The sequence below is a fragment of the Limnohabitans sp. INBF003 genome (genome assembly GCF_055396645.1).
Map to the genome: position 1 here is coordinate 730,523 of NZ_AP029222.1, position 222,849 is coordinate 953,371.

Here is a 222,849-nt window from a genome sequence, read left to right on the forward strand (position 1 = left end):
GTGGAAGACGGTTGCATCATGGGCGGCGCTGGCAGCGCCGTGTCAGAAGCCCTGCACGCGGCGGGGCTGTCTCGTCCGTTGTTGCAGTTGGGCTTTGCCGATGAGTTCATTGAGCATGGCGATCCGGTCAAACTGCTGGCCATGCAGGGACTGGACGCAGCAGGCATCGAACAAGCCATCCGGCAGCGTTGGCCTGATGGATCGGTATAAAAAAACCGCCTTCAGACCTTGCGGATCGGCGCATGACCTCGTGAACTTTTTATCAGGCCGTCGAAGGGTAAACCCGAGCCATCAGAGGCTCTGGTGGTTTTTACAATAGAAGCGACGCAATTGTCAGCGCCCGTTAAACTCGAGCGTGTTTCTCATTTTTAAAGGAGTCAGTTCATGGATCGTCGTTCCATTTTGAAAAATGCAGGCATTGCAGGTGTTTTGGCCGCAGGCGCCGCGCCTGCCGTGCAAGCACAGTCCGCCATTCGCTGGCGTCTGGCTTCGAGCTTCCCCAAGTCATTGGACACGCTGTTTGGCGGCTCCGAGATCTTCGCCAAGAAGGTCAAGGAAATGAGTGGCGGCAAGTTCGAGATCACCACCCACGCGGCCGGTGAACTCATGCCCGCATTTGGCGTCTTGGACGGTGTGCAAAACGGTACCGTTGAGTGCGCCCACACAGCCCCTTACTATTTCTTTGGCAAGGACGAAACCTTTGCACTGGATTGCGCCATTCCGTTTGGCTTGAACAGCCGCCAGATGACCGCCTGGATGTACCAGGGCAACGGCATGAAGCTGTTGCGCGAGTTCTACGCCAAATACAACATCGTGAACTTCCCCATGGGCAACACCGGCACCCAGATGGGCGGCTGGTTCCGCAAGGAAATCAAGTCCACCAAAGACCTCAAGGGCTTGAAATTCCGCGTGGGTGGTTTTGCTGGCAAGGTGCTGGAGCGCATGGGCGTGGTGCCTCAGAACATTCCTGCTGGCGAGATTTACCAGTCATTGGAAAAAGGCACCATTGACGCCGCCGAGTGGATTGGTCCACACGACGACATCAAACTGGGCTTGAACAAAGTGGCACCGTTCTACTACTACCCCGGCTGGTGGGAGGGTGGTCCTCAGCTGACACTGATGGTCAACCAGAAGGCCTATGACGCACTGTCTCCCGAGAACAAAGCCATTGTGGAAGCCGCTTCGACTTTCGCCCACGTCGAAATCCAGGCGCGTTACGACGCCATGAACCCCGGTGCCTTGAAGCAACTGGCGGCCCAGAAGACCAAAGTCCTGCCTTTCCCGAAAGACATGATGGACGTGGCCTTCAAACACTCGCAAGACGTGTACGCTGAACTGAGCGCCAAGAACCCCAACTGGAAAAAAGTCTACGACGATTATTCCAAGTTCCGTGCTGAGCAAAACTGGTGGTTCCGTTTCGGTGAAGCCCGTTTTGACAGCTTCATGCAGTCACAGAAGCTTTGATCGTTTCAGGCTTTCGCACCAAGCCCGTCGCGCGCAAGCCCGACGGGCTTTTTGCTTTTCAACCCCGTTGTTCGTGTTGGTGCAGGGCTTGGGCGATGCGCGTGAATTCTGCCAGCATGCCCCGGTCGTGGCAGTAAAAGAACACAAAAGCCCCGCCGAGGGTGCGCACGTAGACGCGTGGTGCCACGAGGTGCTCCAAACCGCGGATGCGCATGATTTTCATGTAAGCCAGTTCCCGCAGGGCCACACGTCGTCGCCACATCCAGCTTTGCTCGATGGCTTCAGCGTCCAGCTGAATCCGGCTGCGCTGGATGTGCCACACCATGAAGGTCAGCATGGCCCAGACCACACCGCACCACAGGCCTTGTCGCGAAGACCAGTCGATTTCCAGGCGCCAGAACCAGACCAGCAAGGCCAGCACGATGAGCCAGGCCATCGCCTTGAACACCGGGCCGAATGCTGTTGCGCTCATGGCATGCGCTGGCGGCTGGTAAGGGTAGGGCAGCGCAGTGGTGGGTTCGTTGGATTCGTTGGATTCGTTGGATTCAGTGTGGGGCATGTGTGGGGTCTGCAAAAAGAAAAAAGCACCTCGCCGCTGTGCTGACGAGGTGCTTGGAAACGGCCGGATTTACTTCTTGTCGTTGCCGCCGGGGATGTCCTTCATCGGGTCGTCCGAAGCAGGGGTATTCGGATTTTCATTCGCATCCGGTGGTGCCGCCTCGTCTGGTGCCGGTGCGGCTTCCAGGACCACCGAGTTCATGTCAATCACTTCGGGCTTGTCCAGGAAGGCGGTGACCGATTGCGGCACAAAGATCACGATCACCACCAACATCAGTTGCATGATCACCCAAGGGATTGAGCCCATGTAGATGTCGTTCGTTTTGATCGGCTCGGCGATGCGCTTTTCCTTGAACATGGTGTCGGCAATGCCGCGCAGGTAAAACAGCGCAAAGCCAAACGGCGGGTGCATGAAGCTGGTTTGCAGGTTCACGCACAACAAGACGCCGAACCAGATCAAATCGATGCCCATTTTGTCAGCCACGGGGGCCAGCATGGGGACGATGATGAAAGCGATCTCGAAGAAGTCGAGGAAGAAGGCCAGGAAGAACACGAAGAGGTTCACCACAATCAGGAAACCCACTTGTCCGCCGGGCAGGCCTGACAACAGGTGTTCCACCCACTTGGCCCCGTCAACCCCCTGAAACACCAGGCTGAACACGCGCGAGCCGATCAGGATGAACACCACCATGGCTGTCAGTCGCATGGTGCCGTGCATGGCTTCCCACAACAGGTCTTTGGTCAGTCGTTTGTGCATGGCTGCCAAAATCAGCGCGCCGACCACGCCCATGGCACCGGCTTCGGTGGGGGTGGCGATGGCGCGGTCCTGGAAGGGCAAGCCGCCCATGGAGCCCAGCACGGTGAAGATCAGCACAGCCGAAGGAATGATGCCTTTGAGGCACTTGCGCCACAGGGGCCAACCGTTCAGCGTGCGTGATTCTTTGGGAATGCCCGGCACATAGTGTGGCTTGAATACACCCAGGGCGTAGGTGTAAATCGCGAACATCGCAATCTGTATCAAGGAGGGGCCCCAGGCACCTTTGTACATGTCACCCACGGGGCGGCCCAATTGGTCGGCCAACACCACCAGCACGAGCGACGGTGGCACCAGCTGCGTGATGGTGCCGGATGCCGCCAGCACGCCGGTGGCGTAGCGGGTGTTGTAGCCGTAGCGCAGCATCACAGGCAGTGAAATCAGGGCCATGGCAATGACTTGCCCCGCCACGGTGCCGGTGATGGCACCCAAAATGAAGCCCACGATGATGACCGAGTAGCCCAGCCCGCCTTTGGTCGGGCCAAACAACTGGCCCATGGCGTCTAGCATGTCTTCGGCCAGCCCGCATTTTTCAAGGATGGTGCCCATGAAAGTGAAGAAGGGGATGGCCAGCAGCAGGTCGTTGTTCAGGATCGAGAAGATCGAGATCGGCAAATTGCCCAAGAAAGCTTGCGGGAACCAGCCCATTTCAATGGCGAAAAAGCCACTCGCCAGGCCCAGTGCAGCCAAAGAGAAGGCGACCGGAAAGCCGATCAGCATCACAAACACCAAGCCCACAAACATGATGGGCGCAAAGTTTTCCATTTGCATTTTTTTAATTCCTTGCAGCGAGACAGAGAGCAGTTGTGGCGTTGACGCTCACTGCAGTGGTTTTTCGTAGTGGGTGTCCATGGCGTATTCGCCCCTCAGGAAGGCCACGCGCTTGATCAGTTCGGCCAGACCTTGCAGCCAGACCATGGCAAAGCCCAGCGGCATGGCCAGGGTGGCGGGCCAGCGAATCAGGCCCCCCGCGTTGCTGCTGACTTCGCCAGAGACAAAGGTGTTCCAGAAATAAGGGAACGAGAGCCAAGTCAAAAAGCCCATGACCGGCATCAGAAAGAACACCAAGCCAAAGATGTCGACGTAGACAGGGCCGTTTTTTTGCAGCTTGCCGTAGACCAAATCAACACGCACGTGTTCATTGACCTTGAGCACATACGGGGCACCGGCCATGACCATCCAGGCAAACAGGTACCACTGGATTTCCAGCAGGCCGTTGGAGCTCCAGTCGATGCCGTAGCGCACGAAGGCGTTGCCTGCGCTGATCAGCGCGGCCAACAAAACAGTCCAGGTGGCCAGGCGACCCAAACGGTCGTTGAGCCAGTCGATGCCAAAGGCCAATTTAAGCAGTCCAGACAAAATGATCTCTCCAAAAGGTTGTGCCGATTGTAAGTGCCTGAATCCATTGATCATTTCCGAATCAATCCGGCTTGACCCCAGCCTGGGTTTCCCCTGGCCGATCGGCCGGTGCTAGTCAGTTTTAAAACGCCACCACGGCAAAGCTTTTTTGAGTGATTGAACCTGTCCGGTCAACGGGGTGGCCTCGTAGCCTGGCAGCATGCGCATTTGCTGTTGCCAATGGTCTGATTGGAGTTCGCGAGTCAATGCCTGCACAGAAGGGGTCTCGAGCACCGATTTGAGACAAACCAGCCAGTAGCATTCTTGCATCAACGGGACAAAGTCCAACCCCCGGGCTTGGGCTGCCGAGGCAATACCCAGCCCCGCATCGGCTTGGCCTGAGGCGACACAGGCGGCCACCGCGGCGTGGGATGTTTCTTCTTGCTCATAGCCATTGATCTGGCTGGACGCCAGGCCTGCCGTTTCCAATGCATCGTCGAGCAACAAGCGGGTGCCCGTGCCCAGACTGCGGTTGATGTAACGGATGCCCGGTTGTGTGAGGTCACTCAGTTGGTAAATCCTGTGGGGGTTGCCGGGGGCCACCATGAGTCCTTGCTGGCGCAGCGCAAAGCCAATCAGTTTGTGCTGCCCCGTTTTGAGCAAGGGTTTGTAGGTGCGGGCGATAAGAGAGTGCGGCGGTGGTTGCATGGGGGCATGAAAGCCTGCCACATTGCAGCGGCCTTCGTTGAGTGCCCGCAAAGCGTCCACGCTGCCACAAAACCGCATGTCCAGGTGCAGTGATTGGCTGGCGCAATGTTCCCTCAAATGGACGAGCGCATCGTCGTGACTGGCGTAAACCGTCAGCAGGTGGCTGTTGGCATCAAAGGCCACGGCAAAGGTTTTTTCCAGTTCGGCTTGCAGGGCGCTGATTTGTGGTGACAGCCGGGCTTGTGCCTGGCGTTCGGCCCAAAGCAATTTGTCGGCAAATTCGCTTAGCCGGGCCGCTTGGCCTTTTTCCCAAAGGATCAAGGGCTGGTTCAGGGCTTGCTCCCACCGCTTGAGTTCTCCCCATACGTGCCGGTAAGACAACTGCATGGATTTGGCCGCCGCCGCGATGGACCCCGATTCACGCACAGCTTGCAGCGTGTCCATGAGCGGGTTGCGCATCGGGCTGAGCCGGTTGCGCGATGAAGCGTTTTCTGAATGGGGCGTCCAGCTGTAGGAGAGGTTGATGTGTTGCACAGGCTGGAGTTTGCCTCAATCCTGAAAACTCGCGTTGGCCTGCTTCGGGTGTCGTATGCAAATGATTTCATAGCGGACATCCCTTACCTGTGTGGCCTCTTTCGTCCGGTAGCATCGCGCACAACGCTATGAATACCTTTTCTGAAAGCATCGGCACAGCGCTGGCGCTGATTGCTTCTTTGGATCCTGCACTCTGGACGGTGGTGGTGCGGTCTTTGGCCGTCAGTGCCTTGGCGTGTCTGCTCGCTTATGGCGTGGGCGTGGTGCTGGGTGCCTGGCTGGCCGTGACCCGTTTTGCCGGGCGGGGTGTGGTGCTGGTCGGGTTGAACACCTTGTTGGCCTTGCCCTCCGTGGTGGTGGGCTTGGTGGTTTATCTGCTGCTTTCGCGCACTGGCCCATTGGGTTTTCTGGGCTGGTTGTTCAGTTTCAAGGCCATGGTGGTGGCGCAGGTCATTCTGGTGCTGCCCGTGGTCACCGCGCTCACGCGCCAAGTGGTCGAAGACGCAGAGCGTCAACACGGTGAGCAGTGGGTGTCCTTGGGTGCGGGCCCCTGGTTGCGTGGCATTTTGTTGGCCTGGGATGAGCGCCTGGCCTTGCTCACGATTTTGGTGGCCGCATTTGGGCGGGCCATTTCCGAAGTCGGCGCGGTGATGATCGTGGGCGGCAACATCGACGGTTTCACCCGCGTCATGACCACGGCCATTGCCCTGGAGACCAGCAAAGGCGATTTGCCGCTGGCGCTGGGCTTGGGCTTGGTGCTGTTGTCGGTGGTCCTGCTGCTCAACGCGACCGTGGCCGGTTTGCGCCGCTGGGGCGAAAAACGCCAAGGCACTCCCGTGACGGCGCCCAAAGGCTGGGTCGCATGAGGACGCAGCCGGTGGTTCAGCTGCACGGCGTTTCGGTTCGCTTGGGGCCGGTATGGGCCTTGCGGGATGTTGACTTCTCGGTCACACCAGGCGAACGGGTGGCGCTGGTGGGCGCCAATGGCTCCGGCAAAAGCACTTTGTTGCGCACGGTGCACGGCCTGTTGCCGGTGGCGCAAGGCCGGGTGGATCGCCACCCCGATTTAAGACAAGCGATGCTGTTTCAGCGCCCACACCTGATGCGCATGTCGGCTCTGGGCAATGTGGCGCTGGGCATTTGGCTGGACCGTAGCCAAGGCTTGAGCTGGGCGCAGTCCAAAGCGCGGGCGGTCGAGGCTTTGCAGCGTGTGGGCCTGAGTGCGGTGGCCCATCAGGGCGGGCGTCAGCTGTCAGGTGGACAACAACAACGCCTGGCCTTGGCCCGAGCCTGGGGGCGTCAGCCCGATGTGCTGCTGCTGGACGAACCGACCGCCAGTCTGGACCCGCATGCCAAACGAGAGGTCGAAGCCTTGATGGCCGTTTTTGCGGACAGTCAGGCCCATTCCCCCACCATGATTTGGGCCAGCCACAACTTGGGCCAAGTCAAACGTCTGGCCAGCCGTGTCATTTACCTGGAGGCGGGCCGTGTCATGGCCGACTTGCCCGTGGCTGATTTTTTCAATGCAGCTGAGTTGGCTTTGCACAGCCCCGCCGCCCATGCGTTTGTTCAAGGAGAGCTGTCATGACCTTCCCCGTTTCAATGACCCGTCGCGCCTGGGTGTGCGCGGTTTTGGCCACCATCTCGGTGTGCTCGCAAGCGCAATCCATCGTGATGTCGTCGACGACCTCGACCGAGCAATCGGGCTTGTTTGCGCACCTGTTGCCCGCCTTCAAAAAAGCCAGTGGGCTGGATGTGAAGGTGGTGGCGCTGGGCACCGGCCAGGCACTGGACATGGCGCGACGCGGTGACGCCGACGTGGTGTTTGTGCACGACCAGGCGGCCGAAGAAAAATTTGTGACCGACGGCTTTGGCCTCAAGCGCTTGCCCGTGATGTACAACGACTTTGTGCTGATCGGCCCCAAGGCCGACCCGGCAGGTGCCAAAGGCAAGGACATCGTGGCGGCTTTGGCCAAGCTGTCTGCCAGCAACACCGCATTCGTGTCACGCGGTGACAAGAGCGGCACCCACGCAGCCGAACTGCGCTTTTGGAAAATGGGCGATCTGGCCGATAAAAAAGGCGCTGGCTACAAAGAGTGCGGCTGCGGTATGGGGCCTGCCCTGAACATCGCGGCGTCTTCAGGTAGCTATGTATTGGCTGACCGCGCCACCTGGCTCAACTTCAAGAACCGCGCCGATCTGGCCATCCTGGTGGAAGGGGACCAACGCCTGTTCAACCAATACGGTGTGATGGTGGTCAACCCCGCCAAGCATGCGCACGTCAAGCAAGCCGATGCGCAGAAATTTGTGGATTGGGTGACCTCGGCTGCGGGGCAGGGCAACATTGCCGAATACAAAATTGGTGGCGAGCAGCTGTTCTTCCCGAACGCAGGCAAGTGATGTTCAGTGCCGTGGCGCGCCCAGCTTGCGGTAAACCGTGGCCCGGCTGATGCCCAGGATGCGTGCGGCTTCGGCCACATTGCCCCGGGCCTGGTTCACGGCTTCACGGATCATGTCGGTCTGCACGTCTTTGAGGGGTTTGTTCATTGATTCAGCCAGAGCCCCTGCTTTGGGCTGATTGGGAGGCTGTGCTTTTGCGCCGGGGCGCAGTGCTTGGGTTTGTAAACGCAGGCCAGACCACAGGGGCAATTCTTGGGTGCCCACTTCGCGATGGGCGGCATCGAACAGGCCTTCCCACTGCGCAGCAAACACATCACTGGCGTGCATGGGCTGATCCGGTGTTGCGGGTGACAAGGACAGCATTTGCCGCGCCGTCGGGTTCGCGCCCACGATGTGGCCATCCTGATCGAGCGTGAGCAGGCCGTCGCTGTCGTCACCGGGTTGGTTGCCAGGCCAGTTCAGTCGCAAGACCAGTGCATGCGAAGTGGACAACAGCCAGCTGTTTTCGATGCTGCGGGCCGAACGGCGCACCAGGTGTTTGAGGGCAGGGCGCTCCATGGTTTCGATGCCGGTCAGGTCGAGCATGCCTGCACACAAACCATCCGGTCCGAACACGGGGGCACCTGCACAGCTGTAGATGCTGGTGTCTTTGAAGAAATGTTCACCTCGGTGCAACCACACGGGTTGCAACTCGCTCAGTGCCGCACTGATGGCGGTGGTGCCAATGGCTTTTTCGGACAAGTCCACCCCCACACGGGCAATGACTTCGGCGCGTCGGTCTTGCCGATCGACCGGGCCGTGCACATCCACCACGATGCCCTCGGCATTGGTCAGGATGGCAAAGTAACGGATGTCGGCAATGGCTCGGGCCAGCTCTGCCAGCACCGGCTGGGCCGCTTGCACCAACGGGCGGCTGGTTTCTTGCACGCGGCGCATGTGCTGGGCCGAGACAGCGTCAAAGCCCACAAGCTGATCGGGTTGCAAGCCCGTGTCCAGGCAGCGCTGCCAAGACTGGGCTATCCAAGGTGAAATGCCAGACCTCAATGCGTCAGTGCCACCCTGGAAAACCAGCTTGCGTGCCGCATCGATCTGTTTAAGGCGGTCGGTTTGGAGTGAAGTCAGCGGCATGTCAGATGTGTATCAAGCTGAGAATTTGTGAGTCAACCCTGCGAATCCTAGGGTTAATACGAGTCATGAAGCGTCGCCTACGCAACAACAATGCCTATGCATTCTGATTCATAAGCGCGGGCTTGAACAGCCCGCCACCTCACAGGAGACACACATGCAGAAAGTCCTGCACATCAATCCGGACAAATGTACCGGCTGCTTGCAGTGCGAAATGGCCTGTTCTTTCGAGAACTACGGCACATACGCCACCTCCAAATCGCGCATCAAGGTGTTTGACTTCCACCACACCGGCAAAAAGGTGCCTTACACCTGCACCCAGTGTGACGAAGCCTGGTGCCTGCATGCCTGCCCTGTGGAAGCGATCACGGTGGACAAGGCCACCGGCGCCAAGGTGGTCAACGAGTCCACCTGCGTGGGCTGCAAGGTCTGCACCATCGCCTGCCCGTTCGGCACCATCAACTATGTGCAAGAGACCGGCAAGGTGCAAAAGTGCGACCTGTGCGGTGGCGATCCGGCCTGTGCCGATGCTTGCCCAACTGGCGCCATCACCTTCGTCGATGCCAACTGGACCGGCATCGACAAAATGAAACAGTGGGCCGACAAGCTGGGCAATCAGCCCACCGTCGGTTAATCCCCCCCACCCATAAGGAGCATCAACATGTCTTGGGCTGGAAAAATTCTCCGCGTCAACCTGACCGCGGGCACCGTCAAATCTGAACCGCTGAACATGGAGTGGGCCAAGGCCTACATCGGTTCACGCGGACTGGGCAGCAAATACCTGATCAGCGAAGTCGACCCCAAAGTCGATCCGCTGTCGGCCGACAACAAAATCATCTGGGCCACCGGCCCGCTGACCGGCACCATGGCCTCCACCGGTGGCCGCTACACCGTCATCACCAAGGGCCCGCTCACGGGGGCCATTGCCTGCTCCAACTCGGGCGGCTATTGGGGTGCCGAGCTGAAGATGGCCGGTTGGGACATGATCATCTTTGAAGGCGCATCGGCCAAGCCGGTTTACCTTTACATCAACGACGATGTGGCCGAACTGCGCGACGCAGGCCACCTGTGGGGCCAAAGCGTCTGGAAGACCGAGGAAATCCTCAAGTCCAGCTTGCAAGACCCGCTGCTGCGTGTGTCCAGCATTGGCAAGGCCGGTGAAAACGGCGTGCTGTATGCCGCTGTGGTGAACGACCTGCACCGTGCGGCTGGCCGCTCGGGCGTGGGCACCGTCATGGGCAGCAAAAACCTCAAAGCCATCGCCGTGCGCGGCACCAAGGGCGTTGGCAATGTGCAAAACCCAAAGGCCTTCATGGCGGCGACCAAGGCGGCCAAAAAAGTGCTGGCCGACAACGCCGTCACCGGCCAGGGCCTGCCCGCTTACGGCACCCAGGTGCTGATGAACGTGATCAACGAAATCGGCGGCTTGCCCACCCGCAACCACCGCGACGTGCAATTTGAAAGCGCCAAGGACATCTCGGCCGAAGCCATGATCACCCCTCGCGAGACCGATGGCAAAAAGCACTTGGTGACCAATCAGGCCTGCTTCGGTTGCACCATCGCCTGCGGTCGCATCAGCAAGATGGACGAAGGCCACTTCTCTGTCAAAAACAAACCCGAGTACTGGGGTGCATCGGGCGGCCTCGAATACGAAGCCGCTTGGGCACTGGGCGCGGCCAACGGCGTCAAAGATCTGGAAGCATTGCAATATGCCAACATGATTTGCAACGAAGAAGGCTTTGACCCGATCAGCTTCGGTGCCACCATCGGCGCCGTCATGGAGCTGTACGAAATGGGCGTGCTGACCAAGGAGCAGATTGGTGTGGAAGCACCCTTTGGCTCGGCCGAAGCTTTGTGCGAATTCGTCGACATGACGGCCAAAGGCGTGGGCTTTGGCAAGGAAATCGGCCTGGGCTCTAAACGCCTGACCGCCAAGTACGGCCACCCCGACCTGTCGATGAGCGTCAAGGGCCAGGAATTCCCGGCCTACGATGGCCGTGTGATCCAAGGCATCGGTCTGGCTTATGCCACCTCCAACCGCGGTGCCTGCCACCTGCGCGGCTACACCATCGCGTCTGAAGTGCTGGGCATCCCGGTCAAGACCGAGCCCACCGAGCACGAAGGCAAGCCCGAGTTGGTCAAGGCCTTTCAGGACGCGACCGCTGCGTTCGACTCGGCCGGCATCTGCATTTTCACCAGCTTCGCCTGGACCTTGGCCGATGTGGCCCCCCAGGTGCAAGCCGCTTGTGGCGAAGAGTTCACCATGGAGCACCTGGCCCACATTGGCGAGCGCATCTGGAACATGGAGCGCGAGTTCAACAACGCCGCAGGCTTCACCAAGGCCGACGACAACCTGCCCAAGCGCCTGATGACCGAAGCCGCCAAAACCGGCCCCGGCAAAGGCATGGTCAGCAAGTTGACCGAGATGCTGCCCAAGTACTACGACGCGCGTGGCTGGGACGGCGAAGGTCGCCCCACACCGGCCACCAAGGAACGTCTGGGTTTGTGACCTTGTCCCTGTAGGAGCGAGCCCCTGCTCGCGAAGCCTTCGCCGTAGGGGTGCGCTTCTACAGGAATCCAAGCGGCCTGCGGGCCGTTGCCTGTTTCTGGAATCTGATTCATGACCCACCATGTCATTTTGGGCGCAGGCCCTGCCGGTGTCATCGCCGCCGAGACCCTGCGCAAACACGCCCCGCACGACACCATCACGCTGGTGGGCGATGAGCCCGACGCGCCTTACTCGCGCATGGCCATTCCTTACTTGTTGATCGGCAACATCGACGAGCGCGGCACCTACCTGCGCAAGACTGCGACGCATTTTGACGATTTGCGCATCACCCAGGTCAAGGCCAAGGTGACCCGCGTGGACGCGGCTGGCAAAACAGTGCATCTGGACAACGGCAGCACGCTGGGTTTTGACAAACTGCTGATCGCCACCGGTTCGCATCCCGTGCGCCCGCCGATTGCAGGCATGGACCTGCCCGGTGTGCACCCCTGCTGGACTTTGGCCGATGCCCGTGCCATTCAGGCCCTGGCCCAACCCGGTGCACGTGTCTTGCAAATGGGCGCAGGCTTCATCGGCTGCATCATCATGGAAGCGCTGGCTTCGCGGGGCGTGAAGCTCAGCGTGGTCGAAATGGGCGACCGTATGGTGCCCCGCATGATGGGCCCGGTGGCTGGCGGCATGATCCGCGATTGGTGCGAAGCCAAAGGCGTGCAGGTGTTCACCGGCACCAAGGTGGAAGCCATCACGCAGGGTGCTGGCGCTGAGAAAGGCTTGCTGGGCAAGCTGGCGGCGGCGGTGGGTTTGTCTTCAGACGATGCCAGCGGTGCCCTGCAGGTGCGCTTGTCCAACGGCCAGACGGTCGAAGCCGATCTGGTCATCAGTGCCACGGGCGTGCGTCCGGCCATCGGCTTTCTCAAGGACAGCGGCATCACTTGCCTGCAAGGCGTGTTGACCGACGAGCACCTGCAAACCAATGTGCCCGGCATTTATGCGGCAGGCGACTGTGCCGAAGCCTTTGACCTGGTCAGCGGAAAAACGATTGTCAGCGCCATTCAGCCCAATGCGGCCGAGCAGGCGAGGGTGGCTGCGCTCAACATGTTGGGCCAAAACACCGAGCTCAAAGGCGTCACGCAAATCAACGTGCTCGACACCCTGGGCCTGATCTCCACCAGCTTTGGCAATTGGGAAGGCGTGGCCGGTGGGCAATCGGCCGTGTTGACCGACAAGGCCGCTGGGCGACACCTGAGCCTGCAGTTCAAGGACGATGTGATGGTGGGCTGCAACAGTGTGGGCTGGACCGAGCATGTGGGCGTGATGCGGGGCCTGGTCGAAGGCCAGGTGCATTTGGGTGATTGGAAAGACCGCCTGATGCACGATCCGACAAAACTCATGGACGCTTACCTGGACTGTGCGCAAGGCCAGGGCCGGTGGAGTGGTGCACAAGACGCACGCCGCCGATGAAGTGACAATGACGGCATGAACATCACCTTCAAACTGTTCGCCACGCTCACCGACTATTTGCCTGCCGAAGCCCGACGCAGCAACCAGGTCACGCTGGACGTGGCGGCTGACGCCAGCATCAGCCAGATCATCGAGCCTTTCAGCATGCCACCCAAGCTGGTGCATCTGGTGCTGGTCAACGGCAAATACATCGCGCCTGAACACCGAGGCAGCACCACCCTGGTGGACGGGGATGTGCTTGCCATCTGGCCCCCCGTGGCCGGTGGTTGAACGCAGCACAGGCGGCGACCGGACCCATGCAGTCCTACTACCCCGAGCGCTTCGAGCGCGACATGGGCACCACCGAAACCGAATGGCTGACCGCCTTGCCCCGTGCCCTGGGCGATCACGCCTTTGAGCTGGCTACCGGCCAAGTACGCGTGCACATCGGTGACGGCCATCTGCAACTGCAATGGCGCATCCTGCCCCCACGCGTGATCGCGCTGCTGCGCCTCCAGCGGCTGGCTGTGTCTTTTGTGTTCGAGGGCGTGGAAGAAGAAGCGCGCCAGCGCTTCATGAAGAATTTTGATTTGACGATGCAGCGCGGTGGGGGGTGAATGTGGGCGAGTGGCTGCTTCAGGCTGGAACCCGCCGTTGGACGTGCTGCTGGAAAGCGTCAGCTTTCGACCCAAAGCGAAAGTCCATCAGTACTGATAGAGCACCCGACAGCAGCCATTTAGGAGAGGCGACGTCACTCTCACTTGGTACCGCAACAACCAACGGAAGCTGTCATTCATGTCGCCCGAATTTTCGGCAGAAATGCAAACTTGCTAGCAGCCCGATCTCATGGTCGGCCTTTCACGCACAATGCAAGGTGGAGTTAAAAAAGGAGAGGCAATATATGGCGACACGCAAGCCACCACCGCCGCCGGCACAAGCGAACCTGACCGTTGACCAGATGCGCAAAGGCATTGCACGCTTGGAGCGACTGATTGGCGAAATAGAAGCCTTTGACGCGACGAAGCTTACCAAGCGATGGGGTCCAGAACAAACGACGCTTGAAACGACCATTGAGGGTACGTTGACTTCGGTCTTTGGCCACGAAACGGTTGAATATCGACGTTATGCACAAGCGACCAAGCTTGACCATGGCGCTGTCGTGATGAGCTTTGGCATGCGGGCACGCGACGAGGGCTATGAAGCACGACAATACGTTTCCGAAGGTAAAGTGCAGGCAGTCCAAATTCTGCGATCGGCAATCAACTGGCTGCACGACGAAATTGGCGACGCTGCAGGAAATTTACCCGCCGATGTACCTGCCCAAGCATCCGCTCCTCTGTCGCAGAAAATATTTATCGTCCACGGACACGACGAAGGCGCTCGCCAGACTGTGGCGCGTTTCATTGAGCGCATCGGTTTTAAGGCAATTATCCTAAGCGAGCAAGCCAATCAAGGTCGCACGGTCATTGAAAAGATCGAAGCGCACGGTGACGTTGGTTTTGCCGTTGTACTTTTGACCCCTGACGATATAGGCGGCAAGGATGCCGATTCGCTGCGCCCACGTGCACGCCAGAACGTCTTACTAGAACTAGGGTATTTCATCGGCCTGCTTGGACGTAAGCACGTATGTACCTTAGCCAAGGGTGACTTGGAGATTCCTACGGATTTCGCCGGGGTGGTTTGGGAGTCACTGGACGAAGGTGGCGCATGGAAGGCGGCTCTGGCGCGCGAATTAAAGTCCACGGGCTATTCTATCGACTGGAACAAGGTGATGGGCTAGTCGTATTCGGCGTCTGCATTCAGCCAAAGCCCGATCTTGCATGCTTGCTAGGCATTTTCTCACCTTTTCATTTCTCAGCCGCTACAAAGCGGTTATTGGGGAACGTCTGCAACTGCCCGTGAGCTGTCCTACGGGAAATGCTTCCTGAACAACTGCTCCCGCTGCAAACGCGCCCCTCGCTCAATCAACGCGCCCAGAGTAGACCCACTGTTTTGAGTCCCAGCACCGTGAGGGCCAGGGAGCCAAACAAGTGCAAGCTGGCCGTACCTGCCGCCAGCGCAAAGCGGCCTTGTTGCAGCATGGCCACTACCTCGGCCGAGAAGCTGGAAAAGGTGGTCAGTGCCCCTAAAAAACCAGTGACCAGTGCCAATCGCCAAACCGGGTCCAACTCCGGCAGTTGCTGGAACACCCCCACGCACACGCCCACAAGATAGCCCCCGATCAGGTTGGCCGCCAGCGTGCCCCAGGGCAAGAGGCCGGTACTGACGCTGGCAGGGTTGAGCCACAAACCCAACTGCCAACGCGAGAGCGCCCCCACGCAAGCACCGAGACAGATCGCGATCACCGTGAGCATGGCGCAAGTCCTTTATGTGGCTGGTTGGGGTGTTTTAAAACGGCGGGTCTTCGTCGTCGTCTGTCGCAGCTGCGTCTGTTGCGACCGTTGAGTTGATCACTGTGCGCGTGGGGTTCGGAATGGCTTGGTCGGCCGCAGCCGCTCCCAGCTCCATTTCCCCGCCCAGTGCTTCGATCAGGCTGTCGATCAACGGCCCCAGCAAGCCGGTCGACAAGGCCACGTCGGCATCAAAGCGGTCTTCGTTCTTGTCGGTGCCCGATTCGTCCATCACACCGTCGAGGTATTGCACTTTTTTCAGTTGTAGCGTCTCGGTCAGCACAAAGGCCACGCGGCCGTCCCAGCTGAGTGCTAGCTGGGTGGGCAGCTTGCCTTCGAGCACGTGCTTGCGCACATCGTCGTTGGCCAAGTGGTGGCGGGTAAAGCGCACGCTGGCAGCGTCTTCGCCGGTGGACTTGAGCACGGTTTCGCGCTCCACCGTGAGGTCGGCAGGCCATTCGTCGGGCGTGGGGGCCAGCAGCCACTGCGTCATGGCCGCTTGGGGTGATGTGACGGTCTGGATCAGCGAGACCGACAGGCCACCCATCACGTTCATCAGTGCCGACATCACTTCGTCGGCCTTGCCCTGGCTGCCTGCGTTCAGCACCAAACGGCGGTTTTCCAGATCCATCCATACCAGCACGGTGGATTGGCGGGCAAAAGCCTGTGGCAGCAGCGACAGCAGCACATCGTCCATCAGGTCGCGTTTTTCTTTTTTGCCGGGCTTGCGGCCTGTGGCAGCTTCGATTTCGGCGATCCGTTCATCGGCCTTGCGGCGCACCACGTTGCCGGGTACGGCCTTGGACTCGATCATCAGCTTCATGATCCATTGACCGGCCACGGATTCGACCAGCGGACCATGGGCCTCGCCCCGTGGTGGAACCCAGCCAATCGACTTTTCCTGGCTGGCGCCACACTCTACAAATTGCACCGGCTCCAAGGCCGCTTGCACATCGGCCAAAGTGGGGGCAAAGCCCTCGCCGATGCGGTAAACCATCACATTTTTGAACATCCGTCACTCTTTCATGCCACTCAAGGCCAGCGCGGCATCTTACCGGAGTGGGGTGCTGTTTTACTTGGCCACACCCATCAGCATGTCGGGCACGATGGTGACGATGGACGGGAACACCGTGATCAGCCCGATGCCCACGATCATGCAGGCGAAAAACGGCAGGGTGACGCGGGCAATCCGGTTGCTGTCGATGCCGGTCATGTTCTGCAGCACAAACAGGTTGAAGCCCACGGGTGGTGTGATCTCGGCGATCTCGACCAGCATGATGATGAAGATGCCAAACCAGACCAGGTCAAACCCGGCTTTTTGGATCATGGGCAGCACCACGGCGCTGGTCAGCACGATCATCGAGATGCCGTCCAGGGCCGTGCCCAAAATCAAATACACCACGACCAACACGCCAATCAGGCCAAAAGGCGAGAGGTTCATGCCATGCACAAACTCGGCCAGTTCACGGGGAATGCCGGTGAAGGCCATGGTTTTGGTCAAGAAGGCGGCGCCCGCGAGGATGAACATGATCATGCAGCTCACACGCGTGGCGCCCACCAGGCCTTGCCAGAAGTTCTCCCAGGTCAGGCTGCGGCCGGCGGCGGCAATGGCCAGCGAGCCCAGCACACCATAGGCCGCGCATTCGGTGGCGGTGGCGATGCCCGCCACCAACACCCAGACGATGAACACGATCAGCAGCGAGCAGGGGATCAGGCTGCCCGAGCGCCGCATTTTTTCCATGAAGGTGGTGGGGGCTTCTGCTGGAGGCACTTTGTCGGGATTGCGCAGGCTCCACCAGATGATGTAGCCCGAGAACAGGCCCATCAGCAAAAAGCCGGGCAAAAATCCAGCGAGGAACAAACGGATCACGCTGGCGTCTGCCGCCACGGCGTAGACCACCATGGTGATGGATGGCGGGATCAAAATGCCCAGACCGCCCGCAGCGGCCAGTGAGCCCAGCGCGATGTTGCGGTCGTAGCCGCGTTTTTCCAGCTCGGGCAGGGCCACCTTGGCAATCGTGGCGCAGGTGGCCGCCGACGAGCCCGAGACCGATCCAAAAATGCCGCAGCCCAGAATGGTGGTGTGCATCAGGCGGCCCGGCACTTTGGACAGCCAGGGCGACAGGCCGTCAAACATCTGCTCGGACAGCTTGGTGCGGTACAAAATCTCGCCCATCCAGATGAACATGGGCAGGGCTGCAAGTTCCCAGCTGGCCGAGGTTTCCCAGAAAGATGAAAACAGGTTTTTGCCAGGCAGGGTGTTGGTAAAGAACGCCTGACCGACCCAGCCCACAATGGCCAGCGTCATGGCGATCCAGACGCCACCACTCAGCATCAACAACATCAAAAAGAGGAGCAGGCCTCCGATTTCAAGCAGGCCCATCACATCTCCTCGGAAAAATCACCACGGGCGTGCCGTTCTTCGACCCGCGCCACATAACTGGGCTTGCCGCCCTTGAAAACGCACACGCATTCGTCGAGCACCGCAATCACCAAAATGGCCGAGCCGATGACAAAGCTCATCTGCGGAATCCAGATCGGAATCGCCACCATGTTGCCCGCGATGTCGTTGAACTCGTAGCTTTCCCAAGTGAAGCGCGCTGCCCAGTAGCCCAGGTAGCCAATCGCCACAGCGGCCACGGCCAGCGAGACCAACTCCAACCAGCGGCGCACGGGCGCAGACACCGATTCGAGCACCAGCGTCACGCGCACAAAGTCGCCGTTGCGAAAACTGTAGGCCATGCCCAAAAAAGCTGCAGCTGCGCACAGCCAGGACACGATGTCGTTGACCCAGGAGACGCGCCACTCGAACACGCGCCCCACGGATGCAGCGATCATCAAGACCAAAATGGCCAGCACACACAGCGCGGCCAGATTGCCGCCCAAGAGGTACAAACGGTCCAAAAAACGCCGGAGCAGACCGGTTTGTGCTGTGTGACTGGAGTTCATGTTGGCTTATTTCTTGGTGTACGCGTCAACCAGGCCCTTGCCCTCGGGGCCCGATTTTTCAAGCCACTCTTTGAGCATGGTGTCGCCGACTTTTTTCATGTCCGCCTTGAGTTGGGCCGATGGTGGGGTCACCGTCATGCCATTGGCCTTGAGTGTGGCCAGCGTGGTGTCGTTCACTTTGCGTGACTCAGCCCAGCCGCGGACTTCGGCTTCAGCTGCGGCCTTCATCATGGCGTCCTGTGTTGTTTTGTCGAGTGCGTCAAAAGCCTTTTTGTTCGCGATCACCGCATTCTTGGGCAACCAGGCCTGCACGTCGTAGTAGTACTTGAGGTGTTCGTAGAGCTTGCTGTCCACGCCAGTGGCGCCAGACGTCATGGTCGACTCGACCACGCCTGTGGCCAGAGCCTGGGTGAATTCGGCAGCTTGCACCGTGACGGGTTGAGCTCCCACCAACTCGGCGATGCGGGCGGTAGATGGGCTGTACGAGCGCCACTTGATGCCTTTGAGATCGGCGGCACTGGCCAGCGGCTTCTTGCTGTAAATGCCCTGGGGTGGCCAGGCCACCGAATACAGCAGCACCATGCCTTGCTCGGCCAGTTTTTTCTCCATCAAAGGCTTTTGGGCCTTGTAGAGCTTCATGCCTTCGTCATAGCTGTCGGCCAGGAAAGGCAGGCCATCGGCTGCATAAATGGGCCATTCGTTGCTGAAGTTGGCCAGCAAAATCTCACCAGCTTGGGCTTGACCGCCTTGCACTGCACGTTTGATTTCCGGTGCCTTGAAAAGGGATGCGTTGGCGTGGACAGTGATTTTGAGCTTGCCCGCTGTGGCTTTGTCCACATCTGCGGCGAACTGGGCCAGGTTGACCGAGTGGAAGTTGCTGGCGGGGTAGGCGGCGGGCAAGTCCCATTTGGTTTGGGCCGAGACGACACCGGAGACAGCAAGCAAGCCAGCCAACAGGCTGAGGTGAAGAACGCGACGTTGCATGAAAACTCCTGAAAAGAGAGGGAACAAACGGTCAACTGAACTGAGCAAGAGCTGTACCCGCTTTTGTGTGCGAATCTGGTGCATCTGGCTGCACCTTCACTGTAGGCAGCTTGGCGGTGTCTTGGGATCGGTAATTTCCCTTAATGTCAACAAATTGTTGGCAAATTGTTTCTATCGGGGCTAGACTTTCCCATCGCTTTTGAAACACGCGCAGACATGCCCCGCAAAAATTCACCTACAGCTTCAGCCCCCAGTCCGATCGTGTCCTCGGCCCATTTGGTCTCGCCCGACAGCGCCGAGATGAGCGAGTTCGAGTTCGGTTTGATCGTTGCGGGCAATGCCTTTCACCGCTGGATCATCCACTGCATGGCGGCCGCAGGCCTGAAAGATCTGACGCCTCTGGATGTGCTGGTGCTGCACCATGTCACGCACCGGGCCCGTGACAAACGCTTGGCCGACATCTGCTTCATCATGAACATCGAGGACACGCATTTGGTGAATTACGCCTTGAAAAAGCTGCAAGCCCTGGGCGTGGTGGCATCTCAAAAAAATGGCAAAGACGTGACCTATGCTGCCACCGACGAGGGCCGTGCTTACGTGCAGCGTTACCGCGAAATCCGCGAGAGCTGTCTGATCGATGCGCTCAAGGCCGACGATGGGTTGAACCGTGACATTGGCGAGCTGGCCCGATTGCTGCGTGTGCTCTCGGGCATGTACGACCAGGCGGCGCGTGCCGCCGCCTCTTTGTAAACCTGGTTTTTGAATCCTGATTTTTGAGCGACTTATGACCGAATCCAATATCTCTCCTGCAGGAAAAAACCGCTGGCAATTCTGGATCGACCGCGGCGGCACCTTCACCGATGTGGTGGGCAAGCGGCCTGACGGCACCTTGGTCACGCACAAGCTGCTCTCTGAAAACCCAGAGCAATACAGGGACGCTGCGGTGGCGGGCATTCGCCATTTGCTGGGCTTGAAACCGGGCGAGCCAGTTACGCCAGATCGGGTCGAGTGCGTGAAGATGGGCACCACCGTGGCCACCAATGCGCTGCTGGAGCGCAAAGGCGAAGCCACGCTGCTGGTGACCACGCAGGGCTTTGGCGATGCGCTGCGCATCGCCTACCAAAACCGCCCGCGTTTGTTTGACCGCCAGATCGTGCTGCCCGAATTGCTCTACAGCGCGGTGGTCGAGGCGCAAGAGCGTGTGGCGGTGGATGGCGAGGTTTTGCAGCCTTTGGACGAGGCCCATTTGCGCACCCAATTGGCCCAGGCGCATGCACAAGGCGTGCGCTCGGTGGCGGTGGTGTTCATGCACGGCTGGCGTCACACAGCGCACGAGCAGGCAGCGGCGCGTCTGGCGCGTGAAGTCGGCTTCACGCAAGTCAGCACCTCGCACCAAACCAGCCCGATGATGAAGCTGGTCAGCCGGGGCGACACCACGGTGGTGGATGCTTACTTGTCGCCCATCCTGCGCCGCTATGTGGACCAAGTGGCCAGCGAAATGCCGGGTGTGAAACTGATGTTCATGCAGTCTTCGGGCGGCCTGACAGACGCCCAGGTGTTTGCGGGCAAAGACGCCATCTTGAGCGGCCCGGCGGGCGGCATTGTGGGCATGGCCCGCACGGCGCAGTTGGCGGGGCATGACAAGGTGATTGGTTTTGACATGGGCGGCACGTCCACCGACGTGTCGCACTTTGCCGGGCAGTTCGAGCGCGAGTTTGAAACCCAGGTGGCCGGGGTGCGCATGCGTGCGCCCATGATGAGCATCCACACGGTGGCTGCAGGCGGTGGTTCGCTGCTGGCCTATGACGGTGCGCGGTTTCGGGTGGGCCCGCAAAGCGCCGGGGCCAACCCGGGCCCGGCCAGTTACCGCCGGGGCGGGCCGCTGGCCGTGACCGATGCCAACGTGATGGTGGGCAAGGTGCAGCCGAGGTTCTTCCCCTCGGTGTTTGGGCCGGATGCGAGCCAGCCACTCGACGCCGAGGTGGTGCGCGGGCACTTCGAAAAACTGGCCCAGCAAACCGGCCGCGCTGCCGAAGATGTGGCGCACGGTTTCATCCAGATCGCGGTGCAGCAGATGGCCAACGCGATCAAGAAAATCTCGGTGGCGCGGGGTTATGACGTGACGCGCTATACCTTGCAGTGCTTTGGCGGCGCGGGCGGGCAGCATGCTTGCCTGGTGGCCGATGCCCTGGGCATGTCGCAGGTGCTGGTGCATCCGCTCGCGGGTGTGCTGTCGGCCTATGGCATGGGTCTGGCCGACCAGAACGTGATGCGTGAAGAGTCCATTGAGCGGCGCTTGGACGCTGCGGCCATGCCTTTCATGGCCGAGCGTTTGCAGGCCTTGGGTGAATCCACCCGCCAGGCTTTGCTGGCGCAGATGGGTGGAGACGCGGGCAGCGCCCACCGCATCGAGCTGCGCCAACGCGTGCATTTGCGCTACGAAGGCACCGACTCGGCGCTGGTCGTGCCCTGGGGCGATCAGGCCCAGTTGGTCGCCGGTTTTGAAGCGGCCTACCGCCAGCGCTTTGCCTTTTTGATGCAAGGCAAGGCTCTCGTGGTCGAGGCGGTGTCGGTCGAGGCTGTGCTCCCCGGTGATGCGCCCGAAGAGGCTATCAGCACCTTGCACCCCGAGCGTGCAGTGCCGCGCCGCGACACCGTGCGCGTGTACGCCGCCAATGCGCAAGGCGTGGCCCAGTGGCAGGACGCCGCGCTGGTGGTGCGCGAAGACATGCGCCCGGGCGATGTGATAGACGGTCCGGCCATCATTGCCGAGAAAAACGCCACCACCGTGGTGGAGCCAGGTTGGCAGGCTCGGCTGACTGCTCTCGACCACTTGCTGCTGGTGCGCGTGCAGGCGCGGGCCGTGCAGCATGCCGCAGGCACGCAGGCCGACCCGGTGCTGCTGGAGGTGTTCAACAACCTGTTCATGAACATTGCCGAGCAAATGGGGCTGCAGCTGCAAAACACGGCCTACTCGGTCAACATCAAGGAACGGCTGGATTTTTCGTGTGCCTTGTTCAGCGCCGAAGGCCATTTGATCGCCAACGCGCCGCACATGCCGGTGCACCTGGGCTCGATGGGCGAGAGCATCCAGACCGTGATTCAGGAGAACAAAGGCCGCATGCAGCCGGGCGATGTGTTTGTGCTGAACGACCCTTACCACGGCGGCACGCATTTGCCCGACATCACGGTGATCACGCCGGTGTATCTGGACGGCCACGCCGAGCCGGTGTTTTATGTGGGCTCACGCGGGCACCACGCCGATGTGGGTGGGCTCACGCCGGGCTCGATGCCGCCGTTTTCCACGCGCATCGAAGAAGAGGGCGTGCAGATCAACAACTTCAAATTGGTCGAAGCTGGGCGTTTGCGCGAGGCCGAGATGGTGGCCTTGCTGCAAAGTGGCGAATACCCCTCGCGCAACCCGGCGCAAAACATGGCCGACCTGAAAGCGCAGATCGCCGCCAACGAAAAAGGCGTGCAAGAGTTGCGCCGCATGGTGGCGCAGTTTGGCCTGGACGTGGTGCAGGCCTACATGCGCCATGTGCAGGACAACGCCGAAGAATCCGTGCGCCGCGTCATCACGCGCTTGAAAAACGGTGCGTTCACTTTGCCGCTGGACAACGGCGCGCAGATCCAGGTGGCGGTGCGCGTGAATGCGCAGCAGCGCACGGCCGAGATCGATTTCACGGGCACCAGCGCCCAGTTGCCCAACAACTTCAATGCGCCACGCGCGGTGTGCATGGCGGCGGTGCTCTATGTGTTCCGCAGCCTGGTGGACGACGACATCCCGCTGAATGCCGGTTGTCTGAAACCGCTCAAGGTCATCATTCCCCAGGGCTCCATGCTCAACCCCAACCCGCCCGCTTCGGTGGTGGCGGGCAATGTGGAAACCTCGACCTGCATCACCAATGCGCTGTTTGGCGCATTGGGCGTGATGGCGGGCAGCCAGCCGACCATGAACAACTTCACTTTCGGCAATGCGCGGGTGCAGTATTACGAAACGATTTCGGGTGGCAGCGGGGCGGGTGGGCGCTTTGATGCGCAGGGGCAGCTGGTGGGAGGTTTTGACGGCACCTCGGTGGTGCAAACCCACATGACCAATTCTCGCCTGACCGACCCCGAGGTGCTGGAGTTCCGCTTTCCGGTGCGGCTGGAAAGTTACGCCATCCGCCAGGCTTCAGGCGGCGCGGGGCGCTGGCGCGGCGGTGATGGCGGTGTGCGCCGTGTGCGTTTTCTGGAGCCGATGACGGCGGGCATTTTGTCCAACGGTCGCATCCATCCGGCTTTTGGCATGGCCGGTGGCCAAAGTGGCTTGCCGGGCATCAACCGTGTGGTGCGCAGCGATGGCATGGTGCAAGAGCTCGCGCACATCGGCCAGGTCGAGATGCTAGCGGGTGATGTGTTTGAAATTCATACCCCGGGCGGAGGTGGTTTTGGAGAACCCGAGCCGAGCTCGTCGGTCTGAGGTTCAGGGTTTGGGGGGTGAAGCGGGCGGGGCTTGGCCATAGCCCTGGCCTTGCACCCGCACACCTTGCGCCGACAAGCTGGCAGCTTTCTTGGGGCCGATACCTTTGACACGCTGCATCACATCAGGCCAGTCCCGAAATGGGGCTTTTTCACGTTCGGTCATGAATTCACGGGTCAAAGCCGGGCCAACACCTTTCAAGCCATCGAGATCAATTTCTGTGGCTTTGTTCAGATCCACTTGCGCCCAAGCAACGCCTGCCAACAAGACGGTGGCGATTGCGGCTGCTATTTTTTTGATCATCGGAGCCTCTCCCTGTTTTGGATGGCTGCAACCTGCGTGCAGTTCAAGCCATTGTGGTCAACAGGCAGGGGCGGTGCAAGAGGGGCATCCTTTGAAACCAGCGGTTGACAGCCGACCCTCAGAGTTCTTCAATGCGCCTTGGCGGGTAGCTGTCCCAGGCTTGGCAGCCTGGGCAGTGCCAGAAATGTTCTTTGGCTTCAAACCCGCAAGCGGCGCAACGGTAGCGCGCCAAGGGTCGGATGGCTTGCTCCAGCGCTTTCTGTACCGGGGCAGGCAAGGGATGTGCTTCGCTGCTTTCTTCGGTCAACCAGCGGGTGGCGGCCATCAATGACGCTTGTTTTTCCAAATGGACGAGGTAGCGCTGGTGCGATGCGGCCGCGCCGTCTGGCGAATGGGCTTCCAGCGCCGTGATGGCTTCCAGCACATCAATGCAAGGCTGCTTGGCGTAATGAGTTTCCAGCAGTTGCATGGCGGGCTGAGACAAGGCTGCGGCTTGGGCGGCCTTGGCCAAGCTGGCTGCCGCCAGCGGTGCAGCCAAATCCGAGCGCTCAAACAGGGCAGACAAGGTCTCAAACGCCTGCTCGGCTTGGCCTTGTGACAGCTGCAGCTGCCCCAGCAAAATGCGGGGTCTGGCGGCATCGGGTGTGGCTTGAACGGTGGCCGTCAATATCTTCAAGGCTTGGACAGCATCGCCTTGCTGAACGGCTTCTCGGGCTTGCTCGCATTGGTAGTGGGCCATGCGGATGGCGAAGTTGGCTTCGCCCGAGTTTTCAAGCAGGCGCGCAACCCTTGCGGCTTCAGGCCATTCGCGGGAGCGCTCGTAAATGGCCAGACGCGCCAGACGGGCCTGACCTTCGTAAGACGTGCCCTCCAGTTTGCGCAGCGCTTCTTCTGCACGGTCCAGCAGACCCGCCTTCAAAAAGTCGAGCGCCAGGCCATGCTGCGCACGTTGGCGGTCGGCGCCACTCAAATCCGCACGCGACAACAGGTGTTCGTGCACGCGCACAGCACGGTCGTATTCGCCTCTGCGGCGAAACAGGTTGCCCAGCGCAAAGTGCAACTCGGATGTATCGGGGTCGTTTTGAACCGCTTCGATGAAGGCGTCAATGGCTTTGTCTTGCTGCTCGTTGAGCAGGTAGTTCAGGCCCTTGAAGTAAGCGCGTGGGGCTTGCCGGTTGGCGATGCGCATTTGGCGCAAGTCCAGGCGCGATGCGATCCACCCCAAGGCAAAAGCAGCGGGCAGGCCCAGCAATATCCAGGTCAGGTCAAGTTCCATGAGGTGTCTCTGGCACAGGTGTGGGTTCGGTTGCGGCGGTCAGGTTTTGGCGAGCAGCCTGGCGATGACGCCACCAGCGCGGGACCATGCCCAGCACGCCGACCATCACGCCCAGACTGAAGGCAGAAAGCACAACCAACACAGTGGGTGCTTGCCAAAACGTGCCGAAAAAGAAATTGACGCGCGTTTCTTGCTGGTTATTCAGCGCAAAAGCGAACAGGGTAAAAAAGACAGCGGCTTTCAGTAGCCACTGAAGCAGCCGCAGCAGACGTTTCATGGAAGACCTCGGAATCTGGCCCCATTCTAACGGCCCGTTTTAGCCGATGAAGGCCGTTGACGTGCATGGGCGGTGCGACGCTGCTCGCAGCGTGGTCAACACAACAGATCAGGCTTTGGCCTGGTCGGTGGCTTGGCTGGCGGTGCCTGCATCCACAGCTTCGCGCAGGGCTTTGCCGGGTTTGAAATGGGGTACCCGTTTTTCCGGAATCTGAACGCTTTCGCCAGACCGGGGGTTGCGGCCAACACGGGGTGGGCGGCGGTTGATGGAGAAGCTGCCAAAGCCGCGAATCTCGATGCGGTGACCTTTGACCAGCGCATCGCTCATGGCGTCCAGCACCGTTTTGACGGCCAGTTCGGCGTCACGGTGGGTCAGCTGTGCAAAGCGGGCGGCGAGTTCTTCAACCAGATCGGAGCGGGTCATGTTGTCACTTCGTTGTTCATGCTTGTCGGTGCCATGCACCGGCCTGAAAAAAGCCTGCCCCCATGACAGGGGCAGGCTTTTCAGACAGCAAGCGTCTTCAGATCAAAGAGATCAGTTGTTGTCCAACTTGGCACGCAACAAAGCGCCCAGGCTGGTTGTGCCGGCGTTTTCACGCGAAGACTGCTGCGACAAGGAAGCCATGGCTTCTTGTTGGTCCACAGCGTCTTTGGCTTTGATGGACAACTGGATGTTGCGGGTCTTGCGATCCACGTTCACCACCACAGCGGTCACTTCGTCGCCGACTTTCAGCACGTGGCTGGCGTCTTCCACGCGGTCGCGCGAGATTTCGCTGACGCGCAGGTAGCCCACGATGTCTTCGCCCAAGTCGATTTCAGCGCCCTTGGCATCCACAGTCTTGACCTTGCCGGTGACGGTTTGGCCTTTGTCGTTGATCGACACGAAGGTGGTGAAAGGATCGGAATCGAGCTGTTTGATGCCCAAGCTGATGCGTTCGCGGTCCACGTCCACAGCCAAGACCAAAGCCTCGACTTCTTGACCCTTCTTGAATTCGCGCACGGCGTTTTCGCCGGTTTCGTTCCAGGACAGGTCGGACAGGTGCACCAGGCCGTCGATGCCGGCAGCCAAGCCCACGAACACGCCGAAGTCGGTGATCGACTTGATCGGGCCCTTGACGCGGTCGCCGCGCTTGGTGTTCTGAGCGAACTCTTGCCATGGGTTGGCACGGCACTGCTTCATGCCCAAGCTGATGCGGCGCTTGTCTTCGTCGATCTCGAGGACCATGACTTCGACTTCGTCACCCAAAGCAACGATCTTGGAAGGTGCCACGTTCTTGTTGGTCCAGTCCATTTCGGACACGTGCACCAAGCCTTCGATGCCTGGCTCGAGTTCCACAAACGCGCCGTAGTCGGCGATGTTGGTGATCTTGCCGAACATGCGAGTGCCCTGTGGGTAGCGGCGGTTCACGCCCATCCATGGGTCGTCGCCCATTTGCTTGAGGCCCAAGGACACGCGGTTTTTCTCGGTGTCGAACTTGAGGATCTTCGCAGTGATTTCCTGACCAGCAGTGACCACTTCGGAGGGGTGACGGACACGGCGCCATGCCATGTCGGTGATGTGCAACAGGCCGTCGATACCGCCCAGGTCCACGAATGCACCGTATTCGGTGATGTTCTTGACGACACCGTGAACGATGGAGCCTTCGCGCAATGTTTCCATCAGCTTGGCGCGCTCTTCGCCCATGGAGGCTTCCACCACAGCGCGGCGTGACAACACGACGTTGTTGCGCTTGCGGTCGAGCTTGATGACCTTGAATTCCAGGGTCTTGTTCTCGTAGGGAGACAGGTCTTTGGTAGGACGTGTGTCGACCAAAGAGCCGGGCAAGAAGGCGCGGATGCCGTTGACCAACACGGTCAGGCCACCCTTGACTTTGCCGCTGGTCACGCCAGTGACGAATTCGCCGGATTCCAGGGCTTTTTCGAGGGACATCCACGAAGCCAGACGCTTGGCGGTGTCGCGGGACAAGATGGTGTCGCCGTAGCCGTTTTCGATGGAGCCGATGGCCACGGAGACAAAGTCGCCGACCTGGACTTCAACTTCACCCTGGTCGTTCTTGAACTCTTCGAGGGGCACGTAGGACTCGGACTTGAGACCGGCGTTGACCACAACGAAGTTGTGCTCGATGCGCACGACTTCAGCAGTGATGACTTCACCTGGGCGCATTTCCGTGCGCGTCAGGGATTCTTCGAATAGGGCGGCAAATGATTCAGACATGAATTTTCCTCATCCACAAAACAGGACTGACGAACGCGACATGCGTCGTTTCCAGGAGCTGACTGTGGCGGTTGGTTGTGCGGCGTGAGCCGCGGTTGGTTTTAAAAATCCACCTGGCCAGTGTGCAAGCTGCACGAAGAGAGCCGGGTGGAACTTCAGGTCAGCCTGCGCAGGGCAGGCTGGGTGGCCGTTTTCGGTTCATCAACCTCAGTTGATTAACCGAAAGCATGCCGACTTTGCCACCAGACCATCACCTGTTCCACCGAGGCTTCGATGGTCAGAGACGAGTTGTCCAGTTGCAAGGCATCTTGTGCGGGCTTGAGTGGCGCAACGCTGCGGGACATGTCCCGGGCATCACGCGCTTCCAAGTCAGCGCGAAGAGCGTCGATGTTAGCCGAAAAACCCTTCAAAATCAATTGCTTATGCCGTCTTTCGGCCCTTTGGGCCGCGCTGGCGGTCAAAAACACCTTCAAAGGGGCGTTCGGGAAGATCACGGTGCCCATGTCGCGGCCATCGGCCAGCAGGCCGGGCAGGCGCTGAAAACTGTGTTGCAGCTGAACCAAGGCGTCGCGTACGGCAGGCAAAACAGAGACTTTGGAGGCGTTCATGCCGCCTTGTTCGCTGCGAATGGCGTCGGTGACGTCCACGCCGCCCAAGAGCACTTGTTCGCCTTCAAAGCGCACCGGCAGGCCGCGGGCCAGATCAGCGATCTTGGCTTCATCAGCGGCCTCCAGCGTGAGGCCCGCTTGCAAAGCGGCGTGGGCGGTCACGCGGTAGAGGGCACCCGAGTCCAGGTAGTGGTACCCGAGCTGCGTGGCCACGCGGCTGGCCAGCGTGCCTTTGCCCGAGGCCGTGGGGCCGTCGATGCAGATCACTGGGATGTTCGTGGCCTCTGTGTGCGCCACCGAGAACAAGGCCTCAAAGTAGTCGGGGAAGGTCTTGGCCACGCACTTGGGGTCTTCGATGCGCACCGGGATCTGGTCTGCGTTGAAGGCGGCCAGCGAGAAGCACATGGCCACGCGGTGGTCGTCGTAGGTGTGGATGCTGGCGCGTTGCCACTTTCCGGCAGGCAGGGGGTGGATGGTGATCCAGTCCGGGCCTTCCTCCACGGTCGCACCCAGTTTGCGGCTTTCGTTGGCCATGGCCACGATGCGGTCGGTTTCCTTCACGCGCCAGCTGGCGATGTTGCGCAGCGTGGTCGGGCCGTCGGCGTACAGCGCCATCACGGCCAGCGTCATGGCGGCATCGGGGATGTGGTTGCAGTCGAGGGTGATGCCTTTGAGCGGCCAGGCGCCACGCTGAATTTCGAGCCAGTTGGGGCCGCTGGTGATCTTGGCACCCATTTGCGCTGCGGCGTCCATGAAGCGGATGTCGCCCTGGATCGAGTCGGCACCCACGCCTTGGATGTGGATGCCGTCCCCCTGAGCGATGGCACCCAGCGCGATGAAGTAGCTGGCCGAAGACGCATCGGCTTCGATGTGGATGCTGCCGGGCGACTGGTAGCGGCTGCCTGCTGGAATGACAAAGCGTTCCCAGCCCTGACGCTCCACGGCAATGCCGTAGCGTGCCAGCAGGTTGAGCGTGATCTCGATGTAGGGCTTGCTGATGAGTTCACCCACCACCTCGATGGTGATGGCGCGGTCTTGGGCAGCCAAGGGCAGAGCCATCAGCAGTGCGGTGAGGAACTGGCTGGACACATCGCCGCGCACGGGGATGGGTTTGTTGAGCTGCAGCGAAGGCTGGCGCACGCGCAGGGGCGGGTAGCCCTCGTTGCCCAGGTAGTCGATGGCGCAGCCCAGTTCACGCAGCGCGTCCACCAAGTCGCCAATGGGGCGCTCGTGCATGCGGGGTACGCCTTTGAGGGTGAAGTCACCACCCTGAACGGCTAGCGCAGCCGTGAGCGGGCGCATGGCCGTGCCCGCATTGCCCATGAAAAATTCAATCGCATCCGAGGGCCAGGCGCGGCCACCCAGACCGGTGATGGTCACTGTGGTGCCATCGACTTCAACGCCGCAGCCCAGTTGGCGCAGCGCGGCCAGCATCACGCGGGTGTCGTCCGAGTCCAGCAGGTCGTGGACCACGGTGGTGCCTTGGCACAGCGCCGAGAGCAGCAACACGCGGTTGGAGATGCTTTTGGAGCCGGGCAGGGTGACGGTGCCGGACGCGCCTTGCAGCGCAGGAAGGTCAAGAAAGGCGGTGGAGAACATGGGTCAGTCTTCAGAAGCTTTGTTGCAAGCGTTGCCCGCTTGCAGCGTCCAGGCCGAGCGCACATCGCTGGCTTGTTGAATCAGGTGTTGCAGTGTTTGGGCATCGCCTTGCTTCAAGGCGGTTTCAAACTGGTCGAGTGCGGCGCGAAAGTGCGCGACTTGTGTGAGCACTTCTGCCTGGTTAGCGCTCAGGATGTCGCGCCAGACCGATGCGTCACTGGCTGCGATGCGGGAAAAATCCCGGAAGCCGGGACCGGCCATTTCCAGGAAGGCCGCGCCTTGCGGCTGTGTGCTCAAGGCATTCACTGCGGCAAAGGCCAGCAGGTGGGGCAGGTGGCTGACAGCCGCAAACGTGGCGTCATGCGCTTCGGGCGTCATGGTGCTCACATGGCTGCCGATGGCGGTCCACACATCGTGCGCCGCTTGCATTTTGTGAACGCCCGTTTGGGGCAGCGGCGTGAGGATGGTACGGCGGGCTTGGTACAACACACTTTCGGCGTGTTCGATGCCTGCGACTTCCTTGCCTGCAATGGGGTGGGCGGGTACGAAACAACTCAGACGCTCGCCCAAAGTGGTCTGGGCTGCGGCAATCACATCGCATTTGGTGGAACCCACGTCCATCAGCAAGGTGCTCGGCTGCAGCGCATCGCGCATGGCCGCAAAGCTGGTGTGCATGGCACCCACCGGCACGGCCAACAAGACCAGATCGGCGCCTTGCACCGCTTCGGCCACGCTGGTGCAGGCTTGGTCGATGACTCTCAAATCAAGGGCGCGTTGGCGGGTTTTCTCAGAAGCGCTGAAGCCGACGATGGTCTTGACAAGGCCTGCTTTGCGCAAGGCGAGTGCAAACGAGCCACCCATCAGGCCGCAGCCAATCAGGGCCAGGCGCTCGAAACGTGGCGCAGTCGGGCGCTCGGGCGTCATTCAGAAACAGGGTAGGAACCCAGCACCTTGTAATACGCGCACAGCCCTTGCAGCTCTTGCAAGGCAGCCGCCACATGCGGCTCGCTGATGTGGCCTTGCAGGTCGATGTAGAAGTAATACTCCCACTGGCCGGATTTGGCGGGACGCGATTCAAAGCGCGTCATCGACACGCCATTGTTCTTAAGCGGCACCAGCAAATCGTGCACGGCACCCGGGCGGTTGGGCACCGACACCACCAAGCTGGTGCAGTCTTTGCCCGACGCTGGTGGCGTGGCCAATGTTTGCGGCAGGGCAATCACCGCAAAACGGGTGCGGTTGAAGGCTTCGTCCTGGATGGCGTGGTGCACGATGTGCAGGCCAAATTGGCTGGCGGCACGTTCGCTGGCCAGCGCGGCCCAGGCCGGGTTGGTGGCCGCCAGGCGCGCACCTTCGGCGTTGCTGGAGACAGCGCGGCGCTCGACATGCGGCAGATGCTTGGTCAGCCAGCCCTGGCATTGGGCCAAGGCTTGTGGATGGGCCATCACGACCTCGATGCCCGCATCGGAATTGAGCTGACGCAGCAAATTGAAGCGCACTTGCAGGCTGACTTCGCCCACCACATGCACGGGTGAGCGCAAGAACAAATCGAGCGAACGGGCCACCACGCCTTCGGTGGAATTTTCCATACCGACCACACCGTATTGGGCGGTGCCTGCGGCAGTGGCGTGGAAGACTTCGTCAAAGTTGGCGCAGTAAATCAGGTTGGCCGCACTGCCAAAAAATTCGATGGCAGCTTGCTCGCAAAACGTGCCCTGGGGGCCCAGCACCGCCACGCGTTGCGGGGCTTCCAGCGCCAGGCACGCCGACATGATCTCGCGCCAGATGGAGGCGACATGCTCGTTTTTGAGCGGGCCGGGGTTGGCTTGCGTGATCTTGTCGATCACTTGCGCCACGCGGTCAGGGCGGAAAAAAGGCGAGCCTTCGGCGCGTTTGATTTCGCCGACTTTTTCAGCCACATGGGCACGCTGGTTCAACAGGCTCAGCAGCTGCTTGTCCAGCGAATCGATCTGCACGCGCAGTGCACCCAGTGCATCCGACTGAATGGGTTGTTGGCTCATGTCCGCAAGTCTTTCTGGCGGCCTGGTTCAGGCCTGTGTTTTTTCAAATTCACGCATGTACGCCACCAAGGCCTGCACACCTTCGAGCGGCATGGCGTTGTAAATGCTGGCCCGCATGCCACCCACCGATTTGTGGCCCTTGAGTTGCAGCAGGTTGGCAGCTTTTGCGCCAGCCAGAAAAGCGTCGTTGCGCGATTCGTCACGCAAGAAAAATGGCACGTTCATGCGCGAACGGCAATCCTTGGCCACTTTGTTGACGTACAGGCTGGAGCTGTCCAGAAAGTCGTACAGCAGCTCGGCCTTGGCGATGTTGCGCGTCTCCATGGCCGTGATGCCGCCATTTTTCTTGAGCCACTGGAACACCAAGCCAGCGATGTAAATGCTGTAGGTTGGCGGCGTGTTGTACATCGATTGGTTGTCGGCCACCAGCTTGTAGTCAAAGGCGCTCGGGCAGTGCGGCAGGGCATGGCCGATCAGGTCTTCGCGCACGATGACCAAAGTCAGTCCTGCCGGGCCGAGGTTCTTTTGCGCACCGCCAAAGGCCAGGCCCACACGTGTCCAGTCAACAGAACGTGAGGCCACATGCGAAGAAAAGTCCACCACCAGCGGGGCGTCGCAGCCCAGCGCCTTGAGGTCGGGCAACTGGTGGAATTCCACGCCATGGATGGTTTCGTTGCCGCAGATGTGCACATAACGGCTGTCAGCACCGATTTGCCAAGTGTCTGGCGAAGGCAAGGTGGTGAAGCCTTCAGCTTGCGCATTGGCTGCCACGCGGGCCGGGCCGTACTTGCCCGCTTCCTTCAGTGATTTCTGGCTCCAGCTGCCCGTAAGCACAAAGTCCATGGCGCCGCCTTGCGACAGGTTCAGTGGCACGATGGCGTTTTCGGCCAAGCCACCGCCCTGCATGAACAGGATCTTGAAGTTCGCAGGCACCGCCAGCAGTTCTCGCAGGTCAGACTCCGCCTGTTCGTAAATGCTGATGAACTCCTTGCCGCGGTGGCTCATCTCCATCACGCTCATGCCAGAGCCGCGCCAGTCCAGCATTTCTGCAGCGGCTTGTTGGAGCACAGCCTCAGGCATGACGGCAGGCCCTGCCGAAAAATTGAACGCTCGGCTCATGCCTTATTCCGCTGCAGGTGCGCTGTCGTCCGCAGATGCATCTGCATCACCTTCGGCCACGTTCGCATCGTTCTCGACGATGCGTTGCAGGCCTGACAGCTTTGCACCTTCGTCCAAGCCGATCAAGGTCACGCCTTGTGTAGCACGGCCCAACTCGCGAATTTCGGCCACGCGGGTGCGCACCAAAACGCCAGTGTCCGTGATGAGCATGATCTCGTCATCGGCATGCACCAAGGTCGCGGCCACCACTTTGCCGTTGCGCTCGGATTGCTGGATGGCGATCATGCCCTTGGTGCCCCGACCATGGCGGGTGTATTCGGCAATCGACGTGCGTTTGCCGTAGCCATTTTCAGTAGCGGTCAGCACGCTTTGTGTTTCGTCTCCGGCCACCAGCATGGCGATCACGCTCTGGCTTTCTTCGATCATCATGCCGCGCACACCACGGGCGCTGCGGCCCAGCGGTCGCACGTCGTTTTCGTCAAAGCGCACAGCTTTGCCACCATCACTGAACAGCATCACGTCGTGCTGGCCATCGGTCAGCGCTGCACCAATCAAAAAGTCGCCTTCGTCCAGGTTGACCGCAATGATGCCGCCCTTGCGGGGGTTGCTGAACTCGTCCAAAGAGGTCTTCTTGACCGTGCCCATGGAGGTGGCCATGAAGACGTACTGGTTTTCAGGGAAGGTGCGCGCTTCGCCAGTCAAGGCCAGCACCACGTTGATCTTTTCGCCTTCTTGCAGCGGGAACATGTTGACGATGGGGCGGCCGCGTGAGCCGCGGGAGCCCGCAGGCACTTCCCAGACTTTCAGCCAATACAAACGCCCCCGGTTGGAGAAGCACAACAAGTAGTCGTGCGTGTTCGCGATGAAGAGCTGGTCAATCCAGTCGTCTTCTTTGGTGACGGCGGCTTGCTTGCCGCGGCCACCGCGCTTTTGCGAGCGGTATTCACTCAAGGGCTGGCTCTTGATGTAACCGCTGTGCGACAAGGTCACGACCATGTCGGTTGGTGTGATCAGGTCTTCAGTGGAGAGGTCTTGCGCGCTGTGCTCGATCTCGCTGCGGCGTGCACCGATCTTGGTCTGACCGAATTCCTGACGCACAGTGCCCAGCTCGTCGCCAATGATGGTCGAGACGCGCTCAGGCTTGGCCAGGATGTCCAGCAGGTCTTCAATCTCGGACATGACCTCTTTGTACTCGGCCACGATCTTGTCTTGCTCCAGGCCGGTCAGACGCTGCAGACGCATTTGCAAAATTTCTTGCGCTTGGGTGTCGGACAGACGGTACAGGCCGTCTTGGCTCAAGCCATATTCCCGCTCCAGGCCTTCTGGGCGGTAGTCGTCGGCATTGACCACAGAACCGTCGTCGCGGGCACGGGTCAGCATGGTACGCACCATCTGGCTGTCCCAGCCTCGGTTCATCAGTTCGACTTTGGCCACAGGTGGGGTGGGGGCACCACGAATGATGGCGATGAAATCGTCGATGTTGGCCAAAGCCACCGCCAAGCCTTCCAGCACGTGGCCACGGTCACGCGCCTTGCGCAACTCGAACACGGTGCGGCGTGTGACCACTTCGCGGCGGTGTTGCAAGAACACCTGGATCAGGTCTTTCAGGTTACACAGCTTGGGTTGCCCATCGATCAGGGCCACCATGTTCATGCCGAAGGTGTCCTGCAGCTGGGTCTGTTTGTACAGGTTGTTCAGCACCACCTCGGGCACGGCACCGCGCTTGAGTTCGATCACCAGGCGCATGCCCGATTTGTCAGACTCGTCCTGGATGTGGCTGATGTCTTCGATTTTCTTCTCGTGGACCAGTTCGGCCATGCGCTCTTGCAGGGTCTTTTTGTTGACCTGGTAGGGCAGCTCGTCGACCACGATGCACTGGCGTTGACCTTTGTCGATGTCTTCAAAGTGGCATTTGGCGCGCATGATCACGCGGCCACGACCTGTGCGATAACCGTCCTTCACACCGGTCATGCCGTAAATGATGGCCCCTGTCGGGAAGTCCGGTGCCGGCACAATTTCCATCAGTTCGTCGATGGACGCTTCAGGATTGCGCAGCAAATGCAGGCAAGCATCGACCACTTCGTTCAGGTTGTGCGGCGGGATGTTCGTGGCCATGCCCACGGCAATACCGCCGGAACCGTTGATCAGCAGGTTGGGCAGGCGCGAAGGCAGCACCAGCGGTTCTTTTTCCGAACCGTCGTAGTTGGGGCCGAAATCGACCGTGTCTTTGTCGATGTCACCCAGCATCTCGTGGGCGATCTTGGCCAGGCGGATCTCGGTGTAACGCATGGCGGCCGCGTTGTCGCCGTCCACGGAACCGAAGTTGCCCTGACCATCCACCAGCATGTGGCGCATCGAAAAGTCCTGCGCCATGCGCACGATGGTGTCATACACCGACTGGTCACCGTGCGGGTGGTATTTACCGATCACGTCACCGACGATACGCGCCGACTTCTTGTAAGGGCGGTTCCAATCGTTGTTCAGCTCATGCATGGCGAACAAGGCTCGGCGGTGCACAGGCTTGAGGCCATCCCGTGCGTCGGGCAAGGCGCGTCCCACAATCACGCTCATCGCGTAATCGAGGTAGCTGCGCCGCATTTCCTCTTCCAGACTGATGGGCAGTGTTTCTTTGGCGAACTGGGTCATAAAGATAGAGGGGGTATTGGACGCAATGTGAAGACGTGATTTTAGGTGCAAGCGGATGTCGCGAATATGCAACATTTATAGTTCATACCTGTAACTGTATTGTTTGTGGGTGCGGCGTTTAACGAATCTCCCTTCCGTCTATGGCACAATATTTATCAACGGTTCAGGTGACGGTCATCTGAAACGTATTTTTTTTCGCAGCGAGTCTGCGGCTTTATCCCTTAAGAGGAAGACCATGAAGAAATTCAACAATGTGGCGATGTTGATTGCCTCCGCAGCTCTCGCAACTGCCGCTGGCGCTCAATCTGTTGACAACTGGCGCAACGGCTCCGGCGACCTCGTCTGGAAAAACGGCACACAAGAACTGTGCTGGCGCGATGCCAACTGGACACCTGCAACTGCAGCTGCTGGTTGCGATGGTGCCATCGTTGCTCCTAAAGCCGCTCCTGCTCCAGCACCAGCCCCCCAAGCTGCTCCAGCACCAGCTCCAAAAGCCGCTCCAGCTCCTGCACCCGCACCAGCTGCCGCCACCAAAGTGACTTACGCTGCTGACGCATTCTTCGACTTCGACAAAGCTGTGTTGAAAGCTGAAGGCAAAGCCAAGCTGGACGATCTGGTTGGCAAAGTTAAAGGCATCAACCTGGAAGTCATCATCGCTGTGGGTCACACTGACTCCGTCGGCTCCGATGCTTACAACCAGAAGCTGTCTGTCAAGCGTTCTGACGCTGTGAAGGCTTACTTGGTGTCCAAAGGCATTGAGAAAAACCGCGTTTACACCGAAGGCAAAGGCGAAAAGCAGCCAGTTGCTGACAACAAGACTTCTGCTGGCCGTTCCAAGAACCGCCGCGTGGAAATCGAAGTGGTGGGCACACGCGCCAACTGATCTTTCCTGATCACACCAAAAAAGCCCCAGCAATGGGGCTTTTTTTATGGCTGTTTCTCATGTGCCGTGCAGCTTGCATGACAATCTCATCCATGAATCAATCAACCAGTAACGTCGATCCGGCCGAATTGGCCAAATTTTCTGATCTGGCCCACCGCTGGTGGGATCCGGAAAGCGAATTTCGTCCTTTGCACCAGATCAACCCTTTGCGCCTGGAATGGATCAATGGCCTGGTGCCCTTGAGGGGACTGAAAGTCGTGGATGTGGGCTGCGGCGGGGGCATTTTGGCCGATGCCATGGCCCGCAAAGGTGCACAGGTTTTGGGTGTGGATTTGGCGACCAAATCACTCAAGGTCGCCCAGTTGCATGCGTTGGAAGCGGGTACGGTGGGCGTCCAATACCGTGAAGTCAGCGCAGAGACCTTGGCCGCGGAACAAACTGCACAGTTTGATGTGGTGACCTGCATGGAAATGCTGGAACACGTGCCTGACCCGGCATCTGTGGTGAGGGCCTGTGCCCAAATGGTCAAGCCAGGTGGCTGGGTTTTCTTTTCCACGCTCAATCGCAACCCCAAGTCGTTCCTATTTGCCATCGTTGGCGCTGAATACATCCTGAATTTATTGCCCAGAGGAACGCACGAATTCGCCCGCATGATCAAGCCCAGCGAGCTGCTCACCTGGGCCAGAGAAGCCGGGCTTGATGCTCAGGGTTTTAAGGGCATGGAGTACAACCCTTTCACCAAGCGATATTGGCTCAGCCAGGACACCAGTGTGAATTATTTGCTGGCTTGCCAAAAAGGATAACAACGCATGTTTCAGAACGTAGAAGCCGTGCTGTTTGACTTGGATGGCACCCTGATCGACAGCGCACCTGATTTGGGCGCAGCAGTTGACAAAATGCGCGTTGACCGTGGGTTGTCGTCTTTTCCGTTGGAACACTATCGCCACATGGCCGGAGCTGGGGCACGCGGCATGATCGGGATCGCTTTTGGTTTGACGCCCGAACACCCTGAATTTGAGGCCATGAAGGAAGAGTTTTTCGTGAATTACGAAAACTGCATGAATGAGCGTACCCGCATCTTTGATGGCGTGGTCGACATGATTGCGACTTTGGTGGCACAAGGCTTGCCGTGGGGCGTGGTGACCAACAAGTCCAGCCGTTTTACCGACCCGTTGACTTCGGTGATGCCACTTTTTGCGACGGCAGGAGCCATTGTGAGCGGCAACACCACGCCGCATGCCAAGCCGCACCCTGAGCCGTTGTTTGAGGCTGCAAGGCGTTTGTCGATTGATCCTGCACGCTGTGTTTATGTGGGAGATGATGAACGCGATATCGTGGCAGGTTTGGCTGCGGGTATGGGCACGGTCGCTGCCACTTATGGTTATTTGGGACAGCAGACCGATATTTCACGCTGGAAGGCTCATTTGCACATTGATTCTCCGATGGACCTCTTGAAATTCCTGAACAAGCCCTAAAATAGACTGTGAGGGGCTGCACTGGTTTCGACATGGGTTCGGACGCGTGGCAGGGCATGTCGAGGTTCTGATCCTCGTAAAACAGCAGAAAAAAAACTAACTGCAAACGACGAACGTTTCGCACTCGCCGCTTAATCCGGTGAGCCTTGCAACAGTTGGCCGATAGGCTGGGTTAGGGTGATGAAGGTGTTAAAGCCTTCAAAGTCCTAGCTGCAAGGTAAAACATATGGGCTGGCATCACTCCGGGTACCTTGGTGTGGTGTGAGAAAAAAGGGTACTGGCTGGATGTTCAGCGTGTCGCTGCGCGGTTCATTTGGCGAGACTCAAATCAGACGACTACACATGTAGAACTGTACGAAAAAGACTTATGGACGGGGGTTCAAATCCCCCCAGCTCCACCATTTAAAAGTTCAAAGGCATTCGGTGAATCCACCGGATGCCTTTTTCTTTGATGACTGACCACTGGAATTTTTTAAATAAGCAGGAGACTCGCCATGCCTCGTCTGTTGATCAGCGAAAACGCTGTCCACCCAGCCATCCGCCAGAAAATTGCAGACAACCATGCTGATGTGGTTCAGCAGGTTATTTCTGCCGTCCAGCAGCACCCCATTGTTGTCGTAGGAATGGCTGGCAATCCCATGGTCGGCAAAGCCCGCAAGTTGCTGGATGCTGTGGGGGTGCAGCATCGGTATTTGGAATTTGGCAGCTATTTTGCCCAATGGCGTCGCAGGAACGCTTTGAAAATGTGGTCAGGATGGCCCACATTTCCAATGGTGTTTGTCGGAGGTGTTTTGATCGGAGGGGCTGATGATTTGCGCCAACTTGTCGATTCAGGTGAGCTGAAAAACTTGTTGGGGAAATGAGCCAGATGTCCGCTGCAAGCCGACCAGAACAATGGCGCGCAGACAGTGCGGGTGATTCTGTGGTGGTTCTGGATATTCCTGCATCCCTGTCCCGTCACCGTGACTTCGACATCGACGTGACATTGGTGGTCAACGTCCCTGTGGACGCCATTCAAGCATGGCACGAGTTGAGTCTCGAGGTCGATGGGCGGAAACAGTGGTCACGCCGCATTGTCAGCAGCTGCTCAGGACAAACCGATGGGCTGGACTACCACTGTCGGATACACCTTCAAGCAGAGCGCGCCCTGCGGGTTCGCGCTTTGGCATTCACCCGTGGCGCATCCGTGTCATCTTTGTTCATCGAGGCCAAAGAAGAGACATGATCACAGGCCGTCATCACGGCCTGTGAGTGATTAGCCTACCTGTGCCGATGCTTTGGGGTTATCGCTTGTGTGCAATTCGATGTATCGGCCTGCCAAGAACGCGGTGAAGAAACCGTTGAACCAATCCATGTTGATGGGTTTGGACATGAAGATGGTTCCTTCTGGCAAACCGCCTCGGCCATCAATTTCCTCGGGGGTCAAAGCAGACAGAACCAAGGTCGTCATGCGATTGAACTGCGCGTTTTGGCGGAGTGTGCGCAGCAACTCGAAGCCGTCAACGCCTGGCATGTCCAGATCCGTGATCAGCACATCGGGCTTGATGCTGGAGATGTCGATCAATGCCTCCAAGCCCGAAGACATGGCGGTGCAGTCCACAGGCATGCTGGATCGGTTGCAGTAACCGCGCAGCATTTCACGTGTCACAGCATCGTCTTCCACCAGCAAAACACGAAGCCTGTTGTCGCGAGGCTCTGTTTGTATGGTCAGCATGTTGTGCTTGCGTTGGTATTCGCGGATCGAAGGCATCGAAATGCGACGGTGACCTCCTTGCGTTTTCCAGGCTTGCAGCTCGTTTTTTTCGACCAAGGTCTGGATGGTACCGACCGACAACCCGAGCAGTTTGGCTGCATAAGTGGTGCCGCAGTAATCTTCCGGGGTGTCAGGTGTGGTGTTTGTTTGCATAATGGATTCATTTTAGTAATAAAAATACAAAATTCAATCGACCCAAATCGTTAAAGATTGTTAAATTTTTACTTAAAAGATACAAATTTCCGGTTTGAGAGGGAGATTTCTTCGATTTGCAGACATTTTTGCCCCATGGCGCGGTACTGGTGCATGGTGAACCTCTCAAATTCATCATCGTCCAGAGAGGCCTCGCTGCGGTCCCGACGGTGACAAAGGCGTGTCTGTCTCCAGGACGGTGGGCGATTAACATGCAGCACAAACACTATTTCAGGAGACTGCTGATGTCCGCACATGCTGCTGTTTGGCCCGCGCGTTTGCCAGCCAAAATCACCCCGCCTGCGACCTCACTCTGGATGAACCTGGCCATCAGTGCGCTGCGTTATCCAGACAAAGCCGCTCTGGTGTTCATGGGGCGTGTGTGGACGTTTCAGGTCTTGATGGACAGCGCTGAGCAGATGGCTCGCCAGTTATCGGCCTTGGGGGTGCGTGCGGGCGACCGTGTGGTGCTCGACATGCAAAACTGCCCGCAATTGGTGATCACGCATTTCGCGATCCTGCGCCTGGATGCCGTGGTGGTGCCGGTCAACCCGATGAACCGGGCGGAAGAGTTGAAGCACTACATCACCGATCCGGACACCCGTGTCGCGGTCACCACGGCCGATCTGGCCCCCGAGTTGGCTCAGGCCAGTGATGCCTTGCCGCTCGCGCAGCGATTGCAGCACTTGGTCGTGACGCAATTCACCGATGCGTTCGATCCCGATGCCGTTGGACCCGAAGACATGCCCGATGCCTGGCGTGCCTGGTTGTTGCCCGTTCGTGCATTGCCCTCACTGCAGGGTGGCCAAGCACACGCCTGGGCAGATTTGATGGCCCTTGAATCCCCTAGCGAGTTACCTTCGGTCCAAGCGACACCCAGCGACTTGGCTGTGCTGCCTTACACCAGCGGCACCACCGGTCTGCCCAAAGGCTGCATGCACACCCACGGCACCATCATGCACAACGCCATGGCCAGCGGCCTGTGGGGCAATGGCACGCCCGAAAACGTGACGCTGTGTGTGGTGCCCATGTTCCACATTACCGGCATGGTGAGCGTGATGCACACCAGCATCTTGCTGGGGGCCAGCCTGGTAATCATGCCGCGCTGGGACCGCGATGTGGCCGGGCATTTGATTTCCAAATGGCGTGTCACGCACTGGACCAACATCCCGACCATGGTGATCGACTTGCTGGGCAGCCCGCACATGGACCGCTATGACCTGACGAGCCTTGCCTATATAGGCGGTGGCGGTGCGGCCATGCCCGAGGCCGTGGCCCAGCGTTTGTGGGACCAGTTCGGGCTGCGCTATGTCGAGGGCTATGGCCTGACCGAAACAGCCGCGCCTTCGCACACCAACCCGCCTGATGCGCCCAAGAAACAGTGTCTGGGGATTCCATTCATGAGTGTGTCATCGCACATCGTGGACCCTGAAACCTTGGCCGAGTTGTCCGCTGGCGAGTCGGGCGAGATCGTGATCAGCGGCCCGCAAGTGTTCAAAGGCTATTGGAAGCGCCCTGAGGCGACCGCTGCCGCATTCTTTGAGCGCGATGGCAAAAGCTTTTTCCGCTCGGGTGACATGGGCCGGGTCGATGAAGAGGGCTACTTCTTCATGACCGACCGCCTCAAACGCATGATCAACGCCAGCGGCTTCAAAGTTTGGCCGGCCGAGGTGGAGGCTTTGATGTTCCGCCACCCGGCGATTCAGGAGGCCTGCATCATCGCCACACGCGACGCTTACCGGGGCGAATCGGTCAAGGCGGTCGTGGTTTTGCGGCAAGACCACAAGGGCAAAGTGACTGAGCAAGACATCATCGACTGGTGCCGTGAGAACATGGCGGTTTACAAAATGCCCCGCGCCGTGAGTTTTGTCGATGCTTTGCCCAAAAGCGGCAGCGGCAAGGTGATGTGGCGGGCACTGCAAGAGGCCGAAATGGCCGCCTTGGACACCAAATCCCAACCCTAATGAGCCTGAAACTTTCCATCCTTGACCAATCGGCCGCCGCCGCCGGGCGCGGGCAAGACGAGACGATCCGCCAGACACTGGCGCTGGCCCAACAGGCCGAGGCTTGGGGCTACCACCGCTTTTGGGTGAGCGAGCACCACAGCCACCCGAGCATCGTGGGGTCGGCCCCCGAGGTGTTGATGGCCGCCATCGCCGCCCGCACCCAGCGCATCCGCATCGGCAGTGCGGGCGTGATGCTGCCGCACTATTCGGCGCTCAAGGTGGCTGAACAGTTTCGCGTGCTGGATGCGCTGGCACCCGGGCGCATCGACCTGGGTGTGGGCCGCGCGCCCGGCAGCGACGGGCGCACCGCGCAGCTGCTCAACCCGGACCGCAATGCCTCAGAGCGGTTCCCGCAGCAGGTGATGGAATTGCAAGCCTGGGTGAACGGGCAGAACCTGCCACCCAGCCACCCCGGGCACAACGTCTACGCCTACCCGCAGTCGGGCACCGCGCCCACGGTGTGGATGCTGGGCAGCTCGGACTACGGCGCCCAGCTGGCGGCGCACTTGGGGCTGCCGTATGCCTTTGCCTATTTCATCACCGACGGGCAGGGCGCTGACGAAGCGTTGCAGATTTACCGCGAAACCTTCCGCCCCAGCGCGGGCCTTTCCAAACCCTCCGCCGCTTTGTGCGTCTGGGCTTTGGCCGCCGACACCGACGAAGAGGCCCTGCGCCTGTTTGAAAGCCGCGCCCGCTGGAAGATGGACCGCAACCTGGGCCGCATTGGTGCGCTCTTGCCGCCCGAAGACGCGGCGCGCGATTACAGCCCGGCCGAGCAGTTCGCACTCGAGCGCCTGCGCGAGTCGGCCTTGATCGGTTCTGCCGCCACGGTGGGCCGAAAGCTGCGCCAATTGGCGGCGCGGCTGGAGGTCGATGAACTGGTGGTCATCACCTGGACGCATGACCCTGCAGCCCAAATGCGTTCTTACGAGCTGCTCGCCCAAGAATTTGCATTGACGGCAAACTTAGCGCTTTGATTTTTAACCCCAAGGATTTTTGACATGTTCACCACCGCGATCGCTGGCAGCTTGCCCAAACCCGCCTGGCTGGCCGAGACCGAAAAACTCTGGCCTCAGTGGACCACCCAAGGCCCCGAGCTTCAGCAAGCCAAGGCCGACGCCACGCTGTTGTGGATCAAGGCGCAGGAAGACGCTGGGCTGGATGTGATCGGCGACGGCGAGCAGGCGCGTCAGCACTTTGTGCACGGCTTTGTCGAGCAGGTCGAGGGCATCGACTTTGTGAACAAAGTCACCATGGGCATCCGCAACAACCGCTACGACGCGCAGGTGCCGCAAGTCATCGCACCGCTGCGCCTGAAAGGCCGTGTGCACGCCTTCGAGGCCCAGCTGGCCCGCGCCCACACCAAAAAGAAACTCAAATTCACCTTGCCCGGCCCGATGACGATCGTGGACACCGTGGCCGACCGCTTTTATGGCGACAAGGTCAAGATGGCCATGGCCTTTGCCGAGCTGCTTAACCAGGAAGCGCTGGCGTTGCAAGCTGACGGCGTGGACATCATCCAGTTCGACGAACCGGCCTTCAACGTTTACATGGACGAGGCTGCCGATTGGGGCGTCAAGGCGCTGGAGGTGGCTGCGCGCGGCCTGACCTGCACCACGGCGGTCCACATTTGCTATGGCTACGGCATTGAGGCCAACAACAAATGGAAAGAGACCCTGGGCCACGAGTGGCGCCAGTACGAAAAAGTGTTCCCGGCTTTGGCCAAGAGCAGCATCCAGCAAGTGAGCCTGGAGTGCATGCACTCGCATGTGCCGATGGAGATGATGAAGTTGCTGGAAGGCAAGGACGTGATGGTCGGCGTGATCGACGTGGCCAACCCGGCCATCGAAACGCCCGAAGAAATCGCTGACACCATTGGCCGCGCCTTGCAGTTCGTGCCCAAGAACCGCCTGATCGCCTGCACCAACTGCGGCCTTGCCCCCATGAGCCGTGCTGTGGCCGAGGCCAAACTCAAAGCCCTGGCCGAAGGGGCCAAGCTGGCCAGCCAGCGCTACGCCTGAGCTGAGACTTGGCTTATGCCTGACTTATGTATGAAGGGCCACGTCGTCGGGCAGGCTGAGCACGCCCGTGGCCGGGTCATAACCTGTTTTGCGCAAGTGCAGGGCCAGCGCGGCATCCATTGACTGGGCGTGGTTGGCAAACCACTGCCCCAGTTCATCGGCCATCTTCCGGATCAACGCCAAGTCACCCGATTCACCTGCGTTCAAACCCTCGCGCATCACTTGCAGCACCACCTTGTGCTGTGTGGTGTGGATGTGCGTGGATGAAAACCGGGTGGCGAGCATCCACTGGTCTTCTCGTTCAAAGACCGTGGCGGTGTGCGCAACCAAATCGCGCCAAAGCCCCAAAACCGTCGCGTCCGTTGCTTCGTGCGCCAAGTCCAGCTTGTCGACGAACGTTCGGTGCGCATCGTCCATGCCGGGCAAGTCCAGCGACAGGGCCTCTGTCCATTGCAGTCGGGTCATTTTTTCCTTGGCAAGCCTGATGGCTGGGTTGGGAACAGCTTAAGTTCCTGAGGCCTTGTGGGGCTTGATCCACGTCAGCTACCGGCTCGAAACAGGGCCACCGGATAGGCCTGTGCGCCAACGGTTCCCACAGGGCGTTATGCTTGCGTTCTTTGCCTGATTTCTCGGACGTTTTCATGCCCCAACAAACGCTGCAGCCCCCTTTGACCGCCCCCGATCAGCTCAACGCCACCTTGGCAACCCAAGGGTTTGCGGTGCTCGGGGCGGCCAGTGTTTGCGCTTTGGCAGGTGTCCAGATCGAGGCCTTGCAAGCACTGGAGGCCAGCTGGAGCGATTTGCCGCCCGACCAATACCTCAAAGACGGTGGGCGCTACCGTCGTCGCCGCCACGCCAGTTTTGAGGTCACAGCCGACAAGACTGTGGGCATGCCGCACCGCGCGCATTGGCAGCCCGTGTCGTACAACGCCTTGCATGGCGGGATGCAGCGCTGGTTTGACCCCATGGCCGCCGAGGTGGTGCAACAAGCGGCCTGGCCAGCTCTACTGCAATGGCTGGCCCGTGTGGCCTCTGCCGCGCAGGGCGATCAGACCTGGTTCACCGAGGCACACCAGTTTCGTATCGACACCACCGACGGCATTGGCCGCCCCACACCCGAGGGCGCGCACCGTGATGGCGTGAACTGGGTGGCGGTGTTTTTGGTGGGCCGCCACGGCATCAAAGGCGGCGAAACCCGGGTGTTTGACATGGACAGCCCGCGTGGCCAGCGCTTCACATTGACTGAGCCTTGGTCATTGCTGCTGCTGGACGACAGCCGGGTGATTCACGAAACCACGCCCATTCAGCCCGAGCAAGAAGGCGGTTGGCGCGACACCTTGGTCATCACCTTGCGTGCAGGCAGTTTTCTGGACGACCCGGAGCCGGGTCAGCTAACCCCGCCCTGAGCCGCCTAGGGGCGGATGGGGGCGGTTGGGGTCAGTCGCGGAAGTTGTCGAACGACAGCGGCAGCTCGGTCATGTCCTTGCGCAGCAGGGCCATGGCGGCCTGCAGGTCATCGCGCTTGGTGCCGGTCACGCGCACCGCATCGCCCTGGATGGACGCCTGCACCTTGATCTTGCTGTCTTTGATCAGGCGGGTGATCTTCTTGGCGTCTTCGGTCTCAATGCCGTTTTTCACCTTGATGACCTGTTTGACCTTGTCGCCGCCGATTTTCTCGACTTTGCCAATGTCCAGAAAGCGCACATCCACGTTGCGCTTGGTCAGCTTGTTGCGCAAGATGTCTTCGACTTGGGTGAGCTGAAACTCGGCATCGCCGAACATCGTGATCTCTTTGTCCTTGAGTTCGATGTTGGCAGACGTGCCTTTGAAGTCAAAGCGGGTGCCGATTTCTTTGGCAGAAGTGTCAACGGCGTTGCGCACTTCGACCATATTGGGTTCGCAAACGGTATCAAACGAGGGCATAGCAGAAAAAATCCGAGGTTGAGAATGCGACAATTCTCCCATGAACCTGGAGAAAAATGTCCCCCTGCAGCCGTACAACACGTTCGGCATCGCCGCCAAGGCCCAGGCTTTGGTGCGGGTACGCTCCGAAGCCGACCTGTTGGCCGTGCTGGCCGACCCCCAACTGGCCACCTTGCCCCGCCAAGTGCTGGGCGGCGGCAGCAACATTGTTTTGACGGGCGACGTCAAGGCGCTGGTGCTCAAGGTCGAGGTGCCCGGCTTGCGCCTCGCATCCGAGACCGACAAACACTGGATCGTTGAAGCCGGCGCTGGCGTGGATTGGCACGACCTGGTGGCCTGGTCACTCGACCACGGCTACCCGGGCCTCGAAAACATGGCCCTGATCCCTGGCACCGTGGGCGCATCGCCCGTGCAAAACATTGGGGCCTATGGGGTGGAGCTGCAAGACCGCTTTGACTCGCTCGACGCCATGGACATGTTCACGGGCGAGCTGTTCAGCCTGAATGCGGCGCAGTGCGGCTTCAGCTACCGCGACTCGGTGTTCAAACACGCCTCAGTTGGCTCTGGCGGCCCGGATGGCCTGGGCCTGGCGGGCCGAGCCGTCATCCTGCGCGTGCGCTTTGCGTTGGCCAAACGCTGGAAACCCGAGCTGGGTTATCTGGACTTGGAGCGCAAGATGGCCGAAACTGGCATCCACAACCCCGATGCCCGCCAGATTTTTGACTGGGTGGTGGCGATCCGCCGCGCCAAGCTGCCCGACCCGCAGGTCATCGGCAACGCGGGCAGCTTCTTCAAGAACCCCACCGTCACCCCCGAGCAATGCGCCGACATCATCGCCCGCGACCCGAAAGTGGTGCACTACCCCATGCCCGACGGCACCATCAAGCTGGCAGCGGGTTGGCTGATCGACGCCTGCGGCTGGAAAGGCAAGACCGTGGGTCACGCCGGGGTCTATGAAAAACAGGCGTTGGTGCTGGTCAATCGGGGTGGGCGCGAGAACCCTTGCACCGGGGGCGAGGTGATGACGCTGGCCAAGGCGATCCAGACCAGTGTGTATGAGCGGTTCGGGATTCGGCTGGAGCCGGAGCCTGTCGTCATTTGATGCTTTTCGTGGTGGTTTGCCGCGTCGGGTTTGGGCCTGAGCGGTCGGCCTCATAACTCGCTTCGCTCGCCAAATCGGCCGATCCGCTCAGGCCCCAACCCGGCGCTATGTCCCGTTTTTCATGCAGAAGAGTTGATCAAGATTGCCGATGCATTAATTCCGGAAGGGCTAGGCCGGATTAGTCGATCAGTTTGGGTGTAGCCCTTGCGAGTTAGACTTGCTTCGAATTAATGGAATTTGTCGAAGATGCATCGTCAAATTTATGGGGCGCAGGTTGATTTGACTGTTTGTGCAGAACAGCTAATTTAGAAAGGGTAGTCGAAATGTTGATCATAGAAATTGCGCTTGGCTTAGTGCTGGGTGCAATCATTCTGGCTAACCTTGATTCCATTTTTGGGATCATTTTTGCGCTCCTTGGGCTGGCTATCTTGGCTGCATTGGCCGCAGGAGCGGGCTCATGGTTGTTAGATCATCCTCAAGATGCAGCACTGCTGGGGGTGATAGCCTTTTTTATCATCGCGTTCGTTTATTGGCAAAACTGGATGCAGTGGCTTCACCATAGAGCATTTGCTTTTGGTAAGGTTTGTCGAAAATTGGTGAAAAAGATTCAAGTCCATGGAATTCTGAAAGTGTTGTTTTCCACCTCCGCTGAGCGTGAGAAATCCCGAAGGAAAGAGATGGGCTACGACGAATGAGGTCGGACGTAGTGCCAAGGTGGAAAATCCCAATCCATCTGATCCATCAACTGACCCGTCCTAAATTAGGTTGACACCTGGGACGGTGATTCAAGCCGACGAATGTCGGCCAAAGACGCCCGATGCACCGCATCGGGCGTTTGCATTTTCAGCGATAAATGAGGGCGCTCGTCGTTATAGATCTGCACTGACTCTCGCACCATCCGCCGCGCTTGCTCCAAATCAGCGGGGCGCTGCAACAGCAACTCGCCTTTGAGGATGCCGTTGACCCGCTCTGCCAGCGCATTTTGGTAACAGTCGTAGCCATCGGTCATCGAGCACAGCAGGCCGTGGCGCTGATGAATGGCTTGGTAATAGTTCGAGCAGTACTGGATGCCCCGATCCGAGTGATGCACCAAGCGTTGATCACTTTGACGTGTGCGCAAGGCCATTTTCAAGGCTTGTGCTACCGGCTCGGTTTGCAAGCTGTCGTGCACATGCCAGCCCACGATCTTGCGCGAGTAGGCATCAGTGACCAAGCTCAGGTAGACAAATTTGTCGTTCGTGGGCAAGTAGGTGATATCGGCCACCCATACTTGCTCGCTGGCTGTAGCGCACAGTTGCTGCGCCCCCGCCTTGAGCAAGTTCGGATGGCGACGAAACCGGTGATGGCTGTCTGTGGTCTTGTGATACGCCCGTCGCTGCGGCACCAGCATGCCAGCGTTGCGCAGCACATCAAACATCGCATCGCGCCCCAGTTCAATGCCAGCACGCTGCAGTGACTCGTGCAACACATGGTGCAGCTTGCGTGTGCCCAACCGAGGCTGTCGCACACGCCAATCTCGCACCAACTTCACCACCGCCTGGCTTCGACTCTCAAGCTGGGCATGACGCCGCTGGCCCTGATAGTAAGCTTGGCGACTCACCCCCATATGGCGGCAAGCCCTCTTCACACTCAACCCTTGGACGAGTTGCTGCGAGAGGACTTGCCCAAAGGCTTTTTTACGACGCGCACCCCATAGTCCTTCTTCAGGACGTCCAGTACAGCCTCGAACAACTGGGCCTTCTCGTTGGCCTCTTTCAGTTGAACTTGCAAGGCCTTGATCTGTTGCTCGGGTGTCAGAGATGTGGGTGTTTTGTCTCGGGGCATGGCTGCCGATGATGCCTGAATGCCCCAGCTTTGGCGTCCATGCTTGCGCATCCACACCAGCACCGTCGAGCGTCCTTGGATCCCATACCGTTGCTGCGCTTGTGTGTAGGTCAGCTCGCCTTTTTCTACTTGCTCGACCACAGCCAGTTTAAAAGCCAGCGTGTAGTCTTTCTGAGTTCTCTTGATGCCTGATTCCATTTGACTTGCCTTTTCTTTCAAGAAAAGGTGTCAACCTCTGGCAGGACGGGTCAAACTCAACAAAAAAGCGACCCTGAGGTCGCTTTTTTGAAGGTCAAGAGGCCATCACTTCTTGCCGCTGCCATCCAGCTTGTAGATGTGCGGGCCTTCGCCCACAGACAACAAACCAGCGTGCGCATAAATGCCCAGCTTGGCGCGGGTGTCCACGATGTCGAGGTTGCGCATGGTCAGCTGGCCGATGCGGTCGAGCGGGCTGAACGGGGCGTCTTCCACCTTTTCCATGCTCAGGCGCTCGGGCGCGTAAGTCAGGTTGGGGCTGTCGGTGTTCAGGATGCTGTAGTCGTTGCCACGGCGCAGTTCCAGCGTCACGGTGCCGGTCACGGCGCGGGCCACCCAGCGCTGGGCGGTTTCGCGCAGCATGATGGATTGCGGATCGAACCAGCGGCCTTGGTACAGCAAACGACCCAGGCGCAGGCCATTGATGCGGTACTGCTCGATGGTGTCTTCGTTGTGGATGCCGGTCACCAGGCGCTCGTAGGCGATGTGCAACAGCGCCATGCCAGGGGCTTCGTAGATGCCGCGGCTCTTGGCTTCGATGATGCGGTTTTCGATCTGGTCGCTCATGCCCAGGCCGTGGCGGCCCCCGATTTCGTTGGCCTTGAGGAACAACTCGACCGGGTCGGGGTATTCCACGCCGTTCAGGGCCACGGGCATGCCTTCTTCAAAGCGCACGCTCACTTCTTCGGCCTTGACGTCCACTTCGGGCTTCCAGAACGCCACGCCCATGATGGGGTTGACGATCTTCATGCCGCTTTGCAGGCTTTCCAGGTCTTTGGCTTCGTGGGTCGCGCCCAGCATGTTGCTGTCTGTGGAGTAGGCCTTTTCGGCGCTCATCTTGTAGCCAAAGCCGTTGGCGGTCATGAAGGCGCTCATTTCGGCGCGCCCACCCAGCTCGTCGATGAACAGCTGGTCGAGCCAGGGCTTGTAGATTTTCAGGCTGGGGTTGGTCAGCAAACCGTAGCGGTAAAAGCGCTCGATGTCGTTGCCCTTAAAGGTGCTGCCGTCGCCCCAGATGTTGACGTCGTCTTCCTTCATGGCGGCCACAAGCATGGTGCCGGTCACGGCGCGGCCCAGCGGGGTGGTGTTGAAGTAGGTGATGCCACCGGTGCTGATGTGGAAGGCACCGCACTGGATGGCGGCAATGCCTTCGTGCGCCAGCTGGGTGCGGCAGTCGACCAGACGGGCTTTTTCTGCGCCGTATTCCATCGCCTTGCGGGGAATCTCGTTGTAGTCGGCTTCGTCAGGCTGGCCCAGGTTGGCGGTGTAGGCGTAGGGCAGGGCACCCTTTTGCTTCATCCACAGCAGGGCGGCGGAGGTGTCCAGGCCGCCCGAAAAGGCGATACCGACTTTTTGCCCTTTGGGCAGGTTTTGCAGGATGGTGCTCATGTGGGGTTCAACCGAAGTGGCAGATGTAGTGGTAGGGCTCGGTCACGCGGATCTCGAACTTGGAGTTGCCGGGTACGCTGAACTCTTCGCCAGCGCTGGACTTGACCCATTCGCTGCTGCCGTCGAGTTTGTATTCGCAATAACCTGCCACGCACTCCATGATTTCAGGCGCGCCGGTGTTGAAGGTCAGGGTGGCGGGCAGGATCACGCCGACCGACAGCTTGGTGCCGTCGGCCAGGGTCAGGCCGTGGCTGACACATTTGCCGTCAAAGTAAACATTGGCTTGGGTGTTGACGGAGACGCCGTCGATTTTTTCGGTGGTCATGGGTGGTGCTTCCTGGGGCGGGCAGGGCCCGCGTCTATGGAAAAGGGCGTCTTGAGACGCCCTTTGTGTCAAATCAAGCCCGCATTTTAGGCCAGACGGCCCGCTGGTCCCGAGACCGGCGATGCGGCACTTCAGCGCCAGTGACCGTGGCCGTGGCCGTTGCGGTAACCGTAGCCACTGCTCCAGCCCCAGCCCAAGTTGACGTTGGTGTAAACCGGTGGATAGCTGCGGTAAACCGGGGTGGGCACATAGACCACGCGGGATTCGCTGACCACGGTGGCAGGGGGCACGGCACTCACGATGGTGCCCGTGGGGGCTTCAGAGCGTGGGGCGCTCATGGGCGTGACTTGCAGCGGGATGGTGGGGCCTGGGTCTTGGGGCAATTGCACGTTGTATTGCTTGCCAGCGTATTCATAGACCACGTTGTAGCCAATCAGGCGGTTTTCGTAGACCGTTTGCGTGGTGCAGGTGGTTTGGGGTGACTGCGGGTTGCCTTGTCCCTCGACTTTGTTGCCCAACACGGCGCCACCGATCACCCCGGCCATGGTGGCGATGCCTTGGCTGTCGCGGCCACCCAATTGGCTGCCGATCAAGCCTCCGGCGATGGCCCCAATGATGGCGCCGCCCCCTGATGTTTGTGAGGGGGGCTGGGGTGCGGTTTGGGTGCATGTCTGACGAGGCACGGCCACTTGTTGGTAAACGGCGGTGCGCGAGATCACTTGCCCCACTTCTTGCGCTTGTGCCCAAACGGCTGTGAAGCACAACAAACTGGAAATGGCGAATGTTTTCATGGCTTTCGGAGGGTAAGGTGAGCTGGGTTGCAGTTTATGCCGGGGAATCTGCCGGTGTGCGCTTGCTTGGGTAAAGTTTTGTGACAGGCCGTTGCCACTACCCGTTCAGGCGGGCCATTGCGTTGGCGTGAAACCCACGGTGATTTGGCCCGAGGGCCAAGCGATGACGGGCCGCTTGATGGTGCTGGCGTGTTCGAGCATGACTTTTTTGGCGCTGTCGCTGTCGGTCACGCTGGCTTGCACGGCGGCGTCCAGCTTGCGCCAGGTGGTACCTTTGCGGTTGAGTAGGGTTTCCCAGCCCACAGCGGCCAGCCAGATGTCGACTTCGGCCGATGGCACGCCTTGCTTTTTGAAGTCATGGAAAGTGGAATCCAGTCCGTGGTCAGCCAGCCAGGTGCGGGCTTTTTTGACGGTGTCGCAATTGGGAATGCCGTAAACAATGGGGTGCATGGGGTTTGCTGAAGGTGAAGGGGACAAGACTGGGCGACAATCGCCGCCTATGAAGACTCTACAGGAATGGCTCGACTGGTGCGAGCAGCTACACCCCGTGGCCATTGACATGGGGCTGGACCGTGTCAAAACCGTGGCCGACCGCATGGATTTGCGGTTTGACTGCCCGGTGATCACCGTGGCGGGCACCAATGGCAAGGGCTCGACCTGTGCCATGCTGGAGGCGGTGTTGCTGCAGGCGGGTTACCGCACGGGCGTCTACACCTCGCCGCACCTGGTCCATTTTGAAGAGCGCTGCCGCTTGCATGGTGACTCGGCCTCGGCCGAGGCGTTTGCCGAGGCTTTTGCGGCGGTCGAGGCCGCGCGCGGTGACGTCAGCCTGACCTACTTTGAGTTCAGCACCTTGGCCATCCTGCATTTGATGGCCCGCGCCAACCTGGATGTGGCCATTCTGGAAGTGGGCTTGGGCGGGCGTCTGGACGCCGTCAACATCATCGACGCCGATTGCGCCGTGATCACCAGCATCGACATCGACCACACCGCCATTTTGGGCAAAGACCGTGAAAGCATTGGCCTGGAGAAGGCGGGCATCATGCGCAGCGGGCGTCCGGTGATCGTGAGTGACCCCGTGCCACCGCAAAGCGTGATCGACCATGCGGCCGCCATCGGGGCTGAATTGTGGCAATTTGGCACGGATTTCAATTTCTCGGGCGACAAGCTGCAATGGGCTTGGGCAGGGCGCGGCCGCCGTTACAGCGGCATGGCTTACCCGGCCTTGCGCGGCGCGAACCAGCTGATCAACGCGTCGGGCGTGTTGGCGGCGCTGGATGCCTTGCGCCAGCGCATCCCCGTGACAGCCCAGGCGGTGCGCAACGGGCTGGCCATGGTGGAGTTGCCCGGGCGCTTTCAGATCGTGCCGGGTCAGCCTGTGCTGGTGCTGGATGTGGCGCACAACCCGCACTCGGTGGCGGCCTTGGCGGTCAATCTGGATGCGATGGGGTTTTACCCGACCACCCATGCGGTGCTGGGGGCCATGGCCGACAAAGACCTTTTGCCCATGTTGCAGCGCGTCAACCCGATGGTGGACAAGTGGTATTTCACCGATTTGCCCTTGCCCCGGGCCGCCAAAGCGGCCGATTTGCAGCAGGCCTGGCAAGCCCAAAACACCCGCACCGACGCCCAATCCAGTGTCCACGCCGACCCCATGTCGGCCCTCCAGGCGGCCATCGATGCCGCAGACCCGGCTGATAGAATCGTCGTCTTTGGCTCCTTCTATACCGTGGGTGGTGTTTTGAAAGACGGCATCCCGCGTCTGCAAGCCAAACACCTCACCCCGTGAGCACCCGTCATGGCCTTTTTCAAGTTCCGATTTCCTGGTCAAACCGCTTCAGCTGAGGCGGTGACTTCTGGCCCCAACGAAAACATCGAAGTTGTTCGCCGCCGTGCGCGCCACCGTTTGATGGGGGCTGTTGTGCTGGTTTTGGTGGCCGTCGTGGGTTTTCCGCTGCTGTTTGACACCCAGCCCCGCCCTGTGGCGGTCAATACACCCATCGTGATTCCTGACCGGCAAAGCACTTCGCCCTTGACCAGTGGCATGCCCGTGCCTGCCGCGCAAGCGCCTGCCAAGCCATTGCTCACCGCTTCCGAGGCCGTATCGCCCCAAGCCAGCCTGGACTCGCGTGAAGAGGTTGTTTTGCCTGCAGCGCCCGTGGTGCCTGTTCCCGTGCCGGACACAGCCAAAGTGACGCCGCCTGCAGACAAGAGCAAAGACAAAGAGCCCGTGGCCAAAAAAGAGCCCGCTGCCAAAGCAGAAACCAAGCCCTCAGCCCCTGTTAAGGCTGAAAAGCCGACACCTGCGGTCAAACCCAAAGACGACGGTGGCAAAGCCCAGGCGCTGTTGGATGGCAAGTCTGCCAAGGCCACTGCTGGCCGTGCGGTCATTCAGGTGGGGGCGTTCAGCGATGCGGCCAAAGTGCGCGATGTGCGTCAAAAGCTGGAGCAAGCCGGCTTGAAAACCTACACCCAAGTCGTTGAGAAAGAGGGCAAGAGCACCACCCGAATTCGCGTGGGCCCTTATGAAACGCGGGAAGAAGCCGATAAAGTGGCCGCGCGCATCCGCAAGCTTGACTTGCCGGCATCGGTTTTGAAGCTCTGACATGGCGATTGCCCTGACCGATTGGGTTTTGTTGGGGGTTTTGCTCGCCTCCATGGTGGTGGGGTTTTGGCGCGGACTGGTTTATGAGGTCTTGTCATTGGCAGGCTGGGTGGCCGCTTTCGTGGTGGCCCAGTGGTTGGCCCCCGAGGTGGTTGGCTGGCTTCCTTTTGTCAAGGGCGCGCCCGCTTCGGTGCAATACGCCGTGGCTTTTGCGGTCGTGTTTGTGGGCACTGTGTTTGCCGCAGGCATGGTGTCCTGGTTGATCAAAAAATTGGTGGAAACCGTGGGCTTGCGCCCCGTAGACCGCACTTTGGGCGGTGTATTTGGCTTGGCCCGTGGGGTGGTTTTGCTGTTGGCTTTGACGGTGGTGTTGCAGCTGACCGGTGTTTCGCGCGACGCGTGGTGGTCCACGGCCCAAGGGCCGGTCTGGCTGGACCTTGTCCTGACCGGTTTGAAACCACTTTTGCCCCAAACCTTTGTGGAATATTTGCCCTGAATTTTTCGGGGCAGTTCGATTTTTGAACGGATAAAAGTATGTGTGGAATTGTCGGCGTTGTCAGCAGCGCACCGGTCAATCAGTTGATTTATGACGCCTTGTTGCTGTTGCAACACCGTGGCCAGGATGCAGCGGGCATCGTCACCCAGCTGGACCGCAAGTTTTTCATGCACAAGGCCAAGGGCATGGTGCGCGACGTGTTTCGCACCCGCAACATGCGCAGCTTGCCCGGCAACTGCGGCTTGGGCCAGGTTCGCTACCCCACTGCGGGCAATGCTTTCAGCGAAGAAGAGGCGCAGCCTTTCTATGTGAACGCGCCTTTTGGCCTGGTGCTGGTGCACAACGGCAACCTGACCAATGCCCACGCGCTCAAGGCCGAGTTGTTCTCCAACGACCACCGCCACATCAACACCGAAAGCGATTCTGAGGTTTTGCTCAACGTCTTGGCCCACGAGTTGGAAAAAACCACGCGGGGTTTGCCGCTCAAGCCGATGGATGTGTTTGAGGCGGTGCGCGGTGTGAACCGCCGTGTCAAAGGCTCTTACGCCGTGATCGCCCTGATCGCAGGCCATGGCTTGGTGGCTTTTCGAGACCCGCACGGCATTCGCCCTTTGTGCATGGGGCGCAGCGACGATGGCTCCATCATGTTGGCCAGCGAGTCGGTGGCGCTGGATGGCACGGCCCACCAGTTTGACCGCGATGTGGCCCCCGGTGAGGCGATTTTTGTGGATCTGGAAGGCCAGATGCACACCCAGCACTGTGCTGAAAAGTCGCAGCTCAGCCCTTGTATTTTTGAATACGTTTACCTGGCGCGTCCGGACTCCACCATGGACGGCATCTCGGTGTACCAGGCCCGTTTGAACCTGGGTGAGACCCTGGCCAAGCGTGTGATTTCTACCGTGCCGCCCAGCGACATCGATGTGGTGATTCCGATCCCAGAGTCCAGCCGCCCCAGTGCCACTCAGCTGGCGCACCTGTTGGGCATTCCTTACCGTGAAGGTTTTGTCAAAAACCGCTACGTGGGCCGCACCTTCATCATGCCCGGCCAGGCCGTGCGCAAAAAGTCGGTGCGCCAAAAGCTCAACACCATCGTGAGCGAATTCAAAGGCCGCAACGTGTTGCTGGTGGACGACTCCATTGTGCGCGGCACCACCAGCCGCGAGATCGTGCAGATGGCCCGAGACGCTGGTGCCCGCAAGGTCTACATGGCCAGCGCGGCACCGCCCGTGCGCTACCCCAACGTGTATGGCATCGACATGCCGACCAAAGAAGAGCTGGTGGCCCATGGCCGCAGCATCGAAGAAATCCGTGAAATCATCGGTTGTGATGCCCTGATTTATCAAGATGTCGACGCCATGAAAACAGCGGTGGCCCAGGCGCGTGTCAACGCAGCGGGCGCGCTGTCTGATTTTGATGCCTCTTGCTTTGACGGTGTGTATGTCACTGGCGATATTTCGGCCGATGACATCAGCCGCTTGAACGAAACCCGACTCCAGGTGGAAGAGGGCGATGATGACAATTCGCGTTTGGCTTTGCCCAACGCCAGCGTGTGAGAGCCCGCCATGACCGAAGCCAACCGATTTGACGATTTGCACATCGAAACCCTGGCGGTGCGTGCGGCAGTCGAGCGCAGCCAGTACGGCGAAAACTCTGAAGCGCTTTACCTGACCAGTGGCTATGTCCAGCCCTCAGCAGAAGCGGCGGCACGCCGTTTTGCCGGGGACGAAGAGGGCTACACCTACGGCCGCTATGGCAACCCCACCGTCAGCAGCATGGAGATGCGCCTGGCGGCACTGGAGGGCACCGAAGCCGCCATGGGCACGGCGTCGGGTATGTCGGCCATCTTGATGATGTGCATGGGCTTGCTCAAGGCGGGCGACCATGTGGTGTGCTCGCGCTCCATGTTCGGCTCGACCATCAAGCTGATTGGCTCTGATCTGGCCAAGTTCGGTGTGGAGTCGAGCTTTGTCTCGCAGACCGACTTGAAAGAATGGCAAGCGGCGATCCGCCCCAACACACGCTTGTTGTTTGCCGAAACGCCCACCAACCCATTGACCGAGGTGTGCGACATCCAGGCCTTGGCCGACATGGCGCACAACGCGGGTGCTTTGTTTGCGGTGGACAACTGCTTTGCCACGCCCGCCTTGCAACGGCCTGTGGCCATGGGGGCCGACATCATCATGCATTCGGGCACCAAGTACTTGGATGGTCAGGGGCGCGTGATGGCGGGCGCCTTGTGTGCTTCGCAGCAAATGATCACCGAGAAGTTTTTGCCGGTGCTCAAAAGCGGTGGCATGACGCTGGCCCCCTTCAATGCCTGGGTGGTGCTCAAAGGCCTGGAAACACTGGACTTGCGCATGCGTGCGCAGACCGCCCGTGCACAAATCCTGGCCGAATGGCTGGAAAAGCACCCTTCGGTGGCCCGTGTTTACTACCCCGGCCTGGCCAGTCACCCCCAGCACGACTTGGCCATGCGCCAGATGTCGGGTTTGGGTGGCGCGGTTTTGTCGTTCGAGGTCAAAGCCGATGGCCCCGAGCAATCACGCCAGCGTGCTTTCCATGTGATGGACCAGATGCAAATGTTGTCTCTGGCCACCAACCTGGGGGACACCAAAACCATGGTGGCGCATCCCGCCAGCACCTCGCATGGCCGCCTGACCGAGGCCCAGCGCCAAGCTGCTGGCATTGGCCAAGGCCTGATCCGCGTGGCGGTCGGCCTGGAATACCCGCAAGACGTTCAAAAAGACCTGTCCCGTGGTCTCGATACCCTTTGATATGACGAACACCTCTACCCGTACCCGCACCCGTTTTGCCCCATCGCCCACCGGCTTCATTCACCTGGGCAATATCCGCTCTGCTTTGTACCCTTGGGCTTTTGCCCGTGCTACCGGTGGCGACTTCATCTTGCGCATCGAAGACACCGATCTGGACCGTTCCACGCAAGCTTCTGTCGATGTGATCATCGAAGGCATGGCCTGGCTGGGCCTGGACCACGATGAAGGCCCGTTCTACCAAATGCAGCGCATGGACCGCTACAAAGCGGTGCTGGCCGACTTGATCGCCGCAGGCCATGTCTACCCTTGCTACATGAGCATGGAAGAGCTTGATGCCTTGCGTGAGCGCCAGATGGCCAACAAGGAAAAACCCCGTTACGACGGCACATGGCGTCCGGCAGAGGGCAAAACCTTGCCCGCGATTCCGGAGGGTGTGAAGCCGGTGCTGCGCTTCAAGAACCCGATCGGCGGCGTGGTGGCTTGGGACGACAAGGTCAAAGGCCGCATTGAAATCAGCAACGACGAGCTCGACGATCTGGTCATCGCCCGCCCCGATGGCACGCCCACCTACAACTTTTGCGTGGTGGTGGACGACATCGACATGCAGATCACCCATGTGATCCGTGGCGACGACCATGTGAACAACACACCGCGCCAGATCAACATCTTCAAGGCCCTGGGCAAAGAGCCGCCAATTTACGCCCATCTGCCCACCGTGCTGAACGAGCAGGGCGAGAAGATGAGCAAGCGCAACGGTGCCAAGGCGGTCACGGCTTACCGCGATGAAGGTTATTTGCCGGATGCCATGGTCAACTACCTGGCGCGTCTGGGCTGGAGCCATGGCGATGACGAAATTTTCAGCCGCGCGCAGTTCCTCGAGTGGTTCAACCTGGACCACCTGGGCCGCAGCGCAGCGCAGTTTGACGAAGCCAAGCTCAAGTGGGTCAACGCCCAGCACCTCAAGGCCATGGGCGATGCTGAATTGGCGGAACACGTTCAACCGTTCCTTGCCAAACTGGGTGTGGTGGCTGACGAGCGCTTGCCCAGCATTTGTGGTTTGTTCAAAGACCGTTGCGACACGCTGGTGGTGTTGGCCCAATGGATTTCGGCCTTCTATCTGGACGTGGTGCCCAACGCCGACGAGAAAGCCCAGCACGTGACTGAAGCGGTCAAGCCTGCCTTGGTTGTTCTGGCCAACAAGCTGTCCACATGTGTGTGGGACAAGGCATCCATTGCGGCAGCGATCAAGGAAACCTTGACCGAAACCGGTCTCAAGATGCCGCAAATCGCCATGCCCGTTCGGGTGTTGGTGATGGGCACGGCCCAGACGCCATCGCTGGATGCAGTGCTCGCGTTAAGTCAAAGAGAAAAAATTCTGGAGCGCTTGAAAAACGCCTGAATTTCTGTCTATAATTCAAGTCTCGACACCAACGAGGCATAACGAAAAAGCAGCAATGCTCAACGTTGTACCAAAGGGGGTATAGCTCAGCTGGGAGAGCGCTTGCATGGCATGCAAGAGGTCAGCGGTTCGATCCCGCTTACCTCCACCAAAGTGTTGAGACTGTTCGCAAGAACAAGATTCGAAAGAATCAGTCCAGGTTATGACCCTATCGTCTAGAGGCCTAGGACATCACCCTTTCACGGTGAGTACCGGGGTTCGAATCCCCGTAGGGTCGCCAAGTTTTGTAGCACTTGGTCAGTTTGCAACAGCATGCTGACAAAAGTTACAGCTACCAGGAGTGGTAGTTCAGTTGGTTAGAATACCGGCCTGTCACGCCGGGGGTCGCGGGTTCGAGTCCCGTCCACTCCGCCAAAAGATAAAAAGCCTTCTAAGTCATTGATTTAGAAGGCTTTTTTCCTTCTGGAGTCCGTAGAGTGATTTTCGAGTTGGTAGCAGATTTGGTAGCAGATCTGAACCATGGCCCTGACCCTTCCCATCTACAAACGAAACAATACCTTCGTCCTGCACCTGCGTGTCGCAGGCAGGCAAATCAAGCGATCCCTTGGCACGCTTGATCCCAATCTCGCCAAATTGCGAGCCATGCAGCTCATGGGTCAAATGGCCTACAACGCTGCCCTTGTGCCCAGCACAGGCTGGGGACGCGGCATGGCCGCAGCTCCAGCGCAGCAGTGGGTCCATGTGCCCCATGCGCAGTCCTCTGACCCGCAGGCATTGCACATGCCTCTGGCACCCATGGCAAATATCTCGTGCCCAGACCCAGCAACTGTGCCAGCGCTGATGGCAGGGGAAACCGTAGAACTCGTGGTACCTATTGAGCCCCAAACGGTAGCAAGGCAGGCACACACCCTGCCCAGCCTTTTTGCCCCCAAAAAGGCCTTGGAGGATGCGGACAAGTTCAAGATGGCTAGGGTCTTTGGTCAATACATCTCCGTGCGACGCATCGGCGAGGTGACCAAAGTGGACTACACCACCTATGCCAAAGAGCTCACCCCGTACTTCAAGAACCGCGACATCCGCAGGCTGACAGAGGCCGATGTCAGCGATTTGATCGTGCACCTGCGCACAACCATGGGCAACGATGCGCGGACCGTAGACAACAAGATCGGTTTCCTGCGAGCGGTCATCAACCACCTCAAAAAGCAGGGCCAGTTCAATGGTGCCAATCCGGCCTCCGGCAAAAATCTGGTCAGCAAGCGTGAGCGTCGGCAAAGCGGCACCAAGCCCATTGCCTATAACGATCTCAAGCGCATCTTTGGCGACAGCCGGTTCGCCAAGCTCCGCGAACAAAAGCCAAGCATCTACCTGATCGTGATGACCGGCCTTGTAACCGGTATGAGGGTATCGAGCCTTGCGCGCTTGGGGCCCGACGAGTTGAAGGTCTCCATGAAGGGGACGCCATATATCGACATCAGCGCCGATAAAACGGTCGCGGGCAACCGCGACATCCCTGTGCCGCAAAAGCTATTCGATGCCCTCAAAAGCCACCTCCGCAAACATGGCAGCTTTGGCCTGACAAAGCGTGACGGCGGCAAAGGGTACTCTGACGCCGTGAACAAGCCGATCCGCGCCTTTCTCAAAGAGCACAGGCTGGAAGATGCCGTGCCCAAGCTGAGTTTCCACGCCTTCCGAAAATCGTTCAACAACCACCTGTTGAGCGAGGGTGTGGAGCAGTACATCTGCGGCGCAGTGCTAGGGCATGTGGACGAGACGATGACAACGGGCATCTATGCGCGCACACCATCGGTCGAAACTCTGGCCGATCGCATTGGAAAGCACCAATTGGCCATCTTGGAGTACATGGGCTTTGAATGGCACTGAGGGTTTACTCAGGGAGCTTGCTTCAGGCCTAGCCTAGCTGCAACAAACGATCATTGCAAGATTGGTGGTGAACAATGATGGAGCTGATGCGTGCTGCCCGCGATGAGGTAACCGGCTTCAAGCGCAATGTCTTGGTCGAAGTTCAACCCGGCCAAGATCTTGTCTTGCAGGCCGCAAAGGCCAGCGACCAGAACTGGTGTCGGAACACCTGAGGAATAGGCTCGATTGTTCACATGCCCCAATGAGTGGCCAAGCAGCGCACAGCGGATGTCCATCGGAACACAATTCTTGATCAAGTAGTTGTTCAGCGATGTGCGCAAGCCATGTGGCGTGAGTGCAGTGTGGGACAGTTTGGGGTTGAGCTTGAAAAAATCCTCGTTGAGATCTCGGATTGCGTCAGAGCAACCCTTTTCGCCGCGATCATCAATTCCAAAGCCATCGTTCATTTCGAGGAATGTCTTCAAAGCCGTGAACAGTTCCTGAGGAATAGGAACCTGACGCTTGCCGGCGAGCGTCTTGTCCATGTGGAAAATGTCGATGACAGGAATGCCATCCAAGGTGACCAGCAGGTCGGCACTTTGAAGACGGCAGATGCTGGTGATACGCATGCCCGTAACGACTGCGGTCATGATGATGAGATAGTAGGCTGGATGGGACCGACCAAAATCTGCAAATGCCTTGGAGCCAAATACGCTCGCAATGCGATCAACCGTAACAATAGAGCTTGCTGCCTTGAGCTTGCGCGATTTGGCAGTAACAGACGGCCTCCATGTCTGAAGCGGGTTCATGCCGAAATAGACACGCTGCTCTATGAGCACCTTGTAGATCCTGCGCACCAAGGCAATTTGCTCGTCAAGGGTCCGGACATCGCGCTCCGACATCTGCGCGTTCTTGTATTTGGTGAAGTGCGTATCTGAATAGTCGTGGAGGAAAAGATCGCCGATGTGCTCACTCAAAACCTTGATGCGTGATCGCTCATCCTTGGAGACCTTGCGGTTGACAAGTGCGCAGTAATGCACAAGCGCATCGCTCAGGCGTAGAGGGATACCAGAGTTGTAGCGGGACTTAATGTCTCGAATGATTTCCTCTCGCATCTGCTCCGGCGTGAGGATCGTGGTCACTGCAGCAACTGGAGCCAGAGCCGGGGTATGCGCAGTCGGCAATGGACTTTGCGCCGGTGTTGGCGCATCGATGGGCAGCGATGGGGTGGCCGGGGCAGAATCCTTGCAGACAATAGAATTTTCAGCGCAGGCCATCGACTGGTGATCGAGCATTCCAAATTTATGCAGCCTGTGCAGATGCCGCATCAACGATTCATGCTGCTCCTGCGTGTCTGCTTCAAAAATGCCATTGGACACATCGCAGGCAAACGCTGACTGGATGTCTCGCGCGGCTTTCTTGCTCGCTTCCCACTGTGCCATGTCCAATCCACTGCTCTTGGCGTAGTGATCAAGCATATTGTGGGTGTGCAAAAAGTCCATCAACTCATCGATGCGTGAGTCGTCTTCGACAGAAGACGCAATCACGGTGTTGCGAGGGATGTTGGCGCAATAAGCGAAGAGCATATTCTTGACCTTACTTAGTCTGGTTTTTGCGGGATTTTTCCCACACTCGAGTCAGAAAATTGAGCGCATGAGCTGCGCAGTTTTGCTCGCTGCCGTGAACTCGCTGATCTGGTGCTTTCATAAACCGAAGCATGCAGTACAGGGCCGTGCGCTGAAACAATTCTTCATGCACGAACACCTTAGGACCCATCCCCTTATCGGTGGCATTGAGATAGCCAAGAACCAAGGCGACATCAGCCCAAGGATGGTTGTGCTCGGGCGAACTGGTTTGCTCTTGGATGATCTCTTTGGACCATTTGCGCATGGTCGCAAGGCCAAGTTTGTCGAAAGTGCCTTGATGATTGTTTGTGTGCATTTCAGTTTGCCTCATTTTAGGTTTCGATCAGTGATGCGCTCATGAGCCATTCCTTGATCACTTGAGCTTCATGTTCCAACTGATGTTCAATCGGGCTGAAGTTGCGGGTACAGCAGGAAGCCATGACGTAGTAGGCATCGGGTGGAACCTCTACATCTGAGCCACTGAGAGCCAAGTAAGCGAAGTTTGCAAACAGCTTTTCATTGGAATGCTTATCCCGAAACATCAATCCGGAGTAATAGAAGTCGAGGAACCAGTTCGTCAGAAGCAGGCTCACTTGACAGGACGGAGCGGGGAGCATGACGGTCGCACTCATTTCAACCTCCAGAAGTACGGTTTTTCATGCATCGAAGTTCGACACACCGAGCGGTGAGATAAGACAAGGTGCTGATGGTGGCTTCAATCTTCAGCTCCATGCCGGGGATGTTCGAGATAATCCATTGGATCAAGATGTTTCCGACAAGCGGGTTGTAGTGATTGTTTGGATGCGTCTGCATGGTTCTTCCTTAGTTGCTTTCGTTAGCAGTGGTGGTACCACTTGCATGATTGATCTGGATAACGCCAGAATCGGTGATGTTGGTTTTCAGTCGAAGGCTCATGCCATTTCGAAGCTTGAAAATAAGTTGGCTCATCGTGATGAGCACCTTGATTGCTTTGTAAGCTTCAGCATCAAAATGATGCATCCTCCCTCGCAAGAGCCTAGTAATTGCATGCATACACACCACTTCCAGGTCTTGCACAGTCATGAACATGTGATCGTTTTGATGTGTCAGTTGCCCCATTGCAAGTGTGCGAAGCTGGTTCACGAGCATTGCAGCAGCTTGGGTGCCCAAGTCTTCGTCCTCAAACCATTCATTCAGTTCTTCCTTTGCCCAACCTAGCATCACAAAGCAGCCCATCGCAGGGTCTTCTCCTTCCCATTCACAGTTCAATTTGGCTGGAAGCTGCTCGATACTCTGTTTCGGTTTCCCGTGTTTAAGATCGCGATGCCAGTTGTCCAGCAATGCGTAATCACGATCTCGATTCGGGGTTCGATACTTCTTGGTCTTATCAACAATGGCCATAAGTTCCATGAGCATGACTTTCGAATATTCGACGGGATATCCATGCAGATGCAGAAATGCAATTGCTGCCAATGTCTCAAGATCGTTTGTGCGATAGCCATACTTTTTTTCATGAAAGTATTGGTCGATCGCCAGACGAACGAAGGCGTCAGTGACCTGCGGGTCGAACTTCGTGATTTGGTAGTACTTCATGCTGATGCTCCTTACTGAGGACGAAAAATGACGATGGCAGAGGGAAAGGGTGCGCAGTTGCCAGTGGAGTTGGGGTGGCCGAACTTGAGACGACCCTTGATGAAGCGGATCTCGTCGGCTTTGAGCGCGTAGTCATGCCACCACTGGGTATCAGTGCGGGCAGGGACCAGACAGATGACCGTGCATCCGTCATTCATGGCGCTGTAGTGGGCCTTGTGCATCCACTTCGGGAGTTCTTTGCCGTAGGGCGGGTTCATCCAGCAAGTACCCGTCCAGCGTTGAGACAAACCGTCAACCTCCGGGGAGAAGTAGTGCTTGCACACCGCAGTCTGCTCAGTTGCACACACGTCGAGTTCTGGGTGGAACTCTTCATGAATGGCACGGACCACGGCCGGGGGGGTGGTGTGCGTGTTGTCCACCGCCGAAAACAGCGTCCTGAACTTGCTCGCATTCGCGGCAGGGCGTGCATTAGTGATGACCACCGGATCGGCTGCAATCAATTGAGCAGGGTGGGTAGGCGGCGTCAGCAGGGCAAACGGCTGATCGTCCTTGGCGAAAGTTTGGGTTGCGAAACGGACCTTCAGCCGTTCAGTTTTTGTGCCGGTGGCTTGAAGTGCATTTGTGCGCGTCATGGGATGTCCTTTGTGAAATGTGAAATCAGGGGTGGCGAGTGTGTGTAGGGTTGCTATCTCATGTTGGCTCAACATAAACAGTGAAAGAAACAAAATGCAGGTTGGTTCAAAAAATCGCGATATCGCTTCATCTGAGAGCTAGTGCCAAGAAATCCCGAACTGGGTGCTTAGCGACCGCCAACAAATTGCAGAGAAATCGCGTTCAATGAGGTCTACTATACCGACAAATGCACGCAAAACAAAGTGTCCAGCGAATGAAAATGTAATAATATGTAACATTTTGGCGTTTGGAGTCGAGCATCGATAAAAACGCGGCAATATGTTTTAATTGAGGGTATGAGCAATCAGTATTCAAAGAAAATCTTGGCGCTGGTGCGCTTGGCGCCAAATGGAGCGCGTGCATTGGCTATCTCGGCTGGGATTGATGCGCAGAAGTTCCACAGGGTTTTCAGTGACCGCGCCAATGTTCCGAACGATATGTTGGGTAAGCTGGGCGAAGCAGTTGGGTTCGATGAACAGGGCTTCTACGGCCAGACAGTGCGCTCAGCAATATGCAAGCAGGTGGCAGACCTTGATAGCCTCTCAGAGCTCGGTTTTAGCTGGATGCCCGTTTGCGAAGTGGCCAGCGAACGAACCATCAATGGAGGTGCTGCGCTGCAACGGTACTTCATCGCCAAGCTCGCGTATGGGAGCACCTACCGGGTTTTGCTGGTGAGGATGGCAGCGATCAAGTTCAAAGACTTGTTCAGTCGTTACGAAGAGAACCAAGTCCCCACGATCAAGGTGCCAACCAAAGAGATCACATACCTCAATGATGTCAGTGTTGACTACAACGAGCCAACGAAGCTGCAGTCTTTGAATGAAGCACTTGAGGCTGCTTTGAGGGGGGACCTTCAGCTGATCATTGATGAGTTGCAGGTATGGTTGGCAGCGGGCAGTGGCCGGTCGCCACGAGAAATTGCGCAGCGTAGAGAAACTGCTGTCAGTCGCGTGGCGGCTGAGGGAGCGCGCTTTCATGAGTGGGATACGCCCACGCGGGAGATGTCAAAGACACATCACTTGTACCCGTTGAGCAGTCAAATAAAGGCAGTCGATGCGATTGGGGTCATCAAGGGCGATATACCTGTCTTCGTTGATGTGCACACCCTCAAGCATGCAAACCCACGGCCCCTTGGCGCAAAGGCAAAGCGGGTCTGCCAGCACATATTGGTATTTCATCAGACAGGTACCGATACAGACCCCAAATTCGAGTTGCTGTTTGATGGCCCAATGAAGCTTATCCTAGATTCCATCAAGGAATCTGAAAGCGCACCAGACTGGAACCTGAAGGCCTATACAGACAGTTTGAAGCACCGTGGTGCCGGGCAAGACTATTTGACAGTCCATGTCGCGAAAGAAGCCCGCTCGAGGCAAGAAGCTGATAACAAACTGAAGCAGCTACAACTCATGCGGAGGGAGTCATTGCCCGAGGATCAATCAACAGACTAGACGGTCTGATTGCATACCTATCAATTGGTTGAACATTTCCAGACGCTCTTTCGGCGTAAGAGTTTTGGCGTGGTTTTTCGCATCACGCCGGACTGAAGCTGATTGCATCTGTTGATCGCGCTTCCGCTGATATGCGCCGACGATCTTTGGACTCTTGGCCACGATGCCGCTCACAAGTCGTTGAGCCATAAGAGCCGCCTGTTTGCGGTTGTGCTGGTACTTTAGAACAGTTAATTGCAGAACGCCCGTCGTGGCCTCGATAGCTGCTTCGATGCTACCTTCGGAAGCAAGTGACTTGATAGCGGTGAAATACGCGTCGGAGTACGCTTCAAGGTGGGCTTGAGGGTCATGGAATTTTGCGCTCAGGTGGGGAGCCACGACTGATCTTTGATTGAGGGAAAGGTCCTCCAGTGACCAGCCGGAGGCGCCATTCGAAATGAGCGTGGCAGTTCGCTGCGCGAAGCCGGGCACTTTCAGAATGGGGCCGTCAACCATGCAGGCATGAATGCCGTTGCCTTTGACAGGGACAGGAACCCAGCTGAGGTGGTTCAAGATATCACTGCGGCGCGAAACGGAGGACCAACCGGTAACGCAATGGAGCCAAAACGCTGCCTCCAGCGCCTCCAATCCGTTGAGTGGCGTGGTCGTGGGTATCCACAGGTATGCAATATTTCCGCGCTCAATCCGCAAATGACGGATGCCGCTCATTTCTTGGTCAATGTTGATGTACCCCGCACAGAAGAGGTGGTTGCGTTGATCAATCGAATTGCTTGTGGGTTTGACCCAGTGCTGATGAGTTTCATTTCGGCTAAGCAAGGCCATTTGCAGACTCTCACGGATTGATATGGTTGGCATGCCCAATCGCGCATAGCTCTTGCCACAAACTGAGACACTTCGGAAATCGAGCTTGCTGGCGTACGATCTGACGAAGTCAGAAAAAACCTCGGAAATGATGGCTCCCCCTTCCTCGGCGTTAATAGGCTTGCCCTGTTGACTACGAACTGTCTGAACCCTGTTGGTTAATTTGTTGATCAAAGTCTTATCCCTTGTATTTAGATCTCTTATCTGGATGCATCCAGTTCATGGGGGTGCGAATTTCTTGAAATAAAAATTGCACCAGCCCCCTGAATTGAGTGCATGCCCCCCATGAAGCCATTCGTAAACTGTGCAGCCGTTGCATGTATGAAGTCTGGGACATGAGCACTTAAATGCTGGGTTTTCGCCCAAAAATATTGATGCGGCGTGCCTCGATGTCCTTGGCCGACAATTCGATGATGTTGCTGTCCTTAGCGGCTTGGCCATCAGTCTTTTTTGGCATCCAGTTTTGGACAAGCAAATCGATGTACCGCTTCTCGACCAGAAAATCACCGTTGGCAATAAAGCGCCCCGTGTACTTCACATCAATGAACCCGATCTTCTGTAAAGATTGCAATGCCTTTTGAACTGAGCGGACGCTGTAGCCTGTCTTGTCTGCAAGAGTTTTGTTGTGCGGCCATGCACGATTGGATTTATCGGCAAAGAGTGCCAGCTCTTTGAGCACGACTCGTTCGAGCCTATGCAGATTCGGGATGTTTTTGATATCGAAAACAGCTTTGCTCACTTTTTTATCCTTTCAAAAACGAAGAGCCAAGTCTTGCCCGGCACAGCTCTGCACCATTTCGCCGAACCCCTTGTTCGAGAGAGGTTGGATTGATCACGGTAATGTCAGTCCGATACTCTTGAAATTCAACGAATCCCAATTTGCTCAGTGTCTTAAGTGCCTGATTGACTGATCGATTGTTGTAGCTAGTTTTGTGTGAGATCTCGTGTGTGTATAACCACGCTTGGTCGGAATCGTTGTCATCCATCGCAAGAGCTCTCAGAACACTGACCTCAGTTCGTGTAAGTTCTGTAAAGCCATTTCTATTGAAATTCTGACTAATCACTTTTGTACTCCTTGTGGATGAATTCATCAGACCTTTTTGATGGTCTGGGTTGACCGTTGATAATCTGTTGTCTCGTTGACTACCGACAATGTCCTTTGGACATTCGCGGCAACTGGAAAGACCTAGCGCCATTTGGCGTCGCACAACATCACGGAAACATCGGCAAGAGCCTTCGGGTATGTTGTGCGGCTAGTGCGCAATTTCCGCGCACCAATCGCTCACTCGTCGGCAATCGCCGCACCCAGCTCTTGTGTCACGGCCTTGAGCCATGTCTTGGTTCGTGAGACCATGAAAGGGTTGGAAGCTGCAGGGGAGTCAGGGCTGGTGATGGAGTGCAGACGAGCGCCGATTGCATCGATCTCGATGGCGTCTTGTAGACGCGGCATCACAACCAGGCTCGCCTGCTTGACATAGCCAGCGAATTCAGCGTTTTCGAACAAGGGTTTGAATGCTCGCTCGCCCATCGATCCGGGCACATGACCGAGGTTCATCACAATCACATGCTTGGCACCTTGCATGGCATCAATGTTTTCCATCACATGGCCCGCTGAGTCGAGGCTGCAGTCGATGACTGTGACAGACACCACTTGAACTCCGTGATCGTGCAGGATGTTGGTCACATCCTCGCTCGCAAACCATGCCCTGACGGTGCGGTCAAAGCCGCCGCCTGTGTCGACCACCAAGCTTTTGCCGCCGCTCAAGCATTCGTCGAGCAGGACCTTTTCAAGGCTCGTTAGCAATTCAGCTCCATTGCTTCCTTCAAGAAGTTGGGCTTCAGGAAGTTGCCGTGCCAGTGAGGAGTTGCTCCCGTCAGCATCTACGCAGACAACGCTGTGACCGAGCTCTTGCAGCGTGATCTGTACCACCTGAGACTCCAGCGTCTTGCCAACCCCGCCCTTGCCCGAGGTGATGACGATGACCGGTTTGGGCGCTGGTTGAGGATTACTGGTCTTGGGCTCCTCACGGGTTGCCACGGGTGCACTTGAACTCTTGGTTTTCTGGAGTGACATGGATAGTCCTTTCGATGTTGTTGGATGTTGGTATTGAGGCTCTGGTAGTTCACATGCCAAGCGACTTGCCGCCACGGATGTTGCGAAGGCTTCGCTCCGGGTGTCCTGTTGATCCACTTTGGGGAGCTGTACCAGCTTGAGCACGCTTGGGTTCTTTGATCGTTTGCCCCCGCTTGCTGGGCGGCTCATAGAGGAGGTCGCTCACATATTTCCTAAAAGTGCCGTACCGAATGTTCAGGCCGCAAGCTGTGATATCAGCGTGCATCTGCTCTACGGTTTTTCCGGCGTCACGCGCAGCTGTGATCGCGTCTTGCAGGGACTGCACCATTTCCCATTGCGTCTGCTCCTTCTCCTTGGGTTTGAGCAATGCCGAACGAACCGCTGTGAGGTCTGGCGTACCTGTTGTGTGCTTGGTGTTCATAGCTCCTCCGATAAACATTCACGAAACAAAATGTATGGCGATAGAATATCACATGCGCCGAAAAGCCGTCAAGAATTCGCAAAGAAAGCGGCAACGACAGATTAGATTCCACGATGCGGAATTCGCTGATGGAATTGGAGGCGAAAAATTGGTGATTACTCACCCTATCGAACTTGAAATGACCGACGAAATTGCTTGTATGAGGAGGAAGTACGCATGGATTACAAAATGACCCCGCGTCAAACGGCGCATGTCGTAGATATAAAGACCGAACTTGCAGATCGGTGCGCTGATGTACTACTGCTACTGGGCATAAATCCGATGGCGATGAGCACTCAAATTGACTGCCCGATCAGTAAGCATGAAAGGCCATGGCCTACTTTCCGGGTCAATCCCGTCACCAACCGGTACTACTGTTCTGTCTGCGAACCACGCGGGGGCAGTCTGGCGGATTTGGTGATGAAAACGGGTAGGGCACCAAGATACAAAGATGCCTGCATGTTTTTGCGTGTAGGACTTGGTTTGTTGAGGAAGCCAGAGCAAATCGAAGCGTTGTATGAGCTACCGGACCCGATTGCTCAAATGATGGATGAGATCCAGAGCAGCGAGGAGATCACATACGATGAGCTTCATCCTGACAGCAGTGAACAAGGCGCAGAACTTGAAGCACTTATGGAAGGTGCCGAGGAGGCTGGCAGGAGCCCCTATTTGGCCAAGATGAAAATCGCCCCCCTTGGAGCCATGTGCTCACATGATGGCAACCTACTTGTCCCGATCAAGCGGAAAAGTGGGTATTTGCATGGGGTGCTTGAAATCACTCCAGAGGGGACGCAGACGATACATAACAGCAAGAACCTGCAGGGAGCAGCAACAGTGTTGGGCAGGCCTGTCCGAGGTCAGATGATGGCTTTTGTACGCGATTGGGAAAGTCAGATTGCGATCTACATGATCAGTGGCGGGCAGTGCACGATTGCATATCACGAGCCCACCAACTTGCCGGCGTCTGTTCAAGAATTCATCGAAGAAGGGGTGAACGAAATATGCTTGTTCAAGAGCGATGAAGACGACGAGGAGGCAGTCAAGCAGTTGGAAATTCTGATGGGCGATTGGGGTGTAACTTTGCGAGTGATCGACACAAAAAGCGAGACGATGTCCGCGAGATATTTGCGAGCACTCAGCAAAAAATAGTTGAGCAATCGACGATAAATTGTCGAGCAATTGCATGGATCTGGCCAAGTGCGTATTCCACTCCTAATTGACCACCCGCGCCAATTCTTAGTGACCACCATTTCCAGTCGGAACTGACCACTCAGTCCAGCCACGTGACCAAAGTTTAAAAGTGTTGCGGTCTTGACCAGATAGACAGACTGACAAAGCCAGTCTGTCTATCCTTCAATTAACTAGATTGCATTTTTTTGCGAGCCATTGTTTTGCGCATGGACTCGCCCTTTGGAGACAGCCGATGGGATTGATGCACCACGCGGTCCAAGATGGCATCAGCCACAGTAGGGTCAGGGAAGAATCCGTGCCATTGGTCGGTTGGGTACTGCGTTGTGATGAGCAATGATCCAGTTCGCATTCGGCGATCAATCACATCTAACAAGAACTGCGACGCATGTTGGTTCATTTCTCCCAAACCCAGATCATCAAGTATCAGCAAACTTGGTTTGCTCAATGACAACTTCAGTGCAGGCAATGAACCATCTAACAGTGATTGGTTGATGGTTCCGTACAGATCGCTGGCTCGGTAAAACAGAACTGGCATTTTCAACCTGCATGCCTGTTGGCCAAAGGCACACGCAAGCCAAGTCTTGCCAACACCTGTTGCCCCTTGAATGATCAAGTTCTGTTGACGGCGTATCCAGTCACAGCTTGCTAGAGAAGCCAACTGTGCCTTGTCTAGGCCACGGTTGACTTTGTACTCAACATCCTCAAAAGACGCTGCTTCGGGCATACCTGCACCCCTAATTAGGCGTTTCAACTTTCGGGCCTCACGCTCGGACGCCTCATAGTCAACAAGCATGGCAAAGCGATCATCAAAACTGACATCATGCAATTTAGGTTGCTGAAGCTGCATGTCATAAGCATCGGCCATTGGAACGAGCTTGAGTTCACGAAGGCGGGTAATGGTTTGCTGTGTGCTGCTCATACTGATTCTCCAAAATAACTAGGACCGCGCAATTCACCGATGACTTTGACTTTTGGTGTTTGCGCGACATAAAAACGTTTGTCTGCATCCTCTTTGAGGATGGATGTGATGCTGCGGAGTGAGGTGATGTTCAAAGGCATGGCGTAGGCACAGACCTCTTCAAATCGAGCATCTCCGTAGTCCCTTGCAAGGTCGCGCATTCGCCGTGCGGCTTTGACGCCGTTCGTGATGTCGCTTCGGTTTTCAAGTTGATGCCGAATCATCAACTCCACGTTGTCGCCAACACTCATGGCCCACGCCAACAAAGCCCGAGGCTCGGCATCCAGTACGCGACTATGTATGACAGGGCGATGCTCGGGCATCGTGCTGGCGTCACCTTCAAGCGAAATCAATGGATGAAGCGCAATCCTTCGACCTCGATGGAATACCTCAATGACAGTAGCGGTGAACCTGAGGTCAACGCTTTCCCGTGCCAGCGTATGCGGGACTGAATAGAACCGCCGTTGGTGTTCGATGTGATAGTCGTCCTGCACTCTGACGCCATAGCGCCAATCACTCAATTCGAATGCCGTACCAGGCAATGGCTTGAGGCTCGATTTTTCTGTTTCAAGGAATCGATCCATGCGACAGCCTGGTAATCGCTTGAATGGATGGCGGTTCATTTCTTCGGTCTTGATACGAAGCTCTGCATTCAATTCGGCAAGGCTAAAGAAAACGCGATCGCGAAGTGAAAACAATGCCCATCTCTGAGCTATTTGCACGCCCACTTCCGCCTTGGCTTTATGTTTGGGCTTTCGTGCTCCAGTTGGCAGCGGTGCTGTGTCGTAATGGCTGAGGCAATCTCTGTAAGCAGGATTGATGACCGTGCGATCCCGTTCCCTTCGCCAAACTGCTGCTTTGAGGTTGTCGCTGATCACCCACTCAGGCACGCCGCCTAGTGCTTCAAAGCAATTGGCATGACATTTCAGCCAGTCTTTCGTGGTCTGACTTGCCGTTGCCTCGATGTACGTGTAATTTGAATACCCCAAGACAGCAACAAAAATCTGCGCAAAGGTTGAAGGGCCACCGTTTTGATCTCGGATTTCAACCGTTCTGCCTGCATAGTCCACGAACAGCTTTTCACCGGGTCGGTGGGCTCGGCGCATCACCACATGCTGGTTCTTTGTCCACGCTCGGTAGAGCGTTGCAAACTGTGAGTAGCCAATGCCATTTGGAGTCGTTTCACGCCACTCTCGCCATAAACGTTCCAGTGTTGCATCAGGCCGTCGCATTTCTGCATGAACCCATTCGTAATCTGGTTGTGACTTGAGTTTGGCGACAGAGCGATTCTGCGTACCAAGCGCCGCCTGCCAGGCATCGTCATCCATTTGGGATAACTCTTGCCAAGTCAGGTCAGTCGCATCAACTTTCAGTCGAAATTTCCTAATCGTGTCGTGGTGTTGCCCTGTTGTCCGTGAAATTGCACGGTGAGACAAGGTTGGGTCATAAAAGTGCTGGCGTGCAATGTCACGCTGCAAATGAACGGGTAGCCTCATAGGCGTTTCCTTTGGTCAAGCGAGTGCAGGAGGCATGCACTCAGGATGAGTTAACCCAGCCCCTGCCACTTGACACGAGGGGATGCTCGACCGATACTCCAACCCACAAGGTACTACTTGATTCGGCTTCGGTCGGACGCTAGGCCCGAGGCGGACACCTCGGGCTTTTGCGTTTCTGGGCGGCTTGATTTAGCGTTGTTCTGGTCTTTGGCTCCTTGGTTTATTCGGTGGTGGATGTGATTCGAGCCTGCGCAAGCCAGTGCGCAACATCTCTGGTTAGCGCATAAAAACCTCGTCGATGTGGCAACGTGAACAGCGTTACAGCGACTTGACCACGGTATCTGGCTTGCCTAAGCCCAGCCATGCTCGTGTGTCCCAGCGCATTGGCCAACCGCAACCCACCCAGTAGTGGGCCGTGGGTCTTTTCCATTTCAGTTTTCAACTTCTCTGCCAAGGTGTTTGGTTCACATGTACTCGTGGTCATTTGTTCGGGCCTCTCTACGGTTGTCACGCAGTGTTTCCGAAAGTTCACACATTGACAACACGAACAGATAATCGGAGTTTCTGTACACCACCAAGATGCACTCACTTTTGCAACCGTCCAAATCAGGTCGCCCCAAGCGAAATCCAATAGATGTTTTGCGCACCAAGGTTTGGTTTTATGCCGTCAAAGCAAAGTCAGGTTTGCCAAGTGCCTATGCAATCGAGTTGGCTATCGATCCTTCCATCCCCAAGAGCAAATGGGATGACATGAAGCGCCCACGCAAGTGGGATGGCTACCAAACGGGTTTGCGTGTGCCGCAAAGAATCACGGGCAAGCCTTATTCCGTGGATATGGCCGAGGCGCATTACCCTGGCACAGCGGTTTACTTTGACTCGCCAATATGGGCCGTGTTGCGGGGTGATCAGATGGACCAGTGGTGGATCGACGATCAGCTCAAAGCTATGAGTCCTGAGATTGCAGAAATTCTTAATGTATCTGCCCCTCCATTCCTTCAGGAGAACCCTGACCCTGAGCGGTTCCGAAAATTTGACGAGGAAGCGGCCTATCGTCTGGCTGAAATTGGGACATTTGAAGCGTTGACCGCACTCATCTTGCTGGTCAAGAAATCGGAGTTGATTTCATCGCACGAGTTGAGATCAATGGTTCTCAACGCCTATCACCATTGCCAGCAATGGCTACGAGAAGTGCCGGAAATTGCACCGATAGCAGAAGAGCTGTTTCATGCAATTGATTTGAATTGCAAACACTGGATTTATCCATCGCCAGAGTGGCGAATGGAGGTGGTCATCTTTTCGAGAGAGTTTCCTTAACTTCAAAAAATGACCCCCACGAAAAAAAATCAAATTGCATTGAGCAGATGCCAATGCAATTGGTTTGTTAACGGATTATTTGAGTGTAAATCGCACTGTCGCCACTTTGGCGTTGCTGCTGACTTGCGCGACCACTTTCGTTCCAGCAAGCGCCTTGAATTTACCTGTGGCTTCAAGCTTGTCACCCACCGGCTTCAGTTCAACCTCTTGCTTTTCAGCGCCTGAAAGTATCGTGACTTTGGCAGTAGCCTTGCTGACATTGACAGGCTTGCCGTGATCGCGCACATAAAGTTGCAAAACATCAGCCTTTGCTACAAATTCATATTCAATGTCCTTCACCTCTGCCACCACACCTCCGTGCATGGGCTGGGTATCGCCATGAGTGTGGCCTTCTCCAGCTGCAAATGTGACTGAGCTGAACAGTAGGCTCAGTGCGATCACAAATTTCTGACTTTTCATTTCCAATCCTTTCTGTAACTAATTAAAGTGCTTCGGCGTCTTTGTCATCTAACAAAAATTCGGCATCTCGACGACCAAAGAGCCAGAACATCACGGGGGTCAGGAACGTATCAAGCAACGTGGAGCTGATCAGCCCTGAAAAAATTACCACCGCAACTGGGTGTAGAACCTCAGTCCCTGGGCGCTCTGCTTCAAAAAGCAAAGGAGCCAATGCAAATGCGGTGACCAACGCAGTCATCAACACAGGGCTTAAGCGTTCGAGCGAACCACGAATAATCATCTTGTGATCAAAGTTCTCACCTTCAAATCGCATCAAGTTGATGTAGTGACTGACTTTCAAGATGCCATTTCTGACTGAAATTCCAGCTAGTGTGATGAATCCCACCAAAGCGGCAACAGACAACGGCTGTCCTGACAACCACAGCCCGAGAACTGCACCTACCAAGGCCAGCGGTATGTTCACCATGATCAACGCGGAAAGTCGCGTTGACTTGTAGCGGCTGTACAGAACAACAAACATCAAGACCAGTGACACGATTGAGAGCAGCCCCACAAGTCGTGAAGCTTCCTCTTGAGCTTGAAACTGACCGCCTAGCGTGATGAAGTACCCCTCGGGGAGTTTGGTGTCAGCCACCACAGCGCGAATATCCGCAACAATTTCTGACAAAGCTCGACCAGATGCGTTTGCGGACAAAACGATGCGGCGTTTGCCGTCATCGCGGCTGATTTGGTTAGGGCCATCGCCATCCTCAATCGTCGCCAACTTTGACAATGGCACTCGACCGTTGGGAGTCTCAATCAAGATTTGGTTTAAGCCCTCAACCGAACGAGCAGATTCAGGCAAGCGCACGACCAACGCAAAACGACGACCGCCTTCCACAATCTGGGTGATTTTTTCGCCTTCGACCAAGCTTTGCAAAGTCGAGAGCACTTGTGGTGCAGGAATTCCGTATTGAGATGCGGCGGCATAGTCAATACGAACCTTGATTTGCGGTGCCAGCACTTGCTTTTCAATTTGCAAATCAGCAATGCCGGGAATAGTCGCTAATCGTGCTCTCAACGAATCAGCTTGCCCACGCAATCCATCTAAGTCATCGCCAAAAATTTTGATGGCGATTTGCGAGCGCACCCCGGACAGCATGTGATCGATACGGTGGGAAATGGGTTGACCGATTTCTAGGGCGGCGGGCAAATTGACAAGGCGAGAACGGATGTCTGCCTTGATTTCATCCATACTGCGCGTCAGCTCACCCGTTGGTTTGAGGCCCACGTCCAGCTCACTCACGTGAACGCCTTCTGCGTGCTCATCAAGCTCAGCTCGTCCGCTTCGACGACCGACATGTGTGACCTCTGGTACTTGCTTGACCAAGACCTCGGCTTGTCTGGCCAATGCAGTGGTTTCGGACAAAGTCACGCCGGGGTTCAAGCGCAATCCGATCAACAATGTTCCTTCGCTGAATGGCGGCAAGAAAGTCGTCGGGAAAAATGGTACTGCTGCAATTGCCGTCAGCACGGCGAATCCAGAGGCAATCAATGCAATCTTCGGTTTTTGTAAAACGCTTTGAAGACTGTTTGCATAGCGTGTTTTGAGCCAAATCAAGACCTTGGTATCCCCATGATCCAAGTTTTTCATGGATGGCAGAAGGTAGTAACTCAGCACGGGGGTGATGGTGACCGAAACAAGCAATGAAGCCAGAGTTGAAACGATGAATGAAATGCCCAACGGAACAAAGAGCTTTCCCTCCAAGCCGGGCAATGCAAACAACGGAATGAAAACGAGGACGATGATCACCGTGGCATACAAAATGGCAGATCTAACCTCCATTGAGGCTTTCGCTACAACTTCCAACGGATGAAGCCGATGCTGTGGATGTTTTATGCGATCTTCCTTCAACCGTCGCAGAATGTTTTCTACGTCGACCACCGCATCGTCGACCAGACCGCCAATGGCAATGGCCAATCCTCCAAGAGTCATGGTGTTGATAGACAAGCCAAAGTACTTGAATACCAAAGAGGTGATGAAGATGGATACGGGAATCGCTGTCAAGGCGATGATGGTGGGTCGAACCGTACCTAAGAAAAAGAACAAAATCACAGCGACAAAGACGGACGCACCAATCAATTTGCCTTGTAGCGTATTGATGGATGCTTCGATGAAGCTGGCCTGTCTGAATGTGACGCGAGGGGCATCCATGCCAGCTGGCAAGGATGATTTCAAACCTACCAACGCATCCTCAATTGCACGGGTAAGAGCAATCGTGTCTGCTGTGGGTTGTTTCTGAATACCCAAAATAACTGCCGGTTTCCCCTCAAACCCTGCATCACCACGCTTCAACGCGGCAGCAAAAGTAACATCGGCAATTTGACGCAACAAGATTGGTTGCCCATTTTTTGTGGTCAGTGCCAGATTTTTCAGATCATCCAAACGGGAAGTTCGTCCGAGGTTGCGGATCAGGTATTCCCGTCCATTGAGTTCCAAAAAGCCACCGGAGGTATTGGCAGAAAAACCTTTCAGCGCAGCTTCCATTTGATCGTGTGAGATGCCCAACTCAGCCATACGAGCCGTGTTGGGTTGCACCTGAAACTGACGCACCTCGCCACCAATTGGAATAACTTGGGCAACCCCAGAAACCGACAGAAGGCGTGGACGCAAAACCCAGTCTGCGTACTCACGGACAGCCATAGCTGAAATCTTCTGCGAATCGACTGGGATAGCGATTTGCATGATCTCGCCCATGATCGAGCTGATTGGCCCCATGCGCGGCATTACGCCAGCAGGCATACCGTCTTCCATGGCTGACAGTCGCTCAGATACCAACTGTCTTGCACGGAAAATGTCTGTATCCCATTTGAAAGTCACATATAAAAATGACAACCCGGCTGAAGAAATAGACCGGACGGATTCAACGCTAGGCAAACCGTTCATGGCGGTCTCTAGGGGGAAGGTGATGAGTTGCTCAACCTCTTCTGGCGCCATGCCACCTGATTCGGTCATGATGGTGACCGTGGGCTTGTTCAAATCAGGAAAAACATCCACTGGTGTTTTTGTCAGTGTGAATGCGCCGTAGGTCATCAATACGACACTGGCGATGATCACCAGCAATCGATTGGCTAAACTGTTTTCAAGTAACCACTTAAACATATCAACGCACTTGGTTAATCAATGTTGCGCCTTGCGTAGCGATCAAATCGCTCACCTCAAGACCCGATGTGATGGCAACCCGTGTACCGTCCAAGGGTTCAAAAGTGATGGTGCGCGGTGTGAATCGCTCAGCAGCTGTTTTGACCCAAACAATGGATTGATTGGCTGGGTTCTTCATCAGCGCAGAAACTGGAACAGCCATGCCTTTCACCTTGTCTTTGGTCTGAATCACCACTCTTACTGGCTCACCGAGAGCCAATGCGCTCAGTTCTTCGCCCTGAGCCTTGAAATTCATGGGCAGTGCTTGCTCCCGTAGGCTGCGTGCTGCCCCTAAAAACTGCAGCGAAATTTGTTGGCCATTCACTGCCATGAACGCCTTGTCCACGCTGGCGATGAGAGCGGTGTCAAAGGCCAAGGCTTCAATTCGCAGGCGTGCTGGGTCCACAATTTCAAACACCAACTCTCGCGCATCGATCACTTGTCCTGCCACCACATTTGCTGAGGCAATCACGCCAGAAACGGGTGCCACCAAAGGTTCTCGGTGGTTCAGTCCTGTGCTAACTGCCGAGACGCGGCCAGTCAAGCTTTGCAGCTCGCTCTCAGCTGCTTCGATGTCTTTGCGTGGCACGGTATCGGAAAGTTCCTTGAATCGTGCCAGTCGTTTTTCTGCAAGAGATTTAGCTGCTTTGAGTTCTGCCAACTGTGCAAACTGATTGGATTGCTCAATAGGCGCCAGTGAAGACACCAGATAAGCAAGAACATCCCCTTTGCGCACCGCAGTACCGAGATTTGGCAGACCTTTAGGACCGGCTTCGATTCGACCAGCATTGATGGCTTGAACTTTGCCACCAGCATTGGGGTCCATGCTGACCTTGCCGTTGAGTTCTATGGACCTCGGTAAGTCTGTAACTTCCACTTTGATAGTTCGAATTGCCAATTGACGTTGGGCTGGCTTTGGTAAGAAGACGCTGCCATCGGGCAAGCGCTGAGGCCCGTTCATGTTGGGAGTAGCAGATGCACCGCCATGGTCATGGCCTTCACCAGCCCAAGTGCTGGTCACCAGAGATAGGGCAGTCACTGCGGCCATCACGACAGTCAGTGTTGAAAGAGTGGTTTTGAATGTCATGCGGCACCTCCGGTGCGATTTGCTTGATGAGTCTGTAGGCGCTTGCGAATAAAAATCAGCGCCATGAGGGCAGCGGCAGAAAACAAAGCCCAGCTGAGCCACTTTTTCCATCCATTTTTTGAAGCGCTACCTTGTCCATTCAAATCTGAGTGAATGTCCAGCTCCCCAGCCAACAAATCAACTTCTTTGTCGATCGTGACAGTCGCAGTCACGCTGATAACACCGGGTTTCGGCTCAGCGGGGAGCACAATTTCAAACTCATCTTCACCGTGCTTTTGCGCTACAAATTTAACGCCAGATAAATCCAGCTCAATTTGTGCCTCTTTGACAGGCGCATTGGTTTCAAGGCGATCTAAATAGAGAGTGATTTGCTTTCCGTTCAGCACACCGACCAATTCGAGTGCATCTGAAACTGCTGTAAAACGGGGGGTGGAGGGGGCTGATGTGGCTGCCTTGGCATCGCCATGATCGTGCCCTTCCCCTGCCCAACTCAGACTGGAAAGAGCCAAGCCGATGGCCAGTCCAATGGTTCTGATTCCTGATGAAATAGTCATTGAAATTTTCTGTAATGTTGATTGATTCATAGCACACCTTATTGCGGCAATAGTCCAGCTGCTTGACGTAGCGCTGAGATAGACGCAAAGAACTCGATACGACTTAAAGCAGCTTGACGTTGTGCCTCAACGGCTTCTACCTCGATGCGCAGTCGGGTTGGCAAATCGGATTCACCAAGCTGAAACGATTTCTCAAAGAAGGTGCGGGACTCCAAAGCCAATTTGGCTCTGCGCTCCGCCGCTTTGAGTTGAGCCTGTGCAGCATTGACTTTTGCTTGAGCAAAGTGCCACAGGGACTGTGTCCGATCGCGCTCCAAGGTCAATTGCGCTTGGGCTTGTGTTGCTTCAGCTTGGGCGTGAGCTACAACCGCCTCATACCTAGGGCCACCGCCAAACGGAAGTCGAATGCCTATCGTTATTTTTGAGCTGTAGGGATCTGCAAGATTGCCACGATCTCTGGATTTGGCAATCGTGAATTCTGGGTTCGCCCTTGTTCTGGTTGCGGCCAGTGCCATCGCGCGCTCGGCAACATCTGAGCGCGCTTGCAGCTCCATCAATGCAGCATGGTTGCGTGGGTATTCAGCTGAAGGGAGTAACTCTGGGCTATCTGACAAATTTAGCGTTGAAAAACTTGTCGCACCAATCGATGCTTTGATCATCTGAATGGCAAGTTCCAAATTTGCTTGCGCCATGGCATACGCAGACTCAGCCACCGCAACGGCACCTTCAGCTTGGTGTTGATCCGATTGAGCTAAATCACCCGCCTTCACCCGTTTAGAAACATCTTCAGCTAAGCGTTTCGCATTGTTTAATTGATCCGTGGTGACATCTTTTTCGATGCGGGCACGGTGCAAATTCCACCAATCCTCTCGGATTTGTCCGGCAACACGCAGTTGATTTGCTTTAATTTGATGATCTAAAGCGTTGACCTCAGCTTCTGCGAGAGCAGAACTTTTGCTTCGTTGACCGGGGAGCCACATCGGAACTGCGATTGCAATTTGCTGCTCTCGTTCACCCAAATTTCTGCCCCACTGATCAGATTTTGAGTTCAGCTCTACGGCAGCTGGCTCTGGTGTCCATGCTGCAGCTGCACGCTTTTGGGCTTGCAATGCTTGCTGACGAGTCTCTAACGCTTGTGCTTCTGGTTGACGCGCCCAAGTGGCATCAAAAATATCTTTGACGCTCTGAACTGGCCGTGGCTGGTTGGTATTTTGCGCAAATACATGAAAGACACTGCACACTGAAATGGCGGCTACTACACTCAGGCGCCATTTGAAATTCCATTTTTTGGTTCGGTACATCCGACTCTCCTAGGTTGTGAATAACCATGACATGGAGATCGGTAAGGAAGCTGCATCGACACGCGCAGCCGCTTGAGAACTGAAGCTCAGTTCTCAAGAAGTCGGCTGAAGCGGAGAATGGATTGAACTAACCTCACCGATCAGGCGAGGTGGTTCCACTGAGGTCGTTCTGGTCGTTCTATGGCAGAACGGAAAAGGAATTCGGCTTGGGTAGCCGTCACGTGCTCGGCGCCTTCTGATGAAGGCATTTGCTTCTGAGTAACCAATGCTGCGCAGCAACCAGCATGGCAACTGGCGCAATCTGTATCACTACCGTCCAGATTACTTACATTTGAGGTAGGCGCTTTGGTGTCGGACATGGAGTCGCTAGACTTGTGCTCGTGCTCATGATGACCGGGGTGTTGCGCTTGCGAGCTGACATCGCTTTCATGCTGGCAATAACCGCTCACTGCAGCCCAAGAGAGCTGCAATGGCATAAAGACCAGCAAGAAAATGGCAATCAAGCGACGCATGGGCGGAAGTCTATCAGCAAAGTTGGAAGACAAAGTTGGTGTTTCGTTGAATGCCCCATCTTCAATGCTGGGTTTTTAAAAGTCTCAGGCCATTGAAAACGACCATCAGACTAGCACCCATGTCGGCAAACACTGCCATCCACATAGTTGCATCGCCAAAAATCGCCAGCGCTAAAAATACGGCCTTGATACCGAGCGCCAAGCTGATGTTTTGCCAAAGCACAGCATGGGTTCGTTTGGATAATCGAATGGTTTCTGGCAGACGGCGCAGGTCATCATTCATCACCACCACATCAGCCGCCTCCATTGCGGTGTGCGTGCCAGCGCCTCCCATGGCAAAACCAATATTGGCTTTTGCCAAGGCAGGTGCATCATTGATGCCGTCACCTGTCATGGCCGTGACGCCAAACCGCTGTTGAAGCTCAGCAATCGCATCTAGTTTGTCTTCTGGCAGCAGGTTGCCTCTAACTTCATCAATACCAGCTTGTGCCGCCACAGTTTGCGCAGTGGCAATATTGTCCCCCGTCAACATCACAGGGGTTACGCCCATGGACTTCAACTCAGCCACCGCTTGTGTGGACGAGGGTTTGATGGTGTCGGCCACAGCACACAAAGCCATCACACGATTGGCATTGGTCAAAATGGTGACGGTTCTTCCCGCTTCTTCATGAACTTTGAGGCGATTCTCAAGTTCGGCAGAGCATTGTTGGCGCTCTTCGATCCAACGATGATTGGCCAACGCATAGGGATGCGCCTCAATGACACCTTGTACGCCACGACCTGCAACTGCTTGAAATTCAGTGACATCTCTTAGGTCTGCGGTGAGACCTTCGGCAATGGCTTTGGACACGGGATGGTCTGAACGAGCAGCAAGACTTTTGGCAATGCTTTGAGTGTTTGCAAAATCTAAGCTTGTATCGATGGGTTCAAACGCCACTAATTTCGGTTTACCTTGTGTGATGGTTCCTGTTTTGTCTAGGGCTACCACCTTGATGCTTCTGGCTTCTTCAAGATAAACACCCCCCTTGATCAAAATGCCTCGACGTGCCCCTGCAGCTAAACCACTGACGACCGTGACTGGGGTGGAAATGACCAAGGCGCAAGGGCAGGCAATGACCAAAAGCACCAAGGCTTTGTAGAGGGCTTGAATCCAAGTCCAGTCTGCAAGCCAAGGCATCAGTACAGCCACAGCAACAGCTAAAACAAAGACGGCTGGGGTGTAAATAGTTGCGAATTTATCCACAAACCGTTGGGTTGGGGCACGTGATGCTTGCGCTTGTTCGACGGCGTGGATGATGCGAGTTAAGGTACTGTCCGAGGCCAGTGCCGTGACCTGAATTTCCAATGATCCTGATTGATTGATGGTGCCTGCATAGACTTCATCACCAGCAGTTTTATCGACTGGCAAGCTTTCACCAGTGACAGGGGCTTGATTGACAGCACTGCTACCTGATATGACGACGCCGTCTAGGGCGATGCGTTCGCCCGGACGCACACGCACAGTTGCGCCTATTTCAACGGTCTTCACAGGGCACGGCACCCACTGCCCATCAGCTTGCAGAACTTCGGCGTGTTCTGGTGCAAGTGCCAGCAGGCTTTTGATGGCGTTGCGAGCACGGTCGACTGCTCGGGCCTCAATCGCTTCAGCAATGGCATACAGTGCCATCACCATAGCGGCCTCTGGCCATTGTCCGATCAGGAATGCACCTGTGACAGCGACGGTCATGAGTGCGTTCATATTCAAGCGCCCTCGAACCAAAGCAGAAAGACCTTTGCCGTAGACCGAAAAGCCCGCCAAGGCGATCGCACAGGCGGCAAGTGCCATGCCTAGTCCCTTTGAAGTCAAGTCATCTGGCAACGCAAAAGCCAAACCCTCGGCAGCTAAAGACAATATCAAAGCACAAATCAACTTGCCCCATGAGTCCCAAAATCTATGCGAAGCAACGCCTTTTGCATTTGCTTTGTCACGCTCGTCGATCAACGGCTCTGGTTTAAAACCCACTCTGCGAATGGCATCGATAGATTCGGCCACAACTTGTGGATCAGCGGCAATCGTCAATTCGCGAGCAGTCAGATCGAAGCGCAAACTTCGAATGCCTTGAATCGCTACCAACGCCTGACGAATTTCCGATTCCTCAGAAGCACAGTCCATATTGGCAATGCGAAAACGCTGATCATCGTTAGTTAAACCAGCTGCACTGGGGTGCTCAAAAGTGACAGGCGATGAAGCGCAAGTCGTCCCGCATTCGCAGGCTGATTGAGTTTTAGTTTGTTGTACTTGCTCAGTTGCTGACATGTCTCTTACTCCTAGTTGGGTATATTACAAACCCTATAGTCACTACAATGTCAAGCGCTAAAACTTGACCTTCAAAAAGTTCGGAAAGATGCCAAATGAAGATCGGTGAGCTAGCTAAATCTACCCAAACACAGGTGGAAACGATTCGGTATTACGAGCGAGAAGGGTTGCTACCTTCACCGCTGCGCTCGGAAGGCAACTATCGAATTTATGGCCCCGAACATGCGGCTCGGCTGTCTTTTATCCGGAACTGCAGAAGTCTGGATATGACACTGAACGAAATTCGAACCTTACTGGCTTTCAAGGACGCACAGCAAGGTGACTGCGCTGGTGTGAATGAACTGATCGATACACACATGGCGCACGTTGCGTCAAGGATCAAAGAGTTGCGAACACTTGAGCGCCAACTCAAAGAATTACGCGAAACTTGTATGGAAGCGCGGGCAACAAACCAATGCGGCATTCTTGCTGAGTTATCTGCACATCCACGCCAAGCAACTTTGAAATCAAAAAGCGTTTCAGGGCACATTGGTGGATTGCACTCAAAAAGCTTGTAATGTCTGAGATGGACATTAATTGGTCAATACAACTGGACGCGCTGGTCACGTTGCTGGACTGATTGGTCAACATCACTGGAATACGCACCAAGCAATTGCAATGCGGGAAATGCGCGAATCCATAGCGATGGAGTCAGGAATTATTGGATGTTTGTGATTGCCGAGAATGTCAGTAACTTTGCTCCTTCAAAAGGAGTGAACTCATGATCACAAGCAAATCCAAAGCACAAAAAGACGAGGAGGGGCGGACAGCAGTTGAGCGTTTGTATCTCGAGCGCATTCGCAAACTGGAGCAAAAGCTCAGTGTGCTTGAGAGTGCTGAAAAGCCCGCTGACCTCTATGAGCGCATGGTGGAGATCGAATCCGAGGCCGATCCTGAGTGCAAGCTTGAAGACGGGAGCCAGTTCGAGCTCTTCTCAATCAAAAGCCTGATGAACCTTCAGAGGGCCAAGTATTCGCACGACCACCTCAGGGACAAGCTTCGAAAAATCACAGCGTCTTGCCGTTACAGGAGGCTGGTGCGTGTGAAGGAAGAGCAGATTGCGGCAGTAGATAGGCTTGGGGAGAAGTACAAGAATTTTTCAAACTTCCTCCACGATATGGTGGTTCCGCAGCTGCATGTTCAGTCGCAAACTGGCCAGCCTTTGCGCCTGCCGAACTTCTGCTTGGTGGGTGAACCCGGCATTGGGAAGACGGCTTTTCTGACCGCATTGATGAGCGCTTTAAATATCGGCGGAAAGATCTTTGACGCCAGCACTGTTCAAAACTCGGCTGTTCTGAATGGGCTGACTCGGACTTACGGAAATGCTGATGTTGGTCTGATTTTTAGCTCCATGCTGTTAGGCCGCACAGACGATGGACTGGCAATGCCCGCCAACACAATGTTTTGCATCGATGAGGTAGAAAAGATGGGCTATGAGCGCCAACTTGGTGCTGCGCTGGATTTACTGCTGGCCTTGCTCGAGCGACAAACGGCGCGTCGTTTTGTGGATGCATGCGTGACTGAGCTCCCGCTAAATTTGGAACATCTCAATTGGTGCTTCACAGCCAACTCTACTCATGAAATGAGCGCGCCGCTTCGCAGTCGAATCATTGAAGTCGAGGTGCCCGCGCCGACAGAGGAGCAGGCACTCGAGATTGCGGCTTCGATTTTTGAAGAGGAAATTGCTCGACTGCGTGGCAAAGTAAAACTGCTGCCGGACCTTCGCTACAGTCAGCTCGAGCAGTTGGTTCGTATCTCACCACGACAACAAAAGCAAGTCCTGCAGATGGCCATCGCGAAGGCGGTTCATCAGGGTGCTGCAGAGATCAGCATTCCAAATCTTGAAAAGAAGTCAACTGTGAGGATGGGGTTCGTATGACTTTGGAGGAACTGAAAAACCGGTGGCCTGTTTTGAGGACTGTCAGTCTTGAGCACGGACCCGGCTGGTACGGAATCATCGATCTCATCATGTCTGCAATTTCTACAGCAGGCTTTGATACGGACCGAGACGAGATTCGTCAAGTGAAAGAAAAATTCGGCACCCTCAAGTTTTATATTGCGTGTGATGTTCACGCAAAGGATGGCCACGAAAGTGACGTTCATGAATCAAGGCAAAGGCTACAGCGCATCCTACAAGCCATTAACGACAACAACACCAGCGGTAAAACTTGTGAGCAGTGCGGAAAGATGGGGCAGCTACTTGTGTCTGCTGGGTGGTGGTCAACTCGGTGCACTGAGCACGCCTCTGAAGGGGCAATGCCTCCGGGGCAGTATTTTGCAATGCGAGCTTCGAAGGCAAGGCCAAATGAAGATGGTGCATGATCAAAATCGACCGCCAGATTATGAGTGGCGCGAGCGCGTTTTGGTGTTGCTACGGGCTAATGGAAGGTTGAGGGCTCTTGCTGATGCGCAGGCTGAATTAAAGTCTGCAGTTCTGAATGAGCTTCGTATATCCGACCCTACCAACCCCTTTCTGGATAAGCAACTTCGCAAACAATTAATGCTGATGGCGTACCACCGAGCATTGGTTGATGCAGAAGATGAAAATGACAATCTGTAGCGTGTTGATGCCGTCAGCCGAGCAGCGTGCGCGTGTGGTCGGCTCGTGCCTGTGCGCTGTGGGTGTTGAGGATGACCGAGATCAAGCGCATATCGTTGCGCTTGGACGAAGTGACCAGGCAATAACCGGCCTCAGCGGTGTGGCCGGTCTTGAGGCCGTCCACAGTGGGGTCGGTGTAGAGCAGGGCGTTGCGGTTGCCTTGCTTGATGCCGTTGTATTTGAAATCGTGTTCGGCGTAGATGGGGTAGTACTCGGCGCTGTCGCGAATGATGGCGCGCGCCAGTATGGCGAGGTCACGCGCGGAGGACTTGTGCTCCGGATCGGGCAGACCCGTAGGGTTGACGAACTGGGTGTGCGTCATACCAAGGCGCTGGGCCTCGGCGTTCATCAGCTTGGCAAAGCCGGCCTCTGAACCGGCCATGTGTTCGGCAATCGCTTTGGAGGCATCGTTGCCTGACTGGATGACAATGCCGCGCAGGATGTCAATGACGGTGGCCTGGCTATTGAGCGGCAGGTACATGCACGACTCGGTGCCCGAACCGCGGCACCAGGCGTTCTGGCTGACTGTGACCAGATCGGTCTGCTTGAGCTTGCCTGAGCGCAGCGCTTGCTCGACGATGTAGCTGGTCATCATCTTGGTCAGCGATGCGGGGGGCAGCGGCTCGTCGGCGTTGGCCGAAGCCAGCACCTCGCCGGAGTCAAAGTCCATCAGCAGCCAGGCCTTGGCAGGCAGCGCCGGCGGGTTGTCGGCCAGGGCCGTCTGGGCGGCCAGAGGCGGCAGGGCGTTTGCAGAGGCTGCGGCGGCCGCAGCCTTTTTGTGCGCTGCAGGCTTGGCGGCAGCGGGGTGTTTGGCCGCGAAGGACGCCGAGCTGGGCAACAGGGTGCCCACAGCGATGGCCAGGGCGATGGGGAGAAGAGAGAAAGTCTTGGCTTGCAGGGTGTGGTTCGGTAGAGCATCGATTGTCGCGGATTGGGGGCGGGTTTCTTGGGATGGCTGCCGATTGGCAGTCACCGCCGCTTCAGCGCCGCTCTGCCTCGCGCCAGCTGGCCGCGCCCAGCAAGATGATCTGCAACTGCTGCACGAAGTCCTGCACCATCGCCTGCTCGGACTGAGGCTCGTCGGCGGGCAGATCCAGAACCTCGGGGGCGGCGGCCAGCAGGGTGTTGACCATCAGGCCGCAGACCATGTGCAGGCTGGCCTGCGACAGGCCCTGGTAGGCCTCCAGCGGCGCCAGGTCGCGTGCCGTGTCGTCCACAAAACGCTGCACCTCGTGGCGGATCGCCAGCCGCAGCACCCGGCTGCCACCCGCGCGCTCGCTCGAGATGAAGCGGAACAGCACCCGGTTGTCGCGCACGTACTGCAGGTACACCTGCACCGACTGGCGCACCACGCTGGTCTGGGCCGAACTCGGCTGGCGCGCCTGGCGCAGCAGGCCGCGAAGCGTGGCCCCCACCTCGTCCACCAGGCTCAGGCCCAGCTCGTCTGGGCTGCGAAAGTGCCGGTAAAACGCATTGGGCACCATGCCGGCCTCGCGCGCGATCTCGCGGATGCCCAGGCTGGTGAAGCTGCGTCCCTCGCCGATCAACCGCAGCGCGGCCTGCACCAGGCTTTGGCGGGTCAGGTCCTTGCGGTCTTGCCGGCTCAGCGGCGGCTCGGGCGTGGCGGGGGCGGGGGTGTCGGGACGGGCGTTCGGCATGGACGGATTTGGCGGTTTGGGTTTTTCGGTGTACGATCGTACACAAACAAAGGAGCCCTGTCCATGTCCGACGCTTACCTCAACTTTGCCAACTCGGCCTTTGGCGCGCGCCTGGCCGGCATGCTGGGCCTGCCGCGTCCCGTGCCGCTCGAGCGGTTCGAAGCCGGCCAACCGGTGGTTGCTGGCGACGTGCTGGTCGGCGCCGGTGGTACGCCCGAACTGCTGCCCGCGCTGCTGGCTGCCTTCCGCGCCATGCGGGCCGCCACCGTGGCGCACCGCAGCGTGCAGGGCTGGACCGCGATGGCCAACCAGGCCGGCTTGATGAGCGGGCTGTGGAGCACCGGCGAGCAGCCGGGCGGTCCCCTCAAGGCCGTGGTGTTTGACGCCACCGGCCTGGCCACCGTGGCCCAGGCCGAGGCGCTGTACCAGTGCTTCCACGACGCGGTGCGCTCACTGCAAAGCTGCGGCCGCGTGCTGGTGCTGGGCCGCCCGCCCGAAGCCTGCCCGGTTGCCGAGCAGGCCACGGTACAGCGCGCTCTGGAAGGTTTTGTGAAATCGCTGGCCAAGGAGGTCAAGCGCGGCATTGCGGTGCAACTGGTCTATGTGGCGCCGGGAGCCGAGGCGCAACTCGAAGGCACACTGCGCTTCTTTTTGTCGCCGCGCAGCGCCTATGTGTCGGGCCAGGTGGTGCGGCTGGCACCCTTTGAGGCCCCGGCCCCGAGCGACTGGGTGCAGCCGCTGGCGGGCAAAAAGATTTTGGTGACCGGCGCGGCGCGCGGCATTGGCGCGGCCATTGCCGAAACCCTGGCGCGCGATGGCGCCCAGGTGGTCTGTCTGGACGTGCCGCAGGCCCAGGACGCCTTGCAGGCCGTGGCCGAGCGGCTGCAGGGCCGCGCGCTGGCGCTCGACATTGCCGATCCGGCGGCCGCCGGGCAGATCGCCCAGGCGGCCCTGGCTGACGGCGGCTGGGACGGCGTGGTGCACAACGCCGGCATCACCCGCGACAAGACCATCGCCAAGATGCCGCCGCACCTGTGGCAGACGCTGGTGCAGGTCAACCTGGTGGCGCAGCAGGCGATCAACCAGGCCTTGCTGGAGCGGGGCGCGCTCCAACCCCAGGCACGGCTGGTGTGCGTGTCGTCCATCTCGGGCATTGCCGGCAACCTGGGGCAGACCAACTACGCGTTTTCCAAGGCTGGCGTGATCGGCCTGGTGCACAGCCAGGCGCCGCGCCTGCCCCGCGGCATGGCCATCAACGCGGTGGCGCCGGGCTTCATCGAAACGCAAATGACCGCCGCCATCCCGCTGGCCATCCGCGAAGCCGGCCGGCGCATGAATTCCATGGGGCAGGGCGGCCAGCCGGTCGATGTGGCCGAAACCATCGCCTGGCTGCTCAGCCCCGCCTCGCAGGGCGTGAATGGGCAGGTGGTGCGCGTGTGCGGCCAAAGCCTGCTGGGGGCTTAAGGTGCAGCGCCAGAACATCACACCCGCCAGCACGCTGAGCAACTTGGCCCGTGCGCTGGCCAGCAGTTTCAAGCGCCCCGGGCCGGTGCGCGCGCTGGCCCCGGTCACGCTGGTGCTGCCGCGCGTCGTGGTCGACGCCGCGCACCTGGCGCGTTACGCCGAGGTCTGCGGTTTTGCCCCGAGTGCGCAAGCGCCGCTCACCTACCCGCAGATGCTGACTTTCCCCCTGGTCATGACCTACATGACTTCGCCCGCCTGCCCCTGGCCTGCCATGGGCACGGTGCACCTGGCCAACGCCATCACCCAGCATGCGCCGCTGGCCGCAGGCGATGCGGTGCGGGTGGAGCTGAGCAGCGGCGAGCTGCTGGCGCACGACAAGGGGCAGGTGTTCACGCTGCACCTGCGCGTGCTGCGCGAGTCAGATGGCGAGGGCGATGGCCAATGCGTCTGGCAGGCCACACAAACCCTGCTGCGCCTGGGCGTGAAGTCGCCCGTGGGCGCACCGTTCAACGGCGCCGTGGGGCCGGAACTCGCCCTGACCCAGGCCGGTGCATTCGACGCCCCCGCCGACACCGGCCGCCGCTACGCCCCGGTGTCGGGCGACTACAACCCCATCCACCTGTCGGCGCTGAGCGCGCGCTTGTTCGGCTTTCCGCGCGCCATCGCGCATGGCCTGTGGACGCAGGCGCGCGCGCTGGCCCTGTTGCAAGCCGCCGCGCCGGCCACTGTGCTGCAAGCCGCTTCGCTCACCACCGTGTTCAAGCGGCCCGTGCTGCTGCCGACACGCGCCTCGCTCTGGCAGGCGCAGGCCAGTACAGGCCAGACCGTGTTCGAGGTGCGCGACGCACGCGGCGAGCAGGTCCATCTGCGTTCCGAACTCCGCGCCGAACCCGCGCATCAACCCACCATTTCCTGAGCCCCACCATGACCCCCAACAGCACCCTCCGTCGCGTCGCCATCGTGGGTGGCAACCGCATCCCGTTTGCGCGCTCCAACACCGCCTACAGCCGCGCCTCCAACCTCGATATGCTCACGGCCACGCTGCAAGGCCTGGTGGACCGCTTCAACCTGCATGGCCAGCGCCTGGGCGACGTGGCCGCAGGCGCGGTGATGAAGCATTCGCGCGACTTCAACCTGGTGCGCGAAGCCGTGCTCTCCACCACGCTCTCGCCCGAGACCCCGGCCTTCGACCTGCAGCAGGCCTGCGGCACCGGGCTGGAGGCCGCCATGCTGGTGGCGCACAAAATTGCGGTGGGCCAGATCGAATGCGGCGTGGCCGGCGGGGTGGACACCACCTCGGACGCGCCCATCGCCGTCAATGACCAACTGCGCCGCACCCTGCTCGATGTTTCGCGCGCGCGCAGCCCCTGGCAGCGCCTGCAGCGGGCGCTGCGCATCCGCCCGGGGCAGTTCTTCCAGCCCGAGCTGCCGCGCAACGGCGAGCCGCGTACCGGCCTGTCGATGGGCGAACACGCCGAACTCATGGCCCGCGAATGGGGCATCACGCGCGAAGCGCAAGATGCCCTGGCCCTGCAAAGCCACCACAACCTGGCGCGCGCCTATGGCGAAGGTTTCTTTGTCGACCTGATGACGCCCTTCCTGGGCGTGAAGCAGGACAACAACCTGCGCCAGGGCCTGAACGCTGAACAGCTGGCCAAGCTCAAGCCGGTTTTCGACCGCAAGGTGGCGCCCGGCCAGGGCACGCTGACGGCAGGCAACGCCACACCGCTGACCGATGGCGCCTCGGCCGTGCTGCTGGCCAGCGAAGCCTGGGCGGCCGAGCGTGGTCTGCCGGTGCTGGCCTACCTCACGTTCAGCGAGGTGGCGGCGGTGGACTTTTTCAACCCCGACCCGGCCAAGAAAGAAGGCCTGCTGATGGCCCCCGCCTACGCCGTGCCGCGCATGCTGGCGCGCGCTGGGCTGACGCTGCAGGACTTCGACTTTTATGAAATCCACGAAGCCTTTGCCGCCCAGGTGCTGTGCACCCTGCAGGCGTGGGAAGACCCGGCGTTTTGCCGCGACAAGCTCGGCCTGGCGCAGCCGCTGGGTGCCATTGACCGCAGCAAACTCAATGTGAACGGCAGCTCGCTCGCCGCCGGTCACCCGTTTGCCGCCACCGGCGGGCGCATTGTGGCCACGCTGGCCAAGCTGCTCGCGCAAAAAGGCAGCGGGCGCGGTTTGATTTCCATCTGCGCCGCTGGCGGCCAGGGCGTCGTGGCCATTCTGGAGAAATGAGCATGTTGAACTACAAAGCCCCGCTGCGCGACATGCGCTTTGTGATGAACGAGGTGTTCGACTACCCGGCGCACTACCGCGCGCTGGGCAGCGGCGAAGACGCCTCGCCCGAGGTGGTGGACGCCATTTTGGAGGCCGCCGCCACCTACTGCGAAGAGGTGCTGGCGCCGCTCTACGTCTCGGGCGGCGAAGAGGGCTGCCACTTTCAGGCGGGCGAGGTCACCACGCCCAAGGGCTTCAAAGCGGCGTATGCGCAGTTCGTCGAGGGCGGCTGGCAGGGCCTGTCGTTCCCCACGGCTTACGGCGGGCAGGGCCTGCCCGTGTCGCTCAACCTGCTCAAGAGCGAGATGATGGGCACGGCCAACTGGGCCTTCAGCATGTACCCCGGTCTGAGCATCGGCTGCATCAACACCATCTTGCAGTACGGCACCGAGGCCATGCGCCAGCAGTACCTGCCCAAGCTGGTGGCGGGCGAGTGGGGCGGCACCATGTGCCTGACCGAGCCGCAGTGCGGCTCTGACCTGGCGCAGGTCAAGACCCAGGCCAAACCGCTGGGCGACGGCAGCTACGCCATCACCGGCACCAAGATCTTCATCTCCAGCGGCGAGCACGACTTGACCGACAACATCGTGCACATCGTGCTGGCGCGCCTGCCCGAGGCGCCCGCCGGCACGCGCGGCATTTCGCTGTTCATCGTGCCCAAGTTTCTGGTGGGCGAGGGTGGTGCTTTAGGCACGCGCAACGCGGTGCACTGCGGCTCGATCGAGCACAAGATGGGCATCAGCGCCAGTGCCACGGCGGTGCTCAATTTCGACGGCGCCATCGGCACCCTGATCGGTGAACCGAACAAGGGGCTGGAGGCCATGTTCACCTTCATGAACACCGCGCGCATCGGCACCGCCATCCAGGGCGTGGCCCATGCCGAGCTGGCTTACCAGGGCGCGCTGGCCTATGCCTGCGAGCGCCGTTCCATGCGCGCGCTCTCGGGCAAAAAGGAGCCCGAGCAGGTGGCCGACGCCATCGTCTGGCACCCCGACGTGCGGCGCATGCTGCTCACCCAAAAAGCCATCGCCGAAGGTGGCCGCGCCATGATCTACGGCGCCGCGCAACTGGCCGACAAGATGTTTGCCGCTGCCTGGGCCGGCGACCAGGCCGGCTACAAGCGCCACGACGGCGAACTGGGTTTCTTCACCCCCATCCTCAAGGGCTTTTTGACCGAAATGGGCCTGGAAGCCGCCAACCTGGGCATGCAGGTGTACGGCGGGCACGGTTACATCCGCGAGCATGGCATGGAGCAGATCGCGCGCGATGCCCGCATTGCCACGCTGTACGAAGGCACCACCGGCATCCAGGCGCTGGACCTGCTGGGGCGCAAGGTGCTGCTGCAAACGCGCGGCCAGTGCGTGCGCGACTTCACCGCCCAGATGTGGGTGCTGGCCCGGCCGGGCCTGCTGGCTGGGGGCTTGCGTGGCCGCATGGCCCGCGCCCTGGCGCGCCGCGCCGTGCAATGGAATACGCTCACCCTGCGCCTCATGCTCAAGGCCAAGGCCGACCCGGAGCAAGTGGGCGCGTCGTCGGTGGACTACCTGATGTATTGCGGCTACGTGATGATGGCCTACCACTGGGCGCTGATGGCCCAGCGCGCCGAGCAGGCCCTGCACAGCGGCCAGGGGCCAGAGTCAGCGGCGTTCTACCAAGCCAAGCTGCAAACCGCGCAGTTCTACTTTGAACGCCTGCTGCCCCGCGCCGACGCCCACCACCGCATGGCGCTGGCGCCGGCCAGCACGCTGCTGCAGATGCCGGTGGCGGCGATGGCGGGTTGAACCCGCTTCACCGCTTGGCGGCATGGACAGCAATGTATCTCAATGGATACAGAGCGCCATAAAAACGATCTATGCGCCAACTGAAGGGGTAACCGATGACTGCACTCAAACTGCGGAAATGGGACAGCGCCCAACACCTCAAGACCGAAGAGGACATGGCGCTCTATATGGAGGCCTGCCTGCAAGAGGCAGGGGATGATGCTGCCAAGGCCCTGGGCACCATTGCCCGGGCCAAGGGCATGTCGCAACTTTCGCGCGTACGGGCCTGGGCAGGGACAGCCTCTACAAGGCGTTGTCAGGGGAGGGCAACCCCAGCTTTGCCACGATCCTGAAAGTCACGGCGGCGCTGGGCATCCAGCTCCACGCACAGCCCATGCAGGCGGGGTAAGCGTGATGGGTGTTGGGGTAGGAGCGTTTGTGGCTCATGTCCTGTAAAGGCTGAACGGAGTCACTTGGGGACGGCGATGATGAGCGATAGCGAGGGTCACCAGCGGTCATTCAGTGATCGACCAAGCGAGCGACCGCTTCACCATCAAGATCGGGTACTCGCCAGCGGATGGCACCAAGCCATAGATGAATGACCGGTTTCGCATGAGGCGAAGTGGCATTCCCGACCCTGAAGCGACATTCAGGCTACCAGGTCGCAGGTCGGTGATGCAGCGACTGCTGCCGGTGGGTGCTGCGAGACGTAGTCATGCTGACTGCCTCGAAGCGGCTGTTGAGTAAGGTAAGCAGCTCCGCCCCGATCGGCTGCTGTCCGAGGTACTGCGGCCATAGGGATTCCGCGACCGTGCTGGCTACGCATCAACGACCGCTTCCACATCACTTGGGCAGGCGCTCCCGACCCATTGCAGCCGGTCACATCTTTTAAGACGTTGACTTGTTTGTAGCGGTTGCTGCCGGTCGTGTCCCGCAGTCATTTGTGGGCTTTCTGCCAGTAGCGGTCGGTCGATCTTTAACCATCAGGCTCGGCAGCCGGTCAGTTCGGTCATAGGCCAATGACCGCTACCACACATCCTATCCAGTGCTGACGGATAGGATCCATTGATGCATGGGCCAATTTGCACAACAGGCTATGACGCCCAATGAACAGGGAGCCCTGCACATTTTCGATGCAGCGACGTTTTCTTACTGAACTAGCTGGATGTCAGTGACGATCATCTTGCCACCTTCATTGATCACCATAAACTTAATTTTTTCGCCTGGCTTGATGTTGGTCAATAAACTCTTATCTTTAGCAGTAAATACCATTGTCATTCCCGGCATATCCATATGTTTGATTTCGCCGTGTTTGATCGTGACCTTGCCAGTTTCGAGATCAATTTTCTTGACCTCTCCGTCGGTTAAAGACGGCGTCATTTGAGACATGTTCATCTTGCTGTGATCCATGACAGCTTGGGAAAAACTGCTTAAGGGAAGAGCCGCACCAATGGTCAATAGTGCAATTGCAATTTTCGTTTGAATATTTTTCATATTTTCCTCATGAGTAAGAGTTAAAAACTTTTGATGATCCGTCTTTTTGGATTAGCAAGACTTGATACGCGTCACGCCTTGCGCCGTAGACAGGACCGTCCATTCCAGGAGATCCGATAGGCATCCCCGGAACGGCAAGACCTAACGCTTGTGGTTTTTCTTTGAGTAAACGTTGAATGTCTTCGGCTGGCACATGCCCCTCAATCACATATCCACCGACCAGAGCTGTATGACATGAAGCGAACTTTTGAGGCATACCCAGTCGAGCCCGCGCTGCGTTATTACCTTGATCGTTTACTTTCAAAGAAAAATTATTCTTTTCTAAATGAATAATCCAGTCTTTACAACAGCCACAGTTAGGGTCTTTCCAGACTTGTATAGCTATAGCGTTTGGGCTGGCTGCAATAGCAATTGAGGACGAGCACATTGAAGCTATTCCCAACAATAGCAACCGCCTCGTTGAATTTTTTGAACTGTTTTTGTCAGTCATTTCAGCAGCCCTATCCTGTAATGAAATTACTTCTTGCCAACCTTGATCGCGCCCTTCATCCCAGCTTCGTAGTGGCCTGGCATCAAGCAGGCAAAATTTACGGTTCCAGTCTTCGTGAATTGCCAAACAATTTCGCCTTGCTGTCCTGGAGATAGTGTCACTTTGCCAGGTTCGTCATGTTCCATATCTGGGAATTTTTTCATCTGCTCCAGATGCTCGAGCAATTCCTTCTGGGTGCCCAGACTCAATTCGTGCTTGACCTTTCCTTGATTCTTGACAACAAAGCGGACCGTCTCTCCTTGCTTGACCTGAATAGATGAGGGTGTGTAACGCATGTTATCCGTCATATCGACATTGATGGTCTGCGTTACCTTGGAGGCAACACCTGGTTTGCCAATTGCGGTTTCCTCGTCAGCATGGCCATGCCCACCGGCGTGCTTTCCAGCCGCAAAAGCCGACGCTGACAGGGTCAGAGCAACCAAAACAAAGATTTGGCGAGAAGTGATGTACTTGGGTTTCATTCGTTAACTCCGGAAAAAAAATTCAGTGATTGCTATGTGATGAGGGCTTGCGCACCTTGACTTCGGTCGTCTTGGCGGGCATCTGGGCGCGAGGCATGGACTGCCCACCCTCCGCCTTGAAGCGCGCTGGTTCAGTCAACGGCCCGGTGTACTCATGGGCTACCGTGCCTTCGGGATGCTTGTACCAACCCGGGTCCTTGTAGTCCCCCGGCTTTTGATTACGGCGGACCTTCAGAACGCTGAACATGCCACCCATTTCGACCGATCCGAAGGGGCCTTGGCCAGTCATCATCGCAGCGGTGTTGTCAGGGATGGGCATTTCCATCTCAGTCATGTCGGCCATACCACGCTCACCCATGACCATGTAGTCTGGAATCAGGTTATTGATCTTCTTGGCGATGCCACGGTGATCCACACCAATCAATGTCGGAACGTTATGGCCCATGGCGTTCATGGTGTGATGGCTTTTGTGACAGTGGAAGGCCCAGTCCCCTTCCTCATCTGCCAGAAACTCGATCTGTCGCATCTGACCGACGGCCACATCGGTCGTCACTTCATGCCAGCGGGTGCTCTTGGGTGTCGGGCCACCGTCCGTACCAGTGACGAGGAACTCATGGCCGTGCAAATGTATGGGGTGGTTCGTCATCGTCAGATTGCCAATGCGAATACGCACCTTGTCGTTCAGGCGAACATTGAGGCTGTCAATGCCTGGAAATATCCGGCTATTCCAGCTCCACAGGTTGAAGTCCAGCATTGTCATGATCTTGGGGGTGTAGCTGCCCGGATCGATGTCATAGGCGTTGAGTAGGAAGCAGAAGTCTCGCTGGACCTCATCAATCAGATCATTCTTGACCTTAGGATGGGTCACCCAAAAGCCCATCATGCCCATGGCCATCTGTGTCATCTCATCAGCATGCGGGTGGTACATGAAGGTGCCAGGCCGGCGCGCGACGAACTCGTAAACAAACGTCTTGCCGGAGGGAATAGCCGGCTGGTTCAGTCCGGCCACACCGTCCATGCCGTTGGGCAGGCGCTGCCCGTGCCAGTGAATGGAGGTATGCTCTGGCAGCTTGTTGGTCACGAAGATCCGCACGCGATCGCCCTCGACCACTTCAATCGTGGGCCCCGGGCTCTGGCCGTTGTAGCCCCAGAGATGGGCTTTAAAGCCAGGGGCCATTTCCCGCACTACTGGTTCGGCGACCAGGTGAAATTCCTTGACGCCTTGATTCATGCGCCATGGCAAAGTCCATCCATTCAGCGTCACCACCGGGTTGTAGGCGCGTCCGCTGTTGGGGACAAGCGGCGCCATGGTGTTAGGGCTGGTCTGTATTACAGGCTCAGGCAGAGCGGCCATCGCCACGCGGCTGACCGCGCTGGCGGCCACGGCACCACCAGCAATCCCGGCGTACTTAAAAAAGTCTCTTCTGGAAGTCATCGTTGTATCTTTCATTCAATGAGGCGCAGCGCCACCGGCTGGCGCACTGGGCATGGCTGCCAGCGGAGTGTTCATCGGTCGCCCGACCAGTGAGGCTTGTAGCGCGGCATCCGCTAGCCAAAACTGCTGCTCGGCTCCGATCGCAGCCATGACCGTAGAGACCTGATCACGTGAGTCCGCCAGCAACTCGAAGATGCCGATGATCATTCCGTTGTAGCGCAGTTGGTTCTCTTCTGAGATCACCTTACGAAGCGGTATCACCTCGTCCCGGTTGTGCCGTGCAATGTCATAAGCCGTGCGATAGGAGGAGTAGCTTTCTCGCAAGCTTGAACCCGCCGAGCGGACGGTCGCCTCAAGCTGATTGGCTGCGGCCAAGGTGCGTGCGTTCATGGCATCGCGCTGCATGCCCCCCCAATCAAAGATGGGCAGGCGTACCGCGATTTCATACCCTCGCGCTACGCTGCGCTCACCCGCCACGCTGTTCGTGCTGGTGTTGCGCATGGCCCTCAGTTCAATGTCGGTGATGCTGGTGACCATGTTCAAACCCTGGGCTCTGGCGGAAGCATCCAGTGTGCTTTGGGCAAGACGGATGTCGAGGCGGTTACGCGTAGCAAACGTCGCAACGCCCTGCGGATCGAGCGCCTGTTTGGGTAGTTCAGGCAAGCGGTCCGGCAGTTTGAGCATCTGGGCCTGTTGGGCATCCAGACCGAGTACGCGTACGAACTCTTCGCGGGCAGCAGTTACTTGGTGAGTTGCTGTTGCCAATCGGGTCCCTGCGTCCGCATAGAAGGCCTGCTCACGAGCCCGTGTGAGGCGATTGAAGTTGCCTATGGCCTGCATCCTGCGAGCCAGTTCGGCACTCGCTGCAGCGCTTTCATACACCTGCTTGGCATACTGAAGCGTCTGTTGGGCAGCCACGGCGCGGACCCATGCCTGGCGCACGCGGGTGACCTGGTCGACCACATCACTCGACAGTCGCAGATGGGCCACTTCGATGCGACGGTTGGCGATTCCCTGGCGACTAGGGAGGGTCAGAATATCGAGCAGACCAAAGGAAAGCGCACGGTTTAACTCCAGCGCATCACCGGCCACCATGCGTTCCAGGGAGAAGACCGGGTTTGCAATCCTGCCCACTTGTGCCGCATCTGCGGACTCCGCCCAACCTTGAGCCAGCAACGCCTGGAGCGATGGGCTGTTGACGAGCGCCAGCTGGACCGCCTCGCGCTGACCCAGAATGTTTTGAAGCAGCTTCTGGGCCGCCTGCGCACGCTGTTCGCGCTCATCGGCAGTCCGCGCGAGAGAAATCTGCCCTTCGGCAAAACTCTTGGCCTCCTCGTTCACCCGGGCAACGTTTTGTTCGAGGCTAACAGTGGCGCAACCGGCAAGCGTGGCCAAGGCGATCGCGGATAGCGCCAGTTTCCCTAGCGAGGTGCTTGGGATGCGCTTCATGGCTTGACTCCCCCATGATGACCAGATTGCGTATCAGGCACGTCAGAGGCGTCCTTCAGGGCCTCACCTGTCGCGACCTCCTTGGCATAGCTGCGCCAGCCTCCAATACGACCTACCAAGTCGTTGGCTTTGACCCATGACTGAATGGCCTGGTCGTTATAGGGGCGGAAGTCACTAAGTGCAGACTTGTACTCAACTTCCACCACCGAAAGATTTTTCACGGGCTCGCTGGTGGCTTGGGCCGCGGCTACACCAGCTAACATGGCACAACTCAGGGCGAGACATGTCTGTGCGAATAATAGTGAACGTCTGACGAGCATGGTTTCCTCAATGTGATCGGTAACATAGATAGGGGGAATTATTAAAATACCAAGTCGTCAGCACGATGTCGAAAAGATTACATATTTGTCATCTTGCCATCGCAACAAATGGAAGTCGTCATACTCAGGTCTGCCATAGAGGGTCAGTTGCCAATGAAAATTTTGATTGTGGAAGATGAGCCCAAGACCGGGGCATATCTGCGCCAGGGACTGATCGAGGCCGGTTTCGTTGTGGACTTGGCCAGAAATGGGCCCGACGGCCTTCACCTAGCTCTTGGCGGTAACTACGATCTCGCGATCCTGGATGTGATGATGCCGGGCATGAACGGTTGGGAGGTCCTGCAGGCGATACGTCATGAAGGCCTACAAGTGCCAGCCATGTTTCTCACCGCCCGCGATCAGGTGGAAGATCGCGTGAAGGGGCTTGAATTAGGCGCCGACGATTACCTCGTCAAGCCGTTTTCCTTTGCCGAGCTCTTGGCCCGAGTTCGCACCATTGTGCGCCGCGGTCGTAGTGGCACCGAATCCACGATCTTGCAGGTGGCAGACCTCCAACTTGATCTGCTACGCCGCCGCGTCACCCGAGACGGCAAGCGCCTTAATCTCACCGCCAAGGAGTTTGGATTGCTAGAACTGCTGATGCGTAGGCAGGGAGAAGTCCTGCCCAGGTCGCTGATCGCCTCTAAGGTTTGGGACATGAACTTCGACAGCGACACTAACGTCATCGAGGTGGCCATGAGGCGTCTGCGCGTCAAGATCGATGATGATCACCAGTTCAAGCTGATCCAAACTGTACGCGGCATGGGCTACGTGCTCGAAGCGCCGGAGGGTCGCTAGATGTTTCGCAGGCTGTCACTGACATCCCGCCTCACCATCTTTTTTATAGCGCTGGCCAGTTCGGTCATCCTGGGCTTGGCGCTTCTTTTCATGGTAGAGGCTGATAGGCACTTCGTCGACCTCGATAGCGCCGCCTTGGATGATAAAAAGCACCTGATCGAGGGCATTCTGGCCAGTTCTCGATCCCATGAAGAAGCTCGCAGTCGCCTGAACGAAGCATTGAGCCATCACCACGGCCTTTACGCTCTGGTCAAAGGACCGCAGGGTGAAAAGTTGTACCAGACCAACGGATACAGCGGCCCGACTACGCAAGCATCATTCATCACGAATGACGACGGCCACGGGCTTCAGTCTTGGAGGAGTGGCGGTCGCGAGTTCCATGAGATGAGCTTTACTGCTGGCATGGTTCAGGGAATGGCCGGGCCGCTCCAAATATCACTCGCCGTCGATACGCAGCACCACCAAGAATTCATGAGGGAGCTCCGGCGCAGCATTGCGATCTATGCTGTGCTGGCCATTCTTCTAAGCGGATTCTTGGCTTGGTTCGCGGCTCATCAAGGCATGTCTCCGCTGCGCGCAATGAAACGTCGCGCCGCTGCAGTGACAGGCCAACAGTTGCAAGAGCGCATGCCCGAGGATGCCGTCCCGATTGAAATGGCAGATTTGGCAAGGGAACTCAATGAGATGTTGGGTCGCCTGCAGAACGACTTCAAACAGCTTGCTGATTTTGCGGCGGATTTGGCACATGAACTTCGCACACCCATCAGCAATCTCCTCACCCAAACACAGGTGACGCTGTCCACCCAACGCGACCTTAAGACATACCAAGATACGCTGGCGTCCAACGCAGAGGAATTGCAGCGTTTGGCTCGGGTGGTATCAGACATGCTATTCCTCGCCAAGACAGAGCGGGGGGTAGACCTGCCCCATAAGGAGTCCTTCTCGGCAGCACAAGGAGCTCGCGAACTCGTTGAATTTTATGAAGCCGTTGCGGACGAAAAACGCATCTTGATGAGCGTGGAAGGTGATGGGCGAATCTATGGCGATCGTTTGATGTTCAGACGTGCCTTGAGCAACCTCCTATCCAATGCGCTCAGGCATGCACCAGTCGGCGGTGTCGTGGGCGTCAGAATCGAAAGTTCGTCGCGTGGAATTGAAGTCACTGTCAAAAACACGGGCAAGGAGATTCCATTGGATGTCCAGCAGAGAGTCTTCGAGCGCTTCTATCGCGCAGACTCAGCACGCAGGCACCCAGCTTCTGACGGGGCAGGCTTGGGGCTGTCGATTACCAAAGCCATCGTCGAGGCCCATGGCGGGGCGATCTCGGTTACTTCAGACCAGGAGTGGACTCGATTCAGGCTTGTTTTTCCAGGGCTTCAAGCAAGGATGAGGCAAGCGACTGAACTACTTAGTCGGCCCTGAATAACGCCTTTTGCGTGAACAAGAGAGGGCCGGATCGCGCTGTACCGATTCATAACAACCGCCGCAGCGGGCGCAAACAAATGAGACTGCCCAATGAGCAATCAAGGCGACCGGGGAAACTGCTGCGGCCGTGGGACGTGGCGGCCACACCGCTGGAACTGGCGCTGGCCAGGGGCCACCGGTGGTTGGCAATGCTGGAGTACGGCAAGTTGAAAAACCTGACTGAAAATGTAGCGCTGGAGGGAGTCGACAACAGCTACGTCAGCCGGATGGTGAATTTGACTACGCTGGCACCGGACATCGTCGAGGCGATTTTGGAGGATACGCTGCCGGATCACCTGACGCTGTTTGATCTTGCGGTGGACCCGCCTGCGCTGTGGGAGGAGCAGCGGTTACGGATTTGGTGAGACGGGACTGTAAAAGATAGTGATGGCGACTGACTCCATGACAGCGGGGTGTCTGTACAGCCAGCACCAGACCGCCCGATCATGTTCGCATAAGCACGGATCGCATACGCGGCATGTCGAGTGACCGGTATTTCAATTACAACGGTCCTCGTAGCTCCTCCCGCTTAAATGACCGGTAGTAATCGCCGCAACTATGACGTCCACTTACCGCGAGTGACTACAACCAGCCTAAATCACAGATTGATACAACAACAGCATCGTCCGCTTTTGGCCGTCAGCTGCCAATCTGATCACGAGCTTTGAGAGGGATTTTTTCCCACGAACTTCGAGATTTTCCCGCGATATTCGAGACTTTCCCACTTACTTCGAGTTACTCACATGAGTTCCGAAGGCTACACAGATTAGGTGTTAGAAACAAGCGCGGGAAGAACTTGTCGATGTTCTGCATCCGGTGGCCAGCTCCAAAGTCAAGTGGGGCATAAATTTGCCGATCCAGACTCACATCCAGATCGAGGTTAAACACCAAGCCTCCTTCGTGATCGGATGGTTCGCATGACAGTGCTTTGAATCCATCAGTCACTACAGTGAATGCGGCCTGGATCGTAAAACAGTCGGTTGTTCCATCCTGCTTGTGGCATTTGATGTCAGGATTTTTGGACTTCACTACGACTTTGGCCGTGACAGCGCGGTTGGAGTGCTCAGCTTGTTGGTCGACATGCGTGGGGATTATTTCCACAAGCTCCGTTTTATGCGACCAGCCTGGAAGCTCCAGCAGTGCCATGAATTCGCCCATGTAAATAGGAGTTCCTTCGCGAAGTTCGGGGAAGTGATTCATTGGTATGACCTTTCTTGCATTTGTTGTTGCGATGATGTGACAGCAGACCTCAATACTCAGAGTAAGAACACAAGACGGCTTGGGTCAATCTGATGCCAGACACCGCAATCCAAGCATTGACTGCCTGTGTTTGATGGCGTTTATGCAAGTGCCCAAGTGATTGAACTTTAACACAGAAAACAAAATGTTTTCATGAAAATTTTAATAAGGTTGGTTGGTGCCATTTATGCAACATCCAATAACCGCTGATGAGGTCAAGGCAGTTCGTAAGAGACTGAAGCTGCCGCAGCCGGTGTTTGCGTAGCGACTGCGCATAAACACCAACACCTCGCAAAATTGGGAGCAGGGTAGATCCAAGCCCAATGCACGGCGAGCTTGCTCATCAGGATGCTTGAGCGCTTTCCAGACATGCCCCAGCTCCTGGCAGCGGTCTAGCGGCCGGGTCAAGCTGAATGAGCAAGCCGTTCTCGCCGTCCGGCTCTTCAGGCTTCTTGTAGCTAGCCAGCGGGCCTGAAAGCAGTTCTTCCGGGAATCAGTTGAGGTTCAAGGTCAGAAAAGTTGCTGATCTTCACGGCACCATCAGGAAACCGTGCAACAACCTCAAGCTCACCACCCATCGCCTCGATGTGGCTGCGAAGGGTGGACAGGTACATGTCAGTTCGTTTTTCGAGCTTAGCCACAGCCGGCTGCTGGATTTGCAGCACCTCGGCCAGCATTTTTTGCGATAGACCACGCGCCTGACGCAACTCATGCAGGGGCATCTCTGCCAGCATTGCGTTTGCTTCTTCATTGGCGCGTACTCGAGATTCAGGCGTCATCTTGGCCCGCAAAGTGGCAAACTTCTTCGTCATCGATCAGGGCTTCCTCTTAGTTGGTTAGCCGCACTGGCATCGAAAAGGCAGGGATGAAGTCGCCCCATGACTGACTAGGCTGTCTCAAGCTCTTTTTCGGTTTTAGGCGCCTTTTTGGGACGGCCTCCCTTGGCGCCATTCGTGCGGGCGGCGTTAGCTTTCGCTTCAGTTCTGGCTTTGCCGCCGAGTTCGCCAAGTCGTTTGGCCATCCATGCCTTTGATCCAAAGTGTCCTTCAATCAAGCTTGGCAGATAGATGTCAACATCGAGTCGCGGGAAATGCAGGCCATGGCCAGAGGGCGAAATCGCAATTTCGCTCATAGCCGCTGGCTTAGCATGCTCCAGACCCTGCACTTCATGAGGATTGAAGGCGATGGCGAGACCTGTTTTGAGAACCACATACACACGACCAATCCGGCGGTCGTACTTGGCCTCGATGGCGGCTGGATACTTGGCCGAGCGCTCAGCACCACGACGCTTGGCAGCCTCAAATGCTTTTTCAAAATTGTCCATGTATCTCGCTCCAGCCCTCGCATAGTTCGCTTAGCAACTCGGTCAGTTTTTCGAGGATGTCCTTGACCTGTTTCGTGCTCAATCCATAGACTTCCCTTAGCTCTGGAGGTCCCTCAGGGCAGTGAAGCTTGAAGACGGCTTCTCCGCCTTTCCCAATCACATGGACATGTGCAGGGCGGTGGTCGTTCAGCCAGATGACTACTCTGTAGCCATTGAATCGATGCACAGTGGTCATTCTATAGGAAACCCAATCGGTTAGGTTTTATTTTGTTAGTTTTGGTCTGCGAGGGCATGTTGCAGCCGGTTGTGCTTGAAGGCGTGCTGCGTTCACAACGGATGCCGGTGCTGTGATCCCATCGTGCCGGCCATGATGACCGGAATGTCCAATCACATGACGTCATTTGATACTACATGAATTATTCCTTTGATGGAATAATTTGATAGAAGAGTCTCCTCGCAGACATGTATTGCTTCATGACCTCTAAAGTGCTCTCATGAGGACAATCGAAGAAGGATTTAGCTGTGGCGACTATGATTTGCCCCTATGGGAGCAAATCATGAAGGTCACTGAACAGACGCTGGCTGAACTGGCGTTATTGTTGCGGGCAGAGCGCAAGCGTCAAAAGCTGTCACGTCAGGCAGCGGCGGCTGTTTGCGGCGTCAGCATGTCATTCATTAGGGATGCGGAGTCAAATCCTGAGAACTGCACCCTTGGCAAGCTGGTTAGATACATCAACGGCTTGGGTCTAGGCGCTGACTTACATAAGCGTGGTGCGCCAGAGCCAGCATTGCCAAGGACTTACGATTTCGGGGTACCTGATTCGCAGCTTGTGGTGAGGGGTGCGTAGGGCTGGTCCGATCGTTTATAGTGCGGGTCCGTGCTCAGCGCCCGCTGCTACCATTGGTAGCAACTCAGGGCGTAGAGTGAAGATAGAGTGAAATGCTAACAAATCGAGCATTCATGCGGCCTGTAGAAGGTTCTTGGTTGGGTCCCGTCCACTCCGCCAAAAAATGAAAAACCGTTGTAAGTCTATGATTTACAGCGGTTTTTTTATTAGAGCTTCAAAAACACATTTTCACGCAGTGCTACAGACAGGTGCTACACATGCCCGCGAAAACGTCCCACCTTTATTAAGGCCGACACTGCATTTTCCAAAGATATTCAATCTGCTGAGGGTTCTTTCTGAAGCCCTGTGGTCAGTATTTTCAAAGCCTCGGCATCCAAAGTTTCCATCTTGAGCAGCTCTTGCGAGCAACGCTGCAGCAGTGCACGGTTGTGGCTCAGTATCTGTGTGGCCCGTTGCAGGTTGTGGGCCAGCAGCCCGGCAATGGCGGCGTCCATCTTTTGTTGCGTGGCTTCTGACACCGGGTTGGGAGTTGGGTTGAAAAAATTCTCGCCCAAGCCAAAAGATGCCGTGCGGTTACTGTCATGGCTCACGCAGCCCAGTTCTTCGTCCATGCCGTAGCGCATGACCATTTCGCGGGCAATTTGCGTGGCTTTGGCCAGGTCGTCCGCCGCACCTGTCGAGACATGGCCCAGCATCAACTTTTCTGCGGCACGTCCCGCCAGCAGCACGCAAATCTTGCGTTGCAATTCGGCTTGCGTCATCAAATAGCGGTCTTCGGTGGGCCGCTGGATGGTGTAACCCAGCGAGCCAATGCCGCGTGCCACGATCGATACCTTGTGCACCGTGTCGCTGTCGGGCACAGCCAAGGCCACCAGCACATGCCCTATTTCGTGGTGGGCCACGGCCAGGCGTTCTTGGGGGTTGAGCACGCGGTTGCGCTTTTCAAGGCCTGCCACGATGCGTTCGACCGCAGCGGTGAAATCGGTCAGCGTCACGCTGTCGGCTTTGCGGCGGGTGGCCACAATCGCCGCTTCGTTCACCAGATTGGCCAGGTCGGCGCCAGTGAAGCCCGGCGTGATGGCCGCTACAGCCTCGAGCGACAGTTGCGGACTCAATCTGACTTTGCGGGCGTGGACGTTCAGGATGTCGAGTCGGCCCTTTTTGTCGGGTTTGTCCACCAGCACCTGCCGATCAAATCGGCCGGCCCGCAACAGCGCCGGGTCGAGTATTTCGGGACGGTTGGTGGCGGCCAGAATGATCACCCCTGACGAGGTGTCAAAGCCGTCCATTTCAGCCAGCAGCTGGTTGAGGGTTTGTTCCTTTTCATCGTGCCCGCCGATGCCTGGAAAAGCGCCTCGGGCTCGGCCCAGCGCGTCCAGTTCGTCGATGAAGATGATGGCCGGTGCAGTCAGCCTCGCTTGTTCAAACAGGTCGCGCACCCGTGCCGCCCCCACGCCCACAAACAGTTCGACAAACTCACTGCCCGACATGGAGAAAAAGGGCACACCTGCTTCGCCAGCCACCGCTTTGGCGAGCAGTGTCTTGCCTGTGCCGGGCGGGCCCACCAGCAATACCCCTTTGGGAATGTGTGCGCCCAAGCGACCGTAGTCTTCGGGGTGCTTCAAAAAGTCAACCACTTCCACCAGCTCCTGCTTGGCTTCGTCTACCCCGGCGACATCGGCAAAGTTGACGCCGGTGTGCCGCAGCACGTAGACCTTGACCCTGCTTTTGCCAATGTTCAGAAAACTGCCAGCCCCTTGCTGGTTGACCACGCGTCGGATCAGGAAAAACCACAGGCCAAAAAATACCAGAGACGGCAATATCCAGGACATCACATCGCGCAGCCAGGTGCTGTCGATCACACGGGTGTAGGGGACTTTGTAGGCCTCCAGGCGTGCAGCCAGATCTGGCTCGACCCTGACGGTCAGCCAGCGTGTCTTGTTGCCCACGGGTTCCTTCAGGCGCCCGACCAGGGTTTGGTCCGATATGGCCACTTCGGTGATGCGGCCATCGGCCAGCGCTTGCTCAAACTGGCTGTAAGGCACGGTCTCGGTGGCGGCGCTGCCTTGCAAGACGCCTTGCAGCCAGAACAGCAAAAGCGTTGCGACGATGACGTAGGCCAAGGTCCAGCTTTGCCTGCGGCTCAGCTTGTTGCCTGCGGTGGGGAGTCGACTCATGGGCTCGTCGCCACTTTCACGGCTTCGGCCAAAGCATCAACACTTCGGCGAATTTTGTCTCGCGCATCGTCGTGAAAAATCAGGTGCTTGGCTTTCATCAGGTCTCCTTCCTTGAGCAGTCGAGTGGCAAAGTTGTTTGCACGGTGCTTTGCAAAATACCGATGCTGAATACCCGCCCCCTTGGCTTTCTTGCGTTAGCGCAACCAAATGGGCATTGGCGCGCTGCCTACCTTTTTTCAAGTAATGCCATGCAGGGCGGCTTGCGTTGCAATGGGTGCAATGACACCTCCAGCCCTGACATCCGAGCACACTGTGGTGCCATCGCTGGCCTCATGGCTTGCCCCCCAAGCCCTGAGTCTGGCGGTTCTGCGCCATAAATACCTTCAGCCGGGAGAGGTGGGTGTGGGCGACGTTTTTGACCGTGTGGCCAAGGCCATGGCCTCGGTCGAACCGTCTGCAAACCGGCTCCACATGGAGGCGGTTTTTCGCCAGCAGTTGGCCGCAGGTGCCATTGGCGCGGGGCGCATCATGGCCGGTGCAGGCACGGGCATGCCGGTGACTTTGGCGAACTGTTTTGTGCAGCCGGTGGGCGATTGTCTGGGCGGGTGCGATGCCGCCGGTTATCCCAGCATTCACGATGCGATGGCGCAAGCGGCGGAAACCTTGCGCCGTGGGGGTGGCGTGGGCTACGATTTTTCGCGCATCCGTCCCCAGGGTGCACGCATCAATGGCATGGGCTTGAGTGCGTCCGGACCTTGTCGCTTCATCGACGCGTTTGACAAGGCCTGCGTCGCTTTGCAAACCACGGGTGCCCGTCGCGGTGCACAGATGGCCGTGTTGCGCTGCGATCACCCCGATGTGCTGGCTTTTATTGCGGCCAAACAAACGCCCGGGCGTTGGTCCTTTTTCAACGTGTCGGTGGGCATTACCGATGCATTCATGCAGGCGGTGGAGCAAGATCAGGTGTGGGAGCTGGTGCACCGGGTTTCACCACGCGATCTGAGCGCCGCGCCCATTCAGGCCTCTGCGCCTTATGTCAGAGGCGATGGCCAGTGGGTGTACCAAAGCCTGCCAGCCCGGTCGCTGTGGGCGGCCATGACCCATGCAGCCCACCACAGCGCCGAGCCCGGCTTGCTGTTTTTAGACACCATCGACCGTGACAACAACCTTCGAGCCCTTGAAACGCTGGAGGCCACCAACCCTTGCGGTGAGCAGCCCCTGCCGTCTTACGGCGGCTGTGTGCTGGGTCCGCTCATATTGCCCCGGTTTGTCCGCCACGCGTTTGGTGTGGGCGGCCCGGCGGTGTTCGACATGACTGCTTTCGCGCATGCGGTGCGCGGGCAGGTGCGTGCATTGGACAATGTGCTGGACATCGCGGCTTGGCCCTTGGCGCAGCAGGCCCAGGAAGCACGTGCCAAGCGCCGTATTGGCATTGGCTGGACCGGTTTGGGCGATGCGCTGGTGATGCTGGGGTTGCGTTACGACTCGCCGCAAGGACGCAAGATGGCCAGAAACATGGCCCAGACGATGCGAGACAGCGCTTACGCCGCTTCGGTGGCCTTGGCCAAGGAAAGGGGGGCTTACCCTTTGTTTGATGCCGACGTGTGCCTGGCCCCAGGCACCTTTGCCAGTCGCTTGTCGCTAGCATTGCGCGCATCGATACGCAAGCATGGTCTGCGCAACAGCCATCTGCTGTCCATTGCCCCCACAGGCAGTGTGAGTCTGGCCTTTGCGGACATCACGTCCACCGGCATCGAGCCTGTTTTTGACTGGTCCTTCACCCGTGACTTGCATGCCCCCGATGGGCATCGGCATCGGTATGAGGCGCAAGACCATGCCTGGCGTATCTACCAATACCATTGCCAAAGTCTGGGCCGTTCTGCCGTGCACTTGCCGGCTGCTTTTGTCACCGCTTTGCAGATCCGGCCCGCAGACCACATCGCGATGGTGGCAGCGGTGCAGCCCTATGTGGATGGCGCCATATCGAAGACGCTGAATTTGCCTGCCAGCACCAGCGCCGATGAGGTGGGGGCACTTTTTTTAAAAGCCTGGCGTGATGGCCTCAAGGGCCTGACCATTTTCCGGCCCAACCTGGTCCGAAGAGCGGTTCTGCACGCCCATATCTCATCTTCTCCAACTTCCAGTGAATGACTCGCGCATCTGCGAAAACCATTTTCCTCACTGGAGAGCATCTGTTGGTCGATGCTGGACTCGGTGTTGCAAAGTCGTGAAAGGCGTTGTTTTGTGACTTGATCAACAGACCTTGGATACAGAAAAAACGACAGTGAGGACCGGGGACTTTTTAAGACTGGCCCTCGGGGCGATGCGTAATTCCACCACGCCCATTTTTGTCAGGCGGCGCCCATGCCGCACATTTTTTTGATGGATGGAGATCACCATGAGCAACCTCACACGATTCAACCCTTTCAGCGAATTGCGCGACCCTTTCAATGAAGACTTTTTCAAAGGGTTTGCGATGCGCCCTATGTACCGACTCATGGAGGGCGAGCCTCAAATGCGGCTGGACTTGACAGAAGATGACAAAAATTTCTTTGTCAAAGCCGAAATCCCAGGTGTCAAGAAAGAAGACATCAAAGTGTCTGTGGAGGGCAATCAGGTGTCCTTGAGCGCCGAAGTGAAAAAGGAAAAAGAGGAAAAAGAAGGCTCCAAGGTCATCCGCAGTGAGCGCTATTACGGAAGCGTGGCACGCAGCTTCACACTCGATGAGAGCGTGGACCAATCTGCGGCTTCTGCCAAATACGAAAACGGCGTGTTGCAGTTGACTTTGCCGAAAAAGCCCAACGGCCAAAGCCATCTGCTCAAGATCGCCTGATGCCCCTCACTTGGGCTGCGGCCCAGGTGAGGCATCGCTGTTCCCGTGGGGGCTTGCCCCCATTCCTCACACCAGAATGTGGTGTTTTCCGACCGGGTACACGCTGCTGGCTTGTGGGCCTTCATCGCCCATGTCTTCAACGTAATACACGGGCGTGCCGACTTGCAGCTTGTCCAGGTCTGCGCCAATCAGGCTGTTGCGATGAAAGTACAGCCAGCGGCCATCTACCGATTCAATGCGCCCGAAGGTTTTGTCGGGTGAGATTTCGGTGATGTGGCCGTGCGGTCTTTCTTCGTGCTGTTTGACATGCCCTTGTTGGTGCCTCACCAGGTCTTCAAGTTGGCGGCGCATGGCATCGAACGCATCTCGCAGTGCTACGTACACGTCGGTGTAGGCGTGGTTCTTGTCGGGTTCTCGGCCTGCAATCAGTTCATGCCCGGGCACTTTCAAATCAATGCGCACATGGAAGTGGTTGCCCTGGGTGTGGTGGCGGTGAAGCTGCTCGATCGCCACGCGGCAGCTGTTGATGCTCGGGTAGAAATGTCCAAGCTTGTCGACTTTGGCGCGCACCCTGGTCTCGACCGCTTCCGAGGCCTCCAGGTTGCGAAAGACGACTTGAAGTGGAATGGGTTGGGTGGTGTTCATGCGTGTGTCCTTGATGATGAACCAGAAAGATGTGTGGTCGCGTCTTGAGAGGGCTTTGACGCACACCTTTGACGTACACAACCACGGTGTCATGTTGCTGTGCGCGCAGCGGTGTGTCTGTTTCTTGACTCACCCAAGGCCTTGTCAGCACGTGTGCTGTGACACCGACATCCCGCACAGCAAAGGACATCATGGCTTTGCGTTTCTTGGGCTGGGGGGCAGCATGTCCTGGATGCATCTGCGGCCACCCAAAAAGCGTCAAGGGATATTTCTTATTTTTAAGGAGCCGTGATGGGCAAACAACTGACAGCAGGCGATATTTGCAAACGCAAGGTCACCGTGGGTTACAAGCAAACCAGTGTTGTGGCCGCTGCGCAGCTCATGCGCGAAGACCATGTGGGCTCTTTGGTGGTGGTGGATGACGAGAACGGCAGTCGGCAGGTGCGTGGCCTGGTCACCGACCGCGACATCGTGATGGCGGTGATCGCCACCGGGCTCGACCCTGATCCGTTGCGCCTGGAGGACATCATGACGGAGCGTGTGGTGACGGTCAATGAAGGCGACTCCCTGCTGGACCTGATGCGCAGCATGCGTGAGCATGGTGTGCGCCGCGTGCCTGTGGTGGGGGTGCTGGATGAGCTGATGGGCATTGTCACCATGGACGATGTGCTGAAAATACTCGCGCAGGAAATGAGCACGCTCGTGGGCTCCATTGACGTTGGGATCAAGCAAGAGCGTGTGCGTCGACAGTGAACACCTTGACGACGATGCCTGAGCCACCTCAGCCTTGGCAGGTGGCGGTGGTCGGGCCCGGTCAACTCGGTCGTGCCTGTGCCTTGGCTTTGCTGGATGAGCCCAACCTGACTTTGGCCGGGGTGGTGGAGCGTCCTGGCTATCCGGGTTTTTTACAGGGCCGTTTGCAGCACACCACCCGGGCCACACACATCCGTGATTTGCCTGTCGTCGACATGGCGCTGGTGTGTGTGCCCCCTTTGGAGGTGGGCTCTGTGACCCATGATTTGTTGCAGTCGCGCATCCCGCTGGTTGAGTGCGCACGTCTTGAGGGGGTGGCCTTGCAGGCCCATTACCGCAGGCTTGAAGAGCAAGCGCACCGCTACCGCACAACTGCCGTTTACGGTGCAGGCTGGAACCCGGGACTGCTGCCCCTGATGAACAGCGCATTTCATGTCTTGATACCGCGCGGTCGCACTGTGGCGCACCGGCACCCCGGGGTTCAGATGCACCACAGCCTGTGGGTGAGTCAATTGCCTGGGGTGAAGCAGGCGCTGGAGGGGGAGTTCAGCGGGCCCGATGACCGGCCCGTGCGCTATGTCTATGTCGAATTGGTACCAGGGGCGTCATGGGAGCTTGTGTGCGCTCAAATCCAGTCGGACCCAATGTTTGCAGGGGAGACCGTTCAGATATTTCAGATGGACGGTTTGAATGCGCTGGCGGCTCAGGAAGGCCAAGGCCTGGTGCTGGAACGTCTGGAGACCGCCGATGCGGGACACCATGCGGGACTGCTGCTGGAAGCCCGGTTTGATGTGCATCAGTTTGCCGCACGGGCCATGGTCGATGCTGCGCGAAGCCTCAAGTCCTTGAAGCACGGTGCACACCCTTACAGCCTCAGCGTGCATGCCAATGCCGATGGCGTTATGGGCGGTGGCTGAGCGCTGTCTCCCGTCTTGTCGCGGGGAGCGCGCAGCCTGTGTGCAGCCTCTGCGTGGTCATCTTCTGCTTATTCATCTTTTGCCTGTGGAATTGACTTTGACCCGCTGGCCGTCTGTGATGGTGCCTGGGTAGAGCAGCACCGAATCACCGGCTTGCACACCGGTTCCTTGATCAGGGCTCACCCAGGCCATGTCGGCGTTGCGTTCTTTGACCGTGACACTTTTGGCGTGTGCACGCCCGTTTTGGACCACCAGAACTTGCCAGCCCGCACCTTCGCGCACCAGTGCGGCACTGGGCACGAGCAGCACATTGTCTTGTGCGAACAGCGTGATGTGCGCGTCGATGCGAAACCCTTCGCCCAAGCGCTGGGTGCTTTCTGGCAAGCGGTCCATGTCGATGATCACATTGACCCGCTGTTCCTCGATGCCCAGTGCCGATACTTTGGTGAAGGCCACCGGTTCAATGCGGGTGACACGGCCGGACATGGGCGGTGCGCCAACGCCTGCTGAAATGCGCACCGTGGCCCCCGGTGCCATCTGCCGTGCGTCAGAAGACAGGACATCCACCACGGCCTCCATGTCACGGATGTCGCCGATCTCCAGCAAAGCTTGCCCTGCCATGACAGGGGCGCTGCTGCTCAGGTGGAGTTTGACCACTTGACCATCGACCGGGCTGGTGAGGGACAAGGTGTTTTGTGGCGTCAGGCTGGAAGGTTGCGACTTGGCCAAAGCCGCTTGGGACTCGGCCAGTGTGAATTCTGCGGCGCGCAGTTGGGCTTGCCCTGCAGCCAGGGCCTGCGCTGCTGCGCGGCTGGCCAGCACAGCCTGGTCCAGCGCTGCAGCGGCAATGAAGTTGTCACTGGCGAGTTTTTGGGCCCGTTGCGCTTCCAGTTCGGTTTGCGTCAAAGTGGTTTGCAGGCGTTGCAGTTGCGCTGCGGCGGCCATGCGCGCGGCATCGTCTCGGCCTACACGTTGTTGCAGCACCTGTCGGTTGCGCTCGTCAATCATGTTGGGGGCCAGTGGTGTCAGTCTGGCCACCACATCCCCTGCGCGGACGCTGTCGCCGACTTTGAGCGTGGGTCGGATCAGTTCGGCAGCCATGGGGGCTGAAATGACATAACGATTTTTCACGCGCAATTGACCGTCTTCGTCAATGGCTTGCTCAAAGCGCCCGGTGCGGACCGTGCCGACTTCCACCGCCAAGGGGCGAGGCATCAGTGCCCAGACCGCCAGGGCGGCGACGCCCAATGCGGCCAGACCCCAAGGCCCCCAGCGTTTCAGAAAACCAGGTGAGGTGTTCGGGTTCATTCGCGTACTTTCAAAACAGCGACCAGATCCAGCTGGTCAATTTTTCGGCGCACCAGCAAGGCGCTGACCAGGCCTGCTGCCAAGACAATCAGCGCTGCCCAGGCATAGGTGGGCGGCGCGATGATGACGGGAAAGTCGATGTTGTCGGACGACATCAAGCGCATCAGGACCGTCGCCAGCCCCCAACCCGCAGCAGCGCCGAGGGGCAGGGCCAGCAAGAGTTCGGTCGCCAGTTGGCCCAGCAACAAGACCGAGACTTCGGCACGTGTCATGCCCAGAACCCGCAGACTGGCCAGTTCCCAGGCTCGCTCTGACAGGCTGATACGTGCGGCGTTGTAGACGATGCCCACCGCCATGGCGACGGCAAACAGCGTGAGAATGCTGCTGAAAACCCCCATGCTTTTGGAGGTGGTTTCCTGGAAGCTGGCGAGAGAGGCGGCCTTGTCGAACACGGCGGTGATGAGCGGGGCTTGTTTGACGGCTTGCCAGAATGCACCCATGGCCAAAGGGTCGACTTGCAAGGAGGCCTCGCTCGCGACCGAGCCATCGCGCGACAAGGTGTTCATGGTGGCAAAGTCCATGAAGGCCTGCTTGCCCATCAGGGTGTGCACGATCTCCACCACTTCGACCGTGGCGCGGGCCTGGTGCCACATGCGGAACTCGACCTCGACCTGGTCGCCCACCTGCAAGCCCAGTCTTTTGGCCCATAACCATGAGACCGCCATGCCTTGAGGCGGGATCCGGATGGGCCCGCGCTGCTCGTCCACAGGCCTGAGTAGCCGTGTGGTGCCCACCAGCCCCAGCAGGCTCCCGTCTTCAGCCGTGCCGCGCCAGTGCAGACGCACCGCTTCGCTTCGGTAGGGCTCGGCGTGGATCACACCCGGCAGGCGTTTCAGGTCTTGCACCACCGAAGGGTCTACGGGGCGTTGAAAGTTCACCATCACATCGCCACGTTGGGTCTGGCGAAACTGGATGTCCACGATGTGTGCAATGGCGTCCAGCCAGAAAGCCCCCGAAATTTGCAACGCGACCGCCAAGGCCATGCCGGTGATGGTGAACACCGAACGCCACGGGCGCCGTTCGAAATTGCGCACCACCATGAGCGTGCCTGCACTGACGTGTCGGCCCAAGCCCAGCCTCTCGATCAGGGTTTGTTGGTAAGTCGGGGGCGACGGGGCTTGCATGGCCACGGCGGGTTTGAGGCGCACCACGGTGCGGATAGCCCCCCAAGTGCCTAGGATGGCGGTGGTCAGGGCAACGCCTGTAGCTGCCACAACCAGCCAGGGCGTGGTGCTGTAGGCCAATTGGTTGAAGCGAAAAATGGCGTCATACATGTCCAGAACGAGCAGTCCGATCCACCGGCTGAGCAGCAAGCCAGCGATCAGTCCGAGTCCGGTGATGGCCATGGCCAGGCCCAGGTAATGCCGGACGATCGCGCTGTCGTCATAACCCAGGGCCTTGAGTGCCGCGATCTGGCTGCGTTGCGTCGCCACCTGGCGGCTCACCACCACATTCAGGATGAACATGGAGACGGCCAAAAAAATCGAGGGCAGCACCGTGCCCATGACTTTCAGTTGCGAGAGTTCGTCGCTGACGATGCGTGCCGAGATTTGTTTGTCGCGCCCCACCGCACCCCGGGTGCCATAGGCGTCCAGCAGGCGGTCTGTCTGCGCAATCACCGCTGGCTGCCAAGCGGGATCAAGCAGGCGCAACGAAGCCTGGTTGAACGCGCCTTGCATGTCAAACACCTGGGTCATGCGTTCCTGATCCACCCACCAGATGCCAAATGTCCGGTCATCTGGCGCACCTCCGCGCGAGGCGAACACGTATTCGGGCGACACGGCTGTGCCCACCAGGTGGATGTTTTGCAGCCGACCGTTCAGGATGGCCTGCACGCGGTCGCCGGGTTTCAGGTGTCTGGCGACAGCGAAGCGGTCGCTCACCACGGCTTCCATCTCGCGCCCTTGTTCTGGCCAGCGACCGCTGCGCAGGCTCAGGGCGTTCAGACCTTGCCGTTGTGCGTGCACCCGTGCCAGGTCGAGCCCGATGAAGCGACCCGTGGCGGGGGCTTGTGCATCGGGCAGGGCGATTTGCGCGTCCATCACCACACTGAGCTGAACTTCGGCCACCCCATCGATGGCGGCCAGATGGTCGCGCAAGACCACCGGCGCTCTTTTGAGGTGAATGAACACATCGGCCAGGTGGTTGTCTCGGTAAAAACTGTCGCGGGAGCCTTTGAGCGATTCGTGCACCGAGAACATGCCCACAAAACCGGCCACGCCAATGGCCACCACGACAGCGATGGTGAGCACTTGCGCCCACAAGCGTTGCAGGTCGCGCCACAGTTTGGTGTGCAGGGCGGTCATGGCCAGATCACCATCGCAGCGTGGCCGCAGCCACTTTGTGGGGGTTCACCTGGATGTCCACGATGCGGCCATCGGCCATGCGCATCACGCGGTCGGCCATGTGGGCAATGGGGGCGTTGTGGGTGATGACCACGGTGGTCGTGCCCAGTTCTCGGTTGACTTTTTCGATGGCCTGCAACACCACGATGCCGGTGGCACAGTCGAGCGCACCCGTGGGTTCGTCGCACAGCAGCACCTGAGGCCGTTTGGCGATGGCGCGGGCAATGGCCACGCGTTGCTGTTCACCACCAGAGAGCTGTGACACGAAGTGGTTCATGCGGTCCGTCAGGCCGACCAAGGCCAAAGCGTCTTCCGGGCGCATGGGGTCTTGTGCAATGTCGGTGACCAGCGTCACGTTCTCCAGTGCTGTGAGGCTGGGAATCAGGTTGTAGAACTGGAACACAAAGCCCACATGCTCGCGGCGGTAACGGGTCAGTTCGGCATCGCCGGCACCGGTCAGGTCATGTGTCTCACCCTGATGGATCCATTGGGCGGTTCCTGCTGTGGCGCTGTCCAAGCCACCCAGAATGTTGAGCAAGGTCGATTTGCCGCTGCCCGACGCCCCCAGCAAGACCACAAACTCACCGGGCGTGATGCGCAGGTCGACGCCGCGCAAAGCCTGGACCGCAGCAGCGCCTTCGCCATAGACCTTGGTGAGGTTCTGGGCGATGAAAACGCACTCGGGCGGTTCATGCGTCGGGGTATGGGGCATCTCGGTTCAAAGGGGCCAGTATGGTGATTGCGCCGTGCACTTCAACGCAGCTGCATCAGCGTGTTTTTCAGGTCCTTCCATTGGCGCATGTCTTCTGGCTGCAAAACTTGATGTCGATCAACCCCTTTGCTGGTGCGCACGGCTTGAGCCAGAGGGTCTATACCGACAGGTCAATTGACCGCCGAGTGCCCATCCCGAAAAATGAAAACATCATTCAGACTGAAAAAGGATTGAGGCATGGCTCAAAAACATTGGATATTGGTGGCCAACGCTTCGCATGCGAGGGTTTTTGAGCGCACATCGTTCACCGAGCCCTTGGTGGAGCTGACCGATTGGCTTCATCCGGAAAGCCGCATGCCCGCCAGCGAGACCGAGCGCGGGCCATTGGGGCATTCAGAGGCAGGCCGGGCGGGGCTGGCCCCCCGGGCAGAGCTCAAACAACTGCATCGCAGCGAGTTTGCCAAAACGCTGGCGAAGTATTTTCATGAAGCGGTGATGAACCACCGCATGAGCGCCTTGGCCTTGTTCGTCTCCAACCCCTTCATGGGGGAGTTGTTGTCACACCTGGACGCGCCCGTGCAACACACCCTTGTGGCCCAACATGTGCTGGATTTGACGTCCTTGAACGTGACAGAGCTGGACAAACGCCTACGCAGTGAATTTCGTTTGTAACGACGCCAGCACCTCTGCATCGTCCACCTGTGGGAACTGTTGGTAAAACTGCGCGACAGCCATGAAGTCTTCGGGGGCATGCAGGCACACCGTTTCGTCGGCCAGGGGTTTGATTTTGGAAAGGGCATCCGGGCTGGCCACCGGAATGGCGCAGACCAAATGCTGCGGGTGGTGTTGGCGCACGGTTTTGAGTGCCGACATCATGGTGGCCCCTGTGGCGAGGCCATCGTCCACCACAATGACCACACGCCCCTGGACTGGAATCGGTGCCCGAATTTGGCTGTATTGCCGGCGTCGGGCCTTCAGTGTTTTCATCTGCAGCTTGATTTCATCTTTCACATATTGCGGGTCGATGCCCAGCGTTGCAGCGTAGGGCGAGAGGTACGCCAGCCCTGTTTCGTCCACAGCGCCGATGGCCACTTCGGGCTGAAACGGTGCGCGCAGTTTTCGCACCAGCACCACGTCCATTTGCCCATGCAGGGCTTGCGCCATCCACGCCCCCATGGGAACGGCACCTCGGGGAATCGCCAGCACCAAGGGGTTTTGGCCCTGGTACTTTTTCAGTGCTTTCGTTAATTGGCGGGCAGCATCAAGGCGGTCTTTGAACATGGTGGATTGCGTCGCAGTGGTTTGACCGGATTGTCAAAAAAGCGGTGATTTTGGTCTGTACCTGATACCACAAACCAAGCGCCCTGAGCAGGGTTCATTTATCAGGGTGCATGAAAAAAGCCGCTCAACGGACGCTGAGCGCCTTGTGCTTTGCGCCCCATCCCTGTCGGGGGCTTGGCGTTTGCTTGGGCTTACAGACCTGCAGCCGCCTTCAGTGCGGCCGCACGGTCGGTGCGCTCCCAGGTGAAGTCGGGCTCGTCACGGCCAAAGTGGCCATAGGCGGCGGTCTTGCTGTAGATCGGGCGCAGCAAGTCCAGCATCTGGATGATGCCTTTGGGGCGCAGGTCAAAGTGCTCGGCCACCAAGGCCGACAGCTTGTCGTCGCCGATCACGCCGGTGCCCGCCGTGTTGACGGTGATGTTCATCGGGCGTGCCACGCCAATCGCATAAGCCACCTGCACCTGGCACTGGGTGGCCAGACCGGCGGCCACGATGTTCTTGGCCACATAGCGGGCGGCGTAAGCGGCCGAGCGGTCGACCTTGGAAGGGTCTTTGCCCGAGAACGCGCCACCGCCGTGCGGGCAAGCGCCGCCGTAGGTGTCCACAATGATCTTGCGGCCAGTGAGGCCGCAGTCACCCTGGGGGCCGCCGATGACGAAACGGCCGGTGGGGTTGATCAGGTATTTCGTGTCTTGCAGCCACTCTTTGGGCAGCACCGGCTTGATGATTTCTTCGATGATGGCTTCGGTGAAGCTGGCCTTCATTTTCGTGGCAGTTTCCGACTGGTCCGGGCTGTGCTGGGTGGACAGCACCACGGTGTCGATGCTGTGGGGCTTGCCATCCACATAGCGCATGGTCACCTGACTCTTGGCGTCGGGGCGCAGGAAAGGCAGACGGCCGTCCTTGCGCAGCTGGGCCTGGCGCTCGACCAAGCGGTGGGCGTAATAAATCGGGGCGGGCATCAGCTCGGGCGTTTCGCTGCAGGCGTAGCCGAACATCAGGCCTTGGTCACCCGCGCCGATGTTCAAAAAGTCATCCGACGCGTGGTCCACGCCCTGGGCGATATCGTTGGACTGCTTGTCGTAGGCCACCAGCACGGCGCAGCCTTTGTAGTCGATGCCGTATTCGGTGTTGTCGTAGCCGATGCGCTTGATGGTGTCGCGGGCGACCTGGATGTAGTCCACATTGGCCTGCGTGGTGATCTCGCCGGCCAGCACGACCAGACCGGTGTTGGTCAGAGTTTCGGCGGCCACGCGTGACAGCGGGTCTTGCTCGAAGATCGCGTCCAGGATCGCGTCAGAAATCTGGTCGGCGACCTTGTCGGGGTGGCCTTCGGAGACGGATTCCGAGGTGAAGAGGTAGTCGTTGGACATGAAAAAGGCTCCTGTTTCAGTGGTTGATCGGCGTTGCCGACCCTGAAAACCCGGAGCCTGGCGAACGCTTTAGCAGGTTTTATGAATCGCCCTGCAAGTAGTTCAAGTAACTCGGCGATGGGCAAATTATAAAAGATGCCAAAAAGTCCTTGCCAAAATCATGTCCAATACAGCCCATGGACATTCCGACCCCGATTGAAAACCGCCTGATCGACCTGGAAATCAAGGCAGGCTTTACCGAAGACCTGCTCGACCAGCTCAATGCACAGGTGTACCGCCAGCAGCAGCAAATTGACGCACTGATTGGCGAACTGCGCCAGATGCGAGACCGTCTGCCCGAGTCTGGCGGTGGCGCTGAACTGCGCAACCTCCGCGACGAAATTCCGCCGCATTACTGAAATCTTTCTTTTGAACCCCCTCCGTTTCGAGCCGATGCACAGCGTTCAGGACATCCGTGACCATTTGCGCGCCTTGGGGGCCAATGAACGCCACGAACAGCGCGTGCTGCGCCTGTGGGTGCAGGCCAAGCCGCAAGACAGTGGGCGCAGACCGCTGGAGAGCTTCATGCCCACGGCGGTGCGCGAGGCGCTGCCCACGCTCACCCAAACGCTGACCGGCCTGGCCACGCTGCGCGAACAGCACCCGGGGCAAGACGGCTCGGCCCGTTTGCTGGTCGGCCTGCAGGATGGCCAGACGGTGGAAAGCGTGCTGTTGCCGCGTGACGGCCTGTGCGTTTCATCCCAGGTGGGTTGTGCCGTGGGCTGCGTGTTTTGCATGACCGGGCGCGAAGGCCTGATCCGTCAGGTCGGCAGCGCCGAAATCGTGGCCCAGGTGGCGCTGGCGCGCACGCTCCGGCCGGTCAAAAAAGTCGTGTTCATGGGCATGGGCGAGCCTTCGCACAACCTGGATGCGGTGATGGAGGCCATCGACCTGCTGGGTACGGTGGGCAACATCGGGCACAAGAATCTGGTGTTTTCCACCGTGGGCGATGCGCGGGTGTTTGAGCGCTTGCCGCAAGGCCGGGTCAAACCGGCGCTGGCCTTGTCACTGCACACCACCCGGGCCGATCTGCGGGCGCAACTGCTGCCCCGAGCCCCGCGCTTTGACCCGCAGGATTTGGTCGAGGCGGGCGAGGTCTATGCCCGCGCTACGGGTTACCCGATCCAGTACCAGTGGACGCTGATCGAGGGCGTGAACGACAGCGACGAAGAAATCGATGGCATCGTGCGTTTGCTGAAGGGCAAATACGCGCTGATGAACATGATCCCCTACAACGCGGTGCCCGATTTGCCTTACGCCCGGCCCAGTTGGGAACGCGCTGCAGAGATCGCCTGCACCCTGCACCAGCGCGGCGTGCTGACCAAATTGCGCCAGTCCGCCGGGCAGGATGTGGATGGCGGGTGTGGCCAGCTTCGGGCACGCGATGTTGTCCAGCGTGAGCAGCGGGTGCACATGCACCAGCGCATCAACGCCCCGGCAGCTTGACCAGCCCGCTGGACAAGGCGGTGCCCGCCAAAATTACCGAGCCGCACAGCAGCATCCAGGCCGTCACGCTCTCGCCCAGAAACAGCACGCCATAAGCAATGGCAAACACCGGCACCAAAAAGGTGACCGTCAGGGCGCGGGCAGGCCCCGACTTCTCGATCAACTTGAAGTACAGGATGTAGGCCACACCGGTGCACAGCACCCCCACCACCAACAAGGACCACCAAGCCGATGCGCTGGGCCAATGGTCAGGGCGAAACCACAGTGCAGGCAACACCAAAGCCAGGGTGGCCCCTATCTGGCTGCCCGTGGCGGTGACCAACGGGGGCAAGCTGGGGATGTGTTTTTTGGTGAAGCTCGCGGCCAGCGCATAGCAGGTGGTGGCCGCCAGGCAGGCCAGCACCGCCCAGGCCGGGGCAATGCCTGAGGCGTTGGGCTTGAAGCTCGCTTGCCCACCGGCCAGCAGCACCACGCCACCAAAGCCGATGGCCAGACCCACGGTGCGCGAGAGGCTGGGCTTGTCACCCAGCCAAATCCAGGCGACGACTGCGCCGAACAAAGGCACCGTGGCATTCAGGATGGATGAAAAACCCGTAGTGATGTGCATCACTGCAAACGAATACAAGGCAAACGGAATGCCGCTGTTGAGCACGCCCACAAACAGCACGGGCTTCCAGTGTTGGCGCAGTTCGGCCCAATGGCCTTTGGCCAGCATCAGGGGCAGCAGAAAAACCGAGGCGATGGCCACCCGAATGGCGGCAGTGGGCAAAGCGCCCAGTTCCAGTGCCGCCACGCGCATAAACAAAAAAGAAGAGCCCCAGATGGCGGCCAGGATCAGGAAGTCGGCCAGCCAGCCTTTGGCGTGAGAAGTGGTCATTCAGGAAAGAGAGGAACGGTTGACGGCAGGGCGATGGGGTGGCCTTCAAGCTGCAGCAGCGCCTGTTTGCGCCACAGTCCGCCTGCATAGCCGGTGAGTTGGCCACTCGCACCGAGGATGCGGTGGCAAGGCACGATGATACTCACCGGGTTGCGCCCCACGGCAGCGCCCACGGCGCGGACGGCCTTGGAGTTGTTCAGTTGTTTGGCCAGACCGCCATAGCTTTGGGTCTGGTGCGCGGGCACGGTCAATAAGGCCTGCCAGACCGATTGTTGAAATGGCGTGCCTGCCGAAAAGTCAAGAGGCACATCAAACGCTGTCAATTCGCCTGCAAAGTAGGCGTGCAGTTGTTGGGCGGCGTCTTGCAACAGCTTGTGCGTGGTGACGGTCGTCCAGCTTTGCATGCGGGCCTCGCTGGGGCCATGGCGTTGGCCTTCAAACCATGCGCCGCACAGGCCTTGCGGCGAGGCGGCCAAAATCATGGGCCCCAAAGGGCTGTCCATTCGTTGTGTACAGATGGTTGTCATGGGGATGTTTTGGGGATGTCTTGGGGATGTCTTGGGTAAGGGTGGGCATGCTCTGCCAGGCTGCAATCAGTGCATAGCTGCGAAAAGGTCGCCACTGCTGCCCGAGTTGCTCTAATGCCTGCGTGGGACGGGGGTGTTGGCGTACGGCTAACGCGGTTTGCAGGGCAACATCTTGCACGGGCCATGCATCCCGCCAGCGCAATGCACGCATGGCGATGTATTGCGCCGTCCAGGGGCCGATGCCGGGCAAGGCGATCAGTGCCTGCAAAGTGGACTCCAGTGGGGCATGAGCATGCAACTGGACTGCGCCCGATTCAACCGCCCGAGCCAGTGCCTGAATGGCTTTTTGCCGTTGACGCACCACCCCCAGGCTGCCCATGAGCGAGGCGTTTTCATCGCGTGCCAAGCAGGCCGGGCTGGGAAAGGTCCGGTTCAGTTCAGGCCAGGGCGTTTCGCAAGGGGTGCCCAGCGCATTGACCAATCGCTGTCCCAGCGTGCGTGCGGCCTTGACGGTGATTTGCTGACCCAAAATGGCGCGAACGGCCAACTCAAAACCATCAAGGCATCCCGGTAAACGCTGGCCCATGGCGTGTGGAAATGCGGGCGCAAGCACCTGCGCAATGGCGTCTGGCTCGGCATCCAGGTCCAGCCAGTCCCGCACCTGTGTCACCAACGCGGGCAGTACGGGCAGCAAGTTCCGGCTGACGCTAAGGTGGACCCAAGGGCGCTCGGCGTCCCAGCGTATCGTCAGCCAGCCACTGATCTCGCTCAGGCCATGCAGCCAGCGGACGGTTCGGCGCAACTCGGCTTGGGGGCCTTCGCCGCTCCAGCACTCCATGCTGTCCAAGGAGCGGGCTTTGAAAAACTGCCACAGCGCACCGATCTGGCAAGGGGGCCGATAGTGCAGCACCAGCGCCAGTGGCCCGTCGCTTTCAGACCCGGTCTGGCGCTGCGTGCGGGGCGGGCGCAGTTGTGCGGGGCTGAGTTGGTAATGGTTTGAAAAAGCCGCATACATGCGCCGGGCCGATCCGAAACCGCTGGCTTTTGCCACCTGGGTAATGGACATCGGACTGTCGTGCAACCATTGTTTGGCACGCAGCAGACGTTGTGTTTGCAGATATTGCACCGGCGAAACCTGCCAATGCAGGGTGAACATGCGGCGCAGGTGCCGGTCGCTCACGCCCAGCTGCGCCGCCAATGCGGTCATGGTCGGTGGTTTGCAGCCATGCTGGATGGCCAATTGCAGCTGCTGGGCTGCAAATTCAGCCACCACGGCCTGCGCATCGGTGGTGGACCAAAAGCGTCGCGCGGGGGCCAGCTCCGGGCGGCAGCGCAGACAGGGCCTGAACCCATGGGACTCAGCTTGAGCCGGTGTTTCAAAAAATCGGCAATTGATGGCGCGCGGCAGTTTCACCCGGCAGACCGGGCGGCAATAAATCCCGGTGGAGGTCACGCCGGTGAAAAAAATACCGTCCCAGGCGGCATCCCTTTCGGACATGGCCTGGTAGCAGCGATCCCTGTCCAGGTCTTGTGCCGATACAGGCGGGACTTGTGGAGAGGGAGGGGCGAGGCGGTTCATGAGGCTCATGTTAGCCACAAAAAGGGTGGTCTGGTCGGGCGGATTGTGTCGTTTTCGGACCTGTGCTTGCGGTTTTCTGGCGAGGCTGGGCCGCCTACAATGCAGGGCGTCTATCTCCCGGCATTCATGCTGCAACTTCCGCCACCCAGATGGGCCCCAGACACCATGCAAGTCACCTCTTCGATCTTCAAAGCCTATGACATTCGCGGCGTGGTGCCGACCACCTTGAACGAGGCCGTGGCCGAAGGCTTGGGTAAGGCATTTGGTACCCGGGCGCTTGTTGAAGGCCAGACCCGCGTGGCCGTTGGCCGTGATGGCCGTCTGAGTGGCCCCAGCTTGTCAGCCGCTTTGATGCGCGGTTTGGTGGCTGTAGGCGTGCAAGTCATCGACATCGGCCTGGCCACCACCCCCATGCTTTACTTTGCGGCCAACACGGTTTGCCAAAGTGGTATTCAGGTGACGGGTAGCCACAACCCCAAGGATTACAACGGCTTCAAGATGGTGCTGGCTGGCCGCGCCATTTATGGCGACGAGATCCAGGCCCTGCGCCAGATGATGGAAACCGAAACCTGGCAACTCCAGGCCGGTGGCGGCGTGACACAGCTGGACGTGCTGGTCGACTACACGCAGCGCATCGTGGGCGACATCCGCTTGTCACGCCCCATGAAAATCGTGGTCGATTCGGGCAACGGCATCGCGGGTGCCTCGGCCCCGGGTATCTTCCGCGCCTTGGGCTGCGAGGTGATCGAGCTGTTCAGCGAGGTGGATGGCGAATTCCCCAACCACCACCCCGACCCCAGCAAACCCGAAAACCTGCAGGACCTGATCCAAGCCCTGAAAACCACGGGCGCTGAATTGGGCTTGGCCTTTGACGGTGACGGCGACCGTCTGGGCATCGTGACGGCCGATGGCAACAACATCTACCCCGATCGCCAGATGCAGTTGTTTGCACAAGACGTGCTGAGTCGCGTGCCGGGCGGCACCATCTTGTTTGACGTGAAATGCTCGCAGCGCCTGGCCCCGGCCATTGAGGCGGCAGGTGGCAAGCCACTGATGTACAAAACCGGGCACTCACTCATCAAAGCCCAGATGCGCGCCATTGAGGCCGCAGGTGGTCAGGCGCCCTTGGGTGGCGAGATGAGTGGCCATATCTTCTTCAAAGAGCGTTGGTATGGTTTTGACGATGGCACCTACGCGGGTTGCCGTTTGCTCGAAATCGTGAGCAAGGCGCCCGATGCCAATGCCGTGCTGAATGCCTTGCCCAGCAGCTTCAGCACGCCTGAGCTGAATGTGGCCTGCGCCGAAGGCGAGCCGCACAGTGTGACCCAAGCCCTTCAAACCAAAGCAGGTGGCAGTTTCAGTGCGCCAGCCAAAGTGTCGGACATCGACGGTTTGCGTGTGGACTGGCCCGATGGTTTTGGTTTGATCCGCGCTTCCAACACCACGCCCGTGCTGGTGCTGCGCTTTGAAGGCCAGACCGAAGCGGCACTGCACCGCATCGAGGTTGACATGCTGACCCTGTTGCGCTCGGTCAAGCCCGATGCGCAGATTCAGGCTTCGGCGCATTGAGTGGGTCTGCCGAGGAAAAAACCGTCCATGAACACCCCCGATTCTTTGTTGAGCCTTGACCCTGAGGTCATCGTGTTCAACCTCAAGCAGCGCTACACAGGCGTGTCTGCCACCATCAACGCGCTCGTGCCCTTGCAAGCCAGGCAGTGGCGGTTGGGGTTCTGTGGCACACGCATGTCCAATGGCATTGACGGCATGACGCTGGGCCAGGCGATGGCCTTGTCGCGCAAACCCCCTGCAGGGCGTCCTTTTCGGATTTGGCATGTGCGGCGTGACCCGGAAATGATGGCGGCGATCTTTGCGCGTGATGTGTTGCGTTTGCCGATCAAGCTGGTGTTTACTTCGGCGGCTCAGCATTTGCACGGGCGCTTTCCGCGCTGGCTGATTTCCAAAATGGACGCTGTCATTTCCACCACGCCCTTGGCAGCCAGTTTTGTGCCCAACACCACCGCAGTGGTGCCGCATGGCATTGACCTGTCTCGTTTCAGTCCGCCGCCAGACAAACTCAAAGCGTGGGCCGACTCGGGCCTTCCGGGTCAGTACGGCATTGGTGTGTTTGGCCGGGTGCGGCCAGACAAAGGCAGCGATGTGTTTGTGCAGGCCATGATCCAGGCTTTGCCCCAGTTGCCTGGTGCCACCGCCGTCATCGCGGGTCTGGCTCAACCCCAGCACCAGGCCTATCAACAAGACCTTCAGCGACAGATTGACGCAGCGGGCCTGCATGAACGCATTGTCTTTTTGGGCGAAGTGCCTGCAGGCGAAGTGCACCGTTGGTACCAGCGTTGCTTGCTCTGCGTGGCTTGCCCGCGCTACGAACCGTTTGGTCTGACGCCGTTTGAGGCGGCCGCAACGGGTTGTGCGCTGGTTTGTTCACGGACAGGGGCTTTTGACCAGTTGGCCATACCTGGTGAAACCGGCGAAATGGTCGATACCGATGATGTCGATGGGTTGGCTCAAGCCGTGCTGTCCGTCATGCGCGATCCGCAGCATGCGGCCCAAATGGGCGAAGCTGCGCGTGCACGAGTGACAGATCACTTTTCACTGGCGCGAGAGGCCGAGGGCATTGGGCGTGTCTACAGCGGTCTCTTTGAGAAAGCCCCCGTTTGATGACAGGGACTTCGTCCGGGTTGAGTGGGGTCGAGCGTCTGGTGTTGGCCGCATACGGTGTGTTGATGCAGGCCTTGCAGCCCTTGCTTCGCCGCAAACTCCATCGCCGTGCGCAGCATGAGCCGGAGTATGGATTGAATGTCATGCAGCGCTTTGGGCGCTATGCAGGGGACTTGCCTGAAGGTGGCTTCGTCTGGCTGCACGCCGTGTCTTTGGGTGAAACCCGTGCTGCAGCCCTGCTTTTACCGGCTTTGCGCAATGCCTTTCCGGGCATGCGTCTTTTGCTGACACACAGCACCGCGACCGGGTTGGTGCAGGGCAGGGCTCTGCTGCAAGTGGGTGATGAGCAAGCGTGGTTGCCTTGGGATACCGCACAGGCCACGCGTCAATTTTTGATGCACTTCAGGCCACGCATCGGCTTGCTCATGGAAACCGAAGTCTGGCCCAACCTAGTGCAGGCATGCCGCCACGCGGGCGTGCCATTGTGTTTGCTCAATGCACGCATGAGTGAAAAATCTTGTCGTCAGGCGCGGCGCTGGCCCACGCTTTCCGGTCCCGCTTACCGTGGATTGAGTCTGGTGTTGGCGCAATCTGCCCCCGATGCGCAGCGTTTGCAGCGGTTGGGTTGCCAGGGCGTGCGTGTCGTGGGGAATCTGAAATTTGATGTGGCTGTTTCCGAGCAAGCCCGAACCCAAGCATCAATCTGGCAAAGCCGTCTTTCTGCCAGACCTGTGGTGATGCTGGCCAGTACTCGGGAGGGCGAGGAGGCTTTGTGGCTGCAGGCTTTGCAGTCGCATCCTGCGCGTTTGGCGCAACTCAAGTCGCTTGGTGTTTTGTGGCTTTTGGTGCCCCGTCACCCTCAGCGCTTTGACGAGGTGAATGCTTTGGTAGAGCAAGCCGGTTGGCGTTGTGAACGCCGAAGCGCCTGGGGCGACCATGAACCGGATGCCGCTCGCATCGCCAATGCCGATGTGGTGTTGGGCGACAGTCTGGGCGAAATGCAAACTTACTACCTGGTCAGCCGCATGGCGCTCCTGGGCGGCAGTTTTGCCCCCTTGGGCGGCCAAAATCTGATTGAGGCGGCTGCTTGCGCCTGCCCGGTGGTCATGGGGCCGCATACGTTCAATTTTTCAGATGCGGCTGCCTTGGCTGTCGAGCAAGGTGCTGCTTTGCAGGTACAGGACATGCAGGCCGCGTTGGACCATGTGGCTTTTGCGTTGACCCACTCGGAATGGCTTGAGCAGGCCCAGACTGCCACCGTCAAGATGTTGGGAAAAGGACAAGGTGCAGTCGCTCACCACATCGCAGCCTTGCAGTCGATGGTGTCATTGAGTGTGAAGGAGGTCAGTGCATGAACCATGGGGCTTTTTCACAGGTCACCATCGTGGTGGTGACCTACAACAGCGCGCATTGTTTGCCGATGCTCGCGCCCCTGTTGTCTGTTTGCCCGAATGTGGTGATCTCTGACAATGGCAGCGATGACGACACAGCGGTCAAGGCACAGACGCTCTGGCCACAGGCCAAGGTGTTGGCGCATGGTCGCAATCTCGGGTTCGGAGCCGCCAACAACCGGGCGCTTGCCCTGGTCAAGACGCCTTTTGCATTGCTCCTCAACCCCGATTGCGAAATGACGGCACCAGCTTTGCAAGAATTGCTGGCTGCTGCCGATGATTTCAAGGATGCAGCGGTTCTGGCGCCACAACTCATGGCCTCTGAAGACAGGGCAGAAGTCAATTACCGTTGGCCTTCAGCTTATTGGACCAGCCGTGGTCCGGCTGCCGAAGGGCCTTTGTGCGTTGGCTTTGTGTGCGGTGCCGTCATGTTGTTGCGCATGGAACGCATGACCACCGTGGGCTTCTTCGACGAGCGTTTCTTTTTGTACTACGAAGACGATGATTTGTGCTTGCGACTTTTCCAGGCCAAATTACCCATGGTGCTGTTCCCCCAAGTGAAGGTGCTCCATCGCTCGCGAGGCTCGGTTCGCGGCCGATCACCTTGGCGCAGTGAATACCTGCGCGGGTATCACCATGCACAATCGAAGCTGATTTTTTTGAACAAGCACGAGTCCTTGCAGGCGGCCAAACGTTTGCAAAGACAACTGATTTTGACGACCACTCTGGCATTGCCGTTGAGGGTCATCCTCTTTTCACCCAAGTTGGTGGCCCGCATGTGGGGACGCTGGCGCGGGTTGTTGGAATGGAACGCATCATGAAGCCTGTAGATCGACCCACCCTGTGCATTGGCATTCTGACGATGAATGAGGAGCGACGGATCGCCCAATGCATCCAAAGTGCCAAATTTGCAGATCAGATTGTGGTGGTGGACAGTGGTAGCACGGACGGCACGCGAGACATCGCTCAGGAAATGGGTGCGGAGGTGCATCGATACGATGATTGGCAAGGTTTTGCCGTTCAGCGAACACGTTTGCTGCAACATGTCAAAGCGGACTATATTTTCTTTCTGGATGCCGATGAGGTGATTGGTGATGCGCTGGCCGAAGAAATTCGTGCCGCAGTGGCCAGCCAGCGCGATGCCATCTGGGAGGTGCTGTGGAATCAAGTGGCCTATGGCCGCCCGCTCACGCTCATGAAATCGACTGCAGGGGTGCAGCGACTGTTCAAAACGACCTCAGTTGAAAAATTTGACGGCGTGGTTCACGAGGGGGCCATCATGCGCAACGGCTCACGACCTGTGATCAAATTTCGTGAGCGCTTGTTGCACTATTCGCGCGAAACGGTGCATGGCAGTTTGCTTAAGCTGGCTCAATATGTACAGCACGGGGCAGCTAAAAGAGCGCAAGTCGGTAAAACCGGCGGCGTGCTGCGAGGGTTTGCATCAGCATTTGCCATTTTTCTGAAACTCTACGTTTTTCGCCGTGGGTTTTTGTGTGGCGCAGAAGGCTTCTTGTTCTGCTTTTTCATCGCACTCGAGTGCTTTTTCCGCTATGCCGCGTTGAAGTATGACTTCAAGCAGCTGGGTGTTGCGTTGTCCAAGCGGTGATGACTTTCTGATTGATATGAAGATATTGCTTGTTCATCAAGGGCTCAGCGTGCCAGTGCATTCTTATGGCGGCACCGAACGCGTCATCTGGGATTTGGCGAAAGGGCTGGTTGCCTTGGGTCATGAAGTCACATTTTTGGTACCTGAAGGCTCTGTCTGTGATTTTGCAAAAGTCATCAGCATCGATCCTGATCGGAACATTTTGAGTCAAATTCATCGAAATGCTTTTGATCTCGTTCACTTGCAGTTTCGCATGGAGGATGAACCTGATTTCCCTTATCTGGTGACCGAACACGGGAACACCAAGACCCCTTTGCCTTTGAATCTGAATACGGTATTTATTTCAAAAAACCATGCTGACCGCTATGGTTCTAAGGAATTTGTCTACAACGGATTGGACTGGGCTTCTTATGGGCCTGTGGATTGGACAATGCCGCGTCGCCATCATCATTTCTTAGGCAAAGGCTCGTGGCCAGTCAAGAACCTGAAAGGCGCGATTCAGGTGGCGCGCAAAGCGGGTGTGGAGTTGGCGGTGTTGGGCGGAACGCGGCTGAACTTGTCGCGCACCTTCCGCTTTACGCCATGGCGTTCCATCCACTTTCACGGCATGGTGGGTGGTGCATTGAAATTTCGCTTGCTCAACGAATCGAGGGGGATGATTTTTCCTGTCCGTTGGAATGAGCCTTTTGGCTTGGCCGTGATTGAGAGTCTGTATTTTGGTAACCCGGTGTTTTCAACGCCTTACGGGGCATTGCCTGAGCTTGTATTGCCGCAGCACGGTTATTTGTCCAACTCGATTGCCGAACTGGCGCAGGCTGTACAGAGTATGAAGTTTGATTCTCGTGAATGCCATGAATGGGCGGTTTCAAAATTCAACCACGTGGCGATGGCCCGAGGGTATCTGGAAAAGTACCAGCGTATTCTGGATGGCGAGCGCATGAATGCATCACAGCCGGTCCTGAAAGAGAACGGGCATCAATTGTTGTCTTGGAATGCTTGATGCGTTTTCGTTGATTCAAAAAACGCTTCTGACGCATCAATAGTCACGGCAACTGCTGCATGCATAAAAAATGCCAGCCAAATTTTGGTTGGCATTTTTATTTCAGACTTGCAGGTTGGCTGCTTTACTTCATTGCCTACACGCGCCTCAGAATGGATTTATCGTGCAAAAAGCCCATTCAATGCCTGCACATCTTCAACCTTCAGCACCCCCGCAGCCTGACGCAGCTTCAGCTGCCCCAGCAGCACGTCGTAACGCGCTTTGGCCAAGTCGCGTTTGGTCTGGAAGAGTTGGCTTTGGCTGTTGAGCACATCGATGTTGATGCGCACGCCCACTTGGTAACCCAGCTTGTTGGCATCCAATGCGCTTTGGCTGGAGGCTTCGGCTGCTTCCAGGGCTTTGACTTGGCCTAAGCCCGATTGCACGCCGAAGAAGGCGGTGCGGGTGGCCTGTGCGACTGTGCGTTGTGCGGCTTCGAGGTCGTTGCGGGCTTTTTCTTCCAGCGAAACAGTTTCCTGTATGCGGTTCTGGGTCGAGGAACCCGCGTACAAGGGCAGGTTGAAACTCAGACCAATGGTGCCCGTGTTGTTGTCTACCCTGGAGGCTGATGGGACGCCGCCGCTGCGAAACCGAGTGCCGCCATAGGAGGCGGTCAGGTCCAGTGTGGGCATGTGCCCTGCTTTTGCTTTTTCAGTTTCGAGTTGGGCCACTTCCAGCCCTGTGCGAGCTTGTTCAATGGCCGGGCTTTGTTCTGTGGCTTGTTGGACCCAGGTTTCTGCATCGCCAGTGGCAGTCGGATTGAGGTTGGCGCCCGCTTTCAGGGCCAATGGTTGTGCATTTTTGGTCCCGACAGATTGGTCCAGTGCCAGCTTTTTGACGCGCAAATCGTTGTCTGCGGCAATTTCCTGTGCGGTGACCAAGTCATATCGGGCCTGTGCTTCACGCGTGTCGGTGATGGTCGATGTGCCCACTTCAAAGTTGCGCTTCGCTGCTGCCAGTTGCTCGGAAACCGCCGACTTTTGGGCTTTCACAAATGCCAGGCTTTCTTCGGCAGTGAGCACGTCAAAGTACGCTTGGCTGACGCGCACGATGAGGTCTTGTTCAGCAGCTTTCAGTTGTGACTGGGCGACATCAATCTGCTTGAGACCTTGCCTGTAGCCAGCCAAGTTGGCAGGGCGGAACAGCGGTTGACTGGCGCTGAGTGTGGCTGTGCGTGTGCCAAAACGGCCTTCTCCTGCTGCGCTGATTCTGTTGTCGAAATCAGATTCACTCACCGTGGCACCCAGTCCGGCCGTCGGCCGCAGCAAGGCTTTGGCTTGCTCGGCTTTGGCCAGATTGGCTTGGTATTGAGCCTGCGCAGCTTTGAATGACGCGTCGTAACCCTTGGCAGCTTCGTAAAGTTGGACCAGACTTTGGGCTTGGGCGGTGCCTGTCAAGACAGCAGCCAGGGAAAGAGTCAAAGGCAAGATGCGCAGTTTCATGGGGAATTCTTTCAAAACTCAGTGAAGCCAGCCGATTCAATAAACCGGAATGGTGGGATCGACTTGCACGGACCAGGCATGGATGCCGCCAGCCACATTGGCCACCTGGAAGCCGTGTTGGGCCAAAAATGCGGCCACCTGCATGCTGCGGCCACCGTGGTGGCACAGGCAGGCAATGGGGCGTGATTTGTCCAACTCATCCAGACGAGCCGGAATGGTTTGCATGGGCATGTGCACCAGGTCTAGGACATCGGTCTTGGCGCTGGCGGTTTGCACTTCCCAGCCTTCACGCACATCCAGCAGGATGGGGCGTTGTGCCTGGCCTTTGGCCCAATCGGCGATTTGTGCGGGGGTGATCTGTTCCATGGTGTGGTCAGAACTGGAAACGCGAGTGCTCGGGGAAACCACTGAGGCGTGGGGCATTGCAGTCCCAAGGCTCTGTGGTGGTCCAGCTGCTGTCGCTGGTGCGGGTGATCAAAGTGGCGCGCATCATGGGCTCGTCACCCACGATGGCGGCCAGGCGGCCCCCCACAGCGAGTTGCTGCAACAAGGCCGCGGGCACTTCGGCCACCGAGCCATTGAGCAAAACCACGTCAAACGGGCCATCTGCAGTGGCACCCTGGCTGCCATCGGCATTGCGCACGGTCACGTTGCTCACGCCTGCTTTTTGCAAGTTGGCTTGGGCTTGGGCCGCCAGATCGGCGTCGATCTCTAGGCTCAGCACGTGCGCAGCCTGGTGGGCCAGCAAGGCGGCCATGAAGCCCGAACCGGTACCAATGTCGAGCACTTTGTCGGTTTTTTTCACGGCCAGGTCTTGCAGCAATCGGGCCTGAACCCGTGGGGCCAGCATGACCTGGTTGGGCGCAGAGCCCAAAGGGATTTCCATGTCCACAAAGGCCAGGGCCTTGTGCGCCAAGGGCACAAAGTCTTCGCGGTGCACGACCGAGAGCAGGGCCAGCACTTGCGGGTCCAGCACTTCCCAGGGGCGGATTTGCTGTTCGATCATGTTGAATCGGGCTTGATTCAGATCCATGGGGTACTCCTGAAAGGGTTGTCGCTAAATAAGGGTGATTTTAAGGGGCGGGAGCGTCATGTCCCTGTCTGACGGGGGCAAGGCCTGCTTTGCGGCGAATCCATTGCGCCAGGTCATCCATGTAGCAATACACCACGGGCACGACCACCAGCGTCAGCAAAGACGAGGTGATGACGCCGCCGATCACGGCTTGGCCCATGGGGGCGCGTTGTTCCGAGCCCTCGGTCATGGCAAAAGCCAAGGGCACCATGCCAAAAATCATGGCCAAAGTGGTCATCAAAATGGGGCGCAAACGCACCTTGGCCGCCATCAAGAGGGCTGCGCTGCGTTCCATGCCGGGGATGATGCGTCCGTCCGCGTCTGTTTGGTCTTCTCTGGCCCGAATGGCAAAGTCGACCAGCAAAATGGCGTTTTTGGTGACCAGGCCCATCAACATGATCACGCCGATGATCGAGAACATCGACAAAGTCGAGCGGAAAGCCATCAGGGCCAGCACCACGCCAATCAGCGTGAGCGGCAAGGCCGTCATCAAGGCCAGGGGCTGCAGGAAGCTCTTGAACTGGCTGGCAAGAATCATGTAAATGAAGATCACCGCCATCGCCAGGGCTGACACGGCATAGCCAAACGACTCGGCCATGTTTTTGGTAGAGCCGCCAAACTGGAAGCGGTAACCCGGTGGCAGGTTGACGCCTTCCATGACCTTGCGGATGTCTGCCGACACTTCGCCCGCAGCACGGCCATAGGTGTTGGCGTTGATGGCCACTTCGCGCGTCAGGTCGCGGCGGTTGATCTGGTTGGAGCCGGTGGATTCGCTGACTTTGGCCACCTGGCCCAGCCGCACCACGCGCGGATTGCCATCAGGCCCGGCACCCACAGCAAAGGGCAAGCGTTCCAGATCTTGTGGGGCATTGCGGCTTTCTGGCGACAGGCGCACGTTCACGTCATAGGTCTGGTCGTCGGGCGCCCGCCAGTTGCCCACGGTTTGGCCTGCGACCAGGGTCCGCAAAGGCCCGGCCAGTTGTCCTGTCCCCAGCCCCAGGTCGGCAGCTGAGTCGCGCAGCACTTCTACTCGGATGGTGGGTTTGTTGGCTTTGACGCTGGAGTCCAGATCCACCAGGCCGGGGATGTTGCGCACCTTGTCCATCACGCCCAAAGCCAAGCGTTCCAGCTCGCGCTGGTCGGGGCCTTGCAAGGAAAACTCCACCTGCTTGTTGCCCCCCACCGCATCCAGCAGGCCCACATGGGTGACGGTGATGCCCGGCACTTTGTTCAGCCGGTCGCGCAGGATGCCCGACATTTCGTCGACATTGCGCTGACGCTCTTTTCGGTCGATCAGGCGGATGTAAATGCTGGTGCTGTTTTTGCCCAGAGCGTTGCCCGTGTTGAGTGTGGCCAAGGTGTAGCGCACTTCCGGAAACTCGCGGATGATGGCTTCGACTTGCCTGGCTTTGGCTTCGGTGGCTTCCAGTGAGCTGCCCACAGGCGTCTGGAAATTCACGGTGGTTTCAGAAAAGTCGGCTTTGGGCACGAACTCGGTGCCGACAAAGCGGATCATGAAAATGCTCAGCGCAAAAACACCCACCGCCATCAGCACGGTTTTGCGCTTGTGCACCAGCGACCAAGCCAGAATGGTTTGATAACCGTCGGCCAATTTGTCGGTGCTGCGCTCAAACCAGCCCGTCACCCGACCGATGGTCTTGTCGTAAAAAGTCACGGGTGCGTGGTGCTTGCCATGCGCTTCGATGCTCGGGTCGTGCCAGATGCTGGACAGCATCGGGTCGAGCGTGAAGCTGACAAACATCGAAATCATGACCGCCGCCACGATGGTGATGCCGAACTCGTGGAAGAACTTGCCGATGATGCCTTCCATGAAGCCAATCGGCAGGAAAACCGCCACGATGGACAAGGTGGTAGCCAACACGGCCAGGCCAATTTCTTGCGTGCCATCCAGCGAGGCATGCCAGGCGTTTTTGCCCATTTGCACATGGCGCACGATGTTTTCGCGCACCACGATGGCGTCGTCAATCAGCAAGCCCACGCACAGCGACAGCGCCATCAGCGTGACCATGTTGATGGTGAAACCGAACATCTGCATGAACATGAAGGTGCCAATCAGCGAGATCGGCAAGGTCAGGCCCGTGATGACGGTGGAGCGCCATGAGTTCAAAAACAGGAAAACGATCAGCACCGTCAGGATGGCTCCTTCGATCAGGGTGCGGCGCACGTTGTCTACCGCCACGCGGATCGGGCGCGAGCTGTCCGTGATGGGCTCCAGCCGGATGCCTGCAGGCGTCTGGCTTTTCATCTCGGCCACGGTCCGGACCAGGCCATCGATCACGTCGATGGTGTTTTCGTCCTGGGCTTTTTGCACTGTCATCAACAAGGTGCGCTGGCCGTTGTACAAAGCCATCGTTTCAAGCTCTTGTGCGCCGTCTTGCACCCGTGCCACCTGTGACAGGCGGACCGAGGTGCCACCTTTGCGGGCCACGATGATGCGTTCAAAGTCTTCTGGGCGCTTCATGCGCGATTCAATTTGAACCATGCGCTCTTGCTCAAGTGAGCGGATCGCGCCCACGGGCAGGTCCTGGTTTTCGTTGCGCACCGCGCTGACCACCTGATCAGCGGTCACGCCCAAGGCTTCCATGGCCGCAGGTTGCAGGTACAGGTTGATCTCGCGACGTGTGCCGCCCACCAAAGAAACCGAGCCGACACCGCGCACGTTCTCCAGTCGTTTTTTGAGCACTTGCTCTGACCAGTTGGTCAACTCCACCGCCGTGGGGCCTTTGCCTTTGGCCGTACCAGCATCAGGCACCACAGCCAGTGACCAGATGGCGCGGGCAGACGGATCAAACCGCAGTACTTTGGGCTCTTTGACTTCGGTGCGAAGGCTGGGGCGGATGGCGGCCACTTTTTCGCGCACATCTTCGGCGGCCTTGCGACCATTGATGTTCAGTTGAAACTCGATCACCACCACCGACTGGTTTTCGTAGCTGCGCGAGGTGAGGGCGCTGATGCCCGCGATCGAGTTCACGCCTTCTTCGATCTTTTTGGAGACTTCGCTCTCCACGATTTCAGGCGATGCGCCCGGGTATTCGGTGCTGACCACCACCACCGGGAAGTCGATGTTGGGGAACTGGTCGACTTTGAGGCGTTGGTAAGAGAACAGGCCCAGCACCACCAAGGCCAGCATGACCATGGTGGCAAAGACGGGGTTTTTCAGGCTGACGCGGGTGAACCACATGAGTCGGCCTCTTTCAGCGCACGCCAGCGGTGAACTTCACCGGGGTGCCTTCGCGAACTGCGCCAGCGCTGGCTGTGAGCACTTGGGCCCCTTCGGTGAGCCCTTGCACTTCCACCCAGGTCAGGGTGATGTTTTGCAGGGTTTTTTCGGCGCGGGTGCCGGTTTGCACGGTCACATGCCGCACTTGCTCGCCATCGACCACCTGCACATAAGGCTGAGGCTTGTCGGTGCGCACACTCGACAGCGGCACGGCCAAGGCCTGGACGGTTCGGGTGCCCAAGCTGCCCTCGGCAAACAGGCCCTGGCGCAAGCCATCTTGACCCGTTACGCCCAGATAGACCAACACACTGCGGCTGCCGGCTTGGGCTGCGGGGTTGATGCGCAAGACCTTGGCGGCGACGGCCTCGTCCATGCCCTCGACCTTCAATTGCGCCTTCATGCCGCTGCGCACCAGGCTGGCGTCGGCGGCGGGCAAAGCCGCTTCGAGTTCCAGTTGGCTGAGATTGACCACCTCCACAATGCGGGCATCGAGCGCCATGCGTTCGCCGGGTTGGGCCAGGCGCTGGGCAATTTGGCCGCTGATGGGCGAGCGGATGATTGCATCGTCCAGGGCTTTGCGGGCCACATCCAGCGCTGCCACGGCCGCCATGTGCGTGGCCTTGGCGCCATTCAGGCTGGCCGCTGAATTTTGCAGCGCAGTTTGCGAGATGAAGCCTTGGTCCACCAGCGCTTTGTTGTTGTCGAACTGCTTTTGTGCAATCTCGACTTGGGCCTGTGCCGCATCGGCTTGCTGTTTGGCTTGACGTTCACGGGCTTGGTATTCGGTGGGGTCGATCCTAGCGATCACCTGCCCTGCCTTGACCAAGTCGCCTTCACGCACCACCAAATCCATCAGTTCGCCTGTCACGCGGGCTTTGACCATCGCGCTTTGACTGGCTTTCAGCGTGCCCGAAACCGGCAGACCCAAAACCATGTCCATTTTCTGGGCTGCGATGACATCGCTGGCGCTCAGCTCAATCTGGTTGGCAACAGGGGTGCTTGTTTTTGTGACTTCGGCGGCAGGCTTGCGCAGGCTGGCCCAGCGGGCGCCACCCGCGAGCAAGGCGGCCGCAGCCACGCCAGAGAGGATCCAAAGGGTAGAACGTTTCATGGGGATTCAGGTAAAGATAGACCACGCACCAGCAATTGGGCGTGTTGGGTGATGAATTGTTCGGGCTTGACTTGCTCCGACACCGGACAGCATGGGCCCATGGAGTGTTTCCACATGACCAGAAAAAGCAGGGGGGCCATGACCGAGTGCAAAGCCAACTCGACATCGACCGGCCGAAACTCGCCTCGGTCAATCGCCCGTTGCAGCACGGTGCGGACCAAGGCCTGGCCCGGTTCGATGACTTCATGGCGGTAAAACGCCGCCAGCTCGGGGAAGTTGGTGGCCTCACTCATGACCAGTTTGGAAATGCCCGACGCCTTGGTGGCGCCATAGCGGTGCCACCATTGCAGCATCATCCATTCGAGCAATTCGCCGGAGGTGCCCTTGAAGTGCTCCATTTCGCCAGCGCCTTGGGTCACCGGATGGACCACGTTCTCACGCACCACGGCCTTGAACAGGTCTTCCTTGCTCGGAAAGTACAAAAACAGCGTGCCTTTGGACACACCAGCGCGTGCCGCCACTTCTTCCACCCGGGTCGCGGCAAAGCCTTTTTCCACGAACAAGTCGAGCGCAGCATCGAGCAGCTCGCCAGGGCGGTCTTGCTTGCGGCGTTCGCGTTTGTGCGGGACGGTGTTGTCTGTGGGGGTCACGGTGCTTTATTAATGACTGACTGGTTAGTAATGTAAGCCCTGCGCAGGGCTTCGTCAAGGTGGTGGCGCACCTTGAGCATCTGACCCGTCCTAAATTAGGTTGACACCTGGGACGGTGATTCAAGCCGACGAATGTCGGCCAAAGACGCCCGATGCACCGCATCGGGCGTTTGCATTTTCAGCGATAAATGAGGGCGCTCGTCGTTATAGATCTGCACTGACTCTCGCACCATCCGCCGCGCTTGCTCCAAATCAGCGGGGCGCTGCAACAGCAACTCGCCTTTGAGGATGCCGTTGACCCGCTCTGCCAGCGCATTTTGGTAACAGTCGTAGCCATCGGTCATCGAGCACAGCAGGCCGTGGCGCTGATGAATGGCTTGGTAATAGTTCGAGCAGTACTGGATGCCCCGATCCGAGTGATGCACCAAGCGTTGATCACTTTGACGTGTGCGCAAGGCCATTTTCAAGGCTTGTGCTACCGGCTCGGTTTGCAAGCTGTCGTGCACATGCCAGCCCACGATCTTGCGCGAGTAGGCATCAGTGACCAAGCTCAGGTAGACAAATTTGTCGTTCGTGGGCAAGTAGGTGATATCGGCCACCCATACTTGCTCGCTGGCTGTAGCGCACAGTTGCTGCGCCCCCGCCTTGAGCAAGTTCGGATGGCGACGAAACCGGTGATGGCTGTCTGTGGTCTTGTGATACGCCCGTCGCTGCGGCACCAGCATGCCAGCGTTGCGCAGCACATCAAACATCGCATCGCGCCCCAGTTCAATGCCAGCACGCTGCAGTGACTCGTGCAACACATGGTGCAGCTTGCGTGTGCCCAACCGAGGCTGTCGCACACGCCAATCTCGCACCAACTTCACCACCGCCTGGCTTCGACTCTCAAGCTGGGCATGACGCCGCTGGCCCTGATAGTAAGCTTGGCGACTCACCCCCATATGGCGGCAAGCCCTCTTCACACTCAACCCTTGGACGAGTTGCTGCGAGAGGACTTGCCCAAAGGCTTTTTTACGACGCGCACCCCATAGTCCTTCTTCAGGACGTCCAGTACAGCCTCGAACAACTGGGCCTTCTCGTTGGCCTCTTTCAGTTGAACTTGCAAGGCCTTGATCTGTTGCTCGGGTGTCAGAGATGTGGGTGTTTTGTCTCGGGGCATGGCTGCCGATGATGCCTGAATGCCCCAGCTTTGGCGTCCATGCTTGCGCATCCACACCAGCACCGTCGAGCGTCCTTGGATCCCATACCGTTGCTGCGCTTGTGTGTAGGTCAGCTCGCCTTTTTCTACTTGCTCGACCACAGCCAGTTTAAAAGCCAGCGTGTAGTCTTTCTGAGTTCTCTTGATGCCTGATTCCATTTGACTTGCCTTTTCTTTCAAGAAAAGGTGTCAACCTCTGGCAGGACGGGTCAATCCAACAAAAAAGGCTGCCCCTTGGCAGCCCTTTTGTGGTTGTCGGCCAACGCTCAATTCGAGAAAGCGGGAATCCCGGTGATGGCGCGGCCCAGGATCAGGGCGTGCACGTCGTGAGTACCCTCGTAGGTGTTGACCACTTCCAGGTTCACCAAGTGGCGCGCCACGCCGTATTCGGCGCTGATGCCGTTGCCGCCCATCATGTCGCGTGCCATGCGGGCGATGTCCAGCGCCTTGCCGCAGCTGTTGCGCTTGAGAATGCTGGTCACTTCAACCGGGGCGTTGCCCGCGTCCTTCATGCGGCCCAAAGCCAGGCAGCCCTGCAGGCCCAGGCTGATTTCGGTCAGCATGTCGGCCAGCTTCTTCTGGATCAGCTGGTTGGCGGCCAAGGGGCGGCCGAACTGCTGGCGGTCCATCACGTACTGGCGGGCGCGCAAGTAGCAGTCTTCGGCGGCACCCAATGCGCCCCAGGCGATGCCGTAGCGTGCGCTGTTCAGGCAAGTGAAGGGGCCTTTCAGGCCACGCACTTCGGGGAAAGCGTTTTCTTCAGGGCAGAACACCTCGTCCATCACGATTTCGCCAGTGATCGAGGCGCGCAGGCCGACCTTGCCGTGCACCGCAGGGGCCGACAGGCCTTTCCAGCCTTTTTCGAGGATGAAGCCGCGAATCTGGCCGCCGTCGTCCTTGGCCCAGACCACGAACACATCGGCGATCGGGCTGTTGGTGATCCACATCTTGGCACCGCTGATGCTGTAACCGCCGTCGACCTTTTTGGCGCGGGTGATCATGCTGCCGGGGTCCGAGCCGTGGTTGGGTTCGGTCAGGCCGAAGCAGCCAATCCACTCACCACGGGCCAGCTTGGGCAGGTATTTCTGCTTTTGTGCTTCGGTGCCGAAGTCGTTGATCGGCACCATCACCAAGGACGACTGCACGCTCATCATCGAGCGGTAACCCGAATCCACGCGCTCGACTTCGCGGGCCACCAGGCCGTAGCAGACGTAGTTCAAGCCCGCACCGCCATATTGTTCGGGGATGGTCGGGCCCAGCAGGCCCAGCTCACCCATCTCGCGGAAGATGGCCACGTCGGTGGTTTCATTCAGGAACGCGTCTTTCACGCGGGGCAGCAGTTTTTCCTGGCAGTAGGCGCGGGCGGCCTCTTGCACCTGACGCTCGTCGTCGGTCAGTTGGGCGCTGAGGAGAAAGGGGTCTTCCCAGTTGAAGGTGTTTTTGTTTGTGGCCATGGTGGAGGTCTCCGTTAAAAGTCTTGAAGTGGATTGTCAGGGTGAGATGAATAGTTGTCTAATATCAATTATCGATGCATCAATACATTTTTTTAATTCATGGAATTCCGTCACCTGCGCTATTTTCTGATGCTGGCCGAGGAGCTGCATTTTGGGCGCGCTGCCCAGCGCCTGTCGATATCGCAGCCTCCTTTGAGCCTGAACATCCAACAGCTCGAAGCCTCGGTGGGTGCGCAATTGTTCAACCGCAACAGCCGGGGCGTACAGCTCACGGCGGCTGGTTTGGCCTTTGTGCCTGCCGCACGGGCTTTGCTGGCGCAAGCCGGTGCGGCTGCCCGGGAGGCACGTGACGTGGCCGAAGGCCAGTCGGGCCAGCTGCACATCGGCTTTGCCGGAACCATGCTGTATTGCGGTCTGCCGCAAATCATGGGTCGTTTTCAGGCCAGTCACCCCCGTTTGCGTCTGGTCTTGCGCGAGCTGAGTTCGACCGAGCAGCTGTCCGAGCTGCTGCGCGACCGGCTGGATGTGGGCTTTGTCCACACCCCCCGGGTGCCACCCGGCTTTGAGCAAATTTTGGTGGCCAGCCAGCCCTTGGTGGCGTGTTTGCCTGTGGGCCATGCTTTGGCCGGTGCGGCCAGTTTGAGCCTGGACCAGCTGCGTGGGCAGGACTTGGTGGTGGTGTCACGCACCGTGTCGCCCGATTACCACGAACGCATCCTCATGTGGTGCGAGCAGGCGGGCTGGACGCCCCAAGTTGTGCATGAATTGCGGCACTGGTTGAGCGTGGTGTCTTTGGTTTCGCAGGGCTTGGGTGTGGCGCTGGTGCCGCAGGCTTTGCAACAGTCTGCGCTGGCAGGGGCCGTGTTTGTGCCTTTGCAAACCGTGGATGTGCGTTACGACACGCGTTGTCTGTGGCGCAGCGACCGAGACCAGGCGGCACTGAAGGACTTTGTGCAAGCCGTTCAGGCCGATGTCGGGCACGGCCGATAATCAAGCGCCGTTGCACACAGGTGAGCGGTGGGTCATTGCAGGGGAAACGACATGACGGAAACATTGGTTTTGGGTGGTGGGTGCTTTTGGTGCACCGAGGCGGTGTACGTCAAGGTGCGTGGGGTGACCGATGTGGAGTCGGGTTATTGCAATGGCCACACCGTGGCCCCCACTTATGAAGACGTCTGTACTGGGCGCACAGGGCACAACGAAGTGGTCAAGCTCGAATATGACCCTGAGCAGATCAGCACCCGTGAGCTGCTGGAAATTTTCTTTGTGATCCACGATCCCACCACGCTCAATCGGCAAGGCAACGACGTGGGCACACAGTACCGCAGCGGGATTTACTTCACCACGCCCGAGCAGGCCGAGATGGCCCGCTCGCTGATCTCGCAGTTGTCGGCCGATCGGGCTTTTGGCCAACCCATCGTGACCGAAGTGCTGGCGCTGGCCAACTACAGCGCTGCTGAGGACTACCACCAGGATTTCTTTGAGCGCAACCCCTACCAGGGCTACTGCATGGCCGTGGCTGCGCCCAAGGTGGACAAGTTCAGGAAGACCTTTGCACGCCTGGTGCGTGCTTGAACGGCTTCATGAACCTTGATCACCCCGTCCTGTCTTCTTTGTTGCCGGTGGTGCTGCTCATCTTCATCGGCTTTGTCGCAGGCAAGGCCAAGTTGGTGCGCGGCGAGTCGGTGCGAGATTTGTCCAATCTGGTGTTTCTGGTGCTGACCCAGGCCTTGCTGTTTCGCACCATGAGCAGCGTGCACATCGAGCAGCTCGACTTCAAACCGGTGGCGCAGTATTTTCTGGTGGCGGGCACTTTGTTTGCGGCCATGTTGTGGATTTACGGCGGCAACAGCCGTGCCTCGGTGCTGGCGCTGGCCAGCATTTTCAGCAACACCTTGATGATCGGCGTGCCGCTGATCGGGCTGGCCTACGGGCAAGAGGGGCTGGTGCTGTTGTTCACCTTGATTTCGTTGCACGCCTTGGTGCTGTTGAGCGCCGCCACGCTGGTGCTGGAGTTGCAGGTGGCCCATGAACAAGCGGCCTTGTCGGGTGAGCGCAAACCTGTCTGGCGCACGGTGGCGTCGGCCGTTCGCAACGCCATCATCCACCCGGTGCCGCTGCCGATCCTGGTGGGCTTGGCTTATGCCCAAACGGGTTGGGGCTTGCACCCCATCGTGGACCGTCCGCTGGCTTTGTTGGGCAGTGCTTTCGGGCCCGTGGCGCTGGTTTTGGTGGGCATCACGCTGTCACTCACGCCCATTGGTCGCCAGTTCGGTCTGGCGCTTCGCTTGTCAGCGGTCAAAACCGTGTTGCACCCGGCGCTGATGCTCGGCGTGGGCTGGTTGCTGGGCCTGCGGGGGCTGCACCTGGCGGTCATGACCGTGGCTGCGGCTTTGCCGATCGGGGCCAATGTGTTTTTGTTTTCGCAGCGTTACCGCAAAGAAGAAGATGCGGTAACGGCTGGCGTGGCCGTGTCCACGGCCATGGCCATCCTCAGTGTGTCGGCCGTGATGGCGGTGCTGCCCTTGTTGCCCGCTTGAGCTTCGGAGGCGATGAGCAGATCGGTCAGGGTGCCAGCCGCTCGCGCAACCACCGATCGCCTTGGGGGGTGTAGCGCAATCGGTCATGCAAACGGCTCTTGCGCCCTTGCCAGAATTGCCACTGGTCGGGCACCAGCCGGTAGCCGCCCCAGTGCGGCGGGCGCGGCGGGTTGAGCATGAACTGCGCCGCGTACTTGGCGGCATTGGTTACCAGCACGGTGCGCCCGTCGATCACCTGGCTTTGGGGTGAAGCCCAAGCACCGATGCGCGAGTCCAGTGGGCGGCTGTGAAAGTAAGCATCGCTTTCTTCGTCGCTGACTTTCTCCACCCGGCCCTCAATGCGCACCACACGCTCCAGCTCCACCCAGTGAAACTGCAGTGCTGCAAATGGGTTGCCTGCCAGTTCCTGGCCTTTTTGGCTGGCGTAGTTGGTGTACCAGACAATGCCGCGCTCGTCGTAGCCCTTGATCAGCACCACCCGGGTGCTGGGGCGCAGGTTGCTGGCCACAGTGGCCAGCGTCATGGCGTTGGGCTCGGGCACTTCGGAGGCGATGGCTTCTTGCAGCCATTGCTCAAATTGCTTGAGTGGGTCGGCGTGGGAGGCGTTTTCATTGAGCTCGGCTTTTTCGTAGCTCTTGCGCAGGTCGGCGATGTTCATGGGTGCAAGTATAGGCAGCGTGTTGAGTGCAGCATTGCGCCAGGTCAGTCGGCATGGCGCAGCAAGTTGGCCAAGGCACGGTCTTCGATGCCGTGCGCTTGCAGACTGCGGTAGGTTTGCAAGGCATAGTCCAGCGTGGTGCCAAAGCGTCCGCTGGCTTGCCGGAAGATTTGTCGGTAAGTGTCGGCGGGCAAATCACCCGTGAAGCTGGGGCTGCTGCGGGGCAGGGTGAAGGCCAGCGCTTTGACAGGGCCGCTGGGTGTTGGGCAGGTCAGCCAACTGGGCGTGTAGACGTCCATGGGCATTTCCCGGGCCCAAAGCCGGGTCAGCACCTCGTCGGCCTGGTCTTTGGCGATGCGGTAGACCACCCCTTGGCAGCTGCCGCCGGGCAGCAGGGCAAACACCAGCCCGGGGCATTGCGGGCTGCCCCGGTTCAGCCGGCTCCACATTTTCAGAGCGCGGTGCCAGCCCCAGACCTTGGTGGTGTGTTGCGCCACGGCTTCAAATTCGGGACGCCACAACAGCGAGGCGTAGCCAAAGACCCACAAGTCCTGGCCCATCGCGCATTGGGCGCGAAAGCGTTCCAGCAAGTCCGCTTGAAATGCCGTGGCCTCGGTTTCGGACGATGGGTGGGTTTCTGCTTGGGTGAAGCTGTCAGTCATGTGCAACAAGGCCCCATTACAATCTCGCCACTATTTTCGGAGAAAACACACATGTCGACCCCTCAAGATGACAATCAACCCGTAGTTTGGGCCGTTTTGGTGGCCGTGATCGTGCTGGCCGTCGGCCTGGCGATTGGCTTTGGCATTGCCAAAAGCAAAAAAGCAGTGCCTGCAGTGCCAGCCGCGGTCACAGCGCCCGCAGCCGAAGCCTCTGCACCAGCCGCCGACGCACCTGCAGCGCCTGCCGCAGTCGAGGCATCTGCCGCCAAGTGATACGTCACTGGCTCTTGCAAAAACCCGCCTAGGCGGGTTTTTTTACGCCTCCAAGCCGTCCATGGCGAGTTGTACCCCTTCTGTAACTCGTCAAACGCACCAAAACGGGGGAACGCGGTTACCATCGGTCATGTAATTTAGTTACCACGCCTGACCAGGGCGCAAGGACATGACACTTCATCCGATTTTGGCCGCCGTCACCGCCCGCATCGCCGAGCGCAGTCGCCCGACCCGCCAGGCTTATTTGCAGCAACTGGACGCCGCAGCCAGCAAAGACCCCGGCGCGCAGCGTCTGGGCTGTGCCAACGTGGCCCACGCCTTTGCGGCCATGCCCGAGGGCGACAAAAGCCGCGCCACCGCGCTCGACAAAATCAAGGTGGTGGCCCCGCGTGCGCCCAACATCGGCATCGTCAACGCCTACAACGACCTGCTGTCAGCGCACGCGCCTTTGCAGCATTACCCTGACCTGATCAAAGACGAAGCCCGTAAGCAGGGTGCCACCGCGCAGGTGGCCGGTGGCGTGCCCGCCATGTGCGATGGCGTAACCCAGGGTACGCCCGGCATGGAGCTGAGCCTGTTCAGCCGCGACGTGATCGCCATGGCCACCGCGGTGTCGCTCAGCCACGATGTATTTGACGCCGCCCTGATGCTGGGCGTGTGCGACAAGATCGTGCCAGGCCTGTTGATCGGTGCCTTGCAGTTTGGCCACTTGCCCACGGTGTTTGTGCCTGCCGGCCCGATGACCAGCGGCTTGTCCAACAGCGAAAAATCCAAAGTGCGCGAACAAGCGGCGGTGGGCCAGGTGGGCCGCCCCGAGCTGCTGGCGGCCGAATCTGCGGCCTACCACGGCGAAGGCACCTGCACTTTTTACGGCACCGCCAACAGCAACCAGATGTTGCTCGAAGCCATGGGCTTGCATGTGCCGGGCACCGCCTTCATCAACCCGGCCGAAGGCGTGCGCCAGGAATTGACCCGCGAAGCCGCCCGCACGGTGCTGGACTTGGTCAAGGCCAAAAATTTTACGCCGATCGGCCGTTTGGTGGATGAGCGCTGCATCGTCAACGCCATGGTGGCCCTGCTGGCCACGGGCGGCTCGACCAACCACCTGATCCACTGGGTGGCTGTGGCGCGTGCCGCAGGCATCGTGATCGACTGGGACGATTTCTCGGCCCTGTCGGATGTGGTGCCGCTGCTGACCCGCGTCTACCCCAACGGCAGTGCCGATGTGAACCAGTTCCAGGCCGCTGGTGGCCCGGGTTACGTGATCCGTGAACTGCTCGACGCTGGCCTGATGCACGCTGATGTGCTCACCGTGCGTCCGGGTGGCCTGCGTGAATTCACCCGCATCCCCTCTGCACAAGACGGCCAGCTGGTCTGGCACGACGCCGGTGCCAGCAAAGACGACACTGTGGTGCGTCCGGCCAGCAGCCCGTTCAGCGCCACGGGCGGCCTGAAACTGCTGCAAGGCAACCTGGGCCGCAGTGTGATCAAGATTTCTGCGGTGCCGCAAGCGCTGCACACCATCGAAGCTCCGGCCCGCGTGTTCAGCTCGCAAGACGAGTTGCATGCGGCCTTCAAGGCCGGTGAGCTGGACCGCGACATTGTGTGCGTGGTGCGCTGGCAAGGCCCGCAAGCCAACGGCATGCCCGAGCTGCACAAACTCACGCCCCCGCTGGCCGTGCTGCAAGGCAAGGGCTTCAAGGTGGCGCTGGTCACCGATGGCCGCATGAGCGGTGCCTCGGGCAAAGTGCCTGCGGCCATCCATGTCTCACCCGAAGCCGCTGCCGGTGGCCCGCTGGCCAAGGTGCAAGACGGTGACCTGATTCGCCTCGATGGCGTGGCGGGTACCCTGCAAGTGCTGGTGAGCGAGACCGAATGGGCGGCCCGCCCACTGTCCCAAATGCCCGCTGAGCTGCGTGCCGCCAATGGCGTGGGCATGGGCCGTGAACTGTTTGCCAACATGCGCCGCAACGCGCTCAAAGCCGAAGAAGGAGCCTGCACATGGCTGTAAATTTCTCTGCCCTGCAAGTGATGCAGGACGCCCCCGTGATCCCCGTGATCGTGCTCAATGATGTGGCCCACGCCGTGCCCATGGCCCGCGCCCTGGTGGCGGGCGGCATCCGCATGCTCGAAGTCACCCTGCGCACACCGCAGGCGCTGGCCTGCATGGAAGCCATTGCCAAAGAAGTGCCCGGCGCTGTGGTCGGTGCAGGCACCGTGCGCAGCCCGGCCGATGCCGCCGCCGCCGCCAAAGCGGGCGCGCAGTTTGCCGTCAGCCCCGGCTACACCCGTGCGGTGGGCCAGGCTTGCCGCGATCACGGTTTGTCGCTCTTGCCCGGTGTGGCCACCGGCAGCGAAATCATGATGGCGCAAGAAGACGGCTACACCGAACTCAAGTTCTTCCCGGCCATGCAGGCGGGCGGCCCCGCCATGCTCAAGGCCTGGAGCGGCCCGTTCTTTGATGTGAAGTTTTGCCCCACGGGTGGCGTGACGCAGAACAACGCCAACGAGCTGCTGAGCCTGCCCAACGTGGCCTGCGTGGGCGGTTCGTGGCTGGTGCCTGCAGACGCCCTGGCCCAAGGCGACTGGGCGCGCATCGAAGCACTGGCGCGCGAAGCCAGCCAATTGCCGCGCTGATTTGTAGGTCGGACCTTCAGGTCCGACAAATGGTTGCGAGCAACGAACACTTGTGTCGGGGCTAAAGCCGCCGACCTACGAGCATGGGGTTTTTGTAGGAGCTTGCCTGCAAACGATTCATGGCAGACCACAAGCGTTTGAATCGCCAGCAGGGCTGGCTCCTACATGAAAAGCAGTGCAGGACTCAGCGCAAGCCCTGCCCACCCGCAAACTCGGCCCGCTGAATCAGCTCGACCTTGTAGCCATCGGGGTCGGTCACGAAGGCGATGACCGTGGTGCCGCCCTTGACGGGGCCGGGCTCGCGCGTGACCTTGCCGCCTGCAGCTTTGATCTTCTCGCATGCTGCATACGCATCGGGCACGCCCAGGGCGATGTGGCCATAAGCCGTGCCCAGGTCGTAGCTTTCCACGCCCCAGTTGTAGGTCAGCTCCAGCTCGGCATGCTCGGGGTTACTGCCGTAGCCCAGAAAGGCCAGCGAGTATTTGTACTCGGGGTTGTCCGAAGTGCGCAGCAGTTGCATGCCCAGCACCTGGGTGTAAAAGTCGATCGAGCGTTGAAGGTTGCCAACGCGCAGCATGGTGTGAAGAAGTCTCATGATTTCGATTGTGCAGGCATGTCAAAAACCAGGCAGGCGGTGCTGGCATGGGCGTAAAGCGTGCCGTCCGGCCCGACCAAGCGCGCTTCGGCAGTGGCCAACTGGCGACCGCAGTGCACCACCTGGCCAATGGCGCGCACGCGCTGCACTTTGGGGGTCAGGGCCTTGACCAGCTTCACGCTCAGATCGGCCGTGGTGTAGCCGCGCCCGGGCGGCATCATCGTGTGCACGGCGCAGCCCAGCGCCGAGTCGAGCAAGGTGGCAAACCAGCCGCCGTGCACCGTGCCCAGCGGGTTCATGTGTTGCAGGCCGGGCGTGCCCTGAAAAATCGCCTGCCCCGGACTGACTTCGATCAGCACAAAGTCGAGGGTTTTGGCGATGCTGGCATAAGGCAGTTCGCCGCTGAGCAGGCCCTGCATGACTTCCAGGCCTGTTTTGCCAGCAATTTGATCGGGCCGGGCCACGCCCGGGCCGGCACCTGCATCGAGACGGGTTCGTATTTCTTGCTCTTGCGCCAGCCAGGTGTCGAGCAGATGGGTGGGTGTGTTCACAGTCTTATCCGAAAAAAGAGGTTTCAGGGCCTTGCTGCCGTGGGACATGCTGAAGGGTTGATCCAGCGCAGAGCTTGCAGCATGGCTGCGCCAAAAGGCAACCACCTTGGCGACTCGATGCCTCGGAAGGAGCAGTTCATCGCCTGGCGCTTCAAGTACCATTGCCCAGATTCAATTCGCCCGATCCCGGGTTCTAACGGAGAAAGCCATGTTCAGTCATGTGATGTTGGGTGTGAATGACCTTGAGGTCTCTAAAAAGTTTTACGACGCCGTGCTCGGCACACTGGGCCACGGTCCTGGCGTGGCCAACAAAAACCGTTATTTCTACCGCAGCCCCACGGGCACCTTCGCCATCACCACGCCCATCAATGGCGAACCGGCCTGCCACGGCAACGGCAGCACCATTGGTTTCACCGTGCTGTCGGCAGAGCAGGGTGATGCCTTTCACGCAGCAGGCGTGGCCAACGGCGGCACCACCTGCGAAGACCCACCCGGTTTCCGTGAAACCCCGGCGGGCAAGCTGTACCTAGCCTATTTGCGTGACCCGGACGGCAACAAACTTTGCGCCTTGCACCGCCCTGGATGAAGGCACCCCCCAGACTTCAGATCCTCGTTGAAGAGGGTTTGATCGACACCGTGGTGCGCCAGCTCATGAGCGGCAAAGAAGCCATGGTGTTCGTGGTGCGCTGCGGTGACGAAACCTGCTGCGCCAAGATTTACAAAGAAGCCACCCACCGCAGCTTCCGGCAAGCGGTGGACTACACCGAAAACCGCAAGGTCAAAAACTCGCGCTCGGCCCGTGCCATGGCCAAGGGCAGCAAGTTTGGCAGGCAAGAGCAAGAAGCCGCCTGGCAAAGCGCCGAGGTGGATGCGCTGTACCGTCTGGCGGCTGCTGGCGTGCGGGTGCCCAAGCCCTTCAACTTTTTTGATGGCGTGTTGCTCATGGAGCTGGTGACCGACGCGCAGGGTGATGCCGCCCCGCGCCTGAACGATGTGGCCTTCACCCCCGAGCAAGCCCTGCAACACCATGCCACCTTGATTGCTGAGGTCGTGTGCATGCTGTGCGCGGGTGTGGTGCATGGCGATTTGTCGGAGTTCAACATTTTGTTGGCGCACCTGCCTGGCGAAGAGGGCTCTGAGGGTGTGGACGAGCCCGTCATCATCGACCTGCCTCAAGCCGTAGACGCTGCGGGCAACAACCACGCCCAGCGCATGCTGCTGCGCGATGTGGGCAACCTGCGGGATTTTTTTGGACAGTTCGCGCCCGAGCTTTTGAAGACCGAGTACGGCCCCGAAATCTGGAGCCTGTACCAAGCGGGTTTGCTGAGCAATGAGACACCACTCACCGGCCGCTTCGAGCGTTCGACGGCCGATGTGGACATGCAGGCCGTGCTGCGCGAAATTGACGATGCCCGCGACGAAGAAGCGGCCAGGCGTTTGCGCATGGCCACGGCGGTTTGATGCCTGAACTGGACAAAGCACCCCACGCCGTTTCGCGCTTGCGCACCGAGCGCCTGGCCCGCAGCGCCAAACCCTTTTTGGCCCGTGGGGGCATCAAAGGCGAGCGCTGCCCCGGTTGCCGCCTGGTGCCCAGCCATTGCATGTGCGCTGTGCGGCCTGTGGTGCCTACCCGGGCAGGCATGTGTTTGCTGATGGCCGACATTGAGCCGCTCAAACCCAGCAACACCGGCTGGCTGATTGCCGACGTGGTGCCCGACACCTTTGCGTTTGGCTGGGCGCGCACCGAGGTCGACCCGGCCTTGCTGGCGCTGCTGGCCGATCCGCAGTGGCAGCCGTATGTGGTGTTTCCGGGGGAGTTTGTTGAACCCGAACGGGTGGTGAACGACGTGCAGCTTGCGCCATCCGGCAAACGGCCCTTGTTCATCCTGCTGGACGCGACCTGGCCCGAGGCCCGCAAGATGTTCCGCAAAAGCCCCTATCTGAACGCCTTGCCGGTGCTGAGCTTGCACCCTGAACAGGTCTCGCGTTACAAGCTGCGCCGTTCGCGGCGTGATGACCACTTTTGCACCAGTGAGGTCGCGTCGCTGTGCCTGGACCTGGCGGGCGAAGCCCATGCGGCACACACCCTGCAGGCTTATCTGGATGTGTACACCCACCACTATCTGCAAGCCAAGCACCAGCTGCCGCCCGATGGGGACGGGGCTGCGCATGAACGCTTGCGGGCGTTGGGTGTTCAGGCTTTTATCAATCCATAGACCAAACCCGCCAGCGCACCAGGCACCACTGCAAATCCAGGTAAGAGTGGATGCCTCTGTGCTTGCGTTTCGCTGTCACTTTCGCTGGCCATGTGTCGCACCGTGACCCAGGCCAGCCGTGCATCGCCGTCATGCCTTGTTCAACAAATGGTTTTCAAGGCGGGCTCAGAATGCGATTACTCGATCTTGAAACCGATGGCCTTGAGCCTTGCCGCCTGCTTGTCAGAAGCAGAACGAAGACCCGCCAGCAATTCTTCAGGTGTTGCAGACGTGCCCATGGCCATGCCCAGTGTATTGAATGATTCGCGCAGTTTGGTGTCCTGCAGTGCCTTCATGGCCGCTTCGCGCACTTTGGCTTGTATGGGAGCAGGCACATCGGGCGTGGTGAACAACATGATGGATACGACCTCTGTCAAATCCTTGTAGCCCAATTCGGCAAATGTGGGCGCATCAGGAAACAAGCTCATGCGCTGTGGTGAAGAGACCGCCAGTGCTTTTAGCCGGCCCGATTTGACGTGCGGCAAGACGTTGCCAGCACCATCGAACAGTGACTGAACACTGCCACCAATCAGGTCTTGCAAGGCAGGCGGCGAGCCTTTGTAGCCTGCGTGCACCATGTCCAAACCAGCGGCCTTGTTCAGCTCCAGTCCCAGGGTGTGAGACACGGTGCCTGCGCTGTAAGAGGCAAAACTGGTTTTGCCCTTGTTGGCCTTGACATACTTGATGAAACCATCCAAATCCTGGGCGCCCGTCTGTGTGTTGGTGACCAGGACAAGACCGCCTCGGGCCATTTCAGCCACAGGCATCAAGACCTTCAATGGATCGAAGGGGGCCTTGATGGCATGTGGCACTTCAGAGACCACGCCGCTGATGTTCACCATCAGGGTGTAGCCATCTCGCGGTGACTTCAACAATTCCTGAATGCCCAGCAAACCACCCGCACCCGGTTTGTTGTCGATGATGACGGTTTGGCCCAACAGGGGGGACATCTTTTCCGCCAGCATGCGAGCTGTCACATCGGATGCACCACCAGCAGGTGCACCCACGACAATCCGAACCGTTTTGTCTGGATAGTTTTGAGCTTGCACGGACCATCCGGCCAGCAGCAGTGCGGTAGCGCCAGCCGCTTTTAACCAGTGACGACGAACGTTGAAGGTATAGGGCATGTCTGTCTCCTTGTTGTGAGTTGAAATGAAGGGTCTTGATTCTGATGGTGGATCGGTGCGTGATCTGTGCTTCACGCGCTGAAGCTGGTCACATCGATCGCTTCAAGGCCCTGAGCTTTGCAGAAATTGACGTAACGGTCGACCATGGACTTCCAGTTTTCAATGGCCAGCACCGCACCTTCGGGAGACATCACATTCCAGTCACCCTGAATGATGTTGAGTGTGATGACCTCTTCATCGCCCACGGTGACAGGCGTGTGGCGTGAAGCGGCGGTTTCGAACACAAAGCTGCCAGCGTTGGCGATCCAGTTGTGTTCTTTGTAGCGCCAGCTTCCCGTCACTGTCCACACCATCACGGTACCGGAATGGTGGTGCATCGGCAGTTCGGTATAGGGAGGCAACTTCAACAGCGTGGTCCATTCGCCGCGAATGGGGTCCACTTTGATGAGTTTGAGGAAGATCTCTTCGCTGTAAGGCGAAAACGGCATCCAGGGAAGCGCTTCAACGTCGATCAGCGCAGTGTCAATGGTTTCGTGGAACATGGCGTTGGCCTTTTGAGTGGTGGGGGCGGGTAAATTTTTGGAAGCGGCAGAGACGGTTTTTGCCAGTGCAGGCCGAGGGGCATTGGCCGCAGCTGCACGGCCTGCATCGACGTCGGTGAAGAATTCCATCAGACGCTCGACCACCCAGGCGGGACGCTCTTCCGGAATCCAGTGGCCGCAGCCTTCCGCTACACCACCGCGCACATCGGAGGCGACGCGTTGCCAGGAATCCACCGCATACATGGAGCGACCCACGATCTTGTTGCCGCCGCCGTACACCAGAATGGGCATTTGCAGCTTGCCTTGTGCAATGAAGGCCTTGTTGTCCCGCGCATTGCGGGGCATTTCGCGGTAGTAGTTGAAACCAGCGCGCATCGCACCGGGCTGCGAGTAGGCCCGGATGTATTCGCGCTGGGCTTCTTCCGAAATCGCATCGGGCCGGGCACCGGCTTTGCTGAACATGTGGCGCAGGTAAATGTCTTCGCGACCCTCGATCAGGGCCTCGGGCAGGTCACTTTCAGCGTGGAAGCCAAAGTGCCAGCGGCCCATGGCCGTTAGCGCTGAGCCATCACCTGGCACAGGCGCATCAAAAATGGCCATCGACATCACGGCCTGGCGGTGCAAGGCGGCCAGTGCATAGGCCACCGGGCCACCCCAATCGTGGGCCACCACGTGGAAGCACCGTTCGTCCAGCACCTCGGTCATCAGGCGCCAGATGTCTTGTGCCACAGTGCGTGTGTCGTAGCCCGTAGCGGGTCGTGACGAGTCACCCAGGCCACGCATGTCGACCGCGATCACGCGGTAGCGTTGCATCAGACCCGGCAGCACATCGCGCCACATGTACCAGGTTTGGGGCCAGCCATGCAGCAGCACGATGGTCGGCCCCTGACCTCCGGTGACGTAGTGCAAGCGCACATCACCCAGATTGGCCCATTCGTGACGTAATTCGAGGTCTAAACCCAATTCGCGTTCCATGATGTTCTCCTTAAAACGGGCGCTCGCCCTTGATGGTGGCGCGGTTCATGCGCCGCACACACGGTGGGTAATCCATCACGGCGTAATGCTGTGTGCAGCGGTTGTCCCAGATGGCGATTGAACCCGGGCTCCAGCGCCAACGCATCTGGTACTCGGGAATGAAGGTCTGGCTGATCAGGTAGCTGAGCAAGGCCGAAGCACCAGGCTGCCAGTCCTGACCAAAGCGCACATTGCGTGCGGTGTGGTAATTGGTGAAATGCGTCATGAAGCCGCCCGTGAGCAGGCTCTTATTGCCTGTTTCAGGGTGGGTGCGCACAACAGGGTGCTCGGGGTCAGGGAAGCGCGCTTTCATCGCCAGTCTGTCTTCGGCAGACTTGGCCGCCATGAAGGTCGCCTCCATGCTGTGGCGTGCCTTCAAACCCTCAATGGTTTCCTTGATGTGATCAGGCAGACGGTCATAAGCCAGTTCCATGTTGGCCCACATGGTGTCGCCACCGACGGGTGGGCATTCGAGGCAACGCAGCACAGCGCCCATGGGCGGCAATTCGCGCCAAGTCGCATCGTGGTGCCAAGCGTTTTCATAGCGCTCAGGGGGACTTTCTGGTGATTTCCAGATGTTGATGATGCCGGGCTCTGTATCGGTGCTGGAGGCCAGTGGATGGCTTTCAAGTTCGCCAAAGATGCGTGCAAAAGCCGCATGCTCGGCATCGGTCATGTCCTGGTCACGCGAGAACAACACCTTGTGCTTCAACAAAAGGGCTTTGACTTCGCCCGCCATGTCGGCATTGCGGCCAGCCTCAGCCAAATTGACGCCCTGGATCTCGGCACCCAAAGCGCAGGTGAGTGGAATGACTTTCATAAGGGGCTCCTCGGTGGTCGGTGAAATGGGTGTCTTTCTTCGGGACACCATGAGCGCAATTTTCAAGACAAGTGGTTTTTTTTCTTTGACTAAACGGGAAATTTGTTTGACATTTCGGGAAATTGGTAGAAGTCCCTATCCGCCGTCAGATCATGGCGGCAACAGCGGGCTATGTCGTTAGCGTTGGACTGCCTCAGTCACTCTGTCTGCCATCGCCGCGCTGCGCCCAAAAAACAGCGCCATGGGGACCAAGGGCAACAAGGTCAGAAACAACATGACGATCAGCGTGATGCCCACCGTTGGGTCCTTGAAATTGGCAGCCGCGCTGACAAAAGCAATCCCCATATTGCCTTGGCCACAACACAGCGTCAGCACGCGACGGTAAGACGGTGTTGAGGCAGACCCGAACAACCACCCCACACCGAGCGCCAAGGGCATGTACAGCAACAAGGCCGTCAGTGCGCCTTGCCGCAGTACGTTCAGCATGGCGTCGAAATACAGCACCGGGAACAAAATCAAGACCAGCAAGGCACTGAGCGATCCGACTTTGTCGATCACCCGTCTGGCCCGCTCCGCAAATATCGGCCAGCGCGCACGCACCGACAAGCCCAGGACAAGAGGCACCAACACCGTCAATCCCAGACTGCGAACGATATCGATGGAGCTGACCTCTACACCTTGCAACACCCACGGCAGCACCAAAGGCTGAAAAGCCACTGTCAGCACTGAGAGCAACACATACTGACTGACAGCCAGCGCCTGGTCCCCGCGTGCTGCCGCATTGAGGCGCAGCAGCGTTGGACAGCCGGGTGCTGTGGTCGCGAGCAATATGGCCGCCTGTATCGACACATCCAGATCCAGGCGACGACACACCCACCAAGCCAGGCTGGGCAGCACCACAAAGTTGGCCAGCAGTGTCAGCCCCAACTGGCGACGTTCACGCAGCACTTGAAAAATCTGACCCAGCTGCAACAGCAAACCCACGCCTGTCATCGTGCACAACACAAACGCAAGCAACGCCCATCGATTGAACAGCACCAAGTAATCCGTCATTTCGGTTCCCAAGAACACATGCGTCTGAACCCAGCTCATGTGCATGATTTGTCGATATCGGTGCGGCTTATCCAGACACCGGGAACGCCATTTTCAAGACAAGGGATTTTTTTAGATTGACAAAACGGGAATTTAGTTTGACATTTCGGGAAACTCGTGAAAGTCCCTATGACCGCTTTTTTGCGTGCCGCCACGCTGACCAATTTCGAGCAAGTCGCCCGTGAATGCGGGCTGGATGCCCAGGCGTTGGTGAAGGAAGTCGGTTTGTCGCCACGCTGTTTGAGCGAACCCGACTTCAGGCTGCCCGCTTCATCGGTTGGAGAACTTCTGGAACTGGCCGCGCGTCGAGCCCACGAACCGGGCTTTGGCCTGCGCATGGCCGCCTCGCGGCGCTTGTCCAATCTGGGGCCATTGGGTTTGATGCTGCGCGACCAACCCACGCTCAGGCATGCACTCGAAACCTCGGTGACCTACATGCACACCCATGCAGAGGCTCTGTCGGTTTCACTGGTCGAATCAGGTGATCTCCTGAGCATCCGGGAAGAACTCATGCTCGATGGTGGCACCCCCACACCCCAGGCCATCGAGATGGGCATGTGCAGCACATTCCGCGTGCTGCAGATCTTTTTGGGCGAACGCTGGGAACCGCGTCTGGTGGCCTTCAGGCATCCGGCACCTGACGACATACAAGCGCACCGGCGCGTGTTTGGCAGCCGCATCGCCTTTGGCCAGGAATTCAATGAGATCGTCTGCAATGCCCGAGATCTGGCAGCCCCCAATTTGGCGGCCGACCCTGTCATGGCGAAATATTCACAGCAGTTGCTGGAGCGCGACATGGGCCTCAACGCCAAGATGTCGGATCGGGTTCGGCGACTGATCGTGTTGTTGTTGCCGCGTGGGCACTGCCGTGTGGAGGTCGTTGCGCAACACCTGGGCGTGGACCGACGCACCATTGCCAACCACTTGGCTGCAGAAGGGACGACTTACAAATCGCTGGTCAACAGCATGCGCACAGATTTGTTGGCCAGCTATTTGCAACGCGGTACACAAAACTTGTCCGAAGTGGCCGTGCTACTGGGGTTTTCTGAGCTGAGTGCGTTTTCACGCTGGCACAAAAGTCTGTTCAATACCCATGCCAGCGATGCGCTCAAACGGGTTGTGCGTGACGCCAACCCGAGTGCTTGAGTTGGCGCGCTGACACACCATTTCTTGGAGTCAACTCGGTAAACTCACCCTCATGACCACATCTCACACCCCCATGAACGGCAGCCAGGCGGTTCAGCATTCCCGCACCATCGAACGTCTGGTGACAGGCCAGGCCACTTCCGACGGTGCAGGCGTCAAGCTCAACCGCGTGCTCACGCAAGCCCTGCAGCAGCGGCTCGATCCTTTTTTGATGCTGGACGCCTTTGGCAGCGACAAGCCCGATGACTACATTGCCGGCTTCCCTGACCACCCGCACCGGGGCTTTGAAACCGTGACCTACATGATCGCCGGGCGCATGCTGCACCGTGACAGCGCGGGCCACGAAGGCCTGCTGCAAAACGGCGGCGTGCAGTGGATGACCGCTGGCAAGGGCGTGATCCATTCCGAAATCCCGCAGCAAGACGATGGCGTGATGGAAGGCTTTCAGCTGTGGCTGAACCTGCACAGCTCCGAAAAGATGAACACCCCTTGGTACCGGGATTTTCAGAACGATCAGTTGCCCCAGTTTCAGACGCCTGAAGGCGTAGCAGTCACGGTGATTGCGGGTGCCACCCACGGTGTGCAAGGTGCCGTGACCCGAGAGATCACCCAGCCGGTTTATCTGGACGTGCACATGCCTCAGGGTGCGCGCTTTGCGCAGACGCTGCCTGCAGACCACAACGCCTTCATCTATGTGTACCGTGGCGAAGTCAGTATTGGGGGCCAGGCCGTGCCTGTGCAGCGCATGGCCATTCTGGCGAACATGGCGCAGGCCGATGGCGTGCTGATCGAAGCCAGCGCCTATGCGAAGCTGATTTTGGTGTCAGGCAAGCCACTCAAGGAGCCCATCGTCCAGTACGGCCCATTTGTCATGAACACCAAGGAAGAGATTTACCAAGCCCTCGGTGATTTTCGGGATGGGCGTTTGGGCGAAAAGGCCTGAGGTCGGTTCACGCTTGCAGGTACGCACTGGTCAACCGGTTTTCTTCCTGTAGGAGCCAGCCTGCTGGCGATCAGCGGCTTGTGGACCGCCATTCATCGCTTGCAGGCAAGCTCTTACCAACAGGGCTACCTCGTCCATTGCTTGCAGGCAAGCTCCCACAACAAGCTTCCAAAAACACTTGACTCCTGCGAGTGGGGCCTTGCCGGGTCAGGCTCTGAAGGCCTTCACAAATGCCTGTGCCTGCAGCGCCACTTCGTGAGCCGAGCGTCCCGGCGCGTACAAGGCTGAACCCAGACCAAACCCGCTGGCACCGGCGGTGCGGTAAGCGGCCATGTTGCCCGGGGTGATGCCGCCTACAGGCATCAAGGAAGCCTCTGTGGGCAGTACGGCACGCATGGCCTTGACGGTGGCCGGTGAAATCATCTCGGCAGGGAAGAGTTTGAGGCCGTGTGCACCCGCATCCAATGCTGCAAAAGCTTCGCTGGGTGTGGCCACGCCGGGCAGCACCACCATGCCCAGCGCCAAGGCCTGAGCCACCACCGCAGGGTTGAAGTTGGGCGAGACAACCAGGCGGCCACCGGCATCGTGTACCGCTTGCACTTGCGGTGTGTTCAACACGGTGCCTGCACCGATCAGGGTTTTCGGAAAAAGCTGTGTGAGCGCTGCGATGCTTTGCAAGGGCTCGGGTGAGTTCAGGGGCACTTCAATCAGGGCAAAGCCGCTGTCCACCAGCGCTTGGCCGATGGCGGTTGCTTCGGCCGGTGTCAGGCCGCGCAAGATGGCGATCAGGGGCAACTGGGCCATGGCTTGCGCCAGCGCCAGTTGGGGGGCGTGCGAGGTGTTGATCAGGGTCATGGCTGGTTTGTCAAATTGGAGGCCAATGCATGCAGCCCCGCCCAAGTGGCCTCTGCACCGCGGCTTTGGCAGGCGATGCCCAGGTGTTGCAGGGCCAGGGTGTAGCGCAGTGTCAGGGTGTCGCTGCCGATCAGGATCACCGGCCCCTGCGCGTCGGTCATGGGCTGTGTGCGCAGTTCCTCGCCGATCAGCAGGCCCGACAGGTAGCTGGGCAAGGCCGCAGCAGGCATGCGGTCAAACAGCCCGAGCGTGCGTACGGCAAACAGCTTGTTCAGCACACTGCCGGGTTGTTGGCTTTGGTCGATACCTTGCAAGAATGTGGTTTGGTCGAAGGCCCCGCTCAAATCCAGGGTCTTGCCCAAAATCGAGTGCTGGCTCAGCAGCGCATACATTTCGCCGGTCATGAAGGTGCTGAAGCGGGTCACTCGGCCGCTTTGCACTTGTGCCCATTTGCTGTGTGTGCCGGGCAACACCAGCGTGGCGCTGTCGCGCCCGGCCAGTTGCAGGGCACCAAAAATCTGCACTTCTTCGCCACGCATCACGTCAGGCGTGCTCAGCGCGTCAGGGTTCATGCAACTCAGACCCGGCACCAGGGCGATGCGATGGTCTTGCAACCACAGCAGGTGCTGGCCCAGTTCGGCAAAGCCAGCAGGGCAGGGGCAGTAGGGCACTTCTTGCCAGCCTTGGCGGCTGCCAGCCATGCCCGAGATCAAGCACAGCGCATCGGGCGCTTGCATCCAGTCACCAAAGAGTTCGTTGAAAATGGCTTCAAACTGGCCCGTTGGCACGCTCAAGATGCCGCGTGCAAATTCGCGCGATTCCAGCACCTGGCCGGTGGCGCTCAGCCTTGCACCGCGCAGCGACGAGGTGCCCCAGTCGATGGCGATCAAAGGACGCATGTTCATGCTGCAGTGGCTGGAGGTGTTAACACATTCAGCACAGCATCACGTCGTGGCAAAGGTGCCACTGCGCCGTAACCTTGCACCGACAAAGACGCGGCCGCATTGGCATAGGCCGTGGCTTCCCAGAGCTTGTCGCCTGCGGCCAGGCGTGCCAGCAAATTGCCTGCAAAACAATCGCCTGCACCGGTGGCATCCACCGCTTGCACGGTGTGGCCCGGCACGGTGCGTTGCGATTGGCCATCGCTGGCCAATGCGCCGTCGGCCCCGAGTTTCAGCACGACTTTCGCTGCGCCTTGGGCATGACTCCAGTGGATGATGTCTTGCGCTTGGGTCAGGCCTGTGAGCGCTGTGATGTCTTCGAGGCTGGGCAAAAAAAGATCGCACAGGCTGATGGCATGGCGGATGCAGGCTTGCGCACGGGCCAGTGGCCACAGCGACAAACGCAAGTTGGAGTCGAGTGCCACACGCGTGCCCACGCTACGGGCATGTTGCATGGCCGCAAAAGCCGTGTCGCAGGCCGATGCCGAAATGGCCAATGAAATGCCCGACAAGTGCAGCCATTGGCTTTGGGCAATGGCCTCGCCCCAGTGCTGCAGCACATCTTGCGGTTGCATGCGGCTGGCGGCCGATCCGGCACGGGCATAGCTGAAGTGGTGACCCTGCGCGTCATGGCTCACAAAGTAGATGCCTGTGGGCGCTTGGTGCTCGCGCAGCACGGGTTGTGTGTCCACGTTTTCACGCTGCCACAGGTCCATCAAACGATCGCCCCAACGGTCTGTGCCCAAGCGGCTCAGGTAGGCCACGCGGGCGCCAGCCCGGGCTGCGGCAATGGCGGCGTTGCTGGTGTCGCCGCCAAAGCCTTGCAGGTAAAGAGGCGCTTCGTCATGAGGCTGGTTTTTGGTCTGGTTGAACTCGACCATGGCTTCGCCCAGAGCGACGATGTCGCGTGTTTTGGAGGTGGTTGTCACTTCAAACCATTCAATGCTTCGGCGGGGTAGCCTGGGCGGGTTTTGCAGTCCTTGATGTACTGCTCAATGATGGCTTCGAAGCTGGCGTCGGCTTTCAGGCCAAGCTCATGGGCGCGTTCAAATGTGCAGCCTTTGGCCCAGTTGTTCACAATGCCCGCGATGCGTTCGTCGCGTTCAAACTTGACCCGTGCCCGCACGGCCGAGCCTGCCACTTTTTCAAGCGCGGCCAGCATCTGACCCACGGTCACATTGAGACCAGGCAGGTTCAGTGCCATTCGGCCACCGATGGCTTCACGGCTGGCTTCAAATACCGTGATCAGACCGTGGATGGTGGTGCCCGGCGACGACAAGGGGTGCGAGACGTTGGCATCCACCGGGCAGGTGGTGTCGGTCCCCGCCAAAGGCTCACGGATGATGCCGCTGAAAAACGACGAGGCTGCGCCGTTGGGCTTGCCGGGGCGCACTGCGACGGTCATCAGACGGGCCGAGCGGCCATCGATATAGCCCTTGCGGGTGTAGTCGGCCACCATGTACTCGATCATCAGCTTGTGCGTGCCGTAAGACGTTTGCGGCGTGGGCAAGCTGGTGTCGGTCACCAGCGCGGGCATGGGGTTGGCCGCGTCCGGTCCGAACACGGCCACCGAGCTGGCAAACACCATGCGCGGGGCTTTGCCCGATGATTCTGTGGATGCGCGGATGCTGTCCAGCAGCAGGCGCGAGCTGTCCACGTTGGAGCGCAGGCCCAGGTCAAAGTCCATCTCGCACTCGCCCGAGACGGCCGACGCCAAATGGAACACCCCGTCAAAGCCGCTCTTGAACAAGTCGCCTTGTTCCAGCATGGGGCCTGCATGGCCTTTCACGCGCGGGTCGGCCAGCAAGTCAGCGGGCGCAGGAAACAAGTCGGCAATGACCAGCTCACTCACGCTTTGGCCGTTGAGCTGGCCACGTTTCAAAATCTCGCGGGCCAGGCGTGCGCCCAAAAATCCGGCACCGCCGGTGATCAAAACTCGCATGTTTTTGCTCCTTGTCTCAGTGGTTGTCTTTGGGCACGGCCGCGCCGCGCTGGCCGACCAGAAAGTCCATGTCGGCGCCTTCGTCGGCTTGCAAGACATGGTCGATGTAGAGCTTCCAGTAACCCGACTGCATGGCGGGTTCAGGTTGTGTCCATTGCGCCAGGCGTTTGGCCAGCTCTTCGTCGCTGATGAGCAGCTGCAGCTTGCGCTCAGGCACGTTGAGTTCAATCATGTCGCCGTTTTGCACCACGGCCAGCGGGCCACCGGCAGCGGCTTCGGGCGTGGTGTGCAGCACCACGGTGCCATAGGCCGTGCCGCTCATGCGGGCGTCAGAGATGCGCACCATGTCGGTGATGCCCTTGCGCAGCACCTTGGGCGGCAGCGGCATGTTGCCCACTTCGGCCATGCCGGGGTAGCCCTTGGGGCCGCAGTTCTTCAGAACCAAAATGCAATTTTCATCGACGTCCAGGCTCTCGTCGTCGATGCGTTTGTGGAAATCGGTGCTGTCTTCAAACACCACGGCGCGCCCGGTGTGCACCATCAGCGCAGGCGTGGCAGCGCTGGGCTTGATGACAGCGCCACGCGGGGCCAGGTTGCCACGCAGGATGGCGATGCCTGCTTTTTCCTTGAACGGGGCATCGAATGTTTTGATGACACGCGGGTCGTAGTTGACGGCATCGGCGATGTTGTCTGAAACGCTTTTGCCTGTGACCGTGATGATGTCTTTGTGCAGCAGGTGCTCGATCTCCTTCATCACCACCGGCAGACCACCGGCGTAGCAGAAGTCTTCCATCAGGTGCTCACCAGACGGTTGCAAATTCAAGAGGCAAGGCAGCTCGCTGCCCAGGCGCTCGAAATCGTCCACGGTGAGCTTCAGACCCAAGCGACCGGCAATCGCGATCAGGTGGATCACCGCGTTGGTCGAGCCGCCAATGGCGGCCAATGTGCGGATGGCGTTTTCAAAGGCTTCACGGGTGAGCACCTTGCTGATGGTCTGGTCGGTGTGAACCATCTCGACGATGCGACGACCGGCTTCGCGGGCCAGCACATTGCGGCGGCCGTCCACGGCCGGGTAAGCGGCGTTGCCGGGCAGGCCAATGCCCAGGGCCTCGACCATGCTGGCCATGGTGCTGGCGGTGCCCATGGTCATGCAGTGGCCGTGGCTGCGGTGCATGCAGCTCTCGGCTTCAAAGAAGTCTTGCAGCTTCAGGGTGCCAGCGCGCACCTGCTCGCTCATGCTCCACACGCCAGTGCCCGAGCCGAGTTCTTGCCCGCGCCATTTGCCGTTCAGCATGGGGCCGCCCGAGACGCCAATGGTGGGTAAGCCCGCGCTGGACGCGCCCATCAGCAAACTCGGGGTGGTCTTGTCGCAGCCCATCAGCAGCACCACGCCGTCAATCGGGTTGCCACGGATGCTTTCTTCCACGTCCATGCTGGCCAGGTTGCGGTAGAGCATGGCGGTGGGGCGCAGCAAGGTTTCGCCGAGTGACATGACCGGGAATTCGAGCGGAAAGCCACCGGCCTCGTACACGCCGATCTTGACCTGCTCGGCCAGGGTGCGAAAGTGCGAGTTGCAGGGCGTGAGTTCGCTGAAGGTGTTGCAAATGCCGATCACGGGGCGACCATCGAACTGGTCGTGCGGCACGCCTTTGCCTTTGACCCAGCTGCGGTAGGCAAAGCCATCGCGGTCTTGTCGGCCAAACCATTGCTGGCTGCGCAGGTCTTCGGGTTTTTTGCGGGGCAGATCGCCAGTTTTTTGACTCATGGTGTTGTCTCAGTCTTGTTTTTGGAGTGGAAAGTAAGAGGGTGTCATTGCTGTGTGCAAGCTGTCAATCACCACTCGGCAAAACTGCCATCGGCATGCCGCCAGACAGGGTTGCGCCAGCGGTGTCCTTGTAATGCGCGTTCACGCACATAGTCTTCGTTGACTTCGATGCCCAGACCAGGGCCTTTCGGAATGGCCACCATGCCATCCTCGTAGGCGAAGACTTCCCTGTTGGTCACGTAATCGAGCAAATCGTTTGAGCCGTTGTAATGAATGCCCAAGCTTTGTTCTTGAATGAACGCGTTGTAGCAAACCGCGTCGAGCTGCAAATTGGCCGCCAGCGCAATCGGTCCCAATGGGCAGTGCAAGGCCAATGCGACGTCATAGGCTTCGGCCATGCTGGCAATCTTGCGTGTTTCTGTGATGCCGCCTGCGTGCGATGGGTCGGGCTGCACGATGTCCACATAGCCTTCGGACAGCACCCGTTTGAAATCCCAGCGTGAATAAAGCCTCTCACCCAATGCAATGGGTGTGGAGGTCAGTGGGGCGATTTCCTTGAGGGCTTCGTAATGCTCGCTGAGTACAGGCTCTTCGATGAACATCAGGCGGTAGGCTTCGAGTTCTTTGACCAGAACTTTGGCCATCGGCTTGTGCACGCGCCCATGAAAATCCACGCCGATGCCCACGTTGGGTCCGACCGCCTCGCGCACCGCCGCCACGTTTTGGAGGCAACGGTCCACCTTGTCGAAAGTGTCCACATATTGCAACTCTTCGGTGCCGTTCATTTTCACGGCCGTAAAGCCACGTTCTACAGCAGCCTTGGCTGCCGCCGCCGTTTCGTTGGGTCGATCGCCCCCAATCCAGCTGTACACCCGGATGCGGTCGCGTACTGGGCCACCCAACAGATCGGCCACGGGGACACCTAAGGCTTTGCCTTTGATGTCCCACAGTGCTTGATCAATGCCTGCAATGGCGCTCATGTGCACGCCGCCACCCCGGTAAAAACCGCCCCGGTACATCACTGTCCAGTGGTCTTCGATGTGACGCGGGTCTTTGCCGATCAGGTAGTCCGAGAGTTCTTCTACGGCAGCCGCTACGGTGTGGGCGCGGCCTTCCAGCACGGGCTCGCCCCAGCCGGTGATGCCTTCGTCGGTTTCGATTTTGAGGAAACACCAGCGTGGTGGTACCAAAAAGGTGGTGAGTTTGGTGATTTTCATGACGTGGCTTGGTCAGGGCCGTGCTGCTGTGTCGCCTGGCGTTGTCTTCAGTGGGTGTTCAGGGCCGTGCTGCGCGGCTTGCCTGCTCGGGCAGGTACCAGTTCGCGCAGGTCTTCTTCGGCTCCGTCGATCAGGATCAGTACTGCCCGTTCTGCACTGTCTGCATCGCCGCGCTCAATCGCTTCACACACCGCTTCGTGCAGGGGCAGTGAGTGTGCTGGCCCTCCGGGTTTGGTGGTGATCACGTCAAAACTGACGCGCAGCAGCGCAGCCATGGCGTCTTGCATTTGCCGCACAAACTGGTTGCCGCAAGCCGACAGGATGATGGTGTGAAAGGCCAAGTCGGCTTTCACGTAGTCCCCTTTGCCTGCCACGGCGCGTGCCATGGCCATGTAGGCCGAGCGCAGGTTGCGGCGGTCTTCGTCGCTGGCACGCAATGCCGCCAATCGCACAGCAGCGGGTTCGATGATGCGGCGCATTTCCATCAGGTCGCGCGAAAGGGTCGGATCAAATACCGCAGATTGCGCACGCCAGCCGATGATGTCTGGGTCAAACAGGTTCCAGCGGGTGGGCTCCAATACCAAGGTGCCCACGCGACGGGTGACTTCGATCAGGCCTTTGGCCGCCAGCGATTTGATGGCCTCGCGGATCACGATGCGACTGAAGCCAAAGCGGGTGCATAACTCGGGTTCGGGGGGGAGCAATTGGCCGGGACGTATCTTTCCACTGCAAATGTCCCGCCCCAATGCCTCCAGGACTTGCTCTTGAAAGGTGGCTCGGGGGGCGGGTGATTTCAGGTTCATGGATCGCTGGTAAGGTATGACTAAAGATTTTTCAATCGTCATTAATTGCCCTAAGTATCTATCAGGAATGTCACTTGAGGATCTAAGGGTTTTCTACAGGTATTTAAACGTCATACGTCATATACATTTGCGGGCATGAAATCGACCAGATCACCTGCATTGTTTGACCTGAAAGGCCGCACGGCCCTGGTGACCGGCTCCAGCCGCGGCATTGGCCTGGCGCTGGCCCGTGGTCTGGCCGAGTCCGGGGCCAAGGTGATCCTCAACAGCCGTCAGACGGCAGCGGTCGACGAGGCGGTGGCCCAACTCCAGGCGCAGGGCCTGGATGCGCAGGGCGCAGCCTTCGATGTGGCCGATCCGGCTTCGGTCGATGCCGCTTTTGCCGGGTTCGACCGCGCAGGCCTGGCCATCGACATCTTGATCAACAACGCCGGCATCCAGCACCGCCAGCCCATGCTGGACGTTTCTCTGGAAGACTGGAACCGCGTCATTAACACCAACCTCACGGCGGCTTTTTTGGTGGGGCGTGCTGCAGCGCGCCGCATGATCGACCGGGGCACCGGCGGCAAGATCATCAACATCGGCTCGCTGACCAGCGAAGCCGCACGCGCCACGGTGGCCCCCTACACGGTGGCCAAAGGCGGCATCAAGATGCTGTCCAAAGCCATGGCGGCCGAGTGGGCGCAGCACAACATCCAGGCCAATTCGATTGGGCCGGGCTACATCCTGACCGACATGAACGAGGCACTGGTTAACAACCCTTCGTTTGACGCCTGGGTCAAAAGCAGCAACCCGGCACAGCGCTGGGGCCGCCCCGATGAACTCGTGGGCACCGCCATTTACCTGGCCTCGGGCGCATCCAACTACGTCAATGGCCAGATCATTTATGTCGATGGCGGCTGGTTGTCGGTGCTCTGATTTCTTTGCAACGCATTTCACCGCAGGCCGATTTCATGAGCACCCTGATCACCGACGTCAAAGTCATCCTGACCGCTCCCGAGGGCATCAACCTACTGGTGGTCAAAGTCGAAACCAACCAGCCCGGCCTGTATGGCCTGGGCTGCGGCACCTTTGCCTACCGCCACCTGGCGGTCAAGTGCCTGATTGAAGAGTACCTGCGCCCTTTGGTGGTGGGGCGCGATGTGCACGCCATCGAAGAGCTCTGGCAGCTGATGCACCAGAACGCCTACTGGCGCAACGGCCCCATCGAGAACAACGCGATCTCGGGCATCGACATGGCCTTGTGGGACATCAAGGGCAAGCTGGCCAACATGCCGCTGTACCAGCTGTTTGGCGGCAAGGTGCGCCAAGGCGTGCCGATCTACCGACACGCCGACGGCAAAGACCTGAGCGAGCTGTGCGACAACATCCAAAAGTACCGCGAGCAGGGCATCACCCACATCCGCTGCCAAAGCGGTGGTTATGGCGGTGGTGGCTACGGCGCAGCACCGGCCCACGCTGCAAGCCATGCGCCGGATGGGGTGTACCTGGATGCGCGCAAATACATGCGCGAAACCGTCAAAATGTTTGATGGCATCCGCAGTCGCGTGGGCTTTGATGTGGAGCTGTGCCACGACGTGCACGAACGCCTCAAGCCCATCGATGCGATCCGCTTTGCGCAAGCCCTGGAGCCGTTTGGTTTGTTCTTCCTGGAAGACGCCATCCCGCTCGAAGAGGGCGAGTGGATTCGCCAGTTGCGGGACAAGACCAACATCCCGCTGGCGCAGGGCGAGCTGTTCAACCACCCCTTCGAATGGCGCAACCTGATCGCCGAGCAGCTGATCGATTTCATCCGCGTGCACCTGAGCCAGGTGGGTGGCATCACCCCGGCGCGCAAGTTGCAATTGTTTGCCGAGCAATACGGCGTGCGGACCGCCTGGCATGGCCCGGGCGACATGTCACCGCTGGCCCATGCGGCCAATATCCACATCGATCTGGCATCGCGCAACTTCGGCGTGCAGGAGTGGTCGGGCACCGAGCCACCGAATTTCGTGATCCAGGAGCTTAAGGGACCACGCGATGCCTTGCTTGAAGTGTTTCCGGGCTTGCCCGAGTTCCGTCAGGGCTATGTCTATGCCAACGACTTGCCCGGCTTGGGCGTGGACATCGACGAAGTGCAAGCGGCCCGCTACCCCTGCGACAGCGGCGTGACCACCTGGACCCAGACACGTCTGATGGATGGCAGTTTGAACACACCCTGATTTTTCAGTCACAGCAGTGTGAGCGCTTGGGCCACAGCTGCTGATTCATTCCAACCACCAAGACGGAGACATTTCTGATGATCACAAAAACTTCCCCTCTGCGCCGCGCCACGTTGCTGGCGGCTGCTTGTCTGGCCCTTTGCTCGGGTGCGGCTTTTGCCGAGGTCAAGGCCAAAATCGGCCACGCCATGCCCGATACCCATCCGCAAGCGATGGCCATGAACAAGTTCGCCGAACTGGCCGCCAAATACACCAACAACGACGTGAAGATCCAGGTCTTCCACAACGCCGTTTTGGGCAGTGACGAGAAGCAGTTGCAAGCCGTACAGGCGGGCACGCAAGAGCTGTACATCGGCACATTGGCTCCTCTGTCTTCCAAAGTCAAGGAAGTGCAGATCTGGGACTTGCCGTTCATGTTTGCCAATGAAAAAGAAGTCTATGCCGTGCTCGACGGTGCTTCTTCCAAAACGATTTTCCAGAAAATCGAACCCAGTGGCTTGGTGGGCCTGACCTGGACCGGCATGGGCTTTCGCAACCTGTCCAACAGCAAGCGCCCTGTGACCAAACTCGAAGATGTGAGCGGCCTGAAGGTGCGCGTGATGGCCAACCCGGTGGCGCTGGAAACCTGGAAAACCATCGGTGCCAATGCCGTGCCCATGGCATTTTCTGAAGTGTTTCCCGCACTGGAAACCAAAGCCCTCGACGGCCAAGAAAACCCGTTGGTGCACATGTACGCCAACAAGATGCAGGAAGTGCAGAAGTTCATTTCCTTGACCAACCACGTCTACACCCCGGTGGCTTTGGTGGCATCGAAAAAGTTCTGGGATACCTTGTCTGCGGCCGACAAAGCGGGCGTGCAAAAAGCCGCGACCGAAGCCGGTCTGCTGCAACGCAAATACCTTGAAGAAGGTGACAAGGATGTGGTCGGCAAGTTTGCCAAAGCCGGTGTGACTGTGAGCCCTGTGCCAGCGGCCGAGTTGGCCCGCATTCAGGACAAGGTCAAATCGGTTGTGACCAAGTTTGCGCCCATCATCGGTGAAGACTTCGTCAAGCAGTTCTATGCCGAAATTGAAAAAGCCCGTTCGGCCAAGTAAAGCCTGATCCCTGATCGCCCCAAGGAGGACTCCATGATCAAAGCAATCCAACCCGTCATCGACGGCGTTTTCAAAATTTTTGAAACCGTCATGGTGATCTGCATCGCCGTCATGCTGGTGATGGTGTTTGGCAACGTGATGTTGCGCATTTTCTTCAACACGGGCATTGACTTGTCGGAGGAAATTCCGCGTTTTGCTTTTGTCTGGATGACCTTCATTGGGGCGATTGTGGGCATGCGCAAGCACGCTCATCTGGGGGTGGATGTGATCACCCAGCTCTTGCCTGTGACGGGCAAAAAAGTCTGCTGGGGCATCAGTCAGTTCATCATGGCCGTGTGCTGTGGCTACATCGTGTATGGCACCTGGTTGCAACACGAAATTCTGGAAGGCAATGCCTCGCCCGTAGCCCAGATCAGCATGATCTGGGTGTTTGGTGTGAGCTATTTGACCGGTACCTTTATCGGCATCATGTGCTTGTTCAATCTGTACCGTTTGCTCACGGGCCAGGTCGAAGAATCAGAGCTGACCGACGTGATGGAAGAGGGCATGTCCGAAGTGGATGAAATTGCGGCCCAAGTCGGCCAGAAAGCGTAAGAGGCAGCCATGACCATTCTTGTTTTCATTGGCTCCTTGCTGGGTCTGATGGCGCTGGGCATGCCCATCGCTTTTTCCTTGATCGGTTGCGGTCTGGCGATGATGTACTACATGGGGGTGACCGATCCGCAGATCGTGATCCAGAACATGTGGGACGGCTCCAACAGTTTCCCTTTGCTCGCTGTGCCTTTCTTCATGTTGGCCGGTGAGTTCATGAATGCAGGCGGCATGACCCGCCGCATCATCAACATGGCCATGGCCTGGATCGGGCATATTCCCGGTGGCCTGGGTTATGTGGCGGTGGCTGCCGCCGTGATCATGGCGTCGCTGTCGGGCTCTGCCGTGGCCGACACGGCTGCACTGGCTTCGGTCTTGGTGCCCATGATGCGCAAGGCTGGCTATGACGTTAACCGCTCATGTGGCCTGATCGCTTGTGGCGGCATCATCGCCCCTGTGATTCCACCGTCGATCGGCATGATCATTTTTGGCGTGGCGGGTGGCGTGAGCATCACCAAGTTGTTCATCGCGGGCATCGTGCCCGGTATCCTGATGGGCGTGGCGATCATGATCGCTTGGCGCTGGTCCATCAAGCGCGACAAGATCACTGTGGAGCCCAAGCGCAGCATGGACGAGCGTTGGTCTGAAACCCGCAAGTCCTTGTGGGCACTGACTTTGCCTTTGGTCATCATCGGTGGGCTGAAGATCGGTTTCTTCACACCGACCGAAGCGGCCGTTATCGCTGCGGCCTATTCGCTGATCGTGGGCTTGTTTGTGTACCGCGAGATCAAATACAAGGAGCTGTTCCATCTGTTTTATCGCGCTGCTGAGACGACGGCCATTGTGATGTTCTTGGTGGCCGCTGCCGGTGTGTCTGCCTGGCTGATCACCACAGCCAGTATCCCGCAGCAAGTGGCCGATCTTGTGGCGCCTTTCATGGACAACAAGATGCTGTTGACCTTTATCCTGATGGTGATGGTGTTCATCATCGGTACTGCGCTCGACTTCACGCCCACGGTGCTGATCATGACGCCTGTGTTGATGCCGGTGGTGCGTCAGGCCGGGATCGATCCGGTGTATTTCGGCGTGCTGTTCATCATCAACAACGCCATTGGCTTGGTCACCCCGCCGGTGGGCACCGTGCTCAACGTGGTGTGCAGCATTGCCCGCATTCCGATGTCGGGGGCCATCAAAGGCGTGATGCCTTTCATGATTGCCCAGACCGTCGTGATGTTTTTGCTGGTGGTCTTTCCCGAGATCGTCATGTGGCCCCTGCGCATGATGACCCAATGATTTTCCTTCAACCTAACCGGAGTGCACCATGATTTTCAATTCACGCCGACACTTGTCGAAAACCCTGATCGCGCTGGCGGGCGTTGCGCTGCTCGCTGGTGGCTTGTCGATGGCGCAAGCGCAAGAGGTCAAGAAAGCCAAGCTGGGTCACTCCTTCAATGACGCGCACCCGCGTGCGGCCGCCATGAAGCAGTTTGCAGCCGCCGTGTCCAAAGCCACCAACGGCAAGGTGGTCATCGAGGTGTTTGGCAACTCGACGTTGGGTTCCGAAGACAAGATGCTGATTGCCACACAAAGCGGTGTGCAGGACTTGTACATGGGGGCTTTGGCACCCATTGCGGCCCGTAAAAAAGAAATGCAGATTTTTGACTTTCCGTTCATTTTTGGCAGCGATGCCGAAGCGGCCTATGTGCTGGATGGCCCTGTAGGCCGAAAGATGCTGGACGGATTGAGCGACATGAACATGCACGGTCTGGTCTGGGCAGGCGGGGCATTTCGCAACATGTCCAATAGCAAGCGCCCGCTACAGACGATGGCCGAAATGAAAGGGCTCAAAGTCCGTGTGATGCAAAGCCCCATGGCCTTGGCCAGTTTCAACGCCATGGGCATGAATGCCGTGCCCATGGCCTTCACAGAGGTCTATCCTGCATTGGAGAGCAAGGCGTTGGATGGCTATGAGCACCCTGTGGTGGACATGTACGCCAACAAGATGTTTGAGGTTCAAAAATACCTGACCATCACCAACCACGTCTACACCCCTGTCGCACTGTTGGCCTCTTCCAAATGGTGGGCCAGTCTGAGCGCCGATCAACAAGCTGCGGTGCAGAAAGTGGCCGAAGACACGCGTGCACTCCAGCGCAAAGCGGAATTGAGCGATGCCGCTGACGTGGTGAACCAGTTGAAAGCCAAAGGCATGAGCATGACCGAAATGCCCACAGCAGAACTCGACAAAATCCGCGCAGCGGTTCAGCCAGTCATTGATAAAAACAGCGAAGCGATTGGTGCCGAGTTTGTGCAGTCTTTTTACGGTGAACTCAAGAAGTTCCGCACACGCAAGTGAATCCGGCGATGTCCACCTGCGGGTGGCGCCATCAAAAAACCCCGTCAGGACGCAAGCCTTGGCGGGGTTTTTTGTGAGCGGCACATGCCGAGACCGGTCAGTCGATCCACCGCGTGTGGAATTTTCCTGGACGATCCACCCGTTGGTAAGTGTGGGCCCCGAAGTAATCCCGTTGGGCCTGCAACAAGTTGGCGGGCAAGCGGGCCGAGCGGTAAGCGTCGTAATAGCTCAAGGCGCTCATGAACGATGGCACAGCCACACCGTGCAAGGCCCCCATGGCCACCACTTCCCGAAGGTCTTGTTGGCAGCGAGCCATCACGCCAGCAAAGTGCGTGTCCATCAGCAGGTTGTCCAAATGGGGTGACCGTTCGTATGCGCGTGTGATGTCTGCAAGCAGCTGCGCCCGGATGATGCAGCCCGCACGCCAGACAGACGCCACGGTGCCCATGGGCAGTGCCCATTGGTGTTCTTTGTCTGCTGCTTTGAGCAAGCTGAAACCCTGGGCATAAGCGCAAATTTTGGCGGCCAACAAGGCTTTCTGAATGTTGCCAAGCACCGTTTGCTGGTCGCCAGCGTTCAAGGCAACCGGTCCCGCCAGTACTTTGGAGGCTTTCACGCGTTCGGGCTGCAAGGCACTGATGGTGCGGGCAAACACGGCGTTGGCGATTGTCGGCGCGGTCACCCCCAGGTCGAGTGCGACCTGACTGGCCCATTTGCCTGTGCCTTTTTGTTCAGCGGTATCGAGGATCAGGTTAACAAGTGCGTCGCCCGTTTCCGGGTCGGTGTGCGCCAGGATGTCGGCCGTGATGTCCATCAGGTAGCTGCCCAGCTCGCCCTGGTTCCACTCACGGAACACGGCACTCATCTCCGCAGGGCTCATGTCCAGCAGGTTGTGCATCAGCCAATAAGCTTCGCAGATCGTCTGCATGTCGGCGTATTCAATGCCGTTGTGCACCATTTTCACGAAGTGGCCAGAGCCGCCAGGGCCCATCCACTCGCAACAGGGCTGGCCATCGCCGGTTTTGGCGGCAATGGCTTGCAGCATGGGTTTCAAGCGTGGCCAGGCAGGCGCCGCACCGCCGGGCATGAGGGCCGGGCCGCGCAGTGCGCCTTCTTCGCCGCCGCTGACGCCTGCGCCCACGTAGTGAATGCCCGAGCCATCCAGCGCCTGAATGCGGCGCTGCGTGTCGGTGTAGAGGGTGTTGCCGCCGTCCATGACCACGTCACCGGCACCCAGCAAGGGGCGCAGCTCGGTCAGCACCGCATCAACGGCGGTGCCCGCAGGCACCATCAGCCACACACAGCGCGGTTGTTGCAAGCTGCTGACCAGTTCGGCCAGCGACTGGACCGCTTGCGCATTCAGGCCCTGCGTGCGCTGCCCAAAGCTTTGGCGCTTGGCTGCATCCAGGTCAAAACCACTGACGGAAAAACCGTTGCGCTCCAGATTGAGCGCCAGGTTTTCACCCATGACGCCCAGGCCCACCAGGCCGATGTCCATCTTCTGCATAGGCTTGGCTTAACCCCGACCCACAAACGGCATGTTGGTGGCCATCACCGTGGTGAACAAGATGTTGGCCGACAAAGGCAAGCGGGACATGGTCAAGAAAGTGTCGACCACGGCCGACATGTCCATGCGCGGTTCCGCCTTGATGGTGCCATCGGCCTGGGGCACGCCCTTGGCCATTTTTTCAGTCATGTCCGAGGCCACGTTGCCGATGTCGATTTGACCAACGGCAATGCTGAAGGCGCGGCCGTCCAGCGAAGCGGCACGGGTCAGGCCCGAAATGGCGTGTTTGGTGGCGGTGTAGGCAATGGACCCGTAGCGTGGCACATGGGCAGAGATGGAACCGTTGTTGATGATGCGACCGCCTTGCGGGCTTTGCTCTTGCATCAGCTTGAAGGCATGGGACAGGCAATAGAATGCGCCGTTGAGGTTGACGTCCACCATGCGGCGCCAGTCGTCACCCGTGATGTCGCCTGGCAAGGTGGTGGGCAGCGAGATGCCCGCGTTGTTGAACAGCAAATCGAGGCGACCAAACTGCGCGCGCACTTGGTCGAACAGGGCTTTGACCTGTTCTTCGCTGGACACATCGGCGGGCATGGCCACGCCATTGGCGGCGTTGGCCCCCGCTTTGGCGATGGTTTCTTGCAACGCATCCGCACGGCGTCCCACCAGCACCACATGCCAGCCTTCTTGGAGCAAACCGAGTGCGCAGGCTTGGCCAATGCCCGAACTGGCGCCTGTGACAAGAGCCACTTTTTTCATGAAAAATTCCTTGTTTGAAATGGGGTAAATCAAGCCACGGCTTCGGCAAAAGAAATTTGCACTTTCAGCGATTGGCTCTTGTCGGCTGCCAGATCAAAGGCTTCGATGGCGCGGTCCACGGGCAAGATGCCGGTGATCACGGGTTTGCCGTTGACCAGGCCTTCGTTCAAGAAGCGCACGGCGGTGGCAAATTCGGCATGGAAGCGGAAGGTGCCACGCATGTCCACTTCTTTGGCCACGATCTGTGTCATGGGCAGACTGATGTCGCCACCCATGCCCACGGTGATCAGCACACCGCGAGGTGCAATGGTGTCCAGGCCCACACGCAAAGCGGCTTCGCTGCCCGAGGCTTCGAACACGGCATCGAACTGGCCCTTGTCCACTTTGTATTTGTCGAGAGCTTCGGCTTGGGTCTTGAGGTTGATGATCTCGTCTGCACCCATTTCCTTGGCGCATTTCAAAGGCAAATCGGCAATGTCGGCGGCCACGATGCGGGCTGCACCGGCGCGGCGCAAGGCACCGATCAAGAGGGAGCCAATCGGTCCGCAACCGGTCACCAACACCTGCTTGCCCAGCACGCTGCCAGCGCGCTGAATGGCATGCAGGCCCACCGACAAAGGTTCTGCCAAAGCGGCTTCAGACAGGTTCAGGTGGTCGGCGATCGGGTGGGCTTGATAGCCCTCGATGATGAGTTGTTCGCTGAACGCCCCTTGGATGTGCGGGAAGGGCATGGCGCTGCCGTAAAAGCGCATGTTCAAACAATGGTTGTGTTGGCCCGCCTGGCAAAAGCGGCAGTGGCCGCAAGGGCGTGAAGGCGAGATGGCGATGCGCTGGCCTTTTTGGATGCCGGTGACCGCAGCGCCTAATCCGTCCACAATGCCCGAAATTTCGTGGCCCAAAGCGATGGGCTGCTTGATGCGCACCGTGCCAAAGCCGCCATGCTGGTAGTAATGCAGGTCAGAGCCGCAAATGCCGCCAAAGGCCACATTCACACGCAGCTGGTGTTCGCCCAAGGCGGGCAGTTCGGTGTTCTCAACGCGCAGGTCTTTGGCCGAGTGGCAGACAACGGATTTCATGGCGGTTTCTTTGAAAAGTGTGGAATGAATTTTAGAGTGTGGCGGTCACGCCACCATCGACGTAAAGGATATGGCCGTTCACGAAACGCGAGGCGTCTGAGGCCAAAAAGACCGCTGCACCGCCCAGGTCTTCCACATCGCCCCAACGGCGGCTGGGCGTGCGACCCACCAGCCAACTGCTGAAGGTCGGGTCATCGACCAGTTTCTGGTTGAGTTCGGTCTTGAAATAACCCGGGCCGATGCCGTTGACGTTGATGCCGAACTGGCCCCAGTCAATCGCCATGCCCTTGGTCAGCATCTTCACTGCGCCTTTGGTGGCGGTGTAAGGGGCAATGCCGGGGCGACCCAGCTCGCTTTGCACCGAGCAGATGTTGATGATCTTGCCGCGCCTACGCGGAATCATCTTTTTGGCGACCGCCTGGCCCACGAAGTACACGCTGTCCAGGTTGGTCTTCATGATGGTGTGCCAGTCGGCATCCTGGTACTCGTGCAAGGGTCCCCGGATTTGCATGCCCGCGTTGTTGACCAGAATGTCGATGGGCCCTTCGGCTTCGATTTGGTCTACCGCTTTGCGCACGCTGTCGGCATCGGTCACGTCAAACACGGCGCTGCTGGCCGACAAGCCTTGCGCTTGCAGTGCCTGTTGTGCCGCGGTGACTTTGCTGGCGGTGCGGCCGTTCAGGATGACGTGGGCACCAGCTTGCGCCAGCGCCTCGGCCAGTGCGAGACCAATGCCTGCAGAAGAACCAGTGATCAGGGCGCGGCGGCCCTGGAGTTGAAAAGTGTCCAGAACATTCATCGCGCCATCATCCATTTGAGGGGCATCATCACCAGCTCTGGGAACGCAATCAGCAGGCCCATCACCACCACTTGGGAAATCAGGAAGGGCATGACCCCCTTGATGACTTCGTGCATGGGAATACGACCCACACCACACACCACGTTGAGCACGGTGCCCACAGGCGGCGTCAACAGGCCAATAGCGTTGTTGATGATGAACATCACACCGAAGTAGACCGGGTCAATGCCCGCCTGCTTGACCAGGGGCATCAGCACAGGTGTGAGGATCAGCACAGTCGGTGCAAAGTCGAGTGCAGTGCCGACCACCAACACCATCAGCATCAGCATGATCATCATCAGGGTGGGGTTGCCCATGAAGGGGCTGAGCAGGTCCACAATCTGTGCCGGGATGTTGGCCACAGTGATCAACCAGGCACTGACCAGGGCTGCTGCCACCAGGAACATCACGACCGAAGAAGTTTTGGCAGCTGCCAGGATGATGCCGTACAGGTCTTTGAATTTGACTTCGCGGTAGATGAACAGACCGACGAACAGCGAATACACCACAGCGACAACAGCTGCTTCGGTCGGTGTGAAGATGCCCATCTTCATGCCGCCGATGATGGTGATCGCCAGCAAATAAGACCAGAAGGCGTCCACGGTGACGCGGATTTTTTCTTTCAGCGGCACGCGGGGGCTGACCTTCACGTTGTCCTTGCGGGCCACGATCCACCAGGTGATGATCAAAGCCACGCCCATCAGGATGCCTGGAAAGATGCCCGCCATGAACAGTTTGGAGATCGACACGCCACCGATCACGCCAAACAGGATGAACCCGATCGAAGGCGGAATGACCGGGGCGATGATGCCGCCAGCGGCAATCAAGCCAGCCGAGCGGTCCATGCGGTAACCGGCGTCACGCATCATGGGCATCAGCACGGCGGCCAGTGCTGCCGTGTCGGCCACAGCCGAACCCGACAGACTCGCCATGATGATGGCCGCAAACACCGCCACATAACCCAGACCCCCCTGAAAGTGACCCACCCACACCAGCGCCGAGTTGACGATGCGTCGACTCATGCCGCCCGCGTTCATCAACTCACCGGCCAGCATGAAAAAGGGCACGGCCATCAGCGGGAAGTTGTCCGCACCGTTGATCAGGTTTTGGGACACGATCTGCGTGTCAAAGTTGTCCATGTGCAGCATCAGGGCGACACCCGACACCACCAGTGAAAATGCCAAGGGCATGCCCAAGGCCATGGCTGCCAACAGCGAAGCCACAAAAACAAATACGGTCATTTGGCTTCTCCATGCATGTGGGGCGAGGCTTCTTCTTCAGAGTCTTGCACCTGAATCAGGTCGGCTTCGTTGAATTCGCCTTTGGCCAGGCGCACCAGTTTGCCGATGATCATCAGGCTCATGGCGATGCTGGCGATATAACCCACGCCGTACACCCAGCTCATGGGGATTTCCGTCACGGGTGAACGTGTGGTGGCATTGATGCCATGCTGTTTGAAGGTGCCGTAAAACATCAGTGCGCAGCAGCCCAACATCAGCAGGTTGGACAGGGCAAACGCGGTTTTTTTACCGCGCAGGCTCAGCATGCGCACCACCGAGTCAAGACCCAGGTGGGCGTTGTCACGCATGGTGACAATCGCGCCGAGAAAGGTGATCCAGATGAACAAAAAACGCGACAGCTCTTCCGAACTGATGATGCCGTCGTTGAACAGGTAACGCAGCACCACGTTGCCAAACACCATCACCACCATGGCAGACAGCATGATGACCAGGGTGATTTCTGCCAGCTTGAAAAAGAGGTCGTTGAGTTTTTTCATGATTTCATCGCAAAAATGCCCCCTCAAATGAGGGGGCGCAGACGCAGACGACGCCAAATTACTTGGTGTCTTCGATGGCTTTCAGCAAGGCCGGGCCGTTTTTCTCGCCGAATGACTTGGCGATTTCAGCCGAAACGATTTTCTGGAACGGGGCCATGTCCACGGTCTCTATCACTTGCATGCCCGACTTCTTGAGTTCAGACACCACCTTGCCCGCGTTTTGCGCGTTCAGGTTGCGCTGGTAAGTGGCGGCTTCGCGTGCGGAGTCGACCACGATCTTCTGGTAGTTGGCAGGCAGGCTGTCAAATTTGCCTTTGTTCATGGCCACGATCAGCGGGGAGTAGATGTGGTTGCTCACCGTGAGGTGCTTTTGAACTTCGTAGAACTTGGACGACCAAGTCACGTTGATCGGGTGTTCTTGTGCGTCAAAGGTGCCGGTCTCCAGTGCGGTGTACAGCTCAGCGATGGGCATGGGCGAGGGGTTCATGCCCAACAGCTTGAAGGCCTGGATGTGGTACGGATTGCCTGTGGAACGGATCTTCAGGCCTTTGACGTCATCCGGTTTGGTGATGGGGCGCTTGTTGTTGGTGAAAGCGCGCCAGCCGTTTTCCCAGTAAGCCAGGCCTTTCATGCCGTGAGGTGACAGCTCGTTCAGAACGCCAGTGCCGACAGCGCCGTCGAGCACGGTGTAGGCGTGCTGGGCGTTGCGGAACACAAAGGGCAATTCCATTGCGGCCGTGTTGGGCACGATGCCGTTGTAGTTGGAGGCACCGCTGGACACGATGTCGATCGTGCCGCCGCGCACGCCGTTGATCATCGCGCCGTCATTGCCCAGCTGGTTGGCAGGATAGACGGTGATTTCGACATCGCCGTTGGTGCGTTGCTTGACCAGTTCGGCCAGCTTCAGCGCGGCAGCGTGTTGGCCGTCCGTGGCGTTGACGGCGTGGCCCATTTTCAGGTTGAACTTGGCGGCCATGGCGGCAGAGCCTGTGGCGGCGATCATGCAAGCGAGAAGGATGCGGGAAAGTTTCATGGTTTTGTCTCCTGGTTGAAAAGGTCTGTCGAAAAAAATCAATCGGTGGGCAGCGCGTATTCGTCGGCGCTGAAGACGGTGTGAAACACGGTGCCATCGAACATGGCGATCAGGTCTTTGGACACTTCGCGGCTTTCTAGGCGCACGGCCGAGGCCAGGGCGATCTCGATCGATTCGCGGGTCGGGTAGCGCACCGACAGCACCATGCCAAAGTGCGGGTCGGCCACATCGCTCTCCACTTGGCGCAACACGCGCACTTCTTGCGCGCCCGGGAAGCGGGTCCACAGGGGCACGAGTTTTTCGCGGATGTAGCGGTTGAACGCGTCTTCCATGCCGGGTTTGACGTTGCCTTGGAAGAATGCACAGCGGATGAACATGCGGGGGCTTTCTAAAAAATCAGAGGGACGGGTGCAGACGCAAAGACGTTCTTGCATGCAAGGCGGCCAGCGCCTGCGCGACCATGTCCTGCACAGGTTCGGTGATGGGCAGGCGGATGACATCGGTCTCGTCGGCCTGGGGTTTTTCGAGGGCGCGGAACTGGCTGTCCAGCAAGCCGGGCTGCATGTAGTGGCCCACGCGCTGGTGCATGCGTTTTTGAATCAGGTCAAAGTCGCCGTCGAGGAAGACAAAACACACATCGCCCGCTTGTTCCCGGATGCGGTCACGGTAAGCGCGCTTGAGCGCCGAGCAGGCCACCACGCGGCCTTGCGCGTGTGGCTGCGACAGGTATTCGCCAATGCGGTCCAGCCAGGGCCAGCGGTCAGCATCGTCCAGTGCAATGCCCGAGCGCATCTTGGCCACGCTCTCGGGCGCGTGCAGGTCGTCGCCGTCCACCATGTCCAGACCCAGTCGTTCGCCCAAAGCGGCAGCCATGGTCGATTTGCCGCAACCGGACACACCCATGACGATGAGGCGCAAAGGCGAATGGCTCATATCGGTTTGAGGCATGGGGGGGCGATTCACTTCACCAGGGCTGCGCACTCGGGCACGGGCGTGCGCAAGGGCTGGCCCGATGTGCCGGCCTGCATGTTGGCAAAAGCCAGATCGGCCATGGCTTGGCGTGTCTCGGTGGTGGCGCTGGCCATGTGCGGTGTCAGCACCACGTTGCGCATGCCCCACAGCACTTCGGGCACATTCGGCTCGTTGGCAAATACGTCGAGGCCTGCGCCTGCGATGGTGCCGTTTTGCAGGGCTTCGATCAGCGCTTGTTCATCGACCACGCTGCCACGCGCCACGTTGATCAAAAAGCCGCGAGCGCCCAGGGCCTTGAGCACCTCGGCGTTGATCAGGTGTTTGGTGCCTGCTCCGCCGGGGGTGATGACGACCAGAAAGTCCACATTCGCCGCCAGTTCAGCAGGCGTTGGAAAGAACTTGAAACCCGAATCGGTTTTTTCGGTGCGAGCGGTGTAAGCGATCGACATGCCGAAACCACTGGCGCGCCGGGCAATGGCCTTGCCGATGCGTCCCAAGCCCACAATGCCCAGACGGGCACCCGAGACTTTGCGGCCCAATGTCATTGGGCCTGAGGGCCACTGGCCAGCACGCACAAATTGGTCTGCTTGCGGGATGGTGCGGCCCACCGACAGCACCAAACCCATGGCCAGATCGGCCACATCGTCGGTCAGCACATCGGGTGTGTGCGTGACGGGAATGCCGTGCTCGATGGCTGCGCCCACGTCGACGCCGTCATAGCCCACGCCAAAGACCGACACCACTTTGGCGTTCGTCACTTGCGCCAGCAGGCTGCGTGGCACGCTGGCCTCGCCCGTACCGGCCACGCCCACGATGCGCGGGGCCAGGGCGGCGAATGCCGCAGGGTCGGTGATGTGGGTGCGGTCGTGCACGGTGTAGACCGATTCCAGCGCCTGTTGGTAAAAGGGATGGAGCTTGGCCACAGCCAGTACATCGGGTTTGGACACGTCAATCACTCCAGTCAAAATAGGGCTTGGACAGCGCTGTCCAGAATGTTCAAAAAAAATGGCAAACGGAAATTTTCATTTTTCAGACGACATCAGGGTTTTCCACGAATCGTCAAAATTTTCGTTCAAAACTTTGGGATAGCGCTATCCTATCGGCAGCTGAATTGACTTTACCTCCGGATTAACCCTTGCCCAACGCTGTTTCGCCACCCCCAAAGGCCGTCAAAAGCCACCGCGCCACAGGCCGCATTACCTTGAGTGATGTGGCTCAAGCCGCAGGCGTCAGTCCCAGCACGGTGTCGCGGGCCTTACGGGGAGAGCGTGCTGTCGACCCGGCCTTGATTGAGCGTGTCCAGGCGGTCTCCAGCAAGCTCGGTTATGTGCCCGACCCCGCCGCCCGTGCGCTGGCCTCGCAACGCAGCAACCATGTGGCCATTTTGATCCCGCTGCTGTCGAATGCCTTGTTTGTCGACCTTCTGGATGCGGCACAAAAAACCTTGCGTGCAGCCGGGTTCCAGACCCTGATGGGTGTGACCCACTATGACGCCAGCGAAGAAGAGCAATTGTTGCGTGAGCAATTGCTGCATCGCCCGGCAGGCTTGCTGGTGACGGGCCTGGAGCACAACGCGGTCACGCGCAAACTCATGGACAGCAGCCTGGTGCCGTGCGTGTACCTGATGGATTTACCCCCCAGCACCCTTGCCGAAGCGCCTTACTGTGTCGGTTTTCAGCAAACCGAGGCGGGCGCCGCCATGACGCGGCATTTGCTGTCAAGCGGTCGCAAGCGGATTGCGTTTGCCGCAGCGCAACTGGACCCGCGTGTGATGCAGCGTCTTTATGGCTGGCGCAGCGCATTGCACGAAGCGGGGCTGTACGAGCCCACCCTGGAGTTCCTCAACCCCGCACCCTCGTCCTTGGCTTTGGGGGGTGTGCTGTTTGAGCAAATCATGCAGCAGCGTCCAGCCGTGGATGCCATCTTTTTTTGCAACGACGACTTGGCGCAAGGGGCCTTGATGGCCGCTTTGCGTCTGGGTATTGCGGTGCCAAGCCAGGTGGCCATTGCGGGCTTTAATGACCTGACGGGCAGCGACCAGATGCTGCCCCCGCTGACCACGGTGCGCACCCCTCGCGCCCGGATCGGCGAGGCCGCAGCGCAAATGCTGCTGACGCTCATGAGGGGCGAGGAGCCCGAACGGCCCCAGCTTGATTTGGGCTTTGAAATCGTCCAGCGCCAAAGCAGCTGACGCTGTGGGAGCGAGCCCCCACTCGCAAAGCCGGGTTCAGAGATTCGGCCGCAGGGGCAGCCTCCTACAAGAAACCAAATCGCGTTTGGCTCAGCAGCTGACCCTGTAGGAGCGAGCCCCTGCTCGCGAAGGCTTGTTCAGGCGGGGCCGTGCAATACGTTGATCAATGCTTCGCCACGGCTCAGGCGAGCAATGTTGTCGGCCAAAGTTTCTTGACGTCGGTGCACCGTGCCCGAGGTCCAACCCGACATGTGGGGGGTCATCAGCACATTGTCGAGCGCCGCAAAGTCGTATTGCGACGGCGCGCATTCGGCTTGTGTGGGCGTGGGGTACTGGTACCAGGTGTCGATGACCGCGCCGCCGATCTGGCGTGAGGCCAGCGCGTCGTAAAGCGCTTTTTCATCGATCACCGCACCCCGGCCCACGTTCATCAGCACCGCATCGGGCCGCATGGCGGAGATGGCCTTCGCATCGACCAGACCCAGCGTGTTGTCGGTCAAAGGCAAGCTGACCACCACCGCATCGGCCGAACCCATGAAATCGTGCAGTGCATCGAGTGTCCAGCTTTGGTCCACCACCGGGTGGCTGATGGGGCTGCGGTTGGCCACATGCACCCGCATGCCCATGGCTTTGGCGCGTTGGGCCACGGTCTGGGCGATGTGCCCGAAACCCAGCAGGCCAATCGTTTGCGCGCCCAGTTCGGTGCGCAAGGCGGTGGGGCGGCCTGCCCAGTAGGTCCAACGTTGCTGGCGCAAGTCATGGTCGGCCTTGGCCAGTGGCACATGGCGCATGAGCAGGGCGGCGATCACGTATTCGGCGATGGCGTTTTCGTGGCCAAAGCAGTTGGCCAGCGTGCATGACGCAGGCAGCAAGGCCGTGTTGACCGCGTCGGTGCCGGCCGCCGGGGCATGAAACAGCCGGGCCTTGAGCGGGACAGGCATGCTGTCGTTGAGTTTGATGCCGATCACCACATCGGCGCTTTCGTAATGGGCGCGCTCGCCTGGCTGGTCGAGCGCATCGCTCAGGTCGAGGATCTGGTGTTCGGGGGCGACGAGCTGCTCAAAACCCTGACGGAAGTTGGCGGCGTTCTGGCCGTGGAAAACGATTTTCAGGGGAGAAGTGCTCATGTTGTCTCGGATAGGTTGTTGTGGTGGGGCTTGAACTGCGCGTCACTATGCCAGAAGCGCTGTCCGGTTTTCTGGCTGCGCGACAGCTCGGCGACAATCAGGCTTTCATCTTTTCACGAGACACACGGCCATGACCCAGCTGAAAAAAGTCATTCTGTTCACCGACACCGATGGCCGCGCACGCTTTCGAGACGAGTTTGTGCCCTTGACCGAAGGCACGCCCCAAAGCCAGTTGTCGGCCCTGATGCCTGCGGCAGCTTGCCAATTGCGCCAGAGCCCGGTGGGTTTTCGAAGCACGTTCCATTGCTCGGGCAACCCGCAATGGCTGTTTGTGCTGGGCGGTCAGATGGAGATCTTTTTGCAAGACGGCAGTTCGCGTATTTTTGGCCCGGGCGAATTTTTCTATTCGGCCGACACCCTGCCCGAAGGGGCCACGTTTGACGCCACCGTGCACGGCCATTGGAGCCGCCAGGTCGGCCCCGACCCGCTGGTGACCTTGTTTGTGCGTGACTGACCGCACAAAAAACGGCACGCAAAAAAAGAGCCCGCATCAGCGGGCTCTATTCATTGGGGGGCAGGGCGCTGATCAGCGACCAAAGCCACGGCCACCGCCACCGCCAAAGCCGCGGTTGCCACCGCCGCCATTGCCGCCACCGTTCCCGCCGCCATAACCACCACCGCCGCCACCGCCTCGGCGGCGGTTGCCGCTGGCCAGGCTGTCGATGCTGGTGCGGGTGGGGTCAGGCTGGCCGCTGGAGCGCACGGGGTTGCGGTTAGGCAAATCCAGACGCGCAAACTGCGTGGTCTTCAAGGGGTCGATGTGGCGTGGCAGCTCATCACCGTCGTTGCGACGGCGGTCTTGACCGCCTTGGCCACCACCTTGACCTCCGCGTGCAGGACCACGGCCTTCAGGACGTGGACCACGCGGTGCGGGACGGCCTTGGCCATCACCACGGTTGTCAAAACGCGGGTCGCCACGTTGCTCTTGGCCGCGACCGCCGTCACGGTTGCCACCTTCGCGGCGGCCATCGCCCTGGCCTTCAAAGCGCGGAGCGCCTTGTGGGCCATTGCGGCGTGATGGAGGAGGACCATTGCGCGATGGACGGGCCGGGCCCTGACCTTCGCCACGGGCTTGACGGGGACCGCCGCCACCACCACCGTTACCACCGCCCACCGCGACCTTGTTGTCACGGATGCGTTGCATCATGTCCTGGCGCGCAGCCTTGGCCGCCGCAGCCATCACATCGCGGCTTGGCGGCTTGCCTGCACCGCCCCACAAGGTCTGGCGACCCATGGCGATGGGCTCGGCCACTTCGCCTGCGTCGGGGCCAAAGCCTTCGAGCAGTTGCACTGGAATCTCTTGCTTGGTGAAGCGCTCGATGTCCATCATGAAGCCTTCTTCGTCCAGACACACCAGGCTCACGGCCTCGCCGCTGGCACCCGCACGGCCTGTGCGGCCAATGCGGTGCACGTAGTCTTCGGACACGTTCGGGATTTCAAAGTTCACGACGTGCGGCAAGTCTTCGATGTCGATGCCGCGCGCTGCAATGTCGGTGGCCACCAAAGCCCGGATCTCGCCGCTCTTGAAGCCGGCCAAGGCCTGTGTGCGGGCGGTCTGGCTCTTGTTGCCGTGCAAGGCCATGGCCTTCACGCCGTTTTTGGTCAGGAAGTCGGCCACATTGTTGGCGCCAAACTTGGTGCGGGTGAACACCAGCACCTGGCTCCAGTCGTGCTTTTGGATGATGTGCAGCAGCACGTCTTTTTTCTTGTTGCGGCCCACGGGGTGGATCACTTGCGTGATGCGCTGCACCGTGGTGTTGCTGGGCGTGACCTGGATGCTTTGCGGGTTCTTGAGCAGGTTGCCCGCCAGTTCGCGGATCTCGTCACTGAAGGTGGCCGAGAACAGCAGGCTCTGCTTTTCCTTGGGCACCAAGGCCAGCACTTTTTTCACGTCGTGGATGAAGCCCATGTCCAGCATGCGGTCGGCTTCGTCGAGCACCAAAATTTCGATGCTGGACAAGTCCAGGAAGCCCTGGCCTTGCAAGTCGAGCAAACGGCCCGGTGTGGCCACCAGAATGTCCACGCCTTTTTTGATCTTGCTGATTTGCGGGTTCATGCCCACACCGCCAAAGATCACGGTGGAGTCGAGCTGCAGGTATTTGCCGTAGTCGCGCACCGACTCTTCGACCTGTGCGGCCAATTCGCGTGTGGGGGTGAGCACCAAAGCGCGGATGGCTTTGCCGCCAAAGCGGTTTTTGCCCGGCTCACTCAAGCTCAGCTTGTGCAACAAAGGCAGCGTGAAGGCGGCGGTTTTGCCGGTGCCGGTTTGGGCACCTGCCAACAAGTCTTGTCCGGCCAGAACGGCGGGAATGGCTTGGGCCTGAATGGGCGTGGGGTTTTCGTAACCGAGCTCGCGCACGGCTTGCATGATGGCCGGGGCCAGATTCAATTCTTCAAAGTTCATTTTTACAGAGCGCCATGTCCGGCGCGGGTATCGGCTCATTCAACTGCTGTTGGCAGTTACCAGTGTTGGCCGATAGGTCTTAAGGTGGGCATGGAAACCGCAGGCGCTTGTTTTGAGCGTTGCCTGGGTCAGGCCCCAGCAGAAGTGCTGATGTTGCGGCAACTGGAGGCCACAACGGAACGCATTGTCGCACAAAGCAGAAAAAGCCCTGCAGATGTCCCCCACAGGTCAGGCCATGGGTTCAAACCCCAATGCCCAAAAGGCATGGCACCCCTAGACTGCACGGCATCTACAAACCGCTCACGCGCATGACCATGAAGCCTTTTTCCGATCGCCGTTCCTTTTTGCAAACTGCTGCTTTGGCCGCCACCACCGTGGCCGCCAGTGGCCCGCTGGTCAGTGCCTGGGCGCAAACCAAATGGCCCGCCAAACCCATCCGGATCATTGTGGCTTTCCCGCCCGGTGGTTTGACCGATGCTTTGGCCCGCAGCTACGGCGACCACCTGGCCACCAAGCTGGGCGTGCCCGTGGTCATCGACAACAAGCCTGGTGCCGGGGCCATCATCGGCATTGATGCGGCCGCCAAATCGCCCGCCGACGGTTACACCCTGGTCATGAGCACCTCGGGCACCTTTTGGCAAAACCGCATCTTGTATTCCAAGCTGCCTTACAACCTCGATAAAGACCTGACGCCGGTCACCGTCTTCCCCTCGGGCCCGCTGGTGGTGGGCATCAACGACAAAATTCCCGCCAACAACATGGCCGAATTTGTGGCTTGGGCCAAAAAGAACCCGACCTCCATGGGCACTTATGCCCCAGGCTCTTACCCGCACATGGTGGCCGACCAGACCAACCGCATCCACGGCACCAAAATCCAGTCGGTGCATTACAGGGGTGAGGCGCCCATGTGGCTCGACGTGGCTTCGGGCCAATCGCAAATTGCTGTCGGCAGCTACCTGGCGTTCAATGCCGTGGCCAGCCGGGGCGTGCGCCCGATTGGCGTGACTGGCAGCTACCGTTCCCCCAAACTGCCCAATGTGCCCACCTTGATGGAGCAGGGCGATACCGCCAAGCTCGTCACACTGGAAGGCGGCTTGCCCCTGGTGGCCCCGGCCGGAACGCCCGAAGCCGTGCTCAAACTCCTAGCCGACGAAGCCGTGGCCTGGTCCAACACCGACAAAGCCGCCAAGCTGCGCGACACCTTCGCCATCCCCAACAAGCCCAAAAACCTCGCGGGCACCCGCAAAGACTGGGAGGGCGAAGTGCCCGTCTGGATCAAGCTGGCTGTGGACTTGGGGATCAAGCTGGACTGAAGCGGTGTCCGGGCATCCTCATTCTTGTTGGATGGCGTGTCTGAGGACCTGGAAGACGCGGTTTAATCTCGGCTTATGAACAAAACCGATCAACTGAGTTTTTTCGGCTTTGAAGCCGGGGGCTCAGACAAGCCCGCCAAACCGGCCAAGCCTGCCAAAGTGCCTGCGCCAGCCGCCGCGGACACATCAGCCGCGCCTGTGCCCGTTGCTGCTCCCGCACCCGCTGCGCCTGAAGCCTTGAGCGCACCAGTCCCCCCTGCAGCCCCTGCTTCCGAACACGAAGCCATGGCCCAAACCCTGGCGCAGCACCCTGATTTTCGGGTTTTGCGCCGTTTGCAGCCAGTGGCCGACTACGGCGGCCTGCATGGCCAGCCCACCCAGCGCGTGATCGTGCTGGACACCGAGACCACCGGGCTGGACAGCAAGAGCGAAAAAGTCATCGAGCTGGCCATGTTGTCGGTGTTGGTGGACAGCGCCACGGGTTTGCCGGTGGGGCCGGTGACCATTTACGAGTCGTTTGAAGACCCGGGCAAGCCGATTCCGCCTCAGATCACCGAGATCACGGGCATCGATGACAGCATGGTGCAGGGGCTGCGCATCGACGATGCCGCCGTGACCGCTTTGGTGGAACAGGCCGATTTGGTCGTGGCGCACAACGCCGGGTTTGACCGGCCGTTTGTTGAAGGCCGCTGGCCGGTGTTTGCGGGCAAGGCTTGGGGCTGTTCTTTTCAGGGCATCGACTGGAAGAAAGAGGGCAGTGGCTCGGCCAAGCTGGAGTTTTTGGCATCCGAGCGCGGCTGGTTTTACGACGCGCACCGGGCTCAGGTCGATTGCCATGCGCTTTTGCAGGTGTTGGCTTCGCCCTTGGCCGATGGCCAAACCGGTTTGTCACGCCTTTTGGCCGGGGCAGGGCAGACCCGCTACAAGCTGCGGGCCACGGGCGCGCCTTTTGAGGCGAAAGACAAGCTCAAGTCACGCGGTTACCGCTGGGACGGTGAAGGCCGGGTCTGGTGGTGCAGTTTGGCTTCAGACGATCTGCTGGACGCCGAATGTGCTTGGTTGCGCGACGAGGTGTATGGCACGCGCAGCGCCCGAGTGCAGCTTGAAGCCATGAACAGCCAGGTGCAGTTTTCCAGCCGTTCGGGCAAGTTGACCGAGCGTTCGGTCTGATTTTTCTCTTTAAAGCCCGGCAAGCTGGGATAATGCCGGGTTGCATACACCGCAATTGCGCCCATATAGAGGGCTGCGGTGCAGAGCTGACACCCTTGGGGTGATGGGTCTTTGCCCTTTTTTATTCAGGTTTACACATGGCTCAATACGTATTTTCGATGAACCGGGTTGGCAAGATCGTGCCGCCCAAACGTCATATTCTCAAAGACATTTCGCTGTCTTTCTTCCCCGGCGCCAAGATCGGCGTGCTGGGCACCAACGGTTCTGGCAAGTCCACCTTGCTCAAGATCATGGCGGGCATCGACAAGGAAATCGAAGGCGAAGCCATCCCGATGGCGGGCCTGAAAATCGGTTATCTGCCCCAAGAGCCCGTGATGGACCCCGAGCAGACCGTGCGCGAAGCCGTTGAAAGCGGCATGGGCGAAGTCAAGGCCGCGCAGGCCCGCCTCGAAGAGGTGTACGCCGCCTACGCCGAAGAAGACGCCGACTTTGACGCCCTGGCCGCCGAGCAGGCCCAACTCGAAGCCATCATCTCCACCGCAGGCGACGCTTCTGAGCACCAGCTCGAAATCGCAGCCGACGCGCTGCGCTTGCCCGCTTGGGACGCCATCATCGGCAAGCTCTCCGGTGGTGAAAAACGCCGCGTGGCCTTGTGCCGTTTGCTGCTGTCACGCCCCGACATGTTGCTGCTCGATGAGCCGACCAACCACTTGGACGCCGAATCGGTGGACTGGCTGGAGCTGTTCTTGCAGCGTTTCTCGGGCACCGTGGTGGCCATCACCCACGACCGCTACTTTTTGGACAACGCCGCCGAGTGGATTTTGGAATTGGACCGGGGCTCCGGCATTCCGTACAAGGGCAACTACTCCAGCTGGCTGGAGCAAAAAGACGCCCGTTTGGCGACCGAGCAGCGCACCGAAGATGCCCGTTCCAAGGCCATGAAGAAAGAACTGGAGTGGGCACGCGCCAACCCCAAGGGCCGTCAAGCCAAGAGCAAAGCCCGTCTGGCCCGCTTTGAGGAGCTGTCGGACCACGAATACCAAAAGCGCAACGAAACCCAGGAGATCTTCATCCCTGTGGCCGAGCGTTTGGGCAATGAAGTGTTCGAGTTCAAGAACGTCAGCAAGTCCTTTGGCGACCGTTTGCTGATCGACAACCTGAGCTTCAAGGTGCCAGCGGGTGCCATCGTCGGCATCATCGGCCCCAACGGTGCCGGTAAGTCGACCCTGTTCAAGCTGATCGCGGGCAAAGAGCAGCCCGACAGCGGTGAAGTCACCATCGGTCAGACCGTGCGCATGGCCTTTGTGGACCAGAACCGTGACGACCTGGACAACAACAAAACCGTGTGGGAAGACGTCTCGGGCGGCCTGGACATCATCAACGTCGGCAAGTTCCAGATGGCCAGCCGCGCGTATTGCGGCCGCTTCAACTTCAACGGCGGCGACCAGCAAAAGAAGGTCGGCATGTTGTCGGGCGGTGAGCGCGGCCGTTTGCACTTGGCCAAGACCCTGATCGAAGGCGGCAATGTGTTGCTGCTGGACGAACCCTCGAACGACTTGGACGTGGAAACCTTGCGCGCTTTGGAAGATGCGCTGCTGGAATTCGCGGGCTCCATCATGGTCATCAGCCACGATCGCTGGTTCCTGGACCGCATTGCCACCCACATCCTGGCCGCCGAAGGCGACAGCCAGTGGGTGTTCTTTGACGGCAACTACCAAGAATACGAAGCCGACAAGAAACGCCGTCTGGGCGAAGAAGGTGCCAAGCCCAAGCGCGTGCGCTTCAAGGCTTTGAAGTAATCAGCTGCCTTGCAGACCACAACGGGCCCTTCGGGGCCCGTTGTCATTGGTGCTGCTGAAGGTGTTTTTGTTCTGTGGGAGGCCGCCCCTGCGGCCGAATGCGTGCAGTGGCAGTGCAAATATTCGCGAGCAGGGGCTCACTCCCACAAGAAATTCAGCCAGTGCCTTTTTCCCTGTGGGAGGCTGCCCCTGCGGCCGAATGCGTGCAGTGGCAGTACAAATGTTCGCGAGCAGGGGCTCGCTCCCACAAAACACGGGGCTTCCTAGAAGATGCAAGGGTTGTCGGCCTACGGGCTGGCCAGCTTGGCCCGGGCTTTGTCTGCCCACAGCTGCAGGTTGTCGAACAGGTCTTTTTGGCTGAAGGAGCAGCTTTCGCCGCTGAACAGGGCGCTGGCTTCGATGCGGTCGAGCAAATCGCCCAAAACGACGCCAAATTTTTCGGGCAAAGGCAGGCTGGTCGCACCACTGCGCCACAGCCGGATCATTTCGTTTTGCGGCAATTCACCTCGGGCACAGATGGCCAATGCATCGGTCATGCGTGTGAGGGTTTCAAGGGCTGTGCTCATGGGCGGTGTCTCCTGCAAATTTCGGGGTGCCATGTCCGGCGTCAAAGGGGTCGGTTTCGCGGCGACAATCATGCCCCATGAAAGCCAAATCTCTCAAACCCATGCGCCTGGAAGACATCTTGTACTGCCAGGGCTTTGGCACCCGCCGGGTGTGTGCCGGACTCGTGCAACAAGGCCATGTGCAAGTCAACGGCGAAACCGTGACCGATTCGGGTGAATTCTTTGAACTCGAAGGCCTGCATTTTAATGTGCAGGGGACCGACTGGCCGTTCAAGGAAAAGGCCTATGTGCTGCTCAACAAGCCTGCGGGCACCGAGTGTTCGCAAAAGCCGTCCACCTGGCCGAGCATTTACACCTTGCTGCCCGCGCCTTTGCGCCAGCGCCCCCAAAAAGCGGCAGTGCAGGGCGTGCAGGCGGTGGGTCGGCTGGACCAAGACACCACCGGCTTGCTGCTTTTGACCGACGACGGCCAATTCATCCACAAAATGAGCTCACCCAAGCACCATGTGCCCAAGGTGTACGAAGTGACCACCAAGCACCCGATCACGCCCGAGATGTTGGACAAGCTGCTGACGGGTGTGGTGCTGGACGATGACCCCAAGCCCGTGAAAGCCGCCGCCTGCGAGGCCGTGGGCGAGCTGCACTTGAAGCTGACGCTGACCGAGGGCAAATACCACCAGGTCAAGCGCATGCTGGCGGCGGTGGGCAACCGGGTCGAAGGGCTGCACCGCTCGCAAATCGGGGGGCTGGTTTTGAACGATCTGGCACCCGGCCAATGGCGCTGGTTGAACGACGAAGACCTGGCTTTGCTCAAGCCCTGAACGCCTGCCATCGGGATTTTCATGTGAATGCCCCAGTGCCGAGGGGTGGCTATCCCTGGTGCTGTAGGAGCTTGCCCTGCAAGCGATGGCTTGCAGCCTGCGAGCCGTCCTATCGCCAGCAGGGCTGGCTCCTACACAAAACCTCCGGTTGCAGAGCCTACGATTAGAGGCTGAGTGTTTGTTGTCGGGCATTGCCCGGACTTACAGGTCGTTGATGAAAGTCTGCACCGCCTTTTCCACAGTCTCGGTTTGGTCGCGGTGCGGTGAATGCCCGCAGTCCGGCAGTTTCAGCAACTGCGCATGCGGCACAGCGCGGGCAATCTCGTCGATCTGCGCCATGGTGCCGTAAGGGTCAGCCTCGCCCTGAATGGCCAGCAAGGGCGCAGAGATGCCGCCCAACTCTGGCCGAATGTCAAACGGGCGGAAGGCCTCGCTCAACCACACGTCGTTCCATTGCCAGAAGGCGCAGTCCACATCGGCGTGGTACGGGGCCAAGCGCTGGCGCAGGGGGCCGCTTTCATAAGCCTCGCGGGCTGACGTGATGGCTGCGACCGAGATGTCTTCGACCATGACATGCGGTGCCATCACCACACAGCCAGCCACCGCGCAACGGCTGGCATGGATCAGGGCGATGGTGCCGCCGTCCGAATGGCCGAGCAGCACAGGGCACTCAATGCCCAGCGTTTGCAACAAGGCGGGCAAGACCACCAGCGCTTCATGGTGCATGTAATCGGGCAACAAACGCCCCACGCGCTGCCCGACCGACTCGCCAGACGGGCCGCGTACATCGGGCACGGTGTCCGATTGGCCGTAGCCCTGGCGTGAATAGACCAAGCCCGCGCAGCCCAGCCGCTGGCAAAGTTGGGCGGGCCAGTCGCGCCACATGGCCACGCTGCCCAGTCCTTCGTGCAAAAAAACCAATGTGGGCAAGAGGCTGGCGCTGACGGCAGGGATCTGCAAGGCCTCCAAGGTGACGCCTTGAAGGCTTATTTTTGACGGCGGCTTGATTTGCATCTGGGTTCCTGTGGGTGGTCCGATTACACTTGAACGTGATTTTGAAAGCGTTTTTGTGATTTCCTTGCTTCCTGTTGTTCGATTTTTTGCTGTGGTTGTTTTGGGGCTTCAGCTCTACGGTGTTTCGGCCCAGACACCGGCTCCTGCGCCTGTTTTTGTACTCAATTCGCTGGACGGCACGGTCAGCGTGATCGATCCAGCCACTTGGACCGAGAAAAAGCGCATCCCCACCGGCAAAGAGCCGCACCACCTGTACATGACGCCCGATGAGAAATCGGTCATCGTGGCCAATGCGCTCAGCGATTCGCTCACCTTCATCGACCCGCGCACCGCCGAAGTTCAGCACACGGTCACGGGCATTCTCGACCCCTACCAACTGCGTTTTTCACCCGACATGAAGTGGTTTGTCACGGTGGCTAACCGCCTCAACCATGTGGACATTTACCGTTGGGATGGCCACAACCCCACGCTGGTCAAGCGCATTGCCACCGGCAAAACGCCCAGTCACTTGTGGATCGACAGCAAAAGCACCACCGTGTGGGCCAGCATGCAGGACAGCAATGAGCTGGTCACCATCGACTTGGCCACGCAAACCCTGAAAAGCCGTGTGCCGACAGGCCCCATGCCCGCCGACGTGTTTGGCACGCCCGATGACAAAACCCTGCTGGTGGGCTTGACCGGGGGCGAAGGCGTTGAGGTGTATGACGTGAGCAGCGGAACACCGCGCTTGGTCAAAACCATTCCCACAGGCAAGGGCGCCCATGCTTTTCGCGCACTGGGGGACCGCAAGCATGTTTTGGTGAGCAACCGTGTGGCCAACACCGTCAGCCAGATCGACTACAGCAGCATGCAGGTGGTGGCCGAGTTCCCCGGTCCTTCGGGGCCCGATTGCATGGACGTGAGCAAAGATGGCAAAACTTTGCTGCTGGCTTCGCGTTGGGCCAAAAAACTCACCGTGATCGACATGGCCAGCCGCAAGGTGGTGCGTCAGGTGAGCGTGGGCAAGTCGCCGCACGGCGTGTGGACGCTCGACCATGCGGGCCGCAACTGACATCCTGAAAACTTGGGCCTTGGCCATCTGGGCGGTGGCCTTGGCCGCGCCAGCGCAAGCAGTGCCGCCAGCCTGCAAGCAACCGGTTTACCTCACTTTTGACACCGGGCACATGGGTGTAGCCCCGTTGATTGCCGAGGTGTTGCAGCGTCAGCAGGTGCGCGTGACATTCTTTGCCGCCCAAGAAAAAACCCAACTAGGCGACGGCACTTTGGGCCAGCACTGGGCCCCGTGGTGGAAAGCCCGCGCCGCTGAAGGCCATGCCTTTGCCTCGCACACCTGGGACCACGCGTACTGGCGTGCCGATGTGAACGATGCGGGTGGGCAAAAGTTCCGCATCCGCCCCAGCGCCGGTGCGCAAGAAGGCAAAAACCTGCTCTGGACCGCGCAAAACTATTGTGACAACTTGCGCCAAGCCGCCCGAAGGCTGCAGGACGTGACAGGCCAGACCCCATTGCCCTTGTTCCGTGCGCCGGGGGGCAAAACATCGGCGCGTTTGCTGGCGGCCGCCAAGCAGTGCGGCTTTGCCCATGTAGGCTGGGCCGATGCGGGTTTTCTGGGTGACGAGTTGCCCAGTGATGTTTATCCCAATGCGCAACTGCTGCAAAAAGCCCTGAAAAACATCCGCTCGGGTGACATCCTGATGGCGCACTTGGGCATTTGGTCACGCCAAGACCCGTGGGCCCCTGCGGTGCTGGAACCCCTGATCGAAGGGCTCAAAGCCAAAGGCCTGTGCTTTGCGACGCTGCGCGAGCACCCCGCCTACCGCGACTGGATTCGCCAGCACCCCTTGCCGCTTGTGGCTTTGCCTGATTCGCGACAATAAGCGCATGGACTTTTTGCTTGACGGTTTTTCGTGGCTTCAGCAAACGCTTTACGAAGCGGTGGTGCAGCCCATCGCCTTTGCCGCAGGGCAGGGCCATCTGCTGGAAAAAGCCTACGAAGGCACGGGCTGGGTGGTGGTGGGCTTGCTGCAGATCGCCGTCATGCTCGCGGTCATCGGGCCACTGCAACGCCTGTGGCCTGCCGAGACGCAGCACGACGCCAAGGCGGTGCGGGTGGATGTGCTTTACACCTTGATTCACCGCTTGGGGTTGTTCAAGCTGGGCATGTTTTTCACGCTCGATTACGCCTTTGAGCAAGGCTGGGGCGTGCTGCGCAGCATGGGCTGGCCCACGCTGCACCTTGACGGCCTGTGGCCCGGCGTGACCGACCTGGCGCTGCCGAGTTTTGTGCTTTATCTGGTGGTGTTTGACTTTGTGCACTACTGGGTTCACCGTGCACAGCACCAGTCCAACACCTGGTGGGCTTTGCATTCGCTGCACCACGCACAGCAGCAGATGAGCATGTGGACCGACAACCGCAACCACCTGCTGGACGATGTGGTGACCAGCCTGATTTTGTCCGCCGTGGCCGTGCTCATTGGCGTGGGCCCTGGGCAGTTTGTGGCGCTGGTGGCGATCAGCCAGCTCAGCGAAAACTTTCAGCATGCCAATGTGCGCATCTGGTTTGGCCACATCGGCGAGCGCCTGTGGATCAGCCCACGCTTTCACCGCAGGCACCACAGCATTGGCATCGGGCATGAATTTGAGGTTCAAGGTCGCAAGGTCTTGGGCGGCTGCAACTTCGGCGTGCTGCTGCCTTGGTGGGACATGCTGTTTGGCACGGCCGACTTCCAGCGCAAGTTCGACCCGACTGGCGTGCGCGATCAGGTGGAGCAGGGGCGTGATTACGGCCAGGGCTTTTGGACTCAGCAGTGGCGCGGCTTGTTGCGTCTGGCGGGTAAGGCCTGACAGCGCCGCAATCCCGCTGTTTCGTGCGCAACTGTTAAGCTTTCGGCCATGAAACTGTTGATCGATTCCTTTTGGCGTGCCGCCATGTATTGCCTGTATCCCCGGGTGATCGGCTTGTCGTGTTTGCCGCTGGTGCTGATCGTGGCCTTGTCCTGGTTGCTGGGGTATTTGTACTGGGACATGGCTGTGACGGGTGTGCGCGCCTGGCTGGATGTGTCGAGTTGGCTCTCGGTGGTGTGGCGCTGGCTGGAGGGCATTGGCTTGCCCAACCTCAAGACCGTGGTGGCGCCCTTGATGGTGATTTTTTCGGTCACGCCGCTGGTCGTGGTGGCCTGTTTGTTGGCCGTGTCTTTTTTGATGACGCCTTCGCTCACCCGCTTGGTGGCCGATCGGCGGTTTGCGGGTCTGCAGCGCAAGCACGGTGGCAGTTTGCTGTTCAGTTTGTGGTGGACCTTTTTGTCTTTGCTGCTGGCGCTGGGCGCTTTGTTGTTGACGCTGCCCATGTGGCTGGTGCCGCCTTTGGCCATGGTGTTGCCTGCGCTCATCTGGGGCTGGCTGACTTACCGGGTCATGGCCTTTGATGTATTGGCCGAGTTCGCCAGCGCCGACGAACGGCACACCCTCATGGCCCGCCACCGCATGAGCTTGTTGGGCATGGGCGTGGTCACAGGCCTCATGGGTGCAGCGCCCAGTCTGGTGTGGGCATCGGGGGCCTTGTTTGCGGCCGCCTTTGTGATCCTGGTGCCGGTGGCCATCTGGATCTACACCCTGGTGTTTGCCTTTTCATCGTTGTGGTTTGCCCACTTTGCGTTGGCGGCTTTGCAGGCTTTGCGCGCCGAGCCGTTGAACGCCATGGTGGACGATGTCTTGCCTGCTGCGCCTGCGTCTCCCCATGCCGCAGCCAAGCTGGGGATGGACCCCAATGACCCGTCCGCTGACGTGACCGATGTCGAACCACGGCGCGCGAGCTGAGATCCTTTGCAGAAAGTTGTTTGACCATGACCCCCACTTTTGGCCTGATCATCATTGGTGACGAAATCATGTCCGGCAAACGCCAGGACAAGCACATGCCCAAAGCCATCGAGCTGCTGTCGGCACGCGGTCTGACACTGACTTGGGCCGAGTATGTGGGCGATTCGCCCGAGCGCATCACCGCCACCTTGAAGCGCGCCTTTGAGTCGGCTGATGTGGTGTTCAGTTGCGGCGGCATTGGGGCCACGCCCGATGACCACACCCGCCAGTGCGCTGCACGGGCGCTGGGTGTGCCGCTGGCGCTGCACCCCGAGGCCAAGCGGCTCATTCAAGAGCGCATGCAGTACACGGCCAAAGAACAGGGTGTGCCTTACGAGCCCGAGCGCGATGACAACGTGCACCGCCTCAACATGGGCGTGTTCCCCGAAGGGGCCGACATCATCCGCAACCCGTACAACAAGATTCCAGGTTTCCGCTGCCAGGGCGCAGGTGGGGGCAGGGTGCACTTTGTGCCGGGCTTTCCGGTCATGGCCTGGCCCATGATTGAGGCCGAGTTGGATGCGCATTACGCGAGTCACTTTCAGCAAAACGCCTGGCTGGAAAAATCGGTCATCGTGCTCGGCTCGATGGAGGCCACGCTGACGCCTTTGATGGAGGCCATTGAAGCGGGGCACCCGGGTGTCAAGGTGTTCAGTCTGCCCAGCGTGGACCACCCGCAATGGGGGCGTCACATTGAGCTGGGGGTCAAAGGGGAGCCTGCCCGCGCCGAATTGGCCTACCGGGATTTGCGCCAAGGCCTGATGGCCTTCAAGCTGGAATATGGCCCCGAATTGGTGCGTTGATTTAAAATTCACCAAAATGGTGCAAAATTGCACAATTAAAGTGCATGGGTGCCGTGCGAGTCGTTGAGGCATTTGTTGGGAGGCCCTGAAAATCCTGTGTCCAAGGCTGTGGAGCTTGCCTACAAGGCGTGGCCTGTTCTTTTTTCTGCGTCTCAGGCGGCCAATCGAGCCTCCTCAGGGCACAATCTTGGGATGCTCAGGTGCAAGTTTTTAAGTCAAGTTGGCACAGAAACTGCAAGACCCGTGCGTAAGCTTTTTAACCCCTTTCCATTCAGGAGAATTTGATGGCCAAGACCGTCGCAGACGTGATGAAGATGGTGAAAGAGAACGAAGTCAAGTTCGTTGACTTCCGTTTCACCGATACCCGTGGCAAGTGGCAGCACATCACTGCGCCCGTGTCGCAGTTCGACGAAAACAAGTTCGAAGAAGGTCAAGCGTTTGACGGCTCTTCGATTGCTGGCTGGAAAGGCATTGAAGCTTCGGACATGTTGTTGATCCCCGATCCCAACAGCGCGATCATTGACCCTTTCTTCGAAGAAGTCACTTTGGTCCTGATCTGCGACGTGATCGAGCCCACAGATGGCAAGGCCTACGAGCGTGACCCACGTTCCATTGCCAAGCGCGCCGAGACATACCTCAAGCAATCGGGCATGGGCGATACCGCCTACTTCGGTCCCGAACCCGAATTCTTCTTGTTTGACGACGTGCGTTGGAGCACCGAGCCGAACAACACCTTCTACGCCATCGACGAAGCCGAAGCCCCATGGAACAGCGGCACCAAGATGGAAAACGGCAACAGCGGTCACCGTAACCGCGTTAAGGGTGGCTACTTCCCAGTGCCCCCCGTGGACAGCACGCACGACATGCGCAGCGAAATGTCTTTGATCCTCGAATCCGTGGGCATCCCGGTCGAAGTGCACCACCACGAAGTGGCTGGCGCAGGTCAGTGCGAAATCGGCACCAAGTTCTCCACCCTGGTGGAGCGTGCTGACTGGACATTGCTGCAAAAGTACGTGATCCACAACGTGGCCAACGCTTACGGCAAAACCGCCACCTTCATGCCCAAGCCCTACGCTGGCGACAACGGTTCCGGCATGCACGTTCACCAGTCCATCTGGAAAGACGGCAAGAACCTGTTTGCAGGCAACGGCTACGCTGGTTTGTCTGATCTCGCCTTGTACTACATCGGCGGCATCATCAAGCACGCCCGTGCTCTGAACGCGATCACCAACCCCGGCACCAACAGCTACAAGCGCTTGGTGCCTCACTACGAAGCCCCTGTGAAGTTGGCTTACTCGGCCAAGAACCGCTCGGCTTCGATCCGCATTCCCAACGTCGCCAGCGAAAAAGGCCGCCGTGTGGAAGCTCGCTTCCCCGATCCATTGTGCAACCCTTACCTCGGCTTCGCGGCCTTGTTGATGGCTGGCTTGGACGGTATCGAGAACAAGATCCATCCCGGCGAAGCAGCGACCAAAGACCTGTACCACTTGCCTCCAGAAGAAGACAAGTTGGTGCCCACCGTTTGCTCCAGCCTGGACCAAGCTCTGGAAGCACTCGATGCAGACCGTGCCTTCCTGACCAAGGGTGGCGTGTTCACCGACTCGTGGATCGACGCTTACATCGAATTGAAGATGCAAGAAGTCAACCGCAGCCGCGTGGAAGTGTCGCCTGTTGAATACGACATGTACTACTCGCTGTAAGCGGTATGCGCCATATTGCACATCCCCGTGCAATACAAACAAAGGACGGCTTCGGCCGTCCTTTTTTTTGCAAAGACGTGACACCATGACCGCGCCAGTCTCCCGATTTCAGGCATTCGATTTGTTGGCCACACCGGTGGCGGTGTTGCAGGGGCAGGGGCGCGTGCGCTTTGTCAATGCGGCGCTGGAAGACGCTTTGGGCATGTCCAGACGCACGCTGTTTGACACCCACCTGCCCGATTATTTTCTGGACCCGCAGCCGCTGATCACCGCTTTGGTGGGCGCTCAGTCGAACGAGTTTGCCGCGCTGCGCTACGAAGCCCAAATGCGCCGTGTGCACCACGAAGACCCCTTGCCGGTGCACGTGATCGTGGCACCCTCGGATCAGGATGGCGAGGTCATCGTCGAGTTGTTGCCTGTCGAGCAACAAACAAGGCAAGAGCGAGAAGAGCGCCTGCTGGAGCAAGCCCAGGCCAACAAAGAGCTGATCCGCAACCTGGCCCACGAGATCAAGAACCCGCTGGGCGGCATTCGGGGCTCGGCACAGTTGCTGGAGATGGAGCTGGACAGCAAGGAGCTGACCGAATACACGCAGGTCATCATCCACGAAGCCGACCGCCTGCAAACCCTGGTGGACCGCTTGCTGGCACCGCACCGCAGGCCGCATGTGGTGGGCGATGTGAACATCCATGAGGTGTGTGAGCGTGTGCGCACCCTGATCCTGGCCGAGTTTCCTCGCGGCCTCAAAGTGGTGCGCGACTACGACATCTCAATCCCCGAGTTTCGGGGTGACCGCGAACAACTCATTCAGGCCGTGCTCAACATCGCGCACAACGCAGCGCAAGCACTGCAAGAACGCATCGCGCAAGGCGATGGCCAGATCACGCTCAAGAGCCGCATCTTGCGACAAGTCACCTTTGGCAAGCAGCGTTATCGCCTGGCATTGGAATTGCATGTGATTGACAACGGGCCTGGTGTTCCAGACTCGATCAAGGACCGCATTTTTTTCCCGCTCATATCGGGACGCGAAGGCGGTTCGGGCCTGGGGCTCACATTGGCGCAAACCTTTGTGCAACAGCACCACGGCATGATCGAGTGTGACAGCGAGCCTGGCCGTACGGATTTCAAGATCTTGATTCCGTTGCCCTGAATTTAAGAAAGCGCCACGTTGATGAAGCCGATCTGGATCGTAGACGATGACCAATCCATTCGCTTTGTGCTTGAAAAAGCACTGTTGCGAGAAGGCTTGCCCACCCGCAGCTTCACCAATCCGCGTGAGGTGATCAAGGCGCTGGACTCGGAAGACCCGCAGGGCGGCCCCCAGGTGCTGGTGAGCGACATCCGCATGCCGGGTGGCTCGGGACTGGATTTGCTGGCCACCATCAAGCAGCGCCTGCCCGGTTTGCCGGTCATCATCATGACCGCGTTTTCTGATCTGGACAGCGCCGTGTCGGCCTTCTCTAGTGGCGCGTTTGAATACCTGCCCAAACCGTTTGACTTGCCCAAGGCGATCGAGCTGATCCGCCGCGCCGTGGGCGAGAGCCAACGCGAAGAAGTGACCGAAGAAAAACAGGTCGATGCCCCCGAGATGCTCGGCCAAGCCCCGGCCATGCAGGACGTGTTCCGTGGCATTGGCCGACTGGCGCAAAGCCATGTCACGGTGCTCATCACGGGTGAATCGGGTTCGGGCAAAGAGCTGGTGGCGCATGCGCTGCACAAGCACTCGCCCCGCGCCGGGCAACCCTTTGTGGCCATCAACACGGCGGCCATTCCCAAAGACCTGCTGGAGAGCGAACTCTTTGGCCACGAGCGCGGCGCGTTCACGGGCGCGCAAGCCTCGCGCCGGGGCCGCTTTGAGCAGGCCGATGGCGGCACGCTGTTTCTTGACGAGATCGGCGACATGCCGTTTGATTTGCAGACCCGCTTGCTGCGCGTTTTGTCGGACGGCAACTTTTACCGCGTGGGCGGGCACAGCGCCGTCAAGGCCAATGTGCGCGTGATCGCGGCCACCCACCAGGATCTGGAGCAGCGCGTCAAGGAGGGCGTGTTTCGCGAAGACTTGTTCCACCGCCTGAACGTGATCCGCCTGCGCCTGCCCGCCCTGCGCGAGCGGCGCGAAGACGTGCCCATGCTGGCGCGCTACTTCTTGCAGCGCAGCGCACAACAATTGGGCGTGGAGCCCAAACGCATCTCGGATGCTGCGCTCGACCGCCTGAGCCATTTTCAGTTTCCGGGCAATGTGCGCCAACTTGAAAACATCTGCCACTGGCTCACGGTGATGGCCCCGGCACAAGTGATCGAAGTGAAAGACTTGCCGCCCGAAGTGCTGGACAACCGTGGAGCCATCGCACCTTCGGCGCAGCCGCTGCATGCAACCTCGGCCTCCGTTGAGGGGGCAGAGTCTGTGGCGTTTTCTGCGCCCGGTGTGGACGCTTTGCAGGCACTTGAATCCCTGGTGTTGGGCACTCCGTCTGCCGCGGCAGCCAGCGGTTCACCGGTTTTGGTGGGGGCCGCCAGCGCATGGGAGCCCGGTCTGGAGCAGGAAGCGCTTAACCTGCTCAACAGCGGTCGCACCGATGTGTGGGATGTGCTGACCCGCCGCTTTGAAACCAGCCTGATTCAAGCCGCTTTGGCCACCACCCGGGGGCGGCGCATCGAAGCGGCCCAAAAGCTGGGCATCGGCCGCAACACCATCACCCGCAAGATCCAGGAACTGGGCATCGACGACTGAAGGTCGGTTCCTGGTGTTGTGGGAGGCCACTCAACGGTCTTTTGTGGGAGGTCGCCCCTGCGGCCGAATGGTGGCGCTGGCGCTCATGTTGGCGTTGGCCCCTCAGACATTCGCGAGCAGGGGCTTGCTCCCACCAGGGTACTGGCTCCAGGGCGTGTCAGTTCTTGCGGGCCACCCAATATGTCGCGCCTTCGGGCCCGTATTGCTCTGCGTGTGGTTCGTCGCGGTTCAGCGTGAACTCGTCGCCTGGCGTCAGGTAGCGCTTTTGGGCCGTGCCATCGGGGGCGGTGCAGCTGAGCCACATCTGGCCTTCTGTCACCCGCGCTTTGACACCAAAAGGGTGGGTGTGCGTGTCCAGCACCACGTTGGGCTCCCAGGTGCGTTCGAGCACTTCGTCAAAACCTTCGGCCAGGGCTTTCGCTTTGAATGCTTCAAAAGTCATGGTGACAACCTCCGTGAAGTGACCGTAAGGCGCGTGGGCAGACCAGTCGGTCGGCGCTTCAAACGCCATGGGTGCATCGGTGAACGGGTGTGGAAAAGCCAGCGACTGCGCGTGCAGCATCAGGCGTGGGCTCAGTGCGCGCACGGGCGCGGGCGCATACAGCGCGTCGCCCAACATGGGGTGACCGATGCTTTGCAGGTGCACACGCAGCTGGTGGGTGCGGCCCGTGACGGGTTCCAGCTCAACCAGCGTGGCGGTGTCGCTGCTTTGCAGGGCGCGCCAGCGGCTGCGGGCCGGTTTGCCGTCGGGGTGCACGATGTGCAGAGGGCGGCGTTCCCAATCGAGCAGGATGGGCCCGTCGATGTTGCGCCAGCCGTCTGCGTCGGCGGGCACCGCTTGCTGGGTGTGCAGGGGCTGCCCGGCCACCACGGCCACATAGCGCTTGTGCACCTGGCGGGTTTCAAACAGGCGACTCATGCGCCGCTGTGCCTCGATGCCGCGCGCCATGACCAACAGGCCCGAGGTGTCCTGGTCGAGCCGGTGCACCACCAGCGCTTCGGGGTAAATGGCCTGCACGCGGCTGGCCAGGCAGTCTTGCTTGTCGGGGCCGCGTCCGGGCACCGACAGCAGGCCGCTGGGCTTTTGCAGCACCAGCAGGTGTTCGTCTTCGTGGATCGGGATCATGTGAGCTTGTCTTTTAGCCTGCGGTGGCGGCGGGCTGCTCCAGCACCACATCCGATAGGGGCCGCGCCACACAGGGCAGCACATAGCCTTCGGCTTTTTCTTCGGCCGACAGGCCGGGCCATTCCACCGTGTAGTCCACCTGGCCGCTGACCAGTCGGCAAATACAGGTGCGGCAAGTGCCGTTGCGGCATGAGCTGGGCAACTGCACGCGGCCCATGTCGGCCGCTTCGAGCAGGGTCAGGTCGCCCTCCACGTCAAATTGCAAGTTGGCGGGCAAGACGCGGGCCGTGAAAATCTGAAAAGGGGCAGACATGGACAGGGATGGCCTTGCAAAGCGGTGGGCTTGGCAAGGCGTTTGATCGCTTTATTTGTCTTTGACTTTGCCGCGAGGGGCGACAAAAGTGGACGGGGCCATGGGCCGGTCGGATGTGAACGTCTTGGGGGGGGACGTGTCTTTCTTTGGCTTCTTGGCCATTTTGTTGCTGCGTTGTTCGCCTTTGGCCATGGTTTTTCCTTGGGTTACTTCCCGGCTTGGGAGTGCCCTGATGTTAAAGCACAAAGCCGCAGGGTCTGCGGCTTTGTCGGGGGGGAAACCTGCCGCCAAAACAGCGACAGGTGTCACGTCCAGTTATTTGACTTCGGTCACGAACTGTTCGCGTGGACGGCGCACCTTTTTCAGGTTCGCCAACCAGTCGCCTTCGGTGGCGCGGTAGCCCAGGGGCACGATCACCACGCTGCGCAGACCGCGAGCCGACAGGCCCAAAATTTCGTCCACGGCTTTGGGTTCAAAGCCTTCCATAGGCGTGGCGTCCACTTCTTCAAAAGCAGCGGCAATCAGGGATGCACCCAAGCCAATGTAGGCCTGACGGGCTGCGTGCTCGAAGTTCACTTCTGCTGAGCGGCCGGGGTAGGTCTTGAGCAACATCTGGCGGTAGTTTTCCCAGCCTTCGTTGGTGCCACCGCGCTCGGCGTTGGTGAAGTCGAAATAGGTGTTGATGCGCTCGGCGGTGTAGTTGTCCCAGGCGGCAAACACCAGCAGGTGCGAGCCTTCGGTCACTTGGGCCTGGTTGTAGGCCTTGGGCTGAATCTGCGCGCGCACGGCGGCGTTGCTGACCACGATGATTTCAAACGGCTGTAAACCGCTGGATGTAGGTGCCAGGCGAGCGGCTTCGACAATGCGGTCCACTTTGTCTTGGGGCACGACCTTGGTCGGGTCCATCTTTTTGGTGGCGTAGCGCCATTGCAGTTTGTTCAGCAATTCAGACATTCTTGTTCCTGTGGGGTTGAAGGATGCGTGATTGTGTCCGAATATGCCCACGCGCATGGTTGAGCCCTGTCACACAGGGATTTCTTGCCACGTTCCTGTGGGCAAGTCGTTCAGGTTGTAAGGCCCCACGGCGGTGCGGATCAGGCGCAGCGTGGGCAAACCCACGGCAGCGGTCATGCGCCGCACCTGGCGGTTGCGGCCCTCGCGGATCGACAGCTCCAACCACGATGTGGGAATGCTTTGCCGCTCGCGTATCGGCGGGTTGCGTGGCCACAGGTCAGCGGGCGGCTGTACGGCCCGGGCACGGGCGGGCAGGGTGGGGCCGTCGTTCAGCGTCACGCCCCGGGCCAAGGCCGTCAGGGCTTTGTCGTCCACCACGCCCTCCACCTGCACCAGATAGGTCTTTTCCATCTTGAAGCGCGGGTCGGCAATGCGAGCCTGCAGTTGGCCGTCGTCGGTCAGCAGCAGCAGGCCCTCGCTGTCGGCATCCAGGCGCCCAGCCACATACACCCCGGGCAGGTCGATGTGGTCTTTGAGCCCACGCCAGCGCCCCTCGGGGGTGAACTGGCTGAGCACGCCATAAGGCTTGTTGAAACGGATCAGCATGGATGGAGCAGCGAAATGCGTGGAGGCCGTGAGCGTATCAGGTCGGTTAGCATCCCCTGCATGAGTACCCAATATGAATGTCTGAAAAGCGCCGACCTGTATGCCGAGGCCTTTGGCGTCGCCCCTCCTGAAAACTTGCTGGGCAAAGAAGTCTGGCCACGCCAGCCAGGCTTTTTCATCCGCAAAGCCTTTGTGGCGGCAGACCAAGCCACTGAGTCTGCACCAGAAACTGGCGCTGAAGCCACTTCGGAGGCTGGCGCACCCACCGCCCCCACTTCGGCCCCCGCCAGCCCGCTGGTCCTGGAGCTGGCCCAAGGCCAATTTGGGCTGGTGCCCACTTGGGTCAAGTCGGCATCCGATGCCAAACTGCGCTCGACCAAGCTGGCCGTCACCCGCTACGAAACCATGAGCACCGCCACACCCACGCGTGAGACCTGGCTCAAGGCCCAGCGCTGCATTATCCCGATGCAGGCCTTTTTTGAAGACGACTGGCGCACCCGCAAAGCCGTGCCCACCCGCATTGCCCGCGTGGACGGCAAACCCATGGGCGTTGCGGGCCTGTGGGAGCGTTGGACCCAAGACGGCGAAGAAATCATCAGCTACACCCTGCTCACGGTCAACGCCAACAGCCACGCGCTGATGAACCGCTATGGCCAAAACGGCAACGAAAAACGCATGCCCGCCATCCTGAACGAAGGCGCTTATGGCGCTTGGCTGAACGCCCCGCTCGACAAAGCCCGCGAGTTCATGCGCGCCTACCCGACCAACTTGCTGTTGGCCAATCCGGTGCAGAAAAAGTAAGTCCTGTCACGCCCCGTGCCCTGTCATACCTCGCACGCTGTCATACCCGCGCATGCGGGTATCCAAGGCAGTCGAAGGCATGGACCCCGGATCAAGTCCGAGGTGACAAATGTTTGCCATGCCCGCACCTCAAAGCGACTGTCGGTAGCGCTCCAGCATCTGGGCCTGGGTTTCGGCCTCGATTTCTTCGCCCTTGAAGGTCCGTATCTGGTCGCGCAGCATCTCTGCCATGCTGGGCATCTGCGCCCGGTCGGTCTGGCGCGAGGCATCCCACAAGCCCGAGCGCATGAACGCCTTGGCGCAATGCAGATACACCGACGCCACCGTCAGGCGGATCACCAACGCGGGCGTGCGCCGCGCATCGGCACACAGGGCCAAGTCGGCCGGGTCGGTGGACAGCACAGCACGGCCATTCACGCGCAAAGTCTCGTCAAAGCCCGGTACCATGAACAAGGTGCCCAAGCGGCCCGTGGCAATGATGTTTTCCAGCGTGTCCAGCCGGTTGTTGCCCGGCGCATCGGGCACCAGCAGCGTCTGCGCGTCCAGCACCTTGACGAAACCCGGCTCGCCCCCGCGAGGCGACGCGTCCATGTGCCCATCCGCATCGCTGCTGGCCAGCACCACAAACGGCGACAAGCCAATGAACTGCACCGCATGCGCGTCGATCGACGGGATTTCTTTTTTGAGCGACCGCTCACGGGCAGGGCCGTAGAGCTGGCGCAGGGCGGGGAGGGTGGTGATGTGATGGGTGGTCATGGGCGGGCTGCGGTGCGGCGAAATACCCGAATTGAGTTTGGTTAATCCAATTCTTAAGCCTGTTCGCCCAGCAAAGTCTGAACAACAGAGATCAAGCTGGGCAGTGAATTTTGAGCAATGGTCCACACCGTGCTGGGGTTGACCGTGGCGTAGCCATGGATCAGTTGGTTGCGAAACGCTACGATTTGCGGCAAGTCGGGCAGTTGTGCTGCCATGGCTGCATCCAACTTGGAGAGTTGGTTCAAGGCCTCCCCGATCACTTCAAACTTGCGCTCAACCGCCGCCTGAACCAGTTGATTGTTTTCATAGGCGTTAACGTCCAAGCCTGTTGTGAAGGTTTGGATGGCCAGCGCCGCTTCACGCACATCCCACAAAAATGCGCGAGGGTCACGCTGCATAAATCGATTCGCGGTGCTGGTTGATGCTGGCCAGCACAAAGGGGTTGCGCACCGCACCGGGCTCGATCAGATCGACGCCCCGACCAAGCAGGGTTTCCAGCTCTGACTTGATGCCAAAAAAGCGGTTCAAGTCTGCGGGGGCCTCGGGTGAAAACTCCACCAAAAAGTCGGCGTCGCTGCGCTCTGCATCAAAGTCATCGGCACGGGCGGCCGAGCCGAACACCTCCAGTCGGCGGATTTGGTATCGCTGACAGATGGCCGAAATATCAGCGCGGTGTTGGGCAATGGCGGGGTGCATGGTGCAAGTTTAGCGAGGTTCTGTGCAAGGGGCATTTAAGCCGCTGTCATTACTTGCCCCAAGAATCCTTCAACCCCGTCACCCGGTTGAACACCGGCTTGGCTCCCGCCACGTGATCCAGACGATCCGCTACAAAGTACCCGAACCGCTCAAACTGAAACTTCTGATCCGGCTGCGCAGCAGCCAGTGACGGCTCCACGTAGGCGGTCACCACTTTCAAGCTGTCCGGGTTGAGCGATTGCAAGAAGTCTTTGCCGCCCGCATCGGGGTGGGCTTCGGCAAACAGGCGGTCGTACAGGCGCACTTCGGCTTGCACGCCGTCGGCCACGCCCACCCAGGTGATGGCGGCTTTGGCTTTGACGCTGTCGGCGCCGGGCGTGCCGCTCTTGGTGCCGGGGATCACTTTGGCATGCACTTCGGTCACGTTGCCTGCCGCATCGCGTGAGCAACCGGTGCATTCGATCACGTAGCCGCCCTTCAGGCGCACCACGTTGCCGGGGAACAGGCGTTTGTAGCCCTTGGGCGGCACTTCTTCAAAGTCTTCGCGCTCGATCCACACTTCTTTGCCGATCAGGAATGTGCGGTCGGCGGGTGGCGTTTGGCCCTCGGCCACCGCACTGTGGGGCAGGGCGGGTTGGGTGCAATCTTCTGTGTAGCCGTCGCTGCCAAAGGCCTCGGCCCAGTTGGTCAGCACGAGCTTGACGGGGTCGAGCACGGCCATGCCGCGGTGGGCTTTGTTTTCCAGGTCTTCGCGCAGGCAGCCTTCGAGCGTGCTGTAGTCGATCCAGCTGTCACTTTTGGTCACGCCAATGCGGTCGGCAAACAGGCGCAGGCTCTCGGGCGTGTAGCCCCGGCGGCGCAGGCCCACTATTGTTGGCATGCGCGGGTCGTCCCAGCCGCTGACTTTGCCTTCATTGACCAGCTGCGCCAGCTTGCGTTTGCTGGTGATCACATAGGTCAGGTTCAGGCGGGCAAATTCGTATTGTTTGGGGCTGGGCGCGGCCAGCAATTTGCACTCACACAGGCGCTCCATCAGCCAGTCGTAAAACGGGCGCTGGTCTTCAAACTCCAGCGTGCAGATGCTGTGGGTGATTTGCTCCAGCGCGTCTTCGATGGGGTGGGCAAAGGTGTACATCGGGTAGATGCACCAGGTGTCGCCCGTGTGGTGGTGGGTGGCGCGGCGGATGCGGTAGATGGCCGGGTCGCGCAGGTTGATGTTGGGCGATGCCATGTCGATCTTGGCGCGCAGCACGGCAGCGCCGTCGGCCAGCTGGCCGTCGCGCATTTCGCGAAATCGCGCTAGGTTTTCTGCGACGGTGCGGGTGCGGAAGGGGCTGTCCACGCCGGGCTTGCCAAAGTCGCCCCGGTTGGCACGCATGTCTTCGGCGCTTTGTTCGTCCACATAGGCGTGACCGGCTTCAATCAAGGCCTCGGCAGCGCGGTACATGAAGTCGAAGTAGTCGCTGGCCTGGTAGGGCGCGGCAGAGCCTGCGGCCTGGCCGAGCTGCGCCCAGTCAAAGCCGAGCCATTTCACGGCGTCGATGATGCTGTTGACGTATTCGGTGTCTTCTTTTTCGGGGTTGGTGTCGTCAAAGCGCAGGTGGCACACGCCGCCGTATTCCTTGGCCAGCCCGAAGTTGATGCAGATGCTTTTGGCGTGGCCGACGTGCAAGTAGCCGTTGGGCTCGGGCGGAAAGCGGGTGCGGATCTTGGCTGGGTCGGGCTCGCCCGCAGCGTGGTGCGCGGCGTCGCCGGGGCTGCCTGCCCAGCGGCGGCTGGCGTAGGTGCCTTTTTCCAGGTCGTTTTCGATGATCTGACGCAGGAAGTTGCTGACTTTGTGTTCAGCGGGGGCGGTTGTGGAAGCGGATGCGGGGGCTTTGTCGGTGGGGGAGGTCATAGCGATTGATTTTAGGGGGTGCAGCAGGCAGGAGCTTGCCGCACCCGTTACGAATGGAAACCACTGTAAAGCGCAATTGGTGCACCAAGCACCGGGCTGCCGCGCTAAAGGCTCTGGGAGCTTGCTTTCAAGAAAAGCCAACGTGATCAGAGGTGATTTGTCATGCGTTATTCGTTCAAACCGTCTTTTTCAAGAGCCATGGCGCTGCTCGGCCTGCTGGGCTTGGGGGTTGTGCAAACGGGTTGCGCCCATCCGGTGGTGGTGGAGCCTTCGGTGGTGTTTTCATCGCAAATCGGCCATGCGCCGGTGTATGCCCAGGTGGGCGTGCATGGCCCTGTGATTTATGGGCCACCCCGGGTGATTTATGCCCCACCGCCTCCGCCGCGTGTGATTTATGCGCCGCAGGTGTATCGCCCGGCACCGCCTTGGGCTTACGGGCACGACCGCCATTGGGGCCATGACCGCCACGATGGGGGGCGGCATGAGCGCAGAGACGATCGCCGCGATGGCCACCGCGGTCATGGTGACCGCGACGACTGGCGGCGCTGAGCGTTCTGGGCTTGCCGTCTGTCTTTGGTTTTAATTTATCCGGGTAATTTTATTTAATCCGGGTATAATTTGGGCTTGTCATTTTGAAAGCCTGTTTTGACCGACACCGCCAACCCCGTTCCCCCGCCTGATTTCATCGCCTTTGAAGGCCCGCGTTGCCTGGCCCGAGGCCCTTTGGCCGATGTGGCCTTGCAGGTCAAGGCGGCCACCGAGGCCAGGCCTTTGGCCCGGTTCATGGTGTTCAACGCGCTCAGCAGCGAGATCATTGACTTTGACCACCGGGGCAGCGCAGACGAGGTGTTGGCCCGACTGGCGTTGACGCACCCGTTGGCCCATGCACCCGCAGCAGCAACCGATGCCAGCACCGAGGACAGCGCTATGCCAAGGTCCGGCCCCGGCCGGCCCAAGATGGGCGTGGTGGCGCGTGAGGTGACTTTGCTGCCGCGCCATTGGGCATGGCTGGCCAGTCAGCCCGGCGGGGCGTCGGTGGCGCTGCGCAAGCTGGTGGAGCAAGCCCGCAAGGACAGCCAAGCGCACGACCAGCGGCGTTTGTCGCAAGAGGCCAGTTACCGTTTCATGTCGGCCATGGCAGGCAGTCTGGAGGGTTTTGAAGAAGCGGCCCGCGCCCTGTTCGCGGCAGACTGCCCCCGTTTTGAGGCCCTGATCGCGACGTGGCCTGCCGACATCCAGGCCCATTTGCTGCAACTTTCCCTGGCGGCATTGACGCCTTGTGAGCCCCTCACTTCGGAGTTACCCCATGCGTGAAAAGTTTCGTTCCCGAGAGGCGGCCATGCCTTTCATCATGTTGGCCGTGTTGCTCGACATGGCCGCCATTGGCGTGATCATTCCGGTGCTGCCTGCGCTGGTGGGCAGTTTTGCCAGCAGCCAGGCTGATCAGGCCTATTGGTATGGCGTGACGGCCGTGGCCTTTGGCTTGTCCAACTTTCTGGCGGCCCCCGTATTGGGTGCCTTGTCGGACCGCTATGGGCGCAGGCCGGTTTTGCTGTTGGGCTTCATGGGCCTGGGCGTGAGCTTTTTTGGCACGGCCCTGAGCACCACGCTGGGCGGCTTGATCGCGGTGCGCACGCTGGGCGGCGCCATGCAGGCCAATGCGGCCATTGCCAATGCCTATGTGGCCGACATTTCCGCCCCCGAAGAGCGGGCCAAGCGCTTTGGTTTGCTGGGTGCGATGATGGGCTTGGGCTTCATCGTGGGGCCGGTGATGGGCGGTTTGCTGGGTGCCATCGATTTGCACCTGCCGTTTTATGTGGCGGGCAGTTTGACCTTGTTGAATTGTTTGTACGGCTATTTTGTGTTGCCCGAGTCGCTGCCTGCCGCGCAGCGCAAGGCCTTCAGCTGGCGCAGTGCCAACCCGGCCAGCTTTTTGCGCAAGCTGGGCCAGTTGAAAGGCGTCGGGCCGCTGGTGGGCGTGGTCGCCTTCAGCGCCTTGGCGCAGTTTGTGCTGTACACGGTTTGGGTGCTCTACAACAGTTTCAAGTTTGGCTGGGGCCCGAAAGAAAACGGCTGGTCGCTGGCGGTTGTGGGCATTGTGGCCGTGCTGGTGCAAGGCGTGCTCATGGGCCGTTTGCTCAAACGCTATGCGCCGCCCAGGCTGGCCATCATGGGCCTGGTGTCGTCGGTCATCGCCTACACGCTGTGGGGTGCGGCCACCGAGGGCTGGATGATGTACGCCGTCATCGCCTTCAATTTGCTGGGTGGCACGGTGAACGCCTCGGTGCAAAGCATGATTTCGTCGGCGGCCGACAGCAAAAGCCAGGGGCAGACCATGGGTGCGGTCAGTGGGCTGAGCAGTTTGATGGCGGTGGTGGCCCCGATGTTGGGCGCCCCTTTGCTGGCCATGGTCTCGCACCTGCCGCAAGGTGACTGGCGCATTGGCGCGCCATTCTTCTTTTGTGCGGTGCTACAGGTGGCGTCGCTGGCGCTGGCCATCATGCATTTGCGCAGGCACCGCAAGGCGCGTCACCTCGCGTCCTGAACAGCGTTTCAGGGCTTGGCTTGAACGCCATCTAAAGGCGTTGGATTTCCAGGCCGAAATTTGTCAGGACGCCCTGGCACACCCGCTCACATCGCCTTGAACAAATGCGCGTAAAGGCGGCTCACGCCCAGCTGGTCAGGCTGGCCTTTGAGGCGCAGGCTCAGACGACCGGATTCGTCGCGGGTGACGGATTCGATGGCGGTGGCGCGCACCACGCTGCCCCGGTGGATTTGCCAGAAAACCTGCGCGTCGAGCCGCTGCATCAGTTCTTTGAGCGGGGTGCGCAGCAGCACTTCGCTGCCGTCATGGGTGAACACGCGCACGTATTTGTCGGCCGCTTCCAGGCGGAGCACATCGTCCACCGCCTGCGCTTCAAACGCGGCCATCGCGTATTGGTCATAAGCCGTCACAAACACCAGCAGCGGAAAGGCCGTGTCGCCAGGCCAGTCTTCAGCCAGCTCGGCGGCGGCTTCGAGCCCGCTTTGGCCGGGCATGCGGATGTCAAAAAACAGCACATCGGGGCGGTGTTGCAAAGCCAGCTGCACCGCGCTCAGGCCGTTGCCTGCCGTGGCCAGCACCTGCAGCGCGGGCCACAGGGCGCGCAGTTCGCTTTGAAGGGCCTGGGCCAGCAGGGCTTCGTCTTCGGCGACAGGGCGGTGGGGTGGGTGGTCATGCGTTGGCGCACATGGGCCAGGCCCCAGGATGCGGCGGGGCGGCCTGCGTCGGGTGTGAGCTGCCGGGCACGGTGAAGCGTCGTGTGGCGGGGGCGTAGCTGGCCCCGTCAGGCGCTGCGCCCTGGCCGAGCGCCCAGGTCACCATCAGGCAGGCCGCGGCCCAGGTCAGCAGGGCCAGTGCCAGCCAGGGCGTGGGCCGCCATTGCTGGGTCACGCCCACCAGGGTGAAGATGGTCAGCGCGATGTTTATGCCCAAAAGCCGCCGTGCGCGGACTTGCCGGGTGCGGGTTTGCAGCAGGCCCAGCGCGATCAGGCCAATGAGCAGGGCGAAAACCTAGACGGGGATGTGTTGGAGTGTTTGCATATTCGACATCCTTGTTGAAAAACAACCGCCGAATGGGCGGCTTGCACATCACACCGACACCCCTCTTCAGCGTAAAAAGGAAATGCAGGTGAGGCGATGGAATGTCATGCAGATTGATCCGAAAGATAAGCCGGATGCGATGAAATGAACGCCAGTTGGCGCGAGTGGGTGTTTATGTGGTGTAGAAATCAGCCATGGGCAGCATGGCTTCGGCATCCACGTCTTCAGGACCACCGTTTTCAAGGCAGGCTTTGAGTGCATCACCGTTCAAGTCTGGATATTGAGTGCCTGCATGCGCCAGAATTTGATAACCCAGTTGTTGAAGTTGCTGGCAAGACTGGCGAATTCTGTGAAGGAATGCGTCTTTGTCGAGTTGGTCGTTCAAGCTGCTGTTGAGTTTGGCAAACCACGGCAGTTCGGCTTGGTCCAGCATGACGGCAGGATTGCGTTTGGCGCTGCACTTTGACCAGGCACGCAAAAAGCTTTGAATTTCCAGATTCAGCTTTTGGCATTGCATCAGTTCACTTCGCAGTTGCGACAGTGCCGAGAGGTCGGTCAATCGTTCGTGGAAGAAGAATTGGGCCAATACGCCCCAGTAGTATGTGTAGTCCCAAATGACTTTGACCGGCAAGACTTCCGGGTCACCAAAGATCGGGTATTGGTGTGTGTACAAAGCCAAGGTGCTGTCATAAAACGACTGAAATGTTTGATCAAAAATCTGTGCACGGGCGCCGATGCGTTCGCCACGTCGGTCCAAATCGATCAGTTCGGTGATGTAGGCGTTGCTGATGGCAATGAAATCGCTGCCAGGGGAGTAGAACGGGTCGAGGAACAGACCTGCTTCGCCCGTGAGTGCCCAGCGATCGGCGGAAAAAACTTGTTTACACCCGTATGAAAAACGCTTGAAAAATGCAAAGTCTTGCAGCAAGTGGCGTTTGTCATCAAGTTCATCGAAGAGTAAGGGTTGGTATGTCTCCAACCATTCCATACTTTTCTCGAAAGTGTTCATGCTCTCCAGTGGGTGTTGTGCTGGATTGGCCACAATGCCCACAGAGTGCGATCCTGAGGCCAGAGGGATCAGCCAGACCCAGTATCCGGCACCGACCAGGTGATTGGTCGATAGCCAACGTGCTTGCGGGTTGCACCGCTCACGCCAAGCCATGTTGTCACTCCATTTGTCCAGCTCAATCCTGTCTTTGATGCGAAACCAGACGGCGTGCGAGTCGTGTGCATTCGCTTGCGCCAGGTCGAGTTTTCGCTTGATCAGCCCAGCACGGCCACAGGCATCGACGACCCAATCGGTGCTGACAGCGTGCGCTTGCCCCATGTGTTCGAATTCGATCCGATGCTCGGCGGTCTTGTCTTGGGTGGTCGCCAGATCTATCTTGCGAACCATGGCCGTGTCCAGAAAGTGGATGCCCCGCTCTTGGGCCGTGAGTGCCAGAAAGTTCTCGAAGATGCCCCGATCAATCTGGTAACTGGGGACGGACATGTGGTGACTGGCCCCAATTTCAGTGACTTGATCGATGTCTCTACGCCCCTCGGAAAAAAAGAAGCGAAAACCAAATTTACGCAGTTGGTTTTGTTTGAGATGGTCACCAAGGCCCAGCACTTTGTCGAAATAGTGCGCACCAATCTCCACGCTGGATTCGCCCACTTTGTGTGCGGCCTCAGGCACGGGGTGTGTTCGCCGTTCGAGCACCAAAATCTGGAGATCAGGTAAGCGTTTTTTCAATTGCAAGGAGAGCGTCAGGCCCGCCAATCCTCCACCTAGGATGACAACATCGTATCGGGATTCAAGAGTGTTCATTGTTCAAGACCGAATGCGGATCGGTGGATGTGCGGTGAAGGGATTCATACTGAATGGCGAATGTTTGATGCGCCGAAAGCGTCAAATGAAGCTGTGTTGTTTTCGTTGATGCCAAGGCTTCCAGCAAAGGCCATGCTTGGGCCATACCCGATGCCATCTGCTGTTGTGCACATATCGACTGAGGCAGGCTTTGCGGACCTTGGCTGGGCTTGAGCGCGCAGTGCAGTACGCCCTGTGTGGACGTTGATGCTTTCGCTGAGAGCACCAGTGCAACGGCCATGGGGATGGCGTCTTCAAGTCCGCCGGTCAGTGCATGGGGTTTGGCCGTGTCGTAGCCGACGAGCAAGACAGACTGTTGCTCTGTATGGCACTGCACGATGGCTTCCAAAAGACCGTTGGAAAAGCTGTGGCAGTGCGCGCTGAGTGCCGTGTTGGCTTGCGCGTTGGCTGTGGCCATGCTCCACACGCCGGCAGGTGCGTTGTGAATGGAATGAAGAAATCGGGTCGGCGAAATCAATTGAGGGTTGTCGACCAAGGTGTTGCACAAGTGATCAATGATGGGGGTGTCACCACTGGCAGAGGTGAAGACGCTCAGCAGTTCGGCAGGATCGCCTCCCCACATGGCGATGGCGTTGCGCGCCACTTCGAGCGCCAATGACACAGTCTCTGGGGCTCTGCGCCTTTCCGCAGGGGGGAGCATGGCGGGCAGAGGGATCGGTAAATTTTGAGTTGACTGACTTGCTGAGTGCTCAGAATTCAGATCCATGAGTGCCTGTTGCGCGGCTTCCCAGTTGGGCAGAGATGGCGTCCATACGGCTATGCCGTCAATGCACACATCAAGTTGGGTCATGATTGCCCCCAGATCAACACGCAATTGCTGCCACCGAATGCGAACGAATTGGACGCCACAACCTGAACGGGTTTGTGAATGGGTTCTTTCAGGATGTTGTGACTGCAAGCAGGTTCCAGGGTTTGTGTATTCACTGTGCCTGGAAGCCAGCCTTGCTCCAGCGCTAACAGGCTGAATGCAGCGCCCAGCATGCCTGCAGCACCCAAGGTGTGACCCGTCATGCCTTTGGTTGAGCTGGCCAGCGTGTGAGCACCAAAACAGCGGTTGATCAGCGTGGCTTCAATTTCATCATTTTTAGGTGTCGCTGTGCCATGCAGGTGAACGTAGTCGATGGCGTCAACATGAAGGGCAGCCCTGGCCAGTGCTTGTTGTAGCGCCGCTTCGGCACCTCGTCCGGTTGGATGGGGTGCAGACATGTGGTGGGCATCGCTCGACTCACCATAACCTAGCAGTTGCAAAGGGCCCGCTTCACGTTCGAGCAGGGCAAAACCTGCAGCTTCGCCCAGGTTGATGCCTTGGCGGGCGATGTCAAATGGCCTGCAAGGATCGGGCGAGATCAGTTGGAGGGCATTGAAACCATACAGAACGCTGCCACACAGGCTGTCGACGCCGCCGACAACCACGGCATCGACCAGATTCAAGCGCAGCAATCGCTCGGCGGCGCAAAATGCTTTGGCGCTGGATGAGCATGCTGTGGACAAGGTGTAGCTTGGGCCGTGAATTTCCAGCGCCTCCTGCACAAAGCCGGTCAGTGAGTGCAGGGTGTGCAATGCGGCATTGGATAGAGTCGCAGGAAATTTTCCTGTGACAGCACCATCCACGTAGGCTTGTTCTGTGGCACCAATGCTGGAGGTGGATGTACCCAAAATCAGCGCAACGCGGTCAGCGCCGTATCGTGCGCTTGCTTTGCGCACATCGCTCAGAAACTCATCGCTTTGCAGCCCCATCCATGCCAGACGGTTGTTGCGGCAATCCCAATGTTCCCAGCGTTGGGGTAATGGTGTTTCGAGGCCATCAACCCAACCGACCCATGTCCTTAGATCAGAATATGCGGTCCCATTTCTGACCATGTTCTCGCCTAATGGACGAAGTCCGCTTTGCTGAGCTTGCACAGCGTGCAGCATGGCTGCCTTACCTTGTCCAACGGCCGATGTGGCTGTGTATGACCTGACGTATGCAGGCGAAATAGGTGAAATCACAGGATTTGAAGCTTGTTGTTCATCGTTGCTAAGGCTACCGAGCAAGGACGATGGATGCAGTTTTGAGTCAAACAGATGCCCGGTTGAATTTCAACGAAGGCAGCGCAAACAACACGCCAAGGATCGCGCCCAAGATGGCGTCAATGACCACATGTTGTCGAATGGCCAAGGTGGACCAGATGATTGCCAAGCAATGCAGTACGCTGATCAAGCGCACTGCGCGAGGTGCAGTGGCGGCAACCAAAATGGCATCAATCCAGAACGCTGAAAACACAGCGGTGGCTACATGCATGGAAGGGCAAGCATTGCCGGATGCGTCCATGCTTTTGATTTGTGCCAACGCTGGATACAGGTGCCAGTCGATGTCAAAAACGGGCGTCTTGTTGGGGAACAGCCAAAAGACAAGCAGGCCAAAGGCGCACAGCGCCGTCACCCAGACTCCGAAGTTCAGCAGGACCTTGAAATTGCCAAGGAACGCGGGTGGCAGTGACACATAGACCCATAATGAAATGTAGATGCTGTAAGCAGCGGGTGTGAAGGGAATGAGCTGATCCAGCCAAATCAATGGCATTTCAAATACGGGCTGCAGAGGCTTGGCCAGTACTGAAAAATAGCACCAAAAAAATACAGCCATGAAGGTCGTGGTGCCCAAAGCTTTCAGGTACCAAAGGGTAGCGAAACGACGCCCAACTTGAAGAACCCACGGTGACATAAGTTGCCGCATCAAAACCTTTATTTGCAACGCTGACAGGTTCTCAAAACCAGCTCGATTTGGTTTGTGAAAAACATGTAATTGAATACTTGGTTCTATTTTATTGGGTTTTATAATGCAAGACTAAATTGTGTCTAATGTTCTCACATATGGCTTTCAATCAACTGGTATCGGCATTACATGAATTCATCAGAACTGATAAAAAAATTCCTCAATGAGCGTCTGGATTCGGTCCCCGAAAACATGACCTCCGACTCTTTGTTGGTTGATCTGGGGGTTGACTCTTTGATGTTGGCCGAGTTGATGTTTGAAGCCGAAGACAATTTGGGCATCACCATTGAGTCCGATGTCACACCGCCCAAGACTGTGGGCGAAATGGTTGCCCTCATTGATGAGCTGGTGGCTCGTAAAAAGGCCTGATTTTGATGTCTGTACGTCGAGTTGCGATCACAGGTATCGGGATGATCAGTCCCTATGGTGGCGGCGTCTCTGATTTTTTTGATCATCTTGTTCGCGGCGATTCTGGCGTGAGCTTTATGGCGACGGATGATGTCCCGCAACCGTTGGCAACGCCGTTTGTTTTGTGCCGTCATTTCGAATCGGAAAAAGTGCTGGGCAAGCCGCTCAGCATGATGATGGAGCGCTTTTCCCAGATGGCCGTGGCTTCGGCGTTTTCCGCCTGGGAAGATGCAGGTTTTGACCGAAAGGTTGACGCAGTCGGACTTGAAGAGCGTGAAGATTGGGGATGCATGTGGGGCACGGCTCTGGGGGGTATCTCCGCATTTGAGCGAGGATGCAGGAACCTCTGGCTTCATGGGCGTGAGCGTCTTTCTCCATTGTCAGTGGTGCTCGGTATGCACAACGCGGCTAATTCCCATATTTCAATTCAATTGGGCTTGGGTGGCGTCAGCATGAGTCACAACGTGGCTTGTGCATCGTCCTCCATCGCGATTGGTGAGGCGTTTCGCCGCGTCCGGTCGGGTGAGTCGACCGTGATGCTGGCGGGCGGCTCCGATGTCTCCCAGTGCTATGGCATTGTCAAGGCGTGGGAGGCCATGCGGGTCATGGCCTTGGGTGATCAGGCGACATCGTCATCGGCTTGCAGACCCTTTGCTGCGGATCGCCGTGGCTTGGTGTTAGGTGAAGGCGCTGCTGCCCTCGTACTTGAAGATTGGGACCATGCGGTTCAACGCGGTGCGCACATTCATGCTGAGTTGGTTGGTTATGGCAACAGTTCTGACCGTGATCACTTGGTTCGACCAAACCCTGCTGGCCAAGTTCGAGCCATGCATGCTGCTTTGAAAGATGCCGCGATGGCACTTGAGGATGTGGGCTATGTCAATGCACACGGCACAGCAACGGCTGAGGGCGATCCTATCGAAATCAGCGCGTTGAAGCAGGTGTTTGGCGATCTGTCCCCGCATTTGCCAGTCAGTGCAACCAAATCCATGCATGGCCATTTGCTTGGCGCTGCTGGTGCGATTGAGGCCGTCGTCACCATTTTGGCTTTGCGTGAACAAGCCATTCCGCCAACGGCTCATTTGGCCAGTGGCGGGATTGACCCGACCTGTGAGGGTGTTGATCATGTTCTTACCGGGCGAAAAAATGTGCCTTTAAAGGCCGCGCTGTCTAACTCCTTTGCTTTTGGTGGAAGCAATGCCGTTTTGGCATTTCGCTCCGCTTCTGCTTCAAATTAATAAAAAATGACTATGTCAACTACACTGAATTCGGCTGAAGAGGCACAACTGATGTCCGAGGTCGCTGCGCTGATTGTGGAGGGTCTCAATCTGGAGGTTTTGCCCACAGAGATTGAACCTGATGCCCCCTTGTATGGGGATGGACTGGGCTTGGATTCGATCGATATGCTCGAAATTTCTCTGGTGGTGTCCAAGCAATATGGGTTCCAGCTCAAATCGGATGTTGAAAACAAAGAGGAAATCTTCACCTCTTTGCGCAGTCTCACGCGTCACATTGCCAGCCATCGCGCTTGATGAAATTCTCCGCTCCTCCCTGGCTCAATGCGGCGGCGCTGGGCTGTGTTTTTGTTCTGTGGGCTGTGGCAGCCCATTTGGGCAGCGCAGGGGTAGGTAATGTTGACCTGAATGCTGCAGTCGCCTTGGTGCCTATCTTGGTGTGCCCTGTCCTTTTGCTTTGGCCGCTCAAACGACCTGCCTTGATGCTGGCACTTGTCGGTCTTTTGATAGCGGTCTTTTGGCTTTATTGGCAGCAACTGATTTCCCATGTCGCAGGCTTGTATTACCTGCAACACCTAGGCACGCATTTGGCGATGGCCTTGTTTTTTGGAAAAACCTTGGCAGAGCATCAGGTGCCACTGATCACCCAATTGGCCAAGCGCATTGAAGGAGATCACTTGTCTGCGCTGAAAGTGACTTACACCCGTTGGGTCACCATCGCTTGGACCGCCTTCTTTTGCGTTAACGCGCTGGTCTCGACCCTTCTTTTTGTAGCGGCTCCGTCTGTGGTGTGGTCATTCCATGCCAATTTGATGACAGGCCCACTGATTGCCTTGATGTTCCTGGGGGAGTACGCTGTGCGGGTGCGTTTGTTGCCCGCGCATGAAAGGCCCTCGATTGTGGAGACCATTCGCGCTTATCGTCAGACGACTCAATCCGTTTCTGAAGTTAATCCTCTAGAGCCGCGCGCATGAGTTTGCAACCAGTGATCAGTCAACACGGGCTCAATGACGTTTTGGCTTGGCGTGCGGAGGGGCCGGTTCGCGTCCGGACTTTTTTGGGGCATGCCCAAGCCTTGGCGGCGCAATTACCCCCAGGTGCTTGGCTGCTCAATATGTGTGAGGATCGGTACCATTTCGCAGTCGGTTTTGTAGCGGGTTTACTGACTCAAAAAATCAGTCTGCAACCGTCGTCGCAATCGCCAGAAACGCTCAAACGCATTGCACGCGATTACGCTGATGTGATTTGCTTGAAGGATGGCCCAGGGGACTGGGGAGACATGACTTGTGTCGAGTTTCCGGATTTGATCGAGTCTAGTAATGGGGATCTGACCGAGATTCCGGCATTGCCCGGCGATCAGGTTGCAGCGATTCTTTTTACTTCGGGGTCCACCGGTACGCCCCAGCCGCATCCCAGAACTTTTGGGCAACTCGCCCAGTGCGCCGTGTCTGAGGCGCGAGGTTTGGGTGTTCTTGGCCAGGCTCCAGCGATTGTGGGCACTGTACCGGCACAGCACAGCTTTGGATTTGAGTCCACTTTCTTGTTGGCCTTGTATGGTGGGTGCAGTTTCTGGTCTGGTAAACCGTTTTACCCTCAAGACATTGCGGATGCCTTGGCCGTTGTGCCCATGCCGCGCATGCTGGTCACGACGCCATTTCATTTGTCGGCGTTGGTCGGCTCGGGTTTGCGCTTGCCAAAGATTGAAATGGTCTTGTCAGCGACCGCGCCGCTCAATGCGTCGCTTGCGATGCAGGCTGAGGCCTGTGCGGCAGCACCTGTGCATGAAATCTATGGCTCGACAGAGACATCTGCTTTAGCCACGCGTCGAACCACCGATGGGTTGACGTGGACGCTGTTGCCGGGGGTGGCTTTGCGTCAAGAGGGCGAGGCCACCTATGCCAGCGAAGGCCATGTACCTTCTCGTGTGGCGTTGTCGGATGTGGTCGCGCTGAGTGGTGAGCGACAATTTTTACTGCATGGACGGCATGCCGATCTGGTGAATATCGCCGGAAAAAGAACTTCACTTGCCTATCTTGATGTTCAGGTTTCTGAAATTGATGGCGTTCAGGATGTGGCTTTTTTCTTGCCAGATGTAGAGGTAAACCGTATTGGCCGATTGACCGCATTTGTTGTTGCGCCGGGTGTCACTCTTGCTGACTTGGTGGCAGCCATGCGTCAGCGTCTGGATGCGGTTTTCATGCCCAGGCCCTTGATCTTGTTGGATGCTTTGCCCAGAAACAGTTTGGGCAAGTTGCCGCGAAGCCAGTTGCAGGCCTTGTATGAAGAAAAGCAGGCTCATGCCAGAGATTGATTTGACTTGGCGGGTACCCGCTGACTTGCCTGCTTTTGCAGGGCATTTTGAAGGTAACCCGATTGTTCCGGGGGTGGTCTTGCTGGATCAGGCTTGGGTTCGTGCTCAGGCGCTTGTGGCGCATGACGGTGCCCCTTGGCAAGTGACTCAGGCCAAGTTTTTGAGTCCCGTGCGACCGGGTGAATTGTTGCAATTCATGCTGGAGGTTACGCCACGCGGCAGCATTCGTTTTGATGTTGTCTCTGGTGACCGTGCGGTGGCTTCGGGTGTTTTTTCTCTTGCAAAGCCATGAGCAAACAAGTATTGGGTGGCTGGCGTCACCAGCAAGAAAGAAGCAGTTTGGCTGTGCTCAAACTGATGGTGTGGATCTCTTTGCGCCTGGGGCGTTCTGTGGGGCGCTGCGTGTTGGCGGCTATTGCGCTTTATTTTTTGGCGTTTGCGCCTCAGGCCCGTCGTGCCAGCCGGTCTTATTTGAGTCGGGTTTTAGGGCGGCCGGTTCGACTCCTGGATCAATACCGCCACTTTCATGCATTTGCCAGCACGATTCATGACCGGATTTATCTGCTCAATGATCGTTTCGACCTTTATGACATTGAGGCCACAGGGACAGAGGCCTTGGTGCAAGAGGCTCAGCGTGCTCCGGGTGCCTTGTTGGTGGGGGCGCATCTGGGGAGTTTCGAGGTGCTGCGTGCTTTGGGCAAGGGGCGTGCAGGCTTCAAGGTGGCCATGCTGATGTACGAAGGCAATGCCCGGAAGATCAACGCAACGCTGGACGCCATCAACTCGCAGGCCAGTCAGGATATTGTGTCCTTGGGACGCATGGAGTCCATGCTGGAAGTTCGAGAACGGCTGGATTCAGGGTACTTGGTCGGCATGCTGGCCGACCGCTTTCTGGGCGATAACGGGCAATTGATGTGTGATTTTTTGGGGCAGTCTGCTGACTTGCCTTTGGGGCCATGGCGTGCCGCAGCCATGATGCGGCGACCAGTCTTCTTCATGGTTGGTTTGTATCTGGGAGGCAATCGCTATCGCATTCATTTCGAGCGCTTGGCTGACTTCTCGCAAGTGCCTCGTGGAGAACGAGAGGCTGCCATACAGCGTGCGGCGCAGGACTATGCAGACCGGCTCACACATTACTGCCGTGAAGCCCCCTACAACTGGTTTAATTTTTTTGACTTTTGGGGTTCCAGATGAAGTTTCGTTGGATCATGGGCATGTCGGTCATGTTCTGGATGGTGACTGCCCAAGCCGCTTTTGATATTGACAGCTTGATGGCCGGGTTGGCGGAGCACCCCGGTGGCCGCGCAGAGTTTGTTGAAAAGCGATACGCCGCACTGCTCGACAAGCCCGTCGTGTCCAAAGGCGAGATGACCTACACCGCGCCCAATCGTTTGGAAAAAAGAACGACAGAGCCCAAGGCTGAAAGCATGATTTTGGATGGCGATACGCTCACACTTGAACGTGGGGTTCGCAAGATGACCATTCAATTGTCCAGCCGTCCAGAGGCCAGGGCTTTTGTGGATAGCATTCGCAGCACATTGTCGGGCAATCGCTTGGCGCTGGAGAAGAACTATGCTTTGCAATTGAGCGGCCATGCCGAAGATTGGAAGTTGGTTCTGACGCCTACTGAATCGAAAATTTCGGCATTGCTCAAGCGCATCAATGTCAGCGGCAATGGCCGACAGATACGTGAACTGGAGTACCTGCAGGCCGACGACGATCGCACTGTGATGCAGATCAAGCCGGTCCCTTCGCCATGAACCGTTCCTGGCGCTTTTTTTTGGGTTGGGCGCTGGCCATGCTGGTCGGCATGGGTGTGATTGGCCAAGCCACTGTTACGGCGGACATGTCATTCTTTTTACCCTCCAGGCCTTCTGCTGAGCAGCAGGTGTTGGTGGACCAGCTCAAAAATGGCAGTGTTTCCCGTTTGCTGATGCTGAGTATTGAGGGGGGCGATGTCGTTCAGCGCGCCCATGTTTCACGCCAATTGCGTGAGGACTTGGTTCGGCAAGGGCTGTTCATCACGGTGCAAAACGGGACACAAGACAGTCTCGACGCTGAGCGGAATTTGCTTTTACGTTACCGCTACGTGCTCAGTCCAGCCGTGACGCCAGAGCACTTTACGGTGCCAGGCTTGCGTGATGCGATTGGGGAGACCATTGATGTATTGACGTCGCCGATGGGTTCACTGATCAAACCTTTTGTCATGCGTGATCCGACAGGTGAACTGTTGTCTTTGCTCAGCGGGTTGAACCCTGGTTCACAGCCGCCCCTGGAAGAGGGCGTTTGGGCTTCTCGCGATGGGCAGCGTGCTTTGCTGTTGCTTCAAACCCGTGCACAGGGTTCGGACATGGATGGACAGGAACGTGCCATTGAGTTCGTCAGGCAGGCATTTGCCACTCTGGTGCAGCCTGCCGAATTGAAAGCGCTGCGTTTGGAGATGTCCGGCCCAGGACTCTTTGCGGTGAACTCGCGTGCCGTTATCAAAGAAGAGGTTTCGCATCTGTTTTTGATCAGTTCGATCGCGATGCTGGCCTTGTTATGGGGCGTATACCGCTCACCT

General features: G+C 58.7%; 224 protein-coding genes, 3 tRNA genes, 1 other RNA gene and 1 pseudogene (2 of these 229 only partly in view). 107 read left to right on the plus strand and 122 right to left on the minus strand.

Annotated features, from left to right (window positions below; translation table 11 throughout):
* Together dxs and ACZ5VE_RS03475 are read left to right on the plus strand one after the other, a co-directional pair.
* Positions 1–210 carry the 3' portion of a 1-deoxy-D-xylulose-5-phosphate synthase gene (dxs, locus tag ACZ5VE_RS03470; protein ID WP_464456677.1) on the plus strand. Its footprint begins 1,647 nt before the window's first position, so only the last 210 of its 1,857 coding nucleotides appear in the window; its start codon lies beyond the left edge, outside the window; it ends in the stop codon at positions 208–210.
* Positions 211–384: 174 nt separating this feature from the next.
* Positions 385–1,464, plus strand: a complete 1,080-nt coding sequence (locus tag ACZ5VE_RS03475; protein ID WP_464456678.1) for a TRAP transporter substrate-binding protein — start codon at positions 385–387, stop codon at positions 1,462–1,464.
* Between the two features lie 58 nt (positions 1,465–1,522).
* On the opposite strand, the gene ACZ5VE_RS03480 is transcribed toward ACZ5VE_RS03475, so the two are convergent.
* The 4 genes from ACZ5VE_RS03480 to ACZ5VE_RS03495 all read right to left on the minus strand — a co-directional run bounded on the left by ACZ5VE_RS03480 (position 1,523) and on the right by ACZ5VE_RS03495 (position 5,416).
* Positions 1,523–2,023, minus strand: a complete 501-nt coding sequence (locus tag ACZ5VE_RS03480; protein ID WP_464456679.1) for a hypothetical protein — start codon at positions 2,021–2,023, stop codon at positions 1,523–1,525.
* Between the two features lie 69 nt (positions 2,024–2,092).
* Entirely contained in the window at positions 2,093–3,607 is a 1,515-nt protein-coding gene (locus ACZ5VE_RS03485) for a TRAP transporter large permease (protein WP_464456680.1), read from the minus strand.
* 48 nt (positions 3,608–3,655) lie between these two features.
* A complete protein-coding gene (locus ACZ5VE_RS03490; RefSeq protein ID WP_464456681.1) occupies positions 3,656–4,195 on the minus strand; it encodes a TRAP transporter small permease subunit in 540 nt (179 codons plus the stop codon).
* A 111-nt stretch (positions 4,196–4,306) separates the two neighbouring features.
* Positions 4,307–5,416 carry a substrate-binding domain-containing protein gene (locus ACZ5VE_RS03495; protein ID WP_464456682.1) on the minus strand — a complete coding sequence of 370 codons (1,110 nt, stop codon included), beginning with the start codon at positions 5,414–5,416 and terminating at the stop codon, positions 4,307–4,309.
* A gap of 128 nt (positions 5,417–5,544) precedes the next feature.
* Here ACZ5VE_RS03495 and ACZ5VE_RS03500 point away from each other — a divergent pair, with 128 nt between their 5' ends.
* Genes ACZ5VE_RS03500 through ACZ5VE_RS03510 form a run of 3 tightly spaced genes read left to right on the plus strand, consistent with a single transcriptional unit; the run spans position 5,545 to position 7,816 of the window.
* The gene (locus ACZ5VE_RS03500) at positions 5,545–6,282 is read left to right on the plus strand and encodes an ABC transporter permease (RefSeq protein WP_464456683.1); all 738 of its coding nucleotides are present in this window, start codon (positions 5,545–5,547) and stop codon (positions 6,280–6,282) included.
* Positions 6,279–7,004, plus strand: coding sequence for an ATP-binding cassette domain-containing protein (locus ACZ5VE_RS03505; protein ID WP_464456684.1), 726 nt, complete (start codon positions 6,279–6,281; stop codon positions 7,002–7,004). Before ACZ5VE_RS03500 ends, ACZ5VE_RS03505 begins: the two co-directional genes overlap by 4 nt.
* Positions 7,005–7,018: 14 nt before the next feature.
* The gene (locus ACZ5VE_RS03510) at positions 7,019–7,816 is read left to right on the plus strand and encodes an ABC transporter substrate-binding protein (protein ID WP_464457431.1); all 798 of its coding nucleotides are present in this window, start codon (positions 7,019–7,021) and stop codon (positions 7,814–7,816) included.
* Between the two features lie 3 nt (positions 7,817–7,819).
* Here ACZ5VE_RS03510 and ACZ5VE_RS03515 read toward each other — a convergent pair whose 3' ends face one another.
* Positions 7,820–8,944 (minus strand): helix-turn-helix domain-containing protein, encoded by a 1,125-nt coding sequence (locus tag ACZ5VE_RS03515; RefSeq protein WP_464456685.1) that lies wholly within the window; start codon positions 8,942–8,944, stop codon positions 7,820–7,822.
* 154 nt (positions 8,945–9,098) lie between these two features.
* Between ACZ5VE_RS03515 and ACZ5VE_RS03520 the strand changes: the two genes are divergently transcribed.
* The 6 genes from ACZ5VE_RS03520 to ACZ5VE_RS03545 all read left to right on the plus strand — a co-directional run bounded on the left by ACZ5VE_RS03520 (position 9,099) and on the right by ACZ5VE_RS03545 (position 14,667).
* On the plus strand, positions 9,099–9,575 hold the full coding sequence (locus ACZ5VE_RS03520; protein ID WP_464456686.1) for a 4Fe-4S dicluster domain-containing protein: 477 nt from the start codon (positions 9,099–9,101) through the stop codon (positions 9,573–9,575).
* 27 nt (positions 9,576–9,602) lie between these two features.
* Positions 9,603–11,450, plus strand: a complete 1,848-nt coding sequence (locus tag ACZ5VE_RS03525) for an aldehyde ferredoxin oxidoreductase family protein (protein ID WP_464456687.1) — start codon at positions 9,603–9,605, stop codon at positions 11,448–11,450.
* A gap of 111 nt (positions 11,451–11,561) precedes the next feature.
* Positions 11,562–12,908 (plus strand): NAD(P)/FAD-dependent oxidoreductase, encoded by a 1,347-nt coding sequence (locus ACZ5VE_RS03530; RefSeq protein WP_464456688.1) that lies wholly within the window; start codon positions 11,562–11,564, stop codon positions 12,906–12,908.
* 15 nt (positions 12,909–12,923) lie between these two features.
* Positions 12,924–13,178 carry a sulfur carrier protein ThiS gene (gene thiS / locus ACZ5VE_RS03535; protein WP_464456689.1) on the plus strand — a complete coding sequence of 85 codons (255 nt, stop codon included), beginning with the start codon at positions 12,924–12,926 and terminating at the stop codon, positions 13,176–13,178.
* Positions 13,179–13,204: 26 nt separating this feature from the next.
* Positions 13,205–13,504, plus strand: coding sequence for a hypothetical protein (locus ACZ5VE_RS03540; RefSeq protein ID WP_464456690.1), 300 nt, complete (start codon positions 13,205–13,207; stop codon positions 13,502–13,504).
* Positions 13,505–13,788: 284 nt separating this feature from the next.
* Positions 13,789–14,667, plus strand: coding sequence for a TIR domain-containing protein (locus ACZ5VE_RS03545; RefSeq protein WP_464456691.1), 879 nt, complete (start codon positions 13,789–13,791; stop codon positions 14,665–14,667).
* A gap of 184 nt (positions 14,668–14,851) precedes the next feature.
* Here ACZ5VE_RS03545 and crcB read toward each other — a convergent pair whose 3' ends face one another.
* The 5 genes from crcB to ACZ5VE_RS03570 are packed head-to-tail and all read right to left on the minus strand — an operon-like array spanning position 14,852 to position 19,210.
* Positions 14,852–15,241: a fluoride efflux transporter CrcB gene (gene crcB / locus ACZ5VE_RS03550; protein ID WP_464456692.1), complete on the minus strand. Its 390-nt coding sequence runs from the start codon at positions 15,239–15,241 to the stop codon at positions 14,852–14,854.
* Between the two features lie 34 nt (positions 15,242–15,275).
* Positions 15,276–16,289 (minus strand): recombination-associated protein RdgC, encoded by a 1,014-nt coding sequence (locus ACZ5VE_RS03555; RefSeq protein ID WP_464456693.1) that lies wholly within the window; start codon positions 16,287–16,289, stop codon positions 15,276–15,278.
* 60 nt (positions 16,290–16,349) lie between these two features.
* Positions 16,350–17,660, minus strand: coding sequence for a TRAP transporter large permease (locus tag ACZ5VE_RS03560; protein ID WP_464456694.1), 1,311 nt, complete (start codon positions 17,658–17,660; stop codon positions 16,350–16,352).
* A complete protein-coding gene (locus ACZ5VE_RS03565; RefSeq protein WP_464456695.1) occupies positions 17,660–18,226 on the minus strand; it encodes a TRAP transporter small permease in 567 nt (188 codons plus the stop codon). Before ACZ5VE_RS03565 ends, ACZ5VE_RS03560 begins: the two co-directional genes overlap by 1 nt.
* Before the next feature lie 6 nt (positions 18,227–18,232).
* Positions 18,233–19,210, minus strand: a complete 978-nt coding sequence (locus ACZ5VE_RS03570) for a TRAP transporter substrate-binding protein (RefSeq protein ID WP_464456696.1) — start codon at positions 19,208–19,210, stop codon at positions 18,233–18,235.
* Positions 19,211–19,426: 216 nt separating this feature from the next.
* Here ACZ5VE_RS03570 and ACZ5VE_RS03575 point away from each other — a divergent pair, with 216 nt between their 5' ends.
* Together ACZ5VE_RS03575 and ACZ5VE_RS03580 are read left to right on the plus strand one after the other, a co-directional pair.
* Complete coding sequence (locus tag ACZ5VE_RS03575; protein ID WP_464456697.1) at positions 19,427–19,960, plus strand: winged helix DNA-binding protein; 534 nt, start codon at positions 19,427–19,429, stop codon at positions 19,958–19,960.
* Positions 19,961–19,994: 34 nt separating this feature from the next.
* Complete coding sequence (locus tag ACZ5VE_RS03580; protein ID WP_464456698.1) at positions 19,995–23,675, plus strand: hydantoinase B/oxoprolinase family protein; 3,681 nt, start codon at positions 19,995–19,997, stop codon at positions 23,673–23,675.
* 3 nt (positions 23,676–23,678) lie between these two features.
* On the opposite strand, the gene ACZ5VE_RS03585 is transcribed toward ACZ5VE_RS03580, so the two are convergent.
* From ACZ5VE_RS03585 to gyrA, 10 genes are all read right to left on the minus strand, one after another.
* On the minus strand, positions 23,679–23,978 hold the full coding sequence (locus ACZ5VE_RS03585) for a ComEA family DNA-binding protein (RefSeq protein WP_464456699.1): 300 nt from the start codon (positions 23,976–23,978) through the stop codon (positions 23,679–23,681).
* Between the two features lie 118 nt (positions 23,979–24,096).
* Complete coding sequence (gene lapB, locus ACZ5VE_RS03590) at positions 24,097–25,254, minus strand: lipopolysaccharide assembly protein LapB (protein ID WP_464456700.1); 1,158 nt, start codon at positions 25,252–25,254, stop codon at positions 24,097–24,099.
* Positions 25,244–25,531 (minus strand): LapA family protein, encoded by a 288-nt coding sequence (locus ACZ5VE_RS03595; RefSeq protein ID WP_464456701.1) that lies wholly within the window; start codon positions 25,529–25,531, stop codon positions 25,244–25,246. Before ACZ5VE_RS03595 ends, lapB begins: the two co-directional genes overlap by 11 nt.
* A 108-nt stretch (positions 25,532–25,639) precedes the next feature.
* Positions 25,640–25,954, minus strand: a complete 315-nt coding sequence (locus ACZ5VE_RS03600; RefSeq protein WP_464456702.1) for an integration host factor subunit beta — start codon at positions 25,952–25,954, stop codon at positions 25,640–25,642.
* Positions 25,955–26,065: 111 nt separating this feature from the next.
* A complete protein-coding gene (gene rpsA / locus ACZ5VE_RS03605) occupies positions 26,066–27,745 on the minus strand; it encodes a 30S ribosomal protein S1 (RefSeq protein ID WP_019431250.1) in 1,680 nt (559 codons plus the stop codon).
* A gap of 215 nt (positions 27,746–27,960) precedes the next feature.
* Positions 27,961–29,952 carry a bifunctional 3-phosphoshikimate 1-carboxyvinyltransferase/cytidylate kinase gene (locus tag ACZ5VE_RS03610; RefSeq protein WP_464456703.1) on the minus strand — a complete coding sequence of 664 codons (1,992 nt, stop codon included), beginning with the start codon at positions 29,950–29,952 and terminating at the stop codon, positions 27,961–27,963.
* A 3-nt stretch (positions 29,953–29,955) separates the two neighbouring features.
* On the minus strand, positions 29,956–30,876 hold the full coding sequence (locus ACZ5VE_RS03615; RefSeq protein ID WP_464456704.1) for a prephenate dehydrogenase: 921 nt from the start codon (positions 30,874–30,876) through the stop codon (positions 29,956–29,958).
* Complete coding sequence (gene pheA, locus ACZ5VE_RS03620) at positions 30,873–31,973, minus strand: prephenate dehydratase (protein ID WP_464456705.1); 1,101 nt, start codon at positions 31,971–31,973, stop codon at positions 30,873–30,875. Before pheA ends, ACZ5VE_RS03615 begins: the two co-directional genes overlap by 4 nt.
* 27 nt (positions 31,974–32,000) lie before the next feature.
* Entirely contained in the window at positions 32,001–33,092 is a 1,092-nt protein-coding gene (gene serC, locus ACZ5VE_RS03625; RefSeq protein ID WP_464456706.1) for a 3-phosphoserine/phosphohydroxythreonine transaminase, read from the minus strand.
* A gap of 3 nt (positions 33,093–33,095) precedes the next feature.
* Entirely contained in the window at positions 33,096–35,738 is a 2,643-nt protein-coding gene (gene gyrA / locus ACZ5VE_RS03630; protein WP_464456707.1) for a DNA gyrase subunit A, read from the minus strand.
* Positions 35,739–35,973: 235 nt separating this feature from the next.
* On the opposite strand from gyrA, the gene ompA reads away from it, so the two are divergent.
* The 6 genes from ompA to ACZ5VE_RS03660 all read left to right on the plus strand — a co-directional run bounded on the left by ompA (position 35,974) and on the right by ACZ5VE_RS03660 (position 39,321).
* Positions 35,974–36,621: an outer membrane protein OmpA gene (gene ompA / locus ACZ5VE_RS03635; RefSeq protein WP_464456708.1), complete on the plus strand. Its 648-nt coding sequence runs from the start codon at positions 35,974–35,976 to the stop codon at positions 36,619–36,621.
* 92 nt (positions 36,622–36,713) lie between these two features.
* Positions 36,714–37,424, plus strand: a complete 711-nt coding sequence (gene ubiG, locus ACZ5VE_RS03640) for a bifunctional 2-polyprenyl-6-hydroxyphenol methylase/3-demethylubiquinol 3-O-methyltransferase UbiG (protein WP_464456709.1) — start codon at positions 36,714–36,716, stop codon at positions 37,422–37,424.
* 6 nt (positions 37,425–37,430) lie between these two features.
* Positions 37,431–38,096, plus strand: coding sequence for an HAD-IA family hydrolase (locus tag ACZ5VE_RS03645; protein WP_464456710.1), 666 nt, complete (start codon positions 37,431–37,433; stop codon positions 38,094–38,096).
* 12 nt (positions 38,097–38,108) lie between these two features.
* Positions 38,109–38,497, plus strand: a transfer-messenger RNA (tmRNA) gene (gene ssrA / locus ACZ5VE_RS03650).
* A 93-nt stretch (positions 38,498–38,590) separates the two neighbouring features.
* Positions 38,591–38,959 (plus strand): glutaredoxin domain-containing protein, encoded by a 369-nt coding sequence (locus tag ACZ5VE_RS03655; protein WP_464456711.1) that lies wholly within the window; start codon positions 38,591–38,593, stop codon positions 38,957–38,959.
* On the plus strand, positions 38,956–39,321 hold the full coding sequence (locus tag ACZ5VE_RS03660; protein WP_464456712.1) for a hypothetical protein: 366 nt from the start codon (positions 38,956–38,958) through the stop codon (positions 39,319–39,321). Before ACZ5VE_RS03655 ends, ACZ5VE_RS03660 begins: the two co-directional genes overlap by 4 nt.
* Positions 39,322–39,351: 30 nt before the next feature.
* On the opposite strand, the gene ACZ5VE_RS03665 is transcribed toward ACZ5VE_RS03660, so the two are convergent.
* Positions 39,352–40,002, minus strand: coding sequence for a response regulator (locus ACZ5VE_RS03665; protein ID WP_464456713.1), 651 nt, complete (start codon positions 40,000–40,002; stop codon positions 39,352–39,354).
* Positions 40,003–40,286: 284 nt separating this feature from the next.
* On the opposite strand from ACZ5VE_RS03665, the gene ACZ5VE_RS03670 reads away from it, so the two are divergent.
* Genes ACZ5VE_RS03670 through ACZ5VE_RS03680 form a run of 3 tightly spaced genes read left to right on the plus strand, consistent with a single transcriptional unit; the run spans position 40,287 to position 44,068 of the window.
* The gene (locus tag ACZ5VE_RS03670) at positions 40,287–42,005 is read left to right on the plus strand and encodes a long-chain fatty acid--CoA ligase (RefSeq protein ID WP_464456714.1); all 1,719 of its coding nucleotides are present in this window, start codon (positions 40,287–40,289) and stop codon (positions 42,003–42,005) included.
* Positions 42,005–43,024, plus strand: coding sequence for an LLM class flavin-dependent oxidoreductase (locus tag ACZ5VE_RS03675; protein WP_464456715.1), 1,020 nt, complete (start codon positions 42,005–42,007; stop codon positions 43,022–43,024). The genes ACZ5VE_RS03670 and ACZ5VE_RS03675 overlap by 1 nt, the downstream gene beginning before the upstream one ends.
* Positions 43,025–43,048: 24 nt before the next feature.
* Entirely contained in the window at positions 43,049–44,068 is a 1,020-nt protein-coding gene (locus ACZ5VE_RS03680) for a methionine synthase (protein ID WP_416560614.1), read from the plus strand.
* A 24-nt stretch (positions 44,069–44,092) separates the two neighbouring features.
* Here the strand turns inward: ACZ5VE_RS03680 and ACZ5VE_RS03685 are convergent, their stop codons facing one another.
* Positions 44,093–44,533: a hemerythrin domain-containing protein gene (locus ACZ5VE_RS03685; protein ID WP_464456716.1), complete on the minus strand. Its 441-nt coding sequence runs from the start codon at positions 44,531–44,533 to the stop codon at positions 44,093–44,095.
* 176 nt (positions 44,534–44,709) lie between these two features.
* Between ACZ5VE_RS03685 and ACZ5VE_RS03690 the strand changes: the two genes are divergently transcribed.
* Entirely contained in the window at positions 44,710–45,474 is a 765-nt protein-coding gene (locus ACZ5VE_RS03690; RefSeq protein WP_464456717.1) for a 2OG-Fe dioxygenase family protein, read from the plus strand.
* 31 nt (positions 45,475–45,505) lie between these two features.
* On the opposite strand, the gene ACZ5VE_RS03695 is transcribed toward ACZ5VE_RS03690, so the two are convergent.
* Positions 45,506–45,991: a YajQ family cyclic di-GMP-binding protein gene (locus tag ACZ5VE_RS03695; RefSeq protein ID WP_464456718.1), complete on the minus strand. Its 486-nt coding sequence runs from the start codon at positions 45,989–45,991 to the stop codon at positions 45,506–45,508.
* Between the two features lie 40 nt (positions 45,992–46,031).
* On the opposite strand from ACZ5VE_RS03695, the gene murB reads away from it, so the two are divergent.
* Complete coding sequence (gene murB, locus ACZ5VE_RS03700; protein ID WP_464456719.1) at positions 46,032–47,093, plus strand: UDP-N-acetylmuramate dehydrogenase; 1,062 nt, start codon at positions 46,032–46,034, stop codon at positions 47,091–47,093.
* 323 nt (positions 47,094–47,416) lie between these two features.
* Positions 47,417–47,788 (plus strand): hypothetical protein, encoded by a 372-nt coding sequence (locus tag ACZ5VE_RS03705; protein ID WP_464456720.1) that lies wholly within the window; start codon positions 47,417–47,419, stop codon positions 47,786–47,788.
* Between the two features lie 65 nt (positions 47,789–47,853).
* Here the strand turns inward: ACZ5VE_RS03705 and ACZ5VE_RS03710 are convergent.
* The 5 genes from ACZ5VE_RS03710 to ACZ5VE_RS03730 form a co-directional block, all read right to left on the minus strand.
* Positions 47,854–49,115 (minus strand): IS3 family transposase gene (locus ACZ5VE_RS03710; protein ID WP_464454783.1). Its coding sequence is split into 2 segments (ribosomal slippage): positions 47,854–48,758 and positions 48,758–49,115, totalling 1,263 coding nucleotides; the frame shifts between segments, so codons are not numbered across the junction.
* A gap of 105 nt (positions 49,116–49,220) precedes the next feature.
* Entirely contained in the window at positions 49,221–50,561 is a 1,341-nt protein-coding gene (argG, locus tag ACZ5VE_RS03715) for an argininosuccinate synthase (protein ID WP_464456721.1), read from the minus strand.
* A gap of 7 nt (positions 50,562–50,568) precedes the next feature.
* Positions 50,569–50,886, minus strand: a complete 318-nt coding sequence (gene ppnP / locus ACZ5VE_RS03720) for a pyrimidine/purine nucleoside phosphorylase (RefSeq protein WP_464456722.1) — start codon at positions 50,884–50,886, stop codon at positions 50,569–50,571.
* Between the two features lie 131 nt (positions 50,887–51,017).
* Positions 51,018–51,677 carry a glycine zipper 2TM domain-containing protein gene (locus tag ACZ5VE_RS03725; RefSeq protein WP_464456723.1) on the minus strand — a complete coding sequence of 220 codons (660 nt, stop codon included), beginning with the start codon at positions 51,675–51,677 and terminating at the stop codon, positions 51,018–51,020.
* Between the two features lie 105 nt (positions 51,678–51,782).
* Complete coding sequence (locus tag ACZ5VE_RS03730; RefSeq protein ID WP_464456724.1) at positions 51,783–52,127, minus strand: arsenate reductase; 345 nt, start codon at positions 52,125–52,127, stop codon at positions 51,783–51,785.
* 49 nt (positions 52,128–52,176) lie between these two features.
* Between ACZ5VE_RS03730 and folC the strand changes: the two genes are divergently transcribed.
* The 9 genes from folC (at position 52,177) to ACZ5VE_RS03775 (ending at position 59,365) form a co-directional block, all read left to right on the plus strand.
* Positions 52,177–53,466 carry a bifunctional tetrahydrofolate synthase/dihydrofolate synthase gene (gene folC, locus ACZ5VE_RS03735; RefSeq protein ID WP_464456725.1) on the plus strand — a complete coding sequence of 430 codons (1,290 nt, stop codon included), beginning with the start codon at positions 52,177–52,179 and terminating at the stop codon, positions 53,464–53,466.
* Between the two features lie 9 nt (positions 53,467–53,475).
* Positions 53,476–54,282, plus strand: coding sequence for an SPOR domain-containing protein (locus ACZ5VE_RS03740; RefSeq protein ID WP_464456726.1), 807 nt, complete (start codon positions 53,476–53,478; stop codon positions 54,280–54,282).
* Position 54,283: 1 nt separating this feature from the next.
* The gene (locus ACZ5VE_RS03745; RefSeq protein ID WP_464456727.1) at positions 54,284–54,778 is read left to right on the plus strand and encodes a CvpA family protein; all 495 of its coding nucleotides are present in this window, start codon (positions 54,284–54,286) and stop codon (positions 54,776–54,778) included.
* Positions 54,779–54,816: 38 nt separating this feature from the next.
* Positions 54,817–56,331, plus strand: coding sequence for an amidophosphoribosyltransferase (purF, locus tag ACZ5VE_RS03750; RefSeq protein ID WP_464456728.1), 1,515 nt, complete (start codon positions 54,817–54,819; stop codon positions 56,329–56,331).
* A gap of 9 nt (positions 56,332–56,340) precedes the next feature.
* Complete coding sequence (locus ACZ5VE_RS03755) at positions 56,341–57,552, plus strand: O-succinylhomoserine sulfhydrylase (RefSeq protein ID WP_464456729.1); 1,212 nt, start codon at positions 56,341–56,343, stop codon at positions 57,550–57,552.
* A 1-nt stretch (position 57,553) separates the two neighbouring features.
* The gene (gltX, locus tag ACZ5VE_RS03760) at positions 57,554–58,951 is read left to right on the plus strand and encodes a glutamate--tRNA ligase (RefSeq protein ID WP_464456730.1); all 1,398 of its coding nucleotides are present in this window, start codon (positions 57,554–57,556) and stop codon (positions 58,949–58,951) included.
* Between the two features lie 75 nt (positions 58,952–59,026).
* Positions 59,027–59,102 (plus strand) — tRNA-Ala (locus ACZ5VE_RS03765).
* A gap of 53 nt (positions 59,103–59,155) precedes the next feature.
* Positions 59,156–59,231: transfer RNA gene (locus tag ACZ5VE_RS03770), tRNA-Glu, on the plus strand.
* A 57-nt stretch (positions 59,232–59,288) separates the two neighbouring features.
* Positions 59,289–59,365: transfer RNA gene (locus ACZ5VE_RS03775), tRNA-Asp, on the plus strand.
* A gap of 21 nt (positions 59,366–59,386) precedes the next feature.
* Here the strand turns inward: ACZ5VE_RS03775 and ACZ5VE_RS03780 are convergent.
* A complete protein-coding gene (locus ACZ5VE_RS03780) occupies positions 59,387–59,692 on the minus strand; it encodes a hypothetical protein (protein ID WP_464456731.1) in 306 nt (101 codons plus the stop codon).
* Between the two features lie 54 nt (positions 59,693–59,746).
* Here ACZ5VE_RS03780 and ACZ5VE_RS03785 point away from each other — a divergent pair, with 54 nt between their 5' ends.
* A complete protein-coding gene (locus tag ACZ5VE_RS03785; RefSeq protein ID WP_464456732.1) occupies positions 59,747–60,832 on the plus strand; it encodes a tyrosine-type recombinase/integrase in 1,086 nt (361 codons plus the stop codon).
* Between the two features lie 50 nt (positions 60,833–60,882).
* On the opposite strand, the gene ACZ5VE_RS03790 is transcribed toward ACZ5VE_RS03785, so the two are convergent.
* Genes ACZ5VE_RS03790 through ACZ5VE_RS03815 form a run of 6 tightly spaced genes read right to left on the minus strand, consistent with a single transcriptional unit; the run spans position 60,883 to position 64,640 of the window.
* Positions 60,883–62,397 (minus strand): tyrosine-type recombinase/integrase, encoded by a 1,515-nt coding sequence (locus ACZ5VE_RS03790; protein ID WP_464456733.1) that lies wholly within the window; start codon positions 62,395–62,397, stop codon positions 60,883–60,885.
* 10 nt (positions 62,398–62,407) lie between these two features.
* Positions 62,408–62,752 (minus strand): hypothetical protein, encoded by a 345-nt coding sequence (locus ACZ5VE_RS03795; RefSeq protein ID WP_464456734.1) that lies wholly within the window; start codon positions 62,750–62,752, stop codon positions 62,408–62,410.
* 16 nt (positions 62,753–62,768) lie between these two features.
* Positions 62,769–63,068, minus strand: a complete 300-nt coding sequence (locus ACZ5VE_RS03800; RefSeq protein ID WP_464456735.1) for a hypothetical protein — start codon at positions 63,066–63,068, stop codon at positions 62,769–62,771.
* Between the two features lies 1 nt (position 63,069).
* A complete protein-coding gene (locus ACZ5VE_RS03805; protein WP_464456736.1) occupies positions 63,070–63,249 on the minus strand; it encodes a hypothetical protein in 180 nt (59 codons plus the stop codon).
* A 9-nt stretch (positions 63,250–63,258) separates the two neighbouring features.
* Positions 63,259–64,008, minus strand: a complete 750-nt coding sequence (locus ACZ5VE_RS03810) for a hypothetical protein (RefSeq protein WP_464456737.1) — start codon at positions 64,006–64,008, stop codon at positions 63,259–63,261.
* 11 nt (positions 64,009–64,019) lie between these two features.
* Positions 64,020–64,640, minus strand: a complete 621-nt coding sequence (locus ACZ5VE_RS03815; RefSeq protein WP_464456738.1) for a DNA N-6-adenine-methyltransferase — start codon at positions 64,638–64,640, stop codon at positions 64,020–64,022.
* 336 nt (positions 64,641–64,976) lie between these two features.
* On the opposite strand from ACZ5VE_RS03815, the gene ACZ5VE_RS03820 reads away from it, so the two are divergent.
* Positions 64,977–66,128, plus strand: coding sequence for a hypothetical protein (locus tag ACZ5VE_RS03820; RefSeq protein ID WP_464456739.1), 1,152 nt, complete (start codon positions 64,977–64,979; stop codon positions 66,126–66,128).
* Here ACZ5VE_RS03820 and ACZ5VE_RS03825 read toward each other — a convergent pair.
* The 4 genes from ACZ5VE_RS03825 to ACZ5VE_RS03840 all read right to left on the minus strand — a co-directional run bounded on the left by ACZ5VE_RS03825 (position 66,117) and on the right by ACZ5VE_RS03840 (position 69,484).
* Positions 66,117–67,163: a hypothetical protein gene (locus tag ACZ5VE_RS03825; RefSeq protein WP_464456740.1), complete on the minus strand. Its 1,047-nt coding sequence runs from the start codon at positions 67,161–67,163 to the stop codon at positions 66,117–66,119. The two genes, ACZ5VE_RS03820 and ACZ5VE_RS03825, sit on opposite strands and share 12 nt — an antisense overlap.
* A 169-nt stretch (positions 67,164–67,332) precedes the next feature.
* Positions 67,333–67,728 (minus strand): helix-turn-helix domain-containing protein, encoded by a 396-nt coding sequence (locus ACZ5VE_RS03830; RefSeq protein WP_464456741.1) that lies wholly within the window; start codon positions 67,726–67,728, stop codon positions 67,333–67,335.
* A gap of 543 nt (positions 67,729–68,271) precedes the next feature.
* Complete coding sequence (locus ACZ5VE_RS03835; RefSeq protein WP_464456742.1) at positions 68,272–69,063, minus strand: P-loop NTPase; 792 nt, start codon at positions 69,061–69,063, stop codon at positions 68,272–68,274.
* Between the two features lie 49 nt (positions 69,064–69,112).
* Complete coding sequence (locus ACZ5VE_RS03840) at positions 69,113–69,484, minus strand: hypothetical protein (protein ID WP_464456743.1); 372 nt, start codon at positions 69,482–69,484, stop codon at positions 69,113–69,115.
* 216 nt (positions 69,485–69,700) lie between these two features.
* Between ACZ5VE_RS03840 and ACZ5VE_RS03845 the strand changes: the two genes are divergently transcribed.
* Positions 69,701–70,672: a hypothetical protein gene (locus ACZ5VE_RS03845; RefSeq protein ID WP_464456744.1), complete on the plus strand. Its 972-nt coding sequence runs from the start codon at positions 69,701–69,703 to the stop codon at positions 70,670–70,672.
* Positions 70,673–70,880: 208 nt separating this feature from the next.
* Here the strand turns inward: ACZ5VE_RS03845 and istB are convergent, their stop codons facing one another.
* Positions 70,881–71,633 carry an IS21-like element helper ATPase IstB gene (gene istB / locus ACZ5VE_RS03850; protein WP_464453003.1) on the minus strand — a complete coding sequence of 251 codons (753 nt, stop codon included), beginning with the start codon at positions 71,631–71,633 and terminating at the stop codon, positions 70,881–70,883.
* Positions 71,630–73,168, minus strand: a complete 1,539-nt coding sequence (istA, locus tag ACZ5VE_RS03855) for an IS21 family transposase (RefSeq protein ID WP_464453004.1) — start codon at positions 73,166–73,168, stop codon at positions 71,630–71,632. Before istA ends, istB begins: the two co-directional genes overlap by 4 nt.
* Positions 73,169–73,747: 579 nt before the next feature.
* Between istA and ACZ5VE_RS03860 the strand changes: the two genes are divergently transcribed.
* The gene (locus tag ACZ5VE_RS03860; RefSeq protein ID WP_464456745.1) at positions 73,748–74,482 is read left to right on the plus strand and encodes a hypothetical protein; all 735 of its coding nucleotides are present in this window, start codon (positions 73,748–73,750) and stop codon (positions 74,480–74,482) included.
* Between the two features lie 75 nt (positions 74,483–74,557).
* Here the strand turns inward: ACZ5VE_RS03860 and ACZ5VE_RS03865 are convergent, their stop codons facing one another.
* From ACZ5VE_RS03865 to ACZ5VE_RS03895, 7 genes are all read right to left on the minus strand, one after another.
* Positions 74,558–74,941 carry a hypothetical protein gene (locus ACZ5VE_RS03865; protein ID WP_464456746.1) on the minus strand — a complete coding sequence of 128 codons (384 nt, stop codon included), beginning with the start codon at positions 74,939–74,941 and terminating at the stop codon, positions 74,558–74,560.
* A 22-nt stretch (positions 74,942–74,963) separates the two neighbouring features.
* Positions 74,964–78,083, minus strand: a complete 3,120-nt coding sequence (locus tag ACZ5VE_RS03870; protein ID WP_464456747.1) for an efflux RND transporter permease subunit — start codon at positions 78,081–78,083, stop codon at positions 74,964–74,966.
* Between the two features lies 1 nt (position 78,084).
* Positions 78,085–79,209, minus strand: coding sequence for an efflux RND transporter periplasmic adaptor subunit (locus ACZ5VE_RS03875; protein WP_464456748.1), 1,125 nt, complete (start codon positions 79,207–79,209; stop codon positions 78,085–78,087).
* Positions 79,206–79,793 carry a hypothetical protein gene (locus ACZ5VE_RS03880; protein ID WP_464456749.1) on the minus strand — a complete coding sequence of 196 codons (588 nt, stop codon included), beginning with the start codon at positions 79,791–79,793 and terminating at the stop codon, positions 79,206–79,208. Before ACZ5VE_RS03880 ends, ACZ5VE_RS03875 begins: the two co-directional genes overlap by 4 nt.
* A gap of 8 nt (positions 79,794–79,801) precedes the next feature.
* Complete coding sequence (locus tag ACZ5VE_RS03885; RefSeq protein ID WP_464456750.1) at positions 79,802–81,064, minus strand: TolC family protein; 1,263 nt, start codon at positions 81,062–81,064, stop codon at positions 79,802–79,804.
* Positions 81,065–81,204: 140 nt separating this feature from the next.
* Positions 81,205–81,576: a cation efflux protein, CzcI family gene (gene czcI / locus ACZ5VE_RS03890; RefSeq protein ID WP_464456751.1), complete on the minus strand. Its 372-nt coding sequence runs from the start codon at positions 81,574–81,576 to the stop codon at positions 81,205–81,207.
* A gap of 61 nt (positions 81,577–81,637) precedes the next feature.
* Entirely contained in the window at positions 81,638–83,872 is a 2,235-nt protein-coding gene (locus tag ACZ5VE_RS03895) for a heavy metal translocating P-type ATPase (RefSeq protein ID WP_464456752.1), read from the minus strand.
* 95 nt (positions 83,873–83,967) lie between these two features.
* On the opposite strand from ACZ5VE_RS03895, the gene cadR reads away from it, so the two are divergent.
* The 3 genes from cadR (at position 83,968) to ACZ5VE_RS03910 (ending at position 86,471) form a co-directional block, all read left to right on the plus strand.
* Positions 83,968–84,429, plus strand: coding sequence for a Cd(II)/Pb(II)-responsive transcriptional regulator (gene cadR, locus ACZ5VE_RS03900; protein WP_464456753.1), 462 nt, complete (start codon positions 83,968–83,970; stop codon positions 84,427–84,429).
* Between the two features lie 203 nt (positions 84,430–84,632).
* Entirely contained in the window at positions 84,633–85,790 is a 1,158-nt protein-coding gene (locus tag ACZ5VE_RS03905; RefSeq protein WP_464456754.1) for an AAA family ATPase, read from the plus strand.
* A 222-nt stretch (positions 85,791–86,012) separates the two neighbouring features.
* On the plus strand, positions 86,013–86,471 hold the full coding sequence (locus ACZ5VE_RS03910; RefSeq protein WP_464456755.1) for a hypothetical protein: 459 nt from the start codon (positions 86,013–86,015) through the stop codon (positions 86,469–86,471).
* A 13-nt stretch (positions 86,472–86,484) separates the two neighbouring features.
* Here ACZ5VE_RS03910 and ACZ5VE_RS03915 read toward each other — a convergent pair whose 3' ends face one another.
* Entirely contained in the window at positions 86,485–87,360 is an 876-nt protein-coding gene (locus ACZ5VE_RS03915; protein WP_464456756.1) for a D-alanyl-D-alanine carboxypeptidase family protein, read from the minus strand.
* 130 nt (positions 87,361–87,490) lie between these two features.
* Positions 87,491–88,168, minus strand: coding sequence for an HTH-type transcriptional repressor FabR (fabR, locus tag ACZ5VE_RS03920; protein WP_104801857.1), 678 nt, complete (start codon positions 88,166–88,168; stop codon positions 87,491–87,493).
* Positions 88,169–88,231: 63 nt separating this feature from the next.
* Here fabR and ACZ5VE_RS03925 point away from each other — a divergent pair, with 63 nt between their 5' ends.
* The 5 genes and pseudogenes from ACZ5VE_RS03925 to ACZ5VE_RS03945 all read left to right on the plus strand — a co-directional run bounded on the left by ACZ5VE_RS03925 (position 88,232) and on the right by ACZ5VE_RS03945 (position 94,078).
* Entirely contained in the window at positions 88,232–89,632 is a 1,401-nt protein-coding gene (locus tag ACZ5VE_RS03925) for a 3-oxoacyl-ACP reductase (RefSeq protein WP_104801858.1), read from the plus strand.
* Positions 89,586–90,548: a MaoC family dehydratase gene (locus ACZ5VE_RS03930; protein WP_104801859.1), complete on the plus strand. Its 963-nt coding sequence runs from the start codon at positions 89,586–89,588 to the stop codon at positions 90,546–90,548. The genes ACZ5VE_RS03925 and ACZ5VE_RS03930 overlap by 47 nt, the downstream gene beginning before the upstream one ends.
* Positions 90,549–90,556: 8 nt before the next feature.
* Positions 90,557–91,867 carry an acetyl-CoA C-acetyltransferase gene (locus ACZ5VE_RS03935; RefSeq protein ID WP_104801860.1) on the plus strand — a complete coding sequence of 437 codons (1,311 nt, stop codon included), beginning with the start codon at positions 90,557–90,559 and terminating at the stop codon, positions 91,865–91,867.
* Positions 91,868–91,869: 2 nt separating this feature from the next.
* Positions 91,870–93,690: an acyl-CoA dehydrogenase C-terminal domain-containing protein gene (locus ACZ5VE_RS03940; RefSeq protein ID WP_108326952.1), complete on the plus strand. Its 1,821-nt coding sequence runs from the start codon at positions 91,870–91,872 to the stop codon at positions 93,688–93,690.
* Positions 93,691–93,785: 95 nt separating this feature from the next.
* Positions 93,786–94,078 (plus strand): annotated as a pseudogene (locus tag ACZ5VE_RS03945) (addiction module antidote protein).
* A gap of 740 nt (positions 94,079–94,818) precedes the next feature.
* On the opposite strand, the gene ACZ5VE_RS03950 reads toward ACZ5VE_RS03945, so the two are convergent.
* Genes ACZ5VE_RS03950 through ACZ5VE_RS03975 form a run of 6 tightly spaced genes read right to left on the minus strand, consistent with a single transcriptional unit; the run spans position 94,819 to position 99,321 of the window.
* Complete coding sequence (locus ACZ5VE_RS03950; protein WP_464452907.1) at positions 94,819–95,163, minus strand: copper-binding protein; 345 nt, start codon at positions 95,161–95,163, stop codon at positions 94,819–94,821.
* A 7-nt stretch (positions 95,164–95,170) separates the two neighbouring features.
* On the minus strand, positions 95,171–95,653 hold the full coding sequence (locus ACZ5VE_RS03955; protein ID WP_089957688.1) for a DUF411 domain-containing protein: 483 nt from the start codon (positions 95,651–95,653) through the stop codon (positions 95,171–95,173).
* 26 nt (positions 95,654–95,679) lie between these two features.
* On the minus strand, positions 95,680–96,174 hold the full coding sequence (locus tag ACZ5VE_RS03960) for a cupredoxin domain-containing protein (RefSeq protein ID WP_100117898.1): 495 nt from the start codon (positions 96,172–96,174) through the stop codon (positions 95,680–95,682).
* 22 nt (positions 96,175–96,196) lie between these two features.
* Positions 96,197–97,609 carry a multicopper oxidase family protein gene (locus ACZ5VE_RS03965; protein ID WP_089958022.1) on the minus strand — a complete coding sequence of 471 codons (1,413 nt, stop codon included), beginning with the start codon at positions 97,607–97,609 and terminating at the stop codon, positions 96,197–96,199.
* A gap of 15 nt (positions 97,610–97,624) precedes the next feature.
* Positions 97,625–99,058, minus strand: coding sequence for a TolC family protein (locus tag ACZ5VE_RS03970; RefSeq protein ID WP_090142668.1), 1,434 nt, complete (start codon positions 99,056–99,058; stop codon positions 97,625–97,627).
* Positions 99,055–99,321: a hypothetical protein gene (locus ACZ5VE_RS03975; protein ID WP_228769235.1), complete on the minus strand. Its 267-nt coding sequence runs from the start codon at positions 99,319–99,321 to the stop codon at positions 99,055–99,057. Before ACZ5VE_RS03975 ends, ACZ5VE_RS03970 begins: the two co-directional genes overlap by 4 nt.
* Positions 99,322–99,531: 210 nt before the next feature.
* Here ACZ5VE_RS03975 and ACZ5VE_RS03980 point away from each other — a divergent pair, with 210 nt between their 5' ends.
* The 3 genes from ACZ5VE_RS03980 to ACZ5VE_RS03990 all read left to right on the plus strand — a co-directional run bounded on the left by ACZ5VE_RS03980 (position 99,532) and on the right by ACZ5VE_RS03990 (position 102,044).
* Positions 99,532–100,215: a heavy metal response regulator transcription factor gene (locus ACZ5VE_RS03980; RefSeq protein WP_464457432.1), complete on the plus strand. Its 684-nt coding sequence runs from the start codon at positions 99,532–99,534 to the stop codon at positions 100,213–100,215.
* Entirely contained in the window at positions 100,216–101,637 is a 1,422-nt protein-coding gene (locus ACZ5VE_RS03985) for a heavy metal sensor histidine kinase (RefSeq protein ID WP_315235358.1), read from the plus strand.
* An 80-nt stretch (positions 101,638–101,717) separates the two neighbouring features.
* Positions 101,718–102,044 (plus strand): LacI family transcriptional regulator, encoded by a 327-nt coding sequence (locus ACZ5VE_RS03990; protein WP_194944739.1) that lies wholly within the window; start codon positions 101,718–101,720, stop codon positions 102,042–102,044.
* Between the two features lie 370 nt (positions 102,045–102,414).
* On the opposite strand, the gene ACZ5VE_RS03995 is transcribed toward ACZ5VE_RS03990, so the two are convergent.
* The 4 genes from ACZ5VE_RS03995 to ACZ5VE_RS04010 all read right to left on the minus strand — a co-directional run bounded on the left by ACZ5VE_RS03995 (position 102,415) and on the right by ACZ5VE_RS04010 (position 104,477).
* Entirely contained in the window at positions 102,415–102,879 is a 465-nt protein-coding gene (locus tag ACZ5VE_RS03995; RefSeq protein WP_464456757.1) for a hypothetical protein, read from the minus strand.
* Between the two features lie 497 nt (positions 102,880–103,376).
* Positions 103,377–103,730 carry an XRE family transcriptional regulator gene (locus ACZ5VE_RS04000; protein WP_464456758.1) on the minus strand — a complete coding sequence of 118 codons (354 nt, stop codon included), beginning with the start codon at positions 103,728–103,730 and terminating at the stop codon, positions 103,377–103,379.
* A gap of 74 nt (positions 103,731–103,804) precedes the next feature.
* Positions 103,805–104,242, minus strand: a complete 438-nt coding sequence (locus ACZ5VE_RS04005; RefSeq protein ID WP_464456759.1) for a DUF2442 domain-containing protein — start codon at positions 104,240–104,242, stop codon at positions 103,805–103,807.
* Entirely contained in the window at positions 104,229–104,477 is a 249-nt protein-coding gene (locus ACZ5VE_RS04010) for a DUF4160 domain-containing protein (RefSeq protein WP_464456760.1), read from the minus strand. The genes ACZ5VE_RS04005 and ACZ5VE_RS04010 overlap by 14 nt, the downstream gene beginning before the upstream one ends.
* A gap of 259 nt (positions 104,478–104,736) precedes the next feature.
* On the opposite strand from ACZ5VE_RS04010, the gene ACZ5VE_RS04015 reads away from it, so the two are divergent.
* Positions 104,737–105,090, plus strand: coding sequence for a helix-turn-helix domain-containing protein (locus ACZ5VE_RS04015; protein ID WP_464456761.1), 354 nt, complete (start codon positions 104,737–104,739; stop codon positions 105,088–105,090).
* Positions 105,091–105,404: 314 nt separating this feature from the next.
* Here the strand turns inward: ACZ5VE_RS04015 and ftsH are convergent, their stop codons facing one another.
* Entirely contained in the window at positions 105,405–107,267 is a 1,863-nt protein-coding gene (gene ftsH / locus ACZ5VE_RS04020) for an ATP-dependent zinc metalloprotease FtsH (protein WP_464456762.1), read from the minus strand.
* A 279-nt stretch (positions 107,268–107,546) separates the two neighbouring features.
* Here ftsH and ACZ5VE_RS04025 point away from each other — a divergent pair, with 279 nt between their 5' ends.
* Positions 107,547–109,418 carry an adenosylcobalamin-dependent ribonucleoside-diphosphate reductase gene (locus tag ACZ5VE_RS04025; RefSeq protein ID WP_464456763.1) on the plus strand — a complete coding sequence of 624 codons (1,872 nt, stop codon included), beginning with the start codon at positions 107,547–107,549 and terminating at the stop codon, positions 109,416–109,418.
* Between the two features lie 247 nt (positions 109,419–109,665).
* Positions 109,666–110,100, plus strand: coding sequence for an Hsp20/alpha crystallin family protein (locus ACZ5VE_RS04030; RefSeq protein ID WP_464456764.1), 435 nt, complete (start codon positions 109,666–109,668; stop codon positions 110,098–110,100).
* A 66-nt stretch (positions 110,101–110,166) separates the two neighbouring features.
* Here ACZ5VE_RS04030 and ACZ5VE_RS04035 read toward each other — a convergent pair whose 3' ends face one another.
* Positions 110,167–110,745, minus strand: coding sequence for an HPF/RaiA family ribosome-associated protein (locus ACZ5VE_RS04035; RefSeq protein ID WP_464456765.1), 579 nt, complete (start codon positions 110,743–110,745; stop codon positions 110,167–110,169).
* A 291-nt stretch (positions 110,746–111,036) separates the two neighbouring features.
* Here ACZ5VE_RS04035 and ACZ5VE_RS04040 point away from each other — a divergent pair, with 291 nt between their 5' ends.
* Both ACZ5VE_RS04040 and ACZ5VE_RS04045 read left to right on the plus strand, forming a co-directional pair.
* The gene (locus ACZ5VE_RS04040) at positions 111,037–111,498 is read left to right on the plus strand and encodes a CBS domain-containing protein (protein ID WP_464456766.1); all 462 of its coding nucleotides are present in this window, start codon (positions 111,037–111,039) and stop codon (positions 111,496–111,498) included.
* Between the two features lie 14 nt (positions 111,499–111,512).
* Complete coding sequence (locus tag ACZ5VE_RS04045; RefSeq protein WP_464456767.1) at positions 111,513–112,415, plus strand: hypothetical protein; 903 nt, start codon at positions 111,513–111,515, stop codon at positions 112,413–112,415.
* Positions 112,416–112,487: 72 nt separating this feature from the next.
* Here ACZ5VE_RS04045 and ACZ5VE_RS04050 read toward each other — a convergent pair whose 3' ends face one another.
* Genes ACZ5VE_RS04050 through ACZ5VE_RS04060 form a run of 3 tightly spaced genes read right to left on the minus strand, consistent with a single transcriptional unit; the run spans position 112,488 to position 116,840 of the window.
* On the minus strand, positions 112,488–113,723 hold the full coding sequence (locus tag ACZ5VE_RS04050; protein WP_464456768.1) for an efflux RND transporter periplasmic adaptor subunit: 1,236 nt from the start codon (positions 113,721–113,723) through the stop codon (positions 112,488–112,490).
* Positions 113,720–116,089, minus strand: a complete 2,370-nt coding sequence (locus ACZ5VE_RS04055) for an ABC transporter permease (RefSeq protein ID WP_464456769.1) — start codon at positions 116,087–116,089, stop codon at positions 113,720–113,722. The genes ACZ5VE_RS04050 and ACZ5VE_RS04055 overlap by 4 nt, the downstream gene beginning before the upstream one ends.
* Positions 116,090–116,096: 7 nt before the next feature.
* Positions 116,097–116,840, minus strand: a complete 744-nt coding sequence (locus ACZ5VE_RS04060) for an ABC transporter ATP-binding protein (RefSeq protein WP_464456770.1) — start codon at positions 116,838–116,840, stop codon at positions 116,097–116,099.
* Positions 116,841–117,077: 237 nt separating this feature from the next.
* Here ACZ5VE_RS04060 and ACZ5VE_RS04065 point away from each other — a divergent pair, with 237 nt between their 5' ends.
* Positions 117,078–117,512 (plus strand): host attachment protein, encoded by a 435-nt coding sequence (locus ACZ5VE_RS04065; protein ID WP_464456771.1) that lies wholly within the window; start codon positions 117,078–117,080, stop codon positions 117,510–117,512.
* On the opposite strand, the gene ACZ5VE_RS04070 is transcribed toward ACZ5VE_RS04065, so the two are convergent.
* The gene (locus ACZ5VE_RS04070) at positions 117,489–118,121 is read right to left on the minus strand and encodes a phosphoribosyltransferase (protein ID WP_464456772.1); all 633 of its coding nucleotides are present in this window, start codon (positions 118,119–118,121) and stop codon (positions 117,489–117,491) included. The genes ACZ5VE_RS04065 and ACZ5VE_RS04070 overlap by 24 nt on opposite strands.
* A gap of 191 nt (positions 118,122–118,312) precedes the next feature.
* Positions 118,313–119,494, minus strand: coding sequence for a methionine adenosyltransferase (metK, locus tag ACZ5VE_RS04075; protein ID WP_464456773.1), 1,182 nt, complete (start codon positions 119,492–119,494; stop codon positions 118,313–118,315).
* A 176-nt stretch (positions 119,495–119,670) separates the two neighbouring features.
* Between metK and ACZ5VE_RS04080 the strand changes: the two genes are divergently transcribed.
* A complete protein-coding gene (locus ACZ5VE_RS04080; RefSeq protein ID WP_464456774.1) occupies positions 119,671–119,892 on the plus strand; it encodes a SlyX family protein in 222 nt (73 codons plus the stop codon).
* Between the two features lie 34 nt (positions 119,893–119,926).
* On the plus strand, positions 119,927–120,979 hold the full coding sequence (locus ACZ5VE_RS04085) for an RNA methyltransferase (protein ID WP_464457433.1): 1,053 nt from the start codon (positions 119,927–119,929) through the stop codon (positions 120,977–120,979).
* Here ACZ5VE_RS04085 and ACZ5VE_RS04090 read toward each other — a convergent pair.
* Genes ACZ5VE_RS04090 through ACZ5VE_RS04100 form a run of 3 tightly spaced genes read right to left on the minus strand, consistent with a single transcriptional unit; the run spans position 120,960 to position 123,971 of the window.
* On the minus strand, positions 120,960–121,856 hold the full coding sequence (locus ACZ5VE_RS04090) for a DMT family transporter (RefSeq protein WP_464456775.1): 897 nt from the start codon (positions 121,854–121,856) through the stop codon (positions 120,960–120,962). The two genes, ACZ5VE_RS04085 and ACZ5VE_RS04090, sit on opposite strands and share 20 nt — an antisense overlap.
* Positions 121,853–122,338 (minus strand): methylated-DNA--[protein]-cysteine S-methyltransferase, encoded by a 486-nt coding sequence (locus ACZ5VE_RS04095; RefSeq protein ID WP_464456776.1) that lies wholly within the window; start codon positions 122,336–122,338, stop codon positions 121,853–121,855. Before ACZ5VE_RS04095 ends, ACZ5VE_RS04090 begins: the two co-directional genes overlap by 4 nt.
* Entirely contained in the window at positions 122,292–123,971 is a 1,680-nt protein-coding gene (locus tag ACZ5VE_RS04100; RefSeq protein WP_464456777.1) for an Ada metal-binding domain-containing protein, read from the minus strand. The genes ACZ5VE_RS04095 and ACZ5VE_RS04100 overlap by 47 nt, the downstream gene beginning before the upstream one ends.
* 156 nt (positions 123,972–124,127) lie before the next feature.
* Between ACZ5VE_RS04100 and ACZ5VE_RS04105 the strand changes: the two genes are divergently transcribed.
* Genes ACZ5VE_RS04105 through ACZ5VE_RS04130 form a run of 6 tightly spaced genes read left to right on the plus strand, consistent with a single transcriptional unit; the run spans position 124,128 to position 130,638 of the window.
* Complete coding sequence (locus ACZ5VE_RS04105) at positions 124,128–125,531, plus strand: phosphomannomutase/phosphoglucomutase (protein ID WP_464456778.1); 1,404 nt, start codon at positions 124,128–124,130, stop codon at positions 125,529–125,531.
* A gap of 27 nt (positions 125,532–125,558) precedes the next feature.
* A complete protein-coding gene (locus tag ACZ5VE_RS04110; RefSeq protein WP_464456779.1) occupies positions 125,559–126,638 on the plus strand; it encodes a glycosyltransferase family 4 protein in 1,080 nt (359 codons plus the stop codon).
* Positions 126,638–127,993, plus strand: a complete 1,356-nt coding sequence (locus ACZ5VE_RS04115) for a 3-deoxy-D-manno-octulosonic acid transferase (RefSeq protein WP_464456780.1) — start codon at positions 126,638–126,640, stop codon at positions 127,991–127,993. Before ACZ5VE_RS04110 ends, ACZ5VE_RS04115 begins: the two co-directional genes overlap by 1 nt.
* Entirely contained in the window at positions 127,990–128,850 is an 861-nt protein-coding gene (locus tag ACZ5VE_RS04120; RefSeq protein WP_464456781.1) for a glycosyltransferase family 2 protein, read from the plus strand. Before ACZ5VE_RS04115 ends, ACZ5VE_RS04120 begins: the two co-directional genes overlap by 4 nt.
* Positions 128,847–129,638: a glycosyltransferase family 2 protein gene (locus ACZ5VE_RS04125; protein WP_464456782.1), complete on the plus strand. Its 792-nt coding sequence runs from the start codon at positions 128,847–128,849 to the stop codon at positions 129,636–129,638. Before ACZ5VE_RS04120 ends, ACZ5VE_RS04125 begins: the two co-directional genes overlap by 4 nt.
* 16 nt (positions 129,639–129,654) lie before the next feature.
* On the plus strand, positions 129,655–130,638 hold the full coding sequence (locus ACZ5VE_RS04130) for a glycosyltransferase (protein WP_464456783.1): 984 nt from the start codon (positions 129,655–129,657) through the stop codon (positions 130,636–130,638).
* 158 nt (positions 130,639–130,796) lie between these two features.
* Here ACZ5VE_RS04130 and ACZ5VE_RS04135 read toward each other — a convergent pair whose 3' ends face one another.
* The 8 genes from ACZ5VE_RS04135 to ACZ5VE_RS04170 form a co-directional block, all read right to left on the minus strand.
* Positions 130,797–132,119 (minus strand): TolC family outer membrane protein, encoded by a 1,323-nt coding sequence (locus ACZ5VE_RS04135; protein WP_464456784.1) that lies wholly within the window; start codon positions 132,117–132,119, stop codon positions 130,797–130,799.
* Between the two features lie 36 nt (positions 132,120–132,155).
* The gene (locus tag ACZ5VE_RS04140) at positions 132,156–132,485 is read right to left on the minus strand and encodes a rhodanese-like domain-containing protein (RefSeq protein ID WP_464456785.1); all 330 of its coding nucleotides are present in this window, start codon (positions 132,483–132,485) and stop codon (positions 132,156–132,158) included.
* 7 nt (positions 132,486–132,492) lie between these two features.
* Complete coding sequence (locus ACZ5VE_RS04145; protein ID WP_464456786.1) at positions 132,493–133,152, minus strand: protein-L-isoaspartate O-methyltransferase family protein; 660 nt, start codon at positions 133,150–133,152, stop codon at positions 132,493–132,495.
* Positions 133,153–133,192: 40 nt separating this feature from the next.
* Entirely contained in the window at positions 133,193–136,393 is a 3,201-nt protein-coding gene (locus ACZ5VE_RS04150; RefSeq protein WP_464456787.1) for an efflux RND transporter permease subunit, read from the minus strand.
* 13 nt (positions 136,394–136,406) lie between these two features.
* Positions 136,407–137,543 (minus strand): efflux RND transporter periplasmic adaptor subunit, encoded by a 1,137-nt coding sequence (locus tag ACZ5VE_RS04155; RefSeq protein ID WP_464456788.1) that lies wholly within the window; start codon positions 137,541–137,543, stop codon positions 136,407–136,409.
* The gene (locus tag ACZ5VE_RS04160) at positions 137,540–138,193 is read right to left on the minus strand and encodes a TetR/AcrR family transcriptional regulator (RefSeq protein ID WP_464456789.1); all 654 of its coding nucleotides are present in this window, start codon (positions 138,191–138,193) and stop codon (positions 137,540–137,542) included. The genes ACZ5VE_RS04155 and ACZ5VE_RS04160 overlap by 4 nt, the downstream gene beginning before the upstream one ends.
* 95 nt (positions 138,194–138,288) lie before the next feature.
* Positions 138,289–139,550 (minus strand): IS3 family transposase gene (locus ACZ5VE_RS04165; RefSeq protein WP_464454783.1). Its coding sequence is split into 2 segments (ribosomal slippage): positions 138,289–139,193 and positions 139,193–139,550, totalling 1,263 coding nucleotides; the frame shifts between segments, so codons are not numbered across the junction.
* Between the two features lie 107 nt (positions 139,551–139,657).
* A complete protein-coding gene (locus tag ACZ5VE_RS04170; protein ID WP_464456790.1) occupies positions 139,658–140,845 on the minus strand; it encodes an acyl-CoA dehydrogenase in 1,188 nt (395 codons plus the stop codon).
* A gap of 99 nt (positions 140,846–140,944) precedes the next feature.
* Between ACZ5VE_RS04170 and ACZ5VE_RS04175 the strand changes: the two genes are divergently transcribed.
* From ACZ5VE_RS04175 to ACZ5VE_RS04185, 3 genes are read left to right on the plus strand one after another with little or no spacing between them, the layout of a single operon-like run.
* Positions 140,945–141,835: a LysR family transcriptional regulator gene (locus ACZ5VE_RS04175; protein WP_464456791.1), complete on the plus strand. Its 891-nt coding sequence runs from the start codon at positions 140,945–140,947 to the stop codon at positions 141,833–141,835.
* A gap of 51 nt (positions 141,836–141,886) precedes the next feature.
* Positions 141,887–142,420, plus strand: a complete 534-nt coding sequence (gene msrA / locus ACZ5VE_RS04180) for a peptide-methionine (S)-S-oxide reductase MsrA (protein ID WP_464456792.1) — start codon at positions 141,887–141,889, stop codon at positions 142,418–142,420.
* 8 nt (positions 142,421–142,428) lie between these two features.
* Complete coding sequence (locus ACZ5VE_RS04185) at positions 142,429–143,385, plus strand: AEC family transporter (RefSeq protein WP_464456793.1); 957 nt, start codon at positions 142,429–142,431, stop codon at positions 143,383–143,385.
* Positions 143,386–143,410: 25 nt separating this feature from the next.
* Here the strand turns inward: ACZ5VE_RS04185 and pdxH are convergent, their stop codons facing one another.
* Positions 143,411–144,043, minus strand: a complete 633-nt coding sequence (pdxH, locus tag ACZ5VE_RS04190) for a pyridoxamine 5'-phosphate oxidase (RefSeq protein WP_464456794.1) — start codon at positions 144,041–144,043, stop codon at positions 143,411–143,413.
* A gap of 44 nt (positions 144,044–144,087) precedes the next feature.
* A complete protein-coding gene (locus tag ACZ5VE_RS04195) occupies positions 144,088–144,705 on the minus strand; it encodes a gamma-glutamylcyclotransferase (protein ID WP_464456795.1) in 618 nt (205 codons plus the stop codon).
* A gap of 51 nt (positions 144,706–144,756) precedes the next feature.
* Here ACZ5VE_RS04195 and ACZ5VE_RS04200 point away from each other — a divergent pair, with 51 nt between their 5' ends.
* The 3 genes from ACZ5VE_RS04200 to eda all read left to right on the plus strand — a co-directional run bounded on the left by ACZ5VE_RS04200 (position 144,757) and on the right by eda (position 147,615).
* Positions 144,757–144,978: a hypothetical protein gene (locus tag ACZ5VE_RS04200; protein WP_464456796.1), complete on the plus strand. Its 222-nt coding sequence runs from the start codon at positions 144,757–144,759 to the stop codon at positions 144,976–144,978.
* 169 nt (positions 144,979–145,147) lie between these two features.
* Entirely contained in the window at positions 145,148–146,989 is a 1,842-nt protein-coding gene (gene edd, locus ACZ5VE_RS04205; protein ID WP_464456797.1) for a phosphogluconate dehydratase, read from the plus strand.
* Positions 146,980–147,615 carry a bifunctional 4-hydroxy-2-oxoglutarate aldolase/2-dehydro-3-deoxy-phosphogluconate aldolase gene (gene eda, locus ACZ5VE_RS04210; RefSeq protein ID WP_464456798.1) on the plus strand — a complete coding sequence of 212 codons (636 nt, stop codon included), beginning with the start codon at positions 146,980–146,982 and terminating at the stop codon, positions 147,613–147,615. The genes edd and eda overlap by 10 nt, the downstream gene beginning before the upstream one ends.
* 184 nt (positions 147,616–147,799) lie before the next feature.
* Here eda and gloA read toward each other — a convergent pair whose 3' ends face one another.
* Together gloA and ACZ5VE_RS04220 are read right to left on the minus strand one after the other, a co-directional pair.
* Positions 147,800–148,210: a lactoylglutathione lyase gene (gloA, locus tag ACZ5VE_RS04215; RefSeq protein WP_464456799.1), complete on the minus strand. Its 411-nt coding sequence runs from the start codon at positions 148,208–148,210 to the stop codon at positions 147,800–147,802.
* Positions 148,207–148,761 (minus strand): PaaI family thioesterase, encoded by a 555-nt coding sequence (locus ACZ5VE_RS04220; RefSeq protein ID WP_464456800.1) that lies wholly within the window; start codon positions 148,759–148,761, stop codon positions 148,207–148,209. Before ACZ5VE_RS04220 ends, gloA begins: the two co-directional genes overlap by 4 nt.
* Before the next feature lie 208 nt (positions 148,762–148,969).
* Between ACZ5VE_RS04220 and ACZ5VE_RS04225 the strand changes: the two genes are divergently transcribed.
* The 3 genes from ACZ5VE_RS04225 to ACZ5VE_RS04235 are packed head-to-tail and all read left to right on the plus strand — an operon-like array spanning position 148,970 to position 150,977.
* Positions 148,970–149,347: a VOC family protein gene (locus ACZ5VE_RS04225; RefSeq protein WP_464456801.1), complete on the plus strand. Its 378-nt coding sequence runs from the start codon at positions 148,970–148,972 to the stop codon at positions 149,345–149,347.
* On the plus strand, positions 149,344–150,222 hold the full coding sequence (locus tag ACZ5VE_RS04230; protein ID WP_464456802.1) for a PA4780 family RIO1-like protein kinase: 879 nt from the start codon (positions 149,344–149,346) through the stop codon (positions 150,220–150,222). The genes ACZ5VE_RS04225 and ACZ5VE_RS04230 overlap by 4 nt, the downstream gene beginning before the upstream one ends.
* On the plus strand, positions 150,222–150,977 hold the full coding sequence (locus ACZ5VE_RS04235) for a tRNA-uridine aminocarboxypropyltransferase (RefSeq protein WP_464456803.1): 756 nt from the start codon (positions 150,222–150,224) through the stop codon (positions 150,975–150,977). The genes ACZ5VE_RS04230 and ACZ5VE_RS04235 overlap by 1 nt, the downstream gene beginning before the upstream one ends.
* Positions 150,978–151,153: 176 nt before the next feature.
* Here ACZ5VE_RS04235 and ACZ5VE_RS04240 read toward each other — a convergent pair whose 3' ends face one another.
* The 4 genes from ACZ5VE_RS04240 to ACZ5VE_RS04255 all read right to left on the minus strand — a co-directional run bounded on the left by ACZ5VE_RS04240 (position 151,154) and on the right by ACZ5VE_RS04255 (position 155,611).
* Positions 151,154–152,143: a Bug family tripartite tricarboxylate transporter substrate binding protein gene (locus ACZ5VE_RS04240; RefSeq protein ID WP_464456804.1), complete on the minus strand. Its 990-nt coding sequence runs from the start codon at positions 152,141–152,143 to the stop codon at positions 151,154–151,156.
* A 71-nt stretch (positions 152,144–152,214) separates the two neighbouring features.
* Positions 152,215–153,660, minus strand: a complete 1,446-nt coding sequence (locus ACZ5VE_RS04245; protein ID WP_464456805.1) for an alpha/beta fold hydrolase — start codon at positions 153,658–153,660, stop codon at positions 152,215–152,217.
* Positions 153,661–153,670: 10 nt separating this feature from the next.
* Positions 153,671–154,519 (minus strand): TauD/TfdA dioxygenase family protein, encoded by an 849-nt coding sequence (locus ACZ5VE_RS04250; RefSeq protein ID WP_464456806.1) that lies wholly within the window; start codon positions 154,517–154,519, stop codon positions 153,671–153,673.
* Between the two features lie 177 nt (positions 154,520–154,696).
* Complete coding sequence (locus tag ACZ5VE_RS04255) at positions 154,697–155,611, minus strand: bile acid:sodium symporter family protein (protein ID WP_464456807.1); 915 nt, start codon at positions 155,609–155,611, stop codon at positions 154,697–154,699.
* A 129-nt stretch (positions 155,612–155,740) separates the two neighbouring features.
* Here ACZ5VE_RS04255 and ACZ5VE_RS04260 point away from each other — a divergent pair, with 129 nt between their 5' ends.
* Positions 155,741–156,757: an AraC family transcriptional regulator gene (locus ACZ5VE_RS04260; RefSeq protein WP_464456808.1), complete on the plus strand. Its 1,017-nt coding sequence runs from the start codon at positions 155,741–155,743 to the stop codon at positions 156,755–156,757.
* Positions 156,758–156,809: 52 nt separating this feature from the next.
* Positions 156,810–157,700 carry a pirin family protein gene (locus ACZ5VE_RS04265; RefSeq protein ID WP_464456809.1) on the plus strand — a complete coding sequence of 297 codons (891 nt, stop codon included), beginning with the start codon at positions 156,810–156,812 and terminating at the stop codon, positions 157,698–157,700.
* Between the two features lie 207 nt (positions 157,701–157,907).
* Here ACZ5VE_RS04265 and ACZ5VE_RS04270 read toward each other — a convergent pair whose 3' ends face one another.
* The 7 genes from ACZ5VE_RS04270 to ACZ5VE_RS04300 form a co-directional block, all read right to left on the minus strand.
* Positions 157,908–158,555: a 2-dehydro-3-deoxy-6-phosphogalactonate aldolase gene (locus ACZ5VE_RS04270; protein WP_464456810.1), complete on the minus strand. Its 648-nt coding sequence runs from the start codon at positions 158,553–158,555 to the stop codon at positions 157,908–157,910.
* A complete protein-coding gene (locus ACZ5VE_RS04275) occupies positions 158,552–159,454 on the minus strand; it encodes a 2-dehydro-3-deoxygalactonokinase (protein ID WP_464456811.1) in 903 nt (300 codons plus the stop codon). The genes ACZ5VE_RS04270 and ACZ5VE_RS04275 overlap by 4 nt, the downstream gene beginning before the upstream one ends.
* A 2-nt stretch (positions 159,455–159,456) precedes the next feature.
* Positions 159,457–160,425, minus strand: coding sequence for a sugar kinase (locus tag ACZ5VE_RS04280; RefSeq protein ID WP_464456812.1), 969 nt, complete (start codon positions 160,423–160,425; stop codon positions 159,457–159,459).
* On the minus strand, positions 160,422–161,438 hold the full coding sequence (gene denD, locus ACZ5VE_RS04285; RefSeq protein WP_464456813.1) for a D-erythronate dehydrogenase: 1,017 nt from the start codon (positions 161,436–161,438) through the stop codon (positions 160,422–160,424). Before denD ends, ACZ5VE_RS04280 begins: the two co-directional genes overlap by 4 nt.
* A 16-nt stretch (positions 161,439–161,454) precedes the next feature.
* Entirely contained in the window at positions 161,455–163,203 is a 1,749-nt protein-coding gene (locus ACZ5VE_RS04290) for an IlvD/Edd family dehydratase (protein ID WP_464456814.1), read from the minus strand.
* Positions 163,204–163,271: 68 nt separating this feature from the next.
* Positions 163,272–164,420, minus strand: a complete 1,149-nt coding sequence (gene dgoD, locus ACZ5VE_RS04295; protein ID WP_464456815.1) for a galactonate dehydratase — start codon at positions 164,418–164,420, stop codon at positions 163,272–163,274.
* Positions 164,421–164,467: 47 nt separating this feature from the next.
* On the minus strand, positions 164,468–165,223 hold the full coding sequence (locus ACZ5VE_RS04300; protein ID WP_464456816.1) for a FadR/GntR family transcriptional regulator: 756 nt from the start codon (positions 165,221–165,223) through the stop codon (positions 164,468–164,470).
* A 135-nt stretch (positions 165,224–165,358) separates the two neighbouring features.
* Between ACZ5VE_RS04300 and ACZ5VE_RS04305 the strand changes: the two genes are divergently transcribed.
* The 6 genes from ACZ5VE_RS04305 to ACZ5VE_RS04330 all read left to right on the plus strand — a co-directional run bounded on the left by ACZ5VE_RS04305 (position 165,359) and on the right by ACZ5VE_RS04330 (position 171,462).
* A complete protein-coding gene (locus ACZ5VE_RS04305) occupies positions 165,359–166,141 on the plus strand; it encodes an SDR family oxidoreductase (protein WP_464456817.1) in 783 nt (260 codons plus the stop codon).
* Positions 166,142–166,176: 35 nt separating this feature from the next.
* The gene (locus ACZ5VE_RS04310) at positions 166,177–167,424 is read left to right on the plus strand and encodes an enolase C-terminal domain-like protein (RefSeq protein WP_464456818.1); all 1,248 of its coding nucleotides are present in this window, start codon (positions 166,177–166,179) and stop codon (positions 167,422–167,424) included.
* Positions 167,425–167,501: 77 nt separating this feature from the next.
* The gene (locus ACZ5VE_RS04315; RefSeq protein WP_464456819.1) at positions 167,502–168,518 is read left to right on the plus strand and encodes a TRAP transporter substrate-binding protein; all 1,017 of its coding nucleotides are present in this window, start codon (positions 167,502–167,504) and stop codon (positions 168,516–168,518) included.
* 33 nt (positions 168,519–168,551) lie between these two features.
* On the plus strand, positions 168,552–169,112 hold the full coding sequence (locus ACZ5VE_RS04320) for a TRAP transporter small permease (protein WP_464456820.1): 561 nt from the start codon (positions 168,552–168,554) through the stop codon (positions 169,110–169,112).
* A gap of 9 nt (positions 169,113–169,121) precedes the next feature.
* A complete protein-coding gene (locus ACZ5VE_RS04325) occupies positions 169,122–170,402 on the plus strand; it encodes a TRAP transporter large permease (protein ID WP_464456821.1) in 1,281 nt (426 codons plus the stop codon).
* Between the two features lie 28 nt (positions 170,403–170,430).
* A complete protein-coding gene (locus tag ACZ5VE_RS04330; RefSeq protein WP_464456822.1) occupies positions 170,431–171,462 on the plus strand; it encodes a DctP family TRAP transporter solute-binding subunit in 1,032 nt (343 codons plus the stop codon).
* Positions 171,463–171,559: 97 nt separating this feature from the next.
* On the opposite strand, the gene gndA is transcribed toward ACZ5VE_RS04330, so the two are convergent.
* From gndA to ACZ5VE_RS04380, 10 genes are read right to left on the minus strand one after another with little or no spacing between them, the layout of a single operon-like run.
* Entirely contained in the window at positions 171,560–172,969 is a 1,410-nt protein-coding gene (gene gndA / locus ACZ5VE_RS04335) for an NADP-dependent phosphogluconate dehydrogenase (protein ID WP_464456823.1), read from the minus strand.
* A gap of 9 nt (positions 172,970–172,978) precedes the next feature.
* The gene (locus tag ACZ5VE_RS04340; RefSeq protein ID WP_464456824.1) at positions 172,979–173,728 is read right to left on the minus strand and encodes an SDR family oxidoreductase; all 750 of its coding nucleotides are present in this window, start codon (positions 173,726–173,728) and stop codon (positions 172,979–172,981) included.
* Between the two features lie 29 nt (positions 173,729–173,757).
* The gene (locus ACZ5VE_RS04345; RefSeq protein WP_464456825.1) at positions 173,758–174,804 is read right to left on the minus strand and encodes an L-idonate 5-dehydrogenase; all 1,047 of its coding nucleotides are present in this window, start codon (positions 174,802–174,804) and stop codon (positions 173,758–173,760) included.
* A gap of 31 nt (positions 174,805–174,835) precedes the next feature.
* A complete protein-coding gene (locus ACZ5VE_RS04350) occupies positions 174,836–175,603 on the minus strand; it encodes an SDR family oxidoreductase (protein ID WP_464456826.1) in 768 nt (255 codons plus the stop codon).
* The gene (locus ACZ5VE_RS04355; protein WP_464456827.1) at positions 175,600–176,883 is read right to left on the minus strand and encodes a TRAP transporter large permease; all 1,284 of its coding nucleotides are present in this window, start codon (positions 176,881–176,883) and stop codon (positions 175,600–175,602) included. The genes ACZ5VE_RS04350 and ACZ5VE_RS04355 overlap by 4 nt, the downstream gene beginning before the upstream one ends.
* A complete protein-coding gene (locus ACZ5VE_RS04360) occupies positions 176,880–177,419 on the minus strand; it encodes a TRAP transporter small permease (protein WP_464456828.1) in 540 nt (179 codons plus the stop codon). The genes ACZ5VE_RS04355 and ACZ5VE_RS04360 overlap by 4 nt, the downstream gene beginning before the upstream one ends.
* Positions 177,420–177,477: 58 nt before the next feature.
* Positions 177,478–178,452 (minus strand): TRAP transporter substrate-binding protein, encoded by a 975-nt coding sequence (locus tag ACZ5VE_RS04365; RefSeq protein WP_464456829.1) that lies wholly within the window; start codon positions 178,450–178,452, stop codon positions 177,478–177,480.
* A gap of 38 nt (positions 178,453–178,490) precedes the next feature.
* Entirely contained in the window at positions 178,491–178,829 is a 339-nt protein-coding gene (locus tag ACZ5VE_RS04370; RefSeq protein ID WP_464456830.1) for a hypothetical protein, read from the minus strand.
* A gap of 19 nt (positions 178,830–178,848) precedes the next feature.
* A complete protein-coding gene (locus ACZ5VE_RS04375; RefSeq protein ID WP_464456831.1) occupies positions 178,849–179,400 on the minus strand; it encodes a gluconokinase in 552 nt (183 codons plus the stop codon).
* An 11-nt stretch (positions 179,401–179,411) separates the two neighbouring features.
* A complete protein-coding gene (locus tag ACZ5VE_RS04380; RefSeq protein ID WP_464456832.1) occupies positions 179,412–180,371 on the minus strand; it encodes a 2-hydroxyacid dehydrogenase in 960 nt (319 codons plus the stop codon).
* A 188-nt stretch (positions 180,372–180,559) separates the two neighbouring features.
* Here ACZ5VE_RS04380 and gntR point away from each other — a divergent pair, with 188 nt between their 5' ends.
* Entirely contained in the window at positions 180,560–181,615 is a 1,056-nt protein-coding gene (gene gntR, locus ACZ5VE_RS04385) for an HTH-type transcriptional regulator GntR (RefSeq protein ID WP_464456833.1), read from the plus strand.
* Between the two features lie 137 nt (positions 181,616–181,752).
* Here the strand turns inward: gntR and ACZ5VE_RS04390 are convergent, their stop codons facing one another.
* Entirely contained in the window at positions 181,753–182,742 is a 990-nt protein-coding gene (locus ACZ5VE_RS04390) for a 2-hydroxyacid dehydrogenase (RefSeq protein ID WP_464456834.1), read from the minus strand.
* 130 nt (positions 182,743–182,872) lie between these two features.
* Here ACZ5VE_RS04390 and ACZ5VE_RS04395 point away from each other — a divergent pair, with 130 nt between their 5' ends.
* On the plus strand, positions 182,873–183,256 hold the full coding sequence (locus ACZ5VE_RS04395) for a cupin domain-containing protein (protein WP_464456835.1): 384 nt from the start codon (positions 182,873–182,875) through the stop codon (positions 183,254–183,256).
* Between the two features lie 72 nt (positions 183,257–183,328).
* Here ACZ5VE_RS04395 and ACZ5VE_RS04400 read toward each other — a convergent pair whose 3' ends face one another.
* Positions 183,329–185,206 carry a DEAD/DEAH box helicase gene (locus ACZ5VE_RS04400; RefSeq protein ID WP_464456836.1) on the minus strand — a complete coding sequence of 626 codons (1,878 nt, stop codon included), beginning with the start codon at positions 185,204–185,206 and terminating at the stop codon, positions 183,329–183,331.
* Between the two features lie 314 nt (positions 185,207–185,520).
* Between ACZ5VE_RS04400 and ACZ5VE_RS04405 the strand changes: the two genes are divergently transcribed.
* The 3 genes from ACZ5VE_RS04405 (at position 185,521) to ettA (ending at position 189,488) form a co-directional block, all read left to right on the plus strand.
* Complete coding sequence (locus ACZ5VE_RS04405) at positions 185,521–186,519, plus strand: Bug family tripartite tricarboxylate transporter substrate binding protein (protein WP_464456837.1); 999 nt, start codon at positions 185,521–185,523, stop codon at positions 186,517–186,519.
* A gap of 75 nt (positions 186,520–186,594) precedes the next feature.
* Positions 186,595–187,689 carry a 3'-5' exonuclease gene (locus ACZ5VE_RS04410; RefSeq protein ID WP_464456838.1) on the plus strand — a complete coding sequence of 365 codons (1,095 nt, stop codon included), beginning with the start codon at positions 186,595–186,597 and terminating at the stop codon, positions 187,687–187,689.
* A 137-nt stretch (positions 187,690–187,826) separates the two neighbouring features.
* Complete coding sequence (gene ettA / locus ACZ5VE_RS04415; RefSeq protein ID WP_464448872.1) at positions 187,827–189,488, plus strand: energy-dependent translational throttle protein EttA; 1,662 nt, start codon at positions 187,827–187,829, stop codon at positions 189,486–189,488.
* Positions 189,489–189,775: 287 nt separating this feature from the next.
* Here ettA and ACZ5VE_RS04420 read toward each other — a convergent pair whose 3' ends face one another.
* Positions 189,776–190,054, minus strand: coding sequence for a hypothetical protein (locus ACZ5VE_RS04420; protein WP_464456839.1), 279 nt, complete (start codon positions 190,052–190,054; stop codon positions 189,776–189,778).
* A gap of 101 nt (positions 190,055–190,155) precedes the next feature.
* Here ACZ5VE_RS04420 and ACZ5VE_RS04425 point away from each other — a divergent pair, with 101 nt between their 5' ends.
* Positions 190,156–190,875, plus strand: coding sequence for a pseudouridine synthase (locus ACZ5VE_RS04425; protein ID WP_464457434.1), 720 nt, complete (start codon positions 190,156–190,158; stop codon positions 190,873–190,875).
* 201 nt (positions 190,876–191,076) lie between these two features.
* On the opposite strand, the gene ACZ5VE_RS04430 is transcribed toward ACZ5VE_RS04425, so the two are convergent.
* Positions 191,077–191,889 carry an alpha/beta fold hydrolase gene (locus ACZ5VE_RS04430; protein ID WP_464456840.1) on the minus strand — a complete coding sequence of 271 codons (813 nt, stop codon included), beginning with the start codon at positions 191,887–191,889 and terminating at the stop codon, positions 191,077–191,079.
* A gap of 91 nt (positions 191,890–191,980) precedes the next feature.
* Between ACZ5VE_RS04430 and ACZ5VE_RS04435 the strand changes: the two genes are divergently transcribed.
* From ACZ5VE_RS04435 to ntrC, 8 genes are all read left to right on the plus strand, one after another.
* Positions 191,981–192,940: a YVTN family beta-propeller repeat protein gene (locus ACZ5VE_RS04435; protein WP_464457435.1), complete on the plus strand. Its 960-nt coding sequence runs from the start codon at positions 191,981–191,983 to the stop codon at positions 192,938–192,940.
* Positions 192,924–193,766, plus strand: coding sequence for a polysaccharide deacetylase family protein (locus tag ACZ5VE_RS04440; RefSeq protein WP_464456841.1), 843 nt, complete (start codon positions 192,924–192,926; stop codon positions 193,764–193,766). The genes ACZ5VE_RS04435 and ACZ5VE_RS04440 overlap by 17 nt, the downstream gene beginning before the upstream one ends.
* Positions 193,767–193,770: 4 nt before the next feature.
* Positions 193,771–194,733 (plus strand): sterol desaturase family protein, encoded by a 963-nt coding sequence (locus tag ACZ5VE_RS04445; RefSeq protein WP_464456842.1) that lies wholly within the window; start codon positions 193,771–193,773, stop codon positions 194,731–194,733.
* A gap of 48 nt (positions 194,734–194,781) precedes the next feature.
* Positions 194,782–195,705: an EI24 domain-containing protein gene (locus ACZ5VE_RS04450; RefSeq protein WP_464456843.1), complete on the plus strand. Its 924-nt coding sequence runs from the start codon at positions 194,782–194,784 to the stop codon at positions 195,703–195,705.
* 26 nt (positions 195,706–195,731) lie between these two features.
* Entirely contained in the window at positions 195,732–196,547 is an 816-nt protein-coding gene (locus tag ACZ5VE_RS04455; protein WP_464456844.1) for a competence/damage-inducible protein A, read from the plus strand.
* 284 nt (positions 196,548–196,831) lie between these two features.
* Complete coding sequence (gene glnA, locus ACZ5VE_RS04460) at positions 196,832–198,247, plus strand: type I glutamate--ammonia ligase (RefSeq protein ID WP_464456845.1); 1,416 nt, start codon at positions 196,832–196,834, stop codon at positions 198,245–198,247.
* An 85-nt stretch (positions 198,248–198,332) separates the two neighbouring features.
* On the plus strand, positions 198,333–199,397 hold the full coding sequence (gene glnL, locus ACZ5VE_RS04465) for a nitrogen regulation protein NR(II) (protein ID WP_464456846.1): 1,065 nt from the start codon (positions 198,333–198,335) through the stop codon (positions 199,395–199,397).
* Between the two features lie 21 nt (positions 199,398–199,418).
* Entirely contained in the window at positions 199,419–200,978 is a 1,560-nt protein-coding gene (ntrC, locus tag ACZ5VE_RS04470) for a nitrogen regulation protein NR(I) (RefSeq protein ID WP_464456847.1), read from the plus strand.
* Between the two features lie 157 nt (positions 200,979–201,135).
* Here the strand turns inward: ntrC and ACZ5VE_RS04475 are convergent, their stop codons facing one another.
* The 5 genes from ACZ5VE_RS04475 to ACZ5VE_RS04495 all read right to left on the minus strand — a co-directional run bounded on the left by ACZ5VE_RS04475 (position 201,136) and on the right by ACZ5VE_RS04495 (position 203,977).
* On the minus strand, positions 201,136–202,104 hold the full coding sequence (locus ACZ5VE_RS04475; protein ID WP_464456848.1) for an RluA family pseudouridine synthase: 969 nt from the start codon (positions 202,102–202,104) through the stop codon (positions 201,136–201,138).
* 13 nt (positions 202,105–202,117) lie between these two features.
* Positions 202,118–202,417, minus strand: coding sequence for a 2Fe-2S iron-sulfur cluster-binding protein (locus tag ACZ5VE_RS04480; protein ID WP_464456849.1), 300 nt, complete (start codon positions 202,415–202,417; stop codon positions 202,118–202,120).
* A 51-nt stretch (positions 202,418–202,468) separates the two neighbouring features.
* Positions 202,469–202,609, minus strand: a complete 141-nt coding sequence (locus tag ACZ5VE_RS04485; RefSeq protein ID WP_019427071.1) for a hypothetical protein — start codon at positions 202,607–202,609, stop codon at positions 202,469–202,471.
* A 123-nt stretch (positions 202,610–202,732) separates the two neighbouring features.
* Complete coding sequence (locus tag ACZ5VE_RS04490) at positions 202,733–203,371, minus strand: nitroreductase family protein (protein ID WP_464456850.1); 639 nt, start codon at positions 203,369–203,371, stop codon at positions 202,733–202,735.
* Between the two features lie 69 nt (positions 203,372–203,440).
* Positions 203,441–203,977, minus strand: coding sequence for a pseudouridine synthase (locus tag ACZ5VE_RS04495; RefSeq protein ID WP_464456851.1), 537 nt, complete (start codon positions 203,975–203,977; stop codon positions 203,441–203,443).
* A 60-nt stretch (positions 203,978–204,037) separates the two neighbouring features.
* On the opposite strand from ACZ5VE_RS04495, the gene ACZ5VE_RS04500 reads away from it, so the two are divergent.
* Entirely contained in the window at positions 204,038–204,778 is a 741-nt protein-coding gene (locus ACZ5VE_RS04500; RefSeq protein WP_464456852.1) for an SOS response-associated peptidase, read from the plus strand.
* A gap of 129 nt (positions 204,779–204,907) precedes the next feature.
* Here ACZ5VE_RS04500 and ACZ5VE_RS04505 read toward each other — a convergent pair whose 3' ends face one another.
* The 4 genes from ACZ5VE_RS04505 to ACZ5VE_RS04520 are packed head-to-tail and all read right to left on the minus strand — an operon-like array spanning position 204,908 to position 208,127.
* Positions 204,908–205,534, minus strand: a complete 627-nt coding sequence (locus ACZ5VE_RS04505) for a pyridoxamine 5'-phosphate oxidase family protein (protein WP_464456853.1) — start codon at positions 205,532–205,534, stop codon at positions 204,908–204,910.
* Positions 205,535–205,587: 53 nt separating this feature from the next.
* Positions 205,588–205,932 carry a HepT-like ribonuclease domain-containing protein gene (locus ACZ5VE_RS04510; RefSeq protein ID WP_464456854.1) on the minus strand — a complete coding sequence of 115 codons (345 nt, stop codon included), beginning with the start codon at positions 205,930–205,932 and terminating at the stop codon, positions 205,588–205,590.
* Entirely contained in the window at positions 205,922–206,230 is a 309-nt protein-coding gene (locus tag ACZ5VE_RS04515; protein ID WP_464456855.1) for a nucleotidyltransferase family protein, read from the minus strand. The genes ACZ5VE_RS04510 and ACZ5VE_RS04515 overlap by 11 nt, the downstream gene beginning before the upstream one ends.
* 49 nt (positions 206,231–206,279) lie before the next feature.
* The gene (locus ACZ5VE_RS04520; protein WP_464456856.1) at positions 206,280–208,127 is read right to left on the minus strand and encodes a glutamine--tRNA ligase/YqeY domain fusion protein; all 1,848 of its coding nucleotides are present in this window, start codon (positions 208,125–208,127) and stop codon (positions 206,280–206,282) included.
* Between the two features lie 162 nt (positions 208,128–208,289).
* Here ACZ5VE_RS04520 and ACZ5VE_RS04525 point away from each other — a divergent pair, with 162 nt between their 5' ends.
* From ACZ5VE_RS04525 to ACZ5VE_RS04535, 3 genes are all read left to right on the plus strand, one after another.
* The gene (locus ACZ5VE_RS04525) at positions 208,290–208,676 is read left to right on the plus strand and encodes a hypothetical protein (protein WP_464456857.1); all 387 of its coding nucleotides are present in this window, start codon (positions 208,290–208,292) and stop codon (positions 208,674–208,676) included.
* Between the two features lie 96 nt (positions 208,677–208,772).
* Positions 208,773–209,441, plus strand: a complete 669-nt coding sequence (locus ACZ5VE_RS04530) for a DUF2239 family protein (protein WP_464456858.1) — start codon at positions 208,773–208,775, stop codon at positions 209,439–209,441.
* On the plus strand, positions 209,434–210,672 hold the full coding sequence (locus tag ACZ5VE_RS04535; RefSeq protein ID WP_464456859.1) for an MFS transporter: 1,239 nt from the start codon (positions 209,434–209,436) through the stop codon (positions 210,670–210,672). Before ACZ5VE_RS04530 ends, ACZ5VE_RS04535 begins: the two co-directional genes overlap by 8 nt.
* Before the next feature lie 86 nt (positions 210,673–210,758).
* On the opposite strand, the gene ACZ5VE_RS04540 is transcribed toward ACZ5VE_RS04535, so the two are convergent.
* The 6 genes from ACZ5VE_RS04540 to ACZ5VE_RS04565 all read right to left on the minus strand — a co-directional run bounded on the left by ACZ5VE_RS04540 (position 210,759) and on the right by ACZ5VE_RS04565 (position 216,311).
* Positions 210,759–211,373, minus strand: coding sequence for a LytR/AlgR family response regulator transcription factor (locus ACZ5VE_RS04540; RefSeq protein WP_464457436.1), 615 nt, complete (start codon positions 211,371–211,373; stop codon positions 210,759–210,761).
* The gene (locus tag ACZ5VE_RS04545; protein WP_464457437.1) at positions 211,342–211,671 is read right to left on the minus strand and encodes a DUF6622 family protein; all 330 of its coding nucleotides are present in this window, start codon (positions 211,669–211,671) and stop codon (positions 211,342–211,344) included. The genes ACZ5VE_RS04540 and ACZ5VE_RS04545 overlap by 32 nt, the downstream gene beginning before the upstream one ends.
* A 211-nt stretch (positions 211,672–211,882) precedes the next feature.
* Complete coding sequence (locus ACZ5VE_RS04550) at positions 211,883–213,520, minus strand: NAD(P)/FAD-dependent oxidoreductase (RefSeq protein WP_464456860.1); 1,638 nt, start codon at positions 213,518–213,520, stop codon at positions 211,883–211,885.
* The gene (locus tag ACZ5VE_RS04555; RefSeq protein ID WP_464456861.1) at positions 213,507–214,370 is read right to left on the minus strand and encodes a beta-ketoacyl synthase chain length factor; all 864 of its coding nucleotides are present in this window, start codon (positions 214,368–214,370) and stop codon (positions 213,507–213,509) included. Before ACZ5VE_RS04555 ends, ACZ5VE_RS04550 begins: the two co-directional genes overlap by 14 nt.
* Positions 214,367–215,569 carry a beta-ketoacyl-ACP synthase gene (locus tag ACZ5VE_RS04560; RefSeq protein WP_464456862.1) on the minus strand — a complete coding sequence of 401 codons (1,203 nt, stop codon included), beginning with the start codon at positions 215,567–215,569 and terminating at the stop codon, positions 214,367–214,369. Before ACZ5VE_RS04560 ends, ACZ5VE_RS04555 begins: the two co-directional genes overlap by 4 nt.
* A 67-nt stretch (positions 215,570–215,636) precedes the next feature.
* Positions 215,637–216,311 carry a phosphatase PAP2 family protein gene (locus ACZ5VE_RS04565; RefSeq protein ID WP_464456863.1) on the minus strand — a complete coding sequence of 225 codons (675 nt, stop codon included), beginning with the start codon at positions 216,309–216,311 and terminating at the stop codon, positions 215,637–215,639.
* Between the two features lie 150 nt (positions 216,312–216,461).
* Between ACZ5VE_RS04565 and ACZ5VE_RS04570 the strand changes: the two genes are divergently transcribed.
* The 9 genes in view from ACZ5VE_RS04570 to ACZ5VE_RS04610 are tightly spaced (at most 20 nt apart) and all read left to right on the plus strand, a layout consistent with a single transcriptional unit that may run on beyond the window.
* Entirely contained in the window at positions 216,462–216,701 is a 240-nt protein-coding gene (locus ACZ5VE_RS04570) for an acyl carrier protein (RefSeq protein WP_464456864.1), read from the plus strand.
* A gap of 5 nt (positions 216,702–216,706) precedes the next feature.
* Positions 216,707–217,978, plus strand: a complete 1,272-nt coding sequence (locus ACZ5VE_RS04575) for a beta-ketoacyl-[acyl-carrier-protein] synthase family protein (protein WP_464456865.1) — start codon at positions 216,707–216,709, stop codon at positions 217,976–217,978.
* A 12-nt stretch (positions 217,979–217,990) separates the two neighbouring features.
* Positions 217,991–218,272 (plus strand): phosphopantetheine-binding protein, encoded by a 282-nt coding sequence (locus ACZ5VE_RS04580; RefSeq protein WP_464456866.1) that lies wholly within the window; start codon positions 217,991–217,993, stop codon positions 218,270–218,272.
* Positions 218,272–218,949: a COG4648 family protein gene (locus ACZ5VE_RS04585; RefSeq protein ID WP_464456867.1), complete on the plus strand. Its 678-nt coding sequence runs from the start codon at positions 218,272–218,274 to the stop codon at positions 218,947–218,949. The genes ACZ5VE_RS04580 and ACZ5VE_RS04585 overlap by 1 nt, the downstream gene beginning before the upstream one ends.
* The gene (locus tag ACZ5VE_RS04590) at positions 218,946–220,286 is read left to right on the plus strand and encodes an AMP-binding protein (RefSeq protein WP_464456868.1); all 1,341 of its coding nucleotides are present in this window, start codon (positions 218,946–218,948) and stop codon (positions 220,284–220,286) included. Before ACZ5VE_RS04585 ends, ACZ5VE_RS04590 begins: the two co-directional genes overlap by 4 nt.
* Entirely contained in the window at positions 220,273–220,578 is a 306-nt protein-coding gene (locus ACZ5VE_RS04595) for a 3-hydroxyacyl-ACP dehydratase FabZ family protein (RefSeq protein ID WP_464456869.1), read from the plus strand. Before ACZ5VE_RS04590 ends, ACZ5VE_RS04595 begins: the two co-directional genes overlap by 14 nt.
* A complete protein-coding gene (locus tag ACZ5VE_RS04600) occupies positions 220,575–221,480 on the plus strand; it encodes an LpxL/LpxP family acyltransferase (protein ID WP_464456870.1) in 906 nt (301 codons plus the stop codon). The genes ACZ5VE_RS04595 and ACZ5VE_RS04600 overlap by 4 nt, the downstream gene beginning before the upstream one ends.
* 20 nt (positions 221,481–221,500) lie before the next feature.
* Positions 221,501–222,046, plus strand: a complete 546-nt coding sequence (locus tag ACZ5VE_RS04605; RefSeq protein ID WP_464456871.1) for a LolA-related protein — start codon at positions 221,501–221,503, stop codon at positions 222,044–222,046.
* A protein-coding gene (locus ACZ5VE_RS04610; RefSeq protein WP_464456872.1) for an MMPL family transporter crosses the window boundary here: on the plus strand, positions 222,043–222,849 show its beginning. It continues 1,521 nt past the right edge of the window; 807 of the gene's 2,328 nt are visible here — the first part of the coding sequence; it begins with the start codon at positions 222,043–222,045; its stop codon lies beyond the right edge, outside the window. Before ACZ5VE_RS04605 ends, ACZ5VE_RS04610 begins: the two co-directional genes overlap by 4 nt.

Coding starts and splice junctions, on each gene's coding strand:
- ACZ5VE_RS03475 (WP_464456678.1), top strand. CDS start 385: ATGGATCGTCGTTCCATTTTGAAAAATGCAGGCATTGCAGGTGTTTTG.
- ACZ5VE_RS03480 (WP_464456679.1), bottom strand. CDS start 2,023: ATGCCCCACACTGAATCCAACGAATCCAACGAATCCAACGAACCCACC.
- ACZ5VE_RS03485 (WP_464456680.1), bottom strand. CDS start 3,607: ATGCAAATGGAAAACTTTGCGCCCATCATGTTTGTGGGCTTGGTGTTT.
- ACZ5VE_RS03500 (WP_464456683.1), top strand. CDS start 5,545: ATGAATACCTTTTCTGAAAGCATCGGCACAGCGCTGGCGCTGATTGCT.
- ACZ5VE_RS03505 (WP_464456684.1), top strand. CDS start 6,279: ATGAGGACGCAGCCGGTGGTTCAGCTGCACGGCGTTTCGGTTCGCTTG.
- ACZ5VE_RS03510 (WP_464457431.1), top strand. CDS start 7,019: ATGACCCGTCGCGCCTGGGTGTGCGCGGTTTTGGCCACCATCTCGGTG.
- ACZ5VE_RS03515 (WP_464456685.1), bottom strand. CDS start 8,944: ATGCCGCTGACTTCACTCCAAACCGACCGCCTTAAACAGATCGATGCG.
- ACZ5VE_RS03520 (WP_464456686.1), top strand. CDS start 9,099: ATGCAGAAAGTCCTGCACATCAATCCGGACAAATGTACCGGCTGCTTG.
- ACZ5VE_RS03525 (WP_464456687.1), top strand. CDS start 9,603: ATGTCTTGGGCTGGAAAAATTCTCCGCGTCAACCTGACCGCGGGCACC.
- ACZ5VE_RS03530 (WP_464456688.1), top strand. CDS start 11,562: ATGACCCACCATGTCATTTTGGGCGCAGGCCCTGCCGGTGTCATCGCC.
- thiS (WP_464456689.1), top strand. CDS start 12,924: ATGAACATCACCTTCAAACTGTTCGCCACGCTCACCGACTATTTGCCT.
- ACZ5VE_RS03540 (WP_464456690.1), top strand. CDS start 13,205: ATGCAGTCCTACTACCCCGAGCGCTTCGAGCGCGACATGGGCACCACC.
- ACZ5VE_RS03545 (WP_464456691.1), top strand. CDS start 13,789: ATGGCGACACGCAAGCCACCACCGCCGCCGGCACAAGCGAACCTGACC.
- crcB (WP_464456692.1), bottom strand. CDS start 15,241: ATGCTCACGGTGATCGCGATCTGTCTCGGTGCTTGCGTGGGGGCGCTC.
- ACZ5VE_RS03555 (WP_464456693.1), bottom strand. CDS start 16,289: ATGTTCAAAAATGTGATGGTTTACCGCATCGGCGAGGGCTTTGCCCCC.
- ACZ5VE_RS03560 (WP_464456694.1), bottom strand. CDS start 17,660: ATGGGCCTGCTTGAAATCGGAGGCCTGCTCCTCTTTTTGATGTTGTTG.
- ACZ5VE_RS03565 (WP_464456695.1), bottom strand. CDS start 18,226: ATGAACTCCAGTCACACAGCACAAACCGGTCTGCTCCGGCGTTTTTTG.
- ACZ5VE_RS03570 (WP_464456696.1), bottom strand. CDS start 19,210: ATGCAACGTCGCGTTCTTCACCTCAGCCTGTTGGCTGGCTTGCTTGCT.
- ACZ5VE_RS03575 (WP_464456697.1), top strand. CDS start 19,427: ATGCCCCGCAAAAATTCACCTACAGCTTCAGCCCCCAGTCCGATCGTG.
- ACZ5VE_RS03580 (WP_464456698.1), top strand. CDS start 19,995: ATGACCGAATCCAATATCTCTCCTGCAGGAAAAAACCGCTGGCAATTC.
- ACZ5VE_RS03585 (WP_464456699.1), bottom strand. CDS start 23,978: ATGATCAAAAAAATAGCAGCCGCAATCGCCACCGTCTTGTTGGCAGGC.
- lapB (WP_464456700.1), bottom strand. CDS start 25,254: ATGGAACTTGACCTGACCTGGATATTGCTGGGCCTGCCCGCTGCTTTT.
- ACZ5VE_RS03595 (WP_464456701.1), bottom strand. CDS start 25,531: ATGAAACGTCTGCTGCGGCTGCTTCAGTGGCTACTGAAAGCCGCTGTC.
- ACZ5VE_RS03600 (WP_464456702.1), bottom strand. CDS start 25,954: ATGACCCGCTCCGATCTGGTTGAAGAACTCGCCGCCCGCTTTGCACAG.
- rpsA (WP_019431250.1), bottom strand. CDS start 27,745: ATGTCTGAATCATTTGCCGCCCTATTCGAAGAATCCCTGACGCGCACG.
- ACZ5VE_RS03610 (WP_464456703.1), bottom strand. CDS start 29,952: ATGTTCTCCACCGCCTTTCTTGACCTTCCTGCGCTGCAAGGCGCGTCC.
- ACZ5VE_RS03615 (WP_464456704.1), bottom strand. CDS start 30,876: ATGACGCCCGAGCGCCCGACTGCGCCACGTTTCGAGCGCCTGGCCCTG.
- pheA (WP_464456705.1), bottom strand. CDS start 31,973: ATGAGCCAACAACCCATTCAGTCGGATGCACTGGGTGCACTGCGCGTG.
- serC (WP_464456706.1), bottom strand. CDS start 33,092: ATGAGCCGAGCGTTCAATTTTTCGGCAGGGCCTGCCGTCATGCCTGAG.
- gyrA (WP_464456707.1), bottom strand. CDS start 35,738: ATGACCCAGTTCGCCAAAGAAACACTGCCCATCAGTCTGGAAGAGGAA.
- ompA (WP_464456708.1), top strand. CDS start 35,974: ATGAAGAAATTCAACAATGTGGCGATGTTGATTGCCTCCGCAGCTCTC.
- ubiG (WP_464456709.1), top strand. CDS start 36,714: ATGAATCAATCAACCAGTAACGTCGATCCGGCCGAATTGGCCAAATTT.
- ACZ5VE_RS03645 (WP_464456710.1), top strand. CDS start 37,431: ATGTTTCAGAACGTAGAAGCCGTGCTGTTTGACTTGGATGGCACCCTG.
- ACZ5VE_RS03655 (WP_464456711.1), top strand. CDS start 38,591: ATGCCTCGTCTGTTGATCAGCGAAAACGCTGTCCACCCAGCCATCCGC.
- ACZ5VE_RS03660 (WP_464456712.1), top strand. CDS start 38,956: ATGAGCCAGATGTCCGCTGCAAGCCGACCAGAACAATGGCGCGCAGAC.
- ACZ5VE_RS03665 (WP_464456713.1), bottom strand. CDS start 40,002: ATGCAAACAAACACCACACCTGACACCCCGGAAGATTACTGCGGCACC.
- ACZ5VE_RS03670 (WP_464456714.1), top strand. CDS start 40,287: ATGTCCGCACATGCTGCTGTTTGGCCCGCGCGTTTGCCAGCCAAAATC.
- ACZ5VE_RS03675 (WP_464456715.1), top strand. CDS start 42,005: ATGAGCCTGAAACTTTCCATCCTTGACCAATCGGCCGCCGCCGCCGGG.
- ACZ5VE_RS03680 (WP_416560614.1), top strand. CDS start 43,049: ATGTTCACCACCGCGATCGCTGGCAGCTTGCCCAAACCCGCCTGGCTG.
- ACZ5VE_RS03685 (WP_464456716.1), bottom strand. CDS start 44,533: ATGACCCGACTGCAATGGACAGAGGCCCTGTCGCTGGACTTGCCCGGC.
- ACZ5VE_RS03690 (WP_464456717.1), top strand. CDS start 44,710: ATGCCCCAACAAACGCTGCAGCCCCCTTTGACCGCCCCCGATCAGCTC.
- ACZ5VE_RS03695 (WP_464456718.1), bottom strand. CDS start 45,991: ATGCCCTCGTTTGATACCGTTTGCGAACCCAATATGGTCGAAGTGCGC.
- murB (WP_464456719.1), top strand. CDS start 46,032: ATGAACCTGGAGAAAAATGTCCCCCTGCAGCCGTACAACACGTTCGGC.
- ACZ5VE_RS03705 (WP_464456720.1), top strand. CDS start 47,417: ATGTTGATCATAGAAATTGCGCTTGGCTTAGTGCTGGGTGCAATCATT.
- argG (WP_464456721.1), bottom strand. CDS start 50,561: ATGAGCACCATCCTGCAAAACCTGCCCAAAGGGCAAAAAGTCGGTATC.
- ppnP (WP_464456722.1), bottom strand. CDS start 50,886: ATGACCACCGAAAAAATCGACGGCGTCTCCGTCAACACCCAAGCCAAT.
- ACZ5VE_RS03725 (WP_464456723.1), bottom strand. CDS start 51,677: ATGAAAACATTCGCCATTTCCAGTTTGTTGTGCTTCACAGCCGTTTGG.
- ACZ5VE_RS03730 (WP_464456724.1), bottom strand. CDS start 52,127: ATGCACCCCATTGTTTACGGCATTCCCAATTGCGACACCGTCAAAAAA.
- folC (WP_464456725.1), top strand. CDS start 52,177: ATGAAGACTCTACAGGAATGGCTCGACTGGTGCGAGCAGCTACACCCC.
- ACZ5VE_RS03740 (WP_464456726.1), top strand. CDS start 53,476: ATGGCCTTTTTCAAGTTCCGATTTCCTGGTCAAACCGCTTCAGCTGAG.
- ACZ5VE_RS03745 (WP_464456727.1), top strand. CDS start 54,284: ATGGCGATTGCCCTGACCGATTGGGTTTTGTTGGGGGTTTTGCTCGCC.
- purF (WP_464456728.1), top strand. CDS start 54,817: ATGTGTGGAATTGTCGGCGTTGTCAGCAGCGCACCGGTCAATCAGTTG.
- ACZ5VE_RS03755 (WP_464456729.1), top strand. CDS start 56,341: ATGACCGAAGCCAACCGATTTGACGATTTGCACATCGAAACCCTGGCG.
- gltX (WP_464456730.1), top strand. CDS start 57,554: ATGACGAACACCTCTACCCGTACCCGCACCCGTTTTGCCCCATCGCCC.
- ACZ5VE_RS03780 (WP_464456731.1), bottom strand. CDS start 59,692: ATGGACCCACTGCTGCGCTGGAGCTGCGGCCATGCCGCGTCCCCAGCC.
- ACZ5VE_RS03785 (WP_464456732.1), top strand. CDS start 59,747: ATGGCAAATATCTCGTGCCCAGACCCAGCAACTGTGCCAGCGCTGATG.
- ACZ5VE_RS03790 (WP_464456733.1), bottom strand. CDS start 62,397: ATGCTCTTCGCTTATTGCGCCAACATCCCTCGCAACACCGTGATTGCG.
- ACZ5VE_RS03795 (WP_464456734.1), bottom strand. CDS start 62,752: ATGCACACAAACAATCATCAAGGCACTTTCGACAAACTTGGCCTTGCG.
- ACZ5VE_RS03800 (WP_464456735.1), bottom strand. CDS start 63,068: ATGAGTGCGACCGTCATGCTCCCCGCTCCGTCCTGTCAAGTGAGCCTG.
- ACZ5VE_RS03805 (WP_464456736.1), bottom strand. CDS start 63,249: ATGCAGACGCATCCAAACAATCACTACAACCCGCTTGTCGGAAACATC.
- ACZ5VE_RS03810 (WP_464456737.1), bottom strand. CDS start 64,008: ATGAAGTACTACCAAATCACGAAGTTCGACCCGCAGGTCACTGACGCC.
- ACZ5VE_RS03815 (WP_464456738.1), bottom strand. CDS start 64,640: ATGACGCGCACAAATGCACTTCAAGCCACCGGCACAAAAACTGAACGG.
- ACZ5VE_RS03820 (WP_464456739.1), top strand. CDS start 64,977: ATGAGCAATCAGTATTCAAAGAAAATCTTGGCGCTGGTGCGCTTGGCG.
- ACZ5VE_RS03835 (WP_464456742.1), bottom strand. CDS start 69,063: ATGTCACTCCAGAAAACCAAGAGTTCAAGTGCACCCGTGGCAACCCGT.
- ACZ5VE_RS03840 (WP_464456743.1), bottom strand. CDS start 69,484: ATGAACACCAAGCACACAACAGGTACGCCAGACCTCACAGCGGTTCGT.
- ACZ5VE_RS03845 (WP_464456744.1), top strand. CDS start 69,701: ATGGATTACAAAATGACCCCGCGTCAAACGGCGCATGTCGTAGATATA.
- istB (WP_464453003.1), bottom strand. CDS start 71,633: ATGAGCAGCACACAGCAAACCATTACCCGCCTTCGTGAACTCAAGCTC.
- istA (WP_464453004.1), bottom strand. CDS start 73,168: ATGAGGCTACCCGTTCATTTGCAGCGTGACATTGCACGCCAGCACTTT.
- ACZ5VE_RS03860 (WP_464456745.1), top strand. CDS start 73,748: ATGCACTCACTTTTGCAACCGTCCAAATCAGGTCGCCCCAAGCGAAAT.
- ACZ5VE_RS03865 (WP_464456746.1), bottom strand. CDS start 74,941: ATGAAAAGTCAGAAATTTGTGATCGCACTGAGCCTACTGTTCAGCTCA.
- ACZ5VE_RS03870 (WP_464456747.1), bottom strand. CDS start 78,083: ATGTTTAAGTGGTTACTTGAAAACAGTTTAGCCAATCGATTGCTGGTG.
- ACZ5VE_RS03875 (WP_464456748.1), bottom strand. CDS start 79,209: ATGACATTCAAAACCACTCTTTCAACACTGACTGTCGTGATGGCCGCA.
- ACZ5VE_RS03880 (WP_464456749.1), bottom strand. CDS start 79,793: ATGAATCAATCAACATTACAGAAAATTTCAATGACTATTTCATCAGGA.
- ACZ5VE_RS03885 (WP_464456750.1), bottom strand. CDS start 81,064: ATGTACCGAACCAAAAAATGGAATTTCAAATGGCGCCTGAGTGTAGTA.
- czcI (WP_464456751.1), bottom strand. CDS start 81,576: ATGCGTCGCTTGATTGCCATTTTCTTGCTGGTCTTTATGCCATTGCAG.
- ACZ5VE_RS03895 (WP_464456752.1), bottom strand. CDS start 83,872: ATGTCAGCAACTGAGCAAGTACAACAAACTAAAACTCAATCAGCCTGC.
- cadR (WP_464456753.1), top strand. CDS start 83,968: ATGAAGATCGGTGAGCTAGCTAAATCTACCCAAACACAGGTGGAAACG.
- ACZ5VE_RS03905 (WP_464456754.1), top strand. CDS start 84,633: ATGATCACAAGCAAATCCAAAGCACAAAAAGACGAGGAGGGGCGGACA.
- ACZ5VE_RS03910 (WP_464456755.1), top strand. CDS start 86,013: ATGAATCAAGGCAAAGGCTACAGCGCATCCTACAAGCCATTAACGACA.
- fabR (WP_104801857.1), bottom strand. CDS start 88,168: ATGCCGAACGCCCGTCCCGACACCCCCGCCCCCGCCACGCCCGAGCCG.
- ACZ5VE_RS03925 (WP_104801858.1), top strand. CDS start 88,232: ATGTCCGACGCTTACCTCAACTTTGCCAACTCGGCCTTTGGCGCGCGC.
- ACZ5VE_RS03930 (WP_104801859.1), top strand. CDS start 89,586: ATGGGCAGGTGGTGCGCGTGTGCGGCCAAAGCCTGCTGGGGGCTTAAG.
- ACZ5VE_RS03935 (WP_104801860.1), top strand. CDS start 90,557: ATGACCCCCAACAGCACCCTCCGTCGCGTCGCCATCGTGGGTGGCAAC.
- ACZ5VE_RS03940 (WP_108326952.1), top strand. CDS start 91,870: ATGTTGAACTACAAAGCCCCGCTGCGCGACATGCGCTTTGTGATGAAC.
- ACZ5VE_RS03950 (WP_464452907.1), bottom strand. CDS start 95,163: ATGAAAAATATTCAAACGAAAATTGCAATTGCACTATTGACCATTGGT.
- ACZ5VE_RS03955 (WP_089957688.1), bottom strand. CDS start 95,653: ATGACTGACAAAAACAGTTCAAAAAATTCAACGAGGCGGTTGCTATTG.
- ACZ5VE_RS03960 (WP_100117898.1), bottom strand. CDS start 96,174: ATGAAACCCAAGTACATCACTTCTCGCCAAATCTTTGTTTTGGTTGCT.
- ACZ5VE_RS03965 (WP_089958022.1), bottom strand. CDS start 97,609: ATGACTTCCAGAAGAGACTTTTTTAAGTACGCCGGGATTGCTGGTGGT.
- ACZ5VE_RS03970 (WP_090142668.1), bottom strand. CDS start 99,058: ATGAAGCGCATCCCAAGCACCTCGCTAGGGAAACTGGCGCTATCCGCG.
- ACZ5VE_RS03975 (WP_228769235.1), bottom strand. CDS start 99,321: ATGTTAGCTGGTGTAGCCGCGGCCCAAGCCACCAGCGAGCCCGTGAAA.
- ACZ5VE_RS03980 (WP_464457432.1), top strand. CDS start 99,532: ATGAAAATTTTGATTGTGGAAGATGAGCCCAAGACCGGGGCATATCTG.
- ACZ5VE_RS03985 (WP_315235358.1), top strand. CDS start 100,216: ATGTTTCGCAGGCTGTCACTGACATCCCGCCTCACCATCTTTTTTATA.
- ACZ5VE_RS03990 (WP_194944739.1), top strand. CDS start 101,718: ATGAGACTGCCCAATGAGCAATCAAGGCGACCGGGGAAACTGCTGCGG.
- ACZ5VE_RS03995 (WP_464456757.1), bottom strand. CDS start 102,879: ATGAATCACTTCCCCGAACTTCGCGAAGGAACTCCTATTTACATGGGC.
- ACZ5VE_RS04000 (WP_464456758.1), bottom strand. CDS start 103,730: ATGACGAAGAAGTTTGCCACTTTGCGGGCCAAGATGACGCCTGAATCT.
- ACZ5VE_RS04005 (WP_464456759.1), bottom strand. CDS start 104,242: ATGGACAATTTTGAAAAAGCATTTGAGGCTGCCAAGCGTCGTGGTGCT.
- ACZ5VE_RS04010 (WP_464456760.1), bottom strand. CDS start 104,477: ATGACCACTGTGCATCGATTCAATGGCTACAGAGTAGTCATCTGGCTG.
- ACZ5VE_RS04015 (WP_464456761.1), top strand. CDS start 104,737: ATGAGGACAATCGAAGAAGGATTTAGCTGTGGCGACTATGATTTGCCC.
- ftsH (WP_464456762.1), bottom strand. CDS start 107,267: ATGAGTCGACTCCCCACCGCAGGCAACAAGCTGAGCCGCAGGCAAAGC.
- ACZ5VE_RS04025 (WP_464456763.1), top strand. CDS start 107,547: ATGACACCTCCAGCCCTGACATCCGAGCACACTGTGGTGCCATCGCTG.
- ACZ5VE_RS04030 (WP_464456764.1), top strand. CDS start 109,666: ATGAGCAACCTCACACGATTCAACCCTTTCAGCGAATTGCGCGACCCT.
- ACZ5VE_RS04035 (WP_464456765.1), bottom strand. CDS start 110,745: ATGAACACCACCCAACCCATTCCACTTCAAGTCGTCTTTCGCAACCTG.
- ACZ5VE_RS04040 (WP_464456766.1), top strand. CDS start 111,037: ATGGGCAAACAACTGACAGCAGGCGATATTTGCAAACGCAAGGTCACC.
- ACZ5VE_RS04045 (WP_464456767.1), top strand. CDS start 111,513: ATGCCTGAGCCACCTCAGCCTTGGCAGGTGGCGGTGGTCGGGCCCGGT.
- ACZ5VE_RS04050 (WP_464456768.1), bottom strand. CDS start 113,723: ATGAACCCGAACACCTCACCTGGTTTTCTGAAACGCTGGGGGCCTTGG.
- ACZ5VE_RS04055 (WP_464456769.1), bottom strand. CDS start 116,089: ATGACCGCCCTGCACACCAAACTGTGGCGCGACCTGCAACGCTTGTGG.
- ACZ5VE_RS04060 (WP_464456770.1), bottom strand. CDS start 116,840: ATGCCCCATACCCCGACGCATGAACCGCCCGAGTGCGTTTTCATCGCC.
- ACZ5VE_RS04065 (WP_464456771.1), top strand. CDS start 117,078: ATGGCTCAAAAACATTGGATATTGGTGGCCAACGCTTCGCATGCGAGG.
- ACZ5VE_RS04070 (WP_464456772.1), bottom strand. CDS start 118,121: ATGTTCAAAGACCGCCTTGATGCTGCCCGCCAATTAACGAAAGCACTG.
- metK (WP_464456773.1), bottom strand. CDS start 119,494: ATGTCCAACGACTACCTCTTCACCTCGGAATCCGTCTCCGAAGGCCAC.
- ACZ5VE_RS04080 (WP_464456774.1), top strand. CDS start 119,671: ATGGACATTCCGACCCCGATTGAAAACCGCCTGATCGACCTGGAAATC.
- ACZ5VE_RS04085 (WP_464457433.1), top strand. CDS start 119,927: ATGCACAGCGTTCAGGACATCCGTGACCATTTGCGCGCCTTGGGGGCC.
- ACZ5VE_RS04090 (WP_464456775.1), bottom strand. CDS start 121,856: ATGACCACTTCTCACGCCAAAGGCTGGCTGGCCGACTTCCTGATCCTG.
- ACZ5VE_RS04095 (WP_464456776.1), bottom strand. CDS start 122,338: ATGATTTTGGCCGCCTCGCCGCAAGGCCTGTGCGGCGCATGGTTTGAA.
- ACZ5VE_RS04100 (WP_464456777.1), bottom strand. CDS start 123,971: ATGAGCCTCATGAACCGCCTCGCCCCTCCCTCTCCACAAGTCCCGCCT.
- ACZ5VE_RS04105 (WP_464456778.1), top strand. CDS start 124,128: ATGCAAGTCACCTCTTCGATCTTCAAAGCCTATGACATTCGCGGCGTG.
- ACZ5VE_RS04110 (WP_464456779.1), top strand. CDS start 125,559: ATGAACACCCCCGATTCTTTGTTGAGCCTTGACCCTGAGGTCATCGTG.
- ACZ5VE_RS04115 (WP_464456780.1), top strand. CDS start 126,638: ATGACAGGGACTTCGTCCGGGTTGAGTGGGGTCGAGCGTCTGGTGTTG.
- ACZ5VE_RS04120 (WP_464456781.1), top strand. CDS start 127,990: ATGAACCATGGGGCTTTTTCACAGGTCACCATCGTGGTGGTGACCTAC.
- ACZ5VE_RS04125 (WP_464456782.1), top strand. CDS start 128,847: ATGAAGCCTGTAGATCGACCCACCCTGTGCATTGGCATTCTGACGATG.
- ACZ5VE_RS04130 (WP_464456783.1), top strand. CDS start 129,655: ATGAAGATATTGCTTGTTCATCAAGGGCTCAGCGTGCCAGTGCATTCT.
- ACZ5VE_RS04135 (WP_464456784.1), bottom strand. CDS start 132,119: ATGAAACTGCGCATCTTGCCTTTGACTCTTTCCCTGGCTGCTGTCTTG.
- ACZ5VE_RS04140 (WP_464456785.1), bottom strand. CDS start 132,485: ATGGAACAGATCACCCCCGCACAAATCGCCGATTGGGCCAAAGGCCAG.
- ACZ5VE_RS04145 (WP_464456786.1), bottom strand. CDS start 133,152: ATGGATCTGAATCAAGCCCGATTCAACATGATCGAACAGCAAATCCGC.
- ACZ5VE_RS04150 (WP_464456787.1), bottom strand. CDS start 136,393: ATGTGGTTCACCCGCGTCAGCCTGAAAAACCCCGTCTTTGCCACCATG.
- ACZ5VE_RS04155 (WP_464456788.1), bottom strand. CDS start 137,543: ATGAAACGTTCTACCCTTTGGATCCTCTCTGGCGTGGCTGCGGCCGCC.
- ACZ5VE_RS04170 (WP_464456790.1), bottom strand. CDS start 140,845: ATGGCCACAAACAAAAACACCTTCAACTGGGAAGACCCCTTTCTCCTC.
- ACZ5VE_RS04175 (WP_464456791.1), top strand. CDS start 140,945: ATGGAATTCCGTCACCTGCGCTATTTTCTGATGCTGGCCGAGGAGCTG.
- msrA (WP_464456792.1), top strand. CDS start 141,887: ATGACGGAAACATTGGTTTTGGGTGGTGGGTGCTTTTGGTGCACCGAG.
- ACZ5VE_RS04185 (WP_464456793.1), top strand. CDS start 142,429: ATGAACCTTGATCACCCCGTCCTGTCTTCTTTGTTGCCGGTGGTGCTG.
- pdxH (WP_464456794.1), bottom strand. CDS start 144,043: ATGAACATCGCCGACCTGCGCAAGAGCTACGAAAAAGCCGAGCTCAAT.
- ACZ5VE_RS04195 (WP_464456795.1), bottom strand. CDS start 144,705: ATGACTGACAGCTTCACCCAAGCAGAAACCCACCCATCGTCCGAAACC.
- ACZ5VE_RS04200 (WP_464456796.1), top strand. CDS start 144,757: ATGTCGACCCCTCAAGATGACAATCAACCCGTAGTTTGGGCCGTTTTG.
- edd (WP_464456797.1), top strand. CDS start 145,148: ATGACACTTCATCCGATTTTGGCCGCCGTCACCGCCCGCATCGCCGAG.
- eda (WP_464456798.1), top strand. CDS start 146,980: ATGGCTGTAAATTTCTCTGCCCTGCAAGTGATGCAGGACGCCCCCGTG.
- gloA (WP_464456799.1), bottom strand. CDS start 148,210: ATGAGACTTCTTCACACCATGCTGCGCGTTGGCAACCTTCAACGCTCG.
- ACZ5VE_RS04225 (WP_464456801.1), top strand. CDS start 148,970: ATGTTCAGTCATGTGATGTTGGGTGTGAATGACCTTGAGGTCTCTAAA.
- ACZ5VE_RS04230 (WP_464456802.1), top strand. CDS start 149,344: ATGAAGGCACCCCCCAGACTTCAGATCCTCGTTGAAGAGGGTTTGATC.
- ACZ5VE_RS04235 (WP_464456803.1), top strand. CDS start 150,222: ATGCCTGAACTGGACAAAGCACCCCACGCCGTTTCGCGCTTGCGCACC.
- ACZ5VE_RS04240 (WP_464456804.1), bottom strand. CDS start 152,143: ATGCCCTATACCTTCAACGTTCGTCGTCACTGGTTAAAAGCGGCTGGC.
- ACZ5VE_RS04245 (WP_464456805.1), bottom strand. CDS start 153,660: ATGGAACGCGAATTGGGTTTAGACCTCGAATTACGTCACGAATGGGCC.
- ACZ5VE_RS04250 (WP_464456806.1), bottom strand. CDS start 154,519: ATGAAAGTCATTCCACTCACCTGCGCTTTGGGTGCCGAGATCCAGGGC.
- ACZ5VE_RS04255 (WP_464456807.1), bottom strand. CDS start 155,611: ATGAGCTGGGTTCAGACGCATGTGTTCTTGGGAACCGAAATGACGGAT.
- ACZ5VE_RS04260 (WP_464456808.1), top strand. CDS start 155,741: ATGACCGCTTTTTTGCGTGCCGCCACGCTGACCAATTTCGAGCAAGTC.
- ACZ5VE_RS04265 (WP_464456809.1), top strand. CDS start 156,810: ATGACCACATCTCACACCCCCATGAACGGCAGCCAGGCGGTTCAGCAT.
- ACZ5VE_RS04270 (WP_464456810.1), bottom strand. CDS start 158,555: ATGACCCTGATCAACACCTCGCACGCCCCCCAACTGGCGCTGGCGCAA.
- ACZ5VE_RS04275 (WP_464456811.1), bottom strand. CDS start 159,454: ATGCGTCCTTTGATCGCCATCGACTGGGGCACCTCGTCGCTGCGCGGT.
- denD (WP_464456813.1), bottom strand. CDS start 161,438: ATGCGAGTTTTGATCACCGGCGGTGCCGGATTTTTGGGCGCACGCCTG.
- ACZ5VE_RS04290 (WP_464456814.1), bottom strand. CDS start 163,203: ATGAGTCAAAAAACTGGCGATCTGCCCCGCAAAAAACCCGAAGACCTG.
- dgoD (WP_464456815.1), bottom strand. CDS start 164,420: ATGAAAATCACCAAACTCACCACCTTTTTGGTACCACCACGCTGGTGT.
- ACZ5VE_RS04300 (WP_464456816.1), bottom strand. CDS start 165,223: ATGAACCTGAAATCACCCGCCCCCCGAGCCACCTTTCAAGAGCAAGTC.
- ACZ5VE_RS04305 (WP_464456817.1), top strand. CDS start 165,359: ATGAAATCGACCAGATCACCTGCATTGTTTGACCTGAAAGGCCGCACG.
- ACZ5VE_RS04310 (WP_464456818.1), top strand. CDS start 166,177: ATGAGCACCCTGATCACCGACGTCAAAGTCATCCTGACCGCTCCCGAG.
- ACZ5VE_RS04315 (WP_464456819.1), top strand. CDS start 167,502: ATGATCACAAAAACTTCCCCTCTGCGCCGCGCCACGTTGCTGGCGGCT.
- ACZ5VE_RS04320 (WP_464456820.1), top strand. CDS start 168,552: ATGATCAAAGCAATCCAACCCGTCATCGACGGCGTTTTCAAAATTTTT.
- ACZ5VE_RS04325 (WP_464456821.1), top strand. CDS start 169,122: ATGACCATTCTTGTTTTCATTGGCTCCTTGCTGGGTCTGATGGCGCTG.
- ACZ5VE_RS04330 (WP_464456822.1), top strand. CDS start 170,431: ATGATTTTCAATTCACGCCGACACTTGTCGAAAACCCTGATCGCGCTG.
- gndA (WP_464456823.1), bottom strand. CDS start 172,969: ATGCAGAAGATGGACATCGGCCTGGTGGGCCTGGGCGTCATGGGTGAA.
- ACZ5VE_RS04340 (WP_464456824.1), bottom strand. CDS start 173,728: ATGAAAAAAGTGGCTCTTGTCACAGGCGCCAGTTCGGGCATTGGCCAA.
- ACZ5VE_RS04345 (WP_464456825.1), bottom strand. CDS start 174,804: ATGAAATCCGTTGTCTGCCACTCGGCCAAAGACCTGCGCGTTGAGAAC.
- ACZ5VE_RS04350 (WP_464456826.1), bottom strand. CDS start 175,603: ATGAATGTTCTGGACACTTTTCAACTCCAGGGCCGCCGCGCCCTGATC.
- ACZ5VE_RS04355 (WP_464456827.1), bottom strand. CDS start 176,883: ATGACCGTATTTGTTTTTGTGGCTTCGCTGTTGGCAGCCATGGCCTTG.
- ACZ5VE_RS04360 (WP_464456828.1), bottom strand. CDS start 177,419: ATGAAAAAACTCAACGACCTCTTTTTCAAGCTGGCAGAAATCACCCTG.
- ACZ5VE_RS04365 (WP_464456829.1), bottom strand. CDS start 178,452: ATGAAACTTTCCCGCATCCTTCTCGCTTGCATGATCGCCGCCACAGGC.
- ACZ5VE_RS04370 (WP_464456830.1), bottom strand. CDS start 178,829: ATGTTCATCCGCTGTGCATTCTTCCAAGGCAACGTCAAACCCGGCATG.
- ACZ5VE_RS04375 (WP_464456831.1), bottom strand. CDS start 179,400: ATGCCTCAAACCGATATGAGCCATTCGCCTTTGCGCCTCATCGTCATG.
- ACZ5VE_RS04390 (WP_464456834.1), bottom strand. CDS start 182,742: ATGAGCACTTCTCCCCTGAAAATCGTTTTCCACGGCCAGAACGCCGCC.
- ACZ5VE_RS04395 (WP_464456835.1), top strand. CDS start 182,873: ATGACCCAGCTGAAAAAAGTCATTCTGTTCACCGACACCGATGGCCGC.
- ACZ5VE_RS04400 (WP_464456836.1), bottom strand. CDS start 185,206: ATGAACTTTGAAGAATTGAATCTGGCCCCGGCCATCATGCAAGCCGTG.
- ACZ5VE_RS04405 (WP_464456837.1), top strand. CDS start 185,521: ATGAAGCCTTTTTCCGATCGCCGTTCCTTTTTGCAAACTGCTGCTTTG.
- ACZ5VE_RS04410 (WP_464456838.1), top strand. CDS start 186,595: ATGAACAAAACCGATCAACTGAGTTTTTTCGGCTTTGAAGCCGGGGGC.
- ettA (WP_464448872.1), top strand. CDS start 187,827: ATGGCTCAATACGTATTTTCGATGAACCGGGTTGGCAAGATCGTGCCG.
- ACZ5VE_RS04420 (WP_464456839.1), bottom strand. CDS start 190,054: ATGAGCACAGCCCTTGAAACCCTCACACGCATGACCGATGCATTGGCC.
- ACZ5VE_RS04425 (WP_464457434.1), top strand. CDS start 190,156: ATGCGCCTGGAAGACATCTTGTACTGCCAGGGCTTTGGCACCCGCCGG.
- ACZ5VE_RS04430 (WP_464456840.1), bottom strand. CDS start 191,889: ATGCAAATCAAGCCGCCGTCAAAAATAAGCCTTCAAGGCGTCACCTTG.
- ACZ5VE_RS04440 (WP_464456841.1), top strand. CDS start 192,924: ATGCGGGCCGCAACTGACATCCTGAAAACTTGGGCCTTGGCCATCTGG.
- ACZ5VE_RS04445 (WP_464456842.1), top strand. CDS start 193,771: ATGGACTTTTTGCTTGACGGTTTTTCGTGGCTTCAGCAAACGCTTTAC.
- ACZ5VE_RS04450 (WP_464456843.1), top strand. CDS start 194,782: ATGAAACTGTTGATCGATTCCTTTTGGCGTGCCGCCATGTATTGCCTG.
- ACZ5VE_RS04455 (WP_464456844.1), top strand. CDS start 195,732: ATGACCCCCACTTTTGGCCTGATCATCATTGGTGACGAAATCATGTCC.
- glnA (WP_464456845.1), top strand. CDS start 196,832: ATGGCCAAGACCGTCGCAGACGTGATGAAGATGGTGAAAGAGAACGAA.
- glnL (WP_464456846.1), top strand. CDS start 198,333: ATGACCGCGCCAGTCTCCCGATTTCAGGCATTCGATTTGTTGGCCACA.
- ntrC (WP_464456847.1), top strand. CDS start 199,419: ATGAAGCCGATCTGGATCGTAGACGATGACCAATCCATTCGCTTTGTG.
- ACZ5VE_RS04475 (WP_464456848.1), bottom strand. CDS start 202,104: ATGATCCCGATCCACGAAGACGAACACCTGCTGGTGCTGCAAAAGCCC.
- ACZ5VE_RS04480 (WP_464456849.1), bottom strand. CDS start 202,417: ATGTCTGCCCCTTTTCAGATTTTCACGGCCCGCGTCTTGCCCGCCAAC.
- ACZ5VE_RS04485 (WP_019427071.1), bottom strand. CDS start 202,609: ATGGCCAAAGGCGAACAACGCAGCAACAAAATGGCCAAGAAGCCAAAG.
- ACZ5VE_RS04490 (WP_464456850.1), bottom strand. CDS start 203,371: ATGTCTGAATTGCTGAACAAACTGCAATGGCGCTACGCCACCAAAAAG.
- ACZ5VE_RS04495 (WP_464456851.1), bottom strand. CDS start 203,977: ATGCTGATCCGTTTCAACAAGCCTTATGGCGTGCTCAGCCAGTTCACC.
- ACZ5VE_RS04500 (WP_464456852.1), top strand. CDS start 204,038: ATGAGTACCCAATATGAATGTCTGAAAAGCGCCGACCTGTATGCCGAG.
- ACZ5VE_RS04505 (WP_464456853.1), bottom strand. CDS start 205,534: ATGACCACCCATCACATCACCACCCTCCCCGCCCTGCGCCAGCTCTAC.
- ACZ5VE_RS04510 (WP_464456854.1), bottom strand. CDS start 205,932: ATGCAGCGTGACCCTCGCGCATTTTTGTGGGATGTGCGTGAAGCGGCG.
- ACZ5VE_RS04515 (WP_464456855.1), bottom strand. CDS start 206,230: ATGCACCCCGCCATTGCCCAACACCGCGCTGATATTTCGGCCATCTGT.
- ACZ5VE_RS04520 (WP_464456856.1), bottom strand. CDS start 208,127: ATGACCTCCCCCACCGACAAAGCCCCCGCATCCGCTTCCACAACCGCC.
- ACZ5VE_RS04525 (WP_464456857.1), top strand. CDS start 208,290: ATGCGTTATTCGTTCAAACCGTCTTTTTCAAGAGCCATGGCGCTGCTC.
- ACZ5VE_RS04535 (WP_464456859.1), top strand. CDS start 209,434: ATGCGTGAAAAGTTTCGTTCCCGAGAGGCGGCCATGCCTTTCATCATG.
- ACZ5VE_RS04550 (WP_464456860.1), bottom strand. CDS start 213,520: ATGAACACTCTTGAATCCCGATACGATGTTGTCATCCTAGGTGGAGGA.
- ACZ5VE_RS04555 (WP_464456861.1), bottom strand. CDS start 214,370: ATGACCCAACTTGATGTGTGCATTGACGGCATAGCCGTATGGACGCCA.
- ACZ5VE_RS04570 (WP_464456864.1), top strand. CDS start 216,462: ATGAATTCATCAGAACTGATAAAAAAATTCCTCAATGAGCGTCTGGAT.
- ACZ5VE_RS04575 (WP_464456865.1), top strand. CDS start 216,707: ATGTCTGTACGTCGAGTTGCGATCACAGGTATCGGGATGATCAGTCCC.
- ACZ5VE_RS04580 (WP_464456866.1), top strand. CDS start 217,991: ATGTCAACTACACTGAATTCGGCTGAAGAGGCACAACTGATGTCCGAG.
- ACZ5VE_RS04585 (WP_464456867.1), top strand. CDS start 218,272: ATGAAATTCTCCGCTCCTCCCTGGCTCAATGCGGCGGCGCTGGGCTGT.
- ACZ5VE_RS04590 (WP_464456868.1), top strand. CDS start 218,946: ATGAGTTTGCAACCAGTGATCAGTCAACACGGGCTCAATGACGTTTTG.
- ACZ5VE_RS04595 (WP_464456869.1), top strand. CDS start 220,273: ATGCCAGAGATTGATTTGACTTGGCGGGTACCCGCTGACTTGCCTGCT.
- ACZ5VE_RS04600 (WP_464456870.1), top strand. CDS start 220,575: ATGAGCAAACAAGTATTGGGTGGCTGGCGTCACCAGCAAGAAAGAAGC.
- ACZ5VE_RS04605 (WP_464456871.1), top strand. CDS start 221,501: ATGTCGGTCATGTTCTGGATGGTGACTGCCCAAGCCGCTTTTGATATT.